Origin of the sequence: Pseudomonas khavaziana (assembly GCF_036704165.1) — a bacterium.
GTDB lineage: Bacteria > Pseudomonadota > Gammaproteobacteria > Pseudomonadales > Pseudomonadaceae > Aquipseudomonas > Aquipseudomonas khavaziana.
Genome location: NZ_CP129946.1, coordinates 5,252,818 through 5,483,503, shown reverse-complemented (window position 1 = coordinate 5,483,503; position 230,686 = coordinate 5,252,818). Strand labels below are relative to the sequence as shown.

The 230,686-nt window shown below is 59.7% G+C and carries 197 protein-coding genes, 5 tRNA genes, 3 rRNA genes and 2 pseudogenes; 133 read left to right on the top strand and 74 right to left on the bottom strand.

The genetic code is table 11. The features are described from left to right. Nucleotides 1-45: 45 nt before the first annotated feature. The 3 genes from QYQ93_RS24595 to QYQ93_RS24585 form a co-directional block, all read right to left on the bottom strand. Nucleotides 46-318 carry a TfoX/Sxy family protein gene (locus tag QYQ93_RS24595; RefSeq protein ID WP_043050599.1) on the bottom strand — a complete coding sequence of 91 codons (273 nt, stop codon included), beginning with the start codon at nucleotides 316-318 and terminating at the stop codon, nucleotides 46-48. Between the two features lie 201 nt (nucleotides 319-519). Beyond that, nucleotides 520-864 carry a pentapeptide repeat-containing protein gene (locus QYQ93_RS24590; protein WP_043050598.1) on the bottom strand — a complete coding sequence of 115 codons (345 nt, stop codon included), beginning with the start codon at nucleotides 862-864 and terminating at the stop codon, nucleotides 520-522. 91 nt (nucleotides 865-955) lie between these two features. Then, a complete protein-coding gene (locus tag QYQ93_RS24585; protein ID WP_043050597.1) occupies nucleotides 956-2,512 on the bottom strand; it encodes an AAA family ATPase in 1,557 nt (518 codons plus the stop codon). A gap of 118 nt (nucleotides 2,513-2,630) precedes the next feature. On the opposite strand from QYQ93_RS24585, the gene mrcB reads away from it, so the two are divergent. The 23 genes from mrcB (at nucleotide 2,631) to QYQ93_RS24470 (ending at nucleotide 33,083) form a co-directional block, all read left to right on the top strand. Then, the gene (gene mrcB, locus QYQ93_RS24580) at nucleotides 2,631-4,955 is read left to right on the top strand and encodes a penicillin-binding protein 1B (protein WP_043050596.1); all 2,325 of its coding nucleotides are present in this window, start codon (nucleotides 2,631-2,633) and stop codon (nucleotides 4,953-4,955) included. Between the two features lie 16 nt (nucleotides 4,956-4,971). Then, nucleotides 4,972-5,706: a tetratricopeptide repeat protein gene (locus tag QYQ93_RS24575; RefSeq protein ID WP_043050595.1), complete on the top strand. Its 735-nt coding sequence runs from the start codon at nucleotides 4,972-4,974 to the stop codon at nucleotides 5,704-5,706. Further along, a complete protein-coding gene (locus tag QYQ93_RS24570; RefSeq protein WP_338475660.1) occupies nucleotides 5,706-6,035 on the top strand; it encodes a YqcC family protein in 330 nt (109 codons plus the stop codon). The genes QYQ93_RS24575 and QYQ93_RS24570 overlap by 1 nt, the downstream gene beginning before the upstream one ends. 431 nt (nucleotides 6,036-6,466) lie before the next feature. Beyond that, nucleotides 6,467-8,191, top strand: coding sequence for an acetolactate synthase 3 large subunit (locus QYQ93_RS24565; RefSeq protein WP_124379450.1), 1,725 nt, complete (start codon nucleotides 6,467-6,469; stop codon nucleotides 8,189-8,191). Nucleotides 8,192-8,193: 2 nt separating this feature from the next. After that, the gene (gene ilvN / locus QYQ93_RS24560) at nucleotides 8,194-8,685 is read left to right on the top strand and encodes an acetolactate synthase small subunit (RefSeq protein ID WP_003176102.1); all 492 of its coding nucleotides are present in this window, start codon (nucleotides 8,194-8,196) and stop codon (nucleotides 8,683-8,685) included. 47 nt (nucleotides 8,686-8,732) lie between these two features. Continuing rightward, entirely contained in the window at nucleotides 8,733-9,749 is a 1,017-nt protein-coding gene (ilvC, locus tag QYQ93_RS24555) for a ketol-acid reductoisomerase (protein WP_003176099.1), read from the top strand. Between the two features lie 144 nt (nucleotides 9,750-9,893). Continuing rightward, nucleotides 9,894-10,751 carry a CDP-diacylglycerol--serine O-phosphatidyltransferase gene (gene pssA, locus QYQ93_RS24550; RefSeq protein ID WP_043050593.1) on the top strand — a complete coding sequence of 286 codons (858 nt, stop codon included), beginning with the start codon at nucleotides 9,894-9,896 and terminating at the stop codon, nucleotides 10,749-10,751. Between the two features lie 63 nt (nucleotides 10,752-10,814). Next, nucleotides 10,815-11,828 carry a protein-methionine-sulfoxide reductase catalytic subunit MsrP gene (gene msrP / locus QYQ93_RS24545; protein ID WP_338475659.1) on the top strand — a complete coding sequence of 338 codons (1,014 nt, stop codon included), beginning with the start codon at nucleotides 10,815-10,817 and terminating at the stop codon, nucleotides 11,826-11,828. Then, nucleotides 11,828-12,448 (top strand): protein-methionine-sulfoxide reductase heme-binding subunit MsrQ, encoded by a 621-nt coding sequence (gene msrQ / locus QYQ93_RS24540; protein ID WP_306956438.1) that lies wholly within the window; start codon nucleotides 11,828-11,830, stop codon nucleotides 12,446-12,448. The genes msrP and msrQ overlap by 1 nt, the downstream gene beginning before the upstream one ends. A 488-nt stretch (nucleotides 12,449-12,936) precedes the next feature. Continuing rightward, nucleotides 12,937-14,473 (top strand): 16S ribosomal RNA (locus tag QYQ93_RS24535). A gap of 122 nt (nucleotides 14,474-14,595) precedes the next feature. Beyond that, nucleotides 14,596-14,672: transfer RNA gene (locus QYQ93_RS24530), tRNA-Ile, on the top strand. 10 nt (nucleotides 14,673-14,682) lie between these two features. Next, nucleotides 14,683-14,758: transfer RNA gene (locus QYQ93_RS24525), tRNA-Ala, on the top strand. Between the two features lie 237 nt (nucleotides 14,759-14,995). Continuing rightward, nucleotides 14,996-17,887: ribosomal RNA gene (locus tag QYQ93_RS24520) — 23S ribosomal RNA — on the top strand. Between the two features lie 157 nt (nucleotides 17,888-18,044). Next, nucleotides 18,045-18,160: ribosomal RNA gene (rrf, locus tag QYQ93_RS24515) — 5S ribosomal RNA — on the top strand. The 16S, 23S and 5S rRNA genes sit together here with 2 tRNA genes alongside, the layout of an rRNA operon. A 160-nt stretch (nucleotides 18,161-18,320) precedes the next feature. Continuing rightward, nucleotides 18,321-21,773: an exodeoxyribonuclease V subunit gamma gene (gene recC / locus QYQ93_RS24510; RefSeq protein WP_338475657.1), complete on the top strand. Its 3,453-nt coding sequence runs from the start codon at nucleotides 18,321-18,323 to the stop codon at nucleotides 21,771-21,773. Continuing rightward, nucleotides 21,770-25,441, top strand: a complete 3,672-nt coding sequence (gene recB / locus QYQ93_RS24505; protein ID WP_338475656.1) for an exodeoxyribonuclease V subunit beta — start codon at nucleotides 21,770-21,772, stop codon at nucleotides 25,439-25,441. Before recC ends, recB begins: the two co-directional genes overlap by 4 nt. Beyond that, entirely contained in the window at nucleotides 25,438-27,507 is a 2,070-nt protein-coding gene (gene recD, locus QYQ93_RS24500) for an exodeoxyribonuclease V subunit alpha (protein WP_338475655.1), read from the top strand. The genes recB and recD overlap by 4 nt, the downstream gene beginning before the upstream one ends. 142 nt (nucleotides 27,508-27,649) lie before the next feature. Beyond that, nucleotides 27,650-28,216 (top strand): YfiR family protein, encoded by a 567-nt coding sequence (locus QYQ93_RS24495; RefSeq protein ID WP_043046734.1) that lies wholly within the window; start codon nucleotides 27,650-27,652, stop codon nucleotides 28,214-28,216. Next, entirely contained in the window at nucleotides 28,213-29,475 is a 1,263-nt protein-coding gene (locus tag QYQ93_RS24490; protein WP_043046735.1) for a diguanylate cyclase domain-containing protein, read from the top strand. Before QYQ93_RS24495 ends, QYQ93_RS24490 begins: the two co-directional genes overlap by 4 nt. A gap of 5 nt (nucleotides 29,476-29,480) precedes the next feature. Next, nucleotides 29,481-29,972, top strand: a complete 492-nt coding sequence (locus QYQ93_RS24485; RefSeq protein ID WP_043046736.1) for an OmpA family protein — start codon at nucleotides 29,481-29,483, stop codon at nucleotides 29,970-29,972. 316 nt (nucleotides 29,973-30,288) lie between these two features. Further along, entirely contained in the window at nucleotides 30,289-31,149 is an 861-nt protein-coding gene (locus tag QYQ93_RS24480; protein WP_235387795.1) for a TauD/TfdA family dioxygenase, read from the top strand. A gap of 138 nt (nucleotides 31,150-31,287) precedes the next feature. Further along, complete coding sequence (locus QYQ93_RS24475; protein ID WP_338475652.1) at nucleotides 31,288-32,136, top strand: EamA family transporter; 849 nt, start codon at nucleotides 31,288-31,290, stop codon at nucleotides 32,134-32,136. Then, on the top strand, nucleotides 32,136-33,083 hold the full coding sequence (locus tag QYQ93_RS24470) for a LysR substrate-binding domain-containing protein (RefSeq protein WP_338475651.1): 948 nt from the start codon (nucleotides 32,136-32,138) through the stop codon (nucleotides 33,081-33,083). The genes QYQ93_RS24475 and QYQ93_RS24470 overlap by 1 nt, the downstream gene beginning before the upstream one ends. 45 nt (nucleotides 33,084-33,128) lie before the next feature. On the opposite strand, the gene QYQ93_RS24465 is transcribed toward QYQ93_RS24470, so the two are convergent. Continuing rightward, on the bottom strand, nucleotides 33,129-33,419 hold the full coding sequence (locus QYQ93_RS24465; protein WP_043046739.1) for a DUF3077 domain-containing protein: 291 nt from the start codon (nucleotides 33,417-33,419) through the stop codon (nucleotides 33,129-33,131). Between the two features lie 332 nt (nucleotides 33,420-33,751). Next, nucleotides 33,752-34,699, bottom strand: coding sequence for a LysR family transcriptional regulator (locus QYQ93_RS24460; RefSeq protein ID WP_338475650.1), 948 nt, complete (start codon nucleotides 34,697-34,699; stop codon nucleotides 33,752-33,754). 133 nt (nucleotides 34,700-34,832) lie between these two features. Here QYQ93_RS24460 and QYQ93_RS24455 point away from each other — a divergent pair, with 133 nt between their 5' ends. Continuing rightward, complete coding sequence (locus tag QYQ93_RS24455) at nucleotides 34,833-36,350, top strand: CoA-acylating methylmalonate-semialdehyde dehydrogenase (protein ID WP_338475649.1); 1,518 nt, start codon at nucleotides 34,833-34,835, stop codon at nucleotides 36,348-36,350. 15 nt (nucleotides 36,351-36,365) lie between these two features. Further along, entirely contained in the window at nucleotides 36,366-37,253 is an 888-nt protein-coding gene (gene mmsB, locus QYQ93_RS24450; RefSeq protein WP_043046742.1) for a 3-hydroxyisobutyrate dehydrogenase, read from the top strand. Nucleotides 37,254-37,299: 46 nt separating this feature from the next. On the opposite strand, the gene QYQ93_RS24445 is transcribed toward mmsB, so the two are convergent. Then, entirely contained in the window at nucleotides 37,300-37,644 is a 345-nt protein-coding gene (locus QYQ93_RS24445) for a cupin domain-containing protein (protein ID WP_043046743.1), read from the bottom strand. Nucleotides 37,645-37,973: 329 nt separating this feature from the next. On the opposite strand from QYQ93_RS24445, the gene kynB reads away from it, so the two are divergent. Both kynB and kynA read left to right on the top strand, forming a co-directional pair. After that, nucleotides 37,974-38,624, top strand: a complete 651-nt coding sequence (gene kynB / locus QYQ93_RS24440; protein WP_338475648.1) for an arylformamidase — start codon at nucleotides 37,974-37,976, stop codon at nucleotides 38,622-38,624. Continuing rightward, nucleotides 38,621-39,478 (top strand): tryptophan 2,3-dioxygenase, encoded by an 858-nt coding sequence (gene kynA / locus QYQ93_RS24435; RefSeq protein ID WP_043046745.1) that lies wholly within the window; start codon nucleotides 38,621-38,623, stop codon nucleotides 39,476-39,478. Before kynB ends, kynA begins: the two co-directional genes overlap by 4 nt. 145 nt (nucleotides 39,479-39,623) lie before the next feature. Here the strand turns inward: kynA and QYQ93_RS24430 are convergent, their stop codons facing one another. The 4 genes from QYQ93_RS24430 to antA form a co-directional block, all read right to left on the bottom strand. Beyond that, the gene (locus QYQ93_RS24430) at nucleotides 39,624-41,024 is read right to left on the bottom strand and encodes an amino acid permease (protein WP_043046746.1); all 1,401 of its coding nucleotides are present in this window, start codon (nucleotides 41,022-41,024) and stop codon (nucleotides 39,624-39,626) included. A gap of 71 nt (nucleotides 41,025-41,095) precedes the next feature. Beyond that, nucleotides 41,096-42,103, bottom strand: a complete 1,008-nt coding sequence (gene antC / locus QYQ93_RS24425) for an anthranilate 1,2-dioxygenase electron transfer component AntC (protein WP_338475647.1) — start codon at nucleotides 42,101-42,103, stop codon at nucleotides 41,096-41,098. A gap of 148 nt (nucleotides 42,104-42,251) precedes the next feature. Then, complete coding sequence (antB, locus tag QYQ93_RS24420) at nucleotides 42,252-42,743, bottom strand: anthranilate 1,2-dioxygenase small subunit (protein WP_056845953.1); 492 nt, start codon at nucleotides 42,741-42,743, stop codon at nucleotides 42,252-42,254. Then, nucleotides 42,743-44,134: an anthranilate 1,2-dioxygenase large subunit gene (gene antA / locus QYQ93_RS24415; protein ID WP_043046749.1), complete on the bottom strand. Its 1,392-nt coding sequence runs from the start codon at nucleotides 44,132-44,134 to the stop codon at nucleotides 42,743-42,745. The genes antB and antA overlap by 1 nt, the downstream gene beginning before the upstream one ends. A 310-nt stretch (nucleotides 44,135-44,444) precedes the next feature. Between antA and QYQ93_RS24410 the strand changes: the two genes are divergently transcribed. Beyond that, a complete protein-coding gene (locus tag QYQ93_RS24410; protein WP_043046750.1) occupies nucleotides 44,445-45,437 on the top strand; it encodes an AraC family transcriptional regulator in 993 nt (330 codons plus the stop codon). A 133-nt stretch (nucleotides 45,438-45,570) separates the two neighbouring features. Here QYQ93_RS24410 and QYQ93_RS24405 read toward each other — a convergent pair whose 3' ends face one another. Beyond that, entirely contained in the window at nucleotides 45,571-46,446 is an 876-nt protein-coding gene (locus QYQ93_RS24405) for a LysR family transcriptional regulator (RefSeq protein WP_338475646.1), read from the bottom strand. 114 nt (nucleotides 46,447-46,560) lie between these two features. Between QYQ93_RS24405 and QYQ93_RS24400 the strand changes: the two genes are divergently transcribed. The 3 genes from QYQ93_RS24400 to catA are packed head-to-tail and all read left to right on the top strand — an operon-like array spanning nucleotide 46,561 to nucleotide 48,964. Beyond that, entirely contained in the window at nucleotides 46,561-47,688 is a 1,128-nt protein-coding gene (locus tag QYQ93_RS24400; RefSeq protein WP_338477293.1) for a muconate cycloisomerase family protein, read from the top strand. A gap of 12 nt (nucleotides 47,689-47,700) precedes the next feature. After that, entirely contained in the window at nucleotides 47,701-47,991 is a 291-nt protein-coding gene (gene catC, locus QYQ93_RS24395; protein ID WP_043046752.1) for a muconolactone Delta-isomerase, read from the top strand. Between the two features lie 43 nt (nucleotides 47,992-48,034). Next, nucleotides 48,035-48,964, top strand: coding sequence for a catechol 1,2-dioxygenase (catA, locus tag QYQ93_RS24390; protein ID WP_338475645.1), 930 nt, complete (start codon nucleotides 48,035-48,037; stop codon nucleotides 48,962-48,964). A gap of 142 nt (nucleotides 48,965-49,106) precedes the next feature. Here catA and QYQ93_RS24385 read toward each other — a convergent pair whose 3' ends face one another. Beyond that, entirely contained in the window at nucleotides 49,107-49,580 is a 474-nt protein-coding gene (locus QYQ93_RS24385; RefSeq protein ID WP_003194103.1) for an Lrp/AsnC family transcriptional regulator, read from the bottom strand. Between the two features lie 144 nt (nucleotides 49,581-49,724). Here QYQ93_RS24385 and kynU point away from each other — a divergent pair, with 144 nt between their 5' ends. Together kynU and QYQ93_RS24375 are read left to right on the top strand one after the other, a co-directional pair. Continuing rightward, entirely contained in the window at nucleotides 49,725-50,975 is a 1,251-nt protein-coding gene (gene kynU / locus QYQ93_RS24380) for a kynureninase (protein WP_338475644.1), read from the top strand. A gap of 164 nt (nucleotides 50,976-51,139) precedes the next feature. After that, entirely contained in the window at nucleotides 51,140-52,546 is a 1,407-nt protein-coding gene (locus QYQ93_RS24375) for an amino acid permease (RefSeq protein WP_338475643.1), read from the top strand. Here QYQ93_RS24375 and QYQ93_RS24370 read toward each other — a convergent pair. Then, nucleotides 52,492-53,382 (bottom strand): LysR substrate-binding domain-containing protein, encoded by an 891-nt coding sequence (locus tag QYQ93_RS24370; protein ID WP_338477291.1) that lies wholly within the window; start codon nucleotides 53,380-53,382, stop codon nucleotides 52,492-52,494. The genes QYQ93_RS24375 and QYQ93_RS24370 overlap by 55 nt on opposite strands. A gap of 83 nt (nucleotides 53,383-53,465) precedes the next feature. Here QYQ93_RS24370 and QYQ93_RS24365 point away from each other — a divergent pair, with 83 nt between their 5' ends. The 4 genes from QYQ93_RS24365 (at nucleotide 53,466) to QYQ93_RS24350 (ending at nucleotide 57,814) form a co-directional block, all read left to right on the top strand. Then, nucleotides 53,466-54,230: a sulfite exporter TauE/SafE family protein gene (locus tag QYQ93_RS24365; protein WP_338475642.1), complete on the top strand. Its 765-nt coding sequence runs from the start codon at nucleotides 53,466-53,468 to the stop codon at nucleotides 54,228-54,230. A gap of 51 nt (nucleotides 54,231-54,281) precedes the next feature. Beyond that, nucleotides 54,282-55,178 carry a LysR family transcriptional regulator gene (locus QYQ93_RS24360; RefSeq protein WP_338475640.1) on the top strand — a complete coding sequence of 299 codons (897 nt, stop codon included), beginning with the start codon at nucleotides 54,282-54,284 and terminating at the stop codon, nucleotides 55,176-55,178. Between the two features lie 103 nt (nucleotides 55,179-55,281). After that, the gene (locus tag QYQ93_RS24355; RefSeq protein WP_338475639.1) at nucleotides 55,282-56,175 is read left to right on the top strand and encodes an NAD-dependent epimerase/dehydratase family protein; all 894 of its coding nucleotides are present in this window, start codon (nucleotides 55,282-55,284) and stop codon (nucleotides 56,173-56,175) included. 193 nt (nucleotides 56,176-56,368) lie between these two features. Next, nucleotides 56,369-57,814, top strand: coding sequence for a SulP family inorganic anion transporter (locus QYQ93_RS24350; protein WP_043046759.1), 1,446 nt, complete (start codon nucleotides 56,369-56,371; stop codon nucleotides 57,812-57,814). A gap of 141 nt (nucleotides 57,815-57,955) precedes the next feature. Here QYQ93_RS24350 and QYQ93_RS24345 read toward each other — a convergent pair whose 3' ends face one another. Continuing rightward, nucleotides 57,956-58,336, bottom strand: a complete 381-nt coding sequence (locus QYQ93_RS24345; protein ID WP_043046760.1) for a lysozyme inhibitor LprI family protein — start codon at nucleotides 58,334-58,336, stop codon at nucleotides 57,956-57,958. A 246-nt stretch (nucleotides 58,337-58,582) separates the two neighbouring features. Between QYQ93_RS24345 and QYQ93_RS24340 the strand changes: the two genes are divergently transcribed. The 4 genes from QYQ93_RS24340 to QYQ93_RS24325 are packed head-to-tail and all read left to right on the top strand — an operon-like array spanning nucleotide 58,583 to nucleotide 62,682. Beyond that, nucleotides 58,583-59,932, top strand: a complete 1,350-nt coding sequence (locus QYQ93_RS24340) for a gluconate:H+ symporter (protein WP_068967798.1) — start codon at nucleotides 58,583-58,585, stop codon at nucleotides 59,930-59,932. A 26-nt stretch (nucleotides 59,933-59,958) separates the two neighbouring features. Beyond that, nucleotides 59,959-60,819 (top strand): MurR/RpiR family transcriptional regulator, encoded by an 861-nt coding sequence (locus QYQ93_RS24335; RefSeq protein WP_043046762.1) that lies wholly within the window; start codon nucleotides 59,959-59,961, stop codon nucleotides 60,817-60,819. Between the two features lies 1 nt (nucleotide 60,820). Continuing rightward, on the top strand, nucleotides 60,821-62,284 hold the full coding sequence (locus QYQ93_RS24330; RefSeq protein ID WP_338475636.1) for a D-aminoacylase: 1,464 nt from the start codon (nucleotides 60,821-60,823) through the stop codon (nucleotides 62,282-62,284). 29 nt (nucleotides 62,285-62,313) lie between these two features. Beyond that, the gene (locus QYQ93_RS24325; protein ID WP_043046764.1) at nucleotides 62,314-62,682 is read left to right on the top strand and encodes a glyoxalase superfamily protein; all 369 of its coding nucleotides are present in this window, start codon (nucleotides 62,314-62,316) and stop codon (nucleotides 62,680-62,682) included. Nucleotides 62,683-62,976: 294 nt separating this feature from the next. Here QYQ93_RS24325 and QYQ93_RS28645 read toward each other — a convergent pair. Both QYQ93_RS28645 and QYQ93_RS28640 read right to left on the bottom strand, forming a co-directional pair. Then, a pseudogene (locus QYQ93_RS28645) lies at nucleotides 62,977-63,573 on the bottom strand (methyl-accepting chemotaxis protein); the annotation flags it as partial. A 306-nt stretch (nucleotides 63,574-63,879) separates the two neighbouring features. After that, nucleotides 63,880-64,896 (bottom strand): annotated as a pseudogene (locus QYQ93_RS28640) (methyl-accepting chemotaxis protein); the annotation flags it as partial. Nucleotides 64,897-65,175: 279 nt separating this feature from the next. Between QYQ93_RS28640 and QYQ93_RS24315 the strand changes: the two are divergent. Beyond that, nucleotides 65,176-65,793 (top strand): FKBP-type peptidyl-prolyl cis-trans isomerase, encoded by a 618-nt coding sequence (locus QYQ93_RS24315; protein WP_003194089.1) that lies wholly within the window; start codon nucleotides 65,176-65,178, stop codon nucleotides 65,791-65,793. A gap of 63 nt (nucleotides 65,794-65,856) precedes the next feature. On the opposite strand, the gene QYQ93_RS24310 is transcribed toward QYQ93_RS24315, so the two are convergent. The 3 genes from QYQ93_RS24310 to QYQ93_RS24300 all read right to left on the bottom strand — a co-directional run bounded on the left by QYQ93_RS24310 (nucleotide 65,857) and on the right by QYQ93_RS24300 (nucleotide 67,790). Beyond that, nucleotides 65,857-66,114 carry a hypothetical protein gene (locus tag QYQ93_RS24310; protein ID WP_043046766.1) on the bottom strand — a complete coding sequence of 86 codons (258 nt, stop codon included), beginning with the start codon at nucleotides 66,112-66,114 and terminating at the stop codon, nucleotides 65,857-65,859. A 158-nt stretch (nucleotides 66,115-66,272) separates the two neighbouring features. After that, nucleotides 66,273-66,614 carry a zinc ribbon domain-containing protein YjdM gene (locus QYQ93_RS24305; protein ID WP_043046767.1) on the bottom strand — a complete coding sequence of 114 codons (342 nt, stop codon included), beginning with the start codon at nucleotides 66,612-66,614 and terminating at the stop codon, nucleotides 66,273-66,275. A 207-nt stretch (nucleotides 66,615-66,821) separates the two neighbouring features. Beyond that, nucleotides 66,822-67,790, bottom strand: a complete 969-nt coding sequence (locus QYQ93_RS24300) for a polyprenyl synthetase family protein (protein ID WP_043046768.1) — start codon at nucleotides 67,788-67,790, stop codon at nucleotides 66,822-66,824. A gap of 377 nt (nucleotides 67,791-68,167) precedes the next feature. Here QYQ93_RS24300 and rplU point away from each other — a divergent pair, with 377 nt between their 5' ends. From rplU to QYQ93_RS24265, 7 genes are all read left to right on the top strand, one after another. Next, nucleotides 68,168-68,482 (top strand): 50S ribosomal protein L21, encoded by a 315-nt coding sequence (rplU, locus tag QYQ93_RS24295; RefSeq protein WP_003176051.1) that lies wholly within the window; start codon nucleotides 68,168-68,170, stop codon nucleotides 68,480-68,482. Nucleotides 68,483-68,516: 34 nt separating this feature from the next. Then, complete coding sequence (rpmA, locus tag QYQ93_RS24290; RefSeq protein WP_003176049.1) at nucleotides 68,517-68,774, top strand: 50S ribosomal protein L27; 258 nt, start codon at nucleotides 68,517-68,519, stop codon at nucleotides 68,772-68,774. Between the two features lie 194 nt (nucleotides 68,775-68,968). After that, complete coding sequence (cgtA, locus tag QYQ93_RS24285) at nucleotides 68,969-70,192, top strand: Obg family GTPase CgtA (protein ID WP_005791308.1); 1,224 nt, start codon at nucleotides 68,969-68,971, stop codon at nucleotides 70,190-70,192. A 109-nt stretch (nucleotides 70,193-70,301) separates the two neighbouring features. Beyond that, nucleotides 70,302-71,420 (top strand): glutamate 5-kinase, encoded by a 1,119-nt coding sequence (proB, locus tag QYQ93_RS24280; protein ID WP_043046769.1) that lies wholly within the window; start codon nucleotides 70,302-70,304, stop codon nucleotides 71,418-71,420. A gap of 15 nt (nucleotides 71,421-71,435) precedes the next feature. Further along, the gene (locus QYQ93_RS24275) at nucleotides 71,436-71,900 is read left to right on the top strand and encodes a CreA family protein (protein WP_043046770.1); all 465 of its coding nucleotides are present in this window, start codon (nucleotides 71,436-71,438) and stop codon (nucleotides 71,898-71,900) included. 101 nt (nucleotides 71,901-72,001) lie between these two features. Continuing rightward, a complete protein-coding gene (locus QYQ93_RS24270; protein WP_338475632.1) occupies nucleotides 72,002-72,484 on the top strand; it encodes a glutathione peroxidase in 483 nt (160 codons plus the stop codon). A 220-nt stretch (nucleotides 72,485-72,704) separates the two neighbouring features. Continuing rightward, nucleotides 72,705-73,808: an NADH:flavin oxidoreductase gene (locus QYQ93_RS24265; RefSeq protein WP_043046772.1), complete on the top strand. Its 1,104-nt coding sequence runs from the start codon at nucleotides 72,705-72,707 to the stop codon at nucleotides 73,806-73,808. Nucleotides 73,809-74,187: 379 nt separating this feature from the next. On the opposite strand, the gene QYQ93_RS24260 is transcribed toward QYQ93_RS24265, so the two are convergent. Further along, a complete protein-coding gene (locus QYQ93_RS24260) occupies nucleotides 74,188-75,366 on the bottom strand; it encodes a glycosyltransferase family 4 protein (RefSeq protein WP_043046773.1) in 1,179 nt (392 codons plus the stop codon). Between the two features lie 65 nt (nucleotides 75,367-75,431). Further along, complete coding sequence (cysZ, locus tag QYQ93_RS24255) at nucleotides 75,432-76,184, bottom strand: sulfate transporter CysZ (protein ID WP_043046774.1); 753 nt, start codon at nucleotides 76,182-76,184, stop codon at nucleotides 75,432-75,434. A 294-nt stretch (nucleotides 76,185-76,478) separates the two neighbouring features. On the opposite strand from cysZ, the gene trxB reads away from it, so the two are divergent. Beyond that, the gene (trxB, locus tag QYQ93_RS24250) at nucleotides 76,479-77,441 is read left to right on the top strand and encodes a thioredoxin-disulfide reductase (protein WP_003194076.1); all 963 of its coding nucleotides are present in this window, start codon (nucleotides 76,479-76,481) and stop codon (nucleotides 77,439-77,441) included. Nucleotides 77,442-77,565: 124 nt separating this feature from the next. Here trxB and QYQ93_RS24245 read toward each other — a convergent pair whose 3' ends face one another. From QYQ93_RS24245 to QYQ93_RS24220, 6 genes are read right to left on the bottom strand one after another with little or no spacing between them, the layout of a single operon-like run. After that, nucleotides 77,566-77,907: a HopJ type III effector protein gene (locus QYQ93_RS24245; RefSeq protein WP_043046775.1), complete on the bottom strand. Its 342-nt coding sequence runs from the start codon at nucleotides 77,905-77,907 to the stop codon at nucleotides 77,566-77,568. Next, nucleotides 77,900-78,196, bottom strand: a complete 297-nt coding sequence (locus QYQ93_RS24240) for a DUF1244 domain-containing protein (RefSeq protein WP_043046776.1) — start codon at nucleotides 78,194-78,196, stop codon at nucleotides 77,900-77,902. Before QYQ93_RS24240 ends, QYQ93_RS24245 begins: the two co-directional genes overlap by 8 nt. Before the next feature lie 24 nt (nucleotides 78,197-78,220). Beyond that, nucleotides 78,221-78,592 (bottom strand): dihydroneopterin triphosphate 2'-epimerase, encoded by a 372-nt coding sequence (gene folX, locus QYQ93_RS24235; protein WP_005791287.1) that lies wholly within the window; start codon nucleotides 78,590-78,592, stop codon nucleotides 78,221-78,223. A 2-nt stretch (nucleotides 78,593-78,594) separates the two neighbouring features. Further along, nucleotides 78,595-79,155 (bottom strand): GTP cyclohydrolase I FolE, encoded by a 561-nt coding sequence (gene folE / locus QYQ93_RS24230; protein WP_043046777.1) that lies wholly within the window; start codon nucleotides 79,153-79,155, stop codon nucleotides 78,595-78,597. Between the two features lie 20 nt (nucleotides 79,156-79,175). Next, entirely contained in the window at nucleotides 79,176-79,886 is a 711-nt protein-coding gene (gene folM, locus QYQ93_RS24225) for a dihydromonapterin reductase (protein ID WP_043046778.1), read from the bottom strand. Nucleotides 79,887-79,942: 56 nt separating this feature from the next. After that, nucleotides 79,943-80,500 carry an antibiotic biosynthesis monooxygenase gene (locus tag QYQ93_RS24220; RefSeq protein ID WP_043046779.1) on the bottom strand — a complete coding sequence of 186 codons (558 nt, stop codon included), beginning with the start codon at nucleotides 80,498-80,500 and terminating at the stop codon, nucleotides 79,943-79,945. 213 nt (nucleotides 80,501-80,713) lie between these two features. Between QYQ93_RS24220 and QYQ93_RS24215 the strand changes: the two genes are divergently transcribed. Further along, the gene (locus tag QYQ93_RS24215) at nucleotides 80,714-81,670 is read left to right on the top strand and encodes a MerR family transcriptional regulator (RefSeq protein WP_338475630.1); all 957 of its coding nucleotides are present in this window, start codon (nucleotides 80,714-80,716) and stop codon (nucleotides 81,668-81,670) included. Nucleotides 81,671-81,672: 2 nt separating this feature from the next. Here the strand turns inward: QYQ93_RS24215 and QYQ93_RS24210 are convergent, their stop codons facing one another. Both QYQ93_RS24210 and QYQ93_RS24205 read right to left on the bottom strand, forming a co-directional pair. Further along, entirely contained in the window at nucleotides 81,673-82,278 is a 606-nt protein-coding gene (locus QYQ93_RS24210; RefSeq protein ID WP_043046781.1) for a hypothetical protein, read from the bottom strand. A gap of 58 nt (nucleotides 82,279-82,336) precedes the next feature. After that, nucleotides 82,337-82,804 carry a PAS domain S-box protein gene (locus tag QYQ93_RS24205; protein WP_043046782.1) on the bottom strand — a complete coding sequence of 156 codons (468 nt, stop codon included), beginning with the start codon at nucleotides 82,802-82,804 and terminating at the stop codon, nucleotides 82,337-82,339. A 128-nt stretch (nucleotides 82,805-82,932) separates the two neighbouring features. Between QYQ93_RS24205 and QYQ93_RS24200 the strand changes: the two genes are divergently transcribed. The 7 genes from QYQ93_RS24200 (at nucleotide 82,933) to QYQ93_RS24170 (ending at nucleotide 92,613) form a co-directional block, all read left to right on the top strand. Beyond that, nucleotides 82,933-83,388, top strand: a complete 456-nt coding sequence (locus tag QYQ93_RS24200; protein WP_043046783.1) for a flavodoxin — start codon at nucleotides 82,933-82,935, stop codon at nucleotides 83,386-83,388. A gap of 191 nt (nucleotides 83,389-83,579) precedes the next feature. Beyond that, the gene (locus tag QYQ93_RS24195) at nucleotides 83,580-84,362 is read left to right on the top strand and encodes a class II aldolase/adducin family protein (protein ID WP_043046784.1); all 783 of its coding nucleotides are present in this window, start codon (nucleotides 83,580-83,582) and stop codon (nucleotides 84,360-84,362) included. After that, nucleotides 84,362-85,264, top strand: a complete 903-nt coding sequence (locus tag QYQ93_RS24190) for an alpha/beta fold hydrolase (RefSeq protein WP_043046785.1) — start codon at nucleotides 84,362-84,364, stop codon at nucleotides 85,262-85,264. Before QYQ93_RS24195 ends, QYQ93_RS24190 begins: the two co-directional genes overlap by 1 nt. Before the next feature lie 116 nt (nucleotides 85,265-85,380). Further along, complete coding sequence (locus QYQ93_RS24185) at nucleotides 85,381-86,292, top strand: SDR family oxidoreductase (RefSeq protein WP_043046786.1); 912 nt, start codon at nucleotides 85,381-85,383, stop codon at nucleotides 86,290-86,292. A gap of 482 nt (nucleotides 86,293-86,774) precedes the next feature. Beyond that, nucleotides 86,775-88,556 carry a DUF1302 domain-containing protein gene (locus tag QYQ93_RS24180; RefSeq protein WP_043046787.1) on the top strand — a complete coding sequence of 594 codons (1,782 nt, stop codon included), beginning with the start codon at nucleotides 86,775-86,777 and terminating at the stop codon, nucleotides 88,554-88,556. A 26-nt stretch (nucleotides 88,557-88,582) separates the two neighbouring features. Then, nucleotides 88,583-89,941, top strand: a complete 1,359-nt coding sequence (locus QYQ93_RS24175; RefSeq protein ID WP_043046788.1) for a DUF1329 domain-containing protein — start codon at nucleotides 88,583-88,585, stop codon at nucleotides 89,939-89,941. Nucleotides 89,942-90,117: 176 nt separating this feature from the next. Continuing rightward, on the top strand, nucleotides 90,118-92,613 hold the full coding sequence (locus QYQ93_RS24170) for a LuxR C-terminal-related transcriptional regulator (protein ID WP_338475627.1): 2,496 nt from the start codon (nucleotides 90,118-90,120) through the stop codon (nucleotides 92,611-92,613). Here QYQ93_RS24170 and QYQ93_RS24165 read toward each other — a convergent pair. Further along, nucleotides 92,610-93,485: an AraC family transcriptional regulator gene (locus QYQ93_RS24165; RefSeq protein ID WP_338477290.1), complete on the bottom strand. Its 876-nt coding sequence runs from the start codon at nucleotides 93,483-93,485 to the stop codon at nucleotides 92,610-92,612. The genes QYQ93_RS24170 and QYQ93_RS24165 overlap by 4 nt on opposite strands. A 136-nt stretch (nucleotides 93,486-93,621) precedes the next feature. On the opposite strand from QYQ93_RS24165, the gene QYQ93_RS24160 reads away from it, so the two are divergent. Then, complete coding sequence (locus QYQ93_RS24160) at nucleotides 93,622-94,524, top strand: DMT family transporter (RefSeq protein WP_057013140.1); 903 nt, start codon at nucleotides 93,622-93,624, stop codon at nucleotides 94,522-94,524. Between the two features lie 46 nt (nucleotides 94,525-94,570). Here QYQ93_RS24160 and norR read toward each other — a convergent pair whose 3' ends face one another. Next, entirely contained in the window at nucleotides 94,571-96,115 is a 1,545-nt protein-coding gene (gene norR, locus QYQ93_RS24155) for a nitric oxide reductase transcriptional regulator NorR (RefSeq protein ID WP_338475626.1), read from the bottom strand. A 147-nt stretch (nucleotides 96,116-96,262) separates the two neighbouring features. Between norR and hmpA the strand changes: the two genes are divergently transcribed. The 8 genes from hmpA (at nucleotide 96,263) to queC (ending at nucleotide 104,674) form a co-directional block, all read left to right on the top strand. Continuing rightward, a complete protein-coding gene (hmpA, locus tag QYQ93_RS24150) occupies nucleotides 96,263-97,444 on the top strand; it encodes an NO-inducible flavohemoprotein (RefSeq protein WP_338475624.1) in 1,182 nt (393 codons plus the stop codon). A 245-nt stretch (nucleotides 97,445-97,689) separates the two neighbouring features. Further along, a complete protein-coding gene (locus tag QYQ93_RS24145) occupies nucleotides 97,690-98,196 on the top strand; it encodes a disulfide bond formation protein B (protein ID WP_043046793.1) in 507 nt (168 codons plus the stop codon). 792 nt (nucleotides 98,197-98,988) lie between these two features. Beyond that, complete coding sequence (gene cyoA, locus QYQ93_RS24135) at nucleotides 98,989-99,930, top strand: ubiquinol oxidase subunit II (protein ID WP_043046795.1); 942 nt, start codon at nucleotides 98,989-98,991, stop codon at nucleotides 99,928-99,930. Nucleotides 99,931-99,933: 3 nt separating this feature from the next. Next, nucleotides 99,934-101,952, top strand: coding sequence for a cytochrome o ubiquinol oxidase subunit I (cyoB, locus tag QYQ93_RS24130; protein ID WP_046069471.1), 2,019 nt, complete (start codon nucleotides 99,934-99,936; stop codon nucleotides 101,950-101,952). 3 nt (nucleotides 101,953-101,955) lie between these two features. Then, a complete protein-coding gene (locus tag QYQ93_RS24125) occupies nucleotides 101,956-102,582 on the top strand; it encodes a cytochrome o ubiquinol oxidase subunit III (protein WP_010206435.1) in 627 nt (208 codons plus the stop codon). After that, nucleotides 102,582-102,923 (top strand): cytochrome o ubiquinol oxidase subunit IV, encoded by a 342-nt coding sequence (gene cyoD / locus QYQ93_RS24120; RefSeq protein ID WP_010206434.1) that lies wholly within the window; start codon nucleotides 102,582-102,584, stop codon nucleotides 102,921-102,923. Before QYQ93_RS24125 ends, cyoD begins: the two co-directional genes overlap by 1 nt. An 11-nt stretch (nucleotides 102,924-102,934) precedes the next feature. Beyond that, entirely contained in the window at nucleotides 102,935-103,822 is an 888-nt protein-coding gene (gene cyoE, locus QYQ93_RS24115; RefSeq protein WP_003176002.1) for a heme o synthase, read from the top strand. Between the two features lie 153 nt (nucleotides 103,823-103,975). After that, nucleotides 103,976-104,674: a 7-cyano-7-deazaguanine synthase QueC gene (gene queC, locus QYQ93_RS24110; RefSeq protein WP_043046797.1), complete on the top strand. Its 699-nt coding sequence runs from the start codon at nucleotides 103,976-103,978 to the stop codon at nucleotides 104,672-104,674. 115 nt (nucleotides 104,675-104,789) lie between these two features. Here the strand turns inward: queC and QYQ93_RS24105 are convergent, their stop codons facing one another. Next, nucleotides 104,790-105,659, bottom strand: coding sequence for a queuosine precursor transporter (locus QYQ93_RS24105; protein ID WP_338475623.1), 870 nt, complete (start codon nucleotides 105,657-105,659; stop codon nucleotides 104,790-104,792). After that, the gene (locus QYQ93_RS24100) at nucleotides 105,646-106,251 is read right to left on the bottom strand and encodes a helix-turn-helix transcriptional regulator (RefSeq protein ID WP_338475622.1); all 606 of its coding nucleotides are present in this window, start codon (nucleotides 106,249-106,251) and stop codon (nucleotides 105,646-105,648) included. The genes QYQ93_RS24105 and QYQ93_RS24100 overlap by 14 nt, the downstream gene beginning before the upstream one ends. Before the next feature lie 213 nt (nucleotides 106,252-106,464). Between QYQ93_RS24100 and QYQ93_RS24095 the strand changes: the two genes are divergently transcribed. Beyond that, the gene (locus QYQ93_RS24095) at nucleotides 106,465-107,556 is read left to right on the top strand and encodes a pyridoxal phosphate-dependent aminotransferase (protein WP_338475621.1); all 1,092 of its coding nucleotides are present in this window, start codon (nucleotides 106,465-106,467) and stop codon (nucleotides 107,554-107,556) included. A gap of 179 nt (nucleotides 107,557-107,735) precedes the next feature. On the opposite strand, the gene QYQ93_RS24090 is transcribed toward QYQ93_RS24095, so the two are convergent. From QYQ93_RS24090 to QYQ93_RS24060, 7 genes are all read right to left on the bottom strand, one after another. Continuing rightward, a complete protein-coding gene (locus tag QYQ93_RS24090) occupies nucleotides 107,736-108,452 on the bottom strand; it encodes a hypothetical protein (RefSeq protein WP_043046800.1) in 717 nt (238 codons plus the stop codon). A 166-nt stretch (nucleotides 108,453-108,618) separates the two neighbouring features. Then, nucleotides 108,619-109,872, bottom strand: a complete 1,254-nt coding sequence (locus QYQ93_RS24085; RefSeq protein ID WP_338475620.1) for a 2-aminoadipate transaminase — start codon at nucleotides 109,870-109,872, stop codon at nucleotides 108,619-108,621. A gap of 114 nt (nucleotides 109,873-109,986) precedes the next feature. Beyond that, nucleotides 109,987-111,000 (bottom strand): diguanylate cyclase domain-containing protein, encoded by a 1,014-nt coding sequence (locus QYQ93_RS24080; protein WP_338475619.1) that lies wholly within the window; start codon nucleotides 110,998-111,000, stop codon nucleotides 109,987-109,989. A 134-nt stretch (nucleotides 111,001-111,134) separates the two neighbouring features. Next, nucleotides 111,135-113,033, bottom strand: a complete 1,899-nt coding sequence (locus QYQ93_RS24075; protein ID WP_338475618.1) for an alkaline phosphatase D family protein — start codon at nucleotides 113,031-113,033, stop codon at nucleotides 111,135-111,137. Between the two features lie 696 nt (nucleotides 113,034-113,729). Continuing rightward, entirely contained in the window at nucleotides 113,730-115,973 is a 2,244-nt protein-coding gene (locus QYQ93_RS24070; RefSeq protein ID WP_338475617.1) for an ATP-binding protein, read from the bottom strand. Next, nucleotides 115,970-116,584 carry a biliverdin-producing heme oxygenase gene (locus tag QYQ93_RS24065; RefSeq protein ID WP_043046804.1) on the bottom strand — a complete coding sequence of 205 codons (615 nt, stop codon included), beginning with the start codon at nucleotides 116,582-116,584 and terminating at the stop codon, nucleotides 115,970-115,972. Before QYQ93_RS24065 ends, QYQ93_RS24070 begins: the two co-directional genes overlap by 4 nt. A 195-nt stretch (nucleotides 116,585-116,779) precedes the next feature. Next, nucleotides 116,780-117,160, bottom strand: a complete 381-nt coding sequence (locus QYQ93_RS24060) for a response regulator (protein ID WP_046069458.1) — start codon at nucleotides 117,158-117,160, stop codon at nucleotides 116,780-116,782. Between the two features lie 203 nt (nucleotides 117,161-117,363). Between QYQ93_RS24060 and QYQ93_RS24055 the strand changes: the two genes are divergently transcribed. Next, a complete protein-coding gene (locus tag QYQ93_RS24055; RefSeq protein WP_338475614.1) occupies nucleotides 117,364-117,738 on the top strand; it encodes a cytochrome c family protein in 375 nt (124 codons plus the stop codon). Between the two features lie 133 nt (nucleotides 117,739-117,871). Here the strand turns inward: QYQ93_RS24055 and QYQ93_RS24050 are convergent, their stop codons facing one another. Further along, nucleotides 117,872-118,243 carry a PH domain-containing protein gene (locus tag QYQ93_RS24050; protein WP_043046807.1) on the bottom strand — a complete coding sequence of 124 codons (372 nt, stop codon included), beginning with the start codon at nucleotides 118,241-118,243 and terminating at the stop codon, nucleotides 117,872-117,874. Between the two features lie 157 nt (nucleotides 118,244-118,400). Here QYQ93_RS24050 and QYQ93_RS24045 point away from each other — a divergent pair, with 157 nt between their 5' ends. Further along, nucleotides 118,401-119,036 carry a LysE family translocator gene (locus tag QYQ93_RS24045; RefSeq protein WP_338475612.1) on the top strand — a complete coding sequence of 212 codons (636 nt, stop codon included), beginning with the start codon at nucleotides 118,401-118,403 and terminating at the stop codon, nucleotides 119,034-119,036. A gap of 7 nt (nucleotides 119,037-119,043) precedes the next feature. Here the strand turns inward: QYQ93_RS24045 and QYQ93_RS24040 are convergent, their stop codons facing one another. Both QYQ93_RS24040 and QYQ93_RS24035 read right to left on the bottom strand, forming a co-directional pair. Then, nucleotides 119,044-119,373 carry a hypothetical protein gene (locus tag QYQ93_RS24040; protein WP_338475611.1) on the bottom strand — a complete coding sequence of 110 codons (330 nt, stop codon included), beginning with the start codon at nucleotides 119,371-119,373 and terminating at the stop codon, nucleotides 119,044-119,046. Between the two features lie 83 nt (nucleotides 119,374-119,456). Further along, nucleotides 119,457-119,541: transfer RNA gene (locus QYQ93_RS24035), tRNA-Leu, on the bottom strand. 108 nt (nucleotides 119,542-119,649) lie between these two features. Between QYQ93_RS24035 and queA the strand changes: the two genes are divergently transcribed. The 6 genes from queA to QYQ93_RS24005 all read left to right on the top strand — a co-directional run bounded on the left by queA (nucleotide 119,650) and on the right by QYQ93_RS24005 (nucleotide 125,722). Continuing rightward, nucleotides 119,650-120,699, top strand: a complete 1,050-nt coding sequence (gene queA / locus QYQ93_RS24030) for a tRNA preQ1(34) S-adenosylmethionine ribosyltransferase-isomerase QueA (RefSeq protein WP_043046810.1) — start codon at nucleotides 119,650-119,652, stop codon at nucleotides 120,697-120,699. Nucleotides 120,700-120,704: 5 nt separating this feature from the next. After that, the gene (gene tgt / locus QYQ93_RS24025; RefSeq protein WP_032803964.1) at nucleotides 120,705-121,820 is read left to right on the top strand and encodes a tRNA guanosine(34) transglycosylase Tgt; all 1,116 of its coding nucleotides are present in this window, start codon (nucleotides 120,705-120,707) and stop codon (nucleotides 121,818-121,820) included. 43 nt (nucleotides 121,821-121,863) lie between these two features. After that, nucleotides 121,864-122,202 carry a preprotein translocase subunit YajC gene (gene yajC, locus QYQ93_RS24020; RefSeq protein WP_003175975.1) on the top strand — a complete coding sequence of 113 codons (339 nt, stop codon included), beginning with the start codon at nucleotides 121,864-121,866 and terminating at the stop codon, nucleotides 122,200-122,202. A 62-nt stretch (nucleotides 122,203-122,264) separates the two neighbouring features. Beyond that, nucleotides 122,265-124,133, top strand: coding sequence for a protein translocase subunit SecD (gene secD, locus QYQ93_RS24015; RefSeq protein ID WP_043046811.1), 1,869 nt, complete (start codon nucleotides 122,265-122,267; stop codon nucleotides 124,131-124,133). Between the two features lie 9 nt (nucleotides 124,134-124,142). Next, the gene (secF, locus tag QYQ93_RS24010; protein ID WP_217881839.1) at nucleotides 124,143-125,057 is read left to right on the top strand and encodes a protein translocase subunit SecF; all 915 of its coding nucleotides are present in this window, start codon (nucleotides 124,143-124,145) and stop codon (nucleotides 125,055-125,057) included. 122 nt (nucleotides 125,058-125,179) lie between these two features. Continuing rightward, nucleotides 125,180-125,722: a glycine zipper 2TM domain-containing protein gene (locus tag QYQ93_RS24005; protein ID WP_003194023.1), complete on the top strand. Its 543-nt coding sequence runs from the start codon at nucleotides 125,180-125,182 to the stop codon at nucleotides 125,720-125,722. 225 nt (nucleotides 125,723-125,947) lie between these two features. Here QYQ93_RS24005 and suhB read toward each other — a convergent pair whose 3' ends face one another. Further along, nucleotides 125,948-126,763 carry an inositol-phosphate phosphatase gene (gene suhB, locus QYQ93_RS24000; protein WP_005791195.1) on the bottom strand — a complete coding sequence of 272 codons (816 nt, stop codon included), beginning with the start codon at nucleotides 126,761-126,763 and terminating at the stop codon, nucleotides 125,948-125,950. A gap of 145 nt (nucleotides 126,764-126,908) precedes the next feature. Here suhB and trmJ point away from each other — a divergent pair, with 145 nt between their 5' ends. The 21 genes from trmJ to QYQ93_RS23895 all read left to right on the top strand — a co-directional run bounded on the left by trmJ (nucleotide 126,909) and on the right by QYQ93_RS23895 (nucleotide 145,873). Further along, nucleotides 126,909-127,679: a tRNA (cytosine(32)/uridine(32)-2'-O)-methyltransferase TrmJ gene (gene trmJ / locus QYQ93_RS23995; RefSeq protein ID WP_338475609.1), complete on the top strand. Its 771-nt coding sequence runs from the start codon at nucleotides 126,909-126,911 to the stop codon at nucleotides 127,677-127,679. A 2-nt stretch (nucleotides 127,680-127,681) separates the two neighbouring features. Next, entirely contained in the window at nucleotides 127,682-128,464 is a 783-nt protein-coding gene (cysE, locus tag QYQ93_RS23990; RefSeq protein ID WP_338475608.1) for a serine O-acetyltransferase, read from the top strand. Nucleotides 128,465-128,766: 302 nt separating this feature from the next. Further along, on the top strand, nucleotides 128,767-129,258 hold the full coding sequence (gene iscR / locus QYQ93_RS23985; protein ID WP_003194020.1) for a Fe-S cluster assembly transcriptional regulator IscR: 492 nt from the start codon (nucleotides 128,767-128,769) through the stop codon (nucleotides 129,256-129,258). A 50-nt stretch (nucleotides 129,259-129,308) separates the two neighbouring features. Next, on the top strand, nucleotides 129,309-130,523 hold the full coding sequence (locus QYQ93_RS23980; RefSeq protein WP_003194019.1) for an IscS subfamily cysteine desulfurase: 1,215 nt from the start codon (nucleotides 129,309-129,311) through the stop codon (nucleotides 130,521-130,523). 99 nt (nucleotides 130,524-130,622) lie between these two features. Continuing rightward, nucleotides 130,623-131,009 carry a Fe-S cluster assembly scaffold IscU gene (iscU, locus tag QYQ93_RS23975; protein ID WP_043046816.1) on the top strand — a complete coding sequence of 129 codons (387 nt, stop codon included), beginning with the start codon at nucleotides 130,623-130,625 and terminating at the stop codon, nucleotides 131,007-131,009. A gap of 28 nt (nucleotides 131,010-131,037) precedes the next feature. After that, a complete protein-coding gene (gene iscA, locus QYQ93_RS23970; protein WP_003209680.1) occupies nucleotides 131,038-131,361 on the top strand; it encodes an iron-sulfur cluster assembly protein IscA in 324 nt (107 codons plus the stop codon). 8 nt (nucleotides 131,362-131,369) lie between these two features. Next, nucleotides 131,370-131,891: a co-chaperone HscB gene (hscB, locus tag QYQ93_RS23965; RefSeq protein WP_043046817.1), complete on the top strand. Its 522-nt coding sequence runs from the start codon at nucleotides 131,370-131,372 to the stop codon at nucleotides 131,889-131,891. Nucleotides 131,892-131,942: 51 nt separating this feature from the next. After that, entirely contained in the window at nucleotides 131,943-133,805 is a 1,863-nt protein-coding gene (gene hscA / locus QYQ93_RS23960; RefSeq protein WP_124401839.1) for a Fe-S protein assembly chaperone HscA, read from the top strand. 3 nt (nucleotides 133,806-133,808) lie between these two features. Then, nucleotides 133,809-134,150, top strand: a complete 342-nt coding sequence (gene fdx, locus QYQ93_RS23955; RefSeq protein ID WP_043046819.1) for an ISC system 2Fe-2S type ferredoxin — start codon at nucleotides 133,809-133,811, stop codon at nucleotides 134,148-134,150. A 14-nt stretch (nucleotides 134,151-134,164) separates the two neighbouring features. Continuing rightward, nucleotides 134,165-134,365, top strand: coding sequence for a Fe-S cluster assembly protein IscX (iscX, locus tag QYQ93_RS23950; protein ID WP_338475605.1), 201 nt, complete (start codon nucleotides 134,165-134,167; stop codon nucleotides 134,363-134,365). A 92-nt stretch (nucleotides 134,366-134,457) separates the two neighbouring features. Then, nucleotides 134,458-134,883: a nucleoside-diphosphate kinase gene (ndk, locus tag QYQ93_RS23945; protein WP_003175956.1), complete on the top strand. Its 426-nt coding sequence runs from the start codon at nucleotides 134,458-134,460 to the stop codon at nucleotides 134,881-134,883. A 29-nt stretch (nucleotides 134,884-134,912) separates the two neighbouring features. After that, nucleotides 134,913-136,061, top strand: coding sequence for a 23S rRNA (adenine(2503)-C(2))-methyltransferase RlmN (rlmN, locus tag QYQ93_RS23940; protein WP_005791178.1), 1,149 nt, complete (start codon nucleotides 134,913-134,915; stop codon nucleotides 136,059-136,061). 12 nt (nucleotides 136,062-136,073) lie between these two features. Further along, on the top strand, nucleotides 136,074-136,832 hold the full coding sequence (pilW, locus tag QYQ93_RS23935) for a type IV pilus biogenesis/stability protein PilW (protein WP_043046820.1): 759 nt from the start codon (nucleotides 136,074-136,076) through the stop codon (nucleotides 136,830-136,832). After that, complete coding sequence (locus tag QYQ93_RS23930; RefSeq protein WP_043046821.1) at nucleotides 136,832-137,824, top strand: RodZ domain-containing protein; 993 nt, start codon at nucleotides 136,832-136,834, stop codon at nucleotides 137,822-137,824. Before pilW ends, QYQ93_RS23930 begins: the two co-directional genes overlap by 1 nt. Nucleotides 137,825-137,826: 2 nt before the next feature. Further along, nucleotides 137,827-138,936: a flavodoxin-dependent (E)-4-hydroxy-3-methylbut-2-enyl-diphosphate synthase gene (ispG, locus tag QYQ93_RS23925; protein WP_338475604.1), complete on the top strand. Its 1,110-nt coding sequence runs from the start codon at nucleotides 137,827-137,829 to the stop codon at nucleotides 138,934-138,936. A gap of 23 nt (nucleotides 138,937-138,959) precedes the next feature. Further along, entirely contained in the window at nucleotides 138,960-140,249 is a 1,290-nt protein-coding gene (hisS, locus tag QYQ93_RS23920; RefSeq protein ID WP_338475603.1) for a histidine--tRNA ligase, read from the top strand. Between the two features lie 41 nt (nucleotides 140,250-140,290). Further along, the gene (locus QYQ93_RS23915) at nucleotides 140,291-140,932 is read left to right on the top strand and encodes a tetratricopeptide repeat protein (RefSeq protein ID WP_338475602.1); all 642 of its coding nucleotides are present in this window, start codon (nucleotides 140,291-140,293) and stop codon (nucleotides 140,930-140,932) included. After that, nucleotides 140,925-142,076, top strand: coding sequence for an outer membrane protein assembly factor BamB (bamB, locus tag QYQ93_RS23910; protein ID WP_057013174.1), 1,152 nt, complete (start codon nucleotides 140,925-140,927; stop codon nucleotides 142,074-142,076). Before QYQ93_RS23915 ends, bamB begins: the two co-directional genes overlap by 8 nt. Nucleotides 142,077-142,340: 264 nt before the next feature. Further along, nucleotides 142,341-143,810 carry a ribosome biogenesis GTPase Der gene (der, locus tag QYQ93_RS23905; protein ID WP_005791167.1) on the top strand — a complete coding sequence of 490 codons (1,470 nt, stop codon included), beginning with the start codon at nucleotides 142,341-142,343 and terminating at the stop codon, nucleotides 143,808-143,810. A 135-nt stretch (nucleotides 143,811-143,945) separates the two neighbouring features. Then, nucleotides 143,946-145,094, top strand: coding sequence for a pyridoxal phosphate-dependent aminotransferase (locus tag QYQ93_RS23900; RefSeq protein ID WP_338475600.1), 1,149 nt, complete (start codon nucleotides 143,946-143,948; stop codon nucleotides 145,092-145,094). After that, complete coding sequence (locus tag QYQ93_RS23895; protein ID WP_338475598.1) at nucleotides 145,082-145,873, top strand: amidohydrolase; 792 nt, start codon at nucleotides 145,082-145,084, stop codon at nucleotides 145,871-145,873. The genes QYQ93_RS23900 and QYQ93_RS23895 overlap by 13 nt, the downstream gene beginning before the upstream one ends. 162 nt (nucleotides 145,874-146,035) lie before the next feature. Here QYQ93_RS23895 and leuA read toward each other — a convergent pair whose 3' ends face one another. Then, nucleotides 146,036-147,715 carry a 2-isopropylmalate synthase gene (gene leuA / locus QYQ93_RS23890; protein WP_043046828.1) on the bottom strand — a complete coding sequence of 560 codons (1,680 nt, stop codon included), beginning with the start codon at nucleotides 147,713-147,715 and terminating at the stop codon, nucleotides 146,036-146,038. 42 nt (nucleotides 147,716-147,757) lie between these two features. Here leuA and QYQ93_RS23885 point away from each other — a divergent pair, with 42 nt between their 5' ends. After that, a complete protein-coding gene (locus tag QYQ93_RS23885) occupies nucleotides 147,758-147,934 on the top strand; it encodes a hypothetical protein (RefSeq protein ID WP_235387797.1) in 177 nt (58 codons plus the stop codon). 186 nt (nucleotides 147,935-148,120) lie between these two features. On the opposite strand, the gene QYQ93_RS23880 is transcribed toward QYQ93_RS23885, so the two are convergent. The 4 genes from QYQ93_RS23880 to QYQ93_RS23865 form a co-directional block, all read right to left on the bottom strand. After that, nucleotides 148,121-152,206, bottom strand: coding sequence for a membrane-targeted effector domain-containing toxin (locus QYQ93_RS23880; protein WP_338475597.1), 4,086 nt, complete (start codon nucleotides 152,204-152,206; stop codon nucleotides 148,121-148,123). Nucleotides 152,207-152,529: 323 nt separating this feature from the next. Then, complete coding sequence (locus QYQ93_RS23875; RefSeq protein ID WP_043046829.1) at nucleotides 152,530-153,351, bottom strand: M23 family metallopeptidase; 822 nt, start codon at nucleotides 153,349-153,351, stop codon at nucleotides 152,530-152,532. A gap of 3 nt (nucleotides 153,352-153,354) precedes the next feature. After that, a complete protein-coding gene (gene xseA / locus QYQ93_RS23870; RefSeq protein ID WP_043046830.1) occupies nucleotides 153,355-154,734 on the bottom strand; it encodes an exodeoxyribonuclease VII large subunit in 1,380 nt (459 codons plus the stop codon). A gap of 10 nt (nucleotides 154,735-154,744) precedes the next feature. Then, nucleotides 154,745-155,635, bottom strand: a complete 891-nt coding sequence (locus tag QYQ93_RS23865) for a LysR family transcriptional regulator (RefSeq protein WP_043046831.1) — start codon at nucleotides 155,633-155,635, stop codon at nucleotides 154,745-154,747. Nucleotides 155,636-155,734: 99 nt separating this feature from the next. Here QYQ93_RS23865 and QYQ93_RS23860 point away from each other — a divergent pair, with 99 nt between their 5' ends. The 4 genes from QYQ93_RS23860 to guaA all read left to right on the top strand — a co-directional run bounded on the left by QYQ93_RS23860 (nucleotide 155,735) and on the right by guaA (nucleotide 160,537). Continuing rightward, nucleotides 155,735-156,502: a sulfite exporter TauE/SafE family protein gene (locus QYQ93_RS23860; RefSeq protein WP_043046832.1), complete on the top strand. Its 768-nt coding sequence runs from the start codon at nucleotides 155,735-155,737 to the stop codon at nucleotides 156,500-156,502. Between the two features lie 140 nt (nucleotides 156,503-156,642). After that, entirely contained in the window at nucleotides 156,643-157,191 is a 549-nt protein-coding gene (locus QYQ93_RS23855; RefSeq protein ID WP_043046833.1) for a hypothetical protein, read from the top strand. 217 nt (nucleotides 157,192-157,408) lie between these two features. Next, nucleotides 157,409-158,878: an IMP dehydrogenase gene (gene guaB / locus QYQ93_RS23850; protein WP_016977684.1), complete on the top strand. Its 1,470-nt coding sequence runs from the start codon at nucleotides 157,409-157,411 to the stop codon at nucleotides 158,876-158,878. A gap of 81 nt (nucleotides 158,879-158,959) precedes the next feature. Further along, on the top strand, nucleotides 158,960-160,537 hold the full coding sequence (gene guaA, locus QYQ93_RS23845; RefSeq protein ID WP_043046834.1) for a glutamine-hydrolyzing GMP synthase: 1,578 nt from the start codon (nucleotides 158,960-158,962) through the stop codon (nucleotides 160,535-160,537). 244 nt (nucleotides 160,538-160,781) lie between these two features. On the opposite strand, the gene QYQ93_RS23840 is transcribed toward guaA, so the two are convergent. From QYQ93_RS23840 to treR, 3 genes are all read right to left on the bottom strand, one after another. Continuing rightward, nucleotides 160,782-161,552, bottom strand: a complete 771-nt coding sequence (locus QYQ93_RS23840; RefSeq protein ID WP_338475593.1) for an APH(3')-II family aminoglycoside O-phosphotransferase — start codon at nucleotides 161,550-161,552, stop codon at nucleotides 160,782-160,784. A 31-nt stretch (nucleotides 161,553-161,583) separates the two neighbouring features. After that, nucleotides 161,584-166,293: a membrane-targeted effector domain-containing toxin gene (locus QYQ93_RS23835; protein ID WP_338475592.1), complete on the bottom strand. Its 4,710-nt coding sequence runs from the start codon at nucleotides 166,291-166,293 to the stop codon at nucleotides 161,584-161,586. 88 nt (nucleotides 166,294-166,381) lie between these two features. Then, on the bottom strand, nucleotides 166,382-167,086 hold the full coding sequence (gene treR / locus QYQ93_RS23830; protein WP_217881858.1) for a trehalose operon repressor: 705 nt from the start codon (nucleotides 167,084-167,086) through the stop codon (nucleotides 166,382-166,384). A 237-nt stretch (nucleotides 167,087-167,323) separates the two neighbouring features. Between treR and treP the strand changes: the two genes are divergently transcribed. The 6 genes from treP to QYQ93_RS23800 all read left to right on the top strand — a co-directional run bounded on the left by treP (nucleotide 167,324) and on the right by QYQ93_RS23800 (nucleotide 174,847). After that, nucleotides 167,324-168,766 (top strand): PTS system trehalose-specific EIIBC component, encoded by a 1,443-nt coding sequence (gene treP / locus QYQ93_RS23825; protein WP_124401812.1) that lies wholly within the window; start codon nucleotides 167,324-167,326, stop codon nucleotides 168,764-168,766. Nucleotides 168,767-168,883: 117 nt separating this feature from the next. Continuing rightward, on the top strand, nucleotides 168,884-170,530 hold the full coding sequence (gene treC, locus QYQ93_RS23820) for an alpha,alpha-phosphotrehalase (protein ID WP_338475591.1): 1,647 nt from the start codon (nucleotides 168,884-168,886) through the stop codon (nucleotides 170,528-170,530). A 21-nt stretch (nucleotides 170,531-170,551) separates the two neighbouring features. After that, entirely contained in the window at nucleotides 170,552-170,677 is a 126-nt protein-coding gene (locus tag QYQ93_RS23815) for a hypothetical protein (RefSeq protein WP_268794445.1), read from the top strand. Between the two features lie 17 nt (nucleotides 170,678-170,694). Further along, nucleotides 170,695-171,915 (top strand): carbohydrate porin, encoded by a 1,221-nt coding sequence (locus QYQ93_RS23810; RefSeq protein WP_338475590.1) that lies wholly within the window; start codon nucleotides 170,695-170,697, stop codon nucleotides 171,913-171,915. Nucleotides 171,916-172,037: 122 nt separating this feature from the next. Beyond that, nucleotides 172,038-174,566: a phosphoenolpyruvate--protein phosphotransferase gene (gene ptsP / locus QYQ93_RS23805; protein ID WP_338475589.1), complete on the top strand. Its 2,529-nt coding sequence runs from the start codon at nucleotides 172,038-172,040 to the stop codon at nucleotides 174,564-174,566. Nucleotides 174,567-174,568: 2 nt separating this feature from the next. Continuing rightward, a complete protein-coding gene (locus QYQ93_RS23800) occupies nucleotides 174,569-174,847 on the top strand; it encodes a PTS glucose transporter subunit IIB (RefSeq protein WP_338475588.1) in 279 nt (92 codons plus the stop codon). A 135-nt stretch (nucleotides 174,848-174,982) separates the two neighbouring features. Here QYQ93_RS23800 and mltF read toward each other — a convergent pair whose 3' ends face one another. Further along, nucleotides 174,983-176,443, bottom strand: a complete 1,461-nt coding sequence (gene mltF, locus QYQ93_RS23795; protein WP_338475587.1) for a membrane-bound lytic murein transglycosylase MltF — start codon at nucleotides 176,441-176,443, stop codon at nucleotides 174,983-174,985. 286 nt (nucleotides 176,444-176,729) lie between these two features. On the opposite strand from mltF, the gene purL reads away from it, so the two are divergent. The 4 genes from purL to QYQ93_RS23775 all read left to right on the top strand — a co-directional run bounded on the left by purL (nucleotide 176,730) and on the right by QYQ93_RS23775 (nucleotide 182,630). Continuing rightward, nucleotides 176,730-180,626: a phosphoribosylformylglycinamidine synthase gene (purL, locus tag QYQ93_RS23790; RefSeq protein WP_217881864.1), complete on the top strand. Its 3,897-nt coding sequence runs from the start codon at nucleotides 176,730-176,732 to the stop codon at nucleotides 180,624-180,626. A 4-nt stretch (nucleotides 180,627-180,630) separates the two neighbouring features. Beyond that, nucleotides 180,631-180,942 (top strand): NGG1p interacting factor 3 protein, NIF3, encoded by a 312-nt coding sequence (locus tag QYQ93_RS23785; protein WP_043046845.1) that lies wholly within the window; start codon nucleotides 180,631-180,633, stop codon nucleotides 180,940-180,942. 179 nt (nucleotides 180,943-181,121) lie between these two features. Continuing rightward, entirely contained in the window at nucleotides 181,122-182,006 is an 885-nt protein-coding gene (locus QYQ93_RS23780; protein ID WP_043046846.1) for a hypothetical protein, read from the top strand. Nucleotides 182,007-182,336: 330 nt separating this feature from the next. Further along, the gene (locus QYQ93_RS23775; protein WP_235387798.1) at nucleotides 182,337-182,630 is read left to right on the top strand and encodes a DUF6124 family protein; all 294 of its coding nucleotides are present in this window, start codon (nucleotides 182,337-182,339) and stop codon (nucleotides 182,628-182,630) included. Nucleotides 182,631-182,694: 64 nt separating this feature from the next. Here the strand turns inward: QYQ93_RS23775 and nagE are convergent, their stop codons facing one another. From nagE to QYQ93_RS23740, 7 genes are all read right to left on the bottom strand, one after another. Then, nucleotides 182,695-184,401 (bottom strand): N-acetylglucosamine-specific PTS transporter subunit IIBC, encoded by a 1,707-nt coding sequence (gene nagE / locus QYQ93_RS23770; protein ID WP_043046847.1) that lies wholly within the window; start codon nucleotides 184,399-184,401, stop codon nucleotides 182,695-182,697. Between the two features lie 26 nt (nucleotides 184,402-184,427). Next, on the bottom strand, nucleotides 184,428-186,938 hold the full coding sequence (ptsP, locus tag QYQ93_RS23765; protein ID WP_338477289.1) for a phosphoenolpyruvate--protein phosphotransferase: 2,511 nt from the start codon (nucleotides 186,936-186,938) through the stop codon (nucleotides 184,428-184,430). 29 nt (nucleotides 186,939-186,967) lie between these two features. After that, nucleotides 186,968-187,978 carry an SIS domain-containing protein gene (locus tag QYQ93_RS23760; protein ID WP_043046849.1) on the bottom strand — a complete coding sequence of 337 codons (1,011 nt, stop codon included), beginning with the start codon at nucleotides 187,976-187,978 and terminating at the stop codon, nucleotides 186,968-186,970. Next, on the bottom strand, nucleotides 187,971-189,077 hold the full coding sequence (nagA, locus tag QYQ93_RS23755) for an N-acetylglucosamine-6-phosphate deacetylase (protein ID WP_338475586.1): 1,107 nt from the start codon (nucleotides 189,075-189,077) through the stop codon (nucleotides 187,971-187,973). Before nagA ends, QYQ93_RS23760 begins: the two co-directional genes overlap by 8 nt. Before the next feature lie 10 nt (nucleotides 189,078-189,087). Next, a complete protein-coding gene (locus QYQ93_RS23750; protein ID WP_043046851.1) occupies nucleotides 189,088-189,846 on the bottom strand; it encodes a GntR family transcriptional regulator in 759 nt (252 codons plus the stop codon). Nucleotides 189,847-190,109: 263 nt separating this feature from the next. Then, nucleotides 190,110-190,613, bottom strand: coding sequence for a L,D-transpeptidase family protein (locus QYQ93_RS23745; RefSeq protein WP_043046852.1), 504 nt, complete (start codon nucleotides 190,611-190,613; stop codon nucleotides 190,110-190,112). 37 nt (nucleotides 190,614-190,650) lie between these two features. Further along, entirely contained in the window at nucleotides 190,651-191,199 is a 549-nt protein-coding gene (locus QYQ93_RS23740; RefSeq protein WP_338475584.1) for an NUDIX hydrolase, read from the bottom strand. 147 nt (nucleotides 191,200-191,346) lie between these two features. On the opposite strand from QYQ93_RS23740, the gene QYQ93_RS23735 reads away from it, so the two are divergent. From QYQ93_RS23735 to purT, 5 genes are all read left to right on the top strand, one after another. Next, nucleotides 191,347-191,949 carry a CoA pyrophosphatase gene (locus tag QYQ93_RS23735; protein ID WP_017736785.1) on the top strand — a complete coding sequence of 201 codons (603 nt, stop codon included), beginning with the start codon at nucleotides 191,347-191,349 and terminating at the stop codon, nucleotides 191,947-191,949. A 35-nt stretch (nucleotides 191,950-191,984) separates the two neighbouring features. Then, entirely contained in the window at nucleotides 191,985-192,509 is a 525-nt protein-coding gene (locus QYQ93_RS23730; RefSeq protein WP_338475583.1) for a gamma carbonic anhydrase family protein, read from the top strand. Next, on the top strand, nucleotides 192,506-192,721 hold the full coding sequence (locus QYQ93_RS23725) for a DUF1289 domain-containing protein (protein ID WP_043046854.1): 216 nt from the start codon (nucleotides 192,506-192,508) through the stop codon (nucleotides 192,719-192,721). The genes QYQ93_RS23730 and QYQ93_RS23725 overlap by 4 nt, the downstream gene beginning before the upstream one ends. 163 nt (nucleotides 192,722-192,884) lie before the next feature. Beyond that, nucleotides 192,885-193,352, top strand: coding sequence for a VUT family protein (locus QYQ93_RS23720; protein ID WP_034115857.1), 468 nt, complete (start codon nucleotides 192,885-192,887; stop codon nucleotides 193,350-193,352). Between the two features lie 69 nt (nucleotides 193,353-193,421). After that, on the top strand, nucleotides 193,422-194,603 hold the full coding sequence (purT, locus tag QYQ93_RS23715) for a formate-dependent phosphoribosylglycinamide formyltransferase (RefSeq protein ID WP_338475581.1): 1,182 nt from the start codon (nucleotides 193,422-193,424) through the stop codon (nucleotides 194,601-194,603). Between the two features lie 92 nt (nucleotides 194,604-194,695). Here the strand turns inward: purT and QYQ93_RS23710 are convergent, their stop codons facing one another. From QYQ93_RS23710 to QYQ93_RS23700, 3 genes are all read right to left on the bottom strand, one after another. Then, nucleotides 194,696-196,009, bottom strand: coding sequence for an MFS transporter (locus QYQ93_RS23710; protein WP_043046856.1), 1,314 nt, complete (start codon nucleotides 196,007-196,009; stop codon nucleotides 194,696-194,698). A gap of 368 nt (nucleotides 196,010-196,377) precedes the next feature. Beyond that, nucleotides 196,378-197,616: a transporter associated domain-containing protein gene (locus QYQ93_RS23705; RefSeq protein WP_338475580.1), complete on the bottom strand. Its 1,239-nt coding sequence runs from the start codon at nucleotides 197,614-197,616 to the stop codon at nucleotides 196,378-196,380. Nucleotides 197,617-197,628: 12 nt separating this feature from the next. After that, complete coding sequence (locus QYQ93_RS23700) at nucleotides 197,629-198,441, bottom strand: cytochrome C assembly family protein (RefSeq protein WP_043046858.1); 813 nt, start codon at nucleotides 198,439-198,441, stop codon at nucleotides 197,629-197,631. 232 nt (nucleotides 198,442-198,673) lie between these two features. On the opposite strand from QYQ93_RS23700, the gene ffh reads away from it, so the two are divergent. The 6 genes from ffh to QYQ93_RS23670 all read left to right on the top strand — a co-directional run bounded on the left by ffh (nucleotide 198,674) and on the right by QYQ93_RS23670 (nucleotide 202,742). Further along, nucleotides 198,674-200,050 carry a signal recognition particle protein gene (gene ffh / locus QYQ93_RS23695; protein WP_010207982.1) on the top strand — a complete coding sequence of 459 codons (1,377 nt, stop codon included), beginning with the start codon at nucleotides 198,674-198,676 and terminating at the stop codon, nucleotides 200,048-200,050. A gap of 251 nt (nucleotides 200,051-200,301) precedes the next feature. Beyond that, nucleotides 200,302-200,553: a 30S ribosomal protein S16 gene (gene rpsP, locus QYQ93_RS23690; RefSeq protein ID WP_003175899.1), complete on the top strand. Its 252-nt coding sequence runs from the start codon at nucleotides 200,302-200,304 to the stop codon at nucleotides 200,551-200,553. 5 nt (nucleotides 200,554-200,558) lie between these two features. Continuing rightward, entirely contained in the window at nucleotides 200,559-201,095 is a 537-nt protein-coding gene (rimM, locus tag QYQ93_RS23685; RefSeq protein WP_003175898.1) for a ribosome maturation factor RimM, read from the top strand. Then, nucleotides 201,077-201,850 (top strand): tRNA (guanosine(37)-N1)-methyltransferase TrmD, encoded by a 774-nt coding sequence (gene trmD / locus QYQ93_RS23680; protein ID WP_173664496.1) that lies wholly within the window; start codon nucleotides 201,077-201,079, stop codon nucleotides 201,848-201,850. The genes rimM and trmD overlap by 19 nt, the downstream gene beginning before the upstream one ends. 45 nt (nucleotides 201,851-201,895) lie before the next feature. Beyond that, on the top strand, nucleotides 201,896-202,246 hold the full coding sequence (gene rplS, locus QYQ93_RS23675) for a 50S ribosomal protein L19 (protein ID WP_003175895.1): 351 nt from the start codon (nucleotides 201,896-201,898) through the stop codon (nucleotides 202,244-202,246). A gap of 82 nt (nucleotides 202,247-202,328) precedes the next feature. Further along, complete coding sequence (locus QYQ93_RS23670; RefSeq protein ID WP_034115851.1) at nucleotides 202,329-202,742, top strand: acyl-CoA thioesterase; 414 nt, start codon at nucleotides 202,329-202,331, stop codon at nucleotides 202,740-202,742. On the opposite strand, the gene QYQ93_RS23665 is transcribed toward QYQ93_RS23670, so the two are convergent. After that, on the bottom strand, nucleotides 202,743-204,551 hold the full coding sequence (locus QYQ93_RS23665) for a sodium:proton antiporter (protein ID WP_338475578.1): 1,809 nt from the start codon (nucleotides 204,549-204,551) through the stop codon (nucleotides 202,743-202,745). A gap of 106 nt (nucleotides 204,552-204,657) precedes the next feature. On the opposite strand from QYQ93_RS23665, the gene xerD reads away from it, so the two are divergent. The 6 genes from xerD (at nucleotide 204,658) to QYQ93_RS23635 (ending at nucleotide 214,635) form a co-directional block, all read left to right on the top strand. Continuing rightward, nucleotides 204,658-205,554 carry a site-specific tyrosine recombinase XerD gene (gene xerD, locus QYQ93_RS23660; protein WP_043046860.1) on the top strand — a complete coding sequence of 299 codons (897 nt, stop codon included), beginning with the start codon at nucleotides 204,658-204,660 and terminating at the stop codon, nucleotides 205,552-205,554. A 148-nt stretch (nucleotides 205,555-205,702) separates the two neighbouring features. Next, nucleotides 205,703-206,434, top strand: coding sequence for a thioredoxin fold domain-containing protein (locus QYQ93_RS23655; RefSeq protein ID WP_043046861.1), 732 nt, complete (start codon nucleotides 205,703-205,705; stop codon nucleotides 206,432-206,434). A 128-nt stretch (nucleotides 206,435-206,562) separates the two neighbouring features. Then, nucleotides 206,563-207,867 carry a homoserine dehydrogenase gene (locus QYQ93_RS23650; RefSeq protein ID WP_043046862.1) on the top strand — a complete coding sequence of 435 codons (1,305 nt, stop codon included), beginning with the start codon at nucleotides 206,563-206,565 and terminating at the stop codon, nucleotides 207,865-207,867. 66 nt (nucleotides 207,868-207,933) lie between these two features. Then, the gene (gene thrC / locus QYQ93_RS23645; RefSeq protein ID WP_338475577.1) at nucleotides 207,934-209,343 is read left to right on the top strand and encodes a threonine synthase; all 1,410 of its coding nucleotides are present in this window, start codon (nucleotides 207,934-207,936) and stop codon (nucleotides 209,341-209,343) included. A 173-nt stretch (nucleotides 209,344-209,516) separates the two neighbouring features. Next, nucleotides 209,517-213,086 carry an ATP-binding protein gene (locus QYQ93_RS23640; protein ID WP_043046864.1) on the top strand — a complete coding sequence of 1,190 codons (3,570 nt, stop codon included), beginning with the start codon at nucleotides 209,517-209,519 and terminating at the stop codon, nucleotides 213,084-213,086. Between the two features lie 304 nt (nucleotides 213,087-213,390). Then, on the top strand, nucleotides 213,391-214,635 hold the full coding sequence (locus QYQ93_RS23635; RefSeq protein WP_338475576.1) for an EAL domain-containing response regulator: 1,245 nt from the start codon (nucleotides 213,391-213,393) through the stop codon (nucleotides 214,633-214,635). Here the strand turns inward: QYQ93_RS23635 and QYQ93_RS23630 are convergent. Beyond that, nucleotides 214,604-215,266 carry a response regulator transcription factor gene (locus tag QYQ93_RS23630; RefSeq protein ID WP_043046866.1) on the bottom strand — a complete coding sequence of 221 codons (663 nt, stop codon included), beginning with the start codon at nucleotides 215,264-215,266 and terminating at the stop codon, nucleotides 214,604-214,606. The genes QYQ93_RS23635 and QYQ93_RS23630 overlap by 32 nt on opposite strands. 206 nt (nucleotides 215,267-215,472) lie before the next feature. Between QYQ93_RS23630 and QYQ93_RS23625 the strand changes: the two genes are divergently transcribed. Beyond that, complete coding sequence (locus QYQ93_RS23625; RefSeq protein ID WP_043046878.1) at nucleotides 215,473-215,757, top strand: DUF3509 domain-containing protein; 285 nt, start codon at nucleotides 215,473-215,475, stop codon at nucleotides 215,755-215,757. A gap of 172 nt (nucleotides 215,758-215,929) precedes the next feature. Here the strand turns inward: QYQ93_RS23625 and QYQ93_RS23620 are convergent, their stop codons facing one another. Continuing rightward, nucleotides 215,930-217,129 (bottom strand): CaiB/BaiF CoA transferase family protein, encoded by a 1,200-nt coding sequence (locus QYQ93_RS23620; protein WP_043046867.1) that lies wholly within the window; start codon nucleotides 217,127-217,129, stop codon nucleotides 215,930-215,932. A 131-nt stretch (nucleotides 217,130-217,260) separates the two neighbouring features. Between QYQ93_RS23620 and QYQ93_RS23615 the strand changes: the two genes are divergently transcribed. Then, nucleotides 217,261-217,803: a YaeQ family protein gene (locus tag QYQ93_RS23615; protein WP_003193952.1), complete on the top strand. Its 543-nt coding sequence runs from the start codon at nucleotides 217,261-217,263 to the stop codon at nucleotides 217,801-217,803. 150 nt (nucleotides 217,804-217,953) lie between these two features. Further along, complete coding sequence (gene recJ, locus QYQ93_RS23610; RefSeq protein ID WP_043046868.1) at nucleotides 217,954-219,663, top strand: single-stranded-DNA-specific exonuclease RecJ; 1,710 nt, start codon at nucleotides 217,954-217,956, stop codon at nucleotides 219,661-219,663. A gap of 137 nt (nucleotides 219,664-219,800) precedes the next feature. Here recJ and QYQ93_RS23605 read toward each other — a convergent pair whose 3' ends face one another. The 4 genes from QYQ93_RS23605 to QYQ93_RS23590 all read right to left on the bottom strand — a co-directional run bounded on the left by QYQ93_RS23605 (nucleotide 219,801) and on the right by QYQ93_RS23590 (nucleotide 224,330). Beyond that, on the bottom strand, nucleotides 219,801-221,081 hold the full coding sequence (locus QYQ93_RS23605) for a virulence factor family protein (protein ID WP_338475575.1): 1,281 nt from the start codon (nucleotides 221,079-221,081) through the stop codon (nucleotides 219,801-219,803). Then, on the bottom strand, nucleotides 221,081-223,723 hold the full coding sequence (mprF, locus tag QYQ93_RS23600) for a bifunctional lysylphosphatidylglycerol flippase/synthetase MprF (protein ID WP_043046870.1): 2,643 nt from the start codon (nucleotides 223,721-223,723) through the stop codon (nucleotides 221,081-221,083). The genes QYQ93_RS23605 and mprF overlap by 1 nt, the downstream gene beginning before the upstream one ends. A gap of 279 nt (nucleotides 223,724-224,002) precedes the next feature. Continuing rightward, nucleotides 224,003-224,079, bottom strand: a tRNA-Met gene (locus QYQ93_RS23595). A gap of 174 nt (nucleotides 224,080-224,253) precedes the next feature. Further along, nucleotides 224,254-224,330, bottom strand: a tRNA-Met gene (locus QYQ93_RS23590). Nucleotides 224,331-224,608: 278 nt separating this feature from the next. Between QYQ93_RS23590 and dinB the strand changes: the two genes are divergently transcribed. Continuing rightward, on the top strand, nucleotides 224,609-225,667 hold the full coding sequence (dinB, locus tag QYQ93_RS23585; RefSeq protein WP_043051606.1) for a DNA polymerase IV: 1,059 nt from the start codon (nucleotides 224,609-224,611) through the stop codon (nucleotides 225,665-225,667). Between the two features lie 126 nt (nucleotides 225,668-225,793). Here dinB and QYQ93_RS23580 read toward each other — a convergent pair whose 3' ends face one another. The 4 genes from QYQ93_RS23580 to QYQ93_RS23565 all read right to left on the bottom strand — a co-directional run bounded on the left by QYQ93_RS23580 (nucleotide 225,794) and on the right by QYQ93_RS23565 (nucleotide 230,559). Beyond that, nucleotides 225,794-226,747 (bottom strand): hypothetical protein, encoded by a 954-nt coding sequence (locus tag QYQ93_RS23580; RefSeq protein WP_338475574.1) that lies wholly within the window; start codon nucleotides 226,745-226,747, stop codon nucleotides 225,794-225,796. 20 nt (nucleotides 226,748-226,767) lie between these two features. Beyond that, the gene (locus QYQ93_RS23575) at nucleotides 226,768-228,483 is read right to left on the bottom strand and encodes a proline--tRNA ligase (RefSeq protein ID WP_043051604.1); all 1,716 of its coding nucleotides are present in this window, start codon (nucleotides 228,481-228,483) and stop codon (nucleotides 226,768-226,770) included. A gap of 176 nt (nucleotides 228,484-228,659) precedes the next feature. Continuing rightward, nucleotides 228,660-230,201, bottom strand: coding sequence for an AmpG family muropeptide MFS transporter (locus tag QYQ93_RS23570; RefSeq protein ID WP_043051603.1), 1,542 nt, complete (start codon nucleotides 230,199-230,201; stop codon nucleotides 228,660-228,662). Nucleotides 230,202-230,244: 43 nt separating this feature from the next. Then, entirely contained in the window at nucleotides 230,245-230,559 is a 315-nt protein-coding gene (locus tag QYQ93_RS23565; protein ID WP_043051602.1) for an MGMT family protein, read from the bottom strand. Nucleotides 230,560-230,686 lie beyond the last annotated feature (127 nt).

Sequence of the window (230,686 nt, the reverse complement as noted above, 5' to 3'; positions counted from 1 at the left end):
AACGCCCGTTTGTAATGCCCGTAAACATTGGGTTTGAACGCTGATCTAGTTTTTCTGGCGGGTTGACATAGCCTCCAGCTGACGGTTCAGCGCCTCCTTGCGCTCCGTGGGAATGTCGTTCCAGTGCACATCCATCAGTGCGCCTTCAATTGCATACAGCAGGACTTTCGATGCTCGAAAGCCGCGAGTTCGCACGGCTCGGTAAGCATCGACCGCTCCCAGGCGACGCAAGTCGGACGCGCTGTGGATGCCCACCGCATGCAGCCACTGCGCTGACGTCTTGCCCAGGTTTTTCAGGTGTTGCAGCTCATCGTTCATCAAGCCTCCTTGCAACGGCCGAATGGTGCGGTGGGTGTCGTGACCAGGCAGCCTGAAAATGAGTGTAGCGCTCAGTAGGAAAAGCGTGGTTCTTTGGTCAGAAGCAGGCGAAAAGCTTATAAGAATGGTGTGATGGCTGTAGCGACAGGCAGGCGGCAATCGCCCGGCACGCCTGGGACTTGCCGGGGTTCTGGGTGACGGTTACTTGGTGCGGTAGCGCAGGCGAGTACCGAAATTGACTGACATCAGAATCTCGTCAGCTGTGAGCTCGGGTGGGAAATAAGTCCCCGAAATCTGCGCGTGGGCCAGACTGGCGCCCTCCAGTGAGCAATCGCGTAAATCCAGGCCGCGCAGGTCGGCCGAACGAAAATAGGCGTCGGTGAAGTCAACATTCTTGGCGTTCAGGTCGCGCAGGTCCAAGCCCCGGAAGTCGCCACCACGCATGTCGATGGGGCCATCCTCAGGGCGTTCCTGATTGAAACCGCGAATGTCGTCCTTGTGCAGGAGCGCGTAGAGCGGGGTGTCGAGAAGCTTGGGCTGACTCATAATGGCGACTCCTGTTGGAATTATGACGCCATTATAGTGCCACTATTTCGGGTCGTGCGCCGAAGTAGGCGACACGACCGCGAAATATTTCTTATAGGCCCGGCAAACGTTGACGGATATGGGCGACCAAAGCGTCGAGGGTCCCGCTTTCATTGGTCTCGACACGCTTGCTCAGCAACAGCTCCTGTGCTGTCAGCGGCTCACGACTGGCTTGCTGCTCTTCGATAACGCTCAGTGTTGCGTCGGACGGGTCGTTTTTATCCGCCTGACGTTGTGCCAGCCAACTGGCAATAACGGCTTGAGGCGCGTTGCAATCGAGGATCAGGAACGGCGCCCCGGTCGCTTCGGCGACTTGGGCAGCCGCGTCACGTTGAGCGCGTTTCAAGAAGGTCGCATCCAGCACCACCGGGTAACCGGCGCGCAGCACGGTGTCGGCAATTTCGTTCAGGCGCGCATACGTGGCAGCGCTGGCATCATGATTGTAGATACCGGCCTGTGGCGTGTTTTCGATCTGTTGCTCGCCAAACAGGCGCTTGCGTTCCACATCCGAGCGCAGGCGCACGGCGCCCAGGGCTTCGACCAGGCGCATGGCGACGTGGCTCTTGCCCACGGCTGAAACGCCATGGGTGATTGCCAGGAAGCGAGACGGAATGGTGCTGTAGCTTTCCGCCAGGTTGGCGTAATTGCGGTACTGGCGCAGGGTGTTGGCGCGTTGCACCGGGCTTGCTTCGCTTGGCATGCTGAACAGCGCAACTTTGGCGCGAACCAGCGCACGGTAGGCTTTATAGAAGTTCAGTAGCTCCAGGCCCTGGTAGTCACCGGTCAGTTCCAGGTACTGGCTGATAAAACGCCGTGCCAGGCTTTTCAGGCCGCGATCTTCCAGGTCCATGGCCAAAAAGGCGGTGTCTGCGTACACATCGGTAAAGCGGAAGGGCTCGTTGAACTCGATGCAGTCAAAGATCACCACGTGACCATCAATGAGGGTCGCGTTGCCCAGGTGGATATCACCGTGGCATTCGCGGGTATAGCCATTGAGCTTGCGCTGTTCCAGCAAGGGCTTGAGGCGCTCGAAGCTGCTTTCAGCCCAGGCTTGCAGGGCTTCCAGTTGAGTCAGGTCGGCCTTGTCGCTAAGAAACGGGCGGATCTGGTCGAAGTTCTGGCGCACCGGAGCCATCACTTCCTCCGGCGTGCCGGCCGGATGCTCTTGTGGAACCTTGGGGGCGGTGAGGTGGAAGTGCGCAATCTGCTGGGCCATCTCGTCGATGTGCGCACAGGTCAGTTCGCCGTTGGCTTGCAGGGTGCTGAGCATCTGGCTTTGCGGGAACTGACGCATCTTCAGCGCGTACTCGATCACCGGGCCATCGCCGCCCAGTTGCGGTGCCTCGGAGGTGCCGGTGATTGGCAACACTTCAAGATACAAATCTGCGGTCAGGCGCTGGTTGAGGCGCAGTTCTTCGCGACAGAAGTGGCCGCGATCCTCCAGTTGGGTGAAGTCCAGAAAGCCGAAGTTCATCGGCTTCTTCAGCTTATATGCGTAGGCGCCTGTCAGTATCACCCAGGAAATATGGGTCTCGATGACTTGAAACGCTTCAACTGGATGCGGGTACAAAGCCGGGTTTTGCAGGGCAGCGATCAGGGACTGGCTCACGGGCGATCCTTCAAAGTCGGGGAGAAATCATGGTGGGCATTATGGCTGCTGATGCCAGTCGTGCAAACCGCTGTCCGGCTCATGTTGATCATCAATAAAGTGCGTATAATCCGCCGCCATGACTCGAACCCGATCTCCCCGTTCCCGTAAAAAACCTCCTTCCCGCAGCCTGCGCCCCTGGCTGGGCTGGGCGCTCAAGCTTGGCCTGGTAGGCCTTGTGGTGATCGCCGGCTTTGCGGTGTACCTCGATGCCGTGGTGCAGGAAAAGTTCTCCGGCAAGCGCTGGACCATTCCGGCCAAGGTGTACGCACGCCCGCTTGAGTTGTTCTCTGGCCAGAAGCTGAGCAAGGAAGACTTCCTGACCGAGCTCGACGCACTGGGCTACCGTCGCGAACCCGTGAGCAATGGCCCGGGTGCGGCGGCCGTCAGCGGTAATACCGTCGACCTGAACACCCGTGGCTTCCAGTTCTACGAAGGCCTGGAAAAAGCTCAGCCTGTGCGCGTGCGTTTTTCCGGCGACTATGTGGCTGAGCTGTCGTCGCTCAATGGCTCCAAGCTGCCGGTGGTGCGCCTGGAACCCTTGATGATCGGCGGTATTTACCCGAAAAACCTTGAAGATCGCATCCTGATCAAACTCGATCAGGTGCCGCCATACCTGCTGGAAACCCTGGTGGCAGTGGAAGACCGCGACTTCTACAGCCACTGGGGCGTCTCGCCGAAGTCGATTGCCCGCGCCATTTGGGTCAACACCTCCGGCGGCAAGATGACCCAGGGCGGTAGTACGCTCACGCAGCAATTGGTCAAGAACTTCTACCTGACCAACGAACGTAGCCTGACCCGTAAACTCACCGAAGCCATGATGGCAATGTTGCTGGAGCTGCATTACAGCAAGCAGGAAATCCTCGAGGCCTACCTCAACGAAGTATTCGTCGGTCAGGATGGCCAGCGCGCGGTGCACGGTTTCGGCTTGGCCAGCCAATTCTTCTTTGGGCAGCCATTGTCCGAGTTGAAGCTGCATCAAGTCGCGTTGCTGGTGGGGATGGTCAAGGGGCCGTCCTATTACAATCCGCGCCGCAATCCGGAGCGTGCGCTTGAGCGCCGTAACCTGGTACTCGATGTGCTGGAGCAGCAAGGTGTTGCCACGGCCGAGCAGGTGGCCGCCGCGAAGAAAATGCCACTGGGTGTGACCACCCGCGGCAAGCTGGCGGACAGCTCATTCCCCGGCTTTATCGACCTAGTCAAGCGTCAGTTGCGTGAAGACTACCGTGACGAAGACTTGACCGAAGAGGGCCTGCGGATCTTCACCAGCTTCGACCCGATCCTGCAAATGAAGGCCGAGGCGTCGGTCAACGACACCTTCAAGCGCCTGACCGGCCGTAAAGGCTCGGATGAGGTCGAGGCCGCCATGGTGGTGACCAATCCGGAAACCGGTGAAGTCCAGGCCATGATCGGCAGCCGCCAGGCCAGCTTCGCCGGCTTCAACCGGGCGCTGGATGCTGTGCGTCCGATAGGCTCGCTGGTCAAGCCCGCTGTCTATTTGAGCGCATTGGAAAAACCCAGCAAGTACACGCTGACCAGTTGGCTGTCGGATGATCCGCTGTCGGTCAAAGGCGCGGACGGCCAGGTCTGGACGCCAAAAAACTTCGACCGCCGCTCCCACGGCACGGTGTTCCTGTATCAGGGGTTGGCGCATTCCTACAACATCTCCACCTCACGCCTTGGGCTTGAGGTCGGTGTGCCGAATGTGCTGAAGACGTTGGCGCGACTGGGGGTCGAGCGTGAGTTTCCGGCGTTTCCGTCCATGCTACTGGGCGCTGCGGCCATGACGCCCATGGAAGTGGCCACCATGTACCAAACCCTGGCCAACGGCGGCTTCAATACGCCGATGCGCGGTATTCGCAGTGTGCTGACCGCCGATGGCGAGCCGCTCAAGCGTTATCCGTTCCAGATCCAGCAGCGTTTCGACGCGGGCTCTATCTACCTGATCCAGAACGCCATGCAGCGCGTGATGCGTGAGGGTACCGGGCGTTCGGTCTATAACGTGCTGCCGTCGAACCTGACCCTGGCCGGCAAGACCGGTACCAGTAACGATTCGCGTGACAGCTGGTTCGCGGGCTTTGGCCAGGACGTATTGGCCGTGGTGTGGCTGGGGCGTGACGATAACGGCAAGACTCCGTTTACCGGTGCCACTGGTGCGTTGCAGGTGTGGACCAGTTTCATGCGCAAGGCCGACCCGTTGCCGCTCAACATGCCGCAGCCGGACAATATCGTGCAGGCCTGGATCGACCCGCATACCGGCCAAGGCTCTGATGCCAACTGTCCGGGCGCGGTACAGATGCCGTATATTCGCGGCAGCGAACCACCACCCGGCGCCGCATGCGGTGGCAGTGCCCCTGCTGACGCGGAATCGGTGATGGATTGGGTCAAGGGCTGGATGAATTAAGCAAAGAGGGTTTCAAGTGAACAAGTTGTGGATTCCAGCGATTGCGGCTCTGGCTTTGCTCGGCGGTTGCTCCAGCGTGCAGCGCGGCTCTATCCCCGTGGTGGACTCAAGCACGTCCGTCTCCAATAACGACCGCATCTCGGCCAACGGCGGCTTCCGCCAGACCGTGGTCAAGCGTCCTGCCCAAGCTGCAACCCAAGCGATACCGCAGGATTCAGGCGTGGTTGTTATGGTGCCCGGCAGTGGTGCTGCGACCTCGGCGCCCATCAGTGCCGAACCATGGACCCCAGGCCCCAGCACTTCCGGGCCGGTAGATTCCGCGCCGCTTCAAACCGCGCCGGTCAACCAGGGCACCTACAACATGCCATCGACACCAAGCGGGATTCCGCCGGCGTCCAGCGCAGGTGGGTTGTCGGCTGACGAACAACTGGATGGCCCGGTGCTGGCGTTGCTCACCACCGCTCAACAGCAGCAGTCGGGGGGCGACTTGAATGGCGCATCCTCGAGCCTTGAACGTGCCCAGCGCGTGGCGCCTCGCGAGCCGCAAGTGCTGTATCGTCTGGCCCAGGTGCGCATGGCCCAGGGCGATGCACCCCAAGCCGAGCAATTCGCTCGCCGTGGCCTGTCCCTGGCCAATGGTCGCCCGGCCCTGCAAGCCAGCCTGTGGGCCTTGATCGGTGATGCGCGTGCCGCCCAGGGAGATGCCGCGGGTGCCGCCCAGGCACGGCAGAAAGCCAAGGTCAGCCTCTGATGGATGCGCGTTTTCCTGCGATTGCCGAACAGTTATTGCTGATTGAGCGAGAACTGCGCGTGCAGGGCTGGTGGGACGAAATGGCTCCCAGTGCTGAAGCGCTCAGCAGTGTCGAGCCCTTTTCGGTCGATACCTTGGACTTTCACCAGTGGCTGCAATGGATCTTCCTCGTGCGCATGAAGCAGATCCTGGAGCAGGACCTGCCATTGCCGAACGCGTCTGGGATCCTGGAAATGGCCGAGATGGTCTACGCCGATCGACCATTGGAGAGCCTTGGCTTACGTAACGCGCTGAAAAAGTTCGACCAATTGATCGTCGACGCTCGTTAATTGCCTGACTGCCGGTTTTTTCGGCAGTCTTGCGCACATTTCTACCGCTTGACGACATTCAGGCGAGTTTTATCCCTCCTCAAAGCCCTTTCTTCTACGTTCGCATGCGCTTAGTTGGAAAAAAGCGCAATTATTGCTTGACTTGAACGGCCTGAAACAGAAGAATCCAAAGTCCGCTGTATCGGGACTGCCAGAAGCAGGCCCGCTCAGCAGATCATGAGGCGCACATCCGCGCCGACCTGTAACACCCGCAACGCGTTACCTCGCGCTGGGTGGGAAAAGCCCGCAACACTTGGGACGATCCCAATACTTGCTCAGTCAGTGCTGACGTAGTCGGCGACCACCGTCGCTCATGCTCTGTTGAGAAGTAAACCTATTAAGACCCGTCGGTTTTTAACGGACGGTATTCTGGCGTTTTAGAGGTGAACAACGTGGAGCTTTTATCTGGCGGTGAGATGCTCGTCCGCTTTTTGCGTGACGAAGGCGTCGACTATATCTACGGGTACCCAGGTGGTGCTCTGCTGCATGTCTACGACGCTCTGTTCAAGGAACCGGCTGTTACCCACATCCTGGTTCGCCACGAACAGGCCGCGACCCATATGGCTGACGGTTACGCCCGTGCCACCGGTAAAGCCGGCGTGGTACTGGTAACGTCCGGCCCAGGCGCAACCAACGCTATTACCGGCATCGCGACTGCCTATATGGACTCCATCCCGATGGTGATCATTTCCGGCCAAGTCGCCAGTACCATGGTCGGTACCGATGCATTCCAGGAAACCGACATGATCGGTATTTCCCGCCCGATCGTGAAACACAGCTTCATGATCAAGCATGCATCGGAAATCCCGGAAATCATGAAAAAGGCGTTCTACCTCGCACAGTCCGGTCGTCCGGGCCCTGTGGTGGTTGATATCCCGAAAGACATGACCAACCCGGCCGAGAAATTCGAGTACGTCTTTCCGAAAAAAGCCAAGCTGCGCTCCTATAGCCCGGCCGTGCGTGGGCACTCGGGGCAAATTCGCAAGGCGGCAGAAATGCTCCTGGCGGCCAAGCGTCCAGTGCTCTACTCCGGCGGCGGCGTGATTCTGGGCGGTGGTTCTGCTCCACTGACCGAGCTGGCCAAGCTGCTCAACCTGCCGGTGACGAACACCCTGATGGGCCTCGGTGCATTCCCGGGTTCTGATCGTCAGTTCGTCGGTATGCTTGGCATGCACGGCAGCTACACCGCCAACCTGACCATGCACCACGCCGACGTGATCCTGGCCGTGGGCGCGCGGTTCGATGACCGTGTGATCAACGGCGCGAGCAAGTTCTGCCCGAATGCCAAGATCATTCACATCGACATCGACCCGGCGTCTATCTCCAAGACCATCAAGGCCGATGTGCCGATCGTGGGCCCGGTGGAAAGCGTGTTGACCGAAATGGTCGCCGCACTGAAGGATATTGGCGAGGCACCGAACAAGGAATCCGTTGCCAGTTGGTGGAAGCAGATCGACGAATGGCGTGGTGACCGTGGCCTGTTCCCTTACGACAAGGGCGACGGCAGCATCATCAAGCCACAAACCGTGATCGAAACCCTGTGCGAAGTGACCAAGGGCGACGCCTTTGTGACCTCCGACGTGGGCCAGCACCAGATGTTCGCAGCCCAGTACTACAGGTTCGACAAGCCTAACCGCTGGATCAACTCCGGTGGCCTGGGCACTATGGGCTTTGGTTTCCCTGCAGCCATGGGCGTGAAGCTGAGCTTCCCGGATGCCGACGTGGCTTGTGTCACCGGTGAAGGCAGCATCCAGATGAACATCCAGGAACTGTCGACCTGCCTGCAATATGGTCTTCCGGTGAAGATCGTCTGCCTGAACAACGGTGTACTGGGCATGGTTCGCCAGTGGCAGGATATGAGCTACGGTAGCCGTCACTCCCATTCCTACATGGAATCGTTGCCGGATTTCGTCAAGTTGGTTGAAGCCTATGGCCACGTCGGTATTCGCATCACCGATCTGAAAGATCTGAAGCCGAAGATGGAAGAGGCGTTCGCCATGAAGGACCGCCTGGTGTTCATCGATATTCAGGTGGATACCAGCGAGCATGTCTATCCGATGCAGATCAAAGACGGCTCTATGCGCGACATGTGGCTGAACAAGACGGAGCGTACTTAATCATGCGGCATATTATCTCCCTGCTTCTGGAGAACGAACCCGGCGCTCTGTCCCGTGTTGTCGGCCTGTTTTCGCAACGCAACTACAACATTGAAAGCCTGACCGTGGCCCCGACCGAAGACCCGACCCTGTCGCGCCTGACGTTGACCACCGTGGGGCACGATGAGGTGATCGAGCAGATCACCAAGAACCTCAACAAGCTGATCGAAGTGGTCAAGCTGGTCGACCTGTCGGAAAGTGCCCACATCGAGCGCGAACTGATGCTGGTCAAGGTCAAGGCCACGGGTGCCCAACGTGCCGAGATCAAACGGACTACCGATATTTATCGTGGGCAGATCGTCGATGTGAGCGCCAGCGTTTATACCGTTCAACTGACCGGTACGAGCGACAAGCTGGACAGCTTCATCCAGTCGATCGGGACGGCCTCGATTCTGGAAACCGTACGCAGTGGTGTCACCGGGATTGCCCGTGGCGACAAAGTACTCAGCATCTAACCCAAATTAGCGAATGGCCTTACGGCCTGGATATATAGAGGAACCTCATGAAAGTTTATTACGATAAAGATTGTGACCTGTCGATCATCCAGGGCAAGAAAGTCGCCATCATCGGCTACGGTTCCCAGGGCCACGCCCAAGCGTGCAACCTGAAAGATTCCGGCGTAGACGTCACTGTTGGTCTGCGCAAAGGCTCGGCTACCGTTGCCAAGGCCGAGGCCCATGGCCTGAAAGTGACAGACGTCGCTTCCGCCGTTGCAGCTGCCGACCTGGTCATGATCCTGACCCCGGACGAGTTCCAGTCCGCGCTGTACAAGAACGAAATCGAGCCGAACATCAAGAAAGGCGCCACCCTGGCCTTCTCCCACGGTTTCGCGATTCACTACAACCAGGTTGTGCCACGCGCTGACCTGGACGTGATCATGATCGCACCGAAAGCGCCGGGCCATACCGTGCGTTCCGAGTTCGTCAAAGGCGGCGGTATCCCTGACCTGATCGCGATCTACCAGGACGCTTCGGGCAACGCCAAGAACGTTGCCCTGTCCTACGCAGCCGGTGTTGGTGGCGGTCGCACCGGCATCATCGAAACCACCTTCAAGGACGAGACTGAAACCGACCTGTTCGGCGAACAAGCCGTTCTGTGCGGCGGTACCGTTGAACTGGTCAAGGCCGGTTTCGAAACCCTGGTTGAAGCTGGCTACGCTCCGGAAATGGCCTACTTCGAATGCCTGCATGAACTGAAGCTGATCGTTGACCTCATGTACGAAGGCGGTATCGCCAACATGAACTACTCGATCTCCAACAACGCCGAGTACGGTGAGTACGTGACTGGCCCGGAAGTGATCAACGCCGAGTCCCGTCAGGCCATGCGCAACGCCCTGAAACGTATTCAGGACGGCGAATACGCCAAAATGTTCATCAGCGAAGGCGCTACCGGCTACCCTTCGATGACCGCCAAGCGTCGTAACAACGCCGCTCACGGCATCGAAGTCATCGGCGAGCAACTGCGTTCCATGATGCCGTGGATCGGTGCCAACAAGATCGTCGACAAAGCCAAAAACTAAGTCGTACGCATCAAGGGAAAACGCGGCTTAGGCCGCGTTTTTTCGTTTGAGGGGCCGGTTCTGGTATAAAGCTGCATCGTTTGCGGGCGAACACTCGCCGCAAGTATCTGTCGAATTTTTTCACACCGTTGCAAGGTAAAGTCCATGAGCGAACGTCCCGAAGAGCCAAACCAGGCTTCCGACGCCGAAAGCATGCTGCCGATCGATGAACATGTCGAAGAAGGGCATGACGCCGAAGGCCGTAAGGTCCGGCATCGTGGCATCTATCTTCTGCCCAATCTGTTTACGACGGCGAACCTGTTTGCCGGCTTTTATTCCATCATCAACTCCATGAGTGCCCAAAGTGCGCTGGCTGCAGGTGATGCGGCGAGTGCCAGCAAGTATTTTGGTTTTGCTGCCATCGCCATCTTCGTGGCCATGGTGCTCGACGGCCTGGATGGGCGCGTAGCGCGGATGACCAATACCCAGAGTGCCTTCGGCGCCGAATACGACTCGCTGTCGGACATGGTCGCCTTTGGTGTTGCACCTGCGCTGCTGGCGTTTGCCTGGGCATTGGGTGACATGGGCAAGGTTGGCTGGATGGTTGCCTTCATCTATGTTGCCGGTGCCGCTTTGCGCCTGGCGCGCTTCAATACCCAGGTGGGAACTGCCGACAAGCGCTACTTCATCGGTCTGGCCAGCCCGGCAGCGGCGGGGGTTGTGGCCGGTATTGTGTGGGCATTCAGTGACTACGGTATTCAGGGCTCGAAGATGTCGTTCCTGGTTGCCTTGATGGTTGCGGCGGCCGGCATGCTGATGGTCAGCAATATCAAGTACAACAGCTTCAAGGAGCTGGATCTCAAGGGGCGCGTGCCTTTTGTGGCGATCCTCGTGGTGGTGCTGGTGTTTGCAGTAGTGTTCAGCGATCCGCCGCGTATTCTGCTGCTGGCGTTCCTCGTTTACGCGGCTTCGGGGCCGATTCAGTATTTGCTGCATCTGCGACGGGACAAAACATTGTCTTAATGTAATTTCCCCCATACTCCGCAGTCTATTGGTGCATCAGTTCTCCAATGCTGCGGAGTTGCCATGTTAATCAAATTGCCTAAAGCGTCCGATTGCCACGAATCGGATGTCACGCCTGAATCCCTCTATTTCTCTCGTCGCAGTTTGCTCGGCGGTGCGCTGGCCGGTATTGCCGCCAGCAGCTTGCCGCGTTGGGCCAGTGCGGACGATGCAGCGCGCTATGCCGATGTCGAGGCGGGCAGGGCGCCCAGTTGGTTTGCCGAGAAGCTTCCTAAAACGAAGTGGCAGGCGGTGACGGTCAAGGATGAGGCGATCACGCCGTTCAAGGACGCAACTCACTACAACAACTTTTATGAGTTCGGTACCGACAAGGGCGACCCGGCGGCGAATGCAGGTTCGCTCCAGACCGAGCCTTGGAGTGTTGTGATCGATGGTGAAGTGGCGAAACCTGGGCGCTATGCCTTGGAAGACTTCATGAAGCCCTATGAACTGGAAGAGCGCATCTATCGCCTGCGCTGCGTTGAGGCCTGGTCGATGGTGATTCCGTGGATCGGTTTTCCGATATCGGCCTTGCTCAAGCAGGTTGAACCTACCTCCAAGGCGAAGTACATCCGTTTTGAAACCCTTCAGGATCCGAAGAGCATGCCTGGGCAGCGCTCCAGTTTTGGCTTGATCGACTGGCCTTATGTAGAAGGGCTGCGCTTGGATGAGGCGATGAACCCGCTGGCGATCCTCGCCGTTGGCATGTATGGGCGGGAGCTGCCTAACCAGAATGGTGCGCCGTTGCGCCTGGTGGTGCCGTGGAAGTACGGCTTCAAGAGTGTCAAATCCATCGTGCGGATCAGCCTTGTCAGCGAACAGCCGAAAACCACTTGGCAAAGCATTGCGGCTGATGAATATGGGTTTTATGCGAATGTGAACCCTACGGTCGACCATCCGCGGTGGACCCAGGCGCGGGAGCGACGTCTCCCCAGTGGCCTGTTCAGCCCGAATGTGCGCGACACGCAGATGTTCAATGGCTACTCCGATGAGGTCGCTTCTTTATATACAGGTCTCGACCTGCGGAAGAACTACTGATGCGCTTTCCAATCTGGCGCATTGGGGTCTTCATAGCTGCGGCGGTTTGGCCATTGCTCTGGCTATATGAGGCCTGGAGTTTTGCCCTTGGGCCTGATCCGGGCAAAGTGCTGGTCGATCGCCTGGGCCTGGGTACGTTGATTCTGCTGCTGATCACGCTCGGGATGACGCCGCTGCAGAAGTTGAGCGGTTGGGCGGGGTGGATCGCGGTACGCCGGCAATTGGGCTTGTGGTGCTTTGCCTATGTTGTGCTGCATTTGGCGGCTTATTGCGTATTCGTCCTTGGACTCGATTGGTCCCAGCTCGGCGTGGAGCTGCGCAAGCGGCCGTACATAATTGTGGGGGCGTTGGGGTTTCTTGCTTTGTTAGTGCTGGCTGTCACCTCTAATCGCTACAGCCAGCGACGGTTGGGTAGTCGTTGGAAGAAGTTGCATCGCTTGGTCTATGTGATTCTCGGGCTTGGTCTGCTGCACATGCTCTGGATAGTTCGGGCTGATTTGAAGGAGTGGGCTGTCTACGCTTCCATCGGTGCGCTGCTTCTTCTGCTGCGGGTTCCACCAGTTATGCGACGAATCCCCCGCCTTATTGCCAAAAAAGCACCTTCTGCCACAAAAGTGTAATTAACCCTTGACGGCAAATTCTGAAAGCCTATAATTCGCCCCACTTCCGGCGCAGTTGAAACGGAAAACTCCTTGGTAAACAACGAGTTATGAAGTTTTCGACAGCAAGTTGCTTCAGGTCATCGAAGCCAGAAGGAAGTTGAAAAAGAGGTGTTGACAGCAGCGTGTAACGCTGTAGAATTCGCCTCCCGCTTCGGAGAGATCTTAAGCGCAAGTGGTTGAAGTTGTTGAAGAAATCTTCGAAAGCTTCTGAAAATAATCACTTGACAGCAAATGAGGCTGCTGTAGAATGCGCGCCTCGGTTGAGACGAAAGATCTTAACCAACCGCTCTTTAACAACTGAATCAAGCAATTCGTGTGGGTGCTTGTGGAGTCAGACTGATAGTCAACAAGATTATCAGCATCACAAGTTACTCCGCGAGAAATCAAAGATGTAACCAACGATTGCTGAGCCAAGTTTAGGGTTTCTTAAAAACCCAAAGATGTTTGAACTGAAGAGTTTGATCATGGCTCAGATTGAACGCTGGCGGCAGGCCTAACACATGCAAGTCGAGCGGTAGAGAGAAGCTTGCTTCTCTTGAGAGCGGCGGACGGGTGAGTAATGCCTAGGAATCTGCCTGGTAGTGGGGGATAACGTTCGGAAACGGACGCTAATACCGCATACGTCCTACGGGAGAAAGCAGGGGACCTTCGGGCCTTGCGCTATCAGATGAGCCTAGGTCGGATTAGCTAGTTGGTGGGGTAATGGCTCACCAAGGCGACGATCCGTAACTGGTCTGAGAGGATGATCAGTCACACTGGAACTGAGACACGGTCCAGACTCCTACGGGAGGCAGCAGTGGGGAATATTGGACAATGGGCGAAAGCCTGATCCAGCCATGCCGCGTGTGTGAAGAAGGTCTTCGGATTGTAAAGCACTTTAAGTTGGGAGGAAGGGTTGTAGATTAATACTCTGCAATTTTGACGTTACCGACAGAATAAGCACCGGCTAACTCTGTGCCAGCAGCCGCGGTAATACAGAGGGTGCAAGCGTTAATCGGAATTACTGGGCGTAAAGCGCGCGTAGGTGGTTTGTTAAGTTGGATGTGAAATCCCCGGGCTCAACCTGGGAACTGCATTCAAAACTGACTGACTAGAGTATGGTAGAGGGTGGTGGAATTTCCTGTGTAGCGGTGAAATGCGTAGATATAGGAAGGAACACCAGTGGCGAAGGCGACCACCTGGACTGATACTGACACTGAGGTGCGAAAGCGTGGGGAGCAAACAGGATTAGATACCCTGGTAGTCCACGCCGTAAACGATGTCAACTAGCCGTTGGGAGCCTTGAGCTCTTAGTGGCGCAGCTAACGCATTAAGTTGACCGCCTGGGGAGTACGGCCGCAAGGTTAAAACTCAAATGAATTGACGGGGGCCCGCACAAGCGGTGGAGCATGTGGTTTAATTCGAAGCAACGCGAAGAACCTTACCAGGCCTTGACATCCAATGAACTTTCTAGAGATAGATTGGTGCCTTCGGGAACATTGAGACAGGTGCTGCATGGCTGTCGTCAGCTCGTGTCGTGAGATGTTGGGTTAAGTCCCGTAACGAGCGCAACCCTTGTCCTTAGTTACCAGCACGTTATGGTGGGCACTCTAAGGAGACTGCCGGTGACAAACCGGAGGAAGGTGGGGATGACGTCAAGTCATCATGGCCCTTACGGCCTGGGCTACACACGTGCTACAATGGTCGGTACAGAGGGTTGCCAAGCCGCGAGGTGGAGCTAATCCCAGAAAACCGATCGTAGTCCGGATCGCAGTCTGCAACTCGACTGCGTGAAGTCGGAATCGCTAGTAATCGCGAATCAGAATGTCGCGGTGAATACGTTCCCGGGCCTTGTACACACCGCCCGTCACACCATGGGAGTGGGTTGCACCAGAAGTAGCTAGTCTAACCTTCGGGAGGACGGTTACCACGGTGTGATTCATGACTGGGGTGAAGTCGTAACAAGGTAGCCGTAGGGGAACCTGCGGCTGGATCACCTCCTTAATCGACGACATCAGCTGCTCCATAAGTTCCCACACGAATTGCTTGATTCATTGAAGAAGACGATAGAAGCAGCTTTAAGCTCCAAGCTGATAGCTCTTAGCTAATCAGTTGCGCTCGAAATTGGGTCTGTAGCTCAGTTGGTTAGAGCGCACCCCTGATAAGGGTGAGGTCGGCAGTTCGAATCTGCCCAGACCCACCAATTTTGTTATGGGGCCATAGCTCAGCTGGGAGAGCGCCTGCCTTGCACGCAGGAGGTCAACGGTTCGATCCCGTTTGGCTCCACCATTAACTGCTTCTGCTGTTAGAGTTTAGAAATGAATATTCTGAAGTGAATATTGATTTCTAGTCTTTGATTAGATCGTTCTTTAAAAATTTGGGTATGTGATAGAAAGATAGACTGAACGTTACTTTCACTGGTAACGGATCAGGCTAAGGTAAAATTTGTGAGTTCTCTTAATTGAGAAATTCGAATTTTCGGCGAATGTTGTCTTCACAGTATAACCAGATTGCTTGGGGTTATATGGTCAAGTGAAGAAGCGCATACGGTGGATGCCTTGGCAGTCAGAGGCGATGAAAGACGTGGTAGCCTGCGAAAAGCTTCGGGGAGTCGGCAAACAGACTTTGATCCGGAGATGTCTGAATGGGGGAACCCAGCCATCATAAGATGGTTATCTTGTACTGAATACATAGGTGCAAGAGGCGAACCAGGGGAACTGAAACATCTAAGTACCCTGAGGAAAAGAAATCAACCGAGATTCCCTTAGTAGTGGCGAGCGAACGGGGACTAGCCCTTAAGTGGCTTTGAGATTAGCGGAACGCTCTGGAAAGTGCGGCCATAGTGGGTGATAGCCCTGTACGCGAAAATCTCTTAGTCATGAAATCGAGTAGGACGGAGCACGAGAAACTTTGTCTGAATATGGGGGGACCATCCTCCAAGGCTAAATACTACTGACTGACCGATAGTGAACTAGTACCGTGAGGGAAAGGCGAAAAGAACCCCGGAGAGGGGAGTGAAATAGATCCTGAAACCGTATGCGTACAAGCAGTGGGAGCCCACTTTGTTGGGTGACTGCGTACCTTTTGTATAATGGGTCAGCGACTTATTTTCAGTGGCGAGCTTAACCGAATAGGGGAGGCGTAGCGAAAGCGAGTCTTAATAGGGCGTCTAGTCGCTGGGAATAGACCCGAAACCGGGCGATCTATCCATGGGCAGGTTGAAGGTTGGGTAACACTAACTGGAGGACCGAACCGACTACCGTTGAAAAGTTAGCGGATGACCTGTGGATCGGAGTGAAAGGCTAATCAAGCTCGGAGATAGCTGGTTCTCCTCGAAAGCTATTTAGGTAGCGCCTCATGTATCACTGTAGGGGGTAGAGCACTGTTTCGGCTAGGGGGTCATCCCGACTTACCAAACCGATGCAAACTCCGAATACCTACAAGTGCCGAGCATGGGAGACACACGGCGGGTGCTAACGTCCGTCGTGAAAAGGGAAACAACCCAGACCGTCAGCTAAGGTCCCAAAGTTATGGTTAAGTGGGAAACGATGTGGGAAGGCTTAGACAGCTAGGAGGTTGGCTTAGAAGCAGCCACCCTTTAAAGAAAGCGTAATAGCTCACTAGTCGAGTCGGCCTGCGCGGAAGATGTAACGGGGCTCAAACCATACACCGAAGCTACGGGTATCACGTAAGTGATGCGGTAGAGGAGCGTTCTGTAAGCCTGTGAAGGTGAGTTGAGAAGCTTGCTGGAGGTATCAGAAGTGCGAATGCTGACATGAGTAACGACAATGGGTGTGAAAAACACCCACGCCGAAAGACCAAGGTTTCCTGCGCAACGTTAATCGACGCAGGGTTAGTCGGTCCCTAAGGCGAGGCTGAAAAGCGTAGTCGATGGAAAACAGGTTAATATTCCTGTACTTCTGGTTATTGCGATGGAGGGACGGAGAAGGCTAGGCCAGCTTGGCGTTGGTTGTCCAAGTTTAAGGTGGTAGGCTGGAATCTTAGGTAAATCCGGGATTCTAAGGCCGAGAGCTGATGACGAGTCATCTTTTAGATGACGAAGTGGTTGATGCCATGCTTCCAAGAAAAGCTTCTAAGCTTCAGGTAACCAGGAACCGTACCCCAAACCGACACAGGTGGTTGGGTAGAGAATACCAAGGCGCTTGAGAGAACTCGGGTGAAGGAACTAGGCAAAATGGCACCGTAACTTCGGGAGAAGGTGCGCCGGTGAGGGTGAAGGACTTGCTCCGTAAGCTCATGCCGGTCGAAGATACCAGGCCGCTGCGACTGTTTATTAAAAACACAGCACTCTGCAAACACGAAAGTGGACGTATAGGGTGTGACGCCTGCCCGGTGCCGGAAGGTTAATTGATGGGGTTAGCTAACGCGAAGCTCTTGATCGAAGCCCCGGTAAACGGCGGCCGTAACTATAACGGTCCTAAGGTAGCGAAATTCCTTGTCGGGTAAGTTCCGACCTGCACGAATGGCGTAACGATGGCGGCGCTGTCTCCACCCGAGACTCAGTGAAATTGAAATCGCTGTGAAGATGCAGTGTATCCGCGGCTAGACGGAAAGACCCCGTGAACCTTTACTATAGCTTTGCACTGGACTTTGAATTTGCTTGTGTAGGATAGGTGGGAGGCTTTGAAGCGTGGACGCCAGTCTGCGTGGAGCCAACCTTGAAATACCACCCTGGCAACTTTGAGGTTCTAACTCAGGTCCGTTATCCGGATCGAGGACAGTGTATGGTGGGTAGTTTGACTGGGGCGGTCTCCTCCTAAAGAGTAACGGAGGAGTACGAAGGTGCGCTCAGACCGGTCGGAAATCGGTCGTAGAGTATAAAGGCAAAAGCGCGCTTGACTGCGAGACAGACACGTCGAGCAGGTACGAAAGTAGGTCTTAGTGATCCGGTGGTTCTGTATGGAAGGGCCATCGCTCAACGGATAAAAGGTACTCCGGGGATAACAGGCTGATACCGCCCAAGAGTTCATATCGACGGCGGTGTTTGGCACCTCGATGTCGGCTCATCACATCCTGGGGCTGAAGCCGGTCCCAAGGGTATGGCTGTTCGCCATTTAAAGTGGTACGCGAGCTGGGTTTAGAACGTCGTGAGACAGTTCGGTCCCTATCTGCCGTGGACGTTTGAGATTTGAGAGGGGCTGCTCCTAGTACGAGAGGACCGGAGTGGACGAACCTCTGGTGTTCCGGTTGTCACGCCAGTGGCATTGCCGGGTAGCTATGTTCGGAATAGATAACCGCTGAAAGCATCTAAGCGGGAAACTAGCCTCAAGATGAGATCTCACTGGGACCTTGAGTCCCCTGAAGGGCCGTCGAAGACTACGACGTTGATAGGTTGGGTGTGTAAGCGCTGTGAGGCGTTGAGCTAACCAATACTAATTGCCCGTGAGGCTTGACCATATAACACCCAAGCAATTTGACTACTCTAACGAGCATCAGATTGCGGTGTGTGAAGACGCAATGAACCGAAAGTTCGATGCTCACAAAACACCGACAGCTGTCACATACCCAATTTGCTGAAGCGAGGCCAACTGGTCACGACTCAGTACCCGAATTTCTTGACGACCATAGAGCATTGGAACCACCTGATCCCATCCCGAACTCAGTAGTGAAACGATGCATCGCCGATGGTAGTGTGGGGTTTCCCCATGTGAGAGTAGGTCATCGTCAAGATTAAATTCCGAAACCCCAATTGCGAAAGCAGTTGGGGTTTTGTTTTGGGCGCTCGGAAAGTGTCCACGATGTCCCCGCGCACCTGTCAGCCATGTGTCCGGTCCGTGCACCACAGTGCTAAAGTCCACCCCTCGATTTTGCTTTTCCCAAGGAAGCCGTTATGCCGGACGCAACGTCCCTCAGCGCTGGATTCATGGTGGTCCACGGCAATCGCCTGGACGAACTGCGTAGCCTGGTGGTCAGTTGGATGCGCCGCTACCCACTGGCGCCTTTGGAAAACGAAATCGCCCTGGTACAAAGCAACGGTATCGCCCAGTGGCTCAAGCTGGCCCTGGCCGAAGATCCGGAGGAAGACGATATGGGCGGTTGCGGCATTGCTGCTGCAATCGATGTGCAGCTGCCTGGCAGCTTCATGTGGCAGCTCTACCGCATGGTCTTGGGCCGTGACGAAATCCCGCCGAAGTCCCTGCTCGATAAAGCCCCGCTGACTTGGCGCCTCATGCGCCTGTTACCCGAGCTGATTGACCAGCCGCACTTCGAGCCTTTGCAACGCTTCCTGACTCAAGACACCGACCTGCGCAAACGCTATCAACTCGCCGAGCGCCTGGCTGACTTGTTCGACCAATACCAGGTCTACCGCGCTGATTGGCTGGAAGATTGGGCCGCAGGCCGCCACCAACTACGCAATGGTCGAGGCGAATCCAAACCGCTCGACCCTGCCAATTGCTGGCAAGCCGAGTTATGGCGTGCGTTGTTGCTGGATGTGGGAGCAGAAGGCATGGCCCAAAGTCGAGCCGGCGTTCACCAACGCTTTATCGAACGTATCAACAGCCTTGAACAAGCGCCGTCCGGCTTGCCTTCCCGGGTGATTGTCTTTGGCATTTCATCGCTCCCGGCCCAGGCATTGGAAGCGCTGGCGGGTCTGGCCCGTTTCAGCCAGGTCCTGCTTTGCGTACATAACCCTTGCCGCCACCACTGGTCCGACATTGTTGCCGACAAGGACTTGCTGCGAAACGAATACAAACGCCAGGCGCGCAAAGCCGGTATGCCGGTCATCATCGACCCCCAAACCCTGCACCAGCACGCCCATCCGTTGCTCGCCGCGTGGGGCAAGCAAGGCCGTGATTACATCAGCCTGCTGGACAGCTACGATGACCCCAACAGCTACCGCGCCGCATTCCGTGACGGTCGCATCGACCTGTTCAGCGACAGTGAACCCACCACGCTGCTCAACCAGCTCCAGGACGATATCCTCGAACTGCGCCCGCTGAATGAAACCCGTGAGCTGTGGCCTGCTGTCGACCTGGAGCACGATGCTTCGATTCGCTTCCACATCGCCCACAGCGCCCAGCGCGAAGTGGAGATCCTCCACGACCAATTGCTCCAACGCTTCAGCGCCGACCCAACTTTGCGCCCCCGGGACATCATCGTCATGGTCCCCGACGTCGACAGCTATGCGCCGCACATTCGCGCCGTCTTCGGCCAGCTCGAACGAAATGACCCACGCTTCATTCCTTTCACCCTTACCGACCAAGGCCAGCGCGGCCGCGACCCTCTGCTGATTGCCGTCGAGCACCTGCTGAAACTTCCCGACAGCCGTTTCCCCGTCAGCGAGATCCTCGACCTGCTCGACGTGCCCGCCCTGCGCGAACGTTTCGCCATCAAAGAGCGCGACTTGCCCACCTTGCATCGTTGGATCGAAGGCGCCGGCATCCGCTGGGGCCTGAATGCCGAGCAACGCGCCGGTTTAGGCCTACCTACAGAACTGGAACAAAACAGCTGGCGATTCGGCTTGCGCCGTATGCTGCTGGGCTACGCTGTCGGCACTGGCACGGCCTGTAATGGGATTGAGCCCTACGACGAAATCGGCGGCCTCGATGCTGCACTGATCGGCCCGCTGGTCGCCTTGCTCGACGCCTTGAGCGATGCCCACCAGGCGTTATCCCAGCCCGCCTCCCCCCAAGCCTGGGGCGAGCGACTGCAACGCTTGATGCAGCTGTTTTTCCTCCCTAGCAGCGAGCACGATGACTACCTGTTAGGCCAGCTCGAACAATTAAGAGAGACGTGGCTGGAAACTTGCGAGTCCGTTGGCTTGCAGGACGAGTTACCGCTTACCGTGGTGCGTGAGGCGTGGTTGGCCGGACTGGATCAAGGGCGCCTGTCCCAGCGCTTCCTCGCGGGAGCTGTCAATTTTTGTACCCTCATGCCCATGCGTGCAATCCCGTTCAAGCTGGTCTGCCTGCTCGGCATGAATGATGGCGATTACCCGCGGGCCCAGCCGCCCCTGGACTTCGACCTGATGGGCAGCGACTACCGCCCCGGTGACCGTTCGCGCCGCGAAGACGACCGCTACTTACTGCTTGAAGCGCTGCTGTCGGCCCGCGACCAGCTATATATCAGCTGGGTAGGGCGCAGCATCCGCGATAACAGCGATCGCCCAGCCTCGGTGTTGATTGGCCAACTGCGCGATCACCTCGCCAGCGGCTGGCAGCACGCCAAAACCGATCCACCGCTGATAGACGCAATGACCCAGGAGCATCCTCTGCAGCCCTTTAGTGCCCGCTACTTCCATGAAGGCGGTCCGCTGTTCAGCTACGCCCGCGAATGGCAGTTACTGCATGAAGCCCCGGTCGCCGTGAGCCCAGTAAATACGCTGGTGCAACACCAGCAGGAAGAACCCCTGAGCCTCGGCCAGTTACAGGACTTCCTACGTAATCCGGTTAAACACTTCTTCAGCCAGCGACTGAAAGTGTTCTTCGAAGCCGCCGAAGTGCCCCTGGCCGACGAAGAACCCTTTGTGTTGGACGCACTGCAACGCTACAGCCTCAGCGACAGTCTGTTGAGCGCCGCACTGACCCAGCCTGATCACCTCGACCAGGCCCTCAATGCCCAGGCGCTGCGCCTGCAAGGCAGCGGACTGCTGCCGATGGTCGGTTTCGGTGAGTGCCTGCGTAAGGAGCTGATCGAGCCGTTGCCTGATCTGGTGCAACGCTATCAACACCTTCTGGCCCTATGGCCAACCCCGCATACCGGCGCTGAACCGATCAGTTTCGAGTATCAGGGCATCCAGCTCGAAGGCTGGATCAGCGGCCTGCATCGACGCGGTGATGGTGGCTTATTGAGCGTCACCACCATCCCCAACAGCATTGGCTCGATCAAGACCCGCAAGTGGCATCGCCTGATCCGACCCTGGGTCAATCATGTGGTGGCCTGCGCCTGCGGCCTGCCATTGAGCACCGGCCTGGTGGCAAGTGACGACACTTTGCTGCTGGCTCCGCTGGATAAGCCCACTGCGCAGGAAATCCTTGGCAACCTGCTGCTGGCCTGGCATACCGGCATGAGCACGCCGCTGCCCGTCGCGGTGAAAACCGCCTTTGCCTGGCTCGGCCAGACCGATCCTGCCAAGGCTCAAGCCGCAGCCAGCAAGGCCTATGAAGGCGACGGCATCACCACTGACGGTGAACGCCGCGAGACGCCCGCGCTCACGCGGCAATTTCCCGACTACGCCGCCTTGGTTGCCAGTGAAGAGTTCGAAGGCTGGTGCGAAACCCTGTATCGCCCACTGCTCAACGCCCCGTGGCGGTCACTCTCCAGCATGGAGGCCAGCGCATGATCGGCAAACCCTTGGCCCTGGCATTCCCGCTCAAAGGCAGCCAGTTGATCGAGGCCAGTGCCGGCACTGGCAAGACCTTCACCATCTCTGCCTTGTACCTGCGCCTGGTGCTCGGCCACGGTGGTGACGAGTCCGGCTTCGGTCGCGAACTGCTGCCGCCGCAAATCCTTGTGGTGACGTTCACCGACGCCGCCACCAAGGAACTGCGCGAACGTATCCGCATCCGCCTGGCCGAGGCCGCGCGTTTTTTTCGCGACGAAATCGAGCAACCCGATGCGTTGGTCGCCGACCTGCGCGATCAGTACCCCCCGGAGCAGTGGCCTGCCTGCGCCAACCGCCTGGACATCGCCGCGCAATGGATGGATGAAGCCGCCGTCTCGACTATCCACAGCTGGTGCCAGCGCATGCTGCGCGAACATGCGTTCGACAGCGGCAGCCTGTTCACCCAGACCCTGGAAACCGACCATAGCGACCTGCTGGGCGAAGTGCTGCGCGACTACTGGCGGCTGTTCTGCTACCCGATGCACGACGACGCGCTCAACTGGGTGCGCAGCCATTGGGGCGGCCCCGCTGCACTGATGCCGCGAGTGCGTGCGCTGTTCGGCAGCGAACGGCCCACCGATGAAAGCCGTGAGCCGGCGGAGCTGATCAACGCCTGCCTGCAAGAACGTCGCGCAGCGCTGGTAAGCCTCAAGGCGCCTTGGCAGCAATGGGCCGTCGAGCTGCGGGATATCTGCCTGCAAGCTGTTGCGGCCAAAGCGGTCGATGGGCGCAAGATGCAAGCGCGCTACTTCGAACCCTGGTTCGAGAAGATCAGCGCCTGGGCCGCTGATGAAGCCCTGGAACAACTGGACATCGGCACCGGCTTCACGCGCCTGACGCCCGACGGCATGGCCGAAGCCTGGAAAGGTGAGCCGCCGCAGCACCCAGGGATCGAGGCCATGGCCAGCCTCAAAGCCAGCCTCGACGCCTTGCCAACACCAGACGCAGCGGTGTTGCAACATGCTGCCGGCTGGGTCGGCAAACGCTTCGAAGAAGAAAAGCGTCGCCGCGCAGAGATGGGCTTCGACGACATGCTGATCCGCCTCAATGCGGCCCTTCAAGCCGACGGGGGCGAGCGCCTGGCCAGTGTGATCCGTGAGCAATTTCCGGTGGCGCTCATTGATGAATTCCAAGACACCGACCCTGTGCAATACCGCATCTTCGACAGCATCTACCGCATCGAGGAAAACCACCTCGACAGTGGACTGTTCCTGATCGGCGACCCCAAGCAGGCGATCTACGCCTTTCGCGGCGCCGACATCTACACCTACCTGCGCGCCCGGCAGTCCACCACCGGCCGTCATCACACCCTGGGCACCAATTTCCGTTCCAGCCATGCGATGGTCGAGGCGGTGAACCATGTGTTCCAGCGGGCTGAAACTGGCCGTGGCGCGTTCCTGTTTCGTGAGCCCAATGGCGAGAACCCGGTGCCGTTCCACCCGGTACTTTCCCAAGGCCGCAGAGAGCAACTGCAGGTCGACGGCCAGACGCTGCCGGCCATGAACCTTTGGCACCTGCCCACCGACCAGCCGATTTCCAACGCGCTTTATCGTCAACAACTGGCTGCTGCCTGTGCCACGCAGATCGTTGCGCTGCTCAACGGCGGGCAGCAAGGCACGGCGGGGTTTGTCACGAAAGACGGTTTCAGCGGTGTGCTGCCCTCAAACATCGCCATCCTCGTGCGCGACGGCAAGGAAGCCCAGGCCGTACGTGTTGAACTGGCCAGCCGTGGCGTGCGCAGTGTGTACCTGTCGGATAAAGACTCGGTATTCGCCGCCCAGGAAGCCCGCGACCTGCTGACCTGGCTCAAGGCGTGCGCCGAGCCGGATGTCGAGCGCCCGCTACGCGCTGCCCTGGCGTGCGTCACCTTGAACCTGTCGTTGGCGGAACTGGAGCGCCTGAACCAGGACGAATTGGCGTGGGAATTCCGCGTCATGCAGTTCCGGGGTTACCGCTCGATCTGGCGTACCCAAGGCGTGTTGCCGATGCTGCGTCGCCTGCTCCACGACTTCAAGTTGCCGCAAACCCTCATCGCCCGCAGTGATGGCGAGCGTGTGCTGACCAACCTGTTGCACCTCAGTGAGTTGCTGCAACAAGCCGCATCGGAACTCGATGGCGAACAGGCGTTGATCCGTCATCTGGCCGAACACTTGGCGCTGTCGGGCCAGGCTGGCGAAGAGCAGATCCTGCGGCTGGAAAGCGATGAACAACTGGTCAAGGTGGTGACCATCCACAAATCCAAAGGCCTGGAATACGACTTGGTGTTCCTGCCGTTCATCTGCTCGGCCAAACCGGTGGATGGCAGTCGCTTGCCGCTGCATTACCACGATGAACAGGGTAAGTCCCAAGTGAGCCTGCGGCCGACGGCCGAGCTGATTGCCCAGGCCGATGATGAGCGCCTGGCCGAAGACCTGCGTTTGTTCTACGTGGCGTTGACCCGCGCCAAACACGCATGCTGGCTGGGCATCGCCGACCTCAAGCGCGGCAATAACAGCAGTTCGGTTTTGCACCTTTCGGCCTTGGGCTATCTGCTGGGAGCCGGTGCGTCGCTAGGCGAATCCGCCGATCTGGCGCGCTGGCTGTTGGACTTGCAGCAAGGCTGCTCGGCCATCAGTTATGCACCGGTGCCAGATGCGCAAGACATCCTGTTCCACCCGCCACGCAATGAAGCGACCCTGCTGGCGCCGTTGCTGCCCAAACGCAAGGCTGCGGAAAACTGGTGGATCGCGTCCTACAGCGCCTTGCGCATTGGCGACAGCATGAGCGCCGCCAGCCTCGAAGCACCGGAAAGCCCACAGGCCCAGAAGCTGTTCGACGACGAACGCCTCGACCCGGATGCACCACGGGAAGTGGTGGCGTCCGGCGGTGACATTCACCGTTTCCCACGCGGCCCTAATCCAGGCACCTTTCTTCACGGGTTATTGGAGTGGGCCGGTGAAGAGGGTTTCAACGTGACGCCTGAGGCGATCGAAAAAGCCGTGGGCGCACGCTGTAATCGCCGCAACTGGGAGGGCTGGATCGTCACCCTCAGCGGCTGGCTGGGTCATCTGCTGCAAACACCGCTGCCCCTGTGCAACGACCACGTCACCCTCAGTGGCCTGAAGCACTACCAGATCGAAATGGAGTTCTGGTTCGCCAGCCACAAGGTCGATGTACTCGCCCTCGACAAGCTGGTGTGCCAGCACACACACGGCGGTGTGTCCCGCGTGGCCGCTGAACCGGTGTTGCTCAACGGTATGTTCAAGGGTTTTATCGACCTGACGTTCGAGCACGATGGCCGCTACTATGTGGCGGACTACAAATCCAACTGGCTCGGTCCCGACGATTCAGCCTACACCGTTGATGCCATGGAGCATTCGATCCTCGAGCATCGGTACGACCTGCAATACGTACTTTACCTGCTGGCCCTGCATCGTCAGCTCAAGGCACGCCTGCCGGATTACGATTACGACCAGCACGTCGGCGGCGCTCTGTACCTGTTCCTTCGCGGTACCCAGTCGGTGAGCCAGGGCGCGTATTTCACCCGGCCCCCCCGTGAGCTGATCGAGGGGCTGGACCTGCTGTTCCAGGGCAAGCCCATCCCGCCCAAGGTTGAGCCCGCCTGGGAACAAGGAGTGCTGCTATGAACCTGTCGCCGTTACTGCTGGAAGAGTTGGCGCCCCTGAGTCGCGCCGCCGACCTGCTGCAACTGCTGGAGCGTTGGGTCGACCGTGGCTGGCTGCGCGCCTTGGACAAAGCCTTCGTCGGCTTCCTGCATGAGCTTGATCCACAGGCCGATCCTCTGGTGCTGTTGGCGGCGGCCTTGACCAGCCATCAGTTGGGTCATGGTCACGTCTGCCTGGACCTGTTCGAAACCCTCAAGGCCCCGGACTTCGCCCTGTCACTGCCGCCCGAGGGCGACCAGCACACCGGCGTCATGCTGCTGCCGTCGCAGCTGCTGCATGGCCTGGACGGTGCCCATTGGTGTCATGCCCTGGCGTCCAGCCAACTGGTCGCGCTGGCGGTCGATGGCAACGCAGCCGCCCAGAGCCGACCATTGGTGTTGTCCGGCAAACGCCTGTACCTGCGCCGCTACTGGGCCTACGAACGGCGTATCGACAGTGCCTTGCGCCAGCGTCTTGCGAGCGTGGAGAGCGTTGCCGACGATTTGCCGCAACGCCTCAATCGCCTGTTCGATCAACCGGCGCCGGATGGCGTGATCGACTGGCAAAAACTCGCCTGTGCCCTGGCGACCCGCGGCGCATTCAGTATCGTCACCGGCGGCCCCGGCACCGGCAAGACCACCACGGTGGTGCGCCTGCTCGCGCTGTTGCAAGCGCCTGCCGTGGAGTCCGGCAGCCCGTTGCGTATCCGCCTGGCAGCGCCGACCGGTAAAGCCGCCGCGCGCCTGACCGAATCCATCAGCCAGCAAGTGTTGTCGCTGACAGTGGCCGACGACGTGCGGGAAAAAATCCCCACTCAGGTCACCACTGTCCACCGTCTGCTGGGCAGCCGCCCGGGAACCCGTCATTTCCGTCATCACTTGGGTAACCCGTTACCTCTGGATGTGCTGGTGGTGGATGAGGCCTCGATGATCGACCTGGAAATGATGGCCAACCTGCTCGACGCCTTGCCGGCCCATGCACGCTTGATACTGTTGGGCGACAAGGACCAACTGGCATCGGTGGAAGCAGGTGCCGTACTCGGCGACTTGTGCCGCGATGCCGAAGCCGGCTGGTACAGCCCGCACACGCGCCAATGGTTGCAAGCGGTCAGCGGCGAAGACCTCAGTACCAGTGGCCTGCAAGAAGACCTCGACGGCAGCCATCCCCTGGCCCAGCAAGTCGTGATGCTGCGCTATTCGCGCCGCTTCGGTGAGGGCAGCGGTATCGGCCAACTGGCGCGTTGGGTCAACCAGCAAAATGCCGAAGAGGCTCGCCAGCTGTTGGCTGCACGCCGCTATGACGACCTGTTTTGCCTCAGCCTCAAGGGCGAGCATGACCATGCACTTGAGCGCCTGGTGCTGGACGGTCAGGGCGACGGCGCCCAAGGTTATCGCTACTACCTGAACCTGCTGCAATCGGCACGTCCATCGCTGGATACGCGGCGGGACGACCCTGCCTGGACCCATTGGGCGCAACAGTTGCTGCAAGCCTTCGACGCGTTCCAGCTGCTTTGCGCCGTACGCAAGGGCCCTTGGGGCGTCGAAGGGCTGAACCTGCGCATCACCGCGGCGCTGCGCAAAGTGCGCCTGATCGAAGGCGATGAGCAGTGGTACGAAGGCCGCCCGGTGCTGATGACCCGTAACGATTACGGCCTTGGCCTGATGAACGGCGACATTGGCATCGCGCTGAAATTGCCCGAAAGCGACGGTGGTCCCCAGGTGCTGCGCGTGGCCTTCCCGCGTAATGATGGCCAGGGCGGCGTGCGCTTTGTGTTGCCCAGCCGGCTCAATGACGTGGAAACCGTGTACGCAATGACCGTGCACAAATCCCAAGGCTCTGAGTTCACCCATACCGCACTGATCTTGCCGGATGCGCTCAATCCGGTGCTGACCAAAGAGTTGATCTATACCGGTATTACCCGCGCCAAGCGCTGGTTCAGCCTGATCGAGCCGCGCAGCGGCGTGTTTGAGGAGGCCGTGCGCCGCAAGGTCAAACGCTTGAGCGGGCTGATGCTGGAATTGGACGCCGTGCCTGAAGAAACTGACTGATAGGTCATGCAATATTTCTGATTCAGCTGTCTGATTTTTCTGAAAAAATAGTGCGCCCCGCGCAAAGCGTGTTTCGTGGGGTTTTCCGCCGCTGTGCTATCGTTGCGGCATCACCTTGGAAAACACCTGAGAGAATTGCTGCATGAACGTGGCTGGCTCGCCCACAGAGCGTAGTTTGAGCTGGAGACGCATGTTACTGGTGGCGGTTCTGTGCCTGCTCGTGACGCCTCTGTCGGCACAGACCCAAAGCCTTGCCGAACAGCGTGCCCAAGCGGTCACCCAAGTGGTGCTCGGTATCCTCAGCTACGCCCGATGGCCGGTAGAGCCTGCGCAGTTGCGACTGTGCGTTGTCGGGCCGACCCAATACACAGACGACCTGGTCAAAGGCACCACCCAGGCTACCGGCCGTCCGGTGCTGGTGCGGCGCCTGCTGGTCGATCATCCCGACATCGTCAACGCCTGCGACGCCGTCTACATCGGCAAGCTCACCGCGGACGAACGCAGCCGCTTGTTCACCTCGCTGATTGGCCACCCCGTACTCAGCATCAGCGAAGGTGGCGACCAATGCACGGTGGGCAGTCTGTTCTGCCTGCGAGTGAGCGATGAGCAAGTGTCGTTCGAGGTCAACCTGGATTCCGTCGCCCGCAGCGGTGTGCGCATCCACCCCAGCGTATTGCAGTTATCTCGCCGTCGAGCGCCTGGCTCATGAGCGGCACTAAAGTGCGGCCGACCCTGCGCTCGGTGATTGCCCGTGGGCATATGATCCTGGCCCTGGTGGCAGTCACCCTGGCCAGTGTGTCCTTGACCCTGCTCGGCGTACTTGCCCTGCGGGTTTACGCCGAGCACAACCTGCACCTGATCGCCCGTTCCATCAACTACACCGTGGAAGCGGCGGTGGTGTTCAACGACAGCGCGGCGGCCACCGAAGCCCTGAGCCTGATTGCCTCCACCGAGGAAGTGGCCCAAGCGGAAGTTTTTGATATCAACGGCAAGTTGCTGGCGCGCTGGGTACGCCCGGAAACCGGCATGTTGTCACGGGTCGAGTTGCAGATAGCGCACGCTCTGCTTGAACAGCCCATCAGCCAACCGATCCTGCGCCAAGGGCAAACCGTGGGCAGCATCCACCTGGTCGGCCACGGTGGCAGCCTGTTGCGCTTCTTGCTCAGCGGCCTGGTCGGGATTTTAATCTGCACCGCCCTCAGCGCCTGGGTGGCCTTGCACTTGTCGCGACGCCTGTTGAATGGCATTACCGTGCCACTGCAACGCCTGGCCGCCGTGGCCCACGCGGCCCGCAGCGAGCGTGACTTCGACCGCCGCGTTCCCTCCGCGCAGATCGCCGAACTCGACAGCCTGGGCAGCGACTTCAATGCCCTGCTCGGCGAGATGGAAGCCTGGCAGAGCCACCTGCAAAGCGAGAACGAAACCCTGGCTCACCAGGCCAGCCACGACAGCCTCACCGGCCTGCCCAACCGCGCGTTCTTCGAAGGCCGGTTGATCCGTGCCTTGCGCAGCGCAGCCAAGGTCAACGAGCAAGTGGCGGTGCTGTTTCTCGACAGCGACCGCTTCAAAGACATCAACGACAGCTTCGGCCACGCCGCCGGCGATGCCGTACTGGTAGCCGTTGCCGAGCGCGTGCGTGCGCAACTGCGCGAGGATGACCTGGTGGCGCGCCTGGGCGGCGATGAATTTGCGGTATTGCTGGCGCCCCTGCACAAGGCCGAAGACGCCCAGCGCATCGCCGACAAGATCATTGCCAGCATGGACGTGCCGATCCCACTGCCAGGGAACACCCAGGTATTGACCTCCCTCAGTATCGGCATTGCCATTTATCCCGATCATGGCGCCACTCCCGGCACCTTGCTCAACGCCGCCGATACGGCGATGTACCAAGCCAAACGACTGTCCTCGGGCGGCCAGCAAACGGCGGAGTCGGAGCGCCCCGTCGTCAACGTTCAACACAGGAGTTGATTCCCTTGTTCGCTAACACGCGCGTTTTGTTTATTTCTTTACTCGTTGCCTTCCTGGCCCTCAGCGGCTGTCAGACGCCACCGCCCAAGGGCCTGACCCCGGCGCAAGTCGCGGTGCTCAAACAACAAGGCTTCGAGCTGACCGACGAGGGCTGGGCCTTCGGCCTGTCTGGCAAAGTGCTGTTTGGCAGCGACGTCGAAACCCTCAACAAACCCAGCACCGACATCGTTGAGCGCATCGGTAGCGCCCTGGTTGGCGCGGGCATCGAGCGCGTGCGCGTTGACGGCCACACCGATGCTTCCGGCAAAGAACCCTACAACGTGGCGCTCTCCCTGCGCCGCGCCAAAAGCGTCGGCAAGGTGCTGACCCGCGTGGGTATGAAAGAAGAAAACATCCAACTACGCGGCCTGGGCAGCAGCGAGCCAGTGGCATCGAATACGACAACGGCAGGCCGAACCGAGAATCGCCGGGTCTCGATTGTAGTGATCGCGGACTAAGGCAACTCGCCGGCCTCAACCTGAAATGCAATCCAATGTGGGAGGGGGCTTGTTCCCGATAGCAGTGTGTCAGCCAATACAATTGGTGACTGACACGCCTATATCGGGAGCAAGCCCCCTCCCACATTTGTTTTGCGGTGTGCTCGCGGGAGTGTATTGCTCGATGCGAAAACCTACCAACGACCATTAGGAGTTTTCTCTGTAGGAAAAGCCTGTCATGACGAATTTTAATGGCTGAGCTGATGAAGTTTCGCTTTTTCGCAAGTGGTGGGCTTAGTTAAATGGACGCTATAAATAACTACCGTAAAGGATTGCGATGAATATAAATGTCAGTAATTTTCGCCAGGAAGTATCTAAAGTCAGGCTTTCGAAAGATGCATTTGCAGAGCTATTGACGGTAAGAGAAATATTCGAGGTTGGAAGTCAAGGTGTTAGATTCGATACCAAGGTCGCTTACATCAATCCTCTACAGTCAAGCGTGCTGAGCGAGGAGCTGAATAGAATACGAAATATGATCGATCATGAAAGTCATGTCTTGATGCTCGATGGCTTTAAGGTGGATAAACTTTCAAATTTCAAATCTCTGGTATGGACATTCGCTTCCTTGCTCGGTGTGCCAATGGTGCAGAATCATCTTGGTCATAAAGTTATTGAGGTTTATGACCGAGGCGGCAAAAGCATTGAGGAAGGTTCGAGATACCATCAAACCCGTCAGGGCGCCTACGTACATAACGATGGTGTAAGCGACCCGCTGCCTATCGATTACTTAATCTTGGCTTGTGGACAGAAAGCACTTTTAGGAGGTGAAAGTATTCTCATCGATGCAAGCGCGGTATACGCGGAGCTAATGGCGTTCCCAGAAGTATTGGAAGAGCTCAAATGCGACTTCTTTTTTGAGAATCGTGGCATGTCAGAGGATGAGCAACTGTTTAAAGCCCCCATCCTCAGCTTTTCCAGTGAAGGTATTCCACTGATAAGATACTTTCGAGTCTACATTGAGTCAGCTCACCTTAACGCAGGAGTGCCTTTAACAGCAGCTCAAACCCAGGCGCTGGACTTTCTGGATACTGTTCTCGATCAGTCATCGGTTCAGCATCGAGTACTGCTGGAGCCAGGGCAAGTGCTTATTTCAGCCGATAACAAGTTTCTGCATACGCGCACCACTTCATTGATATGAATGCTCCACGTTCCGAGATCAATGATGCGGAGCGTTTGAGTGATCTGAATCGTTATATGCTACGGATTTGGTTACGCAAACAATGATGCATCCGTGTTCATAACGTAAGTCCTCTAATATTCGCCATAAGCCGAGCCCATGGAAAATTCCGATATAGCGATCACGTTGGTCTTGATCTCTGCCTTTATGCACGCCACTTGGAATGCCGTAGTTCGCGCCGGTAGCAGTCGCTTCATGACCTTGGCCATGGTCGATGGCACCGCGCTAGTGATATGCCTGCTGGCGTTGCCGTTTGTCAGCGTGCCTGGCTTAGAGGTATGGGGCTATATACTCGTCTCCGTGGTGCTCAATACGGTCTACCGGCTATTTTTGATTAAAGCGTACGAAACGGGTGACTTTGGTCAGGTTTACCCGGTGATGCGTGGGGTGCCACCCGTGTTGGTCGCGCTGTTTTCTTACTTTCTGCTGCATGAACAGTTGTCATGCCAGGCGTTGACGGGAGTGTTGCTGATTTGTGTGGGGATTATCAGCCTGACCTTTGTGCGCAGGATGACGGCGCAGATGTTCAAGCCGATCCTGATGGCGGTGTGCGCCGGTGCGTTTATTGCGTCTTACACGGTGGTGGATGCCAAAGGTGTAAGAGCCAGTGAGACGGTGCTGCAGTACATCATCTACCTGACAGTGTTCCAAAGTATTCCGATCCCGATGCTGGCGTTTTCCAAAGAGCGTTCAGCCTTGGCTCGTGCGATACGTGGGCATTGGCGAGTCGGGCTATTAGGCGGTGTTTTTTACCTGGCGTCTTACGGATTGGTGTTGTTTGGGTTGTCGCTGGACGCGGTGGCCAAGGTCTCAGCTCTGCGGGAAACCAGTGTTATTATCGGCGCCATTATTGCCGCGCTGTTCTTTCATGAACGGTTCGGTTGGCGACGGATGCTTTCGGCGTTCGTCATTGTTTGCGGGATCATCTTGATCAAAGTGAGCACCTGATGGCCCAGCGCCCGCCACCCACACCTATGCTTCAAGCGTTCGTCAGCGCTGCGCAAACCGGTAGCTTTGCGCGTGCAGCGTCTGAGCTTAACCTCACCGCCAGTGCCATTAGCCATCAAATTGCGGGCTTGGAGGAGTGGTGGGGCGTGTCGTTGTTTGAGCGGCACTCGCGTGGCGTCAAACTGACGGTGGCAGGGCACGCTTTGTTGCCGGTTACCGATGGTTTCTTCAAATCGCTGGATGGGGTGCTGCATTCACTCAACCCCGGTAAATCCCAACCGTTGTACCTCTCCTGCACGTCTTCTCTATGTTCGACATGGCTGATCCCCAGGATGCACGGTTCTCACACTGAGGCTTCATTCAACTTAGATCTGGTGTTGACCAGCGCCGACATGAACCGCGCTAGCCTGGAGGCTCATCAATACGATGTCGCAGTGGTGATGGGGTATGGTGATTACCCGGATCATCACGTCGAATTACTGATGCGCGATGCGGTGTTCCCGGTTTGTTCACCGGAGTTTCTGCGGTTGAAGGGTGATATTGCACTGGCGGATGTCGCCCGGTATCCGCTGATTCATCGGGTGGACGATCAGGTGTGTCCGGGGTGGGAAAGCTGGTTTGCGTTTCAGGGGCTGGCGGCGCCGCCTTATCACCACGGGCCGAGATTTCCGGATTCGAGCCTCGCGATCAGTCTGGCGGTGAAGGGGGGAGGGATAGCGCTGGGCAGGACTGCATTAGTGTATGACCAATTGGACGATGGTGCGTTAGTTGCGTTGAATAGTCCCGTGATGATGTCTCCAGCGGCCTACTACATCATTTGTCAAAACGGGCGTCAGTCGGAGCCGGATATTGCTCGGCTGATTGAATGGCTCAAGAGCAGTGCGGGTGAGTTTCTGAGCGAAGTTCGGGCTCGGTATCCGCAGATAGCCGGGGCTGGTGGGGTTTAAATATGGGAGGGAGCAAGGCTCCTCCCACATTCGGGCGGTGTTCGTTTAACTTCCCGGCGTCATCGCCTGCGTCAAGTCATCTACCACGGCCTTGCCCATCTCACACAGATAATGCGCGGCCCACGCGTACTGCTCGCCGCGCACATCCATGGCGGCTTCCATCGCGAGTTTCTTGGAGTAAAAAAGCAGGGTGGATGCGTGTTCCAAGGCTTCCTCAATCGGCATGCCAGCGTTGACGCGGAAGAGTGGTTTTTGATTTTCGCCGTAGTCGCCGAAAGTGACGACGCCGAGGGTAATGATCGAGGAAAGGGGTGGATCTGGAACGATCTTGGACATGGTTTTTCCTTAGGTTAATAAGTAGAAACCGCCACGGCATGTCGCTAAACATGGAGAGGTGGCAGCTGTACGCGGGTTAGCGAACCGGTAACCTAGGAACCCGGTAGACCCGAAGGTCTCCCGCGCACAGCCGCCATAACACGATAAGGCAAGCAAAATTGGCCTGCCAAAGTCAGTTGAGAGCGATGTACCTACGTTTCTCGGGTCGCTAAACCCAGCCGCTGTTTTGCAGCGACCCGAGGAGGCTAGACATTCAAATCCTATGGCGCAATAGGCCAAGGATTCTCTAGGAAACGTCCTGCAATTTAAAGCGAATCGTCGTTGCTGGCCCTTTAATCCGCGAAGGTGATTTCCCGCGTCTGCCCCATCAACAACCCCTGATTCTGCTCCGTCACCTCCCTGATGTAATCCCACAACAACGTAATCCGCTTCAACTTCCTCAAATCCTCCCGGCAATACATCCAGAACTGCCGCGTAATCGCAATCTGCTCTCCCAGCACCGGCAACAAGCGCGGATCCTGCGCCGCCAGAAAGCACGGCAATATCGCCATCGACCTTCCTTGCTGCGCCGCCACGTACTGCGCGATCACGCTGGTACTGCGCAGGCTGGCGCTGGCGCCGGGCACCACATTCGCCAGGTACAGCAACTCCGAGCTGAACGCCAGGTCATCCACATAGCTGATAAACGGATGCTCGGCCAAATCCGCGGGTTTGCGGATCGGCGGGTGTTGGTCGAGGTAGTCCTGGGTCGCATACAACTGCAATTTGTAGTCACACAGTTTGCAGCACACATAGGGCCCGTGCTCCGGGCGTTCCAGGGCGATGACGATGTCGGCTTCGCGCTTGGACAGGCTGATGAAGTGCGGCAGCGGCAGGATATCCACCGAGATCGCAGGATAGGTGTCGACGAAATGGCTCAATTGCGGGGTGACGAAGAAGCTGCCGAACCCTTCGGTGCAGCCCATGCGCACGTGGCCGGACAGCGCCACGCCGGAGCCGGAGACTTGTTCGCAGGCCATGTGCAAGGTGCTTTCGATGGTCTCCGCGTAGCCCAGCAGCCGTTGGCCCTCGGTGGTGAGGACAAAGCCGTTGGTCCGGGATTTTTCGAACAGCAGGGTACCGAGCGACACTTCCAATGAGCTGATGCGCCGCGACACGGTGGTGTAGTCCACTGCCAGGCGCTTGGCAGCCACGCTGGCCTTGCGGGTGCGGGCCACTTCGAGGAAAAACTTCAGGTCATCCCAGTTCAGGGTGCCCAGGGAGGTGATGTTTTTTTGCATATTGGACCGGCTTTTATGTGCGTTCTTATTAGAAGTTTGCACATCTATACTCCAAAAACAGTCCGAACGCCTCATTCTTCAAGGCGATTCAACGCCTTGGTTCTCTGCATAAATACAAGATTCTGGAGACCACATGAACGCATCTGCCGATATTTCCGTGCAACAGGTCAAGTTGCTGATCAACGGCGAGTGGGTCGAGTCCAAGACCACGCAGTGGCAAGACATCGTCAACCCGGCCACCCAGCAGGTGCTGGCCAAAGTTCCGTTCGCCACTGCCGATGAAGTCAACGCTGCCATCGATGCCGCCCATCGTGCCTTCCAGACCTGGAAGCTGACGCCTATCGGCGCGCGCATGCGCATCATGCTCAAGCTGCAAGCCTTGATCCGTGAACATTCCAAGCGTATCGCCGTGGTCCTCAGCAATGAGCAGGGCAAGACCATTGCCGATGCCGAGGGCGATATTTTTCGTGGCCTGGAAGTGGTCGAACACGCCTGTTCCATTGGCACTCTCCAAATGGGCGAGTTCGCCGAGAACGTAGCCGGTGGCGTCGACACCTACACCCTGCGCCAGCCTATCGGCGTGTGCGCCGGCATCACCCCATTCAACTTCCCGGCGATGATTCCGCTGTGGATGTTCCCGATGGCCATCGCCTGCGGGAACACCTTCGTACTCAAGCCATCCGAGCAGGACCCGCTGTCGACCATGCTGCTGGTAGAGCTGGCCCTGGAAGCCGGTGTACCGGCCGGCGTACTCAACGTGGTGCATGGCGGCAAGGACGTGGTGGATGCACTGTGCACCCACAAAGACATCAAGGCCGTATCCTTCGTCGGTTCGACCGCCGTGGGCACCCATGTCTACGACCTGGCCGGCAAGCACGGCAAGCGCGTGCAGTCGATGATGGGCGCCAAGAACCACGCCGTGGTGCTGCCGGATGCCAACCGCGAACACACCCTCAATGCCCTCGTCGGCGCCGGTTTCGGCGCGGCGGGCCAGCGTTGCATGGCCACTTCGGTGGTGGTGCTGGTGGGTGCGGCCAAGCAGTGGCTGCCGGACCTCAAGGCCCTGGCGCAGAAGCTCAAGGTCAACGCCGGCAGCGAAGCCGGCACCGACGTCGGCCCGGTGATCTCCAAGCGCGCCAAGGCACGCATCCTGGAGCTGATCGAAAGCGGCGTGAAGGAAGGCGCCAAGCTGGAACTGGATGGCCGCGATATCAAGGTGCCGGGCTTCGAACAAGGTAACTTTGTCGGCCCGACCCTGTTCTCGAGCGTCACCACCGACATGCGCATCTACACCGAGGAAATCTTCGGGCCGGTGCTGGTGGTGCTGGAAGTCGACACCCTCGATCAAGCCATAGCCCTGGTCAACGCCAACCCGTTCGGCAACGGCACTGGCCTGTTCACCCAGAGCGGTGCGGCGGCGCGCAAGTTCCAGAGCGAAATCGATGTGGGCCAGGTCGGTATCAACATCCCGATCCCGGTGCCAGTACCGTTCTTCAGCTTCACCGGCTCCCGTGGCTCCAAGCTCGGCGACCTCGGCCCGTATGGCAAGCAAGTGGTGCAGTTCTATACCCAAACCAAAACCGTCACCAGCCGCTGGTTCGATGACGACACCGTCAACGATGGCGTCAACACCACCATCAACCTGCGCTGAACCTGGGAGACGACCATGAAGATCGCATTTATCGGCCTGGGCAACATGGGTGCACCCATGGCCCGTAACCTGATCAAGGCCGGGCACGCGCTGAACCTGTTCGACCTGAACCAGACCGTGCTCAAGGAACTCGCCGAATTGGGCGGCACCATCAGCAGCTCGCCCCGTGATGCGGCCCAAGGCGCGGAACTGGTGATTACCATGCTGCCGGCCGCCGCCCACGTGCGCAGCGTATGGCTCAATGAAGACGGCGTGCTCGCAGGCATCGGCAAAGGCGTGCCAGCGGTGGATTGCAGCACCATCGACCCGCAGACCATCCGTGATGTAGCGGCAGCGGCAGCGAAACAGGGCGTGGCCGTGGCCGATGCACCGGTTTCCGGCGGCACTGGCGGCGCGCAAGCCGGTACGCTGACCTTCATGGTCGGCGCCAACCCGGAACTGTTCGCCACCCTGCAGCCGGTATTGGCGCAGATGGGCCGCAATATCGTGCACTGCGGTGATGTCGGCACCGGGCAAATCGCCAAGATCTGCAACAACCTGCTGCTGGGTATCAGCATGGTCGGCGTCAGCGAAGCGATGGCCCTGGGGGATGCGCTCGGCATTGATACGCAAGTGCTGGCCGGCATCATCAACAGTTCCACCGGGCGCTGCTGGAGTTCGGACACCTACAACCCTTGGCCCGGGGTGATCGAAACCGCGCCGTCATCGCGTGGTTACACCGGTGGTTTTGGTGCCGATCTGATGCTCAAGGATTTGGGCCTGGCCACTGAAGCGGCACGTCAGGCACACCAGCCGGTGATCCTCGGTGCGGTGGCCCAGCAGCTCTATCAATCGATGAGCCAGCGTGGGGAAGGGGGTAAGGACTTCTCGGCGATTATCAACAGCTATCGCAAGCCTAAATAGGGCGGTTTCCGGGGCCAGCAAACAGCTGGCTCCCGGGTTTTGCGGGTCAGGCAAACACAAAATACTTACGCACCGTCTCGACCACTTCCCAAGTGCCCTTCATCCCCGGTTCCACCACAAAGATATCCCCAGCGCGCAAATGAATCGGCTCCATGCCTTCCGGCGTGATCACGCAGTAGCCTTCCTGGAAATGGCAGTATTCCCACTTCACGTATTCGACATACCACTTGCCCGGCGTGCAGATCCAGGTGCCCATGATCTTGCTGCCGTCTTCGCTGGTGTAGGCGTTGAGGTTGACGGTGTGCGGGTCGCCTTCGAGCTTTTCCCATTTGCAGGCATCCAGGACCGGCATTGGGTGGGTGTCGCGCAGTACGGTGATGGGCTTGGACATGATGCCTCCGAGGCAAGGGTAGAAGAGTCGAACCCTATAGCGTCGCGGCTGGGGCTGGTGGTCTGGACTCGACATCGGTATGCCCAGAAGCGCAGTTAATGTGGGAGGGGGCTTGCTCCCGATAGCAGTGTGTCAGTCACTGCTATGGCTACTGACACACCACTATCGGGAGCAAGCCCCCTCCCACATTGGATCTGTGTGAATTGTTCGGTAATTTGTCTTTTTATCGCAGTAACTGCGAAAGAATTCGCCCATGACGCCAGAATTCGCAAGAAAATTCACAGCTGGCCCTCGTATCATTCACCCCAGTACCCCGTGAGAGCCTTGCAATGAACCCAATAAAAACGTGGTGGGATATCAGCCCGCCCTTGAGCACGGCGACCCCGACCTGGCCGGGGGATACGCCGTTCCAGGAAGAGCGCGTGTGGCAGTTCGGCCCGGAGTGCCCGGTGAATGTGGGGCGTGTGACCTTGTCGCCGCACACCGGTGCCCATGTGGATGCTCCGCTGCATTACAGTGCCGACGGTGCGCCGATTGGCGAGGTGTCGTTGGACGTGTACATGGGCCCGTGCCGGGTGCTGCATTGCCTGGGCAGCGGCGCGTTGGTGCAGCCACACCAGTTGCAAGGCCGTGTGGATAACCTGCCGGAGCGCGTGCTGCTGCGCACTTATCCACAAGCGCCGCTCACCGAATGGGATGCGAATTTCACCGCCATCGCCCCACAAACCATTGAACTGCTCGCCCGCCTGGGTGTGCGCCTGATCGGTATCGACACGCCGTCCCTGGACCCGCAACAGTCCAAGACCATGGATTCCCACAACGCCGTAGCCCGTCACGGCATGGCGATCCTCGAAGGCATCGTGCTCGATGAGGTACCGGAGGGCGACTATGAACTGATCGCACTGCCGCTGCGCTTTGCCAACCTCGATGCCAGCCCGGTCCGCGCAATCCTGCGCCCGCTCAAGGAGCCCACGCGATGAGCCAATGTCCCTTCTCTGCCGATTACCAGCCACCGGAAGAATGGCATAACGCCGAACTGAATTTTTCCGAGTCCATGAGCTATGGCGACTACCTGGACCTGGGCAAAGTCCTCAGTGCCCAGCACCCGCTGTCGCCGGACCATAACGAAATGCTCTTCATCATCCAGCACCAGACTTCGGAGCTGTGGATGAAACTGATGCTCCACGAACTCAAGGCCGCCCGCGAACACGTGCGCCTGGGTGAGTTGCCGCCGGCGTTCAAGATGCTGGCGCGAGTCTCGCGGATCTTCGACCAACTGGTGCACGCCTGGGCGGTGCTGGCGACCATGACGCCGTCGGAGTACAAGGCAATTCGCCCGTTCCTGGGGCAGTCGTCGGGGTTCCAGTCGTTCCAGTACCGCGAGATTGAATTCATCCTCGGCAACAAGAGCCCGGCCTTGCTGCGGCCCCATGCCCATCGGCCAGAGTTGTTGCAGGAACTTCAGGTGGCGATTGCCACGCCGTCGCTATATGACGAGGCGATCAACCTGATGATCAAGGCGGGGCTGGCGATTGACCCCCAGCGCGCCGAGCGCGACCCGACCGCGGCCACAGTGCACGATGAGTCGGTGGAGGCGGCGTGGCGTGAGGTGTATCGCGACCCGAGCCGGTATTGGGATTTGTATCAGTTGGCCGAGAAGTTCATCGACCTGGAGGATTCGTTCCGGCAATGGCGCTTCCGGCATGTGACCACGGTGGAGCGGATCATTGGTTTTCAGCCGGGCACCGGTGGCACCGAAGGCGTGGGTTACCTGCGCAAGATGCTCGACACAGTATTGTTCCCCGAACTTTGGCGAGTACGCTCGACCCTCTAAACAAAAAGCCCCGGATTACCGGGGCTTTTCATTTGGAGTGCAGTTAAAAATGTGGGAGGGGGCTTGCTCCCGATGGCGGAGTGTCAGTCACTGGATGTGCTGGCTGACACACCTGTCATCGGGAGCAAGCCCCCTCCCACATGGGTTATTGCGTTACTGCAACCGTCGTGTTTCTCATCCGCAACCGATAGGCCACATAGATAATCCCCACCCACACTGGCATCGCATACACCGACTCGCGAATTCCAGGGATTGCCAGCATCACGCTGATGATCATCAGCATGAACGCCAGGCACAGGTAATTGCTGAACGGGAACCAGAAGGTCTTGAACGACGGCGTCACGCCTTGCTGGCCCATGGCCTTGCGGAACTTGATATGGGTGATGCTGATCAGCGCCCAGTTGATCATCAGCGAAGCAACCACCAGCGCAAACAACAACTCCAGGGCGCTTTGCGGCGCGACATAGTTGACCACCACGCACAGCATCGTCACCAACGCCGAAATCGCCAACGCCCGCAGCGGCACGCCTTGCTTGTTGAGCTTCATCAGCGCCTTGGGCGCGTCACCTTGCTCGGCCAGGCCGAACAGCATGCGGCTGTTGCAATACACGCCGCTGTTGTACACCGACAACGCCGCGGTCAGCACCACGAAGTTGAGGATGTGGGCGGCGGTGTCGTTGCCGATCAGCGAGAAGATCTGCACAAACGGGCTGCCGCTGTAGGCATCGCCGGACGCGCCGAGGGTCTGCAGCAGTTGATCCCACGGGTACAGCGACAACAGCACGGTCAGCGCGCCGACGTAGAAAATCAGGATGCGGTACACCACCTGGTTGATCGCCTTGGGGATCACTTTGCGCGGCTCGCTGGCCTCGGCGGCGGTGATGCCGACCAGTTCCAGGCCGCCGAACGAGAACATGATGAAGGCCATGGACATCAACAGCCCCATGCCGCCATTGGGGAAGAACCCGCCATGGCTCCACAGGTTGCTGACCGAGGCTTGCGGGCCACCAGTGCCGCTGAACAGCAGGTAGCAGCCGAGCACGATCATGCCGACAATCGCTACCACCTTGATGATCGCAAACCAGAACTCGGCTTCACCGAAGAACTTCACGTTCAAGGTGTTGATCAAGTTCACCGCGACAAAGAACACCAGTGCGCTGACCCAGGTCGGGATCTCCGGCCACCAGAATTGGATGTACTTGCCCACGGCCGTCAGTTCGGCCATGCCCACCAGCACGTAGAGCACCCAATAGTTCCAGCCCGCTAAAAAGCCCGCGTAGCCGCCCCAGTACTTGTGCGCGAAGTGGCTGAAGGAACCGGCCACCGGCTCTTCGACGATCATCTCGCCGAGCTGGCGCATGATCAGGAACGCGATAAACCCGGCCACTGCGTAGCCCAGGATCATCGACGGCCCCGCCGACTTGAGTACCCCGGCCGAGCCGAGGAACAAGCCTGTACCAATCGCACCTCCCAAGGCGATCAGCTGAATGTGCCGGTTCTTCAGGCCTCGCTTGAGGCCCACCGGGTTAACCATGTCATCCGCCATTAACATTCCCTTCTACTTGTTTTTCTCAAGGGTGATTGCACGCCGCATCGGCCCCTCAGAACTGCTGAGGGTCAGATATTACTCTGCGTAAACTTTTCGTAATACAGCTGAACGCCATCAAGTGCCTGATCCGCCAGCCATTGTTGGATGGATTCGACCATTGGCGGGGGACCGCACAGGTACATATCCGCCGATCTGTCCCGCAATTCGGCCAGGTCAAAATGCTCGGTAAGGTAACCGCGCTTGCCGGCCCAGTCATTGGAGGGTTCGCTGAGCACTTCGGTGTAGCGAAAGCCCGGGATTTTCCCCGTGTAGTCCTGGATACGCGCCGCTTCACATAAATCCTCGGCACCGCGCACGCCGTAGTACAGGTGCACCGGTTGCGCACAGCCGTTGGCCGCCAGCTCATCGAGCATGCCCAGCAACGCCGACAAGCCGGTGCCGCCCGCCACCAGCACCAGCGGCTGGGTGACATGGCGCAGGTAGAACGCACCCAATGGCGCCTCCAGCAGCATCTCGTCGCCCACCTGGCAGCGCTCGCGCAAATAGTTGCTCATCACCCCATCCGGCAGCAGGCGCACCAGGAATTGCAGTTGGTTGCCCGGCCGATTGGCGAAGGAGTAGGAGCGCCAACTGTCGGTGCCGGGCACCGCGAGGCGCGCGTATTGGCCGGGCAGGAAATCCAGTGGCTGCTGCAGTTGCACCTGCAAGATCGCCGTGCTGGTCGATATTTGCTTCACCGCGCTCACTGTTCCGCGTACTCGCGCTGGCCCGGACGCATTGCACAGGCTTGAATCGAAGTCGAAGTAGAAGGTGGCGTCGGACTGCACCCGGGTCTGGCAACTGAGCATCTTGCGTTGTTGCAGGTCGAGGCTGGAGAGCGCTTCGTCGTCTACATAGTCCTGGGTGTAATCCCCCGATTCGCAACGGCCCTGGCAGGTGCCGCACACGCCTTCGCGGCAATCCAGCGGGATCTTGATGCCGTTGCGCAGGGCCGCGTCCAACAGGATTTCATGGGCGCCCACCGGGAAGAACAGGGTCTTGCCATCGGCAAAGCTGAAGGCCACTTTGTGATTCATTCACATGACTCCGTGGATAGGTATGAACACCTGTAGGAGCGAGCTTGCTCGCGAAGAACTTCAACGATGACGCCGGGTAGCCTGGATGCACGCGGTGTGCTTGAGTTTTTCGCGAGCAAGCTCGCTCCTACAGGGGAATGCCCAACTGTTACAGGTGATAGAAATCCAGCACCGAATTGATGGTGTCGTTGAGCAGCAAGGCGTGCTTGCGCGTAATCAACCAGCTGTCGCCCTCGGGCTTGAGGCGATAGGTTGCGTGCCCATAGAACTGCTCGGACGTAGCCAGCCGATAAAACAGCGTGTGCCAGTTCAAGCGCACCTCCAAGGTGCCGTCGCTTTGTTCGGCAATGCGTACGTTATTGATCAGGTGCAAGGTGCGCGGCATCGGTGTGGCTGAGGCGGCCTTGCCGGTGCGCAGACGGAACACGCGGTCTTCCAGGCCCGAACGGTTGGCGTAGTAGATCAACGACATCTCACGCTTGGGGTCGCGGGTGTAGACGTGTTCCGAGTCCCACTGCGGCAGGTGGAATTCACTCTGCGGGTCGAACAACTGCACATAGGCATCCCAGTCCTGGGCGTCGCACAGTTCGGATTTGCGGTAGAAAAACTGCTCGATCTGGTACTGCAATTGCGCATTCATCACTTCACCTCCCGCAGTGTCAGCGCTTGCCGGTCCAGGCCCTTGAGCAGGAACTGCTGCCAGTTGCGATGCTGGTTGACGTACAAGCCTTCGTGGGTGAACTCGGTGCCGGTCATGGCTGGTTGGATGCCAATGGCTTCGCTGTTGGGAGTAGGTCCGGTTTCCCAGCGGTGGCTGCCCCGTGAGATATCGCTCCAGCGCTCCAGGCGGCCCTGGAAACCGCGCTGGGCTTCGCGAAATTCCACCAGGTCGTCCGGCGTACCCATGCCCGAGACGTTGAAGAAATCCTCGAATTGGCGAATGCGGTTTTCGCGATCTGCATCGGACTCATCCTTCACACCCAGGCACTGGCTGATGATCTCGGTCTTGTTCCAGGCCACAGGGCGGATGATGCGCAGCTGTGAGCTGATCTGGTCGAGAAAGAACAGGCTCGGGTAAATGTTCAGGTTGCGCAGGCGGTGCATCATCCACTCGGCCTTTTGTTGGCCGTGTTCCTCTACCAGGCGCGGCATGATCGTGGCGTAGCCCGAGCGCACGCTGGGGTTGGGCATGTCGCTGAACAACACGCTGTGGCCGTTGTTGAAGGCGAACCAGCCGTCGTCGGTATTGGCGTCACCGGCGCCGAGCTTGCTGTAGTCCAAAGTCGTGCTCGAACCTGTGCCGTTCTCGGTATTGACCTGCTGGCGATGCTGCACCGTGGCCACGTAGTTGTAGTGCACGGTACTGACGTGATAACCGTCCAGGCCGTTTTCGTTTTGCAGTTTCCAGTTGCCGTCATAGGTGTAGGCGGACTTGCCCGGCAGCACCTCCAACTCCCCAGTGGCCGATTGCGCCACCATCATGTCGAAGAACACTTTGGCATCGCCGAGGAAGTCTTCCAGGCTGTCCGTGCCCTGCACGTCGAGGCTGATAAACACAAAGCCCTTGTAGCTGTCGATGCGGGCTTTTTTCAGGCCTCGGGTGGCTTTGTCAAACCCTTCCGGATATTCCCCGGGTGCCTTGACTTTCACCAACCGGCCGTCGCTCTTGTAGCACCAGGCGTGGAACGGGCAGGTAAAGGTGGACTGGTTGCCCTTGCCCACCCGGGTGAGGGTGGTGCCGCGATGTTGGCAGGCATTGATCAACGCGTTGAGCCGGCCTTCGCCATCGCGGGTGATGATCATTGGCTGGCGCCCGGCGCGCATCGTCACGAAGTCGTGGTTGTTCGCCAGTTCGCTTTCGTGGCAGGCGTAGATCCAGTTCTTTTCGAAGATCAGTTCCATCTCCAGGTCGAACAACTCGGGCTCGGTGAACATGTCGCGGGCGATGCGAAACACCGCATCGGCCGGGCGAAAATCCAGGCAGCTTTCGATAAAGCTCTTCCACTGCTCGACGCTTCTTGCACCACTCATGGAGGCACCTTTTGATCATGGCTAAACGGTGAGCCATTAAGAGCCTGTGAGTTGGTGGCGGGCTATCCGCTTAATGGGGGAAGCTGGGCCGCAAAGTTGGGCAGCAAATACCCACGGCGGTGCGCGCAAGTGACAGCATGCGCTACTGTGATTGCAGGCGAAGGTCGCAAAAGGCTGGGCTTTATCCACATAGTCGACCTTTGCTATCCGCCCAGTGGTGACCGCGCTGGCGTGGCTTGGAACTTGCTGTCGATGTTCAACGACGCGCCGCCAGAGCGCGCAAACGCCTAACCGCCGTGGGTGCAGCCCGATGAGTAGCCAGACACGCGATATTCATATCCAACGCTTCGACCTGGAGGGCGCCCGCAGCTGGATGTCCGGCATCTGCGGGCCTCATCGCCTGGCTACGGCGACGCCCGAGCGCTTGCGTTTTCACCACAGTGCCAATGTGTTCAAGTCTCGCGCCACCACCCTGGGCGTTATCGAATACGGCACCGATGTGACTATCGATATCGAAGATGCCGAGCACTTTCGCAGCTACAGCCTGAGCCTGCCATTGGTGGGCGAACAAGAACTGAGCAAGAACGGTGAACGCCTCAGTTCCAACCGCGACCAGGGCGTGATCATTTCCCCCAATGAACATCAGGTGTTGGCGATTTCCGGTGACTGCCGCAAGTTGCAGGTGGTGATTACCCGCGCGGCCATGAGTGAATCGCTGGAAGGTTTGTTGCAACGGCCCATCGACGCACCCCTGCGCTTTGAATCGGTGATGGATGCGGTGGAGGGCGCCCCGGCTGCGTGGTGGCGCATGGCGCGTTACTTCATCGCCGAGCTGGAATGCCGCAGCGAGTTGTACGAGCAGGCGGCGTTCACCCGCGACCTGGAAAGCTCACTGATCAAGGGCCTGATCCTGGCCCAGCCGAATAACTACTCCGAAGAGCTGCGTGACGTGCTGGGGGTAAAACTGCCGCATTACCTGACCCGGGCGCGCCAGTACATCCACGACAACGCCCGCGAAGCCGTGCACCTGGAGGACCTGGAAGCGGCGGCCGGGGTGTCGCGGTTCAAGCTGTTCGATGCGTTTCGCAAGTACTTTGCGCTCTCGCCCATGGCTTATCTGAAGAAGCATCGGCTGGGGGCTGTGCGTCAGGAGATTCTCGAGCAGGGCTCGGTGCGTACCATCTCGGAAATTGCCTTGGGTTGGGGGTTTACCCACTTGGGCAGGTTTTCGGCGGAGTACCGCAAGCTGTTTGATGAGTCGCCCAGTCAGACATTGCAACGCAAGCGCCTGCGCAGCCTTTGAAAACGATGAGGATCAAACTGTGGGAGGGGGCTTGCTCCCGATAGCGGCGTGTCAGCCAGTACATCCATTGACTGACACACCGCTATCGGGAGCAAGCCCCCTCCCACACTGGATTTGTGGTGCATATGGAATCTCAGATCAACTCTTCCACCAGTTGCAGGCAATGACTAAGCCCTGGCGACTGGTCATTCACCCGTCGGCTGAGGATGATTGGAGAAGTCGCCGTGGTCTCCACCACCGGCGTATAGCCGATATCCGCCCGATGCAGCACCTGCACCGACGCCGGTACCAGCGTCACACCCATACCGGCGCCTACCAGGCCAATAGCGGTCTGCAACTCGTTGGTCCACTGCGCCACCTTCAGGCTCAAGCCATGGGCGTCGAACAATGCGATCACATGGTCGGCATAACTGGGGCGCGGGTTGCCGGGGTAGAGCACAAAGGGTTCGGTGGCCAACTGGGCGAGGGTGGCGGGGGCGTCCAGCAAGGGGTGACCACTGGGAAGCACGGCTACCAGGCGATCCTCCACCAATACGCGCTGGACAATGGCCGGGTCGTCGATGCGAATCCGTCCGAAACCCACATCGATGCGCCCGGCCTTGAGCGCTTCGACCTGCTGCAGCGTAGTCATCTCCGACAAGCCCAACTCCAGCTCCAGCGCCTCATGGTTGCGCAGGCGCCGAATCAATTCCGGCAGCACGCCGTACAAGGTCGAAGGTGCAAAGCCGATGCCCAGCCACGTCTTTTCGCCCAGGCCGATGCGCCGGGTGTTGTCGCAGACCTTGCCCAATTGTTCGAGCAACACATTGGCATGCTCATAGAAAAATCGCCCGGCCTCGGTCAGGCGCAAGGGGCGGCTACGCTCCAGCAGAATGACCCCCAGCTCATCCTCCAACTGTTGGATCTGCCGGCTCAAGGGCGGCTGGGCGATGTGCAGGCGTTCGGCGGCGCGGGTGAAGTTGAGGGTCTCGCCCAGCACCTGGAAATAGCGCAGGTGTCGCAGTTCCATATCGGCTCCTTTCATACCTTAAAGGTATTGCTTGAGACCCATTCTATATTGGAGCCCCGCGAAAATACGGCACAGAATCGGCCAAAACTTATAAAGAACCCAATGGGTATTGCCATGCTGACCTGCGCCATCCAGTCGATCGAAACCATCATCGTCGACCTCCCCACCATTCGCCCGCACAAGCTGGCGATGCACACCATGCAAAACCAAACCTTGGTGATCATCCGCCTGCGTTGCGCCGACGGCATCGAAGGTATCGGCGAAGCTACCACCATCGGTGGCCTGAGCTATGGCAACGAGAGCCCCGACAGCATCAAGGTCAACATCGACCGCCATTTCGCGCCGCTGTTGATTGGCCAGGACGCCAACAATATCAACGCCGCCATGTTGCGCTTGGAACGCAGTATTCGCGGCAATACCTTTGCCAAGTCCGGCATCGAAAGCGCCTTGCTCGACGCCCTCGGCAAACGCCGGGGCCTGCCGGTCAGCGAACTGCTCGGCGGGCGTGTACGCGATGCGCTGCCGGTGGCCTGGACCCTGGCCAGCGGGAACACCGAACAAGACATCGGCGAGGCCGAGAAGATGCTCGACCTGCGCCGTCACCGCATTTTCAAGTTGAAGATCGGCGCCGGTGAAATCAGCCGTGACCTGGCCCATGTGATCGCGATCAAGAAGGCCCTAGGCGAGCGTGCCAGTGTGCGTGTCGACGTCAACCAGGCCTGGGATGAAGCCGTGGCCCTGCGGGCGTGCCAAGTGCTTGGCGACAATGGCATAGACTTGATCGAGCAACCGATCTCGCGCAATAACCGCGGCGGTATGGCCCGGCTCAACCTATCGAGCCCAGTGCCGATCATGGCCGATGAGTCCATCGAGTGTGTCGAGGACGCCTTCAACCTGGCCCGCGAAGGTGCGGCCACAGTGTTCGCCCTCAAGATCGCCAAGAACGGCGGCCCCCGTGCCGTGTTGCGCACGGCGGCGATTGCCGAAGCGGCCGGCATTGGCCTGTACGGCGGCACCATGCTCGAAGGTGGCATCGGCACCCTGGCCTCGGCCCATGCATTCCTCACCCTGAACAAACTGGCGTGGGACACCGAGCTGTTCGGCCCGCTGTTGCTGACCGAAGACATTCTCACCGAGCAGCCGGTATACCGCGATTTCCAGCTGCATGTTTCCACTGCGCCGGGCCTGGGCCTGGCGCTCGATGAAGAGCGCCTGGCGTTCTTCCGCCGTGACAAACACTAAGAGGCGCCTGCCATGTTGTTTCACGTAAAGATGACCGTAAACCTGCCCCTCGACATGCACCCCGAGCGCGCCGACAGCCTCAAGGCCGAAGAGAAAGCCCTGGCCCAGCGCCTGCAGCAAGAGGGCAAATGGCGCCACCTGTGGCGCATCGCCGGGCACTACGCCAACTACAGCGTGTTCGATGTCGACAGCGTGCAGGACCTGCACGACCTGCTGATGCAACTGCCGCTGTTTCCCTATATGGCCATCGAAGTGAATGCGCTGTGCCGGCATCCGTCGTCGATCCATGCAGACGACCGCTAAGCGCCTTTTAAAAAGCTAATAATGACAAGATGAGGAATGCACCATGACCATCCGCCTATCCCAGACTGCTCGCGCCCAACGGTTTCTCGAAGAAGCCAGCGGTAACCTCAATGACGCCGGCAACCCGCGCGCCAAGGCGCTGATGTACCGGCTCCTGCGCGACACCGTGAACATCATCGAAGACCTGGAAGTGACCCCGGAAGAATTCTGGAAGGCGGTCAACTACCTCAATGAACTGGGCAAAAACCAGGAAGCCGGCCTGCTCGCCGCAGGCTTGGGCCTGGAGCATTACCTCGACCTGCTGATGGACGCCGCCGATGAACAGGCCGGCAAGTCCGGTGGCACACCGCGCACCATCGAAGGCCCGTTGTACGTAGCCGGCGCGCCGTTGTCGAAGTACGAAGCGCGGTTGGATGATGGCCAGGATGACGCGGTGCCGTTGTTTATGCGCGGGCAAGTGCGCGATACCCATGGAAAGCCACTGGCGGGGGCGATTGTCGATGTATGGCAGGCCAATACGGGCGGTACTTATTCATGGTTCGATCCGACTCAGTCGGCATTCAACCTGCGCCGACGCATCGAGACCGACGCCCAGGGCAATTACCGTTTTCGCAGCATCGTGCCCTCCGGCTATGGCTGCCCGCCCACCGGGCCGACGCAGCAATTGCTCGACCAACTGGGGCGCCATGGACAACGCCCTGCGCATATCCACTTCTTCATCTCGGCGCCCGGGCACCGGCATCTGACCACGCAGATCAACCTGTCCGATGACCCGTACCTGCATGATGACTTTGCCTATGCCACGCGCGATGAACTGATTGCCGAGATTCGCTTCAGTGACGATCCGCAGCTGGCACGGGAGTTTGGTGTGCAAGGGCGGTTTGCGCAGATTGATTTTGATTTTGAGTTGCAGCCTGCGGCGGCACCGGTAGAGCAGCAGCGCATGCAGCGAGTCCGTGCCCTGGAAGACTGATCAACGCGGTCAAAATGTGGGAGGGGCGGTGCGACGATTCGACTTGCTCCCGATAGCAGTGGGTCAGTGAGTAAATAGGTGACTGACACTCTGGCATCGGGAGCAAGCCCCCTCCCACATTTTTTTATTTGTGGTGTTGGTGCTATTTGCGCAGGACCAGATCCAACACCTCATCCCGGTCCTTGATCTTCTGCAGCACAATCTCCGACCTGATATCCATCACCCCCGCCGTGCGGTTCAGGTGGTTCACGATAAAGTCCGAAAAATGCTTGAGGTTGCGCGCCTGCACCCGCAGCACATAGTTGCTGGCGCCGGTGATCACATAGGCGCTTGCCACCTCCGGCCAGCCTTGGACCTTCTTGATAAAGGTCTCATGCCAGTCTTCTACATCCTGGCGCAACGACAGGTGCACGATCGCCTCCAGCTCGATCCCCAACTGCTCGGCATTCAACACTGCGCGGTAGCCGCTGATGATTCCCTCGCTCTCCAACAGGCGCAAACGGCGCAGACAGGCAGAGGGCGAAAGCGCGACTTTTTCCGCCAGTTCCTGGTTGCTGATACGGCCATCCTGTTGCAGGAAATGCAGGAGGCGCAGGTCGGTAGCGTCGAGAATCATGCTTAGAATAAATCCGCGTGTTTAGAGGTTAAATTCGAATTTCCTACAGCTTAATTAGCCTGTTACCCACCACTTTGCACGAAAATTCTCTAAAACTTCGTTCATTATTTGCTGCATCTTCACTGATAAAAACCAGGACGACCCATGACCACTCGAAGCCATTGCCACGCCCTCGACGCCCAGGACCCGTTGGCGCCACTGCGCGCCCAGTTCGCCTTGCCCGAGGGGGTGATCTACCTCGACGGCAACTCCCTCGGCGCCCGCCCGGTGGCGTCGCTGGAGCGGGCCCGGCAGGTGATTGCCGAGGAGTGGGGCACTGGCTTGATCCGCAGCTGGAACAGCGCCGGCTGGGCGGATTTGTCCCTGCGCCTGGGTAATCGCCTGGCGCCATTGATCGGTGCGCGGGACGGTGAAGTGGTGATCACCGATACCACCTCGATCAACCTGTTCAAGGTGCTCAGTGCGGCGTTGAGTGTGCAGCGCCAACGTGCGCCTGCGCGCAAGGTGATCGTCAGTGAGGCGAGCAACTTTCCCACCGATCTGTATATCGCGCAGGGCTTGGCGCAATTGCTGCAACAGGGTTATTCCCTGCGGTTGGTCAACAGCCCCGACGAGCTGCCGCAGGCAATCGATCAGGACGTGGCGGTGGTGATGCTTACCCACGTCAACTACAAGACCGGCTACATGTACGACATGCAGGCGCTTACCGCCTTGAGCCACGAGTGCGGCGCGCTGAGCATCTGGGACCTGGCGCATTCGGCGGGCGCGGTGCCGGTCGACCTGCATCGGGCCGGCGCTGATTATGCGATCGGCTGCACCTACAAATACCTCAACGGCGGCCCGGGCTCCCAGGCGTTCGTGTGGGTCCACCCGGCGTTGGTGGACTTGGTGCGCCAGCCGTTGTCGGGCTGGTTCGGGCACACCCGGCAGTTCGCCATGGAATCCACCTACGCACCCAGCACCGGCATTGCGCGCTACCTGTGCGGCACCCAGCCGATCACCTCGTTGGCCATGGTGGAGTGCGGCCTGGAGATTTTTGCCCAGACCGATATGGCCAGCCTGCGAACTAAATCCCTGGCACTGACCGACCTGTTTATTACGCTGGTCGAAAGCCGTTGCGCCGCCCATGGCCTGACCCTGGTCACCCCGCGCGAACACGCCCGGCGTGGCAGCCACGTCAGTTTCGAACACCCCGAAGGTTACGCGGTGATCCAGGCCCTGATCGCCCGGGGCGTGATCGGTGATTACCGTGAACCGCGGATCATGCGCTTTGGTTTCACGCCGTTGTACACAAGCTTTACCGAGGTGTGGGACGCCGTGGAAATTCTCGGTGAAATTCTCGACAACGCCACCTGGGATCAGCCGCAATTCAAAGTCCGAAACAGCGTTACCTGACAACAGCGTAACCCATTGTAGGAGCGAGCTTGCTCGCGAAGATCGTCAACGATAACGCGCGAATTCTGAATGCACGCGGCGTTCTCAGGTTTTTCGCGAGCAAGCTCGCTCCTACAGAAAACCAGCGCTTGCTGTGTAATCACAATAATAAAAGGGGCACTCCAGTGACCACGCCAGACAACGGCTTTGCAGAGATCACCCAACGTGAACTGGGCCTGAGGCGCCAGCTCACTTCCGGCCAGATGAGCATGATCGCCATCGGTGGTGCCATCGGTACCGGGCTGTTCATGGGCAGCGCCTATGCCATCGGCTATGCCGGGCCGAGCGTACTGGTGAGCTACGCCATCGGCGCATTGATCACCTTGCTGCTGATGGGCTGCCTGGCGGAGATGACGGTGGCCCATTCCACCTCCGGCTCCTTTGGCGCCTATGCCGAGTTCTACATCAGCCCACTGGCCGGCTTCCTGGTGCGCTATGCCTACTGGGCGGCGATTGTGCTGGCCGTAGGCGCCGAGGTCACGGCGGTGGCGATGTACATGAAGTACTGGTTTGCCAACGTGCCGGAGTGGGTGTGGATCGTGTCGTTTTCCAGCGTGCTGATCCTGCTCAATGCCATCAGCGTGAAGACCTTCGGTAACTTCGAATACTGGTTCTCGACGATCAAGATCAGCGCCATCGTCGGTTTCATCATCCTCGCCGTGTATGTGGTGTTCGGCTCCGGCAATCCCGACTACGGGGTGCAGAACTACACGGCCCATGACGGGTTTTTTCCCCATGGCTTGAGCGGCATGTGGATCGCGGTGATTGTGTCGATCTTCAGCTACCTCAGCGTCGAGATGATCGCCGTGGCCGCCGGTGAAGCCGCCGATCCGGAACAGGCGGTGAAGAAAGCCTTTCGCGCCACCATCGTGCGCCTGGTGGTGTTCTATCTGCTGACCCTGGCGCTGATGCTCGCCATCGTGCCGTGGAACCAGGCGGGCCAGACCCAGAGCCCATTCGTCACGGTGATGCAGACCATCGGCATTCCCGGCGCCACCGGGGTGATGAACTTCGTGATCCTGATCGCGGCGCTGTCGGCGATGAACAGCCAGCTGTACATCACCACGCGCATGATGTTCAGCCTGTCTCGCGCAGGCTTTGCGCCCAAGGTCATGGGCGCTTTGAGCAAGAGCGGAATCCCGCTCAATGCCCTGTTGCTGTCCAGCTCGGGCATCGCCCTGGCGACCTTGCTTAACGTGGTGTACCCGGAAAGCTCGTTCACCCTGATGATGGCGATCTCGATGTTTGGCGCGATCTTCACCTGGTTCATGATCTTCCTCACGCACCTGTTCTTCCGCCGCTATCGCAAGCGCCATGGCGGGGCGAAGTTGTCATTCCAACTGCGCTTGTTTCCCTACAGTACCTTGCTGGGGCTGGTGCTGATGGGGGCGGTGATGATCACCACCTATTTCACCGAGGCGTTCAAGATGACCCTGGTGTTTGGCGTGCCGTTCCTGCTGATACTGTCGGCGGTGTATTACGGGGTTTTCCGCAAGGGCAGGGCCAAGGCCACGAACAAAGCTCTGGCGTAACCCGGCAGTTGTTCGAAGTCGCGTGCGCATAACAGCAGCTTGCGACAGGCCCACTCTTCGTGCAGGGGGTGGGCCTTGAAGCGGCGCTCCGACGGCCAGCGTTGCAGGGCAGCCTGAGGCACGATGCCCAGGCCGGCGCCGCCGGCAACCATGCGAATCAAGCCATCAAATCCGTCTGCGCGGATGCGGGTTTGCAGACGAAAGCCTGCGTGCAATGCCTGCTCCTCCAGATACACCGCCAGCGCACTGTTGGCCGCCAAGCCTACGTAGTCGTACTGCAAGCTGTCGATGAAACTGGCTGTGGTCAGCGGATGATCAAGGGGCACGATCAGCACCAACGGATCATCGCGAAACGGCAAGGTTTGCAAGCCGTGGGTGTCCACCGCATCGGAAATAATTCCCAGGTCGGCTGTGCCCTGGCGCAAGGCTTGGGTAATGCGCAGGCTGGGCAGTTCCTGCAAGTCGATATCGAGGTTGGGGTATTCACGCAGAAAGCCGGCGAGCAGTTCAGGCAGGTATTCACTGAGAGCGGTGGTGTTGCACAACAGGCGGACCTGGCCTTTGACGCCATTGGCGTATTCGGCCAGGTCCTGTCGCAGGTGTTCGGCCTGCTGCAGCAGCAGGCGAGCGTGCCGGGCCAAGGCTTTGCCCGCAGGGGTTGGGGTGACGCCACGGCGGCCACGGTCGAGAAACGCGATGCCCAGTGAAGACTCCATCGCCCGGATGCGTGCGCTGGCGGCAGCCAGGGACAAATGACTGCGAGCCGCGCCAGCGGTGATATTGCCGGTATCGAGGATGTGCAGGTAGAGGCGCAGGTCGATCAGATCAAAGTGCATGGCGTCAGCCTCAGGCAAATCAAGAGTCAGGCTCAGTATATGGCGAATTTTCGAATTCATCGAAAGCTCCCACAATGACGCGCATGAATACCTTTCTCGCGTTCTATCAAAACCTTGGTCCTGCCTTGACGTTGCTGGTGATCGGCACCTTCCTGCTGGCCGGCACGGTCAAGGGCATCATTGGCCTGGGCCTGCCCACCGTGGCCATGGGCATGCTCGGCCTGGCTATGTTGCCGGCGCAGGCTGCAGCCTTGCTGATCATTCCTTCGACAGTGACCAACCTCTGGCAACTGGCGTTTGGCGGCCATTTGAACGCCTTGGTCAAACGCTTGTGGCCGATGCTGTTGTTGATTTTCCTCGGCACCGGGCTTGGCAGCGTGTGGCTGGGCATGGGGGGCGGGCCTTGGGTGGTGCGTGGGTTGGGTGCGGCGTTGCTGATGTATGCGTTGAGCGGGCTGTTCCTGCCGACATTGCGGGTAGACCCGGCCACCGAGCATTGGCTGGGGCCGTTGTGCGGCGCCGTCACTGGCCTTATCACCTCGGCGACCGGCGTGTTCGTGATTCCCGCTGTGCCCTATCTGCAAGCCTTGGGTTTGAATCGCGATCAGTTGGTGCAGGCACTGGGCCTGTCGTTCAGCGTATCGACCCTGGCGCTCGCCGCAGGCCTGGCGTGGCGGGGCGCCTTGGGCGGCGGTGAGATCAGCGCTTCAATGTTGGCACTGCTGCCGGCGCTGCTGGGCATGTGGCTGGGCCAGGCGCTGCGCCAGCGCATCAGCGCAGTGTTGTTCAAGCGCGTTTTCTTTATCGGCATGGCGCTGTTGGGGACCCACCTGTTGATCAGTGGCTGAGTCGCCAACCGCTCGGTGTAAGCTGCGCTGAACCGATTACGAGGAGCGCCTGTGAAAGCCCGGTCCGATGAGCTACAGATTTTCGTCAGCGTGATTGAGTGCGGTTCGATTTCCGCCGCGGCGGAGCAGGTCGGACAGACCCCTTCGGCAGTCAGTCGCACCTTGTCGCGCCTGGAGGCCAAGCTCGACACCACCCTGATCAACCGCACCACCCGGCGCATGGACCTGACCGAAGAGGGCAAGTACTTCTTCGAGCAGGCCAAGGTGATCCTGGCACAGATGGATGAGCTGGAAGAGCGCCTGTCGTCGCGCCAGAAAAAACCGGCCGGCCGCCTGCGTATCAACGCGGCCGTGCCGTTCATGCTGCACGGGATCGTGCCGTACATCGCCGAATTCCGCAGCCTCTACCCGGATATCCAGCTGGAGCTCAACAGCGATGACCTGATCATCGACCTGCTCGAGCAAAGTACCGACATCGCCATTCGCATCGGCGCCCTGGCCGATTCGACCCTGCATGCGCGTTTCCTGGGTTCGACCCCGCTGCATATCCTTGCCAGCCCCGACTATCTCAAGCGGTACGGCACGCCGACGACGGTCGCCGAGTTGGCCAGTCACACACTGCTTGGCTTCACCCACACCGAAACCCTCAACCACTGGCCGCTGCGCCATGTGGACGGTGATCGCTGGCTGATCCAGCCCAGCGTCAGCGCCTCCAGTGGCGAAACGGTGCGGCAATTAGCGCTGGAGGGGCAGGGCATTTGCTGCCTGTCGAACTTCATGACTATCGACGACATCGACACCGGGCGCCTGGTGCCGATGCTGGAGGCGTTCAACAGCGGCTATCGCCAGCCCATCCACGCGGTGTTCTACCGCAACTCGCAATTGGCGTTGCGCATCCAGTGTTTCCTGGATTTTATTCAGGCCAAACTGGCGCGGTATGCCCGCTGATTCGTGATCTGCACGCAAGAGTGAATTGGGCGATACGGGCTTATTCGGCTGGGAAGGGTGCTTGATACTGGCCCCATCACTTACCCAGTCAGGAGCAATCTCCATGAATGTATTCGTTACCGGCGCCGCAGGGTTTATCGGCGGTTCCATCGCCACCGGTCTGGTCAAGGCCGGCCACCACGTCATCGGCCTGGTGCGCAGCGTCGAGCAAGCTGCCGAGATGACTGCCCTGGGCATCACCCCGGTGATCGGCACCCTTGACGACGCCGCCGTGTTGACCGAGCAGGCGCACAAGGCCGATGCAGTGATCAACGCTGCCAGCAGCGACCATCGCGCCGCCGTGGAAATCCTGCTGGCCGCGTTGAAAGGCTCGAACAAGCCGTTCCTGCACACCAGCGGTTCGAGCATTGTCGGCGATGCGTCGGGCGGCAAGGCCAGCGATGTCATCTACTTCGAAGACAACCTGCCGGAGCCGACCGTCGACAAGGCTGCGCGCGTGGCGATCGACAACCTGATCCTCGCGGCCGCCAACGACGGCGTCAATTCGGCGGTGATCTGCAACACCCTGATCTACGGCCACAGCCTGGGCGTGAAGCGTGACAGCGTGCAATTGCCGCGCTTGCTCAAGCAGGCGCGCAAAAGTGGTGTGGTGCGCCATGTGGGCTCGGGGCAGAACATCTGGTCCAACGTGCATATCGAAGACGTGGTGGCCCTGTACCAGCTGGCGCTGACCAAAAACGTGCCCGGCACGTTCTATTTTGTGGAGAGCGGCGAAGCAGCGTTTATCGACATGACCAAGGCCATTGCCCAAGCACTGAACCTGAGTGAGCCGCAGGATTGGCCATTGGCCGAGGCTGAGGCCGAATGGGGTTATGAAATGGCCAACTACGGGCTGGGTTCCAACAGCCGGGTGCGTGGCAAGCATGCCCGTGAGTTGCTGGGCTGGTTGCCCAAGCGTACGTCGGTGGTGGAGTGGATTCGCGACGAGATGGTCTGATTCGCTTGAGGCCTGGGTGTAGCTATCGGGAGCAAGCCCCCTCCCACATTTGACCGATTTCCAACTTTGGAATGCATTCAAGTGTGGGAGGGGGCTTGCTCCCGATTGGGGCCACTCAGTTCTGGAGGCTAGCCCCACCCGCCGCAATTCCGTACCATTCCCCGCCTTATCTCCCGCAACTCCTTGGTACTCCATGAAATTCACCCGTCTGCGCGCCGATGCCCTGGCCGGCCTCACCACGTCTTTCGCGCTGCTGCCAGAATGCATCGCCTTTGCCCTGGTGGCGCACCTCAACCCGCTGATGGGGCTCTACGGCGCCTTTATCATCTGCACCCTGACTGCGTTGTTCGGCGGTCGCCCGGGCATGGTCTCGGGCGCGGCCGGTTCGATGGCGGTGGTGATCGTCGCGCTGGTGGTGCAACACGGGGTGGAGTATCTGCTGGCGACGGTGCTGCTGGGCGGGCTGATCATGGTCGCGTTCGGCCTGCTGCGCCTGGGCAAGCTGGTACGCATGGTGCCGCACTCGGTGATGCTCGGTTTCGTCAACGGCCTGGCGATCATCATTGCGCTGGCTCAACTCGAGCATTTCAAGAGCGGCGAACACTGGCTCAGTGGCACGCCGTTGTATGTGATGACCGGCCTGGTGGTGGTGACCATGGCGATTGTCTACCTGCTGCCGCGCTTGACCCGTGCCGTGCCCCCCGCGCTGGTGGCGATCCTGGGGGTTGGCCTGGCGGTCTACCTGCTTGGCCTGCCGACCCGCACCTTGGGCGATATGGCGCATATCGCCGGTGGCTTGCCAACCTTCGCCCTGCCGCAGATCCCCTGGACCCTGGAAACCCTCGGCATCATCGCGCCCTACGCGTTCCTGATGGCGATGGTCGGTCTGTTGGAAACCCTGCTGACCCTCAACCTCACCGATGAAATCACCGAGACCCGTGGCTACCCCGACCGCGAAAGCGTGGCCCTGGGCGCAGCGAACATGGTTTCGGGCCTGTTCGGTGGCATGGGTGGTTGCGCGATGATCGGGCAAACCGTGATCAACCTCAGCTCCGGCGGGCGCGGGCGTTTCTCCGGGGTATTTGCCGGGGTAATGATCCTGTTGTTCATTCTGTTTCTGTCACCGCTGATCGAGCGAATTCCGCTGGCGGCGCTGGTGGGCGTGATGTTCGTGGTGTCGCAGCAGACCTTCGCCTGGGCGTCGCTGCGGGTGATCAACAAGGTGCCGCTCAATGACGTGCTGGTGATCATGGCGGTGACGATCATCACGGTGTTTACCGACCTGGCCACCGCGGTGTTGTGCGGTATCGTCATCGCGGCGCTGAACTTCGCCTGGCAGCAGGCACGGGAGCTGTACGCGGATGAACACCTGGAGGCTGACGGCAGCAAGCTTTACCGCCTGCATGGCACCTTGTTCTTTGCCTCGACCACGCCGTTCCTGAATCAATTCGACCCGGCCAACGACCCGGCCCAGGTCACGCTGGATTGCCGTCACCTGAGCTTTGTCGACTATTCGGCGATTGCCGCGCTGATGACCCTGCGTGAACGCTACTCCAAGGCCGGCAAGCACCTGCGGGTGCTGCATTTATCCGAGCGCTGCAAGAAGCTGCTCAAGCGTGCGAAGGTTCACCACGACTGAACACCTGCCTCTGTAGGAGCGAGCTTGCTCGCGAAAATCGCCGACGATGACGCGGCCCTGCTGACTCTACGCGGCGTTCTCGAGTTTTTCGCGAGCAAGAACTAGGCGTCCCCCTCGCTCCTACAGGTGACAGGGTAGTTATTAGGGCCCGACCAGGTCTTCGAGCTCCTGGGCGCGGGTCTGGGTCATGTCCAGCACGCAGCCGGAACCGTTCACCTGATCAATAGTGCCGCCGGTGGCACTGCCGGCAAAGGCGCAATTGGCATCGCGGTACTTGATCCACAGGCGCTGCACATCTTGCAGTTGCTGCTTGCGCGCGCCGTCCTGGGCGGCGATAGCGGTCTTGTAGGCACGGTTCAGGCGTTCGTCCTGCACCTTGGTTTGCTTGGCGTTGCAGTTGACCATGTCCACCGTGGTGTTGGCGCTGTCCATGCATTTCTTCAATGCGGCATTGTCAGCGGCAAATGCGCTGCCGCATAGGGACAGAAGCAGGGCGCTGGCGGCGATTGTGGTGCGAATCATGAGCGGTTTCCTGAACAGAGTGAGGGCGCATTCTATGACTCGAGGGCGGCGCTTGAGTTTCCGACATCCTCTGATCTTCATGTAAGAACACACCCCGAATTTTCATGGGCTGGCGCTGGACATATCCCCAAGCGACAGCGCTTATCCGTGGGCGAAAATTACTTTCATAAAAATTGAAAATGCTCTTCGGTAATGATTTATGAGTTTCACAACCAATTCGACGTGACCCTTTCCGAGGAGTACCGCATGGCCGCATCACCGGGCTTCGGGCTATTGGCATACGCTGCCATTGCCATCATTGCATTGATCGTGCTGATTGCACGTTACCGACTCAATCCGTTTATTGTCATCACCCTGGTGTCTATCGGCCTGGCGCTGATGGCCGGCATGCCGGCCGATACCATCATGGGGTCCTATGAGGCGGGCGTGGGTAAAACCCTGGGGCACATCGCTCTGGTGGTGGCGCTGGGCACCATGCTCGGCAAGATGATGGCCGAATCCGGTGGCGCCGAGCAGGTGGCGCGCACGCTGATCAACCGCTTCGGTGAGCGCAATGCCCACTGGGCGATGGTGTGCATTGCGTTCCTGGTGGGGCTGCCGCTGTTTTTCGAGGTCGGGTTTGTGCTGCTGGTGCCGATCGCCTTTACCGTGGCGCGGCGCGTGGGCGTATCGATCCTGATGGTCGGCCTGCCGATGGTCGCCGGCCTGTCGGTGGTGCATGCGCTGGTGCCGCCGCACCCGGCGGCGATGATGGCGGTGCTGGCCTACAACGCTTCGGTCGGCCAGACAGTGCTGTATGCGATTTTGATCGGTATCCCCACGGCGATCATCGCCGGCCCCGTCTATGCCAAGTTCATTGTGCCGCATATCCACCTGCCGGCGGAAAACCCGTTGGAGCGCCAGTTCATCGAGCGCGAACCGCGTACCCGCCTGCCCAGCTTCGCGTTGACCATGGGCACCATCCTGTTGCCGGTGGTGCTGATGATGATCGGTGGTTGGGCTAACGTGATTTCCACTCCAGGCACCGGCTTCAACCAGTTCCTGCTGTTTATCGGCAACTCGGTGATCGCCCTGCTGGTGGCGACCCTGGTGAGCTTCTGGACCCTGGGCCTGGCCCAGGGCTTCAACCGTGAGTCGATTCTCAAGTTCACCAACGAATGCCTGGCACCGACGGCCAGTATCACCTTGCTGGTGGGGGCGGGCGGTGGTTTGAATCGCATTCTGGTGGACGCCGGGGTGACCAATGAAATCCTCGGCCTGGCCCATGCGTTCCACTTGTCGCCGCTGGTGATGGGCTGGCTGTTCGCCGCCCTGATGCGTATCGCCACCGGCTCGGCCACGGTCGCCATGACCACTGCGTCCGGCGTAGTCGCTCCCGTCGCCCTGGGCCTGGGTTATCCACACCCCGAATTGCTGGTACTGGCGACCGGCGCGGGTTCGGTGATCTTTTCCCACGTTAATGACGGCGGCTTCTGGCTGATCAAGGAATACTTCAATATGACAGTGATCCAGACTTTCAAGACCTGGACCGTGCTGGAGACCCTGATATCGCTGGTCGCCTTCGGTCTCACCTACGGCCTGTCACTGGTTTTATGAGCCTCATCCTGTAACCCGGAGCCCCCATGGACATCCTTTACCAGATCCGCGCCCGCCAGGACTCTTTCAGCGCCGGCGAAGGGCGTATCGCCAAGCTGATGCTTGAGGATGTGGGCTTTGCCGCCTCGGCCAGCCTGGAAGCATTGTCCCAGCGGGCCGAGGTCAGTACCGCCACCTTGTCACGCTTTGCCCGTAGCGTCGGCTGCCGCGACTTGCGCGATTTGCGCCTGCAATTGGCCCAGGCCAGTGGTGTGGGCAGCCGCTTTCTGGACCCTGCGGGGTTGCCGGAACAATCGGCGTTTCATCGGCAGATCCTCGGCGATATCGAGGCGACGCTGCGTCAGCACCTGTCGGGGTTCAATCAACACAGTTTCGTCGATGCGGTCAAGCTGTTGGGCAAGGCGCGGATGATCCATGCATTCGGCATGGGCGGCCCGTCAAGCCTGTGCAGTGATGAATTGCAGGTACGGCTGGTGCGGCTGGGCTATTCGATTGCCGCCAGCCATGACCCGGTGATGATGCGGGTCACGGCGGCCACCCTGGGACCGGAGCACGCGTTGATCGTCTGTTCCCTCACTGGGCTGACCCCCGAGTTATTGGAGGTGGTGCAGCTGGCGCGCAGCTACGACGCCCGCATCGTCGCCATCACGCTTGCCGATTCGCCCCTGGCGCAGTTGGCGGATGTGTTGCTGCCGCTGCAACCGGCGGAAACCAGTTTTATCTACAAGCCCACCGCAGCCCGCTACGGCATGCTGCTGGCCATCGACCTGCTCGCCACCGAGCTGGCGCTGGCCCTGCCGGACGACAACCAGGAGCGCCTGCGCCGGATCAAACTGGCCCTGGACGATTACCGCGGCGGCCCTGACAGCCTGCCGCTTGGAGACTGATATGAAGTACGACACGCTGATTCGCCAGGCGCTGATCATCGATGGCAGCAACACCCCGGGTTATCTCGCCGATGTGGGATTGCACGGTGGCCGAATCCAGACGATTGGCGACTTATCCACAGCCAAGGCCGAGCATGTTATCGAGGCCCATGGCCGCGTATTGGCACCGGGTTTTATCGACGTGCACACCCACGATGACACCGTGGTGATCCGCCACCCACAGATGCTGCCCAAGCTCAGCCAGGGCGTGACCACGGTGATTGTCGGCAACTGTGGAATCAGTGCCTCGCCGGTGAGTTTGCGTGGTGCCCCGCCAGACCCGATGAACTTGCTGGGCGGCCGTGAGGCGTTCTGCTATCCGCGGTTCAGCGACTATCGCAATGCAGTGCAGGACGCCCATCCGGCGGTAAACGTCGCCGCGTTAATCGGCCACACGGCGTTACGCAGCAATCATATGGATGACCTGTACCGTACTGCCTCGCCCGGTGAAATCACGGCGATGCGTGTACAGCTGCAAGAGAGCCTGGAAGCCGGTGCCCTGGGCTTATCCACAGGCTTGGCCTACGCCAGCGCGTTCAATGCCGAAACCGATGAAGTGTTGCAGCTCACCGAAGAGTTGACGGCCTACGGTGCGATGTACACCACCCACTTACGCAGCGAATTCGAGCCGGTACTGGAGGCGATGGAGGAGGCGTTTCTGATCGGCCGTCATGCCAAGGTGCCGGTGATTATTTCCCATCTTAAATGCGCCGGTGCTGGTAATTGGGGGCGTAGTCCGCAGTTGTTGGCGTCACTGGAAGCCGCGGCGAAAAACCATCCGGTGGGCTGTGATTGCTATCCCTATGCCGCCAGCTCCTCGACCCTGGACCTCAAGCAAGTCACTGACGCGTTCCGGATCACCATCACCTGGTCGACGCCGCACCCCGAAATGGGTGGGCGTGATTTGCAGGCTATCGCTGCCGAGTGGGGCGTTTCGCTAATGGACGCTGCCCGTCGCCTGCAACCGGCGGGGGCGGTGTACTACGGGATGGACGAAGACGATGTGCGGCGCATCCTCGCCCATCCGTTGTCGATGGTGGGCTCCGATGGTTTGCCCGAAGACCCGTTCCCCCACCCGCGTTTGTGGGGCGCATTTCCACGGGTGCTGGGGCACTTCAGCCGCGATGTCGGCTTGTTCCCGTTGCACACGGCGGTGCACAAGATGACTGGCCTTTCGGCAGCGCGCTTTGGCTTATCCGAGCGTGGCGAAATCCGCGAAGGGTACTGGGCTGACCTGGTGTTGTTCGATCCGTTGCGGGTGCGTGATGTGGCGGACTTCAAGGCACCGCAGCGCGCAGCAGAGGGGATTGATGGCGTGTGGGTCAACGGCGTACTGAGCTACAGCGATGGGCAGGCCAACGGCCAGCGGCCAGGACGATTCCTGGCGCGCAGTGGGGATTTGCGTGACGGGTTTTCGTCTCTATAGTGGGCGTTCTCATACACGGAGCGGTTGCAATGCACTTAGGAAAAGTCACCCCCATACTGCGGATTTTCGACGAGACCAAGGCGTTGGAGTTCTACGTCGACTTCCTGGGGTTCAAGGTCGATTGGCAGCATCGGTTCGAGGCGAATTTTCCGTTGTACCTGCAAGTGTCGCTGGGCGAATGCGTGCTGCATTTGTCCGAGCACCATGGCGATGCTTCGCCGGGGGCGACGGTGCGGATTCAGGCGACAGAAGTGGACGCGTATCAGCAGCAGTTGCTGGCCAAAGATTACCGTTATGCCAAGCCCGGGGTTGAGGAAACGCCTTGGGGCTCGCGGGAGATGAGCATCAGTGATCCGTTTGGGAATCGGCTGGTGTTTGCCGAGGACAGCGAGGGCTGATGGGTAAATGGCAGGCAATAAAAAACCGCCTTAGTAGGGCGGTTTTTTATTGCAAACCCAGTGAGTGGCTGAGGTTTGCTATCTCAAAGGACGCATTGACCCGCGTCCAAAGGCTCACGTGTTCCGGTAAGTGCGCTGGAGGTAAGGCCCAACTCAAGGAGGGCCGAGTATGTCTAAGTTTGCACCTGTGGCGAGGGAGCTTGCTCCCGTTGGACTGCGTAGCAGGCCGGTTTTTTGGGGGCGCTTCGCGCCCCAAGCGGGAGCAAGCTCCCTCGCCACGGTGGTTGGGGGTGTCTACACCCGGAAATGACTGACCATCTGCTGCAACTGGCTACCCAGCCGAGCCAGTTCCACACTCGACTTGGCTGTCTCATCACTGGCCGTCGCCGTCTGCTCAGACACATCCCGCACATTCACGATACTGCGGCTGATCTCTTCCGCTACGGCGCTCTGCTGCTCGGCGGCCGCTGCAATCTGCTGGTTCATCGACTGGATATTCGACACCGTACGGGTGATGTTTTCCAGTGACACGCCGGCCTTGCGCGTCAGTTCGACACTGCTGTCGGTGAGGCTGCGGCTGTTGTTCATCACGTTGGCTACTTGCTGGGTGCCGTTCTGCAAGCCGGCCACCAGGCCTTCGATTTCTTCGGTGGATTTCTGCGTACGCTGGGCCAGGCCACGCACTTCGTCGGCGACCACGGCAAAGCCACGGCCGGCTTCACCGGCACGTGCAGCTTCAATAGCTGCGTTGAGGGCCAGCAGGTTGGTTTGTTCGGCCACTGCCTTGATCACGTCCATCACGCTGCCGATCTTGTTGCTCTCTTGCTGCAGGTGCGTCATGGCGTCGGTGGAGCGCGCCACTTCGGCGGCCAGGCGTTCGATCTGGGCGATGGCTTCGGCCACCACCTTGTCGCCTTCACGGGCCTGGCCGTCGGCGTCGGAAGCCGCCTGGGAAGCCTGCTCGGCATTGCGCGCGACCTCCTGCACGGTGGCGGTCATTTCATGCATGGCGGTGGCGACCTGATCGGTCTCGATCTTCTGGCTGTTCACACCGGCACTGGTCTGTTCGGTCACGGCCGACAATTCTTCGGCGGCGCTGGCGATCTGAGTCACGCCATCGCGAATGCCGCTGATCAATTCACGCAGGGTCGTGCCCATGCGCTGGATGCCTTGTTGCAACACGCCCAGTTCATCACGACGGGTCACCTGGATGTTGTGGCTCAGGTCGCCGGAAGCGATGCGCTCGACCACGGCCAGGGTGTCCTGGATCGGGCGCGTGATCTGGCGGGTGATGACCCAAGCCGCGATGACGCCGACCAGCAGGGCCAGCAAGGTGCTGATCAATTGCAGGCTACGGGCCTGGGTGCTTTCAGCGTCGCGACGTTCCAACTGGATGTCGTACAGCTTGTCGCTGATCGTCACGATATCGGCGCCTTGGGTGGTCATTTCGGCGCGGGCAGTGACGATGTTGGCGTTGGCGGCCTTGTAGCTCTGCACGGCACTGCGATAGTCACCCAGCGCGGTTTCCAGTGCGGTCAATGCGGTTTGCTGGCCAGTACCGAATACGGCGCTGAGGGTTTTCAAACCAGCGACGGCTTTTTCGATTTGTGCAGCGGCGCGGGCTTCGTTTTCTGCGCTGGGGCTATTGGTATAGCCACGCACTTCGTAGCGAGCTTGCTGGAACTCGTTCTTGGCTTGGGTCACGGCCGAAAATTGAGTGAAGCGCTCCGGACTATCGGGCGCTTGCTGCACGCTGGTTTCCAGCGCATTGATCTGCGCATTGGCGATGTCGGCCTTGGTGCCCATGACGTCGCGCGCGGCGTTGCCATTACGGTAGGCCTCGCGCATTTTGTTCAGGGACTGGCGGTAAGCGGTAATGACGGCTTTCTGCTCATTGAGCAGCTTGAGGTTTTCCGGGCTCTTGAAGCTGTCCAGCAGCTTCTGTTGCTGGGCGGCGAAGGCCTCGAGGCTGGTCTGCACGTTCTGCGCCACGGCTTCGTCGCCGTTGGCCAGCATGTATTGCAGGCGCACGATCCGTAGCTTGGTCAACGAGGCGTTGAGCTGGGTGATGTCGCTCATCCAATTGCTACGGTCGATCAGGCCGCCCAGGCTGGTCCAGCCGGTGAGTGCCAGGATGGAGGTGAGGACCAGCACCAGGCCAAAGCCCAGGCCGAGTTTGAGATTGACGCTGATGTTACCGAACCAGCTGTTCATCGAAAGCTCCTTGAAGAGTGATGTCTGTCTGCTGGACGGTGTGTTGTTGTTTGAGCCAGCCAAGATGTGTAGGGCTGTATCGGCGGCAATGGATAATTCTGAAATATTTTTCTTGCCGGGCGACGAAGAGGTGTTATTCGGCTTTGCCTGACCTACCACCTGGCGCTCTGATAGCCGGGGGAGGGGGCTGATCATGGGCCGCCCTTGTGTGCTAGTCTGCGGGCCCTTTTAGTTCTGGGCGGCGCGGGAAACCGTGTTGTCCTATAGCGGAGCCTCTTCATGTCCGAAGTCAATCTGTCCACCGACGAAACCCGCGTCAGCTACGGTATCGGCCGTCAGTTGGGCGACCAGCTGCGCGACAACCCGCCACCGGGCGTGAGCCTGGACGCGATCCTGGCCGGCCTGACCGATGCGTTCGCGGGCAAGCCAAGCCGTGTCGACCAGGAGCAAATGGCTGCCAGTTTCAAAGTGATCCGCGAAATCATGCAAGCCGAAGCGGCTGCCAAGGCTGAAGCAGCCGCTGGCGCCGGCCTGGCATTCCTGGCTGAAAACGCCAAGCGCGATGGCATCACCACCCTGGCTTCCGGCCTGCAATTTGAAGTGCTGACAGCCGGTACCGGCGCCAAGCCGACCCGTGAAGATCAAGTGCGTACCCACTACCACGGCACCCTCATCGACGGCACTGTATTCGACAGCTCCTACGAGCGTGGCCAGCCTGCAGAATTCCCGGTTGGCGGCGTGATCGCCGGCTGGACCGAAGCCCTGCAACTGATGAATGCCGGCAGCAAATGGCGTCTGTACGTGCCGAGCGAACTGGCTTACGGCGCTCAAGGCGTTGGCAGCATCCCGCCGCACAGCGTTCTGGTATTCGACGTCGAACTGCTCGACGTTCTGTAAGACCTGTTGCTGATTACCTGTTGGGGCGAACGCGTTCGCCCCAACAGGGATTTGCCAGTTTGTTCATGGATGGAACTTGCCATTCAGATCCGTCGCCGGGCGCAACGCTCGGGCATAGCAGAATAGAAACAGATTCCTTACCACTTCCTTCAGTACTCCAGGCTCACTGGAACTCAGGCCATTGACGTCGAGGTCTCCCTGGTCCTGCAATTCGTTCAGCGCGTCTTCCTCGAGCACCGCACAGACTTCGCCGGTTTCCCGATGCAGGATCCGCAGGTAAGGGTGTGGGCGATCCAGCCAGGCGTCTATCAAATAAGTCATGGTCGTTCTCCTTGATGGGTTCAATGAGAATAATTCTTATTCGTAGAATAGCAAGTATCTATTGGCGGTTTCCGGGTTTTTTTGTGTGGATATTGTTATCGATCAATCGGGAGGGCGAAACGCCATCCCGCGGCTGGCGCGGGATGGATGCAGCAGGATCAGACCTTGCGCACGAACTCGGACTTGAGTTTCATCGGGCCGATACCGTCGATCTTGCAGTCGATATCGTGATCACCTTCGCACAGGCGGATGTTCTTGACCTTGGTACCGACCTTGACCACCAGGGAGGTGCCCTTGACCTTGAGGTCCTTGATCACGGTGATGGTGTCGCCGTCCTGCAGGACGTTACCCACAGAGTCTTTCTTCACGGTTTCATCGCCGGCCACTTCGGCCTCGCCAGTGGCGGACCACTCATGGGCGCATTCCGGGCAGACCAGTTGGGTGCCATCTTCGTAGGTGTATTCGGAATTGCATTTCGGGCAGGGTGGCAACGTGCTCACTAAAGCTCCTTGAGGTTCAGGGATGACTAAAAGTCGCACATTATATAGGGTTTTGTAGCACGGGCGGGATCTTGAATTGGCAATGGATTCCAAATGTGGGAGGGGGCTTGCTCCCGATGGCGGTGTATCAGCCACCTTATATATTGGCTGACATATTGCCATCGGGAGCAAACCCCCTCCCACATTGTCCTGCGTCTGCTGGTGATTTTAGTGAGTGCGGGCGACCGCAAACTCGCTCAGCTCAACCAATGCATCCCGGTATTCACTGGCCGGCAAGGCTTCCAGGCACTGGATCGCACGGGCCACATAGTCACGCGCCAGTTGCGCGGTGTACTCCAGGGAACCGGACGCTTCCACGGCAGCGCGGATGGCCTCCAAGTCTTCGATCCCGCCTTTCTGGATCGCCTTGCGCACCAGGGCGGCCTGTTCCGGCGTGCCTTCGCGCATGGTGTAGATCAGCGGCAAGGTCGGCTTGCCCTCGGCCAGGTCGTCACCGACGTTCTTGCCCAGGGTCTCGGCGTCGCCCTTGTAGTCGAGCAGGTCGTCTACCAGTTGGAACGCCACGCCCAGGTGATCACCGAAAGTGCGCAGGGCTTCGGCCTGTTCGGCGGTGGCGCCACACAGCGCGGCGGCACTGTGGGTGGACGCTTCGAAGAGCATCGCGGTTTTGCCGCGAATCACTTCCATATAGGTTTCTTCGGTGGTGCTGGCGTCGCGGACTTTGGACAGTTGCAACACTTCGCCTTCGGCGATGATGCGCGTGGCCTGTGAAAGGATCTTCATCACCGGCATCGAGCCCAGCTCGACCATCATTTCGAACGAGCGCGAATACAGGAAGTCGCCCACCAGCACGCTCGGCGCGTTGCCCCACATGGCATTGGCGGTCTCGCGACCACGGCGCATGCCGGACATGTCGACCACGTCATCATGCAGCAGGGTGGCGGTGTGCAGGAACTCAATAGTGGCGGCCAACAGGCGCAGGTCATCGCCTTCGCGGCCCAGGGCCTTGCCACACAGCAACACTAATAAAGGACGCAGGCGTTTGCCGCCCGCCGACGTAATGTAGTCGCCAATTTTGGAGACCAGCGGCACGTTAGACGTCAGCTGCTGCTTGATGATGCCGTCGACGGCGCTAAAATCGTCCGCGACCGCGCGGTAGAAAGCTTGGGGTTGCATCAGCGACAGTCGCTCCAGAAGGGTTGCGCGGCATGCTAGGACCCTGACCCCGCAGTGTCAAGGCGCGCCCAGTCACCATGAAAGCTACTGCGCTCGGTAATCCTGCGTCAAAAACAGGCTCGGAATGCTCATTTACAACCAGTAAACTCCGCTTCCTCGCCTGTTTTTTCCTTGTCTTCCCTTCGCTCGTTACGCTTTCAAGGCGACTGGCGGCCCCTTGCAAGCCTCCCATAGCTTGCGTACAATCGCGCACCCTGAACTTCCTGGGCAGCACCTGCCTTACGCAATTGCATTCGGGACGTCCATCCCATGCAGCCATGCCAGCCAATACCTCTTCTTATAAAGCGCTGGGTGAGCAGGATTATCGGAGAAATACCATGTCGTACGCAGTAATTGTTACTGGTGGCAAGCAATACAAGGTCGCCCCAGGTGAATACCTGAAGATCGAAAAACTGGAAATCGCTACCGGCGAATCCGTTACTTTTGATCGCGTTCTGTTGGTCGCCAATGGCGATGACGTGAACATCGGCGCTCCAGTCGTTGCTGGCGCTACCGTTGTGGCTGAAGTGATCTCCCAAGGTCGTCACGATAAAGTCCGCATCATCAAGTTCCGTCGTCGTAAGCACCACATGAAGCGTATGGGCCACCGCCAGTGGTACACCGAGATCAAAATCACCGGTATTCAGGCTTAATTTCAGCCTAATTCCTCACTAGGAGAATTGACTCATGGCACACAAAAAAGCTGGTGGTAGTACCCGTAACGGTCGCGATTCAGAAGCCAAACGCCTTGGCGTCAAGATGTATGGCGGCCAGAAAATCATTCCGGGCAACATCATCGTGCGTCAGCGCGGCACCCAATTCCACGCCGGTTACGGTGTAGGCATGGGTAAAGATCACACCCTCTTCGCGAAAATCGAAGGCGTGATCAAGTTCGAAGTAAAGGGCGCGTTCAACCGCCGTTACGTGAGCGTTGTCGCAGCTTAATTGCGAGATCGCTGGAAAAGCCCTGTCTTGCGACGGGGCTTTTTCGTTTGTGGAGTGAGTCTCTTGCAAAGCTGTTTGTAATGGGCGAGGGCAGCAGGATTTGCGGTCGTTGCTTGAGGTCGCTGCGCTCATTTTTGCAAGAGTCTTATGTCTTGGTTTCTTAAGCTCGCCCATGCGGCGAGAGGCGTTTTGTTATGAAGTTCGTTGATGAAGTTTCCATCCGAGTAAAAGCAGGTGACGGCGGTAACGGTTGCATGAGTTTCCGTCGCGAAAAATTCATCGAAAACGGTGGCCCTAACGGCGGTGATGGCGGTGACGGCGGTTCCATCTACATGATGGCCGACGAAAACCTCAACACCCTGGTCGACTACCGTTACACCCGGCACTTCGATGCCGAGCGTGGCTCCAACGGCGGCAGCACCGACTGCACCGGTAAAAAAGGTGAAGACCTGGTACTGCGCGTACCGGTCGGTACAACTATCATCGACTCTGCGACCCAGGAAGTGATTGGCGACCTGACCAAGGCCGGCCAGAAGCTGATGGTTGTGCAGGGCGGCTGGCACGGTCTGGGCAACACCCGATTCAAGTCCAGTACCAACCGTGCGCCGCGCCAGACCACGCCGGGCAAGCCGGGCGAGCAGCGTGACCTGAAGCTGGAAATGAAAGTACTCGCCGACGTGGGCCTGCTGGGCCTGCCGAACGCCGGCAAAAGTACCTTTATCCGCTCGGTATCGGCCGCCAAGCCGAAGGTCGCCGACTACCCGTTCACTACCCTGGTGCCAAACCTGGGTGTGGTCAGCGTCGACCGTTGGAAAAGCTTTGTAGTCGCCGATATTCCCGGCCTGATCGAAGGTGCCTCCGATGGCGCAGGCCTGGGGATTCGCTTCCTCAAGCACTTGTCCCGCACCCGTTTGCTGCTGCATCTGGTCGACATGGCGCCGTTGGATGACACCAGTGCTGCAGACGCCGCCGAAGTGATCGTCAGCGAACTGACCAAGTTCAGCCCGGCCCTGGCCGAGCGTGATCGCTGGCTGGTACTGAACAAGTGCGACCAGATCCTCGAGGAAGAGCACGAAGAACGTGTCAAGGAAATCGTTGATCGCCTGGAGTGGGAAGGTCCGGTCTATGTGATCTCGGCGATTGCCAAAGAAGGCACCGAGCGCCTGACCCGCGACATCATGCGTTACTTGGAAGACCGCGCCGACCGCCTGGCGGCCGACCCGGTATTCAAGGCCGAGCTTGCCGAGCTCGACCAGCAGATCGAAGACGAAGCCCGTGCCCAGTTGCAGGCCCTGGACGACCAGCGTGCCCTGCGCCGCAGCGGCGTGAAGTCGGTCCATGACATCGGCGACGATGACTGGGACGAAGAAGACGTGGATGATGAAGATGGCCCGGAAATCATTTACGTGCGCGACTGATCCGTTGCGATAAACTTGAACGCCGCTCCCAGGAGCGGCGTTTTGGTATCCGGGTATAACGTTATGGGCGGCGCTGGGTCGCGCGGCCCTCACTCTAAGGTTGAAGATGATGCGGAGCAAAGTGACAGGTGCGCAGCGCTGGGTCGTGAAGATCGGAAGTGCGCTGCTGACGGCGGATGGCAAAGGTCTGGATCGCGCAGCTATGGGCGTCTGGGTCGAGCAGATGGTGGCCTTGCATGAAGCAGGCGTCGAGTTGGTGCTGGTCTCGTCCGGGGCCGTCGCCGCCGGGATGAGCCGCCTCGGCTGGACCGCGCGACCCAGCGCGATGCACGAACTGCAAGCTGCCGCCGCCATCGGCCAGATGGGCCTGGTGCAAGCCTGGGAGTCCAGCTTTGCCGAGCACGGCCGCCATACCGCGCAAATCCTGTTGACCCACGACGACCTGTCCGACCGCAAGCGCTACCTCAACGCCCGCAGCACCTTGCGCGCCTTGGTGGAGCTCAAGGTCATCCCCGTGATTAACGAAAACGATACGGTGGTCACCGACGAAATCCGCTTCGGCGACAATGACACCCTGGCCGCCCTGGTGGCCAATTTGGTGGAAGCCGACCTGCTGGTGATCCTCACCGATCGCGATGGCATGTTCGACGCCGACCCGCGCAATAACCCCGATGCCCAGTTGATCTACGAAGCCCGCGCCGATGACCCGGCACTGGATGCAGTCGCCGGCAGTGTCGGTGGTGCCCTGGGCCGCGGCGGCATGCAGACCAAGCTGCGCGCCGCTCGGCTGGCCGCGCGTTCCGGTGCTCACACCATCATCGTCGGTGGGCGCCTGGAACGCGTGCTGGACCGTCTCAAGGCCGGTGAGCGCATCGGTACGCTGCTGTCGCCGGAGCGCGGCATGCTGGCTGCGCGCAAGCAGTGGCTGGCCGGGCACCTGCAAACCCGTGGCACCCTGGTGCTGGACGCGGGTGCGGTGTCGGCGTTGTCCCAGGGCAACAAGAGCCTGCTGCCGGTGGGCGTCAAACTGGTGCAGGGCAGCTTTCGCCGTGGCGAGATGGTGGTGTGCGTGGCACCGGACGGGCGCGAGATCGCCCGTGGCCTGGCCAACTACAGCGCCCTTGAAGCGCAGAAGATTATTGGACAATCGTCTGACGCCATTGTCGGACTCTTGGGCTATATGGCGGAACCGGAACTGGTGCACCGCGATAACCTCATTCTGGTTTAAACGAAGGAATACCTGATGCGCGTAATGAAGGGATTGCTTGGCCTGTTGCTCGCGATGCCACTGCTGGCCTCGGCCGAAGAGATTGCCCAGGTCTCGACAGTGTTCAAGTTTGTCGGCCCCAACGACCGGATCGTGGTCGAAGCGTTTGACGACCCCAAGGTCGACGGCGTGACCTGCTACCTCTCCCGCGCCAAGACCGGCGGCGTCAAAGGCGGCCTGGGCCTGGCCGAAGACCGCGCCGAAGCCTCGATTGCTTGCCGCCAGGTCGGCCCGATCCGCTTCAAGGGCGAGCTCAAGGACGGTGACGAAGTGTTCAAGGAGCGCACCTCCCTGGTATTCAAGACCATGCAGGTGGTGCGTTTTCTCGACAAGAAGCGCAATACCCTGGTGTACCTGGTCTACAGCGACCGTCTGATTGAAGGCAGCCCACAGAATGCGGTGACGGCGATTCCGATCTTGCCGTGGCCGACCGCTCAGTAACCGGCAAGCGTGTTTCGTCACCGACGTCTATGATTGCAGCCTTGCCGGTTGTAAGCTCCAAGGGCTGCAATGCAAAGAACATGGGATATCTGGAGTTCGTCATGAGTGCTTTCCACGATCTGAAACTCAAAGCCCTGGACGGACAAGAGCTGCCGCTGGCGCCCTTTAAGGGCCAGGTTGTGCTGGTGGTCAATGTGGCGTCCAAATGTGGTTTGACCCCGCAATACGCGGCGTTGGAAAACCTCTACCAGCAATACAAAGACCAGGGGTTTTCGGTGCTTGGTTTGCCGTGCAACCAGTTTGCAGGTCAGGAGCCGGGCTCCGCGGAAGAGATCCGCGAGTTCTGCAGCCTGAACTACGGCGTGACCTTTCCCCTGGGCAGCAAGCTCGAGGTGAACGGCCCGGAGCGTCACCAGTTGTACCGTCTATTGGCGGGCGAGGGTGCAGAGTTTCCGGGAGATATCACCTGGAACTTCGAGAAGTTCCTGTTGGGTAAAGACGGCAGGGTATTGGCGCGCTTCTCGCCGCGTACCGCTCCGGACGACCCGACAATCGTGCAGGCCATCGAAAAAGCCCTGAGCTGAAACACACCCACTGTAGGAGCGAGCTTGCTCGCGAAGATCGCCAACGGTAACGCGTTTATCCTGACGTAACGCGTATGCTTGGGTTCTTCGCGAGCAAGCTCGCTCCTACAAGTATTCGGCTACTTTTATCCCTTTAATCACCCAGATCAATAGTGCTATTCGGCACGCTGCACTGCCCATATTATCCGCATCATAAATTTCTTTGCGGTGGAGTGCTGCCATGCCGGTCCAAGCCTTGTTCAAACCTTTCCAGCTCGGTGCATTGCAACTGTCTACCCGCGTGGTCATGGCCCCTATGACCCGTTCGTTCTCCCCGGGGGGCGTACCCAATTCCAAAGTCATCGAGTACTACCGCCGTCGCGCCGCTGCCGGTGTGGGCCTGATCATCACTGAAGGCACCGTGGTCGGCCACCCGGCGTCCAACGGCTACCCCAACGTCCCGCATTTCTACGGTGAAGCCGCGTTGGCCGGTTGGAAGAAAGTGGTCGACGCGGTACACGCCGAAGGCGGCAAGATCGTCCCACAGCTGTGGCATGTGGGCAGTGTGCGCCGCATCGGCACCGAGCCTGACGCCAGCGTGCCGGCCTACGGCCCGATGGAAAAACTCAAGGACGGCAAGGTGATGGTTCACGGCATGACGGCCCAGGACATCAAGGACGTGGTCAATGCCTTCGCCCAAGCCGCCAAGGACGCCCAGGCCATCGGCATGGACGGTGTAGAAATCCACGGCGCCCACGGTTATCTGGTAGACCAGTTTTTCTGGGAGGGTAGCAACCAGCGCACCGACGAATACGGCGGTAGCCTGGCCAACCGTTCGCGCTTTGCCATCGAGTTGATCGAGGCGACCCGCGCCGCAGTGGGCCCGGATTTTCCGATCATCCTGCGTTTCTCCCAATGGAAGCAGCAAGACTACACGGCGCGCCTGGTACAAACCCCGCACGCACTGGGTGAGTTTCTCAAACCGTTGGCTGACGCCGGCGTGGATATTTTCCACTGCTCCACCCGCCGTTTCTGGGAGCCGGAATTCGAAGGTTCCGATCTCAACCTGGCCGGTTGGACGCGCCAGCTCACCGGTAAGCCGACGATCACCGTAGGCAGCGTCGGCCTGGATGGCGAGTTCTTGCAGTTTATGGTCAACACCGACAAGGTCGCGCAGCCGGCCAGCCTGGAAAACCTGCTGCAGCGCCTGAACAATGATGAGTTCGACTTGGTGGCGGTGGGCCGTGCACTGCTGGTCGACCCGGATTGGGCCGTGAAGGTGCGCGAAGGGCGCGAGGGCGACATCTTGCCCTTCAGTCGTGAGGCGTTGACGACGTTGGTATAAGGGATGGACTCCCTGTGTCGTCCACAGGGAGTTTGCGGCTCTAGTGATTAATACTCTGGACGCTTATTCAGCTCTTTGTGGTGATCAGCCTTAAGCGCATCTTTATGCCCGGGCTGACCATAGGTTGGCGGCTCTGCACGAGATTGATCCAGCCATTGTTGCTGGCGTGTCCATTCAAGGGTTGACATGTCGACTCGATTTTGTGCGCTAATTCCATAATTTTGCATTGTCCAATATCTCCATTATTCAAAGGGCCTGCTTGACCGGCAGGTACCAGTGATTGGTGTTACACAGCCAGAGGTTCCCCTTTTAAATATCAGGCAAAGCTTGAGTGGCCTGCAGCAGGCTCATCACGGTTTGCACGTAAATGGCAGATTGCTCAGCGTACGTAGGGTTGCGTTGGAAGGGCGAAACGCTCCCCGCACACACCACGCAAGTGATGCTCGAATTGCTCGATAATCGCTGCCCAGCCTTGGCGGCTGGCATGTTGGCGAGCATTCAGGCGCATGCGCCTTAAACTCTCTGTATCCTCCAGCAGCCAGTTGGCGGCCTCGCAAAACGCATCTTCATCCCCAGGCATCGCCAGCACGCCGTTGTAGCCGTGACGAATGTGCTGGGTAGCGGCTGCCTGGTCGTAGGCCACCACACCCAGTCCCGAGGCCATGGCTTCCAGTACCACATTGCCGAAGGTTTCGGTCAGGCTGGGGAACAAGAACATATCGCCGGACGCGTAGTGCCGCGCCAGTTCTTCACCGCGCAAGGCCCCGCAGAAAATCGCTTCGGGCAGTTCCTTTTCCAGCATCGCCCGTTGCGGCCCATCACCAACGATGATCAGTTTCATCTGGCGCATTGGGTAACGGTCCTGCAGCGTCTCGAAGCAGCGTTTCAGCAGGCCCAGGTTCTTTTCCTGTGCAAGCCTTCCCACATGCAACACGGCGATTTGCTCATTGTTCAACGCCCATTTTTCGCGCAGCGCATTGTCGCGTTTGGCCGGATGGAACAATTGGCTGTCGACGCCCCGTGACAACATCTCCAGGCGCTCGAAATGTCGACGTTCCAGTTCCAGCCGTTGGCTGGCGCTCGGTACCAGGGTCAGGCTCGAGCGGTTATGAAACCAGCGCAGGTAATGGGTGACCAAGCGACTGAGCAAGCTCAAGCCATACTGGTTCGAATACTGCTGGAAGTTGGTGTGAAAGCCGCTGACGACGCTGATGCCCAACCGACGGGCCGCCCGCAGGGCCGATAAGCCCAGCGGCCCCTCCGTGGCGATGTACAGCACGTCCGGACGTTGGCGGCTCCAGCGCCTGAGCAATTTGTGCATCGACGATTGGCCCCACTGCAGCCCTGGGTAACCCGGCAATGGCCAGCCGCGACACAGCAGCAATTGGTCGTCACTCGAACGGCTTTGGTCGGCACCCTGGCGAGGGCGTATCAGTTCGACCTGATGGCCACGCAAGCGCAAACCCTCGCACAGACGGCCAAGGGTATTGGCCACCCCGTTGATTTCCGGCGGGAAGGTTTCGGTGATCAGGGTGATGTGAAGCGAGGCTGTCGTCATGACCCACAGTGTCGCCGTGGGCCATGTCGTCATTGTGTCAGCGCGATGATGGATTTATGACTTGGTCACTGCTTGTGCGTCATCGCCTCGGCGCCTTGCTCGCGCACCCAGAACAACGTCGCCCCGGCGACCGCCGCCGGCATCATCAGCAGGTTGACCACCGGTACCAGCAGCACCAGGTAGACGATGCCGCCGAAGCTCATGCTCTGCCAGCGCTTCTGGCGCAGCCAGGCGAGCATTTCGTTCCAGCCCAGCTTGTGGTTGTCGGCCGGGTAGTCGATGTATTGGATCGCCATCATCCACACGCCAAACAGCAACCATAGCGGCGCCGCGATCAGGTTGACCACCGGAATGAACGACAGGATAAACAGGCCGATGGCCCGTGGCAGGAAGTACCCCAGCTTGCGCATTTCCCGGGCCAGGGTACGTGGGACCATGGCGATCAACTCACCCCAGCTGAAAGGCGGGAAGTCATCGGTGCCACGTACCACCACCTCGACTTTTTCGGCGAGGAAGCCGTTGAATGGCGCCGCGATGATATTGGCAAGCATGGTGAAGGTAAAAAACACCATCAGCACCACCAGCACCACAAACAACGGCCACAACAGGTAATTCAAAAAACCTAGCCAACTGGGCAGCGTCGGTATCAAGCTATCGACCCACAGGCTGAACTGATGGCCGGCAAAATAGATCAACCCGACGAATAGCACCAGGTTTATCCCCAACGGCAATAATACAAACAGGCGCAGGCCGGGGCTCAACACCAGCTTGAGGCCTTCACGCAGGTATTGCGGGCCGGAAAGAACAGGGGCAGGCATGGACAACTCCGAGCAGGATGACGAACGCGCCGACCTTACCGGCTTTGCACAGGATGTGAAAGCGCAGGCGGGTAGGCGACATCCACGGTAACAAAGGTGTCGATTAACTTGATCTGGCACATAGAGCATCGCTATGAGCTGGATTGTTAATGCGTATTTCCTTAATCTTGCCCCCCTCGATACCCTGCACCCATTATTTTTCAGGACCTGGCGAGTCAAAGCCTTCCCCAAGTGCTTCGCGGTCCTTTTTTATTCCAGCCGCTCTGTGGTTCGAGCGGTCGATAGGAGTGAGTCATGTCTGATACCCGTCATTCCCGAGTGATTATTCTCGGATCCGGCCCTGCCGGTTACAGCGCTGCCGTTTACGCTGCCCGGGCCAATCTCAAGCCGCTGTTGATCACCGGCATGCAGGCGGGCGGCCAGTTGACCACCACCACGGAAGTCGACAACTGGCCGGGCGACGTCCACGGCCTGACGGGGCCGGTGCTCATGGAGCGTATGAAAGAGCACGCCGAGCGTTTTGAGACCGAGATCGTCTTCGACCACATCAACAAGGTCGATTTCTCGAAAAAGCCTTACAGCCTGACCGGCGACAGTGGCGTGTACACCTGTGACGCACTGATCATCGCCACCGGTGCCAGCGCGCGTTACCTGGGCCTGCCCTCGGAAGAAGCCTTCATGGGCAAGGGTGTTTCCGCCTGCGCCACCTGCGACGGTTTCTTCTACCGTAACAAGCCGGTTGCCGTGGTTGGCGGTGGTAATACCGCCGTGGAAGAGGCGCTGTACCTGGCTAACATCGCCAGCACCGTGACCCTGGTCCACCGCCGCGAGACCTTCCGCGCCGAAAAGATCCTGATCGACAAGCTGCACGCCCGGGTCGCTGAAGGCAAGATCATCCTCAAGCTCAACGCCACCTTGGACGAAGTCCTGGGCGACAACATGGGCGTGACCGGTGCTCGCCTGAAAAACAACGACGGCAGCTTCGACGAACTGAAAGTCGACGGCGTGTTCATCGCCATCGGCCACACCCCGAACACCTCGCTGTTCGAAGGCGTGCTGGAAGCCAAAGACGGCTATCTGGTGGTGCAGGGCGGTCGTGAAGGCAACGCTACCGCGACCAACATCGAAGGGATCTTCGCTGCCGGCGACGTGGCTGACCACGTCTATCGCCAGGCCATTACCTCGGCCGGCGCCGGTTGCATGGCGGCCCTGGATGCCGAGCGTTACCTCGACGGTTTGAAGGACGCTTCGTTCTAAACAACGCTGCAAAAAAATGTGGGAGGGGGCTTGCTCCCGATAGCGGGTTTTCAGCCAAGTATTAGTTAGCTGATACACCGCTATCGGGAGCAAGCCCCCTCCCACATTTGGATCTGTATTTGACTCAGGATTTGCGAGCCAGCGGCTGCGCGGCAAACTTAACCCTGGCCAAGCCATGGGCAATCAAAGCCCGAATATTGCCATGGTCACTGCCTTCAGGTGTCGCCACCACCGCGCGGTAATGCTCGCCAAACGCCAACAACGCTTCCTGATCGCTCAAGCCTTCCAGCAAGGCCAGGCCCAGAGTCTTGCACGAGCCTTCGTTTTGTCCGGCAGCATTTTCCACATCGCCATTGGTGAAAGCCTGCGGCTGGTAGTCGTAATTGGCCGCGACAAAGGCCAGGGTATCGGCAAATACGTGCTCGCCGCTGTCGAGGCTGGCACGCAGGGTATTCAAATCAGTCATGGGGTTTTCCTTTGGCAAACGCTGCTTGTTGGTCGGCGTTGGCTTCTTGCTGGTATTGGGCTTTCCACTCGGCATACGGCATGCCGTACACCACTTCACGGGCCTCATCGAGGCTGACGTCGATCTGGCGTTCGTCGGCCTCGGCCTTGTACCACTTGGACAGGCAGTTGCGACAGAAGCCGGCGAGGTTCATCAGGTCTATGTTCTGCACATCCTTGCGGCTGTCCAGGTGGGCTACCAGCCGGCGGAAGGCGGCGGCTTCGAGTTCGAGGCGTTGTTGGTCGTTCATAGGGCTCACTGCAGATTCAGGGGGTTAGCGGCTGGCCGCCAGGGTAATCGAAACCGATTCGGCAAAACGCAGCGCATGGGGCTTGTCCACTTCGACCTCGGCGTACAGCACCGACTCGTTGCTCATCACCAGGTCCAGCAGCTCCTGGGTCAGGCGCTCCAGCAGAGCGAAACGGTTGCCTTCGACATGGGCGATGATCGCCTTGGTGATGGTGCGGTAGTTCAGGGCGTGGTCTATATCGTTGTCGCGCACGGCTTCCTGGGCGGCGTACAGAATGGTCAGGTTGATCAGCACGTCCTGCTTATTGAGGATTTCGTCCTCGTTGATGCCGATAAAGGTGCGCAGCCGCAGGTCCTTGACCCGGATACGCGCCATGCCTGGTTGAAGTTGTGGCATTGCTACTTGCTCCGTCCAATCAGTTGCAGGAACTCCATGCGCGTGGTGTTCGATTCGCGGAAGGCGCCGAGCATCACCGAGGTGTTCATGGTTGAATTCTGTTTTTCCACGCCGCGCATCATCATGCACATGTGTTTGGCTTCGATCACCACAGCCACGCCGGCGGCCTGGGTCACGTCCTGGATCGCGTCGGCGATCTGGCGCGTGAGGTTTTCCTGGATCTGCAGGCGCCGGGCGAACATGTCCACGATGCGCGCCAGTTTCGACAGGCCCAGTACCTTGCCGGTCGGAATATAGGCCACATGGGCCTTGCCGATAAAGGGCAGCAGGTGATGCTCGCACAGCGAGTACAGCTCGATGTCCTTGAGGATCACCATTTCGTCATTATCGGAGGCGAACAGCGCGCCGTTGACGATTTCTTCCAGGTTCTGTTCGTAGCCATGACACAGGTACTGCATGGCCTGGGCGGCACGTTTTGGCGTATCGAGCAGGCCCTCGCGCTGCGGGTCTTCGCCCAAGCCCTTGAGGATTTCGCGATAGTGGTGGGGCAGGGATAAAGTCATGCAACATCCTCACAAACGGCTTACTTGATATGCCGCCCGCCGTTGACGGTCAGGGTGGTACCGGTGACATAGGGGTTGTCCAGCAGGTAGCGCACGCTCTGGTAGATCACCTCGGGCCCGGGCTCGATGCCCATGGCCGACTTGTCCAGGACCTTGGCGCGATAGGCCGCGTCATCGCCCTCATTGAACATCACCATCGCCGGAGCGATGCCATTGACCTTGATCAACGGCGCGAATTGCGCGGCAAACGACAACGTTAGGCTATCGAGCCCGGCCTTGGTGGCGCAGTAGGCAATGTGCTGGCGACTGCCCTTGCGCACCACATCATCGCTGATATGCACGATGTCGGCAGGTGTCGAGCGTTGCAGCAAGGGTGAACAATGCAGGTTGATCAGGTACGGCGCAAGCATGTGCACGCTGAACATGTCGATAAAGGCGCGGCTTTCGTCGCCCGGGGTTTCTGCGACCCATGCCGACGCGTTGTGAATGATCGCGCGCAGGCTTTGGGTGTGGGTGTGCAGTTCGGCAATAAAGGCAAGAATCCCGGCTTCGCTGGAGAAGTCGGCGAACACACCTATGGCACCCCGATCGCGCAGGGCCTGCACGCCGGGGCGTTCGCTGCGGTAGGTGAAAATCACCGATTGGCCCTCGCCCAGCAGGCGCTCGGCGCAATGCAGGCCGACCCGTTGGCCGGCACCGGTGATGAGGATCGGGGCGTTGGTTGCAATCATGGGAGGCTCAAGTCGCTGGCAGGCTGAAACTATACCAGCGCTCCCGCCCCCTGTACTCAAGCGGCGGCTTCGGCGACCTTGCGAGGAGTCGAGGGCTGTAGCCAGTTCGCCAGCAGATGGGTCGACAGCGGGATGAAGAGGTAAACCATCAACGGTGTCAGCGCAGCCGTGCTGACCAGTACCCGGCTGAACAAGTCCAACTCGTTGAGCAGCGGCCCCAGGCCGAAGTTGAACAGCAATGACACCGGGAAAAACGCCAGCCAGATCGCCACGGCCTGTTTCCAGCGTGGAGGGCGAGCACCCACGGCGCCAAACCAGCCATCGATACCGCTTACACGGTGCTCGGATGGGTCGGCAAACAGTTCGCTGCCGCGGCTCAGCCACGCGCTGCGTGAGGCGGAAAACTCCCAGGCGTGCAGGGTTTTTTCATCGGCGAAGCGGAAGATGATCTGGAATTCATCGTCATGGGCTGGCGGGGCCAGCACGCCGGAACCCAGGTAACCAGGGAAGTCAGTGGCCAATTGCTCGCCTTCGCGCAGCCAGGCCATCAATTCTTCGTACCGACCTTTGGCGACGCGGCGCGCAACCATCAAGGTGACGGGGGAGGTAGACATTGTGTATCTCCAAGTGATCAGGTGCGCTGGGCCGGGTAAGCGGCGCACGAACGAAGCTGCGGGGGTGATGCAGCGACGTAAAAAACAGGCAAGGATTATTCCTGTTTTGCCGAAATACGCCAGAAACTTCGGATGGATCGCCGTAGATCTTGAATCATGGGCTGCAATGGGCGTTAAATAAGATCCAACCCCACACGGATTTTTTGACCGCTGATGTCCGAAATCATTGCTCCTGTTCGAGAAGAGACACCCGACAGTCACGCTGACGCCGAGGGGCTGTTTCCGATTCGTGAAGTGGCAAGGCTCACCGGTGTAAACCCGGTGACACTGCGCGCCTGGGAGCGTCGCTATGGCTTGATTCAGCCGGTGCGCACTGAAAGTGGGCACCGGCTGTATTCAAGCACCGATATTGATACGGTTCATCGCATTCTCGACTGGATCGGGCGTGGCGTAGCGGTGAGCAAAGTGGGCAAGATCCTGGCGCGCGACCAACAGCCTGGCGAGCCCGCCACGGCGTCACGCAGTGATACCGAACTGGAGTGGCGCCAGTGGCAGACGCAGTTGAGGTTGGCAGTCAGCGCCTTTGATGATCGTGAGCTGGACCAGCTGTACGGCCAGATCTTCAGCGTCTACTCAACGACAGTGGTGTTTCAAGACATCATGATGCCGCTATGGCAGCAACTGTTACGTCACCAGGATCGCTTTGGCCAGGCCAGCGAGTGGCTGTTCTTCGACAACTTCCTGCGCACGCGCGCCCTGCGTTGCCTGCAAATGGCCTATGCGTCGCCAGTGCCCAGTGTGTTGTTGGCCGCGATTGCCGGAGAGTGCCGTGAACTGGAATTGCTGGTCGCAGGTTTATTGATGTCGAGCGACAAACTTGCAGTCAAGGTGCTGGGGGTGGGCCAGCCACTTGATGAATTGACGCTGATCTGCGAGAGAACCCGGCCGCAAGCCTTGGTGCTGTTTTCCAACCACGCACCCGGCTCAGAACTGCCTTCGCGGCTCAATCGCCTGGCATTGACACTCGATTGCCCGCTGCTGCTGGCTGGAGATGCCTCAGACCTGGCCGAACAAAGCCTGGCGGGCTCGTCGATTGGTTGCCTGGGCAATGACGGCCGGGTAATGCCGCGTCGCTTGCAGCAGTTTCTCAGCGGTCTCCTGGACAGCTGATCTCAGGCGTGCACCTGTGGATGGACCAGCCGGTGCTGGTGCAGAATGAACTGGCGCAGGCGCTCGATTTCACCGGCATCACTCTGGTTCAGGCGATAGGCGAACAGGCCTCGGGCGGTTTCACGCTCCAACGTACCACGCAGCGCGATACGTTCGTAGCCGGAGGGGCTGAACCAGAGGGAAAAGGTCTTGGGTGGGTTGGTCCGGCCACGCACTTCTACCAGCACACCCTTGAATGACACTTCGTGCACCCACAATGCGCTGGCGTAGCCCTTGACGTTCTCCAGTGCAACGGATGTTTCCAGGGCCAGCCGCCAGGGGCGGATCATCGGCCCGTCCTCGAAAATGCTCGGCACACCCAGGCGCAAATGCACGGCATGAAACTCGTCTTCCACCAGGTGCAGGGGGAAGGTCAGTTGCTGGTTGTCGAACTGCGCCTGGATGGTGACCTGGTCGTGAGCGGCCAGTCGGGTGAGCAAATCGCGAATCTGCGCGCCGCCATTGACTGTCAGGCTCGACCACGCATCCCGCAGGTTGAGCTGCGGGTTGTGCTGCATGTCCTGGATAAAATCCAGCTCGTCCTGCGTCAATAGGGTGTGGCGCTGCATTGATCTGACTCAAGGCTAAGGCATTAAAAAGCCATTATCGCTCTAAAGGCTGCATCTTTTACAGTTTGTTAATTCCGCTCGTCGCCTTGAGAGCCGCGAGCTCGGCTTTGAGTTCGGCCAATTGGGTTTCCAACTGGGCAGCGCGTTGCTGTGCCTTGACTTGAAGGGTGACGTCTTTTTGCACGCCGACGAAGTACGTCTGCTTATCGGCCTCGTTGTACACCGTCGAAAGCGATAGCTCATTCCAGAAGTGGCTGCCGTCCTTACGGTAATTGCGCAGGACCTCCCGGCATGTGCCACCGCTGTCGAGGGCTTCACGGATGGCCATCAGCGCCGGCTGGTCGCGGTCGCCCGACTGCAGGAAGCGGCAGTCCTGATACAGGATCTCGTCCAGGGTGTAGCCGGTCATCCGTTCGAAGGCCGGGTTGACGTAGATCAGCGGTTTGTCCTTGCCTTCGCGTTCGGCAACGACGATGCCGTCGTTGGAAGCATTGACGACCATTTGCAGCAGCTTGGCGTTAATCATTGAGCGGTCCATGGCTTGTTTTGACCCTGCAAGTTTATGGCAAGTCTTGAATGTTGCACGGTGCGCACTGAAATATTGGCACAGGCTGCTAATATCCCAGGCTTTGACTCAACTACAGGATCAGATTGATGAAAGTCGCCATCCTTTCCGGCTCGGTCTATGGCACGGCTGAAGAAGTCGCTCGCCATGCCGAAGAAATCCTCAAAGACGCCGGTTTTGAAGCCTGGCATAACCCTCGCGCGACCTTGGCCGACGTGCAGGCGTTTGGCCCTGAGGCCTTCCTGGCGGTGACCTCGACCACCGGCATGGGCGAGTTGCCCGACAATCTGCAACCCCTGTATTCGACCATTCGCGATCAACTGCCCGCTGCCTGGCGCGGCCTGCCCGGTGCGGTCATTGGCTTGGGCGATGCCAGTTATGGCGATACTTTCTGTGGTGGCGGGGAGCAGATGCGCGAATTGTTCGCTGAGTTGGGGGTACGTGAGGTGCTGCCGATGCTGCGCCTGGACGCCAGCGAAAGCGTCACCCCGGAAACCGATGCCGAGCCGTGGCTGGCCGAGCTGGTCACTGCACTGCGCGGTTGATCGCAGTCAGCGTCGTCAGTGAAGACCTGCCTTCATTGACGGCGTTTGCCTGACACGAATTTGTACTATTCTGTTGGCTGACTCGCTCAGTCATCAAGCTGGCTGCGAAGGCAACTCCTTCGGCCTCGGCGTCTGACTAGACTGGCTCTCACTTTCGACACAATAAAAAGTGCGCCAAGGAGGTCATTGCCGTGAGCCTAGCCCCCGCTTTATCGCCACAAAATGTCAAAGCCCAGGTCAGCGCTGCCGAATGGCAGACCCGCGTCGACCTGGCGGCCTGTTATCGCCTGGTGGCGATGCATGGCTGGGACGACCTGATCTTCACGCACATTTCTGCCAAGGTGCCAGGTACCGAGGACTTCCTGATCAACCCCTATGGGCTGATGTTCCACGAGATTACCGCCTCGAGCCTGGTCAAGGTCGACCAGGCCGGCAACAAGCAGATGGAAAGCCCCTACGAGATAAACCCAGCGGGCTACACCATCCACAGCGCCATCCACGAAGTGCGCCATGACGTGACGTGCGTGCTGCATACCCACACCGCTGCGGGCGTGGCGGTCTCTGCACAAAAGCAGGGGGTGTTGCCTATCAGCCAGCAATCGCTGTTCGTGCTGTCGAGCCTTGGCTATCACGCCTATGAAGGCGTGGCGCTCAATCACGAAGAAAAGGCGCGCCTGCAGGCGGACCTGGGCCACAACAATTTCCTGATGCTGCACAACCACGGCCTGCTGACCTGCGCCGGCACCATCGCCGACACCTTCCTGATGATGTTCACTTTCCAGCGCGCCTGCGAGATCCAGGTACTGGCGCAAAACGGCGCAACCGATCTGATTGCCATCGGGCCGCAGATTCTCGCCGGTGCCAAGGCGATGGTGGCAGCTGTCACAAAAAGCGCCCAAGGTATGGGCGGTGCGCTGGCTTGGCCGGCGCTGCTGCGCAAACTGGACCACCAGGACCCCGGATATAAAAGCTGATGCCACTTGCCGAGATACCACTCAGAGCCTGGCGCAAACGCGGCCAGGACTTCGTCTTTCGTGGCCATACCCTGCGTTACTGGGTGGCCGGGCAGGGCGAGCCATTGCTGCTGATTCATGGCTTCCCCACTGCCAGTTGGGATTGGCACTATCTGTGGCAGCCGTTGGCCCAGCGCCATTTAGTGATTGCCTGCGACATGCTCGGTTTTGGCGACTCGGCCAAGCCCCTGAATCACGACTATTGCCTGCTGGAACAAGCCGACTTGCAACAGGCGCTGCTTGATCACCTGCGAGTGGAGCAACCGGTGCATGTCCTGGCCCATGACTACGGTGACAGCATCGCCCAGGAATTACTCGCCCGGCATTACGAGGGGCGTTTCCAGATGGCCAGCTGTGTGTTCCTCAACGGCGGGCTGTTTCCGGAAACCCATCGGCCGACGTTGGTGCAAAAGTTATTGCTCAGCCCCCTGGGCTGGATGATTGGCCGGGCCTTTGGGCGTAATGCACTGGCCAGCAGTTTCAACCAGATCTTCGGCCCGCGCACACGCCCCAGTGAAAGCGCCCTGGACGATTTCTGGAGCCTGATCAGCGGCAACGATGGCCCACGCATCCTGCACAAGCTGATTGCCTACATTCCACAGCGCCATCGCCTGCGCGAGCGCTGGGTAGCTGCCATGCAGCAGGGCGGTGTAGCGTTGCGGGTGATCAATGGCGAGGTTGATCCTATTTCCGGCGCCCATATGGTCGAACGCTATCACCAACTGGTGCCCCACGCCGACACGGTACTGCTGGCCAATATTGGCCACTACCCGCAGATCGAGGCGCCGGTGCAGGTGCTCAAACACTACCAGGCGTTCCGTGATCGTCTCGGCCAGCCGGCGCCGCGTGCGGTCTTTTCCTGAAAAGGCATCATCCTGCTGCCTTATCGAGCACCATTCAGCCTCGGCCGTCTTTATTGTGACCAAAGGCGCTGTGCGTGACACTCTGGCTATTCCCATAGTCGCCAGCGGAGTTCGGTATGAGTGAATCAGTGCAGTTTCAGGATAAGGTCGTGATCGTCACCGGTGCCGGCGGTGGCCTGGGCCGTGCCCATGCGCTGCTGTTTGCCAAACACGGGGCCAAAGTGCTGGTTAATGACCTGGGTGGCTCAACCCAGGGTGAGGGCGCGAACGCCTCGGCGGCCGACCGCGTGGTCGCGGAGATTCGGGCGGCGGGGGGCATTGCCGAAGCCAACCATGATTCCGTCACCGACGGCGACAAGATCGTACAGAACGCCCTGGATGCATTCGGCCGTGTTGACGTAGTGGTCAACAATGCCGGGATTCTGCGCGACAAGACTTTCCACAAGATGGACGACAGCGACTGGGACCTGGTTTACCGGGTGCATGTCGAAGGTGCCTACAAAGTCACCCGCGCCGCCTGGCCCCATCTGCGCGAGCAGGGTTATGGCCGGGTAATCTTCACCGCCTCCACCTCTGGCATCTACGGCAATTTCGGTCAGTCCAACTACGGCATGGCCAAATTGGGCCTGTATGGCTTGACCCGTACGCTGGCGCTGGAAGGGCGCAAAAACAATATCCTGGTCAACGCCATTGCACCCACGGGAGGCACGCGCATGACCGAAGGGCTGATCCCGCCGCAGGTGTTCGAGCGGCTCAAGCCGGAGTTGGTCAGCCCGCTGGTGGTGTACCTGGGCAGTGAAGCCTGCGGGGAAACCGCGGGTTTGTTTGAAGTCGGTGGTGGTTGGATCGGCAAGACCCGCTGGGAGCGCAGCCTGGGGGTGGGCTTTGATCCTGAGGCGGGCTTCTCGCCGGATGATGTGGCAGCTCACTGGCAGCAGATCTGCGATTTTGAAGGGGCGGCACATCCCAGGGACAATATCGAGGCACTGAAGGAGATGATGGCTAACTTGCAGAAGTTCAGCCTCTGATCGTTGCTGGAAAACCACTGAATCCTACGGGGCGTCGATGACGCCCCGGTTTATTCCAGGCATAAAAAAGGCCGCTGCATAAGCAGCGGCCGAAGTAAGACGTTGGATCAAGGAGCGACAAATCAACGTCAGTGAACACCGGCAACAGACTGAATAAAGGATCAATCTGTTGTAAATAGGCTTTTTCTCCCAACCGTGGAAGCGGGCTGTTTGCCCTGAAAGCCAGGCAAGAATAATCGGTTGTAACAAAATGAGTAATAGCAGTTCAGGACAAGGACTGTTACATAAATGACAATAATTGTCCCCCGCCATCGATTCTCCTGATAGCCCCTTATCCGTCCAATCCATGCCTCCTGTGCAAACCCCGTCCTGCCGGGCTGTTCATCCTTTCGAGTGACAACACGAATACCTCCTTGGTGCGCTTATCCCTCCTCAAGGGCGGCAGTAGGGTGGGGCCTTCTGTCACTCACCGGGGAAGACGCATGACAAAAACAATAATGCGCGCCATCTTCACGCCACAGGCGCTGGCCACTGCAGTTGCGTTGGGTTGCTGTGCCCAGGCACAGGCTGTTTCGTTCAATATTGGCGAGATCGAAGGGCAATTCGACTCTTCGCTCTCGGTGGGCGCGAGCTGGGGCATGCGCGATGCCGACAAAAGCCTGGTCAGTACCGTCAACGGCGGCACCGGCCAGGCGTCTACCGGGGATGACGGGCGCCTCAACTTCAAGAAGGGCGAGACCTTTTCCAAGATCTTCAAGGGCCTGCACGACCTCGAGCTTAAATACGGCGATACCGGCGTATTCGTGCGTGGCAAGTACTGGTACGACTTCGAGCTCAAGGACGAAGACCGCGAGTTCAAGCAGATCAGCGACCACAACCGCAAGGAAGGCGCCAAATCCAGCGGCGCGCAGATCCTCGACGCCTTCGTCTACCACAACTACTCCCTGGGCGACCTGCCCGGTACCGTGCGCGCCGGCAAGCAGGTGGTCAGTTGGGGCGAAAGCACCTTCATCGGTAACTCCATCAACAGCATCAACCCCGTTGACGTCTCGGCGTTTCGCCGCCCAGGGGCCGAGATCAAGGAAGGGTTGATCCCGGTGAACATGCTGTTCGCATCACAAAGCCTGACCAACCAACTGACCGTGGAGGGTTTCTACCAGCTGGAATGGGACCAGACCGTGCTGGACAACTGCGGCACATTCTTCGGCGGGGATGTGGCGGCGGACGGTTGCACCGGTAACTACACGGTGGGTAACCCGGCGATTGCCCCTCTGCAGCCCATAGCAGCGGCACGTGGCCAAGGCTTTGTGGTGACCCGCGAAGGGGTGGTGGTGCAGCGTGCCGCCGACCGTGACGCACGAGACTCCGGCCAGTTTGGCGCGGCCTTGCGCTGGCTGGGTGATGACACTGAATACGGCCTGTACTTCATGAATTACCACAGCCGTACCCCGACCGTGGGCACGATCACCGCCAATACCAACCTTGCGACTATCGGCGCCATTGGTGCCGCTGCTCCGCCCGGCTTCGGGTCGGCCCTGGCCCAGAGCACCATGCTCGGCCGTGGCCAGTACTACCTGGATTACCCGGAAGATATCCGCCTGTTCGGTGCCAGTTTTTCTACCACCCTGCCTACCGGCACGGCCTGGACCGGCGAGATCAGCTATCGGCCGAATGCGCCGGTACAACTCAACACCACCGACCTGACGCTGGCACTGGTCAATCCGATTGCCGGCAATACCGCGTCGCCGATCCGCAGCGCGTTCGGCGCGGACAACAAAGGCTACCGCCGCAAGGAAATCACCCAGATCCAAAGCACCATGACCCAGTTCTTCGACCAGGTGCTGGGTGCCGAACGCCTGACGCTGGTTGGCGAGGCGGCGGTGGTGCATGTCGCGGGCCTGGAGGATAAAAGCAAGCTGCGTTACGGCCGCGACTCGGTGTACGGCGCCTACGGTTTCGAGGGCGACACTGACGGCTTCGTCACCTCCACCTCCTGGGGCTACCGCGCGCGGGCGATCCTCGACTACAACAACGCGATTGCTGGGGTGAACCTCAAGCCCAACCTGTCCTGGTCCCACGATGTGGCTGGCTACGGCCCCAACGGCCTGTTCAACAAAGGCGCCAAGGCCATCAGCGTCGGCGTGGATGCGGACTATCGCAGCACCTACACCGCCAGCCTCAGCTACACGGATTTTTTTGGTGGCGACTACAACACCCTGACCGACCGCGACTTCCTCGCCCTCAGCTTCGGCGTGAACTTCTGATCTGGATTAAAGAAGGACAAGACCCTATGCGTAAGATGATTGCAGTGATGGCCCTGAGTGTATTGGCCGCTAACGTAATGGCGGCGGTGTCGCCCGAAGAAGCCGCCAAGCTCGGCACCACCCTGACCCCGGTCGGCGCCGAGAAGGCCGGCAACGCCGATGGCTCGATCCCGGCCTGGACCGGCGGCATCCCGAAAAACGCCGGCGCGGTAGACAGCAAGGGCTTTCTCGCCGACCCCTTTGCCAATGAAAAACCACTGTTCGTGATCACGCCCGCCACCGTGGACAAGTACAAAGACAAACTCTCCGACGGTCAGGTGGCGATGTTCAAACGCTACCCCGAGACCTACAAGATTCCGGTCTACCCCAGTCATCGCACGGTCAATCTGCCGGCGGACATCTATGAGTCGATCAAGCGCAGCGCACTCAATGTGCATGCGATCAACGACGGCAACGGCCTGGAAAATTTCACCGGCAACCGTTACTACGCGTTCCCGATCCCGAAGAACGGTGTGGAGGTGCTGTGGAACCACATCACCCGTTATCACGGTGGCAACCTGCGCCGCATCATCACCCAGGCCACGCCGCAGACCAACGGCAGCTACACGCCGATCCGCTTCGAAGAAGAAGTCGCGGTGCCCCAGGCCATCGCGGATATCGACCAGGCCAAGGCGGCCAACGTGTTGAGTTACTTCAAGCAATCGGTCACCGCCCCGGCGCGGCTGGCAGGCAATGTGCTGCTGGTGCACGAAACCCTCGACCAGGTGAAGGAACCGCGCCTGGCCTGGATCTACAACGCCGGCCAGCGTCGTGTGCGGCGGGCGCCGCAGGTGTCCTATGACGGTCCGGGCACGGCCTCCGACGGCCTGCGCACCACCGACAACTTCGACATGTTCTCCGGCGCCCCCGACCGTTATGACTGGAAGCTGGTGGGCAAGAAGGAAATGTACATCCCCTATAACAGCTACAAACTCGACTCGCCAAGCCTCAAGTACGACGACATCATCAAGGCCGGGCATATCAACCAGGACCTGACCCGCTATGAGCTGCACCGCGTGTGGGAAGTGGTCGGCACCGTCAAGCCCAGCGAGCGGCACATCTACGCCAAGCGCCATATGTACATCGATGAAGACAGCTGGCAGGTCGCCCTGGTGGATCACTACGACGGTCGCGGCCAACTGTGGCGCGTCGCCGAGGGTCACGCGCAGTTCTACTACGACCACCAGGTGCCGGCCTACACCGTGGAAACCTTGTACGACCTCATCGCGGGACGCTATATCGCATTGGGCATGAAGAACGAAGAGAAGAGCAGCTTCGTATTCGGCTTCGCGGCCAAGGCGGCGGACTACACCCCGGCTGCACTGAGGTCGGCAGGCGTTCGATAGTACCTTTGTGAAATGCGATCAACGTGTGGGAGCGGGCTTGCCCCCCGATGGCGGCCTGACAGCCAACTGGGATGTCGGGTTTGTGCATGGTCACTAATCACCCCGCTGAATACTTCTTCAACAACCACCAACCACGGGTCTACGGTTGCATAACAATAAAAAAGCAGGATGCAGCAATGACCGCCATGACCCGCTGCCTGGACCGTCCTGGACTCATGCCAAGGCTGTCCGCTCACCACCTGTTGCGCCCACGCCTGGCTGGGCCGTTGCTTGCGGCGCAGGCGCGGGTGAGGTTGTTGTGCGCGCCTGGGGGCAGTGGCAAGAGTGCGCTGCTCGCCGAGTGTGCATTGCAGGCGCCCAAGGAGTGCCAGGTCTACTGGATGCCACTCAATGGCGCGGCGCTCACTCCCTTGGATTTCTGTACACGGCTGGCGCAATACCTGGGTCTGCGGTTTATCGACGAAGCCACATTGCTGCTTGACCTCAGCCGTTGGCCGAACCCCACGTGGCTGTTTCTCGATGATTTCTGTCGTCTGCCGGCACCCGAGCTGGACGCCTTGCTTGACCGTTTGCTCACCGCCAGCAGCCCGCACCTGACCTGGTGGCTGGGGGCCCGACGACGGCCGTTGTGCAACTGGCCACGCCTGTTGCTCGACGATGAATTGCTGGAGTGCAGTGAGTTGTCATTCAGCGCTGCGGAGATCCAGACGCTGCTCGCACCAGGGCAGAGCGTCGACAGCATTATGCAGTTCAGCGCCGGTTGGTGTGCCGGGGTACGTATTGCCTTGCTGGGCGACGGCCATCCCGACAAAACCTTGCTCGATTACCTGCAGCATGAGCTCTTCAACACCTTGCCGGCGCCGTTGGTGGACGCCTGGCGCGTGCTGGCCCATCTGCCACGTTTCAATCAAAGCTTGTGTGAGCATCTATTCGGCATTGACGACGGCGCTCAGTACTTGAACGAGTTGCAGACGCTCGGTGCGTTTACCCAGCCCTGGGAAGGCACCAGTGACTGGCTGCAAGTCTTCCCCCCGCTGGCACGGTTGATGCGCAACGCCCCCTGGCCGACCAAGCATTCATGGCACCGACGTGCGTGCCAGTGGTTTACTGCCCAAACCGACTGGCAAGCGGCCTTCGAGCAGGCGCTGCTGGCAGAGGAATACGAACTGGCGGTAAGCCTGTTGCAGCATTTCAGTTTCGAAGATTTGTTTCGCCAGCAAAACGCGGTGCTCCTGTTGCGCCTGCATGAGCAGCACGGCGATGAGTTGATGCTGGGGTCTGCGCAATTGGTGGGGTTGGTCACGGCGGCCTTGCTGTTTGCCGGGCGCTTCGAGCAGGCGGCGTTGTGTATCGACCAACTGGCCCGGTTTGCCCCCCAGCCGACGACCGCTGGGCAACGCTATCTGCTGGCGCGCTGGCAGGCCCAATGGGGCTGGCTGCTGCATTTGAGCGGCGATGCCGGACGCTCCCGCGAGCATTTCCTCGAAGCGTTGCAAGCCTTGCCTGAGAGTGCCTGGACGTCGCGCCTGATGTGCCTGTCGGGCCTGACCCAGCAAGCCTTGTTGCGCGGTGAGCTGGATGTCGCCCAAGCCTTGAACCGCGAAGCCCTGTGCCTGGCCCGTGCCCATGATTCGCTGGTGCTGGAGGCCCTGCTGGAGCTGGATCATGCTCAATTGCTGGAGCAGCGCGGCGCACCCTACCGGGCACAAAGCCTGTTGGAGACGGTGCAGGCGATGCTGGCTCGGCAGCGGCTCAAGGCCGGGCCATTGGTGGGGCGCATTGTGCTGCGTCGCGGCCACTTGGCCTTGCGGCAGGGCCAAGACAACTTGGCGGCCGAGTGTTTTGAAGCGGGCTTGACAATGTGCCTGCAGAGCCAGGACAAGCGCGTACTTTATGGTTTTCTTGGTCTGGCGCTGTTGGCTGCCAATCGTGGCGATTACGCCCGGGCCTTTATCCAGCTGCGTGACGCCGAGCGCCTGATGCAGCAGCGCCATGTGCCGGACACGGTGTATCGTGCGGTGCTGCTATTGGTCAGCGGGCACTTCTGGTTGCAGCAGGGACGTGCTGAATTGACGGTGCAAGCGGTGCGCCGGGTGTTGCGTCATTTTCGTGGGCCTTGCGCCAAGCAGGCGCCACCGGCCACCTTGGAGCTGATCCCGCGACTGGAATATTTACTGGTGTTGGCCGAGGTCAAGCTGGGCTGTGCCGAACAACCCATTACGCGGCTCAATGCCTTGCTCGACACCTCCCGGCAGCGCGGCATGCTCTGCCTGGAAACCGAACTGCACCTGGTGCTGGGAGAAGTGACCTGGCAGCTCGGTGACCCCGCCTTGGCTCGTCGGGCGTTGCAGGCCGGGTTGGCGCTGGCGGGGCGTTGCCAGGTGCAGCAGGCCATTCGCGAGTTGCGTTTGCGCGCCCCGGGGCTATTGAGTGAACTGGGCATGGAGCCACAGGCAGCGCCTGTCGGTGCCGTGGAAAACCCGCTGAGCCAGCGCGAGCTGCAAGTGCTGGAGTTGATCGCCCTCGGCAATTCCAACCTGGAAATCGCCGAGCGCCTGTATATTTCCCTGCATACCGTCAAGACCCACGCACGGCGTATCCACAGCAAACTCGGAGTGGAGCGACGCACCCAGGCGGTGGCTAAGGCCAAGACGCTGGGCTTGATGGTTTAGGCGCAGAAGGCCTGGCGGTATTCACTCGGGGTGGCGCCCATGGCTTGGCGAAAGCGCTGGTTGAAGTGGCTGGCGCTGGAGAAACCGCACAGCAGGGCAACCTCGCCCACGGGCAATGCGCTGCTGCGCAGCAAGGTCTGCGCCCGCACCAGGCGCCGTGCCAACAGGTATTGATGGGGCGGCAGGCCGAAGCTTTGTCGGAACATCCGGGCGAAATGGTATTCCGACAGGGCGCACTTCGCGGCCAGTTGGCCGAGGCTGATGGGGTCTTCGACGTGGTGGTCGATGTACTCCACCAACAGCCGCCGCTGGTGCGCCGCAAGTCCGCCCTTCAGGCGCAAGCCTTCGCGGGCGCCGACCTGGCTGAGCAGGGTATGGCTGAGCATTTCATGGGCCAGGCTGCTGGTCAGCAGGCGTTCACCGGGCTCGTGCCAGTTGAGGCCGACCAATTGGTGAAAGCGCCGGGCCTGGCGGGCATCTTCAAGGAAGGTGCCTTCCCGCAATTGCAGTGCACGCGGCTCGCGGTCGAGCAGGGTGATGCAGCCGAGGGCAAATTGTTCCGGGCTGAAATACACATGGGCCAGGCGAATCTCGCCATTGATCACCCAGGCCGATTGATGCTCGGCCGGCAGGATGCACAGCTTGTCGGGGCCGCCCTTGGTGCCCGGCCGCTCACGGCGAAACGTGCCGGTGCCGCCGCCGATATAGCACGACAAGGTGTGATGGCTGGGCGCCTGGTAATCCTGGGCGTCATGATGGTTGCTCCACACGGCCGCAGCCAAGCCATCACCCAGTTCCGCGCAGGCTTCCAGGTGCGCGTGGGGCGAACGGTTGAGGGACTGAAAGACTTGCAGGGATTGCAGCTCTGGCATGGTGTGTTCTCCGACACCTTGCATCCTACGCTCCACGGCTGGCGCTGTGAGCCCACCGCCCGACAAAAGCGCAAGAATGTGCAAGAGCCTTTCAAGGGGTGGAGGCGACACTGTGGCTCAATCGATGGAGCCCGCTATGAACCTTTTCCTGTATTTACTGACCGTGCTGATCTGGGGCACCACCTGGATCGCGCTCAAATGGCAGCTGGGCGTAGTTGCCATTCCTGTGTCGATCGTTTATCGCTTCGGCTTGGCTGCGCTGGTGCTGTTCGGGCTGTTGCTGCTCAGCGGCAAATTACAGGTGATGAACAGGCGCGGGCACCTGATCTGCCTGGCCCAAGGGCTGTGCCTGTTTTGCGTCAACTTCATGTGTTTTCTGACTGCCAGCCAGTGGATACCCAGCGGCCTGGTGGCGGTGGTGTTTTCCACGGCGACCTTGTGGAACGCTCTTAATGCCCGGGTGTTTTTCGGCCAGCGGGTTGCACGTAACGTGTTGATGGGCGGCGCGCTTGGGTTGCTGGGCCTGGGCTTTCTGTTCTGGCCCGAATTGGCCGGGCATACCGCCAGCCCGCAGACCTTGCTGGGTCTGGGCTTGGCGCTGCTGGGGACACTGTGTTTCTCGGCGGGCAATATGCTCTCGAGCCTGCAACAGAAGGCCGGGCTCAAGCCGTTGACCACCAACGCCTGGGGCATGGCCTATGGCGCGGCGATGTTGGCCACCTATTGCACGGTACGCGGTATTCCGTTCCAAATGGACTGGAGTGCACGGTATATCGGCGCCCTGTGGTACCTGGTGATCCCGGGGTCGGTCATCGGCTTTACGGCTTACCTCACCCTGGTTGGCCGCATGGGCCCGGAGAAAGCCGCGTATTGCACGGTATTGTTCCCGGTGGTGGCGTTGAATGTGTCGGCGTTTGCCGAGGGCTACCAGTGGACAGCGCCGGCTTTGGCAGGGCTTGTGTTGGTGATGCTGGGGAATGTGTTGGTGTTTCGTAAACCTAAGCCGGTAGCTCCGACGTTTCATGCGAAACAAATCTAATGTGGGAGGGGGCAAGCCCCTCCCACACTTTACTGAGTCGCCTGGTCTATTTGAGGCCCAGGCGCTTGGCCATGCGCCCAAGGTTGGCGCGGTCCAGACCCAGTTCCCGGGCGGCGCCGGCCCAATTGTGCTGATGACGTTCCAGGCAGGCGCTGATGACCTGGCGCTGGTAGTGCTCGGTGGCCTGGCGCAGGTCGCCAGTGGCCATGGGCACGGCTTCGACCGGTGCTTCGATCACCGTAGCGCTGACGTCGGGCAAGTCCAGGTCTTGGGCACTCAGGCTGAGAATTTTTGGGCGTTCGCGACAGCTACCCAGGGCTTTCAATGCGCTGCGACCGATCAGATGTTCCAGTTCGCGCACGTTGCCCGGCCAGTCATAGGCCAGCAGCGCCGCTTGGGCGTCGGCGGTCAGGCGCAAGCTGCCCAGGCCCATACGCGAGCGGTTCTGTTCGAGGAAAAAACCTGCCAATAGCAGCACATCACGCCCGCGCTCACGCAGTGCCGGCACTTGCAGCGGGTACACGCTTAAACGGTGATAGAAGTCGGCACGGTAACGCCCGTTGCGCACCTCTTCGGCGAGGTCGCGGTTGGTCGCGGCGATCAGGCGCACATCCACCTGGTGCTCCTTGTCTGACCCCAGGCGCTGCAACTGGCCGCTTTGCAGTACACGCAGCAGCTTTGCCTGCACGGTCAACGACAACTCGCCCACCTCATCGAGGAACAAAGTGCCGCCATTGGCCAGTTCGAATTTGCCCCGGCGCTCGTTCAGCGCCCCGGTAAAGGCGCCGCGCACATGGCCGAACAGCTCGCTTTCCACCAGGGTCTCGGGCAGGGCGGCGCAATTGAGACTGATCAACGGTTTGTCGGCGCGGGATGACGCCGCGTGAATCGCCTGGGCCACCAGCTCCTTGCCGACCCCGGTTTCGCCGGTGATCAGCACGGTCAGGTCGCTGCCACCCACCAGTTTGATTTCCTCAACCAGTCGTTTATGCGTCTTGCTCTGGCCGATCATTTCCTTGTGCTGCTGGCCGCTGGCCTGGCGATAGATCTCGGCGCGTTGGTGTTCGTCTTCCGCTCGCAGCGCCAGGCGCTCGATGCGCTGCGCGACATTGACCGTGGCCGCGGCGAGGCTGGCGAAGGCTTGCAAAGCGTCCAGTTCGACCCGTTCAAAGCGCTCGGTGTCGAGGGCGTCCAGGGTCAGCAGGCCCCAGGGCCGATCGTCGATAAACAGCGGGCAGCCCATGCAGTCGTGGACTTCCAGATGCCCGTGCAAACCGGCGACCAGGCCGTCATAGGGGTCGGGCAATTGGCTGTCACTGTCGAAGCGGGTAGGGCTGGGGCTGCTCAGTAGTATCTCGAAACGCGGGTGTTCGCTGATCTTGAAGCGTCGGCCCAGGGTGTCGGGGCTCAAGCCATCCACGGCCAGCGGCACCAGCCACTCACCGTCCAGGCGCAGCAACGCGGCGGCGTCACAGGGCAGCAGGGCGCGCATGGCCTGCAGCAGGCGTCGGTAACGCTCGCCTTCGGGCAATTCCCGCGACAGGTCGGCAACCAGCGGCAGCAGGGTGGTGAGTAAAGGTTGTGCAGTCATAATGACTCCTTGTAGTCCTTATGACTATAAAGCGTAGGAAGTCATTTTGACTAGATTGTATTTTATCCATTGAAAATAAAGGTTTTTTTAGTTGGCACGAATACTGAGTACTAAAGGGTAATGAGTAAAAAGACCTAGGAGTCTCCCATGCTTAGTGCCCAAGACCGTGCAATCGTCAAATCCACCGTGCCTCTGCTGGAAAGTGGTGGCGAAGCGCTGATCACCCATTTCTACCGCATGATGCTCTCCGAGTACCCCGAAGTGCGCCCGCTGTTCAACCAGGCTCACCAGGCCAGTGGCGACCAACCCCGCGCCCTGGCCAATGGGGTGCTGATGTATGCGCGCCATATTGACCAGTTGGACCAATTGGGCGATCTGGTGGCCAAGATCATCAACAAGCACGTGGCCTTGCAGATCCTGCCCGAGCATTACCCCATCGTCGGTGCCTGCCTGCTGCGAGCTATTTCCGAAGTGTTGGGCAGCGAAATTGCCACTCCTGAGGTAATGAGCGCCTGGGGCGCGGCCTACGGTCAGCTGGCGGACATCCTGATCGGCGCCGAGGCGGCCATCTACGATGAAAAAGCCCAGGCGCCCGGCGGCTGGCGCGGTGCGCGGCCGTTCCTTTTGGTCAAGCGCGTGGAAGAGAGCGACGAGATCACCTCGTTCTACTTCGCCCCGGTGGATAACGGCCCGATCCTGGCCGCCACACCTGGCCAGTACATCGGCCTGAAACTGCTGCTCGATGGCGAAGAGGTGCGTCGCAACTATTCCCTGTCGGCCCTCACCGATAACGGCATGTACCGCATCAGCGTCAAGCGCGAAGCCGGTGGGCGGGTGTCCAACTACCTGCATGACCAGATGCACGTCGGCGCCACCATTGACCTGTTTCCACCGTCGGGCGAGTTCACCCTGGCCGCCAGTGATAAACCGCTGGTGCTGATCAGCGGCGGGGTGGGTATCACCCCAACCCTGCCGATGCTCGAAGCGGCCCTGGCGACCCAGCGCCCGGTGCATTTTATCCACTGCGCCCGTAATGGCGGGGTGCATGCGTTCCGTGACTGGGTAGACAGCCTGGCGGCCCAGCATCCGCAGCTCAAGCGTTTCTACTGCTATGCCGAGGATGACGGTATCAGCCCTGCGGCGGACAAGGTTGGAATGCTGAACCAGGAGCAGTTGGCGGCCTGGTTGCCTGAGCAGCGGGATGTCGATGCGTACTTCCTGGGGCCCAAGGGGTTCATGGCGGCGATCAAGCGGCACCTGAAGGCGCTGGGCGTACCGGATAAGCAGGCGCGCTATGAGTTCTTCGGCCCGGCTGCGGCGCTGGAATAATCTTTTTGTAGCGGCACTATCCCAATGTGGGAGGGGCGGTGCGACGATTCGACTTGCTCCCGATGGCGGTGGGCCACTACCTCTATGCTGACTGATACACCTATATCGGGAGCAAGCCCCCTCCCACATTAAGTGCGCTATTTTTCCTGATTAATCTGCTGTTAACCCCTCTCTGTTTAAACCACTGCCTGTGTGTAAACTTGTTGCTATCAGGCACAACCATAATCAGGCAAAGGGAAAACGGGATGATTGACGATATGCGTTTGGGCAGGGAGCGGCGCTTTCTGGTGTTGCTGGGCATCATCTGCCTGGCGCTGATTGGCGGGGCGCTGTACATGCAAGTGGTGCTGGGCGAAGCACCATGCCCGCTGTGCATCCTGCAACGCTACGCCTTGCTGCTGATCGCACTCTTCGCGTTCATCGGGGCGGCCATGCGCACCAAAGGGGCGGTCACGGTTTTCGAAGGGCTGGTCGTGCTCAGTGCCCTGGGTGGAGTGGCTGCTGCCGGCCACCATGTGTACACCCAGTTCTTTCCCCAAGTCAGTTGCGGCGTTGATGTGTTGCAACCGATCGTCGATGACTTGCCCCTGGCCAAGGTTTTCCCTCTGGGCTTCCAGGTCGACGGCTTCTGCAGCACGCCTTACCCGCCGATACTCGGCCTTTCCCTGGCCCAATGGGCGCTGGTGGCGTTCGTGCTGACGGTGATCCTGGTGCCGCTGTGCATCTATCGCAATCGTCATCCCAAAGCCTGAGCCTTCGTTCCATTAAGACGCTCCGCCCTTCTCATGAAGGCCGGAGCGTTTTTGTTTGTAGGGATTTGTGAAAGCGCCGTGACGAGGAGCAACTTAAGGTGCGCGCAGTGTGCGACATGTTGTCACACGGACGCTGTCGCAGGACGTTTCTGACCCGTGAAATCGGCGCTTAAATTTGCACCCGGCGCACAAATTGTGCTGTCAGTTCGTGGTGCGAACGGCGCCGCGCCGCGCCTGTGGTCCTGGCGCTCAATGGATCTATGAATGCCTTGTTTTATGGGGACTTGGATAGCTTCGGCATGCCCTTACAGGCTGTAAGGGAAGTGGCAATCTGCCCAATAACACGGCAATTTTTGTGGTTTTTGTTGAGAATCGAACGCGATAAGATCGCGAATCTTTGCAAGTTTGGTGAAGCATTGTTGCTGGAATCGATAAAAATTATTTCTTTATAAGACATGGTTTATACATCGCTAGCTAACTACAATCGCCCGCACTGAATGTCCGGTGCTGTTCAATCTTTGAGCATTGGAGCGGTCGAGGGGCAGATGGAAGGCTCTGTGCGACCCCAGGTTCCGGCAGCCTTTCAACTATCCGCACCAAATGGAATTGGTCTGTAACAAGGCCTTTAGCCACGAAATCGAATAAGAACTCACTGCTGGTCCGTGCAACGTAGAGTCATGACGTGTCGGGCAGGCTCTTATTCAATCGAAGAGAAATGCCAACCCTTGGCAGGGTGAAGTGTTGGCGATCAAAACCCAACTGCATTGCGCAAGCTGCTTTAGAGGTCGTGAGATGAGTAAAAACAGGTACCCCCGATTACTAGGCTTTTTGCCGCTGCTTGGCATGATGTTAATGCTGGGAGGCTGCAAGTGGACCTTGATGGACCCAAAAGGACAGATCGGTCTGGATCAACGAAACCTGATCATCACCGCCACCCTGCTGATGCTGTTGGTCGTGGTGCCTGTGATCATCATGACGTTCGCCTTCGCCTGGAAATATCGCGCGTCGAACACCAAGGCGACCTACGCGCCTAAGTGGTCGCACTCCACCAAGATCGAAATTGCGGTGTGGCTGGTACCGATCCTCATCATCATCGCCCTGGGTTACATCACCTATAAGTCGACCCACGAGCTGGACCCGTACCGTCCGCTGGAATCCGATGTCAAGCCGATCAATATCGAAGTGGTCGCGCTGGACTGGAAGTGGCTGTTCATCTACCCGGACCTGGGTATCGCCACGGTCAACGAGATCCGTTTCCCGGAGAACACCCCGCTTAACTTCCGGATCACCTCCGACGCCGTGATGAACTCGTTCTTCATCCCAGCCCTGGGCGGCCAGATCTACGCGATGGCAGGCATGCAGACCCGCCTGCACCTGATCGCCAACGAAAAAGCTGAAATGGAAGGCATCTCCGCGAACTACAGCGGCGCTGGCTTCACCGGCATGAAATTCAAAGCGATCTCGACGAGCCAGGACGATTTCAACGCCTGGGTAGCCGAAGTCAAGGCCGCACCTAAACAGCTTGATCAAGCTGAATACGACGCCCTGACCAAACCAAGCCAGAACAACCCAGTCGCCCTGTACTCCACGTATGAGCCGAACCTGTTTCAGAAAATCGTCGACAAGTACGAAGGTATGAAGCCAGGCAAGCCGGTCAAGCACGAGAAGAAAGAAGTGGCCGCGGTTGAAGGTTCTGATACAGGCGCGCATTCAACTGCTGGGGCAGAGGAGTAAACGATGTTTGGTAAATTAAGTTGGGACGCGGTCCCATTCCACGAGCCGATCGTAATGGTGACTATCGCCATGATCGCGCTGGGTGGTTTGGCGCTGGTTGCAGGTATCACCTATTTCAAGAAATGGTCCTACCTGTGGACCGAGTGGCTGACCTCGGTCGACCACAAAAAAATCGGCGTCATGTACGTCATCGTTGCCATGGTCATGCTGCTGCGTGGTTTTGCCGACGCCATCATGATGCGTACCCAGTTGGCCATGGCCACCGAGGGTTCGCCTGGCTACCTGCCACCTGAACACTATGACCAGATCTTCACCGCCCACGGTGTGATCATGATCATCTTCATGGCGATGCCTTTCTTCACCGGCTTGATGAACCTGGCCTTGCCGCTGCAGATCGGTGCGCGCGACGTTGCCTACCCGTTCCTGAACTCCCTGAGCTTCTGGCTGCTGGTGTCCGGCGTGGTGCTGATCAACGTGTCCCTGGGCGTCGGCGAATTCGCCAAGACCGGTTGGGTTGCTTATCCGCCATTGTCGGGCTTGCAATACAGTCCGGGCGTGGGTGTGGACTACTACATCTGGGCGCTACAGTTATCAGGACTAGGGACGACATTGACGGGGGTCAACTTCCTGGCCACCGTCCTGAAAATGCGCGCCCCTGGCATGAAACTGATGGACATGCCGATCTTCACCTGGACCTGCACCTGGGCAAACGTACTGATCGTGGCTTCGTTCCCGATCCTGGCCGCTACCATGGCGCTGCTGTCGCTTGACCGTTACCTGGATTTCCACATTTTCACCAATGAACTTGGTGGCAATCCAATGATGTACGTGAACCTGTTCTGGGCATGGGGTCACCCTGAGGTGTACATCCTGATCCTGCCAGCGTTCGGTATCTTCTCCGAAGTGATCTCGACCTTTACCGGCAAGCGCCTGTTCGGTCACCACTCGATGGTCTACGCATCGGGCGCGATCTCTGTACTGGGCTTCATGGTTTGGCTGCACCACTTCTTCACCATGGGTTCGGGGGCCAGCGTCAACGCCTTCTTCGGCCTGGCGACGATGCTGATTTCCATTCCGACGGGGGTGAAGCTATTCAACTGGCTGTTCACCATCTACCACGGTCGTCTGCGCATGACCAGCCAGGTCCTGTGGACCCTGGGCTTCATGGTGACCTTCGCCATCGGCGGCATGACCGGCGTACTGCTGGCCATCCCGGGTGCTGACTTCGTCCTGCACAACAGCCTGTTCGTGATCGCGCACTTCCACAACGTGATCATCGGTGGTGCGGTATTCGGTTACATCGCAGGTTTCAGCTTCTACTTCCCGAAAGCGTTCGGCTTCAAGCTGCACGAAGGCTGGGGCAAGGCTGCATTCTGGTTCTGGATCTCGGGCTTCTTCGTCGCGTTCATGCCGCTCTATGCACTGGGCTTCATGGGCATGACCCGTCGTCTGAACGCTACTACCAACCCTGAGTGGGTACCGTACCTGTACGTTGCCATGTTCGGTGCGGTGATGATCGCCGTGGGTATCGCCTGCCAGTTGATCCAGCTGTACGTGAGCGTCCGTGACCGTAAGCAGAACGCTTGCGAATCCGGCGACCCATGGAACGGCCACACCCTGGAATGGTCGACCTCGTCGCCACCACCGTTCTACAACTTCGCCGTGATCCCGACTGCGAACACCATCGATGCGTTCACCGAAGCCAAGGAAGACGGTACTGCGTACCAGAAGCCCAAGCACTACGAACCGATCCACATGCCAAGCAACACCGCCACTGGTGTGGTGATGGGCGCGCTGTTGACCGTGTTCGGTTTCGCGATGATCTGGCACATCTGGTGGCTGGCAATCGCGAGCCTGGTGGGCACTATCGGTTACTTCATCATTCACGCTGCCCGTGATGATCAAGGCTACATGGTGCCGGTCGAAACGATCGAACGCATCGAAGCCGAGCAGCACGCTCGCCTGGTAGCCGAGAAGAAGATCCCGGCCAACCGTGTAGAAACCTCGTTGGAACAGGCTTAAACCATGTCGAACTTAGTGACCAATGCTGGACACGCCCATGTCGATGACCATGGGCACGATGACCATCACCACGACTCGGGGCCAATGACCGTCTTCGGTTTCTGGCTCTACCTGATGACCGACTGCATCTTGTTTGCGTCGATCTTCGCGGTGTACGCGGTACTGGTAAACAACGTAGCGGGTGGCCCGTCGGGCCACGACATCTTCGAACTGCCTTACGTGCTCGGCGAAACTGCCTTGCTGTTGTTCAGTTCGATCACCTACGGCTTCGCCATGTTGGCCTTCTACAAGGGCAACAAGAAGGGCGTACTGAGCTGGTTGGCACTGACCTTCCTGTTCGGCCTGGGCTTCATCGGCATGGAGATCAACGAGTTCCACCTGCTGATCTCCGAAGGCTACGGCCCGCACCGTTCCGGTTTCCTGTCGGCGTTCTTCACGCTGGTCGGCACCCACGGTCTGCACGTGACTGCCGGCCTGCTGTGGATGGCGGTGATGATGTATCAGGTCAATAAGCACGGCCTGACCAACACCAACAAGACTCGCCTGAGCTGCCTGAGCCTGTTCTGGCACTTCCTGGACGTGGTCTGGATCTGCGTCTTCACCGTTGTTTACCTGATGGGGACTCTGTAATGGCTAATGCACACTCCCATGACCATGACAGCCATGATGCGAGCCACGGCAGCGTTAAGTCCTACGCTATCGGCTTCATCCTGTCGGTAATCCTGACGCTCATCCCGTTCGGTCTGGTGATGTACCCGACCCTGCCGAAGTCGATCACCTTGATGATCGTGCTGGCGTTCGCGGTGATTCAGGTGCTGGTTCACCTGGTGTACTTCCTGCACCTGGATCGTTCCAAGGAGCAGCGCGATAACGTGATTGCGTTCGTGTTCGCAGGCTTAGTAATCCTGCTGCTGGTTGGCCTGTCGATATGGATCATGTTCAGCATCCATACGTTCATGATGGCGAAGTGAGGTAAGACCCGATGTCGCTTAAGCACTTTATCCAAATCACCAAACCGGGGATCATTTTCGGTAACGTGCTTTCTGTGGCGGGCGGTTTCTTCCTGGCCTCCAAGGGACATGTCGATCTGGCCATCTTCCTGGCTGCAATGATCGGTACGTCCCTGGTGGTTGCTTCCGGTTGCGTCTTCAACAACTGCATCGACCGTGACATCGATATCAAGATGGAGCGCACCAAGAATCGCGTGCTGGTGCAGGGGCTTATCTCCCTGAAACTGGCACTGATCTTTGCGACCGTCCTGGGTGTTGCCGGTGTGGTGCTGTTGTACAAGGTGGCCAACCCGTTGGCGGCGCTGTTTGCCGTGATCGGTTTTGTCATCTACGTCGGCCTCTACAGCCTGTACCTCAAGCGCAAGTCGGTACACGGCACGCTGGTGGGCAGCCTGTCGGGTGCGATGCCGCCGGTGATTGGTTATGTGGCTGTAACCAATAGCTTCGACATGGCCGCGCTGGTGCTGCTGGTGATGTTCAGCCTGTGGCAGATGCCGCATTCCTACGCCATCGCGATTTTCCGCTTCAATGACTACCTGGCTGCGTCGATTCCGGTATTGCCGGTCAAGCGTGGCATCCAGGTGGCCAAGAAACACATCCTGCTCTACATCCTGGCCTTCCTCGTGGCGACCTTGATGTTGACCTTCAGTGGCTACGCCGGCATGAGCTACCTGGCCGTGGCCGCTGCCATGGGCATGTACTGGTTGTACATGGCCTGGACCGGCTACAAGGCGGTGGATGACACCGTCTGGGCGCGCAAGCTGTTCGTGTTCTCGATCTTCACCATCACCGCGCTCAGCGTGATGATGTCCCTGGATTTCCAAGTGCCGAAAGAACTGTTGCTGACCTACGCCCACTGAGTGGTGTAAGCAATAAAAAGCCCCGCCTTCGAAAGACGTGCGGGGTTTTTTATTGAGCGCCGCGTTAAACCAGATACGCTGCGTTATCGTTGACCTTTTTCGCGAGCAAGCTCGCTCCTACTCCCCAATTCTACGAGTGCAGGAAGCAAAGCAATGAGTAAAAAAGCCGTTATGGTATTCAGCGGCGGGCAGGATTCCACGACCTGCCTGATCCAGGCACTGCCGCTGTATGACGAAGTGCACTGCATTACCTTTGATTATGGCCAGCGCCATGTGGCGGAAATCGAAGTGGCCCGCAAGCTTGCCAAGCAACTGGGCGCCACGGTCCACAAAGTGATGGATGTGTCCTTGCTCAATGAGCTGGCCATCAGCAGTCTGACCCGTGACAACATTCCCGTACCGACCGTGAGCAGCTCTGGCGAAAGCCTGCCAAGCACTTTTGTGCCGGGGCGCAATATCCTGTTCCTGACCCTGGCGTCGATCTACGCCTACCAGGTGAAGGCCGAGGCTGTCATCACCGGGGTGTGCGAAACCGACTTCTCGGGCTACCCCGACTGCCGGGATGAGTTCGTCAAAGCGTTGAACCAGGCGCTGAAGTTGGGGATGGAATACGACGTGCGCCTCGATACCCCGTTGATGTGGCTGAACAAGGCCGAAACCTGGGCACTGGCCGATTACCACGACCAGCTGGAGCTGGTGCGCGAGCAGACGCTGACCTGCTACAACGGCGTCATTGGCACAGGCTGCGGTAATTGCGACGCGTGCAACCTGCGTGCACGGGGCTTGAATGAGTATCTGCAGAACAAGGCGGATGTCATGCAGAGCCTGAAGCACAAATTGCAGTTGAAATAACTCTTGTAGGAGCGAGCTTGCTCGCGAAAATCCCGAGAGCGCCGCGTTCAACCAGGAGCGCTGCGTTATCGTTGACGTTTTTCGCGAGCAAGCTCGCTCCTACACGGCAATGGGTTCAAGTCGCCAGGTAGCGCTTGAACAACGAGCGTGCCCCATACGCAGGCAGGATATTGAAGAACGCAAAGCCGACTTTGATCGCGATCTGCACATAAATCATGCCCAGGATGTCGTGGGTCTCCATGGCGCCGTAGAAGGCAATAAAGCAAAACAGGAAGCTGTCGATAATGACCGCAAAAAATGTACTGAGGAAAATCCGCAGGTACAGGTACTTGGAGTTGGTCAGTTCCTTGATCTTGCATAGCAGGTAGGAGTTTATATTCTCCGACACCAGGAACGACACCGAAGAGGCCACCAGCACCGACGACACCTGCAGGATTACGTCGGTATACGGCCCGTCCAGTTTCCAGCCCGGCAACCCCGGCAGGAAGGTCGAGCCATACAACAGGACGATGATCATCGCGTTGCTGGCAAACGCAAACAGAATTGCCCGTCGTGCCAGGCGCAGGCCGAAATTCTCGTTAAGCAGGTCCACGATCAAAAAGGTCAGCGGGTACAGGAACGTGCCCGGCGTCACGATGATGCCCATGGACTCCAGATAGATCGGCTTGGTCGCGGCAATGCTGGTAAAGATATAAAACGTGAACAGCAGCAAGTTCAAGATGATGTAGATCATCCAGGAGTTTTCATTGCGATCGTTTATATCGTAGGCAGTGAGTGTGCCTCCCTGGGCATAGAACTTCTTGTAGACGTTCTTGACTTCCATTCTATTGAAGTCATCCATGATCTCGCTGTTGAGCACTTCACTCAGTTTGATCTTGATGATCTTGCCCGTGGCAAGCACCATGATCACCGCCAGGCGCTTGTCATTTTCAAAGCCCAGCAATTTGTACCTGCTGTTTTCAATGAACCCTTCATGCGTGGTCATGGAAGCGCTCCTCAAGAATGTCGCCGATGACACATAAACGGTCTGAATGGGCACAGGGCTCCAGGGTGATAAACAGCTTTTTGGTCGCACGGTCGTACACCAGTTTCTCTTTATCGTCGCTCGATGAACCTTTCTGTACGATCAACAAGTCGCCCACTTCATTGATGCCGGGAATCGCGTGTTCCAGGCGCACGCCGATCAAGTTGCAGGACGTGCCGAAGTAGTAGGTCAGCGGGTAAAGCGTGACCAATTCGCCCACACGCTTGCCCAGGTTCTGCATAAGCAGGCTTTCCTTGAGCACAGGTACTGCCGCCGGGTTCATATTGCCCAGCGGCGAGACATTGTTCTCGATGATTTCCTTGGCTTCAAAATTAATAGTCTCGATTTCCTCATACGAAACGCCGAAGAAGTCAGAGATCTTGCGAATGGTCGACTGCTGTACGTTGAGGACCTTGCCTCCCAGGATGTTGTAGATAGTCGTCCTGGTCAGCCCGGCGGCATTGCTTAACGAAAGCTGGGTTTCGCCACGGCTCTTGATCAAGTACTTGATGTTGCTCTTCAAGTGCTCGGTTTTTTCCCGTCTGTGTATCAAGTGCTCACCACTTCCATTTAGTCGTCAGTCCATGTCCGGCAGAACCTGTTCTTTCAGGTTCACGGCAATGGAAGTGTTGCATGGGCCTGGCATAACAATAAAGTGCTGAGTGCACGGATACGGTGTGACGTTAAATCAGGCAACGGTTATTTCGTCATACTCTTGAATATGACCCGGTGCGAATTTCTCGCGCCTCTACAAGGAGTAGTAGCCATGGTCAGTATCAACCGTCGATCGCTTCTCGCCCTGGGAGCCGCCTTGCCCGTGCTGGGGCATCTGGATTGGGCACTCGCCAGCCCGCTGCCGACGTCATCTGACAAGGTGCTGCTCAACTACAACGAAAGCCCTTACGGCCCTTCAGACGCCGCCCGTGCGGCGATGCAGCGGGCGATCGCAATGTCCGGACGCTATCCTTACCCGCACATGTACGCACTGGCCGAGTTGTTTGCCCGGCAACAGGGGATTGCTGAAGAAAACGTCGCGGTATTTGCCGGCTCGATGGCGGCCCTGCGTTATGCGGTGCTGGCGTTCACCAGTCAAAACCAAGGCTTGGTGATGGCGACACCGTCCTACGAAGTCCCGCGCCAGGCGGCCGAGTCAAACAAAGCGCCTGTGCATGAAGTGGACCTCGACACGCAGCATGCCCATGATGTGCAGGCCATGCTCAAGGCCGACCCTCGCGCCGGCATGCTGTACCTGTGCAACCCCAACAACCCGACCGGCACCCTCACCCCGACTGAAGCTATCCGCCAAGCCTTTGTGAGCAAACCCAAGGGCAGTGTGCTGGTGGTAGACGAGGCCTACATAGATTTCTGCGACGCACCCAGTTGCGTGAGTTGGACCAACGACCACGATGACCTGCTGGTGCTGCGCACCTTCTCGAAAATCTATGGTATGGCCGGTGCACGCCTGGGCCTGGCAATCGGTCATCCGGCACTGTTGGAACGGCTGGCCGTGTTCGGCGGCGATAACGTCCCGGCTGGCGCCAGCTTGTTGGGCGCGACTGCCAGCCTGGAAGAAGCCCAACTGGTGGGCCAACGCAAAGCGCTCAATGCCAGGTTGCGCGATGAGACGATCGCTTGGCTCAAGGACCGGGGTTTTGCCTGCACGGCCTCCCAGAGCAATTGCTTCATGATTGACGTGAAGCAACCGGCAGAACAGGTGGTCGAGCGGCTGGCGGCCCAGAATGTACTGGTCGGGCGGGTGTGGCAGAACTGGCCGCAGTGGCTACGGGTAACGGTGGGCAACCAGCAGGAGATGGAACGCTTTCGCCAGGTCTTCGCGGCGCAGGTGGCGCGGGCCTAGGCACCAGTGTGTTACCCGCAGCCCGGGCAGGTCTGCCGGACACGCTTCATTCTCGTGCGGGTTGAATGACCGAGGAGGGTCAGCGTGGAGGTGATGAAACGCTCTGCGCAGTTGCAGAACATGGAGGTGTAGGCGGCAACAGACGTAACGCATGGCGCTACGCCTTGCCGCACATCCGCTTATTGGGCGGCGATGGCGTAACCTTCAAAGGCGCTTTGCTGTTGCAGCGCGGTGACGATGCTCTTGCGCGTGACCGGCTGCTCCACGCCGCTGTTGTCGACGAAGGTTTCGCGTTCCAGCTCCGCCTCGCTGCCTTCGCCGACAAAGGTAAAGCCCAGGAATTCCAGTGCTTCGCGATCCACATTGAGTTTGGAGCGCGGGGTGCGCAGCGGCAGGGTGACGCTGATGCCATCCTTGCTGATCACAAATACTTCGGTGTCTTTCTTGGCGCGCGCGGCCTTGCCCTTGCCGGCGCTCGGGTTGCTGATGGCCTGGTGCGACTGGTTCAGCACCTTGAGGGCCAGGCCGTACACCAGTTCCTGGAACTCTGGGTCGTCCTTGAAGCAGGACAGGATACGGCTGATGGAGAACTGGCTGCTCAGGTTTTCCAGGGCAGCGTTATCAGCGGCTTCGGCGTCTTTCAATTGCTTGAGCTGGCCCATCAGGTCATAGGCTTTGTCATCGTCGAAGGCGTCGTGGGCCTGGCGGATGGCAACGCGCAACTCGCGGATCTGGTCGCTTTCCTTGGAGGTGTGAAACGCGTCCAGCACCATCTCGCTGATGATCTTGGCCGCTGGCACATGTTGTGAAAGATTGATGGCGTTTTCGTATTCGGCTTTGGATTGCAAGGCGGCTACGGATTCTTCGGCGGATTCTGCGGTGTAGGAATCGGACATTAAAATTTCACTGCGTAGTAAGCGGGGGAGACAAAAAACGTCGGGCATTTTCGGCGGGGAGAGGGATCAGGTCAAGGCAGGTTCGGGCGGGTGAATACTTTCAGTGCTGATAGCGGCGCATCAATGCCTGTACTACCACCATCCGGGCCCTGCCTTGGCATGCGTGCTATTCATCCAGTCGTGCGAGACACGCCTGGAGAATATCCAGGCCCTCCTCCAGCACTACCGGCTCAATGGTCAACGGTGCCAGCAAGCGCACGATGTGCCGCGACTTGCCGCTGGGCATCAACAGCAAGCCGGCCTCTCGCGCCAGACCCAGCAATTGGGCCAATTGCTTGGGCGCGGGCGTGCCGTCGGCATGGGCCAGCTCAATGCCGCGCATGGCGCCGACGCCGGTAAGGCGACCCAGGTAGGGCGACAGTTGTTGCGAACGCCAGGTGTTATAACGGCTGACGATCGCGGTTTCCTGTTGTGATCCCCACGCCTGCAGATGTTCATCGGTCATCGCCTCAACAGTGGCCAATGCCGCCGCACAGGCGATGGGGTTGCCGGAGTACGTGCCACCCAGGCCACCTTTGGGCAGGTTATCCATCAGCGCCTTGCGCCCGACCACCGCGCCCAGCGGCACGCCGCCGGCGATGCTCTTGCCGAGCAGCAACAGATCCGGTTCGATGCCCAGGCGCGGGAAGGCAAAACGCTGGCCGGTGCGGCCAAATCCGGACTGGATTTCGTCGATGATCAGCAGGATGCCGTGCTCATCGCAGAAGCGACGCAGGGCCTGGGCGAACTGAATATCCAGGGCGAGGAAGCCGCCTTCGCCCTGCACCGGCTCGATAATGAAACAGGCCACATCGTTGACGTCGATTTCCACACTGAACAGGCGGTCCATGGCCTTCAACGCTTCGGCACCGGACACGCCGTTGTCGGCACTGGGGTAGGGCAGGTGATACACAGTGCCGGGCAGTGCCCCGACCTTCTGCTTGTAGGGTGCCACCTTGCCATTGAGGTTGAGGGTCGCCAGGGTGCGGCCGTGGAAGGCGCCGTCAAAGGCGATCACCGCCGTACGCCCGGTGGCGCCACGCACGATCTTCAAGGCATTTTCCGCGGCTTCCGCGCCGCTGTTGGTGAGCATGCCGTTGACCGGGTAACTCACTGGGATAAAGGCCGTCAGGCGTTCCATCAGCTCGATGTAGGGCGTGTGCGGCGCGGCGTTGAACGCGTAGTGGGTCAGCTTGGTCGCCTGCTCGCAAATCGCCGCCACTATGGCCGGGTGGCAATGGCCCAGGTTGAGTACACCGATACCGCCGACAAAATCGATATAGCGCTTGCCCGTCGTATCCCAGACCTCGGCGTTTTTACCGTGGCTGAGGCTGATGGGGTGAACGATGGAAATGGATTGGCTGATGGTGGCGTGGCTCATGAATGCGGGACTCGGCAAGGGCGGGCGTGTTTTATCTAAGCCGCGCGCCTGGTCTTGCCGCAAACGAAATAAAGTCGCCGGGTCATTCCAAATCGGAAGGAGCGGTTGCCTGCATTATTCCGAAACCCCGTCCTTGCCCGCCGCCTTTGACCGATATAGCGCTTGATCGGCCCGCGCCATCAGGGCAGCCGGCGACTCGCCCATGCGCCGCTCTACCACACCCAGGCTCAGGGTGACGTTGAAGCCGCCTACGGTGGGTGCGTGTTTGATCGTATGGCGAATCCTTTCGGCCAGTTCCTTGGCCATCTCCAGGGTGCTTTTGGGCAGTACGACCATAAATTCATCGCCACCCCATCGGGCCAGCAAGTCGCTGGTACGTATGCAGGTTTCCAGGCTTTCGACTACCCGTATCAGCGTCTGGTCGCCGACACCGTGGCCGTGGTGGTCATTGATCGGCTTGAAATCATCGATATCCATCGCCACCAGCGCCAGGGGCAGGCGGAAGCGTTCAGCACGATCACACTCTTCCAGCAGCACTTTTTCCAGGCGATAACGGTTGGCAATGCGCGTCAGCGCGTCCCGCTCGGCCAGGGAGCGGTTTTCATCCAGTTGCAATTGCAGTTGTTGATTGACCCGCGACAGCTCCAGGGTGCGTTCCGCCACCAGTGCCTCAAGGGATTTGTTGCGCCTTTGCAACTGTTCGATGGAGCATTTGCGCGTATGGATATTGCGGTGTGCGCCCACCATGCGGGCCACGGAGTGGTCGGGGTTACGGGCAATGATGTAGCCGCAGTCCTCGATCCAGAGATAGGTGCCATCTTCTTTTCGGCAGCGGTATTCAGCCCGGTAATGGGGCGAGCGTTGGCTGATGTAGTCGTCAAACATCGCCATCACGTGGGGGTAATCCTCGGGGTGGATCACGTTCTCCCAGGTGAACACGGTGTTTTCCAGGGAGTGGCGGGAGTAGCCAAGCATTTCGTACCAGCCGGGGTTGCGGTAGACGAAGCCGGTATTGGCGTTCCAGTCCCAGATCCCGTCACTGACCAGTTCCATGATGGCGTGCAACAAGTCAGCGTTAAGGCCGGATATGTCATTGCGTAGTGGTTCGTTGTCGGATGTATCGTCCATCATCGCGCTTCCTGCGAGGGCTGGCTTAAGGCCAGTCATTGTTGTCGCCGATACTCCGTGGCTGCGCTACTGTACATCGCAGCCTGCGCGCTTTGAATAGGGCGGGTGTGCTGCTTTTGGCTAGTGGCAATAGGCTATGGTTCGGGGGCTGTCATTTTTGTCCGAGCTTTCCCATTGGCGTTGTGCTGGTAAATCGCCTCTGGCTGGCCCTGCTCGTTGAAAAACACCTGGCCAATGCCCGCCGAATTCCACAAACGCTCCCCCGCCTCGGCATGCTCCGGAATGTGCGGCACCACCTGCATGGTACGACGACGGGTAAACCAGTTGAGTGGCGAGCGCGGGGAGTAGAGCCAGCGGTTGAGACGGTCGAACCATTCCAGCAGGCGTGGCGGGAACTCGTTCTTGATGCCGCTGCTGGTGATTTGCCAGATACTCGGGCCGCCGTTGCGATGGCGGATCAGCACCTGGTACACGAACGAGTAATGCACGTCGCCGGAGAGGATCACGTAGTTACCTGGGGTGCGCGAGTGGCGGAAGATATTCAAGATCACCTGGGCGGCGCCACGGTGGGCCATCCAGTTTTCAGCGTCTACCAGCAGAGGAAAGCCGCACCAGCTGAAGATTTTTTGTACGGTCTCGATCAGCTTTACGCCAAAAATCGGCGCGGGCGAAACGATAATGGCCGACGGGTGGTCAAGCAGTTCTTGTTGCAGTTCGCTCAAGGCTTCCCAGTCCAGCAGGCCGGAGGGTTGCTTGAGGGTGAACTCGCTGCGCCAGCGCCGTGTGCGGGTGTCGAGGACCACAAGGGCGGGGGTGCTGGGCAATACGTAGTGCCAGTGTTGGAATTTCAGCAGCGTGGCAAGCAACTCATCCTGCTTTGTCGCGTCCAGGTGGTTGTTTTGCGCCTGGCTGGCCAGGGTCTGGGTTTGGCTCACCAGTTCGCCAAATACCTGCGGTTGGTTGCCCCAGCCTTGGCATAACAGGTACGCCAGCAACGCATTGCCGATGATGCGTTTGGAGAAGGGATGGCCGTAGGCGGTTTCTTCCCATTGGGCGCTGAGGTTCCAGTCGTCGGTAATGTCGTGATCGTCGAAGATCATCAGCGTCGACAGGTGAGCGAACACTCGGGCGACTCCAGGTAGACCGCTGCAGAACAGGTCGATCTGCACCTGCTCGCGGGCATAACGCTGTTGTTCTTGGGGGCTCAGTTGCGGCGGTTGCGGCCTGATCAACGTCCACGGCGTCGGTGACCAGGCCAGCAGATACATGGCGATCACTTCGGCAAAGGTCACCAGGTGGTTGTCGGCAGTGCTGCTGGTGAAGATCGGTTTTTTCACGCCGCCGAAAAAGCGTTCGCGCAAGGTCTCGTTACTATCCAGCGCAGGGAGCAGGTCCGCGCGATGGTAGTAACTGGCGCAATGGCCGTAGAGAGTGGTGCTGTCGGTCACCACGGCACCTTCCAGGTATTCGTCGAACAGGCCCAGGTGCGCGATCAGCCCATGAATCGCCCGTAGCATGGGACCCGCGACATCGTCGGCGTAGACCTGGTCACCACTCATCATAAGCAGGGCCGGGCGTTCGAGCGGTGTACGGGCATCCGCCAGCAGGCGGTCGACGCACAACAAGCCTTCGTCGGCACGGTGATGGGGCTTGCGGCAGGAGCCATGCACCAACTGGTGGATGCGGCTGTGCAGTACGAAGCTCGGCATCGTCGCATCGGCATACAGCAAGTGGGGTGCCCATTCTGCGATGCTGATGCCGTCGACCAGCAGGTCGTAGTCGATGACTGTGTCTTGGGGCAGGGCCTGACTCAGTGCGACGTCGATCAGGTAGATAAAAGCGTGGCGTCCGACGGGAACGACCTGACAATGTGTGTCGAGGTGAATGTACTGCTTCGCCGCCTGGGCTGGCTCGATCCTCAGTACCAGCGTCAGTTCCCGGCTCGCAACCAGCCATAGCACCAGACGCTTGGGTTCAAGGCGGCGCAATAAGGGGCCGGCGAGTACGGGGGGAAGCGTCTGCATCTCAGGCATGAAACGAAAGGCTCAAATTAAGGGACAAGTGCTCAGGATAACGCAGAGAATGTCGGCGTTTCGTCAATAAAAGTAGAATGGACATACTTTTTTGTTGTGGTTAATAAAGAAGCAGTCGCGCACCCAAGTGCTGCTGCTTCTTTATTGGTTGCATGGTTTAAGATTGGTTGCATGGTTTAAGTGTTATTTAAAGAATGTTGCCCCTGCCAAGGCTGTCCAAACCACCCCCTCTTTTTTTGCGAGCTCTGTCTTCACCTTGTGCATTATCAATGATTGAAGTTTGCGGCGCGAGGTGATCGAGACTGCGTTTGGAGCGAGCGTCAACCTGCTCGCTGGGTTGAGTGACTTGAATGTCTGGAGTGTAGGAGGGTGGGAGGCTGTAAACGTTAAAGGCGTTAAAAAGGATGGAGTTGAACATATTAGACCTCACTATGAATAACTGGGGTTAAATAGCATGTTCTTCCCTGTAACAATGCGGAATTCAAGCTAGCGGGGTTTAACTTGTTTTGCGAGAAATGCTGTGTTTCTATTTGTGGTCTGCGAAGTGATATTTGCTTTCTATTTTTATTTAATGGGCTGATTAATCAATGCCCGGTTAATGTGAGGCTCGTTGTTATTTGCGGACCTTTACTTAACTGTTGTCTGTTCTTGTAAGTAAGCCAGCAGGGGGGATGGAGACCCCTGCCAGCGTATGAGTCAACTGTTTGCGTCAGCGGTCACCTTCGGTACGGTAAACCGGAACTCACTGCCCCGGCCTAATTCGCTCTCAGCTTCGATCCTGCCGCCGTGGGCGTGGACGATACCTTGGGTGATATACAGCCCCAACCCGCTGCCGGTAGGGTTGTTTTCCGTCTGGGTCCAATAGCGTTCAAACACATGGGGCAGTTGCTCAGGGGCAATGCCTTCACCGGAGTCACGCACCGAGAATACGATCTCTTCGCCGTTGCTCATGGCGCTGATACCGATGTTGCCCTGGCGAGGCGTGAACTTGATTGCGTTGCCGATCAGGTTCGACAGTACCTGGAACAAGCGTTCCGGGTCGGCATTGATCTGCAGGCCAGGCTCGGCATTGAACGACAGGTCGATAGCTTTTTCCGTGGCCAGTGGTGCAAGCAGTGAATACGCCTCTTCAAAAATCTGGCTGACATCCAGTGCCACCGGCTTGACCACATAGCGCCCGGCCTCGATTTTCGAAGTGTCGAGCAAATCCTCCAGCAACACATTCATGCGTCCAGCGGCCTGTTGCATGGTGTCGATGGCCGAGGAAATCCGCCGTGAGGTGTGTGGGCCCTCGGAACTGAAAGCTTTTTGCATCATGCCGCAGAGCATAGAGATGACGGTCATCGGGTTGCGCAGGTCGTGGGAAACCACCGCGACCAATTCATCACGGGCGCGCACCGCTTGCTGTTCGCGCAGCACCTGGCGCGACAGGTCGTTTTCCAGGGCCGAGCGGCGCAGGTCGTTGGCGGCAAACAGATCGCCATGGCTCCACTTGGTGGAGATGCCGGCCATTTCCACCTTCCAGATTTCAAACGACGTGCGTGGGCGAAGGCGCAGGCCAGCGTCGGAAGTTTCCAGGTTCAACGGCTTTTTCGGATCGCCACTCCAGTTGATGTTCTCTTTCACCTCGGGGCGGAACCACAGCACACCGTTATCCACAGGCTTGGGCAGGCTCATGGCGAGCACGCCGCTGGCGACGGCCTGGTACTCGGCGGCAGGCGGGTACACCGAGGCCAGGTGATGGCTGGAAAACACCGGCTCGCCGCTCGCCTGCAACCATTTGTGCAATGCGCGGATCTGCGCCGGTTCCGGGCAGTTGCCGTAGCGGTGCAATTGTTTGTCTTCGATGATCGCCACGCCGCCGGAGAGGGTCAGGTCCATCAGTTTTTTGCCGTGGTGGGCCAGGCTGTCGAACACATTGCCGTCGTTGGCCTTCATGGCCTGATCGAGCAGCGCCAGGGTTGCGATTTTCTCTTCGCGCTGGCGACTCAGCTCCAAGGCTTCCATGGCACTGATCTGCAACGACAGTATTTGACCTATGGTTTGGCAGGTCATACGCAGGTCGTTAGGCACCAGCAGCGGTTCGCGGTTGCCGCAGCTGATCAGCCCCCAGAGTTTGTCGCCCTTCATCAGCGAGATGCTCATGGACGACAGCACACCCATGTTCTGCATGTACTGGCAGTGGATCGGCGAGACACTGCGCAGGGTGGCAAAGCTCAGGTCCAAGGGCTGCCCGGTATCCGGGCGCAACTTGGGCAGCAGCGGCACCGGTTCGTAGGACGCATTCGGGATAATGCGTAGCCAGTTGGTGCGATACAGCTCGCGGGCTTGTTCTGGGATGTCGGACGCGGGGAAGAACAGCCCGTTGAACAACTCCATGGACGGTGCCGACGCTTCGGCAATCACCTGGCCATGGCCTTCTTCTTCGAAGCGATAGATCAGCACCCGGTCGTAGCCGGTCATGGCCTGGATTTCATTCACGCTGATGGCATACAGCGCCTGCAGGGTCTTGGCCGATTGCAGGCGTTGCAGCATCTTGCCCAAGTCACTGGTGCGGCCATTGCGTGCCTGTGGCTTGAAGTTCTCAAGCCGTGGTTCGAACTCCAGTACCAACACATCCTGATGGCGATGCAGCAGACCCTCGAATGGAGCACCTTTGAAGGTGACGTGCAGGGGTGGGGCATCGAAAAACGTATTGTTGGCAGCCATGGTTTGCACAGCCTGGGCATGCTCGTCGCCAATCAGCGTGTGCAACGGCTGATTCAACAGGGTCTCAGGCGCGTGGCCGAACAAGGTGCCGACGTTGGCACTCACCTGAATGATCTCCAGGCCGGGCTCCGATAAGGTCAGCAGCACACCGTGGGGCTGGATCGCCCCCGGAAAGCGGATGGGCTCGTCAGCACAGTTGGCAAGCAGCTCTTCAAAATCTTCGGGTTTCATAGCAGTACCTTCTGGCTGTCGAGCCATTGCTCAAAGCCGCTGAATGTCGAACGGGCCGCGTTCACCGCGTGCTGTTTGGCGAGTGCATCCAGCGGCAAACGGCCCAGGTAATCGAGAAAGTCCTTCCAGCGCCGACCAGTCTGGGCGCCGTATACATTGAGAAACGCGCCGCCGTTGTCGGCGCCCACGTCCAGGCGCAGGGACATTTCCCGGCGCAGCACCTGGCCGCCGAGGGTCGCGCCTTCCAGCACATAGAGTGCGCCCAGGCAGGCCGCCGGGGTGTCCAAGTCTGGGAGATGGATGCAGCGGGGCAGGGCGTTGATCCCATGGTCATCCAGGCCCAGGGCGTGGAGGTCACTGACCAGTGTCGGGGTTTTCGCACGCAACACGCAGTCGAAGCCATCAGGGATCAAGTCACTGTCGTACAGCGCTGATTCTATTGGTCTGTAAAACCCGTAATACGCTTGAAGTAAACGTCGGTACCAATCGACATCCAGGCTCGCAGAGAAAAACGGCAGGCGCTTTTCCAGTGCTACGTGCAGCAAGCCCGTGCCTGTGCGCAAGGCTTCCAGCAATGGGGGCGCACCAATGTCATGGGCCTGTGAATGCATTCAATGAGCTCGAACTGTGGGCTTGTCAGCCATCCATGACGGGTAAAAGTCGGCAACGATTCTACACAACTCATGGCCGTCAGCTGAGCGCACAGAGCGAAAAGGCTGACCGTCAGATCCGAAAAGTCGCTCCATGCATGGCTAATGACCCCTTCGCCTGACCGGAAGTTCGGTTTGAGCGATGTCGCAACGCTATCAATGCATGGACGCACCCTGCTGGGTCAACGCCGACTCCACACACTCCAGCAGACGCTCAGTGCTCCAGGGCTTGGGTAAAAACCTGACTCTGCCACCCAACTCAGACGCCAGCGACGTATTACCGGACGTCAACAGCACCTGGATAGAGGGCCAACGATGCGCCACCACCCTGCTCAAGTCATAGCCGTTCAACAGCCCGGGCATCTGGATATCGCTGACAATCAGGTCCACCTGCTCATCATCGCGCTCCAGGAAAATCATACCGTCATCCGCCGAAGGGAACGACGTCACATGCGCCCCGAATTCCTCCAGCACATCCACCATCAACGAACGAATGATCTCGTCGTCTTCCAATACCAAAATCGATGGCTGAGCCATGATCCTTACTCCACCATCAGGGGTTCAGTAGGGTGGAGTGGGGGGCGTGCATATAGGTTCGATTGGATGTTTTTTAAACGATGGGTGGTCATTTGACGCGGTTGCTACTGGCGTGGGGTTATCGGACGCGCCTGATTGAACGGTTGGGAGGATGCCCGCTTAAACAGGCATAATCGGCGGTAATAGCCGAAGTGGAGCCCTCAATGAAGTACGCCCTGTTCACCCTCGTCCTGACCCTTGCCGCCAGCTCTGCCTTCGCCGCCGGCGACGCGGAGGCGGGCGGCAAACTCTTCACCAAGACCTGCGGTGGCTGCCATAGCGTCGGCGAAGGCGCCCGCGGTGGTTTCGGGCCCCAGCTTAACGGCATCATTGGCCGGCCTGCGGGGACAACCACCGACTATCAATATTCGGATGCGATGAAAAATTCCGGGGTGGTATGGACGCGGGACAAGCTTGCCGCCTATATCGAAGCGCCGAAGAAGGTGGTGAGTGGGACGCGGATGATTTTCTGGGGGATCAGCGATCAGGAGAAGATTGAAAACATCTTGGCGTACCTGGAGACATTCCAGCCCAAGTGAGCGGCCTCGCATGCGTATTCAGCTGATACAGCGCGATCAAAATGTGGTAGGGGGCTTGCCCCCGATGGCAGAGTATCAGTATCCGATCCAGTCACTGATTCACCGCTGTCGCGGGCAAGCCTCCTTGTGTTGATCAGCCCAGCAGATGCTTGGAAATCAACCGCGATATTTCCACAATCGAGGTCTTGCCGGTGAACTCAAACCTCACCTTCCCCAGTGAGGAAAAGTAAATCTCCAATTCCGAATCCAGATCAAACGTCCCGGACGTTTCCACCGAATACGCCACGATATTTTTATACGGCAACGACGTGAAGTCCTTCTTGCTGCCGGTAATCCCCTGCACGTTCACCGCAATGATGCGCTTGGTGGTAAATACCACGCCGTCACGCATGGCTTTGTAGGCGTCGACCACTTCTTCGCCGTCGAGCAGCAAGGCCGATACGCGCTCGGCGTATTCGTTGTTTTGTTTGAGCTTGAAGAAGCCTTTGTTGTTGAAGTCGATCATGTGCCTGTCCTGGGTTCAGTGGGGCCGCCTGTGTATGACGTTTTGTTCGCGGATCTGTATCTAACGCCCGGCCCTTCAAGGCCCTAGCATTGCGCGTAACACTACAGCGTTGGCGAAGGATTTCACGCTGGCAGAATAAAAATCCAGGAGCGAAACGATGCCCGATATGTCCAACTTGCTTGCCTATGGCCTGATTTCACTCGGCATGGTGCTGACGCCCGGGCCGAACATGATCTACCTGATCTCCCGCTCGATCTGCCAGGGCCGCCCCGCCGGGTTGATTTCCCTGGGCGGGGTGGCGCTGGGGTTTGTGGTGTATATGGTTTGCGCGGCACTGGGTATCACCGCATTGGTGATGGCAGTGCCCTTTGCCTACGACGCGCTGCGGCTCGGCGGCGCGCTGTACCTGATGTACCTGGCCTGGCAGGCGGTCAAGCCGGGTGGGCGTTCGCCGTTCCAGGTGCGGGATTTGCCCAAGGACAGCCCGCGCAAACTGTTCACCATGGGCCTGGTCACCAACCTGCTCAATCCCAAAGTAGCGGTGATGTATTTGTCGCTGTTGCCGCAGTTCATCGATCCGAATGGTCATGCCAGTGTGCTGATGCAATCCCTGGTGTTGGGCTCCCTGCAGATTTTTATCAGCGTGAGCGTCAATGCGGTGATTGCCTGCATGGCGGGTTCCATCGCGGTGTTCTTCGTCACCCGGCCAGGCTGGCAGGTGCTGCAGCGCTGGGTGATGGGGTCGGTGTTGATGGGGTTGGCGGTGCGGATGGCGGTGGAGGGGCGGCGCTAGGTGCGCGTTACAGGATGGCTTTTAGGTAATCCTTGAGTGCCTGGAGCGGAGCATTGAGTGCTTGGAGGGTCGCAGCTTGAAGCACGTCCCGCGTAAGCCGCTGCAGCTCGCGTCCCATCACGGTGTGGGCACCGCCCAGAGAGTCGAGCGCTAACGTCAGGCACTGATCAAGCTTTAACTGAATCCCCGCCAGATCACCCTGGCGCACCAGCAACCCAAACACCTCGCGTTCATACCCATCCATCGCCGGGTCATCGCGCAGCAGCGGGCTGCCGTCCTCGGTTTCATGCACCAGTTTCAGGGCAAACAGTGCAACTGCTTCAAGCGTCAATTCCATGGTCCCGCTACCTCCACTGCCATGCCGGTCACTTTTCTACAGGCGAAAAAAAAGACCTTGAATTTCAAGGTCTTTCTTTAAGATGGTGCCCCGAGGGAGAATCGAACTCCCACTTCTTTCGAAAACGGATTTTGAATCCGCCGCGTCTACCAATTCCGCCATCAGGGCTCAATGGCGGCGAAGTATAGAGATGAGATTACCGTTGGTCAATCACGTTTCATGGTCAATTTTGACTATTTCCGCTAGACTTCCCGGCCCTGCTAGACGAACCCCATCATGCGCGTTGCTGACTTTACTTTTGAGCTCCCTGATTCGCTGATCGCTCGCCACCCTTTGGCCGAGCGTCGCGCCAGTCGACTGCTGACCCTGGACGGGCCGAGCGGTGCCCTCGCACACCGTCAATTCACTGATTTGCTTGAGCATTTGCGCCCAGGCGATTTGATGGTTTTCAACAATACCCGGGTGATTCCGGCGCGGCTGTTTGGCCAGAAAGCCTCCGGCGGCAAGCTGGAAATCCTGGTGGAACGGGTGCTGGACAGTCATCGCGTGCTGGCCCATGTGCGCTCCAGCAAGTCGCCGAAACCGGGCTCGAGCCTGTTGATCGATGGCGGTGGCGAAGCCGAAATGGTGGCGCGCCACGATGCCTTGTTCGAGCTCAAGTTCGCCGAGGAAGTGTTGCCGCTGTTGGAACGTGTCGGTCATATGCCGTTGCCTCCTTATATAGATCGCCCCGACGAAGACTCGGACCGCGAGCGCTATCAGACGGTGTACTCCCAGCGTCTCGGTGCGGTTGCAGCACCGACGGCCGGCCTGCATTTCGACCAGCCGCTGCTGGATGCGATTGCCGCCAAGGGCGTCGAGACCGCTTATGTGACCCTGCACGTGGGGGCCGGTACGTTTCAGCCGGTGCGTGTGGAGAACATCGAAGACCACCATATGCACAGCGAATGGCTGGAAGTTAGCCAGGACGTCGTGGACGCGGTTAACGCGTGCAAGGCGCGCGGTGGGCGAGTGGTGGCGGTGGGCACTACCAGCGTACGGTCGCTTGAGAGTGCGGCGCGTGATGGGGTGCTCAAGCCGTTCAGCGGCGACACTGACATCTTTATTTTCCCGGGTCGGCCATTCCATGTGGTCGATTGCCTGGTCACCAATTTCCATTTGCCGGAATCCACGCTGTTGATGCTGGTGTCGGCATTTGCCGGTTACCCGGAAACCATGGCGGCTTATCAAGCGGCCATCGCCAACGAGTACCGTTTTTTCAGCTACGGTGATGCGATGTTTATCACCCGTAACCCGGCGCCGCGCGGCCCTGAGGACAACTTATGAGTCGTATGTCGTTTGAACTGCTGGCTACCGACGGCAAGGCCCGTCGCGGTCGTCTGACCTTCCCGCGCGGCACTGTAGAGACCCCGGCTTTCATGCCGGTCGGTACCTACGGCACCGTCAAGGGCATGCTGCCCCGTGACATCGTCGCCACGGGCGCCGAGATCATCCTCGGCAATACCTTCCACCTGTGGCTGCGCCCGGGTACGGAAGTGATTAAGAAGCATGGCGACCTGCATGACTTCATGAAGTGGCAAGGCCCGATCCTCACCGACTCAGGCGGTTTCCAGGTGTTCAGCCTGGGCGCCATGCGCAAGATCAAGGAGGAGGGTGTGACCTTCGCCTCGCCGGTGGACGGCGCCAAGGTGTTCATGGGCCCGGAAGAGTCGATGCAGGTGCAACGTGACCTGGGCTCCGACATTGTGATGATTTTCGACGAGTGCACGCCGTACCCGGCCGATGAAGACGTGGCACGCATCTCCATGGAGCTGTCGCTGCGTTGGGCCCAGCGTTCGAAGAACGCCCATGGCGACAATACCGCGGCGCTGTTCGGTATCGTCCAGGGCGGCATGCATGAAAGCCTGCGCAAGCGCTCGCTGGAAGGCCTCGACAAGATCGGCTTCGACGGCCTGGCCATTGGTGGTCTGTCGGTGGGCGAGCCCAAGCATGAAATGATCAAGGTGCTCGATTACCTGCCGGGCCTGATGCCCGCTGACAAACCTCGTTACCTTATGGGCGTTGGCAAACCGGAAGATCTCGTAGAGGGTGTGCGCCGCGGTGTGGACATGTTCGATTGCGTGATGCCAACCCGTAATGCCCGCAATGGGCATCTGTTCATCGATACAGGCGTGCTGAAGATCCGTAACGCGTTCCATCGCCATGATGATTCGCCGCTCGATCCCACCTGTGACTGCTACACCTGCCAGAACTTCTCCCGTGCTTATCTGCATCACTTGGACAAATGCGGGGAAATGCTGGGTAGCATGTTGAATACCATCCACAATTTGCGTCACTACCAAGTCCTGATGGCTGGTTTGCGCGAGGCTATTCAACAGGGTACATTGGCCGCCTTCGTCGATGCCTTCTATGCCAAGCGCGGGCTCCCTGTGCCGCCCTTGGACTGAGTTTCCCGACCCTAAGATTCACTATTTGCAACTGGAGTGCTAAATGAGCTTTTTTATCTCTAACGCCATGGCTGACGCCGCTGCGCCTGCTGCTGCCGGCCCTATGGGCGGTGGTTTCGAGTGGATTTTCCTGGTCGGCTTCCTGGTCATCTTCTACCTGATGATCTGGCGCCCACAGGCCAAGCGCGCCAAAGAGCAGAAAAACCTGCTGGGCAGCCTGCAGAAAGGCGACGAAGTCGTGACCACTGGCGGTATCGCCGGCAAGATCACCAAGGTTTCCGACGCTTTCGTGGTACTGGAAGTCTCCGATACCGTGGAAATGAAGTTCCAGAAGGGCGCCATCGCCGCCACGCTGCCTAAAGGCACGCTCAAAGCGATCTGAGTAACAACCTTTACCAATCGACGGGGCGCGCAAGGCGCCCCGCGTTATAAGCGGGCGGCGTGATGCTGAACAAATACCCTCTGTGGAAATACGTACTGATCCTGGCGGTGCTGGCGATCGGTTTTATTTATTCCGCTCCCAATCTCTATCCTGATGACCCTGCGATCCAGATCTCTGGCGCCAGCACTTCGCTGCAGGTCAATCAGGCTGACCTGGAACGTGCGAGCAAAGCGCTCAACGACGCGGGTATCCAGGTTAAAGCGGCAACCTTGGCGGCTGGTTCCAAAGGCGGCTTGTTGCGCCTGACCAAGCAAGAAGACCAGTTGCCGGCTAAAGATGTCGTGCGCAAGGTCATGGGTGACGACTACGTCGTTGCGTTGAACCTGGCACAGACCACGCCACAATGGCTGCGCAGCATTGGCGCGCACCCGATGAAGCTGGGTCTGGACTTGTCCGGTGGTGTGCACTTCCTGCTGGAAGTGGACATGGACAAGGCCCTCGATGCGCGCCTGAAAGTCTACGAAGGCGACGTGAAGAGCCTGCTGCGCAAAGAGAAATTGCGTTATCGCAGCCTGCCGCAGCTCAACGGTGCCATCCAGTTGGGCTTTGCTGACGAAGCCTCTCGCGAACAGGCCCGTGCGCTGATCCGCAAGAATTTCAATGATTTCGACATCGTACCAGCCGACCTGAATGGCCAGGCGGTACTGCGCCTGGCGATGAGCCCGGCCAAGATTGCCGAAATCCGCGAATACTCCATCAAGCAGAACTTGACCACGGTACGTAACCGCGTCAACGAGCTGGGTGTGGCCGAGCCGATCGTGCAGCGTCAAGGCGCCAACCGCATCGTGGTTGAGCTGCCGGGCGTGCAGGACACCGCTGAAGCCAAGCGTATTCTGGGTAAGACCGCCAACCTGGAATTCCGCCTTGCGGCTGAGCCGGGTGCCACCCGTGCGACCTCCGAAGAGTTCGAGTTCCGCGAAGGCAACCGTCCTCCAGCACTTATCGAGCGTGGCCTGATCATCACGGGTGACCAGGTGACCGATGCCAAGGCCGGTTTCGGCGAGCACGGCACCCCTGAAGTGAACATCCGCCTGGATGGCCACGGTGGCGAACTGATGAGCCGCGCCACGCGCAGCAACGTCGGTCGCAGCATGGCGGTGATCTTCATCGAGCAGCGCCCGGTCACCACCTACACCAAGCAGATGGTCAACGGCGTCGAAAAAGACGTGCCGGTACAGACCTTTAAGGAAGAGAAGAAGATCATCAGCCTGGCGACCATCCAGTCGCCGCTGGGTGCTCAATTCCGCATCACTGGCCTGAACGGCCAGGGCGAGTCTTCCGAGCTGGCGCTGCTGCTGCGTGCCGGTGGCCTGGCGGCGCCGATGTATTTCGCTGAAGAACGGACCATCGGCCCGAGCCTGGGTGCCGACAACATCACCAAGGGTGTCGATGCGGCGCTGTGGGGCATGCTGTTCGTGTCGCTGTTCATCATCGCCATCTACCGCTTCTTCGGCGTCATCGCCACCGTCGCCCTGGCGGGTAACATGGTGATGCTGCTGGCCCTGATGTCGCTGCTGGGCGCTACCCTGACCCTGCCGGGTATCGCCGGTATCGTCCTCACCATGGGTATGGCGGTCGACGCCAACGTGCTGATCTTCTCGCGTATCCGTGAAGAGATCGCGGCGGGCATGACCGTACAACGTGCAATCAACGAAGGCTTCGGCCGGGCATTTACCGCGATTCTCGACTCCAACCTGACTACCCTGTTGGTCGGCGGGATTCTCTTTGCCATGGGCACAGGCCCCGTCAAAGGTTTTGCGGTGACCATGTCCCTCGGTATCTTTACCTCGATGTTCACGGCCATCATGGTGACCCGCGCAATGGTCAACCTGATCTTTGGCGGGCGTGACTTCAAGAAGTTGTGGATTTAAGGGGCTGCCATGTTACGTACAATCAACTTCATGGGCGTTCGCAACATTGCGTTCGGCGTCACTGCGCTCCTTACCGTTCTGGCGTTGTTCAGCTGGTTCCATAAGGGCCTGAACTACGGCCTGGACTTCACCGGCGGTACGCTCATCGAGCTGACCTACGAGAAGCCGGCCGACGTTACCCTGGTGCGCGACGAGCTGGTCAAGGCTGGCTATCACGAAGCCGTCGTGCAGAGCTTCGGTGCGACCACCGACCTGCTGGTGCGTATGCCTGGCGAAGACCCGCAACTGGGTCATCAGGTAGCCGAGGCCTTGCAGAAGGTCGGCGGCGACAACCCGGCATCGGTCAAGCGCGTTGAGTTCGTGGGCCCGCAGGTCGGTGAAGAACTGCGCGACCAGGGCGGCCTCGGCATGCTGATGGCGCTGGTCGGCATCATGATCTACCTGGCCTTCCGTTTTCAGTGGAAGTTCGGTGTCGGCGCCATTGTGTCGCTGATCCACGACGTGATCGTGACCGTGGGTATCCTGGCCTATTTCCAGATCACCTTCGACCTGACCGTATTGGCGGCCGTTCTGGCGATCATTGGTTACTCGCTCAACGACACCATCGTGGTATTCGACCGGGTTCGCGAGAACTTCCGGGTACTGCGCAAGGCGACGTTGATCGAGAACATCAACATATCCACCACCCAGACCCTGCTGCGGACCATGGCGACCTCGATCTCCACTTTGCTGGCGATTGCTGCGCTGATGATCTTCGGTGGCGACAACCTGTGGGGCTTTTCCCTGGCGCTGTTCATCGGTGTTCTGGCGGGTACCTACTCGTCGATCTACATCGCCAACGTGGTGCTGATCTGGCTGAACCTCAATAGCGAAGACCTGATCCCTCCTGCTGCTACCGACAAGGAGGTCGACGACCGTCCTTGACGGATGTTCGTTGATACGCTGTTACAAAGAAGGCACGAGATTGAACTCGTGCCTTTTTTTTGGCTCCAAGGCTGGGTATAGCGCGGACGTTTCGGTCCGCTTGTGATGGTCAGGAGGTTCATGTGAACAAGTCGTTGCTGGTTGGTGCAGTATTGGGTGCTGTCGGTGTGACTGCCGGGGGCGCTGTTGCCACCTACAGCCTGGTAAAAAGCGGCCCTGAGTATGCGCAAGTGCTGGCGGTGCAGCCGGTGAAAACCCAGATTAAAACCCCTCGTGAGGTCTGCAAGGACGTCACCGTGACCCGGCAGCGTCCGGTGCAGGATCAACATCAAATCGCCGGTACCGTAGTGGGTGCCCTTGCAGGTGGCCTGCTGGGTAACCAGATCGGTGGCGGTAACGGTAAGAAACTGGCCACCGTGGCCGGTGCAGTCGGTGGTGGCTACGCCGGTAACAAGGTTCAGGAAGGCATGCAGAACCGCGATACCTACACCACTACGCAAACCCGCTGTAACACCGTCAATGACATCAGCGACAAGGTTGTTGGCTATGACGTGCGTTACAACCTGGATGGCAAGGAAGGCACTGTGCGTATGGAGCGTGATCCAGGCAGCCAGATCCCGGTGGATAAGGAAGGGCGTCTGATCCTGGGTCAGAACCAGCAGTAATACCGGGCCTGGCACTGATTCAAAGGCCAGGTGCAGTTCAAAATGTGGGAGGGGGCTTGCCCGCGATGGTTGCAGTGGGTCAGCACCTGATTAGCTGGCTGACCCACCGCCATCGGGGGCAAGCCCCCTCCCACATTTGATATGTATTGCTGCTGATTCACGGGTCTGTCACAAATCCCAGGCATAAAAAAAGCACCCCTAGGGGTGCTTTTTTTGCTCACTCGCTTAGCGCTTCAGCGAAGCCGGCAGGTGCGGCTGGATCGCCGTCAGTACTGCCTTGAAGCATTTGGTGTTGCCGGCAACCACGTGGCCTTTCTCAAGGAAGTCGTGACCGCCGGTGAAATCGCTCACCAGGCCGCCAGCTTCCTGGATCAGCAGGGCGCCTGCAGCCATGTCCCACTCGGACAGGCCCGATTCCCAGAATGCATCGAAACGACCGGCAGCGACATAAGCCAGGTCCAGGCTGGCTGCGCCGGCGCGGCGGATGCCGGCGGTCTGGCCAACCAGGGCGCGGAACATGCCCAGGTAGTTTTCCAGGTTGTCCATCTGGTCGTCACGGAACGGGAAGCCGGTGCCCAGCAGGGCGCCTTCCAGGCTGGTACGACCGCTGACACGCAGGCGACGGCCGTTCAACTGGGCGCCACGGCCACGGCTGGCGGTGAATTCTTCCTGGCGAACCGGGTCCAGCACAACGGCGTGTTCCAGGCGGCCACGGTATTTGCAGGCGATGCTCACGGCAAAGTGCGGGATGCCGCGCAGGAAGTTGGTGGTGCCATCCAGTGGGTCGATGATCCACAGGTAGTCTTCGCCTTCGCCGCTACCTTTGTGCAGGCCGGTTTCTTCACCGAGGATGCCGTGGGTAGGGTAGGCCTTGCGCAGGGCGTCGATGATCTTCTGTTCGGCGGCGCGATCCACCTCGGATACATAATCCTTGGCGTCTTTTTCGTCGACCTTGATGGTATCCAGGCGCTCGATGGAGCGGAAGATCAATTCACTGGCGCTGCGGGCGGCGCGCAGCGCGATATTCAGCATGGGCTGCATGGATGTGTCACCTAAGGTTGTTAAAGAAAGCCGGGCATTCTAGCAGAAACTTTCTTCAGGTGAAGGACGACGTTAGCTTTCATGGCATAACCTTAGGCTGTTCTGTAAGATTTGCTCCCCTTTCCCGTGTCCGAGAGCGCCTCCCTTGCTGCAAAATATTCGTGTCGTCTTGGTCAATACCAGTCATCCCGGCAATATCGGCGGGGTGGCGCGAGCCATGAAAAACATGGGGCTGACGCGCCTGGTGCTGGTCGAGCCGCGGGTATTCCCGCACCACGAGGCCGATGCCCGTGCGTCCGGCGCCAATGACATCCTGCAAAGCGCTCAGGTTGTCGCGACGTTGGAAGATGCCTTGGTTGGCTGCAACCTGGTGCTTGGCACCAGCGCCCGTGACCGACGCATCCCCTGGCCGCTGCTGGATCCGCGCGAATGCGGCACCAAGGTGGTGGAAGAAGCTGCCGGTGGCGCTGAGATCGCCCTGGTGTTCGGCCGTGAAGACTCCGGCCTGACCAATGAAGAGCTGCAGCGATGTCATTACCACGTGCACATTCCATCAGACCCTGAGTTCAGTTCGTTGAATCTCGGGGCGGCGGTGCAGGTATTGAGTTACGAAGTGCGCATGGCCTGGCTGGCTGCTCAAGGCCAGCCGAGCAAGGTTGAGAAGGATGAAGTCGCGTCGACCAAAAGTGGCGAGCTGGCCACCATGGACGAACTGGAGCGCTTCTATGAGCACCTGGAGCAAACCCTGGTAGCCATCGAATTCCTCGATCCTGAAAAGCCAAGGCATTTAATGGCGCGCCTGCGTCGCTTGTACGGTCGCAGCTCGATAAGCAGGGCTGAGATGAATATATTGCGTGGCATCCTCACGGAAACCCAGAAAGCGGCCCGTGGCGAGCTTCTTAAACGGAAGGATTAACAATGTTCGAGCGTTTGCGAGAAGACATCCAGAGCGTTTTCCACCGAGACCCGGCGGCGCGCAATGCCTTTGAAGTGCTGACCTGCTACCCGGGCATGCACGCGATCTGGATCCATCGCCTGTCTGCTGTGTTGTGGGGCATGGGCTGGAAATGGCTGGCGCGATTGGTGTCGAACTTCGGTCGCTGGCTGACCGGCATCGAGATTCACCCTGGCGCCAAGGTCGGTCGCCGCTTCTTCATCGACCATGGCATGGGCATCGTGATTGGCGAGACCGCCGAGATTGGTGATGACGTGACGCTTTACCAGGGTGTGACCCTGGGTGGTACCACCTGGAATAAAGGCAAGCGCCACCCGACCCTGGAAAATGGCGTGGTGGTAGGGGCGGGCGCCAAGGTATTGGGGCCCTTTACCGTGGGCGCCGGCGCCAAGGTAGGCTCCAATGCCGTAGTGACCAAGGCTGTACCTGCTGGCGCCACCGTGGTGGGCATTCCGGGCCGCATCATCGTCAAGCCGGAAGTCGGCGACGAGCAGGAAGCCAAGCGCAAGGCCATGGCCGAAAAGATCGGCTTCGATGCCTACGGCGTCAGCGAAGACATGCCCGACCCGGTGGCGCGCGCCATTGGTCAATTGCTCGACCACCTGCAGGCGGTGGATGGCAAGTTGGACGGCATGTGTGGCGCACTGAAGGACCTGGGCAGCCCCTACTGTGCCAAGGAGTTGCCTGAGTTGCGCGAAGAAGACTTTGCCGAGATCAAGGACGAGGCCGCCACCAAGGCAAGCTGAAGTCCCAAGGCCGCCAGAGATCCCTGTGGGAGGGGGCTTGCTCCCGATAACGGTGGGTCAGCCAGCTGATAAGTGACTGACATTCAGTCATCGGGAGCAAGCCCCCTCCCACATTTTGATCTCCATTGGTCTCGAGATCTCTGCCAGGCCCTGTTCCCGCTGGTCCATCCCACCCCATGCTGCTATGATTCGCGCGCCCTTTTTACGGGTATTCCCGACTAAAGCACTAGGTCTTATAGTTGACTTAAATACTCGGGAATCGCATACTTGCTCCCATTCTGAAACACCTTGGTACCTTGTCCATGAGACTGACTACAAAAGGCCGATACGCGGTGACCGCCATGCTTGACCTGGCTTTGCACGCGCAAACTGGGCCGGTGTCCCTGGCCGATATCTCCGAGCGCCAAGGCATTTCCCTGTCTTACCTCGAACAGCTGTTCGCCAAATTGCGCCGCAGCAACCTGGTTTCCAGCGTTCGCGGTCCAGGTGGTGGCTATCAATTGTCCCGCGACATGCAGGGCATCCAGGTAGCCCAGGTAATCGACGCGGTCAACGAATCCGTCGACGCTACCAAGTGCCAGGGCCTGGGTGATTGCCACGCCGGTGACACCTGCCTGACGCACCACTTGTGGTGTGACTTGAGCCTGCAGATCCATGAGTTTTTGAGTGGTATCAGCTTGGCTGATCTTGTGACTCGCCGTGAGGTGCAAGAAGTAGCCCAGCGTCAGGACCAGCGCCGTTGCAACACCAAGGCGCCGCGCCTGGACAAGATCGAAGCGTCCGCCGTCGAGTGACAGCCGCAGAGCTAACGGCACGCCAGCCAGCCTGATTTAGGAGAAAGTCCATGAAATTGCCGATTTACCTTGATTACTCAGCGACCACCCCGGTTGATCCGCGTGTCGCGCAAAAAATGAGCGAATGCCTGCTGGTCGACGGAAACTTCGGCAACCCGGCCTCCCGTTCCCACGTATTCGGCTGGAAGGCTGAGGAAGCGGTGGAGAATGCTCGTCGCCAGGTCGCAGACCTGGTCAATGCCGACCCGCGTGAAATCGTCTGGACCTCCGGTGCCACCGAGTCCGACAACCTGGCTATCAAGGGCGCGGCGCATTTCTACGCGACCAAGGGCAAGCACCTGATCACCACCAAGATTGAGCACAAGGCTGTCCTCGACACCATGCGCCAACTTGAGCGTGAAGGTTTCGAGGTTACCTACCTCGAGCCCACCACCGACGGTATCGTCACCCCGGCCATGATCGAAGCCGCGATGCGTGAAGACACCATCCTGGTTTCCGTGATCCACGTGAACAATGAAATCGGCACTATCAACGACATCGCGGCCATCGGCGAGCTGACCCGCTCCAAAGGTGTGTTGCTGCACGTCGACGCTGCCCAGTCCACCGGCAAGGTCGACATCGACCTGTCCAAGCTGAAAGTCGACCTGATGTCGTTCTCGGCCCACAAGACTTATGGCCCTAAAGGCATCGGCGCGCTGTACGTGAGCCGCAAACCGCGCGTGCGCATTGAAGCCACCATGCACGGCGGTGGTCACGAGCGCGGCATGCGTTCCGGTACCCTGGCGACCCACCAGATCGTCGGCATGGGCGAAGCGTTCCGCGTAGCCAAGGAAGACATGGCTGCCGAAAACGTACGCATCAAGGCGTTGAGCGACCGCTTCTACAAGCAGGTCGAGAACCTTGAAGAGCTGTACATCAACGGCAGCATGACCGCCCGCGTGCCGCACAACCTGAATTTGAGCTTCAACTACGTCGAAGGCGAGTCGCTGATCATGGCGCTCAAGGACCTGGCCGTATCGTCCGGTTCGGCCTGCACCTCGGCGTCCCTTGAGCCTTCGTACGTACTGCGCGCCCTGGGCCGCAACGACGAACTGGCTCACAGCTCGATCCGCTTTACGTTCGGCCGCTTCACCACTGAAGAGCAAGTCGACTACGCCGCGCAGAAAGTCTGCGAAGCCGTCAACAAGCTGCGCGTTCTGTCGCCGCTGTGGGACATGTACAAAGACGGTGTCGACATTTCCAAGATCGAGTGGGCGGCACACTAACTATAGAAGCCGCCACCCAAGCTCTGTAGGAACGTGGCGGTAAACGCAGGCGTTTCTACAGGGTTCCAGAGCGGCCCTGATGAGTGAGGATTCAGTACCATGGCTTACAGCGAAAAGGTCATCGACCACTACGAAAACCCGCGCAACGTCGGCAAGATGGACGCGCAAGACCCTGATGTCGGCACCGGCATGGTCGGCGCTCCGGCGTGCGGCGATGTGATGCGCCTGCAGATCAAGGTCAACGAACAGGGCATTATCGAAGATGCCAAGTTCAAGACCTATGGCTGCGGTTCGGCCATCGCCTCCAGTTCCCTGGCGACCGAGTGGATGAAAGGCAAGTCCCTGGATGAGGCTGTCACCATCAGCAACACCCAGCTGGCCGAAGAACTGGCCCTGCCGCCAGTGAAAATCCACTGCTCGGTGCTTGCGGAAGACGCCATCAAGGCGGCTGTTCGCGACTACAAGCAGAAGAAAGGCTTGATCTAAGCATTTGGCGACGAGTAAGGAGTCAACGATGGCTATCAGCATGACAGAAGCGGCTGCGCAGCACATTCGCCGCTCCCTGAATGGGCGCGGTAAAGGTGAGGGGATTCGTCTGGGTGTTCGCACCACAGGCTGTTCCGGCCTTGCCTACGTGCTGGAGTTTGTCGACGAGGTGGTTGAAGAGGACCAGGTGTTCGAAAGTCACGGCGAGAAAGTGATCATCGACCCTAAGAGCCTGACCTACCTGGACGGCACCGAACTCGATTTCGTCAAGGAAGGGTTGAACGAAGGCTTCAAGTTCAACAACCCCAACGTGCGCGGTGAATGTGGCTGCGGCGAAAGCTTCAACATCTGAGGCTACTCGTGGGTACTCCTTGTCATTTCGCTTTATTCGAGCTGCAGCCGAGCTTTCGCCTGGACCTCGATCAGCTTGCCACGCGCTACCGAGAACTGGCGCGTGGCGTGCATCCGGACCGTTTTGCTGACGCTTCCGAGCGTGAACAACGCCAGGCCCTGGAGCAATCGGCCAGCCTCAACGAAGCCTATCAGACGCTCAAAAGTCCTGCGAAACGCGCGCGTTACCTGCTCGCGATGAACGGTGGTGAGTTGCCGTTGGAAGTCACGGTGCACGATCCGGACTTCCTGATGCAGCAGATGCAGTGGCGCGAAGAGCTCGAAGACTTGCAGGACGAAGCCGATGTGGCGGGCGTCGCGGTTTTCAAGCGCCGTCTGAAAACCGCCCAGGATGAGCTCAACGAAAGCTTCGCAGCCTGTTGGGATGATGCTGCGCAACGCGAACAGGCCGAACGCCTGATGCGGCGCATGCAGTTCCTCGACAAGCTCACCTACGAAGTGCGCCAGCTAGAAGAGCGCCTCGACGATTAACCCAGTGCTGCCCGTGATGCACGCCTGATAGACAGATAAGACCTGATTACCATGGCCCTACTGCAAATCGCCGAACCCGGCCAAAGCCCTCAACCGCACCAGCGTCGCCTGGCGGTCGGGATTGACTTGGGCACTACCAATTCCCTGGTCGCCGCCTTGCGCAGCGGCCTGTCTGAGCCGCTGCCCGACGCCGATGGCCAGGTGATCCTGCCGTCCGCCGTGCGTTACCACGCGGATCGTACCGAAGTCGGTGAATCGGCCAAGCTGGCCGCGTCCTCCGACCCTCTGAATACTGTTCTGTCGGTCAAGCGCTTGATGGGTCGTGGTCTGTCCGACGTCAAGCAATTGGGCGACCAGCTGCCCTATCGCTTTGTCGGCGGTGAATCCCATATGCCGTTCATCGACACCGTCCAAGGGCCTAAGAGCCCGGTGGAAGTGTCGGCCGATATCCTCAAGGTGCTGCGCCAGCGTGCGGAAACCACCTTGGGCGGCGAACTGGTCGGTGCGGTGATCACCGTTCCCGCGTATTTCGACGATGCGCAGCGCCAAGCTACCAAGGACGCGGCGAAGCTCGCCGGCCTGAACGTGCTGCGCCTGCTCAACGAGCCGACTGCCGCCGCTGTAGCCTATGGCTTGGATCAGCACGCTGAGGGCCTGGTTGCTATCTATGACCTGGGCGGCGGCACCTTTGATATTTCAATCCTGCGCCTGACCGGCGGCGTCTTTGAAGTGCTGGCCACCGGTGGCGACAGTGCCCTGGGCGGCGATGACTTTGACCATGCCATTGCAGGCTGGATCATCACCAGTGCCGGTTTGTCTGCCGACCTGGATCCAGGCGCGCAGCGTAATCTGCTGCAGACAGCCTGTGCCGCCAAGGAAGCACTGACTGACGCCGCTTCTGTTGAAGTCTCCTACGGTAGCTGGTCGGCGCAGCTGACCCGCGAAGCTTTTGATGCGCTGATCGAGCCGATGGTCGCTCGCAGCCTCAGGGCGTGTCGCCGTGCCGTGCGCGATTCCGGTGTCGAGCTGGAAGACGTGGCTGCGGTGGTCATGGTCGGCGGTTCCACCCGCGTACCGCGCGTGCGCGAGGCCGTGGCCGAAGCCTTTGGTCGCCAGCCGCTGACTGAAATCGACCCGGATCAAGTGGTCGCCATTGGCGCTGCGATCCAGGCCGATACCCTGGCCGGCAACAAGCGTGACGGTGGCGAACTGCTGCTGCTCGACGTGATCCCGTTGTCCCTGGGGCTGGAAACCATGGGCGGCCTGATGGAGAAGGTGATTCCACGCAATACCACCATTCCCGTCGCTCGCGCCCAGGATTTCACCACCTACAAAGACGGCCAGACGGCCATGATGATCCATGTGCTGCAGGGCGAGCGCGAGCTGATCAGCGATTGCCGCTCCCTGGCGCGCTTCGAGTTACGCGGTATTCCGGCGATGGTGGCCGGTGCTGCGAAAATTCGCGTGACCTACCAGGTCGACGCCGATGGCCTGCTCAGCGTGGCGGCCCGTGAGCTGGGTTCGGGCGTTGAGGCCAGCATCCAGGTCAAGCCGTCCTACGGCCTGACCGACGGCGAAATCGCCAAGATGCTCAAGGACTCGTTCCAGTACGCCGGTGACGACAAAGTCGCCCGCGTATTACGCGAACAGCAAGTCGATGCCCAGCGCCTGCTCGAAGCGGTGCAGGGGGCCTTGGATGCTGACGGTGAGCGCCTGCTGGACGCCGAGGAACGCATGGTCATCGACCTGCAGATGCAGGAGTTGGCCGAACTGATGAAAGGCAACGATGGTTATGCCATCGAGCAACAGACCAAGCGCTTGTCGCAGGTCACAGATGCCTTTGCCGCCCGCCGCATGGATCAGACGGTGAAAGCCGCACTGGCGGGGCGCAACCTGAATGAAATCGAGGAATAACTGATGCCGCAGGTTACTTTTCTACCGCACGCCGAGCATTGCCCGGACGGCATGGTTGTGGAGGCTGAGACCGGCAAGTCCCTGCTTGAGGTCGCCCATGACAATCACATCGAGATCGAAAGTGCCTGTGGCGGCGTGAATGCCTGCACCACTTGTCACTGCATCATTCGTAAAGGTTTCAATAGCCTCAACGAGGCCGATGACCTTGAAGAAGATTATCTTGATCGGGCGTGGGGCCTGGAGCCAACGTCGCGCCTGAGCTGTCAGGCGAAGGTCGGCACCGAAGATCTCACTGTCGAGATTCCGAAATATTCGCTCAACCATGCGGCCGAAGCGCCGCATTGATTCAAGGAACTGTCATGAGCCTGAAATGGGTTGATGTACAAGAAATTGCTATACAACTTGCCGAAGCTCACCCTGAGGTCAATCCTCTTACCGTGAACTTCGTCAAGCTGCGCAACCTCGTAATGGAACTGCCGGATTTTGACGACGTCCCGGATCGGAGTGGCGAAAAGGTCCTGGAGGCGATTCAAGGCCTGTGGATCGAAGAAGCAGACTGAGCCGCCTTTTTACGCAGTTAGGCAATACCCAATAACCCGCGTATAATTCGCGGGTTTAATTTTTCGTAAATTACCGTTTCTGGAGTTACACCATGGCTGTTCAACGTACTTTCTCCATCATCAAGCCTGACGCTGTTGCAAAAAACGTCATCGGCGAGATCACCACTCGTTTCGAAAAAGCCGGCCTGAAGGTTGTAGCTTCGAAACTCAAGCAACTGTCCAAGGCTGAAGCTGAAGGCTTCTACGCTGAGCACAGCGCTCGTGGCTTCTTCGGCGACCTGGTTGCCTTCATGATCTCCGGTCCTGTTGTTGTCCAGGTACTGGAAGGCGAAAACGCTATCGCTCTGAACCGTGAGCTGATGGGCGCTACCAACCCTAAAGAAGCCGCTGCCGGCACCATCCGTGCTGACTTCGCTGAATCCATCGACGCCAACGCTGTTCACGGTTCGGACTCCGAAGCCGCTGCTGCTCGCGAAATCTCGTACTTTTTCGCTGCTACTGAAGTAACCGCTCGCTAAGCATCGGCTTAAAGAGTGAGGGTGAATCCATGACTACATCGACTGTTAAAACCAACCTGCTGGGTCTGACTCAGCCGGAAATGGAGAAATTCTTCGACTCAATCGGGGAGAAGCGTTTCCGTGCCGGTCAGGTAATGAAGTGGATTCACCACTTTGGCGTCGACGATTTCGACGCCATGACGAACGTCAGCAAGGCCCTGCGCGACAAGCTCAAGGCCATTGCCGAGGTGCGTGGTCCCGAGGTTGTCAGCGAGGACATCTCCAGCGACGGCACCCGTAAGTGGGTGGTGCGCGTGGCGTCCGGCAGTTGCGTCGAGACCGTGTACATTCCCCAGGGCAAACGCGGCACCTTGTGCGTTTCGTCCCAGGCAGGCTGTGCCCTGGACTGCAGTTTCTGCTCCACCGGCAAGCAAGGCTTCAATAGCAACCTCACCGCCGCCGAAGTCATCGGCCAGGTATGGATTGCCAACAAATCCTTTGGCAGCGTCCCGGCAACCGTCGACCGTGCCATCACCAACGTGGTGATGATGGGCATGGGTGAGCCGCTGCTGAATTTCGACAACGTGATTGCGGCCATGCACCTGATGATGGACGACCTGGGCTACGGCATCTCCAAGCGCCGCGTAACCCTGTCGACCTCCGGCGTGGTCCCGATGATCGATGAGCTGGCCAAGCACATCGACGTCTCCCTGGCGTTGTCGCTGCATGCACCCAATGACGCATTGCGTAACCAATTGGTGCCGATCAACAAGAAGTATCCGCTTAAGATGTTGCTCGAATCTTGCCAGCGCTATATGGCGACCCTGGGCGAGAAGCGCGTGTTGACCATCGAGTACACCATGCTCAAGGACATCAATGACAAGGTCGAGCATGCGGTCGAGATGATCGAACTGCTCAAGAACACCCCGTGCAAGATCAACCTGATTCCGTTCAACCCTTTTCCACATTCTGGCTACGAGCGGCCGAGCAACAACGCTATCCGTCGTTTCCAGGATCAACTGCACCAGGCCGGCTACAACGTCACCGTGCGCACCACCCGTGGTGAAGACATCGACGCCGCCTGTGGTCAATTGGTAGGGCAGGTGATGGATCGCACCCGCCGCAGCGAACGTTATATCGCCGTGCGCGAACTTAACGCCGCTGAAGATTTGCCGCAAATTGCTGTGAATCGAATCTGAGAGAGGACCTCTATGCCCTTGCGCCTTGCGCTGCTTTTACTGGTTACCGGCCTTGTGGCCGGTTGCGTTTCATCGGGCCATGTCAGCCCTTTGCAAACGGATAAAGGCCGTGATGAGGCGCGAGTTGCCTATGTGCAGCTGGGCTTGGGGTACCTGCGCCAAGGCATGAGCGAGCAGGCCAAGGTGCCGTTGAAAAAGGCCCTTGAGCTGGATAACGATGATGCCGACGCCAATGCCGCACTGGCCCAGGTATTCCAGGCCCAGGCCGAGCCTGAACTGGCCGACCGCTATTTCCACAAGGCCCTGGCTTCACGCCCTGCCGACCCACGCCTGCTGAACAACTACGGCAGTTTCCTGTTCGAGCAGAAGCGTTATGACCTGGCGTCGCGCTATTTCCAGCAGGCCGCCGCCGATACCCTTTACCCGGAGCGTTCGCGGGTGTTCGAGAACCTCGGGGTGACCTCGATGCATCTCGGCCAGCGTGAAAATGCACGCCAGCACCTTGAAAAAGCCTTGCACCTGAACAGCCGCCAGCCACGGGCATTGCTCGAAATGGCTGAGTTGTCCTACGAAGACAGGCATTATGTGCCGGCACGAGACTATTACGAGCGTTTTAGCCTGCTCAGCGGGCAAAATGCACGTAGTCTATTGCTCGGTGTGCGCCTGGCGACGGTTCATGAAGAACACGACACGGCCGCACGTTTTGGCCAGCAACTCGAACGACTCTATCCCGGTACGCCGGAATATCAGCAATACCTGTCGGAGCAATGATGAAAGCCGCGCACCCGGAAGATGTAGCAGCTAATCGCGTAAACCCAGGCGAAACCTTGCGTCAGGCCCGCGAAAGCAATGGTTGGTCGCTGGCGGAAGTGGCCCTCAAGCTCAATTTGACCAGTACATCCCTGGCCAACCTGGAAGCCGGCGCGTTCGACAAGCTGCCTGGGCACACGTTTGCCCGCGGCTATATCCGCGCCTATGCCAAATTGCTGGGGATCGACCAGACCGTGCTGGTGCAGGAATTCGACCAGTTCACCGGTACCGACTCCCAGGGCAGTAACGTCCACGGCCTGGGGCGCATCGAAGAACCAACACGGGTTTCCCATACGATTTTGCGGATTGTCAGCCTGTTACTGCTGATTGCCGTGATTGGCGGCGGTTTCGTCTGGTGGCAAGACCAGGCTTCCCAGCGCAGCAAAGACCTGACCAGCAGCGCCATGGAACACGTCGAAGTCGAAAGCGCCGACGGCACTACCCAGATTCATCCGCTGGATGAGCCGGAAGACCAGGCCGTTGCAGAAGGGCAAACCACGCCGCAAGTGCCGGCTACGGCTGAACAGCCTGTGCCAGAAACCGCCACGGTACCGGCTGCGACGCCTGCTGTACCGGCTCCAGCGACTCCGACAGCGCCTGTGGCCCAGGCCCCGGCCGCAGCGACGCCTGCCCCAACGACCCCGACCCCCGCGCCAGCCGCACCGACAGCGCCGGCGATGTCGCCTCCCACCACCCCTGCGTTGATCGCCGGTGATGGGCGCGTACAGATTACCTTCATCGCTGACTGCTGGACGCAGGTCACCGATGGCAACGGCAAAGTGCTGTTCAGCGGTTTGAAGCGTAAGGGAGATACGCTGGACCAGGGCGGCAAGCCTCCTTTGACGCTGCGTCTGGGCTTTGCCCGTGGCGCGCAAGTGGCCTACAACGGCCAGCCTGTAGACGTGGCGCCGTTCACCAGTGGCGAGACTGCTCGCCTCAAGTTGGGACAATAGTCATGCACGGCGAATCTCCAATCAAACGTCGCGTATCGCGCAAGATCTGGGTCGGCTCTGTGCCGGTGGGCGGCGATGCCCCCATTGCAGTGCAAAGCATGACCAACAGCGACACCAACGATGTGGCAGCTACCGTGGCCCAGATTAACCGTCTGGAAGCTGCCGGCGTCGATATCGTGCGGGTTTCCGTACCGGACATGGATGCCGCCGAGGCTTTCGGCCGCATCAAGCAGCTGGTCAAGGTGCCGCTGGTTGCCGACATTCACTTTGACTACAAGATCGCGTTGCGCGTCGCCGAGTTGGGCGTCGATTGCCTGCGTATCAACCCGGGTAACATCGGTCGCGAAGACCGTGTGCGTGCCGTGGTGGATGCTGCCCGTGATCGCGATATCCCGATCCGCATCGGCGTCAACGCCGGTTCCCTGGAAAAAGACCTGCAGAAAAAATACGGCGAGCCGACGCCGGCGGCGCTCGTAGAGTCGGCACTGCGCCATGTTGAGCACCTTGAGCGCCTGAATTTCCAGGACTTCAAGGTCAGCGTAAAGGCCTCCGACGTGTTCATGGCCGTAGAAGCCTACCGCCTGCTGGCCAAGGAAATCGTACAGCCGTTGCACCTGGGTATCACCGAAGCGGGCGGTTTGCGCTCAGGCACAGTGAAATCTGCCGTGGGTCTCGGTATGCTGCTCGCCGAAGGGATTGGCGATACTATCCGCATCTCCCTGGCGGCAGACCCCGTAGAGGAAGTGAAGGTCGGCTACGACATTCTCAAATCCCTGCGTTTGCGTTCCCGTGGTATCAACTTCATTGCCTGCCCGAGCTGCTCGCGGCAGAACTTCGACGTGGTGAAGACCATGAACGATTTGGAGTTGCGCCTCGAAGACCTGCTGGTGCCGCTGGATGTGGCAGTGATCGGTTGTGTGGTCAATGGGCCGGGCGAAGCCAAGGAAGCCCATGTGGGCCTGACCGGCGGTACGCCGAACCTGATTTACATTGACGGCAAGCCGTCGCAGAAACTGACGAATGACAATCTGGTGGATCAGTTGGAAAAGCTGATCCGCGAGAAAGCGGCCGAGAAGGTCGCCGCTGACGCAGCGCTGATCGCTCGCGGCTGATTGAACGAATTTAAGGATTTGATGTGAGCAAGTCTCTGCAAGCCATTCGTGGCATGAACGACATCCTGCCGGAGCAGACGCCACTGTGGCGCTACTTCGAGAGCACGGTCGCGCGCCTGTTGGATAACTACGGTTACAAGCAGATCCGCATGCCGATCGTCGAGTTCACCGAGCTGTTCAAGCGCTCCATCGGTGAAGTGACCGACATCGTCGAAAAAGAGATGTACACCTTCGAAGACCGCAACGGCGACTCCCTGACCCTGCGTCCGGAAGGCACTGCCGCGTGCGTGCGCGCCGTACTTGAACATGGCATCACCGGCGGTGGCCAGACGCAGAAGCTCTGGTACATCGGCCCGATGTTTCGCCACGAGCGCCCGCAGAAAGGTCGCTATCGACAGTTCCACCAGATCGGTTGCGAAGTTTTCAACCTGGACGGCCCGGACATCGATGCCGAGCTGATCGTGCTGACCTGGCGCCTGTGGGGCCAGTTGGGCATCCGCGATGCGGTCAAGCTCGAACTCAACAGCCTGGGCACCAGCGAGTCCCGGGGCCGCTATCGCGAAGCCCTGGTCGAGTACCTGTCAGCGCACCTGGACAAATTGGACGAAGACAGCCAGCGCCGTCTGAAGACCAACCCGTTGCGTGTGCTGGACACCAAGAACGCCGATACCCAGGCCGTGCTGGTCGATGCGCCAAAGATGGCCGACTACCTAGACGACGAATCCCGCGTGCACTTCGAGGGTCTTAAGGCTCGCCTGGATGCCGCGGGTATTCCCTACGTGATCAACCCGAAGCTGGTGCGCGGCCTCGATTACTACAGCAAGACCGTGTTCGAGTGGGTCACCGACAAACTTGGCGCCCAGGGTACCGTATGTGCCGGTGGTCGCTATGACGGCCTGGTCGAGCAAATGGGCGGCAAACCGACCACCGGCGTAGGCTTTGCCATGGGCATCGAGCGGCTGATCCTGCTGCTCGAGACCCTCGAGCAGGTTCCCGAAGAGATTTCCCGTCAGGTGGATGTGTACCTTTGCGCCTTTGGCGAGGCCGCCGAACTGGCTGCCCTGGCCTTGAGCGAAAAAGTGCGCGACCAACTGCCGAACCTGCGCCTGCAGATCAATGCCGGCGCCGGTAGCTTCAAGAGCCAGTTCAAGAAGGCCGACAAGAGCGGTGCGCTGTATGCACTGATCCTCGGCGATGACGAGTTGGCCCAGCAGGTGATAGGTTTCAAACCCCTGCGTGGCCAGGGCGAACAACAGAACATTGCCTTTGATGCGCTCGCTGCGCACTTGGCCACCTGCATCGTGCAGGGTTGAAGCTGTCGAACAGCCGAATTTAGCGATTAAGGAGTATTGGGGTGTCGAGTACTGATGATGAGCAACTGGCCGAGTTCAAGGACTGGTGGCAGCGTAACGGCAAGCCCCTGGTCACTGGCGGCCTGCTGGCGTTAGTGGTGGTGTTCGGCTGGCAAGCCTGGACCAAGTATCAGGCCAACCAGTCCCAGGGCGCCTCGATCGTTTATCAGCAATTGCTGGAAACTACCCTGACGCCGGACGGCAAGCCTGACCCCGCGCAGGTTGCAGACCTGGCCGGCAAGCTGAAGAACGAATTCGGCGGCAGCACCTACGCCCAGTACGGTAGCCTGTTCGTCGCGAAAGTCGCGGTCGACACCGGCAAGCTGGATGACGCCGCCACCGAACTGAAGGCCGTTGCCGACAAGCCGACCAACCCGACCCTGGGTGAAATCGCACGTCAGCGCCTGGCACAGGTATTGGCGGCACAGAACAAGGCTGACGAAGCACTCAAACTGCTCGACGGCGATGCTGACAAGGCATTCGTGGCCACTCGCGAAGAGCTCAAGGGCGACCTGTTGGTCCAATTGGGTCGTACCGACGAAGCCCATGCTGCGTACCAAAAAGCCAAGGCGGCGCTGTCTGATGAAGCGGCGGTCGGTGGCTTACAAATCAAGCTCGACGACTTGGCCAAAGGGGATGCGTGACGTGATCCGTTGGAAACATGCAGCATTGCTGGCTCTGGCCGTTTTGGCCGCGGGTTGCAGCAGCAACAGTAAAAAAGAACTGCCGCCTGCCGAGCTGACCAGCTTCAAGGAAGAAGTGGTCCTGCAAAAGCAATGGAGCCGCTCCGTCGGTGATGGTCAGGGCGACCTCTACAACCTGTTGCAGCCGGCCATCGACGGCGACAACATCGTCGCCACCGACTCCACCGGCGTCGTCATTGCCATGGATCGCATGAATGGCGATGTGAAGTGGAAAAAAGACCTCGAGCTGCCGGTTTCCGGTGGTGTGGGCGTCGGCTACGGCATGGTGCTGATTGGCACGCTCAAAGGTGATGTGGTCGCACTCGACTCCAGCACCGGCGAAGAGAAATGGCGCGCGCGCGTGACCAGTGAAGTGCTCTCGGCACCTGCGACCAACGGCGATATCGTCGTGGTACAAACCCAGGATGACCGCGTGATCGGCCTGGAGGCCTCCACCGGCGACCAGCGCTGGTTGTACGACAGTACCCCGGCGGTGTTGACCCTGCGCGGTACCAGTGGTCCGATTGTGACCAACAACCTCGCCGTTGCCGGCCTGTCGACCGGTAAAGTAGTCGCCCTGAATACCCAGAACGGCGTGCCGGCCTGGGAAACCCGTGTGGCTATCCCGCAAGGTCGTTCCGAGCTGGATCGCGTCGTGGACATCGACGGCGGCTTGTTGCTGTCGGGCGAAACCCTTTACGTCGCCACCTACCAAGGCCGTGTTGCCGCGTTGGACCTGCAAAGCGGCCGCGTCAACTGGCAGCGTGATGCTTCCAGCTACGCAGGTGTCGCACAAGGGTTTGGCAGCGTCTATGTGAGCCTGGCCTCAGGTACGGTTGAAAGCGTCGATGAGCGTTCCACCACTGCACTGTGGAGCAACGACTCACTGGCTCGCCGCCAACTGTCGGCACCGGAAGTCTTCTCCAGCTATGTGGCGGTAGGTGACTTCGAAGGTTACCTGCACCTGCTGAGTCAGGTTGACGGTCGCTTTGTAGGTCGCCAGCGTATCGACAGCGACGGCCTGCGTGCACGCCCGCTGGTGGTAGGTAACATGCTTTATGTGTATGGCAACGGCGGCACGCTGGAAGCCCTGACCATCAAGTAAAGGTTTGACTATGCTTGGGGTAACCCCCCAGGCGGCCCTGTTTCAATGCCTGTTGCTGTAGGAGCAAGCTTGCTTGCGAAGGACGTCAACGATAACGCGGGTTTTTTGGATAGACGCGTCGTCCTTGGGTTTTTCGCGAGCAAGCTCGCTCCTACAGTGGTGGTGCCAGAGCAGGGCATGTGGCATTTCAAATGCCGCCCCGAGCACCAGCCGCTGCCCTGCAGCGGCTTTTGTATTTTCTGAAATAACGAAGTGGAGAGCCGCATGGTTCCCGTAATCGCCCTGGTGGGCCGACCTAACGTCGGCAAGTCCACCTTGTTCAACCGCCTGACCAGGACTCGCGACGCCATCGTCGGCGACTTGTCCGGTCTGACCCGTGATCGCCAATACGGTGAGGCAAAGTGGCAAGGGCGCTCCTACATTATTGTCGACACCGGTGGTATCTCCGGTGACGAGCATGGCATGGACGAAAAGATGGCCGAGCAGTCGCTGCTGGCCATTGAAGAAGCCGATGTCGTGTTGTTCCTGGTTGACGCCCGCGCCGGCTACACCGCTGCCGACCAGATGATTGGCGAGCACCTGCGCAAGCGCAACAAGCGTTCCTATCTGGTCGCCAACAAGATCGACAACATCGATCCTGAGGCGGCCCGTGCCGAATTCAGCCCGATGGGCCTGGGCGACGCGATCCCGGTCGCCGGTGCCCACGGTCGCGGCATCACCCAGATGCTGGAAATCGCCCTGCGCGACTTCCCCAAGGATGATGTCGAGGAAGAAGAGGGCGAGGAGGAGATCGTCGCCGAAGGCGAGGAAGCCAAGCGCATTCCTGGCCCGAGCGAAAAAGACGGTATCAAGATCGCCATCATTGGTCGCCCGAACGTCGGCAAGTCGACGCTGGTCAACCGCATGCTCGGTGAAGACCGCGTTATCGTCTACGACCAGCCCGGTACTACACGCGACAGTATCTACATCCCGTTCGAGCGTAACGACGAGAAGTACACGCTGATCGACACCGCCGGTGTGCGCAAGCGCGGCAAGATCCACGAAGAAGTTGAAAAGTTCTCCGTGGTCAAGACGCTGCAGGCGATCAAAGACGCCAACGTGGTGATCTTCGTGATGGATGCCCGCGAAGGCGTGGTAGACCACGATCTCAACCTGCTGGGCTTTGCCCTGGAAGCCGGTCGGGCCCTGGTGATCGCGATCAACAAATGGGACGGCATGACGCCGAGCGAGCGCGATTTCGTCAAGATCGAGCTGCAGCGTCGGTTGTTCTTCGTTGAATTTGCCGATATCCACTTTATCTCGGCACTGCACGGTACCGGCGTGGGCAACCTCTACGCCTCCGTACAGAACTCGTTCAAGTCTGCGGTCACCCGCTGGCCGACCAACCGCCTGACCCAGATCCTCGAAGACGCCGTGGGCGAGCATGCCCCGCCGATGGTCAACAACCGTCGGATCAAGCTGCGTTACGCCCACTTGGGTGGTGCCAACCCGCCGATTATCGTGATCCACGGTAACCAGATCGAGAAGGTGCCCAAGTCCTACGTGCGTTACCTGGAAAACACCTACCGCCGTGTCTTGAAGCTGGTCGGTACGCCGATCCGTATCGAGTTCAAGGGTGGCGAGAACCCATACGAAGGCAACAAGAACACGCTGACCGACCGTCAGGTGAACAAGAAGCGTCGTTTGATGACTCACCACAAGAAGGCCGACAAGAAGCGCCGCGACAAGAAATAACGGCAGCTTTGAGTGGTAAGCGACAAGCTGCAAGAGAGGGCTCCTTTGGAGCCCTTTTTTTATGCGCGACGGTTTCTGCCTTGACCCGATGCAATTGGCAGCTTAAAACTTGGGGCTCACCTGCAGGGGCCTCCGATGATCACCAGCAAGCTGCCGAACGTCGGCACGACCATTTTCACCACCATGTCGCAACTCGCTGCTGAAACCGGCGCGCTCAACCTGTCCCAGGGTTTCCCGGATTTCAATGGCCCGCAAGGTTTGCTCGATGGAGTGGGCAGGCATATCGCCCTGGGTCATAACCAATACGCGCCGATGACGGGCCTGCCGGTGCTGCGTCAGCAAGTGGCGGCCAAGGTCGCTCGCAGCTATGGCGCCACGGTCAATGCCGACAGCGAGGTGACCATCACCCCTGGCGCCACCGAGGCGATCTTCTGCGCGATCCAGGCGGTGATTCGCAATGGCGATGAAGTCATCGTGTTCGACCCCTGCTACGACAGCTATGAGCCCTCGGTGGAGCTGGCCGGTGGTCGTTGCGTGCACGTGCAACTGAGCCTGGACGGCTTTGCCCTCGATTTCGAGAAGCTCAAGGCGGCGCTGTCACCGCGCACCCGCATGATCATCATCAACTCGCCCCATAACCCGACTGGCGCACTGATCAGCCGTGCCGAGCTGGACCAGTTGGCCGAACTGATCCGCGACCGCGATATCTACCTGGTCAGCGATGAGGTCTACGAACACCTGGTGTTCGACGGTGTGCCCCATGTCAGCGTATTGTCCCACCAAGAGTTGTATCAGCGTGCGTTCGTGGTCAGCTCCTTCGGCAAGACCTATCACGTAACCGGCTGGAAAACCGGCTACGTGGTCGCTCCCCCGGCCCTCAGCGCCGAACTGCGCAAGGTGCATCAATATGTCAACTTCTGCGGCGTGACCCCTTTGCAGTACGCTTTGGCAGACTTCATGGCCGAGCACCCGGAGCACGTTGAAGAACTGCCGGCGTTTTACCAAGCCAAGCGCGACCTGTTCTGCGACCTGCTGGCACCGTCGCGCTTCAGCTTTACCCGGGTGGCCGGCACTTACTTCCAACTGGTGGATTACTCGCAGATACGGCCAGACCTGGATGACGTTGCCATGTCGCTGTGGATGACCCGCGAACACGGCGTGGCAACCATTCCGGTCTCGGTGTTCTACCAGCACCCACCCCAAGGCCAGCGCCTGGTGCGCTTGTGCTTTGCCAAACGCGAGGAGACGCTGCAACAGGCGGCGGAAAAACTATGCGTGATCTGAGTGCACTACCGAACCTCAACATCGCCCTGATCCAGACCAGCCTGGTATGGCATGACCGCCAGGCCAACCTCGAGCATTTTCAACTGCTGCTGGAGCAAGCCAATGGCGCCGACTTGATCGTGCTGCCGGAAATGTTCACCACCGGTTTCTCCATGGAGTCGGCCGCCCTGGCCGAGCCTGAAAACGGCCCGACGCATCATTGGCTCCAGGCGCAGGCGGCCAGGTACAACGCGGTGATCACCGGTAGCGTGATTATCCAGGCCGCCGATGGTAGCCATCGCAACCGCTTGCTGTGGGCCAGGCCGGATGGCGAGGTGTTGCATTACGACAAGCGCCACCTGTTCCGCATGGCCGGCGAACACGATCACTACACCCCCGGCGAGCGCCAGGTGCAGTTTGAGTTGAAGGGCTGGCGTATTCGTCCGCTGATCTGCTACGACCTGCGCTTCCCGGTATGGAGCCGGGATGCCCAGGACACTGACCTGCTGCTGTACACCGCCAATTGGCCCGGTGCGCGGCGTCAACACTGGAACCGGTTGTTACCGGCGCGGGCGATTGAAAACCTGTGCTATGTGGCGGCGGTGAATCGGGTGGGCACGGACGGCAAAGGCTTTGCCTATACAGGTGACAGCCAAGTGCTGGATTTCCAGGGTGAAACCTTGCTCAGTGCAGGGGAGGCGGATGGAGTGTTCCAGGTAATCCTGGATGCGGCCGAGTTGTCTGCTTATCGCACCCGGTTCCCGGCGAATCTGGATGCCGATAGCTTTCAGTTTGTCTGATAGACCGCTATCGGGAGCAGGCCCCCTCCCACTTTGATTTGCGAATACATTCAAATGTGGGAGGGGGCTTGCTCCCGATGGGGCCATCAGCACCACCATAACCCCAAAGTAAAAAAGGCCCCTGGATTCACACCCAGGGGCCTTTCACATTTCAGCAGCTGATTACGCCGCTTTGGCTTCCAACTGGCTCAACGAACGGTTCAGCGCACTGAACAGCGCCTTGAAGCTGGCGGTGGTGATGTTCTCATCGATACCCACACCATGCACCGGACGCTCGCCGTTCACACGCAGTTCAATGTAGGCTGCCGCCTTGGCGTTGGTGCCTGCACCGATCGCATGCTCGTTGTAGTCCATGATTTCTACGCCAATCGGCAGGCCAGCCACCAAGGCTTCCAGCGCACCGTTGCCTTTGCCTTTCCAGTGCAGGTTGGTTTCGCCCTGGCCTTTGCCAGAGACTTCTACTTCGACAAAGCTGTTGCCGTTCTCTTCCTGCAGGCGATGGCTGACCAATGCATACGGCGTGTTGGCTTGCAGGTACTCACGCTGCAGCAAGGCGTAGATCTGCGGTGCGGTCATTTCCAGGCCAACGCGGTCAGTCTCGGCCTGGACTACCTGGCTGAATTCGATCTGCATGCGACGCGGCAAGCTGATGTCGTATTCCTGCTCCAGCAGGTAGGCGATGCCGCCTTTGCCCGACTGGCTGTTCACCCGGATCACCGCTTCGTAGCTGCGGCCAATGTCGGCCGGGTCGATTGGCAGGTAGGGCACTTCCCACAAGGCATCGTCTTTCTGCTGGGCGAAGCCCTTGCGAATCGCGTCCTGGTGGGAGCCGGAGAACGCGGTGTGGACCAGGTCGCCCACATACGGGTGACGCGGGTGCACCTGAATCTGGTTGCACTCTTCGACGACCTTGCGCACGCCGTCGATGTCGGAGAAGTCCAGCTCGGGGTTAACCCCTTGTGTGTAAAGGTTCAGCGCCACGGTCACCAGGTCGACGTTGCCGGTACGCTCGCCGTTGCCGAACAGGCAGCCTTCGACGCGGTCGGCCCCGGCCATCAGGCCCAGCTCGGTGGCGGCTACGCCAGTGCCGCGGTCGTTGTGGGTGTGCAGGCTGATGATCACGCTGTCACGACGGTTGATATGGCGACCGAACCATTCGATCTGGTCGGCATAGATGTTCGGCGTGGCGCATTCAACCGTGGCCGGCAGGTTGAGGATCATCTTGTGCTCGGGCGTCGGGTTCCACACTTCGATCACTGCGTCGCAGACTTCCTTGGCGAACTCGAGTTCGGTCGCGCTGAAGGTCTCCGGGGAGTATTCGAAGGTCCACTGGGTTTCCGGCTGCTGGGCAGCATATTTGACAAACAGCTTGGCCGCGTTGACCGCGATGGCCTTGATGCCGTCCTTGTCCTGGTTGAACACAATGCGGCGAAACGACGGTGACGTGGCGTTGTACAAGTGCACGATGGCCTTCTTGGCGCCGCGCAGGGATTCAAAGGTGCGGGCGATCAGGTCTTCACGCCCCTGGGTCAGCACCTGGATGGTGGTGTCCTCGGGGATGTGGTTGTCTTCGATCAGGGTGCGCACGAAGTCGAAATCGGTTTGCGAGGCGGCCGGGAAAGAGGCTTCGATTTCCTTTACGCCAACCGCGACCAGGGTCTTCCAAAAGCGCAATTTTTTCGCGGCGTCCATTGGCTCGATCAACGACTGGTTGCCATCGCGCAGGTCGGAACTGCACCAGATCGGCGCGGTGGTGATGGTCTTCGAGGGCCAGGTGCGGTCCGGGATATCGATAGTCGGGAACGCGCGGTATTTGGAAGACGGGTCTTTGAGCATGCTCATCGGGGAATCCTTTGCGTAGGGGCCGAGAAGAGGCGGCCTGCCATGGAACTGTTATTGGGGATAAAGCTTGGGGCGAGGCAGATCGATTCAGCCTGGCAGTCGTGCGCTGACGAGGCACAGGCTGCGGTGCTGGCGAAGCTGAATGAGGGTGTGAGAGGTTTTCATAAGCCCAACCCTAACCGTGGGCAGAAGAGATGGCAAGTGATCAGAAAAAATTGATAGATTTTCTGACTGAACCGAATTTCAAGATGATTTATTGCGCATATCTTTGTATATGTTTAACTCTGTTGCGGAGCTTTTGAGCGGGGCGCAATTATTATAGTGGAGGTTTTGTCGCACAGCTCAGGTCGAGCAACGCAATGGTGATCGGCTCACCACTGCGTCAATCGAGCGCGACTAAGGCATTCAGGTCACTTGCTGGAAAACCTGATAATCCCCTACGGTATGGCTGCCCGTTACTCCGGCCCCAGGGTCCCTGCGGATGGATGGGCCGCTGATGGCCGTGCTCTTGGAGAATGAAGTATTCGGGTACACACCTATGCCTATGCCGCCATTCATTTCTGCCAGGCCCGGCACGTTGCGAGCCGTATTCATATGGGCCCTGCCTACTAAAGCAAGCACCTTTTCACCGGGCTTGCGCCTTTGTATGACACGGGTCGCGAAGTAGTTGAACTCCTGCAGGCGTGTAATGCCGTTGTCATTGTCTCCGACGTACTTGTAGAAATCGGGCATATCCGATCGGCGAGTCAAGTAGTGATGTTCAAGGGGCTTGACGGTGATGCCATTGTCATTGGCGAGTTTGATCAGTTCGTTGAGCGTGGGAGACGCGCCTGCCGGCCGGTGAGCACCCATGCCGACGTCATTAAGCTGCTTTAAGGCGTTGAGTTCCATGTTCTCAAGATACAGGGTGGTGACGCCTGCCTCTTTCAGGGTCGGCATAGCTTCTTTGATCATCTGGAAACTGGCGATGTCTCTGTGAGACTCGCCCAATACCACCACGTCGGTGACTTCATAGGCCTTGCGCAAAAGATCCGCTGGCGACGTGCCGGGTGAAAGCTCCAGTCGAGGCGGGCGAGGAGGCATTTGGCCAGGAGTGAGTATGTTTCGGTAGAACCTCGCCATGTCGCGCCTGAACCAGGTCCTGAACACCGGCAGTTTTGTGGGGGTAAAGTGCTGTTCGACCAAGCTGCCGTTAGTGAGGCTGAAATATTCGGATTCGGTTAACTTCTTGGCGGACGCTTGCGACGACGATGTTGTCGCTTCTACTGATTCTGTTCCCGATGTGCTTGAAACCGGTGTCGGTGCCCCTCCAGGCAATCGATTCAGGCGCCATTCACCGTTGCCTGCGTGTTGCACCGAAGCCACGATCCTGCTGCTCTTGCTCGCCGTCACCGGAGCATTGGGGTCGATGATATTGGCGTATCCACTGCTGGCGTGAAAGGCCGAATCGATCTGGTAAACCTTGCTCACGCCAGTATTGTCTGTGAAGCGGATGTACCAATCGTTGTCGACATTGTAGGTACCGTTGGTCCCTAACGTGCGGCCCCGGATTATATCGTTGGGCATGGCGTAGGCGCTCAGGTCGCGGCTTGGGGCGGCTACCAGCGGCGATGTCTGCACAAGCCCGCGCTCCACGGCTGCGCTGGTAGAGGCGATAGCGGGCGCGGAGCCGGAGCCGGCTGGCGCAGGCAGTGCCCTGGCCCCAGGGCGTATCGGGTTGGTGCCGGCAGTTGTTGACGCACTGAATACCGGTCGCATTGGCGCAGCGCGAAGGTTGGGGATACGCGCTGCAGCCAAGGTAAAGTCAGCGTAGATCCCACGGCCCAGGCCGGGACTTCTGATCAGGTGTGGCAGGAGTCGGCTATTGGCGCGCAGTGCAGTCATCGCCGCTTTGCCCAGGCGCACGCCAGCGGACAGGCCTTTGCCGAGTATCGGCACCAGGTCCAGCAACAGCATGCCCACTTCAATGCCGAACTCGACTTTGTTGATTTTCGACTGGGCCGCTACCTCGGCACTGCTGACGGATTGGTAATCGGCCTTGTCTATCACCAACTGTACATGTTGCTTGTACAGGTGATCCTCGACATTGCCCGTTACCGGTTCGAGGGTCGTATCACCGCCTTTGAGCTTGAGCGCCTGGACGAACAGGCTGATCATTTCAAGGGGATTCTTGATCGTCAGAGGGTTGACCAGGCTCTTATTGGCGGTCTCGATGAACGAGATAAAGTCATCTTTATTCACCGGTGATTTTCTACGGGCGGTATAAGCAATCCACTCATCTTTGTTCAGCAGTGTGTTCAGTGCGGCCTGGTCTGCGACTTCACGAAATACAACGCCGTCGGGCGCATCTGGTGCGTATAGCACCAGTGATGAATCCACCTGATTGCCGATCACGAGCACACCCTGCACAGGTAAACCGTATTGCATGAGGCTGTTGGCGACGATGTCTTTGCCGTCCACCTGGGGGCGGCTGGCCGGGTCGGGATAGTCCATGACTGCTGCGACCCACTGCGCAGCGCGTTTGGTAGATTTGTCCTGGCTGGCCTCGACCTGATACGCATCAGGATTGAGTTGGGCGAGAAACGCTTCCTTGGCCATCAGGTCGTTCAGGTTGGCTTTCCAGGCGGTGCGCACTTGGGCAGAGGCCCCCGACGTGGTGTCAGTCGCCAGCTCCTGCTCAAGCAGCTTGGTGTATTCGCCGCCTACATCCGTGGTGTTGACCAGTTCTTTAAGCGCTTCGGTATCGAGGATGACCTGCTCGCCTTTGGCATTGAGGATAGGCTGGCCTTGGGTGTCGACCAACGCCAGCCTCAGGGTTGTATGGGTGGATAGGCCTCGTTCGACGGCTGGAAAACCGCTGGGGTTTTGCAAGGCCAGGTCGGTCAGGGACACGGAGCGCTGTGCGGGGAACGTTGTCCTTGGGCCACTGCCGCGGCCGCTGTGAAGGGTTGTGCGGGTATCGACCCGCACCATCAGTTGGTCCGCGTTCAGCTGTGCGGTCGGATACTGCTGGCTGAGCGCTTGATTCAACCGATCCCGGGAAAAATCCGCCAGGGATGGGATCTTTTTCAGCAGTGAGGCCAGTTGGCTCGAACTTTCCTGCTCGGCATGTTCCAGCTTTTCGTAGAGCGCTTCTTGATCCGGGTCGAGGCTTTTCAGCCATTGAGGTTGCAGTTTTTCGGCCAGCTTGGCGTCGCGTGCCAGCATGGCATTGCTGCCATCGAATACAAAGAGTGCGTCTGCCGCGTCATCGAGGCTTTGCATTGCCGCAGGGGCCAGCAAGGCGTTGCTGCGGGTGCCATTGGCTGGCGGTGCCAATGCCTGGGCCAGGCGTGCGTTGATTTGCGCCTCCTGGCGTTTGAGCATCAAGGCGATTGCCTCTGCCAGCACATCCCCGCTTAAGGGTTCAACACTGCGCATCAGGTCATCGCCTGAAGGCACATCGGGTCGGTCTTGTATCGACAGCGACGCAGTTTGCAGCAGCAGTTCAGCATCTATCCCGCCCTGGTCAAGGCGCGCAGCCAACGCCTGGCGTGCCTGCGCCGGGGTAGCAAACTCCTCGAAACCTTCGCCGGGGGTATACAGCACGACGGGGCCGTTGAGGTCGTTGAGTGCGAGGCGCCGGCCTTCTTTTGACCAGGTTGGCGGGGCGGCGGCGGAGCCGTCGGTGCTGGTGATGAGGAAACTGCCCGCCAACATGGTGCCGTTTTCGCTGCCGTCATCCAGCGTGATGGGGTAAACGCCAGGGCGTTCGCCATTGGGAAATTGACGTTCCCGCTCGGCCAACGTCGGGTATTGCAGGGCGCTATCAATCAAGCGTTTGCTGGCCGGGCTCAGGGTGCCATCGCTGACACGCAGTGCGGCCAGGGTCGACAGCTGTTGTTTGTGCAGGCTCAGCAGTTGGTCTTGCGGCACTTGCGGCGTTTGCGGGGTATTCAGGATGTCCTGGATCTGTGCGTCCATTGGCGTCAGCCGCGGCGTACTCCAGAACGCCTGGAGGTAAGCCGGATATTGCGTGGCAATGGCGCGGGCAATCGATTGCAATGTGCTGGAGGTACTCAGCGTCTGGGGCTCATCGGCAGGCGTGGGGCGCGTCGTGAATTCGGTGCGTACCTTGCGCTCTGCGTGCAGGAGCTTATTCGGGTTGGCCAGGATGTTGCGCACCTGTTCACCGAGGGCCTTCATCAGAGGTTCTGATGACAGCGGTGTTTCCTCGTCGCCATCGCTGCTGTAGCGGTTGAAACTGATGGTGTCGGCATCAAGGGGGCGCAGGTCTGGAAAGGCCTGTTCAAGTTGCGCTTGCACAAAGGCCTTGAAAGTCGGTTGTTCGTTTTGCAGGCGCTGCATATCTTGCGTAAGGCTGTCGTGCTGGGTAAGGAACGCACGCTGGTGACTGACGTTGAACTGCTTCACTAGCTTGGGGTAATGCACACCAACGGGGGCAATGCCCGAAGACGTGGGCAGCGTCAGATCGTCTGGCGCATAACTCAAGGCCGCTGGCGGCGAGGACGTAGGTAGATGTGTATCGGCTGGAGGATGGACGCCGGATTTGTCGAGAGCGGGATGAGAAAAGGCGTTAAAGGGGCTGCGCGGAGCAGCCTCGAGAAAAATAGGCATAAGCGGGCACTCGCAGGATGAATGGGCTGTTTATATCGTCGTTACGCTCCCGGTAACGCGTAGGTTGGGTGCGTATCGACCATCCGTTGGTTCCTGCTGCAAATGTAAGCAGGAGCGAGCGTATTGCAGCGAAATCGGTGCAGGTCAGGCTAGGCGAGAGAGAAGGGCGCGCAGGGGAAGGCGCCCAGGCATGGCTGTTAAGGCTGAAATGCGCCGATAAAAATTGCCGGGTCGACCCTGGCATCGTTAAGGCTGACATTCCAATGCATATGCGGCCCGGTCGCTCGGCCGGTGGCGCCGACCTTGCCCACCACTGCACCGCGGACCAGTTGCTGGCCCACTTTCACATCGATCTTCGACATATGGCAGAACATGCTGATAAAGCCCTGGCCATGGTCGACGAACACGGTATTACCGTTGAAAAAGTAGTTGCCGACCAGGATCACCTTACCGTTCGCCGGCGTCTTGATGGGCGTACCGGCCGGCACGGCGAAATCCAGGCCTGAATGCGGATTGCGTTCTTCACCGTTGAAGAAACGACGCACGCCGAACTTGCTCGACAGCGGGCCATTGACCGGTTTGTCCAGCACCAGATTGCTTGGCAGGTTAGGGCTGAAGCTGCGGTACGCCTTGAGCTGCACGGCCAGTTCCGCTTCGATACGCTTGAGTTGCGCGGGGGCGGGATTGACCTGGCTTTTGTTTTTCAAGGTGATGCGCTGTTCTGGATACTTTTTATAGCCGACCACAAACGGCAAGTTGCGCCCGCCGCTGCTGATGCGCTCATTACCAGGCTTGACCGTCAATGGGATGCCGACAATCGCCAGCCAGTTGTCCTGCTCCTTGACCACCAGCACCGGCTTACCTTGGTAGGTGGCCTTCGGCGCCGTGGCGGCCGGGCCCAGTTCGACCACCGCCACGCCACCCGGTACCGGTTTGTTCAGGGTGCGGGTGATATAGCTGTCAGCCTGGGCGTTAACGGCAAGGCACAGCAGCAGCAACAAGCTCAATAGACGTGGCATCGATCAATCCAGTAGCGAAAGGGTAACGGGTGTCAGATGGTTGTCTTCCACCCGCACTTGCAATTGGCCGTCACCGAGACGCGCGGTCAGGCGCTGGCCGGTGTGGGTTTGTGCGGCATTGCGAATGGCCTGGCCGCGCTCGTCGAGCAGGATGCTGTAGCCACGCCCCAGGGTCGCCAGCGGGCTGACCACCTGCAACGTCTGCACCTGGCTTTGCAGCTGCAGGCGCCGCGCCTTGAGACCTTCGCGCATGGCACGGGGCAGGCGTTCGGCGAGGCTGTCCAGGCGCTGGCGCAACAGCGCCAATTGGCGGCCCGGATGCTGGCCGGCGAGGCGGGTTTCCAGGCGGATCAGGCGCTCGCGACGGGTATTGAGGCTGCGCTCAAAAGCACGGCGCAGGCGCATGTCCAGGTCGTCCAGGCGCTGGGCCTGTTGGCGCAAACGCTCGCCCGGGTGACGCAGGCGCCGGGCCATGCCTTCCAGGCGCAGGCGGTCGTGGGCCAACCGATTGCGCATCAGCATCACCAGGCGACGGTGCAGGTTATCCACTTGGCGCACCCAGTGGCTGGCGTCCGGTGCGAGCAGCTCGGCGGCGGCGGATGGCGTCGGCGCACGCACGTCCGCCACGAAGTCGCTGATCGATACATCGGTTTCATGCCCGACGGCACTGACGATGGGCGTGACGCAGGCGTCCACGGCTCGGGCCACCGCCTCCTCGTTGAAGCACCAGAGGTCTTCCAGCGAGCCGCCACCACGGGCCAGGATCAACGCGTCGAAGCCACGCGCGTCGGCCAGTTTCAATGCGCGCACAATCTGCGGGATCGCTTCGCGGCCCTGCACGGCGGTGGGGATCAAGGTCAGCTCAATGTTCGGTGCCCGACGGCGGAACACGCTGATGATGTCGCGGATCACCGCACCGGTCGGCGAGCTGATAATGCCGATCTTTTGTGGATGCGCCGGCAGTGGGACTTTGCGCTCGGCGCTGAATAACCCTTCGGCGCTGAGCTTCTCTTTCAGCGCATCGAAGGCCAGGCGCAGCGCGCCATCACCGGCAGGTTCCACCGTATCGAGAATCAGCTGGTAGTCACCACGGCCCTCGAACAGCGAGACCTTGCCGCGCACCTTGACCGCCAGGCCGTCCTTCAACGCCTGGCGTACCCGTGCCGCGTTGTTGCGAAACAGCGCGCAGCGCACCTGGGCACCGCTGTCCTTGAGGGTGAAATACACATGGCCGGAGGCCGGGCGGGCGAGGTTGGAGATCTCGCCTTCAACCCAGATATTGGTGAACACGTCTTCCAGCAACACCCGCGCACGGCCGTTGAGCTGGCTGACAGTCAGGACTTCGCGGTCCAGGCCCAGGCGGGCAAAGGGATCTTTAATCATGGGCGGCAGTTTATAGGCATTCGTGCAGGGTTTGACAGAATTGCTCCACCAGCGTGCTCTGCCGTGGCGCGCAGGCCAAGGCGACGGTGCTGTGACAGTCCGGGTCGGCCAGGGGCAGCAAGTGCAGATTGGCAGGGGCGATGTCCTGCATGGACTTGGGTAGCAAGGCAATGCCGAAGCCGGCCTGGATCAATTGCAACTGCGTAGTCTTGCGAGACATCACCCGCGCCGCCCTGGGGAAAAAACCGGCGCGCATGCATAGCTCTGCCGACAGATAACTCAGCCCGCCACGTTGGGGATGGGGGATCGAGATAAATGCTTCGTCCTTGAGCCGGGCCAATTCCACCGGTGTGGCGCTGTGTGCCAAGGGGTGATTCGGCGGCACCGCCAACACCAACGGCTCGGTGTACAAAGGCACCACGCGCACCCCTTCGCGCTGGCGCAACACCGGCAAGCGCAACAGGCCGACGTCCAGGCGACCGTCGGCGATTTCTTCCAACTGGGCCTCGGAGGAAAGTTTGACGATATCCATCGACACACCGGGGCAGCGTTCCAGCCAAGTGCTGATGCCCTGCAGTAACGCTCCGCTCATTGGCACGGTGCTCGAATGGCCCAGGCGCAAGGTGCCGAGTTGGCCATTGCCCACCTGCGTCGCCATCTCGCTGGCCTTGAGCAACTCACCCAGCAGGTTGCGTGCCCGTGGATAAAACGCTTCGCCGGCGGCCGTCAGGCGAGGCTGGCGAGCGGTACGCTCGAACAAGGGGGTCTGCAGTTGGTTTTCCAGCTCCTTGATCTGCCGGCTCAAGGCTGATTGCGCCACGAACAGACGCTCGGCGGCGGCGCTGAAGCTGCCGCTGTCGGCGATTTCGACGAAGTAACGCAGTTGCCGGGTAGAAATCACTAGGCATGCCTTTTCGAGATGGGTGGATGGCTTTGAAGATATTAGTCGCAACATTCACCGATGGCTAAAGTGAAACTCACGTCTTTCAAGGAATAGCCCATGAGTGCGGTTGAGTGGATGAGTCAGTGGTCGTTCGGCGTAATGGATTGGCTGGTGATCGGCCTGGGCATCGTGGTGGCCTATATCGTGTTTGGCATCGCCGGTTTCGGTACGGCGTTGGTGGCGGGACCGGTTCTGCTGATGTTTATGCCGCTATCGAAGATCATCCCGCTGCTGGTGCTGCTGGATTTTGTCGCGGCGTTTGGCGGCCTGCTGCAAACGCGACGAGAGGTGAACACGCCGGAGCTGCTGCGATTACTGCCATGCATGGCGATAGGCTGTACCCTGGGCGTGGTGTTTTTGCTCAATCTGCATTCGGATCTGCTGCTGTTGTTGATGGGGCTGTTTATCAGCGCCTACGCCCTTTATAGCCTGGCGGTGAAAGCCCGGCCGACGCGGCTGGCGGCGGGTTGGTCGGTGCCTATGGCTACGGTGGGCGGCTTGTTTGGTGCGTTGTTTGGCAGTGGCGGCTTTTTATACGCCATTTATCTCAATAGCCGATTATCCAAGGACGCGGCGCGGGCCACACAAAGTGCGCTGATCAGTTGCAGCACGCTGGTGCGCCTGAGTTTGTTTCTGATTGCCGGGGTATATGCGGATCTGCCCTTATTGATGTTGGCGGTTTGCCTGTTGCCCGCGATGGCCTTCGGGCTTTGGTGTGGGCGCCGGCTGACGATGCGCATGTCGCGTGAGGCGTTTGTGCGGTTGGTGACCTGGCTGGTGCTGGCCAGTGGTATTGCGTTGATCGGGCGGTATTTGAGCACTTGACCTGTGTGGAGCAGGGATTAAGCTGCCAGCCTTTAGGGCGCCATCGGGGGCAAGCCCCTCCCACCTTTGAACGTATTCACAATTCAAAAGTGGGAGGGGCTTGCCCCCGATGGCGCCAGACGCCACACCGCAGGACTCCCATGAACTCCCAAAGCATCCTCGTCCCGAAAATCTCCACCTTGCCTGTCCACGAACCCCGCGCCCGGGCAATCGTGCGCTGGCTGGTGCGCAAGAATATCGTCAAGGAAGAACTTAGCACCTGCGGCCGCACCGGCAACCGTATGGCCTACGCCCTGGCCGATGGCGCCCGCGCCGTGGTGCTGCACCCCGAGGCACTGCCGTTCAATGAACCGGTCAATGGCCTGGAGATCATCTACAAACGCTGCATCTATACGCCGGCCAAGGGCTTTCTCGAAGAGGCAGGCTGCCCGGAATGCCTCAAGGAAGTCGGCGAGGCGCTGTTCGAAAGCCTGGAAGACTGGATGCCCGGCCATACCGACAATTTCACTTGCCCGCTGTGTGGGCATGAAGACGACATCAACGGCTTCCTGTTCCTGCAGGAATGCGGGTTTTCCAACCTGGGGTTTATCTTCAACAACTGGGCGGAGGCGGGCTTCAAGCAGAGCTTTATCGACGAATTTGCCGATTGGCTCGATCAAAAAATGAGCTGGGTCAAAGTCGAACTGTAGGAGCGAGCTTGCTCGCGAAAATCGTCAACGATAACGCGGGCTGCCTGATTTTTCGCGGTGCCCGGGCGTTCTTCGCGAGCAAGCTCGCTCCTACAAAAAGGCAGCGGGTTTTCTCCATCTATCAGTAATACCAAGTTTGTCAGAGTTTTACATTGAGCCTGGCAGGGTGCATGTATATAATGGCGCGCTTCCATTTTCCCGCTCGGGAGCCCCCGCGATGCTGCGTATCAGCCAAGAAGCTCTGACATTCGACGACATTCTCCTAGTGCCCGGTTATTCCGAGGTGCTTCCTAACGAAGTCAGTCTCAAGACCCGCCTAACCCGTGGCATCGAGCTGAATATTCCCCTGGTTTCCGCTGCCATGGACACCGTCACCGAAGCCCGTCTGGCCATCGCCATGGCTCAGGAAGGCGGCATCGGCATCATCCATAAGAACATGACCATCGAGCAGCAAGCTGCCGAAGTGCGCAAGGTCAAGCGTTACGAAGCCGGTGTGGTGAAAGATCCGATCACCATCGAGGCCGACGCCACCGTGCGCGACCTGTTCGACCTGACCCGTCTGCACAACATCTCCGGCGTCCCGGTGCTGCACGATGGCGACCTGGTCGGCATCGTCACTTCCCGTGACGTGCGTTTCGAGAACCGCCTTGAAGTCACCGTCCGCGAAGTGATGACGCCTAAAGAGCGCCTCGTCACCGTCAAGGAAGGCGCCGACAAGAACGATGTGCGCGAACTGCTGCACAAGCACCGTATCGAGCGCGTGCTGATCGTCGACGACAAGTTCGCCCTCAAGGGCATGATGACCGTCAACGACATCGAAAAAGCCAAGGCTTACCCGCTGGCCAGCAAGGATGACCAAGGTCGTCTGCGTGTTGGCGCGGCAGTCGGCACCGGTAAAGACACCGGCGATCGCGTTTCGGCGCTGGTTGCTGCCGGTGTTGACGTGGTGGTGGTCGACACTGCCCACGGTCACTCCAAGGGCGTGATCGACCGCGTGCGCTGGGTCAAGCAGAACTTCCCTGACGTTCAAGTGATCGGCGGCAACATCGCCACTGGCGCTGCGGCCAAGGCCCTGGCCGAAGCCGGCGCCGATGCGGTCAAGGTCGGTATCGGCCCTGGCTCGATCTGCACCACGCGTATCGTCGCCGGTGTGGGCGTACCGCAGATCAGCGCCATCGCCAACGTCGCCGCCGCCCTTGAAGGCACCGGCGTGCCGTTGATCGCCGACGGCGGTATCCGTTTCTCCGGTGACCTGTCCAAGGCCATTGTGGCCGGTGCTTCCTGCGTCATGATGGGCTCGATGTTCGCCGGTACCGAAGAAGCGCCGGGCGAGATCGAATTGTTCCAGGGCCGTTCCTACAAGGCTTACCGCGGCATGGGTTCGCTGGGCGCCATGTCCCAGGCGCAAGGTTCTTCCGACCGTTACTTCCAGGACTCCTCGGCAGGCGCCGAGAAGCTCGTCCCGGAGGGCATCGAAGGCCGTGTGCCGTACAAAGGCACCCTGAGCGCGATCATCCATCAACTGATGGGCGGCCTGCGTTCCTCGATGGGCTACACCGGCAGCGCCGACATCGAAGAAATGCGCACCAAGCCAGAGTTCGTACGGATCACCGGCGCCGGCATGGCTGAATCCCATGTCCACGACGTGCAGATCACCAAGGAAGCGCCAAACTACCGCGTAGGTTGAGGCTTCCAGCAAAACGTTAAGTAACCGGGGCTGTTCTTTCAGCCCCGAGTTGTTTCTGATTCATTAGACGAGACTGACTTCATGGCCCTCGACATTCACGCCCACCGCATCCTGATCCTCGACTTCGGTTCCCAGTACACCCAACTGATCGCCCGCCGCGTGCGTGAAATCGGCGTGTATTGCGAGCTGCACCCGTTCGACATGGATGACGCAGCGATCCGCGAATTCGCCCCTAAAGGCGTCATCCTCGCCGGTGGCCCCGAGTCCGTGCACGAAGCCGACAGCCCGCGCTGCCCGCAGGCGGTATTTGACCTGGGCGTGCCGGTCTTCGGTATCTGCTACGGCATGCAGACCATGGCCGAGCAACTGGGCGGCAAGGTTGAAGGTTCCGAGCTGCGTGAATTCGGTTATGCCCGCGTCGACGTGGTCGGCAAGAGCCGTCTGCTGGACGGCATCGAAGACCACATCGACGCCGATGGCCTGTTTGGCCTCGACGTGTGGATGAGCCACGGTGACAAGGTCACCAAGATGCCCGAGGACTTCCACATCCTGGCCAGCACCCCGAGCTGCCCGATCGCCGGCATGTTCAGCGACGAACGTCGCTACTACGGCGTGCAGTTCCACCCGGAAGTGACCCACACCAAGCAAGGCGGGCGCATCCTGTCGCGCTTCATCCTCGACATCTGCGAGTGCGAGGCCCTGTGGACCCCGTCGAAGATCGCCGAAGACGCCATCGCCCAGGTACGCGCCCAGGTCGGCACTGACAACGTGCTGCTCGGCCTGTCCGGCGGCGTTGACTCCTCGGTGGTAGCAGCCCTGCTGCACAAAGCCATCGGCGACCAACTGACCTGCGTATTCGTCGACAACGGCCTGCTGCGCCTGCACGAAGGCGAGCAGGTTATGGCCATGTTCGCCGAGAACATGGGCGTCAAGGTGATCCGTGCCAACGCCGAGGAGCAGTTCCTCAACAACCTGGCCGGCGAGTCCGACCCGGAGAAAAAGCGCAAGATCATCGGTCGCACCTTCATCGACGTCTTCGATGCCCAGTCCAACAAACTGGACAACATCAAGTACCTCGCCCAGGGCACCATCTACCCTGACGTGATCGAGTCGGCTGGCGCCAAAAGTGGCAAGGCTCACGTGATCAAGTCCCACCACAACGTCGGTGGCCTGCCTGAGGAAATGAACCTCAAGCTGGTAGAACCGCTGCGCGAACTGTTCAAGGACGAAGTCCGCCGCCTGGGCCTGGAACTCGGCCTGCCGTACGACATGGTCTACCGCCACCCATTCCCAGGCCCGGGCCTGGGCGTGCGCATCCTGGGTGAAGTGAAGAAGGAATACGCCGACCTGCTGCGTCGCGCCGACCACATCTTCATCGAAGAACTGCGCAAGGCCGACTGGTATCACAAGGTCAGCCAGGCCTTCGTGGTGTTCCAGCCGGTGAAATCGGTGGGTGTGGTCGGCGATGGCCGTCGTTATGCGTGGGTTGTGGCGCTGCGTGCCGTAGAGACTATCGACTTCATGACCGCGCGTTGGGCGCACCTGCCTTACGAACTGCTGGAAACCGTCAGCGGCCGGATCATCAATGAGATCGAAGGTATTTCCCGCGTTACTTATGACGTGTCGAGCAAGCCGCCGGCGACTATTGAGTGGGAGTGACCCTGCACTGGCAGGTCAATGCTCAATAACAAAACCCCGGCCTGGTGCCGTAATGCTGTTCAGTTAAGGCATTTTGTAGGAGCGAGCTTGCTCGCGAAAAACTCATAGGCGCCGCGTTCATTCAGGAAGCACGCGTTATCGTTGACGTTTTTCGCGAGCAAGCTCGCTCCTACAGAGGGCGGTATACGCTTAACTGAACGGCATTGCGGCCTGGTGCCGGGGTTTTGCTTTATGTGGGAGCCCTTCAATAGAACTCGTCAAGCAAGCAGTAATACCCAATGCGCTGCTCATCGGGCTCTACGCCATAGCACTCGAAGAACGGTGCCACCCATGCCTGTCCAAAGTTTTGGGTAATGCTGCGCGCTGCCAGGGCCAGGTCCTGGTAGCGGTCACTGACGCCTAAGCGACCACAATCGATAAAACCGCTGAAACGGCCGTCTGCGGTCATGAAGTTCGGCAGGCAGGCGTCGCCATGGGTCACCACCAAGTCCTGGGTGGTTGGCCGTGTCGATACCAGTTCGTCCAACACTTGCTCGGCGCTTTGCCCTAGTCGTTCATCGTCGAAGTCGGTCTCGTCGACCAAGCCCGCGTTGACGTGGCCCCGTGCGGTCGCGATGCGTACTTCAAGGCTGTGATCGAAGGGGCAAAGAACGGTGGGAACCTGATGCAGCGTGCGTAGGGCGTTCGCCAGGATCTCTATGATGTGCGCCACAGGAAGGTCGTCGATCGTCGCCAGGTCCTGCCCTGGCATGGCGCTCATCAGTAGCCAGTGGCGATCCTGGTCTATCACCTCATCCAGCACAATCGGTGCCGGTAGCCCTTGTTGCCGCAACCAGCGCAGGCGCTCGATTTCGTTTGCCAGTTCAGTGAACTCTCCAAGGGGCTCGGACTTCAGGAACAGGTCTTCGCCTTGTTCGCTGCGCAGTCGATAGACGTCTGCGCGCGACTCGCCGATGGACTGTTGTTCAATCAGTGCATGGGGGAACTGTTCGCGCCATTTGCTCGGGATATTCACGGTGTTCTCATTTCCTGGTTTCAGCTGCTGCTCATAGCGGTGCCGGTTTGCCAACCATCACCATACCCATGTCTTCAAGCGCGGCAAACAATCCTTTGAGGCTGTCAAAGCGCTTGCCGCTAACGCTCGGCCAATTGGGGCGCTCGATAAAGAAGTAGCCGTTCTGGTTATGGATATCCGTAGAGACCAGCTCTCCCAGTTTGCTGCGATGTTTCAGGATGGGCGACACCGACGACGAGTCGACGGTAAACATTCCGCGGCGTTGCAGCAAGGCGTCGAACTCTGCGGAGGTTGCAGGTTTTCGGGGAATCTGCGACTGAAACAGCAGGTCGCTTTTCACCGCGCCTTCCTCGCCGGTTGCCGGGATGCCAGGGTCTGGAATGATGCCTTGGGATTGCCCGGGCGCAACATCCTCTATCCTCAGGCCATGCACTTCTTCCAGTTCGCTCAGCCCTGGAACCCCCTCGTAGCTGCTGACGTGGGTATTGCCCACCAGCGCTACCCATTTGTGCGCACCTTGGGCCGCCTGGTCGGCACGGATCACGGTGCTTGCGTAGTAGTTCATCAAGGCATGGCGTTGCGCATCTCGGGCGATCTGGCTATCGGTCACGGTCGGGATAAATCCGTCGGTACGGTAACTGGCCAGGCAATCGATGGCCTGGATGCGGATCTTATGCGTGCGGGCAGCTTTGATCAGTTCCATGAAGTTGTATTGCCCCAGCGGATCGGTGCCCATGCCGTTATCGAGGCTCTGCAGGTAGCGCCTGAGCGTCTCGGGCATTTCGCCGCTTTCGAAAAAGCTGTCCAGGGCTGCCTGGTGAAAGTCGCGCAGCAGATGCTCGCAATACAACGTCTTGACGTTTTTCTGTGCCAGCAACTCCATGTGCTCAATCAATAGCTGTTTGCTGCCCACGCCGCTGTGGGCTTCGCCGACCACGATGCCACGTCCGTCCTTCAGTAGTGCCTCCAGCCAGGTCGCCGTTGGGGCCTTGGCCGGCACCGAGGGAATAGGCGGGCGATTGGTCGCACGGAACCGACGCAGGAAGGCCACCGCATCCTTGAACAGTTGCTGTCTTCTGCTTTTGAACGGCGCGTAGGGATCGGGGCCGTTATCGAAGAGGTTCACGCCCTCGTCGCTCAAGGCATATTTCGCAGTGCCTGGCCCGGCGGCGGCATTTTCCAGGGGGGCACGCAAGTCCGGCGGTATTTCATAGGCGGCGGCGGGGCTTTGCACCGTTGGCATAGGCCTGCGGCCCGGCACCCGGTTCAGGCGTTGCCCGGCGCCGCCTTTCAGGCCGGGCCTGGACAACACTTCCCATTCACCCTGGGCGTTGAAGCGCACCGGGATGGCGTCCGAGAGGGCAAGTGGAGTTTCAGGATTGACGATTGCCCAGTGTCCGCCGCCATTGACGTCACTCACATACTGCACGTAATACGGCGTGTCGTTGAGCAGGATGGCCGCCGCCGGGTTGGACTCCAAGCGATAGATGCCTTGATCCCTGCCAGGCTCGCTGACCGGGTTGCGGCCTTCGAGGATTTCATTGGCTTCCCACGCTGGGGGGATTTCTGGCCGTAGGCTGGCCTCCACCGCACCGCTGGGAATGGCCGAAGGCGCCAGCGCCGCGCCCGTCTCGGCGGTGGTTTCAACAACGGCCTCCATGGCAGGGCGCTCCAGCTCTATTGCCGGAACCAGTGTCTTGGCCGGCGGCAGGCCTTTGAGCGTGAGGCCATTTGCGCGCAAGGCGCCGCGCAACTCAGGCAGGGTCTTGTAGACAGCGCCGTTGAGCCTTGGAAGGGCCTCGCGATCAATGAAATAACCGGCGTCCGAGTGCTGGATGGGGTTGCGCACCAGGTTGTTCAGGCGGTTGCGGTGAATAAGCGTCAGCTCATTACGGGTCTGTTGCATGACGCAGTCACCAGGTGAACCGAGGATTGCTTCAAGGTCTCGCTGTGCAAAAATATGGGGGTGTATTTGTTCGCTCTCGCGCATCGGTACTTGCAGGAAAAGGTCACTGTCCAGCGCATTGAGTGGCGGGTTCAGCGGGTCGATTACCGGCAGGTTGTTGACCTTGGGGCCATAGCCGATCTTGATCTGGCTGCTCTGGCCGCCGAGTTCCTCGGTAACGCGCAGACTGATGCCGCCGTTTATCTCGCTGATGCCGGTCACGCCTCTAAAGGTGTTGGTGTTTTCCGCCCCCGTCAGCACCACCCATTTGCCGACGCCGTTCTTGGCCTGGTCGAGGCGCAGGATTTCACTGGTGATGAAATTCTTCGACATTTGCACGTCCACCGCCGACCCCTTGGGCAGGTAGTTGGCCAGGCATTCGCTGGCCTGGATGCGTATATGGTTGTCGCGGGCGGCGTGCAGCAGTTCCAGGGTGTTGAAGCGGCCCATATTGGTCGGGTCCAGCTCGCGCAGGTACTTGCCCAGGCGGTCGGGCATGACGCCACTGCTGGCGAAGACATCCAGGTCCAGTTGATGCAAGTCGTTGTAGAACCCGTGCAGGTAAAGGGTCTTGACGCCTTGCTTGGCCAGGTTGGGCATTTGCTTGATCAACAGATAGGTACTGGCGACACGGTTCGGGCTCTCGGCGATGACCAGGCCCTCTGCGTTTACCAGGCTTTTTTCAATCAGTTGTTCGGGGCTCATGCCTGGCGTGATGGCAGGCAGTGCCGGCCGCTCGGGCAGTGTGCTGGTGAAGAACGGCCGGGAGAAGAAATTGCGCGCGCTGCTGAGGATTTTTGCCCGCATGGGGTTGATGAAATAGTCCGAGGTGCTGAAACCGCCAGCTTCGCCCGTGGGAGTGATGATTGGCTTGATGTAGTCCGGCGCGCCAGACATGGCGAGGCCGATGTCGAAACTGCTCTGGTTTTTCAGATCAAAAGGGGTCGGTAGGCTGGAGGACGGGTTTCTAAAACCCGGCTCCCCATAGGCGCTTGGCCGGCGATAGTCGGATGCAAGCCTCGGCCGTGCACTCGTGGTCGGGGTGTCCATGGGGCTGCCACCGCGCACCGCCTCGGAGGGGCGCAGCACCCGCTCCCATTCGCCCTCGGCATTCAGGCGTACGGGCAGTGAGCCGCTGCTGGCGTGGGGGTTCAACGGGTCGATGATGGCCCAGGTGCCGCCGCCGTTCACGTCCGCTTCATAACGCACGTAAAACACCGCGTCCTTGAGCTTGATCAGGGTCGAAGGGTTGGCATTGATGCGGTAGAGCTGTTCAAAACGACCGCCTTCGGTCATCGCCGTAGCACCCTCCAGTCCTTGCAGGCGCTGCCAGCTCGAGGGTATTCCCAGCCCGTCGCCGGGCAGTTGGGGCAGCGTGGGGGGCCCAGGCACGGCAGGGCTTGCAGGTTCGGCTGCCTCGGGATTCAGCGCCTCATCGTATTTGGCCATTTCGGCCGCTTCCGCTGCTTCGACTTCGGCGCCCACTTCAACGATGGGCCCAGGACCATGCAGTGCTGCCAGGTTGAAGAGGGTGTCGATCGCGCTGAACACCGAACCGGTCACCCCAGCCTTGCGCTCGGCGCTGGTTCGGCCATTGACCGCCTGGTCGATGTTCAGGGCCAGGTTGGCGATGCTGGCGCCCAGCACCGGCAAGGCTACCGGCCAACCGATGACGGCCAGCGGCCCGAATATCTTGAGGCCGGCACTCAGGTAACCGATCCAGAGTTTTTTGCTCAGTTGCGCATTGGTGGTCAGCAACTGCTCGGCTTCGTCATACATCGCTGCGCGGGTGCGGTCTCGCAGCCAACTGAAGGCGTCCGTGGTGACCGCCTGGTTCTTCTGGTTGATCATGTGATGATCCGACTTGCCCCAGGTCTGCACCAGGCGATTCATCAGGTCAGTGATGCCGTCGGTCATGGCCTCGCGGTCAGTCAGGGAGAAGTGGCAGAGGAACAGGTCACGGGTCTTTTTGTCATCCATGATCCCGAGCAACCACCAGTGCAATTGCGCAGCGGTCTCGAACACTTTGAAGGTTTGCTGCTCACCTGGCACATAGAGTATTTGTCGCCCGGCTGCGTCAATGATGCGCAACAGGTTGGTAGCCACGTAACCGTCCAGGTCGAGGGCGGCGACCTGTGCACCGGCGCCTGGCGCCGCGTCGGTCTGCAGCCTGGCCAGGCTGACCGGCCAGCTCAGGTGCGGGGCCACGGCGCTGATGCAGGTGTGGAAGTCTTCGGCACTCAGGTGCTTGAACTCGAGGGCCTGCACCGCCTTGCTGAGGAAGTTGCATTTGGCCTGGGTGCGAAAGGCCTCGGCGTGGTCCTGCCAGAAACTGTCGAGCTTGTCGCGATAGAGGTCGCTGAACTTCAGGGCCCAGAAGTCCTTGAGCACTTCGTTGGCATGCAGGCGTACTTCATTGGTTTGATTGAAGTCACCGTATTCCGGGCCTTTGGTATAGAAGCCGCCGTACAGGTCCAGTAGGTCGGCGTTGTCGTAGTCGGTGGCGCGGAAGCGATGAATCACCAGCTCGGTCAGGGTCGTCGATTCGTAGGGTTTTTCCAGCACATGTTCCCAGCCGGTAAAGGTCAGCGAACTGCTTTGGGCTGCCTTGAAACGGTGGTAATACACCTCGTCCGGGTCGAGGCCCTTGACGCCGTGTTTATTCAATATGCCGCGGGCGGTTTCGTGAGCCGTATCGTGCAGGCTGGGGCAGGCCAGGATCACGCGTCCGGCGAGGGCCTTGAGGGCTGCCTTGTCGGCGGCGTTGGGCAGGGTGCGGGTTTGGCTCCAAATCATGGGAGTGCTCATCCTTCAAAAATGAAGGGCGAGATTCCCCCAGGCCGGCGCGGGAAGGGCGCTACATAGTTAGGCTACAAGAGCATGCTCAGCGCCGTGCGATATCCGAAAAGTAGAACTTGTCCAGGGTATGCCGTGACTCGGTGTACTCGAACTGCCGCCCGTCCTGCAAGAACGTCTGGTTACTCACCACGATCACATGGCTTTGCCCGTCAAGGTCCAGGTGCGCCTGATCGTCCTTGCTGCGTGGCAAGGCCTCGATGGTGCGCTGTGCATAGCTGATCTGCAGCTGCAATGTCTGCTCGATAAACGCGTAGATCGACTGTTCGGCGATATGGCGATCCAGGCCGGGAATCAGCTCGGCGATGAAGTGGTTGATGTCCAGGATCACCCGTTTGCCGCCGATGCGTCGTACCCGCTTGATGCGGGTGATCAGCGTGCCCGGCTCGGCCTCGAAGTGTTGCAGCAGTGGCCCTTCCAATGGGAGCTGGGTGAATTCAACCACCTCGGTGCATACGTCATCGCCCAGGTCGGCGTGGGTCTCATGGAAGCTGACGATACCGCCCAGCTGGAACTCGATCGGGTTGGGCGACAACACAAAGGTGCCCTTGCCATGGATCTTTTGGGCAAAGCCACGTTCTTGCAACTGCTCAATGGCGCGTCGCACGGTACCGCGGCTGGCTTGGTAGGCGTCCATCAGCTCGGTCTCGGAGGGCAGGCGCGTACCGCGTTGCAGGCGTTCGGTGGTGATGCTGGCAAGCAGATCCGTATAGATCTGGTTGTATTTGCTCATGAGATGGCTCTATGCCCGGCTTGCATTCAAGGCAGGAACCTTAGTGGTAGAGGTGGGGTTTGTCCATTGGGCAGCCCTATAGCCAGGGGAAAAATCTGACGGGAAGTTCGCATTTATAAACAAAAGTGTAACTCGTACAGACGAGTTGTTGATTTAACTCGTACAGACGAGTAGTTTTGCCCTCGGCGTGCTGCCAACGACTGCCACCCATAAAAACAATCACAGTGGAAAACGAGCATGAGCCACGACTATCCGACTATCGCCCGCGAGATTCTCGAGAACCTCGGTGGGCGCGACAACCTTGAGCAAGCTGCCCATTGCGTGACCCGCCTGCGCCTGGCGCTCAAGGATCCGAGCCTGGTTAACAGCAGTGCGTTGAACCAGGTCGACCTGGTAAAGGGATCGTTCTTTACCGGCGGCCTGTTTCAGGTGGTGATCGGCCCCGGCGAAGTGGAAAGGGTCTATGCCGCCTTGCGCGAACAGACCGGTCTCGCCGCGTCCACCATCGCCGATGTCAAGAAGGCCGGTGGCGAAAAGGTCAATGCCTTGCAACAGTTGGTACGGGTATTTTCCGATGTGTTCATGCCGATCCTGCCCGCGCTGATCATTGCCGGCCTGTTGATGGGGGTGAACAACCTGATGGGCGCCAAGGGCATGTTCATTCAGGACATGACCTTGCTGGAGGCCTATCCGAACCTCGATGGCCTGTGGAACCTGATCAACCTGATGGCCAATACCTCGTTCGTATTCCTGCCCGCGCTGGTGGGCTGGTCGGCGGCCAAGCGGTTCGGCGGCAGTGAAATCCTCGGCATCGTGCTCGGCCTGATGCTGGTGCACCCCGACCTGCTCAACGCCTGGAACTACGGCAAGGCGGTCGCCGGGCTCGATGGGCAGAGCCTGCCGTACTTCGACATCCTGGGCTGGTTCCAGATCGAGAAAGTCGGCTATCAGGGCCAGATCCTGCCGATCCTGATGGCCGCCTATGTCATGAGCGTGATCGAGAAATACCTGCGGGCACGAGTGCCGAATGCCATCCAATTGCTGGTGGTGCCAATCACCACCATCGTTGTCACCGGTGTCCTGGCGCTGGCGATCATTGGCCCGGTGACCCGCCACCTCGGCATCCTGATTACCGAAGGCGTGGTCACGCTGTTTGAGCTGGCGCCGATACTGGGCGGCTTGATCTTCGGCATGCTCTACGCACCGCTGGTGATCACCGGCATGCACCATATGTTCCTGGCCGTGGACCTGCAGCTCATTTCCACCCAGGGCGGCACCTTTATCTGGCCGATGATCGTCATGTCCAACCTGGCCCAGGGCAGTGCGGCATTGGGGGTGTTCTACATGAGCCGCAATGCGCGGGAAAAAAGCATGGCCTCGACGTCGGCGATTTCCGCGTATTTCGCCATCACTGAGCCAGCGATGTTCGGTGTCAACCTGCGATACAAATTCCCGTTCTACGCGGCACTGGTGGGGTCTGCCCTTGGCTGCATCTTCCTCTCGCTGAACAAGGTCCAGGCCTCGGCCATCGGCGTCGGCGGCCTGCCCGGGTTTATCTCGATCATCCCGCAGTACATCCCGGTGTTTGTGATCGGCATGGCCGTCGCGATCGTCGTGCCCTTTGTACTGACCTGTGTGTTGAGCATGAAGATTATCCGGCCTGGGTATCGGGTCGCCTGATCCACCGCCATCGGGGCAAGCCCCCTCCCACAGGCGAATGCATTTCAAATGTGGAAGGGGACTTGCCCCCGATGAGGCCCTCAAAGCCCGCACACAATTAATTGAAGGAAACCCACCATGCAAAACTGGCAACACTCGGTGATCTACCAGATCTACCCCAAAAGCTTCCATAGCCACGCGGGTAACGCCACCGGTGACCTGCTGGGCATCGTGGACAAGCTCGACTACCTGAAATGGCTGGGAGTGGATTGCCTGTGGATCACCCCGTTCCTGCGCTCGCCGCAACGCGACAACGGCTACGACATCAGCGACTACTACGCCATCGACCCCAGCTACGGGACCATGGCCGATTGCGACCTGTTGATCAGCGAAGCGGCCAAGCGCGGCATCAAGCTGATGCTCGATATCGTCGTCAACCACACCTCCATTGAGCACGAGTGGTTCCAGCAGGCGCGCAGCAGCCTCGACAACCCCTACCGCGACTTCTACATCTGGCGCGACCAGCCGAACAACTGGGAATCCAAGTTCGGCGGTTCGGCCTGGGAATACGAAGCACAGACCGGCCAGTACTACCTGCACCTGTTCGACCACACCCAGGCCGACCTCAACTGGGACAACCCCAAGGTGCGCGCCGAAGTGTTCAAGCTGATGCGCTTCTGGCGTGACAAAGGCGTGGGCGGTTTCCGCCTGGATGTGATCAACCTGATCTCCAAGCCCGCCGACTTCCCCGAAGATAACAGCGACGGTCGCCGTTTCTACACCGACGGCCCGAATGTGCACGCATACCTGCAGCAAATGCACCGTGAAGTCTTCGAAGGCCATGACCTGATCAACGTCGGCGAAATGTCGTCCACGAGCCTGGAGCACTGCATCCGCTACTCGAATCCGGCTTCGAAAGAACTGTCGATGACCTTCAACTTCCACCACCTGAAAGTCGATTACCCCAACCTGCAGAAGTGGGTGAGGGCCGACTTCGATTTCCTGCAACTCAAGCAGATTTTCTCCGATTGGCAACTGGGCATGCAGGCCGGTGGCGGTTGGAACGCGCTGTTCTGGTGTAACCACGACCAGCCGCGGGTGGTCTCGCGCTTTGGTGATGACGGCCAATACCGCGTGGTCTCGGCCAAGATGCTCGCCACCGCGCTGCACTTCCTCCAGGGCACGCCGTATGTGTACCAGGGCGAAGAGCTGGGCATGACCAATCCTGGTTTCGACAAGATCGAACAGTACCGCGATGTGGAAACCCTGAACATTTTCCGCCTCAAGCGTGATGCCGGGGAGTCCGAGGCGTCGAGCATGGCGGCGATCATGCAGAAATCCCGCGACAACGGTCGCACGCCGATGCAGTGGAGCGGCCAGGCCAATGCCGGTTTCAGCCGTGGCGAGCCCTGGATTGGTATTCCGGCCAACACCGCGCAGATCAACGTGGAAAGCCAGCTGGATGATCCGGATTCGGTGCTGCATCACTACCGCGCCCTGATCGCCCTGCGGCGTTGCGAGCCACTGATCCAGGAAGGCATTTACCGCCCACTGCTGCAAGACCATCGCCAGGTCTGGGCGTACCTGCGCGAGGGCCATGGCGAGCGCCTGCTGGTGCTCAACAACTTCTACGGCACGCCGTGCGAAATCCAGCTGCCCGACCAGGTGATCAATTCGTCGAGCGCGCAGCGGCTGCTCATCAGCAATTACCCCGATTGCCCGGCGCGCACGAGCACGGTGGTGTTGCGCCCCTACGAATCTTTTGTGCTGCACCTGACGGACTGAAATACCGCTGTAGGAGCGAGCGTGCTCGCGAAGATCATCAACGATAACGCGCCGCTCCAGGTTCAGCGCGGCGCCTCGAAGTTCTTCACGAGCAAGCTCGCTCCTACCAGTGATCGCGTCACGCAAAACAGTAAGAAAAAACAATAAAAATAAAGGAGCGCTTCATGAAAACAACAATAAAACTGGGCCTTATTGCGTCGTGCCTCGCTGTGCCGTTTGGCGCCCAGGCCCTGGAGTTCGCCGGTTACTTGCGCAGCGGCGCGGGCACCTCAACGGGCAGTGGCAAGCAGCAGTGCTTCCAACTGCCGGGGGCGCAAACCAAATACCGCTTGGGTAACGAATGCGAACAATATGCCGAACTGGAACTGCGCCAGGACCTGCTGACGTTCGACGACGGCTCGGTGCTCAGCGTGGATGCCATGGCCTCTCTCTACAACAAGTACGACCGCGCCCTGAAATTCCAGGGTGAAAACAACGGCTCGGCGCGCATGCCGCAGATGTATGCGCAATGGTCCAACCTGCCCAGTCTCAACGGTGGTTCGCTGTGGGCCGGGCGGCGTTACTACAAACGTAACGATATCCATATCTCCGACTTCTACTACTGGAACCAGAGCGCCACTGGTGGCGGGATCGAGGACGTGCTGATCGGCGGTTTGAAATACAGCTACGCCCTGTCGCGCAAGGACAACCTGTACCAGAAGGAGTACGCCACCCGTCACGACTTCAACGTGGCAGGTTTCAACACCAACCCGGGTGGCGAGCTGGAGCTTGGCTTGAGCTACATCGCCAAGGCCGGCGGGCGTGACACCAACAGCGGTTGGGCGCTGACCGCACAGCATGTGCAAACCGCGTTCCTGGGCGGCAAGAACAAGTTTGCCTTGCAGTACGGCGAAGGCCCTGGCACCGGGCTGGGCTATACCGGCAATACCCGGCTGGACAAGAGCAGCAAAAGCTACCGTGCCGTGGAGTTCTTTGACTGGCAGGTGACCCCGCGTTTCGGTGGGCAAGTCCAGGCGGTGTACCAGAAGGATGTGCGCCCAGGGCGCCAGGACCAGAACTGGATGTCCCTTGGCGTACGCCCGACGTATGCCATCAGCGAACAATTCAAGCTGGTCGCTGAACTGGGCCACGATCAGGTTGAGGCTACTGGCGGAACACGCAAGCTGAGCAAATTCACGTTTGCGCCGACCTGGTCGCCCAAAGGTCCGGAGTTCTGGGCGCGGCCGGAAGTGCGGTTGTACTACACCTACGCCAGCTGGAACCAGGCGGCCAAGCGCGCAGCGAATGAACTCGCGGCGGGCTCGGCGTTATCCGATACCGGCGCCTATGGCACGGCACGGCATGGTTCGAACATGGGCGTGCAAGTCGAATACTGGTGGAAATAATCCGGAAGGAGTGCGCGGGCTAATGTGGGAGCGGGCAAGCCTGCTCCCACCTTTGATCTTCGTCATCCTCAACCTTGCATCGACTCGATGATTTTTAAAGAACAATACAAACAGGTGAAGTCATGACCCCATCTAAATCCCTGGAACTGCTGGCACCCCTGTCCGGGGTGCTGCTGGCGCTGGATCAGGTACCCGACCCAGTGTTCTCCAGCCGCGTGATCGGCGACGGCCTGTGCATCGATCCCACCTCGCAGACGCTCTGCGCGCCGCTGGCCGGGGTGATCAGCAATATCCAGGACAGCGGCCATGCGCTGAGTGTCACCGACGACAACGGCGTGCAGGTGCTGTTGCATATCGGCCTGGACACCGTGAACCTGGCGGGCCAGGGCTTCACCCGCCTGGTCGAAGAAGGCCAGCGGGTGGTGGCCGGGCAACCGCTGGTTGAATTCGACGCCGACTACGTGGCGCTCAATGCCCGCAGTCTGCTGACCCTGATGCTGGTCGTCAGTGGCGAGCCATTTGTATTGCTGGTGCCCGATCAGGGCGTTGTCGAGGAAGGCCAGCCACTGTTGCGAGTGTCCCCCGGGCAAGCGTCGTCAGAAGCCGATGAAGAGGAGGGCGATGCGCTGTTCTCCAAGCCCCTGACCTTGCCCAACGCCAACGGCTTGCACGCTCGCCCTGCGGCAGTGCTTGCCCAGGCGGCGAAGGGGTTCAGTTCAAGCATCTACCTGCATAAGCAAACCCAGAGCGCGAATGCCAAGTCGCTGGTGGCGATCATGGCGCTGCAGACGTCCCGGGGCGACAGCCTGCAAGTGAGCGCGGCGGGCACCGATGCCGAAGCGGCGATCCAGGCGCTGGTGGCGTTGTTGCTGGACGGCTGTGGCGAGACGGTGGCGGCGGTCGAAGTAGCCAAGCCTGCCGCGCCGGTGTCATCAGCAACCTTGATGCGGGGCGTGTGTGCGTCGCCGGGCTCGGCGTTTGGCCAGGTCGTCCAAGTGGCCGAACCGGCGCTGAATATTCCTGAAACCGGTGCCGGCGAAACGTTCGAGCGTGCCGCATTGGCGCGTGGCCTGCGGGCGGCAGCCGAAGCGCTGCAAGCATTGCAAGCCAAGGCCGCCGGCAGTGCCCAGGCCGAAATTTTCCGCGCCCATCAGGAATTGCTCGAAGACCCGACCCTGCTGGAGCAAGCCCACGGCCTGCTCGCCCAAGGCAAGAGCGCCGCCTTCGCCTGGAACAGCGCCACGCTGGCGACCGCGAAACTCTTCGAAGGCTTGGGCAAGGCGCTGCTCGCCGAGCGTGCGGCGGATCTGGCCGATGTCGGCCAGCGCGTGCTCAAGCTGATCCTGGGTGTTCCCGAACGGTCATTGGACCTGCCTGAGTGCGCCATCCTGGTTGCCGAACAACTCACGCCCTCGCAAACCGCCGGCCTGGATACCAGCAAGGTGCTGGGTTTTGTCACTGTCGCCGGTGGGGCTACCAGCCACGTGGCCATCCTTGCCCGGGCGCTCGGCCTGCCGTCCATTTGCGGTGTACCGGCCCATGTATTGGCCCTGGCCAACGGCAAACGAGTACTGCTCGACGCCGACAAAGGCGAGCTTCACCTGGAACCGGACCTGGCTGAAATCGAACAACTGCAAGCGGTTCGCCAACAGCAAAAGCTGCGGCTGCAGCGTGAAATCGCACAGGCATCCCTGGCGGCAATCACTCGCGATGGCCATCACGTCGAAGTCACGGCCAACGTTGCCTCGCTGCAGGAGGTCGAGCAGTCCCTGACCCTGGGTGGTGAAGGTGTGGGCCTGCTGCGTTCGGAGTTCCTCTACCTGGACCGCAATCGCGCCCCGAGCCCGGAGGAACAGGCCGGCACCTACAGCGCCATCGCCCGTGCCCTTGGCACCGAGCGCAATCTGGTGGTGCGCACCCTGGACGTGGGAGGCGACAAACCCTTGGCCTATGTGCCGATGGAAAGCGAGACCAACCCGTTCCTGGGCCTGCGTGGTATTCGGTTGTGCCTGGAACGCCCCGAACTGCTGCGCGAACAGTTTCGCGCGATCCTCGCCAGTGCGGGCTTGGCGCGGCTGCATATCATGCTGCCGATGGTCAGCCAGCTCTGCGAACTGCACCTGTCGCGCCGGATGCTCGAAGAAGAAGCGCTGGCGCTCGGGCTCACCGAATTGCCCAAGCTGGGCATCATGATTGAAGTGCCTTCGGCGGCGTTGATGGCGGATGTGTTTGCACCCCATGTGGATTTCTTTTCCATCGGCACCAATGACCTGACCCAATACACCCTGGCCATGGATCGCGATCACCCGCGCCTGGCCAGCCAGGCCGACAGCTTCCATCCCGCCGTGTTGCGCCTGATCGCCAGCACCGTCAAGGCGGCCCACGCCCATGGCAAGTGGGTGGGCGTGTGTGGTGCGCTGGCCTCTGAACCATTGGCGGTGCCGGTGTTGATCGGACTTGGGGTGGATGAACTGTCGGTCAGCGTGCCGCTGATTCCGAGCATCAAGGCGACCGTACGCGAACTGGAACTGGTCGACTGCCAACTCATCGCCCGCCAGGTGTTGGGCCTGGAGGAAGCCGGCCAAGTGCGTGAGGCCCTGCGCCTGTACCACGCGGCCACCGTTGAAACCTCACCTGTCGTGGAGCACTGAGCATGTTCGAGAAATTGCAGCGGGCATTCTGGAAAGCCCTGACCCCGGACCTGATTGCCGAGACACTGGCAGTGCCGACACCGAGCCTGTTGGCCGCCGATGTGCTGAGTGCCTTGGGCGGCGCCGAGAATCTCAAGTCACAACAGCGCGTGGCGCTGACGCGGGTGAGGGTGCAGTTGCAGGATGCGGGGCGGTTGGATGAGGCGGCGTTGAAGGCGGCGGGTGTACCGACTGTGATGGTGTTGACAGGCGGGGTGGTCCATCTAATCACCGGCCTCTAAGCCAAGTGGAGATCCAAATGTGGGAGGGGGCTTGCTCCCGATAGCAGTGGATCAGTCACTGTAGTAGTGACTGACACAAGGCTATCGGGAGCAAGCCCCCTCCCACATTGTTTTGTGGTGTTTGGAAAGTCGGCTTTACAACTGCGGGCTGTCCTGCGGCGGCTTGGTCTTGTCCACACCCGGCACATGCAGGTTGCCTTCCACCACCTGGTCGCCTTCCAGCTGCGGCTGGGTCACCCAGGTAAGGATGTCGTAGTAACGCCGGATGTTCGCCACAAAGTGCACCGGCTCGCCGCCCCGGGCGTAGCCGTAGCGGGTCTTGCTGTACCACTGCTTCTGCGACAGGCGCGGCAGCATCTTCTTCACGTCCAGCCACTTGTTCGGGTTCAGGCCTTCCTTCTTCGCCAGGATGCGAGCGTCTTCCAAGTGGCCGGTGCCCACATTATAGGCGGCGAGGGCGAACCAGGTGCGATCAGGCTCGGCGATCTTGTCGTCCAGCTCATCCTTGATCTTGGCCAGGTACTTGGCGCCGCCCATGATGCTTTGCCTGGCATCCAGGCGGTTGGACACACCCATGGCCTGCGCCGTGTTCTGGGTCAGCATCATCAGGCCGCGCACGCCGGTCTTGGAGGTGACGGTCGGTTGCCACAGCGATTCCTGATAGCCAATGGCTGCCAACAGGCGCCAATCGACCTTTTCGGCCTTGGCATAGGCGCGAAAGTGTTTCTCGTACTTGGGCAGTCGCTGTTGCAGGTGCTGGGCGAACGTATAGGCGCCCACATAGCCGAGTACATCGACGTGCCCGTAGTAGCGATCCTTCAGGCGCTGCAAGGTGCCGTTCTTCTCGACCTTGTCCAGGTAGCCGTTGATCTCATTGAGCAGGCTGTTGTCGTCGCCGGCGGCCACGGCCCAGCTCTGGTGGCTGGCGTTGCCGAGGTCGAATGCCACGCGCACGTTGGGGAAGTACACCTGGTTCATCGCCACTTCGTTGGAGTCCACCAGGGTCAGGTCGATCTGACCCTCGTCCACCATGCGCAGCAGATCGACTACTTCAACGGCGTCGGACTCTTCGTATTCAATTGCAGGATTCTGCTTTTTCAACGCCGCCAGTTGCTCGGCGTGGGTGCTGCCCTTGAGCACCATGATCTTCTTGCCCACAAGGTCAGCGGCGTTGGTCGGGCGCGATTGGCCGTTGCGGTAGATGATCTGCGGGGTCACTTCCAGATACGGGTGGGAAAATCGCACCTGCTGCTGGCGCTGTTCGCTGCTGACCAGGCCGGCGGCGGCAAGTACCGGGCCATTGGGCTTGCCCAACTGGTTGAACAGGTCGTCGAGGTTATCGGCGGTCTCGATTTCCAGCTTTACTCCCAGTTCGTCGGCAAAGCGCTTGACCAGTTCGTATTCGAAACCGGTTTCACCGTTGCGGTCCTGGAAATAGGTGGCCGGGCTGTTCCGGGTGACCACCCGCAATACGCCATCCTCCTTGATTCGCTCGAGGGTGCTGGGTTTGTCAACACAGGCACTGAGCATCAGGAAGAGCAAGGTGGCGATGAGCCATTTGACCCATCGCGGGCGCAAAACGGTTGGGGAGAACATCTGCGCAGTATACGCAAACGGCCCACGGCGCCATATCTCGACAGCGGCGCACTTGTCTGCTAGCGCCGCCCAAACTGTGCTGCAGCCCGCAGAAACGCGGCTTGGCGAGCGATTGTGATGGTTAAAATAACTGCGCCCAACGCCGTGGATAACACCGCGATTGCGTGCAAAGCGTGCCAACTGACGTTCGGCTGCGGCCACCGGTAGCGTTTCGGGTGCCGTTGGCGAAGGTTTACGCTAGAATGCACGGCCTCAAAGCACACCCCCTTCCGAGGCTGTCCCGAAGATGTTGATCCTGCGCGGCGCTCCTGCCCTTTCTGCCTTTCGCCACAGCAAACTCCTTGAGCAACTGAGCCAGAAGGTTCCAGCTGTTACAGGCCTGTACGCTGAATTTGCTCACTTCGCCGACGTGACCGGCGTCTTGACCGCCGACGAACAGCAAGTGCTGGCACGCCTTCTGAAGTACGGCCCAAGCGTTCCCGTGCAAGAGCCGACCGGCCGCTTGTTCCTGGTTCTGCCGCGGTTCGGCACCATCTCGCCCTGGTCGAGCAAGGCCAGCGATATCGCCCGCAACTGTGGCCTGGATAAAATCCAGCGCCTGGAGCGTGGTATCGCTTTCTATGTCGCCGGCCAGTTCAGTGATGCCGACGCCGAGCTGATCGCCAGCAGCCTGCACGACCGCATGACCCAGATCATCGTCGGCCAGCTGGAACAGGCTGCCGGCCTGTTCAGCCACGCTGAGCCCAAGCCGCTGACCGCGATTGACGTGCTCGGTGGCGGCCGCGCCGCCCTCGAGAAGGCCAACACCGAGCTGGGCCTGGCCCTGGCCGAAGACGAGATCGACTACCTGGTCAACGCCTTCACCGGCTTGAAGCGCAACCCCCACGACATCGAACTGATGATGTTTGCCCAGGCCAACTCCGAGCATTGCCGTCACAAGATCTTCAACGCCAGTTGGGACATCGACGGTCAGAGCCAGGAAAAAAGCCTGTTCGGCATGATCAAGAACACCTACGTGATGCACAGCGAAGGCGTTCTGTCGGCTTATAAAGACAACGCCTCGGTCATCGTCGGCTCTGTCGCCGGCCGCTTCTTCCCGGACCCGGAAACCCGCCAGTACGGCGCGGTGCAGGAGCCTGTGCACATCCTGATGAAGGTCGAGACCCACAACCACCCGACCGCGATTGCCCCATTCCCGGGCGCGGCCACCGGTTCGGGCGGTGAAATCCGCGACGAAGGCGCCACCGGCCGTGGCGCCAAGCCAAAAGCCGGCCTCACCGGTTTCACCGTGTCCAACCTGCAGATCCCGGGCTTCGAGCAGCCGTGGGAAGTGCCGTACGGCAAGCCTGAGCGCATCGTCACCGCGCTGGACATCATGATCGAAGGCCCGCTGGGCGGCGCCGCGTTCAACAACGAATTCGGGCGCCCGGCGCTGACCGGTTACTTCCGGACCTTCGAGCAGTCCATCACCACCCCCCGTGGCGATGAAGTGCGCGGTTATCACAAGCCGATCATGCTGGCCGGCGGCATGGGCAACATCCGTGAAGAGCACGTCAAGAAAGGCGAGATTCTGGTCGGCTCCAAGCTGATCGTGCTCGGCGGCCCGGCGATGCTGATCGGCCTGGGCGGCGGCGCGGCCTCTTCCATGGCCACCGGCACCAGCTCGGCAGATCTGGACTTCGCTTCCGTACAGCGTGAAAACCCTGAGATGGAACGCCGTTGCCAGGAAGTCATCGACCGTTGCTGGCAGTTGGGTGACAAGAACCCGATCAGCTTCATCCACGACGTCGGCGCCGGTGGTTTGTCCAACGCCTTCCCGGAACTGGTCAACGACGGCGACCGTGGTGGCCGTTTCGAACTGCGCAACATTCCAAACGACGAGCCGGGCATGGCCCCGCACGAAATCTGGAGTAACGAATCCCAGGAACGCTACGTACTGGCCGTCGGTCCTGAAGACTTCGCACGCTTCCAGGCCATCTGCGAACGCGAGCGTTGCCCGTTTGCGGTGGTCGGCGAAGCCACTGCCGAGCCGCAGCTGACGGTTACCGATAGCCACTTCGGTAATAGCCCGGTAGACATGCCGCTGGAAGTGCTGCTGGGCAAAGCCCCACGCATGCACCGTTCGGCCGTACGCGAAAGCGAGCTGGGCGATGATTTCGACCCAAGCACGCTGGAGCTGGCCGACAGCATCGAACGCGTGCTGCACCACCCGGCCGTAGCAAGCAAAAGCTTTTTGATCACCATCGGCGACCGCACCATCACCGGCCTGGTAGCCCGTGACCAGATGGTCGGCCCATGGCAGGTGCCGGTGGCCGACGTTGCCGTCACCGCCACCAGCTTCGACGTCTACACCGGTGAAGCCATGGCCATGGGCGAGCGCACGCCGCTGGCCCTGCTGGACGCACCGGCGTCGGGCCGCATGGCCATTGGTGAAACCCTCACCAACATCGCCGCCTCGCGTATCGGCAAGCTGTCCGACATCAAGCTGTCGGCCAACTGGATGTCCGCTGCCGGTCATCCGGGTGAAGATGCACGCCTGTACGACACGGTTAAAGCCGTCGGCATGGAGCTGTGCCCGGAACTGGGTATCACCATTCCGGTGGGCAAGGACTCCATGTCCATGGCCACCCGCTGGAACGAAGACGGCACCGACAAGAGCGTGACTTCGCCGCTGTCGCTGATCGTTACCGGTTTCGCGCCGGTCACCGACATCCGCCAGACCCTGACCCCGCAACTGCGCATGGACAAGGGCACCACCGACCTGATCCTGATCGACCTGGGCCGTGGCCAGAACCGCATGGGCGCTTCGATCCTGGCGCAAACCCACGGCAAGTTGGGCAAGCAGGCGCCGGATGTCGACGACGCTGAAGACCTCAAGGCGTTCTTCGCCGTGATCCAGGGCCTGAACGCCGACGGCCATCTGCTGGCTTACCATGACCGTTCCGACGGCGGCTTGCTGACCAGCGTCGTGGAGATGGCCTTCGCCGGTCACTGCGGCCTGAACATCGTGCTCGACAGCGTTGCCGAGGATGCCGCCGAGATCAATGGCATCCTGTTCAACGAAGAGTTGGGCGCCGTGATCCAGGTGCGCCAGGACGCTACGCCAGACGTACTCGCACAGTTCAGCGCCGCCGGCCTGGACGACTGCGTGGCCGTCATCGGCCAGCCGATCAACAACGGTGAAGTCAACATCTCCTTCAATGGCGACACCGTGTTTGCCGGCCAGCGCCGCCTGCTGCAACGCCAGTGGGCCGAGACCAGCTACCAGATCCAACGCCTGCGCGACAACGTCGAGTGCGCCGAGCAGGAATTCGACGCGATCCTGGAAGAAGACAATCCGGGCCTGAGCACTATGCTCAGCTTCGACGTCAACCAGGACATCGCCGCGCCGTACATCAAGAAGGGCATCCGCCCACAGGTCGCCGTGCTGCGTGAGCAGGGCGTCAACGGCCAGGTGGAAATGGCCGCGGCGTTCGACCGCGCCGGCTTCAATGCGATTGACGTGCACATGAGCGATATTCTCGCCGGTCGCGTTGACCTCAATGAGTTCAAAGGCCTGGTGGCCTGCGGTGGTTTCTCCTACGGCGACGTGCTGGGTGCCGGTGAAGGCTGGGCCAAGTCGGCCCTGTTCAACAGCCGTGCCCGCGATGCGTTCCAGGGCTTCTTCGAACGCAACGACAGCTTCACCCTGGGTGTGTGCAACGGTTGCCAGATGATGTCCAACCTCAGCGAACTGATTCCGGGCAGCGAGTTCTGGCCGCACTTTGTGCGCAACCGTTCCGAGCAGTTCGAAGCCCGTGTCGCCATGGTGCAGGTGCAGGAGTCCAACTCGATCTTCCTACAAGGCATGGCCGGTTCGCGCATGCCAATCGCCATCGCCCACGGTGAAGGCCATGCCGAATTCGCCAGCGAAGAAGCGCTGCTTGAAGCCGACCTGTCCGGCACCGTGGCCCTGCGTTTTGTCGACAACCACGGCAAGGTCACCGAAACCTACCCGGCCAACCCGAACGGCTCGCCACGCGGCATTACCGGCCTCACCAGTCGCGACGGTCGCGTGACCATCATGATGCCGCACCCCGAGCGTGTATTCCGCGCCGTGCAGAACTCGTGGCGCCCGGAAGAGTGGAACGAAGACGGCGCCTGGATGCGCATGTTCCGCAACGCTCGCGTGTGGGTGAACTAAAGCCGTGTACAAGCTCGCCTTCTTTGTGCCCGACAGTCATGTGGAGACGGTGAAAACCGCCGTCTTCGCAGCCGGCGGCGGGCGCATCGGCGACTACGACAGCTGCGCCTGGCAAGTGCTGGGCCGGGGCCAATTCCGCGCGTTGGACGGCAGTCAGCCGTTTATCGGGCAGGTGGGCCAGGTTGAAGTGGTTGAGGAGTGGAAGGTTGAGCTGGTGGTGGCGGATGATTTGATTGTGGCTGTTGTAGCTGCGTTGAAGCTGAGCCATCCGTATGAGACACCGGCGTATGAGGTGTGGCAGTTGGCGGATTTTTGATTCGCAATTAGATGTAAACAAAGCCCGTTGAAACGTTATGTTCAACGGGCTTTTATTTTACCGTCGGTCTGAAAGTAGCCTGCACCTGTTAAGTTTGACAGTAGATATTGTTTGTTGTCTGGGATTTGATCGCTATTACCCCAACTCGGGGTCGCCTGAAGCCCAAGAGAGCAATAAATATGAACGACAATCAAAATTCGTACGCCGACATTCCCGTTAAAAACGGCTCGCGTTATGTGGTTATCACACCTAATGGCAAAGAGGCTTACGTGAGTAATTGGTCACATAGTAGTGTAACGTTGATTGATGTTGCTACTGATACTGTCACTCAGGTGATTGACGTCGGGCAGCTCGCGGGCTTTATGGCTGTTAGTCCGGATGGGAAATATGTAATAGTTGTTACTGGTGGGAGTAGTGAGGTTTCAATTATTGATGCTTTGACTAAGAAAGTTACTTTTGTATCGGTCGATATGATTGGTTTTCAAGTGGCAATCAGTCCTGATAGTAAGAAAGCTTATGTCACTGGTGAGAAATTGGTGGTTATTGATATCGCGGCTGCAAAGGTTATAGATCGTTTCCAGTTTGAGGGTGGCGTGACAGGCATCGCAATTACACAAGACGGTACACATGCGTGGTTAACCATGTCGTTGGGGAGTAACGTTTTGTATGTAGAATTGGCTAATTATAAAATCATTGAATCTGTCCCTGTAAGCGCCTACCCATATGGCTTGGCTATGAGTGAGGATGGAAGGAGGATTGTTGTAGGGACGTTTATACATAATACGCTTTCCGTCATTGATACGACTACACGAAAAGTAGAAAAGGAGATCAAGGTTAACTCCCAGCCTTACGGGATTGCGTTCAGCAAAGATGGTAGTCGTGTTTACGCCTGTGTTTTTCCTAATAGTGGAGTTGAGGTTGTGGATATGAAAAGTCTGGAGCGGATTGGCTCAATTTCCGCAGGGCGTAACCCTATGGGAATTGCTGTGGTAGATGAATCCCGTGCCTATGTCACGAACAGCCATGAGTCCGAATTGAAGTTGTCGGTTATTTCTTTGTCCTGAATGAAGGTGCCTAGATGACGCGTCGGCTGTGGAAACAAGAAACCCGCTGGGCCAGTTTGGCCGGCGGGTTTTTTGTTGGCCGTAAGGGCCTCATCGCGGGCAAGCCCGGCTCCCACAGTTTGAACGTCTTGTCCTGTCATGCATCACCCCACTGCGGGAGCTGGCTTGCCTGCGATGGCGCCGGTGCAGGCGCCTCAGACCTTTCCCACAAGCCTTTCAGGTTGTCCATCGGAACTCACACAACTAACCTTCGCCAGTCGCTACCAATTCAGTGACCGGGACTGCAAGCCTGAAAAATCACTAGGAGCCTATTCCATATGGAGTTTAATGATGATCAGCGACAACTTGCTAACTGGTTCAATCTCATCTCAAGCCGAGTCCCGCCAAGCTGGTGATTCACCGTCCGACCAGATCTTCACCGTACTACCCAGTCTGAACAGCGAAACCCTACTCGCCAACGCCTCCCAAGACCTGGCATCCGTACAGGCACTGGCGGGTAATCTGGCTTTTGATGTCGACGGTCCCCAGCGTGATGCAGTGCTGGGTATTCATCGGATGGTGGAAGGGATTCAGTTGATGGTGGATCGGGTGCTGGATTTAGTTGAGGTGCCTGAGCAGAAGTGATCAGGCGCCTGTGAGGGCCAATCGGGAGCAAGCCCCCGATGAGGCCAGAAAAGCCACTACAGCTCTAAACCCTGGCGCCGACCTCACGACCACTGACCAACCGTTCCAACGCCTCACCCAACCCGGACGCCTTGTCCCCAATCAACAGGTGCCAAACACCGCTCTCAAGCTGACTCACACCCTGGCAACCGAGCACAGTGAGCTGAGCTTCTGACAATCCCGAATCATCCCCCAACTCCACCCGCAACCGGGTCATCGCCACCGCTTCCAGTTGGCGCACATTCACTCGGCCACCCAGTGCATTCAGCCATTGCTCGGCTTCCTGCACATTCACCGCCACCGGCTTATCCACAGGCGCAACCGCTACAGGTGCTGCGGCCACAAAACCCGGCATGGCCAAGCGAATCTCATCGGCAATACTATCGGCCATCGGCCCGACGACCACCTGCAAACTCCCGCCGTTACCCGGGCGCACTACAGCCATGGCGCCCAGTGCTTTCAGTTCAGCATCCACCGCCTTATTGCGATCTACCATGTCCAGGCGCAGGCGCGTAGTGCATGCACCTACACTCAGCAAATTCTCTGCACCACCCAACGCCTGGATATAAGCCGTGGCGCGCTGGTTATCGCTCATCGCTTCGGCCTGTACCACTTGGATATCTTCACGACCCGGCGTCTTGAGGTTGAAGCGGCGAATGCAGTAGCTGAACACCGTGTAGTAGATCACCGAGTAGGCCAGGCCCACCGGCACCACCAGCCAGCCATTGGTGGACTTGCCCCAACCCAGCACCATGTCGATAAACCCACCAGAGAAGGTAAAGCCAAGGTGGATATTCAACATATTGGTGATGGCCATCGACAGGCCCGTCAGCACGGCGTGGATCAGGTACAGGAACGGTGCCAGGAACATGAAGGCAAATTCAATCGGTTCAGTCACGCCGGTCAAAAACGAAGTCAGGGCCATGGACAGGAAAATCCCGCCCATGACTTTGCGTCGCTCTGGTAGAGCATTGCGGTACATTGCCAGGCACGCAGCCGGCAGGCCAAACAGCATCACCGGGAACATGCCGGTCATGAACTGGCCGCCTTTCGGGTCGCCGGCGAAGTAGCGGGTCAGGTCGCCGGTCACCACCGCGCCGGTTGCCGGGTCGGTAAAAGTGCCGAACACGAACCACGCCATATTGTTGAGGATATGGTGCAACCCGGTGACGATCAGCAGGCGGTTGAACACGCCAAACACGAAGGCGCCGAGGCTGCCACTTTCCATCAGCAACACGCCAAAGCTATTGATGCCGTGCTGGATCGGCGGCCAGATCAGGCCAAAGATCACGCCCAGGCCCACCGCCGAAAAGCCGGTGACAATCGGCACAAAACGTCGCCCACCAAAGAACGCCAGGTACTCCGGCAGCTTGATGTCCTTGAAGCGGTTATACAGCCCGCCCGCCATCAGGCCGCTGGCGATACCGGCGAGCATGCCCATGTTGATGGTGGTATCCATCACCTTGAGGGTCGAGATCATCACCAGGTAGCCAATTGCCCCGGCCAGGCCGGCCGTGCCGTTGTTGTCGCGGGCAAAGCCCACGGCGATGCCGATGGCGAAGATCAGCGCCAGGTTGGCGAAGATCGCCTGCCCGGCATCGTGCATCACCGCGATATTGAGCAAGTCGGTGTCGCCCAGGCGCAGCAGCAAGCCGGCGATTGGCAGGATCGCAATCGGCAGCATCAGGGCGCGGCCCAGGCGTTGCAGGCCTTCGATAAAGTGTTGGTACATGGCGTGTCTCCCTATTCTTGTTGTTTTCAGCTCAGCGGCCAGTGGTGTTGACAGGCTTGGCGAACGGACTTGGCGCTGCTCAGGTCAAGCAGCTCAAGGCTCAGTTGCCGGCATTGCGCCGCGTCCAGATGGCGGACGCGGTCCTTGATTTCGCCGATCTGCGGCGGGCTTACCGACAGCTCGCTGACCCCCAGGCCGACCAGTACCGGTGTGGCCAGTGGGTCGGACGCCAGGGCGCCACACACGCCGACCCAACGCCCGTGTTTCGCCGCACCGGCGCAGGTCTGGGCGATCAGCCGCAGCAGCGCCGGGTGCAGGGCGTCGACCCGGGCGGCCAGGCCTGCGTGATCGCGGTCCATGGCAAGGGTGTACTGGGACAGGTCATTGGTGCCGATGGACAAAAAGTCAGCATGTTTGGCCAACTGCTCGGCCATCAGCGCGGCGGCGGGCACTTCGATCATCACGCCCAATTCGGGGCGCTGCGTCAGCTCAAGCTCCACGCACAGTTCATCCAGGCGCTGGCGAATCTGCAGCAATTCATCCACTTCGCTGACCATCGGCAGCAGGATGCGGCAACGCGCCAATGGCGAGACCTGCAACAGGGCACGCAGTTGCTGGTCGAGCAGTTCCGGGCGCACCTGGGCCATGCGAATACCGCGCAGGCCCAGTACCGGGTTGGCCTCGACAGGCAGCGGCAGGTAGTCGAGCTGCTTGTCGCCGCCCACATCGATGGTGCGGATGATCACCGACTTGTCGCCCATGGCATCCAGCACGGCCTGATAAGCCTGGCGCTGCTCTTGCTCATCCGGCGCAGTGCGGCGGTCGACGAAGAGGAATTCGGTGCGCAGTAGGCCGACGCCATCGGCGCCGTTGTCAAACGCCATTTGGGCTTCGGCGCTGGAGGCGACATTCGCGGCGACTTCAACCGTCACGCCATCGGTGGTGCACGCCGGTTGTTGGGCTTGGGCCTGTTGTTGCTGGCGTCGCAATTTCTGTGTTTCGCGAATCTGGTGAACTTCGGCGTGGCGCGCTTCGCTGGGGGCCAGTTCCAGGCGGCCGTTGGCGGCATCGAGCACTACCCGTTGGCCTTGGGGTACGTCGAGCACTTCATTGCCCAGGGCGACGAGACACGGCAGGCCTTTGCCCCGGGCCAAAATCGCCACATGGGAGGTCGCACCGCCTTCGGCCATGCAGATGCCAGCGGCCTGTTGCGCGCTCAGTTGCAGCAAGTCCGAAGGTGTCAGCTCATGGGCACTGACAATCGCCCCCGCCGGCAATTCGAAATGCCAGGCTTCACCCAGCAACGCCCGCAGCACCCGTTGTTGCAGGTCGCGCAGGTCATTGGCACGCTCGGCAAACAGCGGCTTGCCCAACGCCAGCAGCACGGCGCATTGGGCCTGGATCGCATCACGCCAGGCGTGGGTGGCGGCGCTGCCTTGTTCGATGGCGGCGGTGGCTGCGTCGAGTAATGCCGGGTCTTCCAGCAGGGCGAGGTGGGCGGCGAAGATCTCTTCTTCTTCGACATTCTTGCGTTGGCGCGCCTGGTCCAGCGTATTGCGGATTTCGCCGCGCACTTGCTCAAGGGCGGTATCCAGGCGTTGCAGTTGTTCGTCGACGCTATGATTGCCGCTGTCTTGCGGCAGCTCGATGCCCGTCAGGCGAAACAGCGGCCCACATACCAGGCCCGGTGCCGCGCATACGCCTTGCAGCACATTGGCTTCGGTATTCGCCCTGCGTGGCGTGGCAACGACCGGCGCGTGATGCTCCTCGTGGATCGCCACGGACAGCGCGGCGACCAATGCCTGTAACGCCGCCTCGCCATCCTTGCCGCGGCAGGTTACCCGTACCTCGTCACCTTCACCAATACCCAGCCCCATCAGGCCGATCAGGCTGTCGCAAGCCGCCGTCTTATCACCGAAGTGCAGCTGCGATTGGCTGCTGAAGCCCTGGGCAGTCTTGCGGATCAGCGCGGCAGGGCGCGCATGCAAGCCACCTCGGTGGGTGATGCGCACCGTAGCGCTTACTTCTGCGACCGAGTTATCCACAGCGGTTTGAACCGGTGCGGATGTGCGCAGGGCAAGCCGCATCAGTGTTTCACCGACCTTCACTGTCTTGCTCGCGATGGGTTGCAGCTCGAAGCGGTCACTGTTGGTCAGGATGATCAGGCTCACCAGGCTTTTGCACTGGCGCGCAATACGGTCAAGATCAAACTGCACCAACGGCTGGCCCTCGCTCACCCGTGCGCCATCCTTCACCAGCAAGGCAAAGCCTTCGCCATTGAGCTCCACGGTGTCGATGCCCACATGCATCAGCACTTCGGCACCGTTGTCGGCGCGGATAGTCAGTGCATGCCCGGTGCGGGCGACATGGATGACCACGCCGTCACAGGGCGCGTGCAGGCAATCATTGAGCGGGTCGATGGCCACGCCATCGCCCATGGCGCCGCTGGCGAACACTTCGTCGGGAACATTGCCCAGGGCCAGCACCGGCCCGCTTAAGGGGGCGCTGAGGGTCAGTACATTATTGTTGTTGGACATGGGCACGGTACTCATCAGGAAAACGCCACTCAGTGAGTGCGGGTGACTTTGCTCAGGTGACGCGGCTGGTCCGGGTCCATGCCCCGTGCCTCAGCCAGGCCGGCGGCCATCACGTAGAAACTCTGGATCGCCAGGATCGGATCCAGGCTTGGGTGTTCGGCGCGGCTAAGCGTCAGGTCACGCTCGGCAATATCGTCCGGCGCGGCCAGCAGTACGCGGGCGCCGCGTTGGCGCATATCGGCGGCCAGGCTCAGCAGGCCGGGTTGCTCGGCGCCGCGAGGGGCGAACACCAGCAGTGGGTAATTTTCGTCGATCAAGGCCATCGGCCCGTGGCGCACCTCGGCGCTGCTGAAGGCTTCGGCCTGGATCGCCGAGGTTTCCTTGAGTTTGAGCGCGGCTTCCTGGGCGATGGCAAACCCGGCGCCGCGGCCGATTACCATCAATTGCTGGCAGTCGCGCAGCGCCTCGATGGCTTGGGTCCAATCCTGCTTGGCAGCTTCACGCAAGCCCTCGGGCAGCGCCTGGCAGGCCTGGAGCAACTCGGTTTCCTGGTTCCAGTGGCCGATCAATTGCGCGCTGGCGCTGAGGGTGGCGATAAAGCTCTTGGTCGCGGCCACGCTTTGTTCCGGGCCGGCGCACAACGGCACATGGAATTCACAGGCGGCTTCCAGTGGTGAGTCTTCGGCGTTTACCAGCGAGATGCTCAGGGCGCCGCGCTTGCGCAGCAGGCGCAGGCTGTTGACCAGGTCCGGGCTCTGCCCCGACTGGGAGAACCCAAACGCCACCTGGCCGCTGACTTTCATCGGCGCTTGCAACAGGGTCACCACCGACATTGGCAGCGACGCCACCGGAATGCCTACGTGCTGCATGGCCAGGTAGGCGAAGTAACTGGCGGCGTGGTCGGAGCTGCCACGGGCAATGGTCATCGCCACTTGCGGCGGCTGACGGCGCAGGCGGCCGGCCACTTCTTCCAGCAGCGGGTTCAGGCGTTGCAGTTGCGCGGCGACGGCGTCGCAGGAGGCCAGGGCCTCTTCAAGCATTTTTGAAGTCAATGGTTTCTCCTTCGACCATTACGTCGGTGAGTGTCAGGGAGCGGTCCAGGCGCACGCAGTCGGCATAGCTGCCCGGTTGCAGGCGGCCGCGTTCTTCCAGGCCCAGGTAGTCCGCAGGAAATTGCGACAGGCGTTGTGAGGCTTCGCTGATAGGCAGGCCGATTTTCACCAGGTTGCGCAGTGCCTGGTCCATGGTCAGGGTGCTGCCGGCCAGGGTGCCGTCGGCCAGGCGCACGCCGCCCAGGCACTTGGTCACGGTGTGGCTACCCAGCTTGTATTCGCCATCGGGCATACCGGCGGCGGCGGTGGAATCGGTCACGCAGTACAGGCATGGGATCGAGCGCAAGGCCACGCGCATAGCGCCTGGGTGTACGTGGAGCAGGTCCGGGATCAGCTCGGCGTATTGGGCATGGGCCAGCGCGGCGCCGACGATGCCCGGCTCGCGGTGATGCAGCGGGCTCATGGCGTTGTACAAATGGGTGAAGCTGGTGGCGCCGGCGGCGAGGGCGGCCACGCCTTCTTCATAACTGCCCAGGGTGTGGCCGATTTGCATGCGCACACCGCGTTCGCTGAGGGCGCGGATCAGGCCGTCATGGCCGGCAATTTCCGGGGCGATGGTGATCACCCGGATCGGCGCCAGGCGCAAATAAGCTTCGACTTCGGCCATCAACGCGGTGTGGGCGAAGTTGGGTTGGGCGCCGAGTTTGCCCGGGTTGATATAAGGGCCTTCCAAGTGCACACCGAGCACCCGCGCACTGCCGGCAGGGCGTTGCTCGCAGAAGTTGCCGAGTTCACTGAGGACCTGGGAGATTTCATCCACCGGGGCAGTCATGGTGGTGGCCAGCAGCGAGGTGGTACCAAAGCGCACGTGGGTGCGGGTAATGGTCTCAAAGGCTTGCGCACCTTCCATGATGTCGGCACCGCCACCGCCGTGCACATGCAGGTCAATAAAGCCTGGCAGCAGGTGGGGCAGGTCGTTGTCAGCCGGGTCGCAAGGCGTGCCTTCGATGGCAACCACCTTGCCGTGCTCGTGCACCAGGCGGCCGCGAATCCAGCCACTGGGCGTGAGGATATTGTCTTCTGGCATGGGCAGTTCTCTAGAGTCGCAATTCAGCGGAATAGTCGTGGCGACGCAGCTCTGCGACAAAGTCGTAGTAGTCGTTGCGGCAGTAGGTATCGGTAATTTCAATCGGCGTGTTGTCGGCGGTGTAGCCCACGCGGGTCATCAGCAGCATGGCGGTGCCGGGGGCGATGCCCACCAGCTTGGCGAATTCGTCCGAGGCATTGATTGCCTGGATATGTTGCAGGGCGCGCACGATGGGCTTGCCGATGCCTTCCAGGTATTCGTACAGCGAATTGCCGATGGCTTGCGGGTGCGGCAACACCGAGGCGGGCATGGCGGTCATTTCAATCGCCATCACCGTGTCATCGGCTTTGCGCAAACGCTTGAGGCGCGCCACTTTGTCGGTGGGCGACAGGCAAAGGCGGATCAGCTCTTCGTGGGTCGGCGGGGTGATGTCGCGCTCCAGCCACTGTGACGTGGGAACAAAGCCCTTGAGCCGCAGCATTTCGCTGAACCCCGACAAGCGCGACAAAGGTTGTTCCAGGCGCGGTGTGATGAAGGTGCCAGAGCCTTGGCTGCGTCGGATCAGGCCCTGGGCAAACAGCACTTCCAAGGCTTTGCGGGCGGTGACCCGCGAGATGCTCAACTGCTCGCTGAGGGCGCGTTCCGACGGCAGGGCCTGCTCGGATTTCCACTGGCCGGCGTGGATCGCCGCTTCAAGGTTGCGGGCCAGTTGCAGGTACAGTGGCGTGGATTGCTTGTCGTCGGGGCGCAGCGTCAGGATGGGGTTCATCTGTGAAGTTTCCGATGCGGTTATTGGAGTGTTGTCGCTCGGTAATGGCCGGAAATTAATACCACTTAAATACCATGTCAATGCCACCAAAACGGTGCGAGCCCCGGTTTCAGGGCTCTTTAATGGGGCTTGGTATCAAGTGGTATTAGAGAGGTCTTTGTGTCGCGCACAAGTGCACTGTCCCGCGCGGTGAACTGGTATTCACCGGCAGGCGCTGCTGGAGGCAGGAATTATTTTCGAATTATTTTACGAGCGGCACGAAATTACGGCCGGATCTCGATCAGTGTGCCGTCCTTGACCAGGTTCCAGACTTCACGCATATCCACATTACGCATGCCGATGCAGCCGTCGGTCCAGTCCAGGGTGTGGAACCACTGCTCCGGGTAGTCCTCGGTATCGGGCGTGCCATGAATCATGATCATGCTGCCCGGTTTCACGCCCTCGCGGCGGGCGCGTGCGGCGTCGCTGATGTTCGGGTAGGAGATGTGCATGGCCAGGTTGAAGCGCTCGCTGGTCTTGCGCCAGTCGATCCAGTAGAGACCTTCGGGCGTGCGGCGGTCGCCTTCGATCAGCTTGTGGCCCTTGGGGTTCTTGCCCAGGGAAATGCGATAGGTCTTGAACGGCTTGCCGTCGTTGATCAGTTGCAACTGGTGGGCGGACTTGAGTACCAGGACTTTCTCGACGGTTTTACCGCCGAGGGTCTCCACCGTGGAAGCGGGGGACAGCGTGGCGAACGACAGGCAGAAAAGAGCAAGCAACCAACGCATTGAAACGGTATCCCTGATAAAAGTGCTGCCTGGAAGGTCATTTGGCTGGGCGTGTCATCGGTGGCACCGACTCGCTGCGCACCGGGAACAGCTGCTGCCGGCGGTCAGCAAAAAAGCATTCTAAGGTACGCCCGACGGTGCGGAAAGCCAGCTCGGACCAAGGGATATCGGCTTCATTGAACAGCTTAACCTCAAGGCTTTCGGGGCCTGCGGCAAAGTCCAGGTCGATCAGCTCGGCGCGGTAGAAAATGTGCACCTGGCTGATGTGTGGCACATCGATCAGGGTGTAGATGCTCAGGTTACGTACGCGGGCGCAGGCTTCTTCCAGGGTTTCACGCATGGCGGCCTGTTCGACGGTCTCGCCATTTTCCATAAAGCCGGCGGGCAGGGTCCAGTAACCCAGGCGTGGCTCGATGGCGCGGCGGCACAGCAGCACCTGGTCGCCCCACACCGGCACGGTACCCGCGACGATGTTGGGATTCTGGTAATGAATGGTCGAGCAGTGATCACACACATAACGCAGGCGTACGTCGCCTTCGGGAACGCGTTGGGTAACCGGTTTACCGCACTGGCTGCAGAAATTCATGCTGGGGTTCCTGGACAATGGGCACATCTTGGCTTGGTGCCGGGCGTTCCTGCAAGTTGTCGTTTCGCGACATGCACCGGGTTTTGGGCTTGGGCGCCCGCCCGCTTTGGTGCATGATGCAAGGTAGCCAACAGACCGAGATGACTCATGCTGGACGAGCTACTTCGCCGGGTAAGCAATCACACCCCTCACACCTTGGAAACTGACGGGCGTTTCCCCGAGGCCGCGGTACTGGTGCCGATTACCCGCAGTGACGAACCTGAGCTGATCCTGACCCTGCGCGCCAGCGGCCTGTCGACCCATGGTGGCGAAGTGGCGTTTCCTGGCGGGCGTCGCGACCCCGAAGACCCTGACCTGATCTTCACCGCCTTGCGCGAAGCCGAGGAAGAAATCGGCCTGCCGCCGGGGCTGGTCGAAGTGATCGGGCCGTTGAGCCCATTGATTTCCCTGCATGGCATTCGCGTAACGCCCTACGTGGGCGTCATTCCCGATTACGTCGAATACCTGGCCAACGACGCCGAAATCGCCGCCGTCTTCAGTGTACCCCTGGAGTTTTTCCGACAGGACCCACGCGAACATACCCACCGGATTGATTACCAGGGTCGCAGTTGGTACGTGCCCAGCTACCGGTTCGGCGAATACAAGATCTGGGGCCTGACGGCAATCATGATTGTCGAGCTGATCAATTTGCTCTATGACGATGCCAAGATCAGCCTGCATCAGCCACCCAAGAGCTTCATCAATATCTAAGCCATCGCTTGAATGGCGAGCCGTGAGGAAAAACCATGAAATACCGCCTGGGCGACGCCCGTGTCGAGACCCATCCCAACAGTTGGGTCGCACCGAATGCCACGCTGGTAGGCAAGGTCAAGCTGGAGCAGGGCGCTAACGTCTGGTTCAACGCGGTGTTGCGCGGTGATAACGAGCTGATCCTGATCGGCAAGAACAGCAACGTGCAGGACGGCAGCGTGATGCACACCGACATGGGCTACCCGCTGACCCTCGGCACCGGCGTGACCATCGGCCATAACGCCATGCTGCACGGCTGCAGCGTCGACGACTACAGCTTGATCGGCATCAACGCCGTGATCCTCAACGGTGCCAAGATCGGCAAGCACTGCATCATCGGCGCCAATTCGCTGATCGGCGAAGGCAAAGAAATTCCCGACGGTTCGCTGGTGATGGGCTCGCCGGGCAAAGTGGTGCGCGAGCTGACCGAGGCGCAGAAACGCATGCTCGAAGCCAGTGCCGCGCACTATGTGCATAACTCCCAGCGCTATGCCCGAGACTTGGTTGAGCAGGAAGAATGAGTGCGGTTGAACGGCCTGTTGCCTCGCCGTGCGTGAGTATCTGCGCGTTGGATGAGGACGATATCTGCACCGGTTGCCAGCGCAGCGTAGACGAGATTACGCGCTGGAGCCGCATGGATAACGCCGAGCGCCGGGTGGTGCTGGGGTTGTGTCACGAGCGGGCGGTGGCCAGTGGGATAGTGTGGATGACGCCCAAAGGCTCGGGTGTCTGATCGATTGCTATCGGGAGCAAGCCCCCTCCCACACTTGAATGTGTTCACAGATCAAAATGTGGGAGGGGCGGTGCGACGGTTCGACTTGCCCCCGATGAGGCCCTTTCAGACGACCTCCCTGTAATTGTGTACTCTGTGCGGCATTACCCACAGGTCCATCCCCATGCTTTTCCTGATCGCCTACATCAGCAGCGTCGTGCTGATCAACTTCGCCTTCTCCACTGCCCCGCACCTGGATGTGATCTGGTCCGCCTGGGGTGGCCTGGTCTTCATCCTGCGCGATATGGTGCAAACCCGCTTCGGTCATGGCGCAATCATCGCCATGCTGGCGGCGCTGGTGCTGTCGTATATCACCTCCGATCCATCCATCGCCCTGGCCAGTGCCACGGCGTTCGCGGTGTCCGAGTGCATCGACTGGCTGGTATTCAGCATCACCAAGCGCCCGCTGCATGACCGCCTGTGGATAAGTTCGGCGCTGAGCATTCCCCTCGATACCTTTATCTTTTTCGGCCTGATCGGTGCGCTGACGCCTGCGGTGGCCGGTACTGCGCTGGTGTCGAAGTTCGCCGGGGTCACGGTGGTGTGGTTGATCATGGCCTGGCGCCTGCGCAAGCGTGCCGTCGCCAACTGAGGCCAATTCTTGCAGTTCATGTAAAATGCCGGCCTTTCTCCCCATGATCCGCTCCCCTGAGGACCTGAGATGACCCGAATCGGAACTCCATTGTCGCCAACCGCGACCCGCGTTTTGCTGTGTGGCTGCGGTGAGCTGGGCAAGGAAGTGGTAATCGAACTGCAACGCCTGGGCGTTGAAGTGATTGCCGTGGATCGCTACGCCAACGCGCCGGCCATGCAGGTGGCGCACCGTAGCCACGTGATCAACATGCTCGACGGCGCCGCCCTGCGTGCGGTGATCGAGGCGGAGAAGCCGCATTTCATCGTGCCGGAAATCGAAGCCATTGCCACTGCGACCCTGGTGGAACTGGAAGCCGAAGGCTTCACGGTGATCCCGACCGCCCGCGCCACATCGCTGACCATGAACCGTGAAGGCATCCGTCGTCTGGCCGCCGAAGAGCTGGACCTGCCGACCTCGCCGTATCACTTTGCCGACACCTTTGAAGATTACAGCAAGGCCGTCCAGGACCTGGGCTTCCCCTGCGTGGTCAAGCCGGTGATGAGTTCGTCGGGCAAGGGCCAGAGCCTGTTGCGCAGCGCAGAAGATGTGCAAAAAGCCTGGGACTACGCTCAGGAAGGCGGGCGTGCCGGTAAAGGCCGGGTGATCATCGAAGGCTTTATCGATTTCGACTACGAAATCACTCTGCTGACCGTGCGTCATGTTGGCGGCACCACTTTCTGTGCACCGGTTGGTCATCGTCAGGAGAAGGGCGACTACCAGGAATCCTGGCAGCCACAGGCCATGAGCCCGATTGCCCTGGCCGAGTCCGAGCGCGTTGCCAAGGCAGTGACCGAAGCCCTGGGTGGCCGTGGCCTGTTTGGTGTGGAGTTGTTCATCAAGGGCGATCAGGTGTGGTTCAGCGAAGTGTCGCCGCGCCCACATGACACCGGTTTGGTCACACTGATTTCTCAGGACCTGTCGCAGTTCGCGCTGCACGCTCGCGCCATCCTGGGCTTGCCGATCCCGTTGATCCGTCAGTTCGGGCCTTCGGCATCGGCGGTGATCCTGGTGGAAGGGCAGTCGACCCAGACCGCGTTTGCTAATCTGGGCGCGGCGTTGAGTGAGCCGGATACGGCGTTGCGCCTGTTTGGCAAGCCGGAAGTGAATGGCCAGCGCCGTATGGGTGTGGCGTTGGCGCGGGATGAGTCGATTGAAGCGGCTCGTGCCAAGGCGACCCAGGCGTCCCAAGCGGTTGTTGTAGAGCTCTAAAAGCATCGGGAGCAAGCCCCCTCCCACATTTAACTGCGTATAACCTCTGGAATGCGGTCGAATGTGGGAGGGGGCTTGCTCCCGATAGCGGTTTATCCGGCGACCTTGTTCAAATCATTATCCCGCGTCTCTTTCAGGCACAGCACCGCAATCAAGCTCAGCAACGCTGCCGCCGACACATACCCACCGACATAACTCAGCCCACCCATCGCCACCAGCTTGGTCGCGAAGAACGGTGCTGCCGACGCCCCGACAATCCCCCCCAGGTTATACGCCGCTGAAGCTCCGGTATAACGCACGCGGGTCGGGAACAATTCCGGCAGCATGGCGCCCATCGGTGCGAAGGTCACGCCCATCAAAAACAGCTCCAAAGCCAGGAACAGCGCCACGGCCCAGGTCGAACCATGGGTCAGCAACGGCTCCATGGTAAAACCCGACAGAATCGCCAGGACTGCACCGGCGATCAGCACCGGCCTGCGCCCATAACGATCACTGGCCAGCGCCGCCAGCGGCGTTGCCAAGCCCATGAACAGTACCGCGAAGCACAGCAGGCCGAGGAAAGTTTCACGGCTGTAGCCCAAGGTCGACACGCCATAGCTCAGGGAAAACGCCGTAGTGATATAGAACAGCGCGTAGCACACCACCATCGACGCGGCGCCCAGCAGCACCGGCAGCCAATGCTGGCTGAACAGTTCTACCAGCGGCACCTTCACCGGCGCTTCTTTAGCGACGGCGTTGGCGAACACCGGGGTTTCGTGCAGCTTGAGCCGTGCATACAGGCCCACCATCACCAGTGCAGCGCTGAGGATGAACGGAATGCGCCAGCCCCAACTGCGGAACTGCTCGTCATCCAGGCTCATGGCCAAGATCAGGAACAAGCCGTTGGCCGCCAAAAAGCCAATCGATGGGCCCAATTGCGGAAACATGCCAAACCAGGCGCGCTTGCCCTTGGGTGCATTCTCGGTCGCCAGCAATGCCGCGCCGCCCCATTCCCCGCCAAGGCCCAGGCCCTGGCCGAAGCGCAATACACACAACAGGATCGGTGCCCAGGCGCCGATGCTGTCGTAGCCTGGCAGCAAGCCGATCAGCGTGGTGCACACGCCCATCAGCAGCAGCGAGGCCACCAGGGTGGATTTACGCCCGATACGGTCACCGAAGTGGCCGAACAACGCCGAGCCCAGCGGGCGGGCGATAAAGGCGATGCCGAAGGTCAGGAACGAGGCCAGCATCTGCGCGGTTCCGGAGCTCTGGGGAAAAAACACCGGGCCGATCACCAGTGCGGCAGCCGTGGCGTAGATATAGAAATCGTAGAACTCGATGGCGGTGCCGACGATGCTCGCCGTGGCGACACGGGCGGTCGAGTTGGTCGGCGCGGCGCTCGCAGCCTCTTGGTAGGTGGTGCTCATGGCAGTATCCCTGACGGTCATTGCGCGTTTGGACGCGGATTATTATTGGTCGAACACCCATGGATCAGGGTTGTGCGCGGGGCGGCTCGGGATGGGAGCAAACACCGGTCGGACATGATGAAGCGGTGCCTGGACACGCTGAGTGCGGGTAGCACGCGGTCGGGCGGGGCTTGGGTAAGCCGGATGGATTATAGGAAGGGGGTTGGAATAACAACAAGTGGTTGGAATGCCACAAATCAAAATGTGGGAGGGGGCTTGCTCCCGATAGCGGTTTATCAGTCACCTACTGCAATGACTGGCGCTCTGCTATCGGGAGCAAGTCGAACCGTCGCACCGCCCCTCCCACATTGGATTTGGTGTGTCAGGGATTATGCGGCGACGGGCACATGGCTGGTATGCCAGATCAGCACCTTGCTCACCCGGTTGTCTTCGGTCTCGAGGATTTCCAGGCGATAGCGGCCGATCTTCAGGCACACCGCGCAATCCGGGATGGTTTCCAGGGCTTCGGTCACCAGGCCGTTGAGGGTCTTGGGGCCATCGCTGGGCAGGTGCCAGCCCAGGCTCTTGTTCAGTTCGCGGATCGAGGCAGCGCCGTCGATGATGTAGCGGCCATCGGTCTGGGCTTCGATATGCGGGTTATCCACAGCGTGGTCGCTTTCGAATTCGCCGACGATCTCTTCAAGAATGTCTTCCAGGGTGACAATGCCCAGCACTTCGCCGTATTCGTCCACCACCATGCCCAGGCGCCGCTGCTGCTTGTGGAAGTTCAGCAGTTGCAGTTGCAATGGCGTGCTTTCCGGGACGAAGTAAGGTTCGTGGCAGGCAGCGAGCAGCGCCTCTTTGGTCAGGCTGGCGTCGGGCAGTAGGTGCAGGACCTGCCGGGTGTTGAGCACTGCTTCGACCTGGTTGATATCGCTGTGGAAAACCGGCAGGCGGGTGCGCTGGGAGCTGCGCAATTGCTCGATGATCTCGTCGATCGAGTCATCCAGGTTGATACCGTCCACTTCGCTGCGTGGTACCAGGATGTCGTTGACGGTGATGTTATCCAGGGCGTGGATGCCAGGCATGCCGGGGGTGCGGTCTTCGTCGGCTTCGGGCTGCGGTTCGTTGTCGTGGTGGGGTTGGGGCTCGTCGCTGTGTTTCACCACGCCGGCCTTGCGGGCAAACGGGCGCAGCAGCAACAGGCTGATGCCATTGAGCAGCCAGGCCAGGGGGTAGAGGATTTTCAGCGGTACACCCAGCAGGGCGTTACCAAAACCCAGCACCGCCTGTGGATGGCGGGTGGCCAGGGCGCGGGGCAGGTAGTCGGCGAGTATCAGCAGCAGGGTGCAGGAGATCAGCCAACCCAGCCATGGGCCGTTCTGCGCCCAGGCATAGATTGCCAGCAGCGTGCAGAGGATCACCACCGCGGCACGGCACAGGCTGTTGCACAGGATCAGGCTATGGCGCGGGAAGCTCAGGCGTGCGGCAGCCTTGTCGCCCTGGCGTGTACCGGGGCGCAGGGCCAGCAGGTGTTGCTGCGCGGCTTCAATGGCGGTAAACAGCGCCGCCCATAAAACCAGCAGGGCAATTACGGCGAGCATCGGCCCTAAGGGCAAGTTGTCCATGATCGCTGCCCGTCAGATATGCAGGATGTATTCGCGAACCAGCTTGCTGCCGAAATAGGCCAGCATCAGCAGGCAGAAACCGGCCAGGGTCCAGCGGATTGCCTTGTGCCCGCGCCAGCCGAGGCGGTTGCGGCCCCACAGCAACACGCTGAACACCACCCAGGCCAGGCACGCCAGCAAGGTCTTGTGCACCAGGTGCTGGGCGAAGAGGTTCTCGACGAACAGCCAGCCGGAGATCAGCGACAGCGACAGCAGGGTCCAGCCGGCCCACAGGAACCCGAACAGCAGGCTTTCCATGGTTTGCAGCGGCGGGAAGTTCTTGATCAGCCCGGACGGGTGCTTGTGCTTGAGTTGGTGGTCCTGCAACAGCAGGAGCAGGGCCTGGAACACCGCGATGGTGAACATGCCGTAGGCCAGGATCGACAACAGGATATGGGCAAGGATGCCCGGTTCCTCGTCAATCACCTGCACGGTGCCAGTGGGCGCGAATTGCGCCAGCAGCACTGTCAGCATGCCCAAGGGGAATAGCAGCACCAGCAGGTTCTCGACTGGAATCCGGTAGCAGGCCAGCAGCGTCAGCGCGATGACGGCAGCGGCGATCAGGCTGGCGGCGCTGAAAAAGTCCAGGCCCAGGCCCACCGGCGTCATCAGGTGAGTGAACAGGCTGGCGGCATGGGCCAGCAGGGCCAGCACGCCAAGGCCGACGAGCAGACGTTTGTCCGCTTTGGCGCCTTGGGCCAGACGAGTGCCCTGATAGAGAGTCGCAGCGGCATACAAAATGGCGGCGGCGAGGCTGGGTAGCAAACTGGGTGACAAGGGGAGCATAAATCCTGATAGACAAGCCCGAAAGGCGCTGAGTTTGGCACACACCCGCGCTCCACGAAAGACTCCCGGGCCAGACAGCGGGTGTGCATGGGCGCAGTCTTCGCTATAATCCGCGACCTGCCCACGCCGCAGGCTCGGCGAACGCTGTTTTTAATAGCGATTTCCCCCAGCCTGGGCCGCCATTACCTCGGTCTACCTGCATTTCGATGAATAGGGCCTGAAAGGATCGCGCATGTTTGAAAACCTGACTGACCGTCTCTCGCAGACGCTGCGCCACGTAACCGGCAAGGCCAAGCTGACCGAGGACAATATTAAAGACACCCTGCGTGAAGTGCGCATGGCGTTGCTGGAAGCCGATGTGGCCTTGCCGGTGGTGAAGGACTTCGTCAACTCGGTCAAGGAACGTGCGGTCGGCACCGAAGTGTCCCGCAGCCTGACCCCGGGCCAGGCCTTTGTGAAGATCGTCCAGGCCGAGCTCGAAAGCCTGATGGGCGCGGCCAACGAAGATTTGAACCTCAGTGCCGTGCCACCGGCCGTCGTGCTGATGGCCGGTTTGCAGGGCGCAGGTAAAACCACCACCGCCGGCAAACTGGCGCGCTTCCTTAAAGAGCGCAAGAAGAAATCCGTGATGGTGGTGTCGGCCGACGTGTACCGTCCGGCGGCCATCAAGCAGTTGGAAATGCTCGCAGGTGAAGTGGGCGTGACCTTCTTCCCGTCCGACCTGAGCCAGAAGCCGGTCGACATCGCCAACGCGGCGATTAAAGAAGCCAAGCTCAAGTTCATCGACGTGGTCATCGTCGATACCGCCGGTCGCCTGCACATCGACGAAGAGATGATGGGCGAGATCAAGGCGCTGCATGCCGCGATCAACCCGGTCGAGACGCTGTTCGTGGTCGATGCCATGACCGGCCAGGATGCGGCCAACACCGCCAAGGCCTTTGGTGACGCACTGCCGCTGACCGGCGTGATCCTCACCAAGGTCGACGGCGACGCCCGTGGCGGTGCTGCGCTGTCGGTACGCGCCATCACCGGCAAGCCGATCAAGTTCATCGGTATGGGCGAGAAGAGCGACGCGCTCGAGCCGTTCCACCCCGAGCGTATCGCTTCGCGCATCCTCGGCATGGGCGACGTGCTCAGCCTGATCGAGCAGGCCGAAGCCACGCTGGACAAGGACAAGGCCGACAAGCTGGCCAAGAAGCTGAAGAAGGGTAAGGGCTTCGATCTCGAAGACTTCCGTGACCAGCTGCAACAGATGAAGAACATGGGCGGCCTCGGCGGCCTGATGGACAAGCTGCCGAACATCGGTGGTGTGAACCTGGCGCAGATGGGCAATGCCCAGGGCGCGGCAGAGAAGCAGTTCAAGCAGATGGAAGCCATCATCAACTCCATGACTCCGGCCGAGCGCCGTGACCCTGAGCTGATCAGCGGTTCGCGCAAGCGTCGGATCGCCATGGGCTCCGGCACCCAGGTGCAGGACATCGGTCGCTTGATCAAGCAGCACAAGCAGATGCAGAAGATGATGAAGAAATTCTCCGCCAAAGGCGGTATGGCCAAGATGATGCGCGGCATGGGCGGTATGTTGCCCGGCGGCGGCATGCCGAAAATGTAAAAGATTCGAGCGGGAGTTCACTCCTGCTCCGACCCACAGGGATGTGGGATCTCCAGCAAACCCGCCGTTGGCGGGGGCTGACTCGCCGTTTTAACCGACGGCTCTATAGCAGATCTGAGTGGCACGCTGACTAGGCGCCAGAAAAAGACATTTGCAAAAGTCCGGATATTCCTTAGAATATGCGGCCTTTCGGGCACCTATGCCCGCTGTGCATTTAGATTTGCAGCACCGACTACAGGAACGATGTTCACATGCTAACAATCCGTCTTGCCCTTGGCGGCTCCAAAAAGCGCCCGTTTTACCACTTGACCGTAACCGACAGCCGCAACCCGCGCGACGGTTCGCACAAGGAACAGGTTGGTTTCTTCAACCCTGTTGCTCGTGGTCAAGAAGTTCGTCTGTCCGTGAACCAAGAGCGCGTAGCCTACTGGCTGAGCGTTGGCGCACAGCCATCCGAGCGCGTTGCAAAACTGTTGAAGGACTCGGCTAAGGCCGCAGCCTGAGCAATATGAACGCGACGCCAGCTGTTGCTGATGATTTGATCGTTATCGGCAAGATTTACTCTGTTCATGGCGTTCGCGGCGAAGTGAAGGTGTATTCCTTTACTGATCCGACTGAAAACCTGTTGCAGTACAAGACCTGGACGCTCAAGCGCGAGGGTAGTGTGAAACAGGTTGAGCTGGTCAGTGGACGCGGGAGCGATAAGTTCCTGGTCGCGAAGCTCAAGGGTCTTGATGATCGTGAAGAAGCTCGTCTTCTGGCCGGTTATGAGATCTGCGTGCCGCGCAACCTGTTCCCTGAATTGACCGACGGCGAGTACTACTGGTACCAGCTCGAAGGTCTGAAGGTTATCGATCAACTCGGGCAATTGCTGGGGAAAATCGACCATCTTCTGGAAACCGGCGCCAATGATGTAATGGTGGTCAAGCCTTGCGCTGGCAGCCTGGATGATCGCGAACGCCTGTTGCCCTATACCGAGCAATGCGTGTTGGCCGTCGACCTGGCAGCGGGCGAGATGAAGGTGGAATGGGACGCGGACTTCTAAGCGTGGCTAATTTGCGCATTGAAGTGATCAGTTTGTTTCCCGAGATGTTTTCCGCCATCAGCGAGTACGGCATCACCAGTCGGGCGGTGAAACAGGGGCTGTTGCAGCTTACCTGTTGGAACCCGCGAGACTACACGACGGATCGACATCACACTGTGGATGACCGCCCATTTGGCGGTGGCCCGGGCATGGTGATGAAGATCAAGCCCCTGGAAGATGCGTTGGTTCAGGCCAAGGCAGCCGCCGGGGAGAAGGCGAAGGTAATTTACCTGTCCCCTCAAGGCCGTCAGCTGAAACAGGCGGCGGTACGCGAACTGGCGAATGAGGAAAGTTTGATCCTGATTGCCGGTCGCTATGAAGGCATTGACGAGCGTTTTATTGAAGCTCATGTCGATGAAGAGTGGTCGATTGGGGACTATGTATTGTCTGGCGGCGAGCTGCCGGCAATGGTCCTGATAGATGCGGTTACACGACTGCTGCCTGGAGCTTTAGGGCATGTGGACTCTGCGGAGGAAGATTCCTTCACGGATGGTTTGCTGGATTGCCCGCACTACACCCGACCGGAGGTGTATGCGGATCAGCGTGTTCCCGACGTATTGCTAAGTGGCAATCACGCACACATCCGGCGTTGGCGTTTACAGCAGTCCCTTGGTCGGACCTATGAACGACGCGCCGATCTTCTGGAAAGCCGCTCGCTTTCTGGAGAAGAGAAGAAGCTGCTCGAGGAATACATCCTCGCGCGGGACGATAGTTAACAACGTATCGATGGTAGGTCCATTGACTTACCTTAGGAGCACAGCATGACTAACAAAATCATCCTTGCACTCGAAGCAGAGCAGATGACCAAAGAGATCCCTACCTTTGCCCCGGGCGACACTATTGTCGTTCAGGTGAAAGTGAAGGAAGGCGACCGTTCGCGTCTGCAAGCGTTCGAAGGCGTGGTAATCGCCAAGCGTAACCGTGGTGTGAACAGTGCTTTCACTGTTCGTAAAATCTCCAATGGTGTTGGCGTAGAGCGTACTTTCCAGACCTACAGCCCGCAGATCGACAGCATGGCCGTTAAGCGTCGCGGTGACGTACGTAAAGCCAAGCTGTACTACCTGCGTGACCTGTCCGGTAAAGCAGCTCGCATCAAGGAAAAACTGGCTTAAGTCCAGCTTCCCGATGCAGAAAAAAGCAGCCTACGGGCTGCTTTTTTGTGCCTGAAATTTGTCTATCTGCCGGTATTTGTCCATGACCACCCGCCTCGAAGAAATCCAGCGCCGCACCGACCTGTCCGTTACCCACGTGACCAAGGCCGTGTTCCCGCCCACCACCAACCACCACAACACCCTGTTCGGCGGCACCGCCCTGGCGTGGATGGACGAAGTGTCGTTCATCACTGCCACGCGTTTCTGCCGCTTGCCCTTGGTGACGGTGTCCACCGACCGTATCGACTTTAATCACGCAATTCCGGCCGGCTCCATCGTTGAGCTGATCGGTCGGGTGATCAAGGTCGGCAACACCAGCCTCAAGGTCGAAGTAGAAGTGTTTGTCGAGAGCATGAGTGTCGATGGCCGTGAAAAGGCGATCCAGGGCGTATTCAGCTTTGTCGCGATTGACGCGGACAAACGCCCTGTACCGGTATTGCCTGGGTTTGCCGACTGATTACGTGGCAGTACTGTTCTCTGGCTGAATCACGGCCAGCAAGGTCCAGCCGGCCACAGGTTTCAAGCTGCTCTGGGGCGTGACCACATGCACCCAGCCGCTGGTGTCGCGGGCAAACAACAGGGTGGCGCGCTCTCCATGCAGCGTCTGGTACTGCTCCCAGCCAAAGCCGTCGGTGAGATTGGTGCTATACAACTCGGCACCCTGACCCAACAGGCTGGCCAGCTTGGCGTAGCTCAAGGGTTGGCTGCCCAGCAGGTGGCCGCGGTGTTCGTGGCTGGCCTTGTGTTTATCGGTGCGACGGCTTTCCTGGCTGCTGGCCAGGACGAACAGACGATGGCCGAAGTCATGGCGAAAACGCATGGTGGCCAAGGCATTCAGTTCGCCGGAGGGCGAGAGCGCGAGCAAATGCCCCAGGCCGACCAGGTCCAGATGGGATTCGGCATGCTGGGAGGCCGGGTTACCGAAATAAGTGGGCAGCCCCTCCATGCGACTGGCGCGGATATTTTCCCAGCTGGAATCCGTCAGCAGCACGCGGCTGCCCAATTGCTGCAACGCCTTGCCGAGTGCCCGCGCCGGGCCGTTCGCGCCGACAATCAGGAAACCGCTGGGCGCAGGCTCGGCGACTTTCAGCAGGCGCGCCAAGGGGCGTGCCGTGGCGCTTTGCAGCACCACGGTGCCGATGATCACCGCGAAGGTCAGCGGCACCAGCAATAACGCGCCTTCATGACCTGCCTCGTCCAGGCGAATCGCAAAGATCGCCGACACCGCCGCCGCCACAATGCCCCGTGGCGCGATCCAGGCCAGCAGCGCGCGCTCGCGCCAGTTCAGCCCGGAGCCAAAGGTTGAAAGCGCCACGTTCAACGGGCGTGCAATAAATTGGATGATCACCAGCAGGATCAGCACGAACGGCCCGAGGGCAATCAAGGCATTCAAGTCCAGGCGCGCCGCCAGCAGGATGAACAGCCCGGAAATCAGCAACACACTGAGGTTTTCCTTGAAATGCAGGATGTGCCTGACATCCACGCCCTTCATATTGGCCATCCACATGCCCATCAGCGTGACCGCCAGCAGGCCGGATTCATGCATCACCTGGTTGGCGGCGATGAAAATACCCAGCACGCCGGCCAACGTCGCCAGGTTATGCAGGTATTCCGGCAACCACTGCCGGCGCATGATCTGCCCCAGTACCCAGCCGCCGGCAATGCCGAACAGGCTGCCGCACAGGATCACACCGCCGAAGGTCAGCAGGCTATGGCTCAAGCCGTCGCCCGCAGCCCGGGCAATGATGAAGCTGTAGACCACTACTGCCAGCAGCGCGCCAATCGGGTCGATGACGATGCCCTCCCAGCGCAGGATGTTGGCAATGGAGGCCTTGGGGCGTACGACGCGCAGCATGGGCACGATCACGGTCGGGCCGGTCACCAGCGTCAGGGTGCCGAACAGCAGGGCGAGCATCCAGTCAAACCCCAGCAGCCAGTGGGTCGCCAGGGTGATCACAGCCCAGGTCGACAGGGCGCCGACCGTGACCAGGCGATGTACCACACTGCCGATCTCTTTCCACTCCGAAAGGTGCAGGGTGAGGCTGCCTTCGAACAGGATCAGCGCCACGGCCAGGGATACCAATGGCATCAGCAGCGGGCCAAACATCTCCTGGGGGTCGAGCCAGCCGAGCACTGGCCCCGCCAGGATGCCGGTTAATAACAGGAAGAGAATCGCCGGCAACTTCAAGCGCCAGGCCAGCCATTGGCAGGCCAGTGCCGCCACGCCAATGCCACCGAAGGCCAGCAGAATCTGTTGTTCGTTCATCGAAGCTTCCTGTTCCTTGAAGTAGCGGGCTATGAAAGACTAGCGACCCTTGTCACAGTTCACTAAATAATTTGCGAAAGCCCCGTGCTGCGTCGCTTGAGAACCCATGCCCGCCATCGACCACCCTTTGATCGACCGCTTCCTCGACGCCCTCTGGCTGGAAAAAGGCCTGTCGGACAACACGCGCCAGGCCTATCGCAGCGACCTGGCCCTGTTCAACGGTTGGCTGCAGGAGAAAAACCTTGAGCTGATCAATGCCGGGCGCGAGCTGATCCTCGATCACTTGGCCTGGCGCCTGGAGCAGAACTACAAGCCGCGCTCCACCGCACGATTCCTCTCTGGCGTGCGTGGCTTTTATCGCCACCTGCTGCGGGAAAAGCTCATCGCCGTCGATCCGACCCTGCAAATCGACATGCCGCAACTCGGTAGGCCGTTACCCAAATCCCTGTCGGAAGCCGACGTGGATGCTTTGCTCGCCGCCCCGGACCTGAGCGAAGCCATTGGCCAACGCGACCGCGCCATGTTGGAAGTGTTGTACGCCTGCGGCCTGCGTGTGACCGAACTGATCAGCCTGACCCTGGAGCAGGTCAACCTGCGCCAGGGCGTGCTGCGGGTGATGGGCAAGGGCAGCAAGGAGCGGCTGGTGCCCATGGGCGAGGAGGCGATTGTATGGGTCGAGCGCTACATGCGCGATGCGCGCCACGAGCTGCTCGGCGGGCGTCCCAGCGATGTGCTGTTTCCCAGCCTGCGCGGCGAGCAGATGACGCGCCAGACCTTCTGGCACCGCATCAAGCATCAGGCCAAAGTGGCCGGGATCGGCAAGGCCCTGTCGCCCCACACCCTGCGCCATGCGTTCGCCACCCATTTGCTCAACCACGGCGCCGATTTGCGTGTGGTTCAAATGCTGCTCGGCCACAGTGACTTATCCACCACGCAGATCTACACCCATGTGGCACGCGCACGCTTGCAGGACATGCACGCCAAGCATCACCCAAGGGGATAAAGCTGTCAGAAACGGCCCAATTTACCTGCTGCAGTCTGCCCCCCGGCCCAACTGTGGTAGGCTTTGCCGGTTCGCAAAGGGGACGACCCGAGTTGGGTTCCAGATCGATATTCTGCCCCCGTCCCTGCATCTGCCTTCAGGAGTTCCCATGCGCTTGACCCAGATTATTGCCGCCGCAGCCATTGCGTTGGTTTCCACCTTTGCCGTCGCCGATGATGCGGCCGAGCAGACCATTCGCAAGAGCCTGGCCAACCTGGCGCTCGACACCCCCATCGAAAGCATCAGCGCCAGCCCCATGGCCGGCCTGTATGAAGTCAAGCTCAAGGGCAGCCGTGTGCTGTACGCCAGTGCCGACGGCCAGTACATCGTCCAGGGCTACCTGTTCCAGCTCAAGGATGGCAAGCCGGTCAACCTGACCGAGAAAGCCGAGCGCCTGGGCGTGTCCAAGCTGATCAACGGTATCCCGGTGGCTGAAACCGTGGTGTACCCGGCCATCGGCGAAACCAAGACTCACATCACGGTGTTCACCGACACCACCTGCCCGTACTGCCACAAGCTGCACGCCGAAGTGCCTGCGTTGAACAAGCTGGGGGTGGAAGTGCGCTACGTAGCGTTCCCGCGCCAGGGCCTGGGTTCGCCGGGTGACGAGCAGTTGCAGGCCGTATGGTGCTCGGCCGACAAGAAGGCGGCCATGGACAAGATGGTCGACGGCAAGGAAATCAAGGCGGCCAAATGCGCCAACCCGGTTTCCAAGCAGTTCGCCCTCGGCCAGTCCATTGGTGTGAATGGTACACCGGCCATCGTTTTGGCCGACGGCCAGGTGATTCCGGGCTACCAGCCGGCGCCGCAAGTTGCCAAACTGGCACTGGGTGCCAAGTAAGCATTAATCGTCGAGCCTTTGACGATCATGACCCGGCGAACCGTCGACGGGTCATTAATTGAGAGCCGCAGTTGTGCGGCTGTTTTCACGGCCGACCTTGAGTCGGCCGTTTCATGGGGAGTTCTTCAGTGAAACCGGTCAAAGTAGGCATCTGTGGGTTAGGGACCGTCGGTGGCGGTACCTTCAACGTACTTCAGCGTAACGCTGAAGAAATTTCCCGCCGTGCAGGGCGTGGGATTGAAGTGGCGCAAATTGCCACGCGTTCGCCAAAGCCTCAGTACGAAACGACCGGTATTGCTATTACCAACGATGTCTTCGCCGTAGCCACCAACCCTGAAATCGATATCGTCATCGAACTGGTGGGCGGCTATACCGTGGCCCGCGAGCTGGTGCTCAAGGCCATCGAGAACGGCAAGCACGTGGTCACCGCCAACAAGGCGCTGATCGCCGTGCATGGCAACGAGATCTTCGCCAAGGCCCGTGAAAAAGGCGTGATTGTCGCGTTCGAAGCCGCGGTGGCCGGTGGTATCCCGGTGATCAAGGCGATCCGTGAAGGCCTGTCTGCCAACCGTATCAACTGGGTGGCCGGCATCATCAACGGCACCGGCAACTTCATCCTCACCGAAATGCGCGAGAAGGGCCGTACCTTCGAAGACGTACTGGCCGAAGCCCAGGCCCTGGGTTACGCCGAAGCCGACCCGACGTTCGACGTGGAAGGCATAGATGCTGCGCACAAGCTGACCATCCTGGCCTCCATCGCCTTTGGTATCCCGCTGCAGTTCGACAAGGCCTACACCGAAGGCATCACCAAGCTGACCACTGCCGACGTGAACTACGCCGAAGCCCTGGGCTACCGCATCAAGCATCTGGGCGTGGCGCGCAGTACCCCGGCAGGCATCGAGTTGCGTGTGCACCCGACGCTGATCCCGGCCGACCGCCTGATCGCCAACGTCAATGGTGTGATGAATGCGGTGATGGTCAATGGCGACGCCGCCGGCTCCACCCTGTTCTACGGCGCCGGCGCCGGCATGGAGCCGACCGCCTCGTCGGTCATCGCCGACCTGGTGGACGTGGTCCGCGCCATGACCAGCGACCCGGAAAACCGCGTGCCGCACCTGGCCTTCCAGCCGGACTCGCTGTCGGCCCATCCGATCCTGCCGATCGAAGCCTGCGAAAGTGCCTACTACCTGCGCATCCAGGCCCAGGACCATCCCGGCGTGCTGGCCCAGGTGGCGAGCATCCTGTCGGAGCGCGGTATCAACATCGAGTCGATCATGCAGAAGGAAGTCGAGGAGCAAAACGGCCAGGTGCCGATGATCCTGCTGACCCACCGCGTGCTCGAGCAGCATATCAACGATGCCATCCACGCCCTGGAAGCCCTGCAAGGCGTGGTGGGCCCGGTGGTGCGTATTCGCGTCGAACACTTGAACTAACCGATTGTTCCAGGGGCCCCGACTGTTCGGCGGCCTCTGTTCGAGAATGTTTTAGAGGAGCCAGTCATGCGTTACATCAGCACCCGCGGCCAGGCACCGGCCCTGAATTTCGAAGACGTCCTGCTGGCGGGCCTTGCCACCGACGGCGGCCTGTACGTGCCGGAAAACCTGCCGCGCTTCACCCAGGAAGAAATCGCCTCCTGGGCCGGCCTGCCGTACCACGAGTTGGCGTTCCGGGTGATGCGCCCGTTCGTCACCGGCAGCATTCCGGATGCGGACTTCAAAAAAATCCTGGAAGAAACATACGGCGTGTTTTCCCACAACGCCATCGCACCCCTGCGCCAGCTGAACGGCAACGAATGGGTGCTGGAACTGTTCCACGGCCCGACCCTGGCGTTCAAGGACTTCGCCCTGCAATTGCTGGGGCGTTTGCTCGATTATGTGCTGGAGAAGCGCGGCGAACGCGTGGTGATCATCGGCGCCACTTCCGGTGATACCGGCTCGGCGGCCATCGAAGGGTGCAAGCACTGCGAAAACGTCGACATCTTCATCCTGCACCCGCACAAGCGCGTGTCGGAAGTGCAGCGCCGGCAGATGACCACCATCTTCGGCGAGAACATCCACAATATCGCCATCGAAGGCAACTTCGATGACTGCCAGGAAATGGTCAAGAACAGCTTCGCTGACCAGAGCTTCCTCAAGGGCACACGCCTGGTGGCGGTGAACTCGATCAACTGGGCGCGGATCATGGCCCAGATCGTCTACTACTTCCATGCCTCCCAGCAGTTGGGCGGCCCGGCGCGTTCGGTGTCGTTCTCGGTACCCACCGGCAACTTCGGCGACATCTTCGCCGGTTACCTGGCACGCAACATGGGCCTGCCGATCAACCAGCTGATCGTTGCCACCAACCGCAATGACATCCTGCACCGCTTTATGAGCGGCAACCAGTACGTCAAGGAAACCCTGCACGCCACGCTGTCGCCGTCGATGGACATCATGGTGTCGTCCAACTTCGAACGCCTGCTGTTCGACATGCACGGTCGCAACGGCGCGGCCCTGGCCGAACTGATGAGCAGCTTCAAGCAAGGTGGCGGTTTCAGTGTTGATGAGGAACGCTGGACCGAAACCCGCAAGCTGTTCGACTCCCTGGCCGTGGACGATGCGCAGACCTGCGAAACCATTGCCGAGGTCTATGCCCAGACCGGCGAAGTGCTCGACCCGCACACGGCCATCGGTGTGAAGGCCGCCCGCGAATGCCGCCGCAGCCTGGACATCCCGATGGTGATCCTTGGTACCGCCCACCCGGTGAAATTCCCCGAAGCGGTGGAGAAGGCCGGTGTGGGCAAGGCCTTGGAATTACCGGAGCATTTGGTCGACCTGTTCGAGCGTGAAGAGCGCTGCACCGTGCTGGCTAACGACCTGAAGGCAGTGCAGGCGTTTGTCAGCCTGCACGGTAATCGCGGCAAGCCGCTCTGATCGATAGTTCGGCCTGAATATTGAGAGGCATCTATCTGATGTTCCTCTCACATTTGATCCGAATTCATCCGGCAAGTATCGCTTTTGCAGTCGGCCAAGCCCGTCCTCGTGACGGGCTTTTTTATTTTGGCGAGCCATACTTGCCCATTCGCCCAATCAAGGAAACCCAATCGGTGCAGGTTTTGATCCAATGGACGTTGCGGCTGATGTGCATGCTATGGCTCACCCAGGTGCCCATGACCCTGGCGGCCGTCAGCCTGCCCTTCAAGCTGGTGCCGGCATTTATCCCCCTTGAGCCGTTGCCCCTGGCGCCCGCCGAGCAGCAATGGCTGGCGACGCACCGAACATTGAAGGTGGGCATTTCCATTGATGACTATCAGCCGATTGATATCACCCGCGACCGCAATCGCTACCAGGGCATCAGTGCCGATTACCTGGGCCTGGTCGGTGCTCGGCTGCAGGTGCCCATGCAGGTGCTGGGTTTTGCCGAGCGGGCCCAGGCGGTTGAGGCGTTGCGCACTGGGGCCATCGATATCCTGACCAGCGCCAATGGCTATGAGCGTGATGTCCCCGGGTTGCAGTTCACCCAGGACTACATGCCCGATCAATCCGTGGTGGTATTGCGTCGTGACGAGTTTCAAGACGACGACCTGGCGGGCAAGAAAGTGGTGTTGCTCGACGGCTACGCCAATGTGCATAACGTGCAGGCGGCCTATCCCGACAGCCAGATCATGCTTGCACCCAACCTTTACAGCGGCCTGGAAGCGCTCAAGCAAGGTGACGCCGATGCGTTTATCGGCAATGAAGTGATTGTGCGGGCCTACAAATCGCTGCGGCCCTACCTGGGCTTGCAAATCAAGGAACAAAGCCGGCTGGCGCCCATTGGCTTTGCCTTCGCCACCCGCCAGGCCGACCCATTGCTGGGGGCAATGATGAACCGCGCTCTAGCGAGCATTGACGAGTCGGTGCAGCGGGAGATCCTGGGCCGCTGGACGACAGGACTCGGCGTTGGCTTTAGTGGTGAGCGCGTTGAATTGTCGGCCTCGGAGCGTACCTGGCTGTTGCAGCACCCCCACGTCGTGGTGGTGGCGCAGCAGATGTCGCCTTACATATTCAAGGACAAGGACGGTCATTGGGTGGGCCTGAACGTCGACCTGCTGCAGCGTATTTCGCGCATGACCGGTTTGCAGTTTGTCATCGAAGAAGTGCATTCCACCGCGCAAACCCTGGAATGGCTGGAGACGGGCAGGGCGCAGATGAACACCACCCTGGCGGCGAATCAGGAACGCAGGGCGTTGCTCGACTTCAGTCATGGTTTTGGCGGCTCCGGCTGGGTGTTTGTCGAACGCGTCGATGCCGCGCCGCTGACCGGTTTGAAACAGTTGGAGGGCAAGGTCCTGGCGCTGCCGGCGCGCCATGTGCTGGAGAGTGATATCCGCCGGATGTACCCCCGGATCAAGCTGCGGCTGGTGGACAATTACGCCCAGGCCCGTGAGCTGGTGCAACGGGGTGAAGCCGCCGCCACTGTGCAGACCGAAGTGGAGGTGCAGAGTTATACCGAGGATGGTTTGCGGATCGGCCGCAGTGTCGACGGCAAGTGGTCGTCAAACTGCCTGTCGGTGCGCAAGGATCAACCTGAGCTGTTGAGCATCCTGAACAAGGCCCTGGAGGCATTACCGGTGGCCGAGTTGAGTGCGTTGCGCCTGCGCTGGATCGGCGCCGTGGCGATTCCGCTGCCGGCCTGGCAACGGGTGCCGTCATGGGCTTATTGGACGGTGGCCACGGCGCTGCTGTTTGTGCTGGTGTCGCTGGTGTGGAACAGCCGGCTCAAGCGCCAGATCCGCCAGCGGCTGGAAGCCGAGCAGCGCCTCAATGACCAATTGGCGTTCAAGCGCACCTTGCTCGATGGCATGCCCAACCCGCTGTTCGTCCGCGACCTGGCCGGGCGGCTGATGACCTGTAACAAAAGTTATGAACAGCAACTGGCGACCCGGCTGGAGTTGATTCAGGGCCTGACGCTGATGGAGAGCGGGGTTATGCCCGAGGCCACGGCGGCGCGCCTGCACGCAGGCCACATGGAGCAACTGGCCACGCAGCAGCCGTTATTTGTCGACCGGCAGCTGGAGTTCAACGGCGGCAGCATTCATGTCTACCAGTGGACCGTGCCCTTCTTCGACGCCCAGGGTCGTTTACAGGGGTTATTGGGCGGTTGGATCGATATCAGCGAACGCAAAGACCTGGAGCATCAACTGATGGATGCCCGCCAGGCCGCCGACGAAGCGAACTACGCCAAAAGTGCGTTTCTCTCCTCCTTGAGCCACGAGATTCGTACACCCATGACCGCCATCATTGGCTTGCTCGAGCTGGAACAAGAGCGCTGCCTGGCAAGCGGCCAGACGGTGTCTGAAGCGCTGCAGGTGGCTCATCGTTCGGCCCGCGAGTTGATTGCCTTGATGGGCGACAGCCTGGACCTGGCCAAGATCGAGGCCGGTCACCTGCAACTGGTTCCCCAGACCACCGAGTTGAAGGGCTTTTTTGAAGGCATTCAGCGCCTGTTCGAAGCCACGGCACAAAAAAAGGGCCTGCATTTGACCCTGGCATTTGATCCGGCCGCCCAGGGCCATTACTGGTTTGACCCGCTGCGCTTGCGCCAGGTTATGCACAACCTGCTGGGCAACGCGTTGAAGTTTACCGAGCGGGGCGCAGTTCGCCTCAGTGTCAGTTGCCAGTGCGATGAGAACGAAACCGAGTATCTGCACCTGTGCGTCGAGGACAGCGGCCCGGGGATCAGCGCCGAGCAGCAGCCGCGAGTGTTCAAGCCGTTTACCCAGGTGAGCACGTTGACCCCGGCCGAACATGGCGGCACCGGGTTGGGCCTGAGTATCTGCAAGCAGCTGGTGGAGTTGATGGGCGGGCGCATCCACCTCGACAGCGTGGTGGGGGAGGGTACGGTGGTGTGTATTGACCTGCGCCTGGATCGGGTCAGCACCGATGATGTACCAGCGACGCCTACCGCAACATTGCCACCCCTGGGGCGCAGCCTCTCGGTGTTGGTGGTCGATGACCTGGCGGCCAACCGCCTGGTGCTGGCCCAGCAGTTGCAGTTCCTCGGGCATGAGGTGATTGCCCTGGATTCAGCCGACGCCGCGTTGCAGCGTTGGCGTGAGCAACCTTTCGACGTGCTGGTGACCGATTGTCAGATGCCGGGCATGTCCGGGTATGCCTTGAGCGAGGCGATCCGGCGCATCGAAGCCGAGCAACAACGGCCCCGTTGCGCGGTGATAGGTTGTACCGCGAACGCCATGAACGATGAACAACAACGCTGCGAGGACGCCGGCATGGATGAACTGCTGGTCAAGCCGGTGACCCTGGAGCACTGGAGCCGCGTGTTGGCCCGCGTGGCGTCGCAGCGCTCGTTCGACATCCAGGCCTTGCGCAACATGACCCAGGCCGACGGGCCGGTGCTGCACAGCATGTTGCAGGAACTGGCGAAGAGCCTGGATCACGAACATGAGGTATTGGCGACTGCCCTGGCCGAGCATGACCTTGCGCGTTTGAATGCGGCGCTGCATCGGCTCAAGGGTATTTGTTCGCTGGTAGATGCCCTGCCGCTGGCCAAGACGTGCATGGCCCTGGAGAAATGTGCACGCGAACAGCGCGGCGCGGAGCTGGAGGAGCCTTGGTTGAAGTTGTCCGAGGCGTTGAAGGTGTTTCGCCGTGACCTGCAGCCCTATCTGGATTGACTGCCGACGCAGTGCAATGTGGGAGGGGCTAATGCCAGTCAGTTAAGCGTACATCGCCCTCTGTAGGAGCGAGCTTGCTCGCGAAAAACGTTAACGAAAACGCATGCTTCCTGATGAATTCGGCGCCTGTGAGTGTTTCGCGAGCAAGCTCGCTCCTACAAAAGGCCTTAACTGACTGGTATTAGGGCAGGCCCTCTCCCACATTTGATCATCTCTGAGATCGCATTTAGGACATGTCCTATGTGGCTGTGCGGGACATCTGAGTAGTGTGTCAGTCTCTGTCCCGATGCCGACTCAATGACCGATGCGCTCTCTCAATGTCCTGATCCTCGAAGACAACCCGTTTCAACTGATGGCACTGCACCAGATGCTCAATGCCAACGGCGTGTTCAACGTACTGACCGCCGAGAATGTCGAGACGGCCCGCCAATCCCTGGGCAGCAAAGGCCCGGTGGATATCGCCATTTGCGATTTGTACCTGGAGCAGGGCGATGGCCTGGAGCTGATCCGCGAATTGGCCGAGCGCCGTCTGGCCCAGGTGCTGGTCCTGCTCAGTAATGCCGAGCCTGATGTGTTGGAAGGCGTGGCGAATATGGCACGGCAGCTGGGACTCAAGGTGTTGGCGTGTCTGCCCAAACCCGCCTCGGCAACGTTGATCGGGCAAGTCCTGGCCGACTGCCAGGCGCACTTGCGCCCTGGGCCATTGGTGCTGTCCGGGGAGCGCGTGCGCCAGTTGCTGGGCTTGAGCGACAGCGAACAATTGCCGCCGTCGGCAGATGTCAGCCAGGTCACTATCGCGGCGTGTGGCAGGGTCTGGTATCAGCCCATCGTCAGCCAGGCCGGTGCGTTGCAAGGTGTAGAGGCCTTGGCGCGATGGCAGTTGCCGGAAGGCGAGCTGCTACTGCCCGATGAATTCCTGCCGGTACTCGAGTTTGCCGGCATGGAGGAGGCCTTTACCTGGCACGTGCTGGAACAGGCGCTGGGCCTCGCGAATCTGGTCATGGGCGAGACCGGCCAAGTGTTGCCGGTAGCGGTGAACATTCCCGGGCGCATGCTCGAGCGTGCGCACTTTCCCCAGGTGCTGCAAGGCTTGCTGCAACTTCACGGCGTGCCCGCCCACAGCGTGACCCTGGAACTGGTGGAAACCTCAACGTTGAAAACCGACAGCGCGCATGTGACCGGCCTGCTGCGCCTGCGTATGTTGGGTTGCCAGTTATCTATCGGTGATTTCGGCATGGGCGGCACCAGCCTGCAGCATTTGCTGGAGCTGCCTTTCACCGAACTGAAAATCCCCCCGGCGTTTGCCTGCGGGATGTCCAATGACGACCGTAAGGCTGCGGTGGTGGCAGGTGCCATGAGCATGGCCAAGCGACTGGACATCGCCGTGGTGGTGACCGGTGTAGAAACTGCCGCCGACTATCACGCAGTGAGTGAACTGGGAGCGGCGTGGCTGCAAGGCTGCTTCATTGCCCGGCCGATGGACGCCGAGGCGATCAAGCAATGGATCGCGTTCCAGGCTAGGCCAGCCCGTGTTCCTGCACATAGATAAACAGCGCGGCGTCGTTGCCCAGCCCCAGCTTGCGCATGGCGCTGACTTTTTGCGCACTGACGGTCTGCTTGCTGCGATGCAGGTGTGCAGCGATCGCGCCTACGGTCATGCCACTGGCCAGCAGGCGAATCACTTCCAGCTCCCGGGGTGACAGCTGGTCCTGGGAATGCAGGCGATCCGCGCCGACTTCCCCCGCCAGGCTCAGCGCCTGGCGAATGGTCTGGGCCACATAGGTGCGTTGCTGGCGCACTTGGCGGATTGCCTGCGGCAATTCATCGGCCAGGCTGGCCTTGCTCAGCAGGCCCATGACGCCCAACGCCAGGATGGAATGAAACAGCCCGGCGTTATTGAGCATGGTCACCACCACAATGGGCAGGTCAGGATAGTGCCTGCGCAGTTGCTCGATCAGGCGCAACCCGTCGGCCTCGGGTTCGGCGGGCATCATGAAGTCGGTCACCAGCACATCGCAGGCACAGTGTTGCAGCAACGCACTGAGAGCCTGGGGTGAGTTCGCCTCGCCGACAATGCTGAGGTGCGGGTCACGCTCGAGCACGGCGCGCAGGCCAATCAGGAAAATCGGATGATCGTCGGCAATGACGACGCGCAAAGGTGTTTCAGACGCGGCTCTCAAGGCAGGCTCCCAAGATAATCCAGGGATTCTAGCCTGTGAGCGGTTGTTTTTTCTCTGTCATGTTTTCCGTGCATGCTCGTTTCCCTCAAGCAGCGGATTACACAAAAGGTCGAACTTTCTGCTTTGAGCACGGGTCACTTGAATGTCAGCATCTTCGTGACATTTTTGTTTTTCGAACCTTTTCGAATGATTGAGTGGTGATCGAGATGGAAAGTATCAACCTATTGCTCAGTGCGGCACTGAGCCCTTATCAGGTTACGCTGACCACTTCTGGTGTGCGCGACGACTGCCTGGTAACCGTGAAGAATCCCGGTGGCGCCATTGTGGTCGAGCGTGAAGTCGACCGAGGGCAATTGACCGATAAACGTGCGTTGGTGGATGTGGTGGATTGCCTGCTTCGCGACCTGAAGATCGCTGAAGGGCGTCTTGAACCCTCAGTCATTGCGGCCTTGCGCAACGCTGCCCAAACCCGTGGCAACGCCGTTGCATGAAAGATAATTTTTCTTCGGAACCTTCCTACGGGGCGCTCAGTCAGAGTTCGTAACAGCAAGAGCAATCATTGTGCTCCGGTGTTTGTCGCTTGCTGTGCGGGCCTTTTTTGCAGGCCACGTTTAACCCCGAGTTGTCTCCCCACTGCTCGGGGTTTCTTTTTGCCCGCTATTTTCAGATCGCACCATTCTCACGCAGGCGGGTAATAGCCGCCGCGTCGTAGCCCAGGGCATTGAGCACTACGCTGTTGTGTTCACCCAATTGCGGCCCGACCCATTCGCAGCTGCCCGGTGTATCCGAGAGTTTGGGCACGATGCCCGGCATCTTGAAGTCCTTGCCGCCTGGAAGTTGCGCCTTGAGGAACATTTCCCGGGCCAGGAATTGCGGGTCGCCCAGCATGTCTTCGGCGCTGTAGATGCGGCTGGCGGGCACCTCGGCCTTGTTCAGTTGCTCAACCACCTGGTCCAGCGGCAGCGAATTGACCCAGCGGTCGATCACGCCGTAAAGCTCGTCGCGGCGCAGGTCTCGCCCGTCATTGCTGGCCAACTGTGGGTCATTCGCCAAGTCGTCACGGCCTATGGTCGCCATGAAGCGTTTAAAGATCGCATCGCCATTGGCGCCGATTTGCACATGCTTGCCGTCCGCGCTGGTGTGGATCGAGGACGGGGTGATACCAGGCATGATGTTGCCGGTGCGTTCGCGAATAAACCCGAATACGTCGAACTCGGGGATCATGCTTTCCATCATGGCGAAGATAGCTTCATACAGCGCTACATCCACCACTTGGCCCAGGCCGCCGTTGACTTCGCGATGACGCAGCGCCATCAACGCCCCGATCACCGCCCACAACGCGGCAATCGAGTCGCCGATGGAGATCCCGGTACGCACGGGCGGGCGGTCCTCGAAGCCGGTGATATAACGCAAGCCTCCCATGGACTCGCCCACCGCGCCAAAACCGGGCTGGTCTTTCATCGGCCCGGTCTGGCCGAAGCCCGAGAGGCGCACCATCACCAGCTTGGGGTTTAATGCGTGCAGGGTTTCCCAGCTCAGTCCGAGCTTTTCCAGCACGCCGGGGCGGAAGTTTTCGATCAGGATGTCGGCGTCGGCCAGCAGTTGCTTGAGGATGGCCAGGCCGTCGGGGTGCTTGAGGTTGAGCGTCAGCGACTGCTTGTTACGCGCCTGCACGAACCACCACAACGAAGTGCCCTCATACAGCTTGCGCCATTTGCGCAGTGGGTCGCCGCCGTCCGGCGATTCGACCTTGATCACCTCGGCGCCGAATTCAGCGCAGATCCGCGACGCGAACGGGCCGGCGATCAATGTGCCCAGTTCGATGACTTTCAGACCGGCAAGGGGTTTGGCATTAAGCGACATGGGGATCCTTACAAGCACGGGACGGAGGTGCCTTGCTTTTTAACATAGGTGAGCAGATGCAGCGCAGATTCGTTGAATGACCCCGCCATCGGTTAGACTGGCCACCTTTCCCTGTCTCTAGAAGCCCGTTCATGGCCCAGCCGTCCACGACCTACAAATTCGAACTCAACCTCACCGACCTCGACCGCTCGGTGTATGAGAGCGTCAAACAGACCATCGCCCGCCACCCTTCGGAAACCGAAGAGCGCATGACTGTGCGTCTGCTGGCCTACGCCCTTTGGTACAACGAGCAGTTGGCGTTCGGGCGTGGCCTGTCAGATGTAGACGAGCCGGCCCTGTGGGAAAAAAGCCTGGATGATCGGGTTTTGCACTGGATCGAAGTCGGCCAGCCGGATGCCGATCGCCTGACCTGGTGCTCGCGCCGCACCGAACGCACCAGCCTGCTGGCCTACGGCAGCCTGCGTGTTTGGGAAGGCAAGGTGGTGCCGGTGGCCAACAACCTGAAAAACGTACACATCGCCGCCGTGCCCCAGGAAGTGCTCGAGACCCTGGCCAAGGACATGCCGCGGGTGATCAAGTGGGACGTGATGATCAGTGAAGGCACGATCTTCGTGACCGACGACCGTGGCCAGCATGAAGTGCAACTGCAATGGCTGGTTGGCGAGCGTGGTTGAATCGTGGCTGAGCACGGCTCCCTGTAGGAGCGAGCTTGCTCGCGAAAAACCTCAGGGCACCGCGATCACCCAGACATCCCGCGTCATCGTTAACCACCTTCGCGAGCAAGCTCGCTCCTACAATTATTAAAGAGAAGTTATCACCACCGTATGCGTATCGATCCCCGCCCATTGCCCGCCGTCCTGCCTTTCCTCGGTGAATTACCGCCGCTGTTGACCCGTCTCTACGCCGCACGCGGGGTGCAATCGGAAGCCGAGCTGGACAAGAGCCTGGCGCGGTTGATTCCCTACCAGCAGCTCAAGGGCATCGACGCGGCGGTGGATTTGCTGGTAACGGCCCTCGAGCAGCGCCAGCGCATCCTGATCGTCGGTGACTTCGACGCCGATGGCGCCACGGCGAGCACCGTAGGTACCCTGGGCCTGCGCTTGCTTGGAGCGGCCCATGTCGATTACCTGGTGCCCAACCGTTTCGAGTACGGCTACGGCCTTACGCCGGAAATCGTTGCGGTGGCGCTGCAACGCGAGCCGCAGTTGCTGATCACCGTGGACAACGGTATCTCCAGCGTCGAAGGCGTGGCGGCGGCGAAAGCGGCGGGATTGAAGGTGCTGGTGACCGACCACCACTTGCCGGGCGATGAACTGCCGGCGGCAGACGCCATCGTCAATCCGAATCAGCCTGGCTGCGGGTTCCCCAGCAAGGCCCTGGCCGGGGTCGGCGTGATCTTCTACGTGCTGATGGCCCTGCGTGCGCGTTTGCGCAGCTTGGGCTGGTATGACAACAGCCCACAGCCGAACATTGGTGAACTGCTCGACCTGGTGGCCCTGGGCAGCGTTGCCGACGTAGTGCCGTTGGATGCCAATAACCGCATCCTCGTCCATCAGGGCCTGGAGCGTATTCGTGCGGGTCGGGCGCGGCCGGGGATCAAGGCGATCCTTGAAGTAGCCAAGCGCGACCATGCCCGCATCACCTCCACCGACCTGGGTTTCATTCTCGGCCCGCGTCTGAATGCGGCCGGGCGCCTGGATGATATGAGCCTGGGTATCGAGTGCCTGCTCACCACCGACGTTGCTGCCGCACGGGAAATGGCCGCGCAACTGGACGGCATGAACCAGGATCGCAAATCCATCGAGCAAGGCATGCAGCGCGAGGCCCTGGCCCAGCTCAAGGACTTGCCGGTGGAGTCGATGCCGTACGGCTTGTGCCTGTTCGACCCGGAGTGGCACCAAGGGGTGATCGGCATCCTCGCGTCGCGCATGAAGGAGCGCTATTTCCGCCCGACCATCGCTTTCGCCGATGCCGGCGATGGCCTGCTCAAGGGCTCTGGCCGCTCGGTGCAAGGCTTTCATATCCGCGATGCACTGGCGGTCGTTGCCAGCCAGCATCCCAACCTGATCACCAAATACGGTGGCCACGCCATGGCGGCGGGGCTGACCTTGCCCGAAGCGAACTTTCCACTGTTTGCCGAAGCCTTTGATGCCGAAGTACGTCGGCAGCTGCGTGAAGAGGACCTCACCGGCCGGCTGCTCTCCGACGGCACCTTGGCCGTGGAAGAGTTCCACCTGGAGCTGGCCCGTGCCCTGCGCCATGCCGGCCCGTGGGGGCAGCACTTTCCCGAACCGTTGTTTCACGGCGTGTTCCAGTTGGTGGAACAGCGGGTGGTCGGCGAGCGACACCTGAAAGTGGTGCTCAAGAGCGAGTGCGGGTCAGTGAGGCTCGATGGTATCGCCTTTGGCGTGGACCGCGAGGTGTGGCCAAACCCGACGGTGCGGTGGGTGGAGTTGGCCTACAAGCTGGACGTGAATGAGTTTCGCGGCAATGAAACCGTACAGCTGATGATTGCCCACATCGAACCGCGCTAGCTATTACTGACAATACAAAACAAATGTGGGAGGGGGCTTGCTCCCGATAGCGGTGCATCAGTCACTAAATCATTGACTGACATTCAGCTATCGGGAGCAAGCCCCCTCCCACATTGGGTCCTGTGTGCAGCCTGGAGCTACTCGGCTTTGGCCTGGTGCTTGACGATAATATCCACCAAGCGCTTGGCCAGCGCCGGGTAGTTTTCATCGAAGTGGTGCCCGCCCGGCAACTTCATGGCTTCACCCACCGCGGTCTTGTCGGTGCAGCCACTCTCGTCGACTTCTTCTGCACCGTAGATGCACACGACCTTCTCTGGCGGCAGCTTGGCCATTTCCGGGCCGGTCGCGGCTTCTTTGCCGGCGTTACCCAGCCAGCCTTCCACTTCGATTTCAAAGCTGCCGGTGCGGGCGAAGGCCAGCAGGATGATTGCATCGACCCGTTGCTGTTCGTTTTCCGGCATGCGGTTGTAAATGGCCGGCAGTACGTCGGCGCCGAACGAATAACCGGTGAGCACGAAACGCTTGGTGCCCCATTTCTGCCGGTAGTGCTGCATCAGTTCAGTGAGGTCCTTGGCGCTTTGTTCCGGGGTCTTGTGCTGCCAGTAGTAGCGCAGGGTGTCGATGCCGACCACCGGGTAGCCGATCTTGGCCATCTCGCCGGCTACGTCGCGGTCCAGGTCGCGCCAGCCGCCATCACCGGAGAGGAACAGGGTCACGGTGTCCTTGGCTTGGCCGGCCGGCACTTCCACCACCGGAATGGCCAGGCCGCCGTTGTCCGAACCTACCAGTTGCTTGCGCAGCTCGTTGTTCAGGATTTGCGGGTAATGAATGTCGTAGTCGCTGATGCTGGTAGTGGCACGCGGTGTGTCGCGTACGAAACTGGCACTCTCATCGTCAGGGTTGTCGTTCCACGCCACCAGCCAGCTGCCATGGGCGGCGGTTTTCGGTAGCGGGTCCTTGCAGCCTTCCTGGGTCAATGCGAAGCCCACCGAGATGGCGTTGGCCTTGTCATCGCTCTGAGAGGCCAGCCAGCGCCAGGCCAGTGCGGCGCCCGGGCCGATGCCGCTGACCAGGGTCGCCGGGCCTTTGAGCTGGGCCAGGGCGCCTTGCAGGGCTTGTTCCTGCACTGTGCAATCAGCCTTGGGCAGGACCACCTGGATGATCTGTGCCGTGCCGCCTTGGCTCAGGGCAATCAGCTGGCTGTCGGTCAGGGTTTCATCAGCCATCACCGCCACGGCTACACGAGCTTTCGCGGTGCTGGCCGGAGTTACGCGGGTCATCACCGAGCCGTCGGCCTGGGGCAATTGCTCCAGGGTCGGTTGCGGAGCAGGGCGGTTCCAATACCAATAGCCGCCACCCAGGATCAGGGCGAGCAGCACTACAAAGGCCAATACATACCGCCAGGAGCGTCGAATCATCAGCGTTTCACCAATCCAGTCAAGCCGCCCGCGATCAGGGCGGCGGTATCGGCCAATGCCACCAGCGGGTCAAGTCCTGCGGGCACGGCCATGTAACGGGGTTCCCAGTCAGGCTGGAACTTGTCTTTGAAGCGGCGCAGACCTTGAAAGTTATACAGTTGCTCGCCACGGCGGAACACCATCGAACCCAAGCGCTGGGTCAACGGTGCGCCACGCCGCGGTTGCAGGCCCGACAACGGCACCATGCCGAGGCTGAAGCGCGCGTAGCCGTGGCTCTTATAGTGTTGAATCAGGCCCACCATCATGAACTCCATGGTCAGCTTGGGCGCGTCCGGGTGGGCACGCATCAAGTCAAGGCTGGCCAGGTCATGGTTGTAGGTCTCGAGCAGGTTGGCAAAGGCCACCGGGCGCCCTTCGAAGCGAATGATCGCGATACGGAAGTGCCGGAGGTAGTCGTCGCTGAAACGGCCCAGGGAGAAGCCCTTTTCCCGCACATTCTTACCTGTCAGCCAGGCATCGGAGATAACTTTTAATTCATCCATCGGCGCCTGGCCGGGTTCGAAGATTTCCAGGGACAGGCCGTCCCGGGTGCCACGGTTCCAGGTGTAGCGCAAATCCTTCATCTCTTTGCCCTTGGCTTCCAGGTCAAAGCGTTTCAGGTCGACGCGGGCTTCTTCGCCCAGCTTGATCGCGGTGAGGCCGATGTCCATGTAGTACGGCAGGTTTTCGGCACGGACTTGGTAGAACACCGGACGGGCGTGATGGATGTCGCACAGGTCACGGAACTGCCAGATCATCTCGGCACGCGGTTGGGTCGGGCCGATCGGGTCGTACAGGGCCACCAGGCTGCGTCCGCGACGGGCGTACATCAGGAAGGCTTCGTCGTTGGGGTGGAACAGCAGCGCCTTGTCGCCAGTCAGCGCCAGGCCGCCGTCGGGCTGGGAGGAGGCCATCAGGATCTTGGTGGCGCGCTCCAGTTCTTCCGGGGTCGGCAGGTGAATGACCGGGCGTGCCGTACGCAGCAGCCAGGTCAGCGACACGATTACCAGCAACACGGCGGCGCCGAGCAGCGAACGCAAACCACGCGGGGCGTTGGCGTCGAGGGTGAACTGCCACCAGAGTTGATGGCTGTAGGGCACGTCCTGGTAGGCAAACAGCAGCAGCCAGATCGAAGCGCCGAGTACACAGACACTGGCCACCAGGTACAGCGGCGAAAAAGGCAATTCGGTCAGGCGACTGGCGCGGTAGAACGAGCGACGGAAGATCGCCAGCAGCACCGCAGTCATGGTCATCAGGCTGGCTTCTTCCCAGTCGAAACCTTTAAGCAGCGAGAGCAGGGCGCCCACCAGCAGCAACACCATGGTCAGCATCCAGGCCGCCGACAAACGTCGACGCAGGCCCTGGGCGAGCAGCAGGCACAACACGCCGATCAGGCTGGCACCAAAGTGCGAAGCGTCAATCAGGCGGTGGGGAATCAGGAAGCCGATGTTTTCCAGGCGTGAGTCGATCTCCGGCGTGGCGCCGGAAAACAGCAGGACCACGCCGGACAAAAAAACCAGTACGGCCAGTACTGGCGCCGCCAGCCCCGAGGCCACCCGCAGGCTTTGCTGGGTCTGGAATAGACGCTGGGCCTCGTTGACCAGCAGGAACACACAGGCAATCAGCAGCGGCAAGACCACGTAGATCATCCGGTACAGCAGCAAGGCTGCAGCGAGGGGCGCGGCACCGAGCTTATCGGCAAACGCTGCCAGCAGGATCGCTTCGAATACACCCACGCCGCCCGGCACATGGCTGAGTACACCGGCGGCCAGGGCCAACAGGTACACCAGCAGGAACGGGCCGAAGGGCGGTGCTTCCGGCAACAACATATAAAGGACGGCAGCAGCAGCGGCGACGTCCAGTGCGGTGATGATCAGTTGCAGGAAGGTCAGGCGACGGCCAGGCAGGCGCAGCGTACGGCGACCGGCCTTGACCAGCAGGTTGTCGGGGTAGGGCTGTTCCGGCAGGCGGCGGCGATAGATACCGATGCACAACGCGGCTGACAGCAGCAGCACGGCACCGGCAACGCCACCGAGCAGGCCTTGCGGCAAATGCAGGTAGGTCGAGGCGGCCGGCAGGTTGCTCAAGGTGGCCAATGCGGCCAGTGGCGGCAGGGCGCAGCCCAGGGCCAGGCTGGCGAACACGGTCATGTGCGCTACTTCCGACGCGCCGATGCCATGTCGTGCATATAGACGGTAGCGCACCGAGCCGCCCGAGAGCATCGACAAACCAATGGCGTTACCGATGGCAAAGGCGGTGAAGCCACCCAGGGCCAGGGTTTTGGCGGGCAACTTCACCCCGGCATAACGGGCACCGGAGAATTCATAGCCGAGCAGGATGACGAAGCCGGCGACCGCCGCTGCAAACGCGCCGAGCAGGGCTGGCTTGGGCACCTCCAGGATCGAGTCGTGCAGGGCATAGAGATCCAGTTCCAGCAGCAGGTGCCGGCAGGCAATCAGGGCGATTGCAAACAACAGCAGCGTAACCGCCAGGCCGATGGGCTGCCGGTACTTGCTCAACAGATCCAGCCAGCGCAAGCGGGTGGGCGTGATCGGTTGTTCTGCTGTGACGGTGTCTTGTGGTTCAGACGAGTTGGCGCGCATCAATCACCTCGTGGATTGTGCGCGACAGGATGGGGGTATCCAGCCAAGTTACCAATCCCTATGGACAAAATAATTACAAATATTAACGCGGATCGCCGGGTGCGGCGACTGCGGCCATTGGTCGTAGAGGGTAGCGCTTGAGCATTGAGCCTGGCGTGCAATGAGATGGACTCAACAAACCGAGTAGGGTTTCATGAAAGATGCCATGCCATTGTTTCAGAAGAACTTTTTCACCGGATACAAAAAAGGCCACTCTTTCGAGTAGCCTTTTTTGATGTTTGGTTGCGGGAGCCGGATTTGAACCGACGACCTTCGGGTTATGAGCCCGACGAGCTACCAGACTGCTCCATCCCGCGTCTGTGGCCGGCATTCTACAGCCCAGCGGCGGGGTGTCAACCGTTAATGCGCCGATGAGGCCAATTAGTGTGAATTATTCTGAAATCAAGGCGTTGGCGCGTTTTTGGTAACCAGGGATGAAAAACAGACGCGCACAAAAAAGGCCACTCTTTCGAGTAGCCTTTCTTGATGTTTGGTTGCGGGAGCCGGATTTGAACCGACGACCTTCGGGTTATGAGCCCGACGAGCTACCAGACTGCTCCATCCCGCGTCTGTGTGTCGGCATTCTACAGAGGAACGCGAGTGTGTCAACCCGTTAATCGAAGAAAAGCGCTTGTGCTTCAATCGGTTAGCTCTCAAAAGTGCGGCCTTGAACCGCTCGGGGCCAGTCAGGCCGAGGCTTTCAGCTCTATCGGAAGGCTGAATTCGATTGAGAAAATAAATTCATCTGGGAAACTTCCTACCATTTAGAAGGAAGAATCAAACTACTGGTGCTATATACAGGTGTGAATGCGATACTGCCCACCCGTTGGTTCACACCCCGTTTATATGACGCAGCGCAAAATCATCCACGTCGATTGTGATTGCTTCTACGCCGCCATTGAGATGCGCGATGACCCGAGCCTGGCGCAAAAGCCCTTGGCCGTGGGTGGCTCGGCGGACCGTCGGGGCGTGATAGCTACTTGCAACTACGAAGCACGGGCGTACGGGGTGCGTTCTGCCATGTCGTCGCGCCACGCCTTGAAGCTGTGCCCGGACCTGACCATCGTCAAGCCGCGCATGGATGCCTATAAAGAAGCCTCGAAGGAAATCCAGACGATCTTTCGCGACTACACCGACTTGATCGAGCCGTTGTCGCTGGATGAAGCCTACCTTGATGTCTCCGACAGTCCGCATTTTGGCGGCAGTGCCACGCGCATTGCCCAGGATATCCGCCGCCGTGTTTCCAACCAGTTGCATATCACCGTGTCTGCCGGTGTGGCGCCGAACAAGTTTTTGGCCAAGATCGCCAGTGACTGGAAGAAACCCAACGGCCTGTTCGTGATTACCCCGGGCCAGGTCGAAGACTTTGTCTCGCAGTTGCGCGTCAGCAAGCTGCACGGCGTCGGCAAGGTCACGGCGGATAAGCTCGCACGCCTGGGTATTGAAGACTGCCTGCAGTTGCGCGAGTGGAACAAACTGGCGCTGGTGCGCGAATTCGGCAGTTTTGGCGAACGCCTCTGGAGCCTGGCCCGTGGGATTGATGACCGCGTGGTGCAGAACGACAGCCGTCGACAATCCATCAGTGTGGAAAATACCTACGACGTGGACTTGCCGGATCTCTCAAGCTGCCTGGCGAAACTGCCCGAGCTGATGGAAACCCTGGCCGGGCGTATGGCGCGCATAGACAGCAGCTACCGGGCGGGCAAGCCGTTTGTCAAAGTGAAGTTTCATGACTTTACCCAGACGACGCTGGAGCAGGCCGGGGCAGGGCGGGATCTGGAGAGTTATCAACAGTTGCTGACCCAGGCGTTTAACCGTGGGGGGAAACCGGTGCGATTGCTGGGGATTGGGGTGCGGTTGCTGGATTTAAGTGGCGGCAACGAACAACTCGAGTTCTCCTGGTAGAAACCGGGTGCCCCTTGTAGGAGCGAGCTTGCTCGCGAAGAACGTCAACGATAACGCGTGTTTCCTGAATGAACGCGGCGCCTGTGAGTTTTTCGCGAGCAAGCTCGCTCCTACAAAAAGCCTTAACTAGCGTGCGCCAGGATCCGCCACCAACCGCCCCGCATCCTTGGTCAATGCCTGCAGGAATTCCTGCTGCAATTCCGGATCATTGCGGGTCAGTTCAATCAGGCTCTGTTCCAGTTCGCTGGCCTCTTCTTCCAGGCCCAGCTCCGACAGGCGCTTGACCCGGTGTACCCACTGGTTCACCTCGTCATCTTCCAGGTCGTCGTAGATCAGCCCATGGGCTTCCAGCAACTTGCCGCGCAGGCTGTTGCTGACCGCCAGGGTCGAGTCCGTATGCACGTCATCCTGGCCGTCTTCGACGCTGATCTTCAAGGTGGTGATGCGGTTCAGGTCCTGCTCGGCGAAGGGGTTGTCCAACAGGTTCAGGCGTAGTATGCCGTTGCGGTCGGTGGTCAGCTCATGGGTCTGCTTGCCGGCGGTGACCTGTACCGGGCGTTCGCTCCAGGGCAGGCTCGAATACTCCAGGCGCTTGTCGCGCTGGACTTCATCGATGGCTGCCAGGTTCTGTTGCGCTCGGCCGTGGGATTGCACGTTCATGAACGGGTTGATGCCGTCCACACCGTAGCTCAACCAGTCATGGGTCACGCTAGTGGGCAAGTTGCCGAGGGCGAAGATATTCGCCACGTTGGCGCCCACGCCAGCCACCAACGCCACGGCCCCCAGGGGCATCTCGTAGAGTTTGCGCCAGGGCTGGTAGGGCGTGTAGCGGTCGTAACGACGGGTGACTTCGAATTCGGTGACTTCGAAGGTCTTTTGCTCATGGATGCGAACCCGACGTTGTGGCAGCTCCAGCACTTTGGGTTCGCCGACATCGATCTGCAGGCTGTGGTCGAGCAACTTGCGCTCGATCCGCTCCTCGTGCTCACTGCGTTGCGACATTTGATTGGCGCAGCCGCTGACCAGCAGGGCGCCGCACAAGGCGGCGCCCCCCAGGGCTCTGGTGTGTGGCTTGAACATGACGTCTCTTGGTCTGGTTTTCAGCGACGAATACGCGCCTGGAGGAAAGACAGTACGTCAGCCACCGGCAACGGTTGGGCTTCAGCTTCGGTCCGGCTCTTGTATTCCAGGTTGCCATCGGCCAGGCCGCGGTCACTGACCACGATCCGGTGCGGGATGCCAATCAGTTCCATGTCGGCGAACTTGATACCCGGGCTGGTCTTCTTGTCCCGGTCATCGAGCAGCACTTCAAAACCGGCGGCCGTCAGTTCGGCATACAGTTTGTCGGTGGCTTCGCGTACTTGCTCGGTTTCGTAGCGCAGTGGCACCAGGGCCACCTGGAACGGTGCCAGGGCGTCACTCCAGATAATGCCTTTTTCGTCATTATTCTGTTCGATGGCAGCGGCTACCACACGAGAAACACCGATGCCGTAGCAACCCATTTCCAGGGTGATCGGCTTGCCGTTTTCGCCCAGCACTTCGCACTTCATCGCCTTGCTGTACTTGTTGCCCAGCTGGAAGATATGCCCGACTTCGATGCCGCGCTTGATTTCCAGGGTGCCCTTGCCATCCGGGCTTGGATCGCCGGCAACAACGTTACGCAAGTCAGCCACCGTCGGAACCGGCAAGTCGCGCTCCCAGTTCACGCCGAAATAGTGCTTGTCGTCGATGTTCGCGCCGATGCCGAAGTCGCTCATCAGCTCCACCGAACGGTCGATGATGATCGGCAGCGGCAGGTTCAGCGGGCCCAGGGAGCCGGCGCCGGCGCCGATGGCGTCACGCAGTTCGGCGTCGGAGGCCATGACCAGTGGGCTGGCCACGCCAGGTTGGTTGGCCGCCTTGATTTCGTTGAGCTCGTGGTCGCCACGGATGACCAGGGCGATCAGCTTGCCTTCTTCTTCGGCGTGCACGATCAGGGTCTTGATGGTTTTTTCAATCGGCAGATTGAATTTTTCCACCAGGGCCGCGATGGTCTTGGTGTCAGGAGTATCGACCAGGCGCAGTTCTTCGGCCGGTGCGGGGCGGGAAGTTTCCCGTGGCACCGCTTCGGCTTTCTCGATGTTGGCCGCGTAGTCGGAACCGTTACTGAACACGATATCGTCTTCGCCGGATTCGGCCAGCACGTGGAATTCGTGGGAGCCGGCACCGCCGATGGAGCCGTTGTCCGCCTCAACCGGTCGGAATTTCAGGCCCAGGCGCGTAAACACGTTGCAGTAGGCCTGGTGCATGCGGTCGTAGGTGACCTGCAGCGACGCGAGGTCGGCGTGGAAGGAGTAAGCGTCCTTCATGATGAACTCGCGGCCACGCATCAGGCCGAAGCGTGGGCGGATTTCATCACGGAACTTGGTCTGGATCTGATACAGGTTCAGCGGCAACTGCTTATAGCTGCTCAACTCGTTGCGCATCAGGTCGGTGATGACCTCTTCATGGGTCGGGCCGGCGCAGAAATCGCGGCCATGACGGTCCTTGAAGCGCAGCAACTCAGGGCCGTACTCTTCCCAGCGCCCGGATTCCTGCCACAACTCAGCCGGTTGGGTGCTCGGCATCAACACTTCCAGAGAGCCGGCGGCGTTCATTTCTTCACGAACGATGGCTTCGACCTTGCGCATCACCTTCAAGCCCATGGGCAACCAGGTGTACAGGCCGGAGGCCAGTTTGCGGATCATGCCGGCGCGCAGCATCAGCTGGTGGCTGATCACTACCGCGTCGGAAGGCGTTTCTTTCTGTGTGGCGAGCAAATATTGACTGGTACGCATGGTAGGCCGTTGTCGGTTGCTTGGACTTGAAATGACTTGGGATTGTACGGGCGCTTGCCGCTCGCGTACAGGCATGAGCTATGTAGGAGCGAGCTTGCTCGCGAAGATCGTCAACGATGACGTGGGAAACCGGGGAGAACGCGGTGTCTGTGAGTTCTTCGCGAGCAAGCTCGCTCCTACAAGGGATCCGTTTCTTCAGAGGGGTTCAACCGGGCGCGCCGGTTTTCCTGGAACCAGTGCAACGCAATCAGGAACAGCGTCGGCAGGCCCAGCAGGCAGGTGATCATGAAGAAGTTGTGGTAACCGAACTTCTCCACCATCACTCCCGAGTACCCGCCGATCAGGCGGGGCAGCAACAGCATGATCGAGCTGAGCAACGCGTACTGGGTGGCGGAGAACTTGAGGTTGGTCAGGCTCGACAGGTAGGCGACGAACGCCGATGTGGCCAGGCCCGAGCTGAAGTTATCCAGGGATATGGTGACGATCAGCATCTGCAGGTCGGGGCCCATGTCGGCGAGCATCACGAACAGCAAGTTGGTGCCGGCCGAAGCCACGCCACCGATAAACAGGATTGGCAGGATACCGAACCGCACAATCAACAGGCCGCCCATGCCGGCGCCGACCAGGGTCATGATCAGGCCGAAGATCTTGCTCACCCCGGCGATCTGGTCCTTGGTAAAGCCCTGGTCGATGTAGAACACGTTGGCCATCACGCCCATCACCGTGTCGGACATGCGATAGGTGGCAATCAGCCCTAGCAGCAACAGTGCCTGCCAGCGATAACGCAGGATGAAGTCGTTGACCGGCGTCAGCACCGGCGCCAGGCCCCGGCGGCCCATGGCCGAAAGGCACAGCGAAGTGAGCGTGATATAGAGAATGGCGCGCAGGAATGCGCGGTCTTCCATCAGCAGTTCCCATAGGCTCACACCCTGGAACAACACGCTGGCGAAGTCAGTGTTGTACAGTTGGGTGAACATCGCCGGCACCGACACCAGCAGCACGATCAGTACGAACACTGACACCAGCTGGTGCACGAAGCTGTAGCGCCCGGCCTGCAACTGCGTGCGCAGGGGCACATCGGGCTCACGCATCAACAGCGTGGTCAGCAGGGCTGGAACCATCAACACGCCGAACAGCACATAGGTGCCGGTCCAGGCCGAGTGTTTATAGTTGAAGCCGGTGGAGCCGAAGCCTTCGGCAAAGAACAGCGCGCCGGCCGTGGCCAGCAGGGCGGCGATGCGATAACCGGACATGTAGCTTGCGGCCAGGGCGGCCTGGCGGCTGTCGTCGGCAATTTCCAGGCGATAGGCATCCACGGCAATGTCTTGGGTGGCCGACGCGAACGCGACCACCACCGCAATGGCGATCAACCAGGACAAGTGCTTTTGCGGATCGCAGAAGCCCATGCCGATCAATCCGAGGATCACCAGCGACTGGGCCAGCACCAGCCAGGAACGACGACGCCCCAGTTTTCCGAGTAACGGCAGGCGCCATTGGTCGAGCAGCGGCGACCAGACCCATTTGAAGGCGTAGGCCAGACCGATCAGGCTCGCATAACCGATGGTTTCGCGGGCCACACCGGCTTCACGCAGCCACACGGAAAGCGTCGAGAACACCAACATGTAAGGCATGCCGGCGGCGAAACCGAGCAACAACAGCACTAACGTCGAGGGGCTGGCATAGGCGGCGAGCGCGGCGCGCCAGGTTTTACGGGGCATGGGCTGGAGTCTGCCTCAGATTTGCGGAAACAAAGCGCGCACTCTAACCGCTGTGCTCTACCGGGCGCCAGCCATGACGCTGAATATCAACGCGATTGTTCAAGATAGTGACGCCTTCGCTACGCAAACGCGCACGTTGTTCGTCACCCGAGGCACTGCCCACCGGCAGGCTTATCCGACCGCCGGCACCCAGCACCCGATGCCAGGGCAATCGCGTGTCCTCGGGCAACTGGCTCAGGGTGCGCCCGACCCAGCGGGCAGCGCGGCCCAGGCCGGCCAGTCGGGCCAGCTCGCCGTAGCTCACCACGCAGCCTTCCGGCACTTGCGCCAGCGTCAGGTACAAGGCGGTACGACGCATGTCGGCGGGGCTTTGCGGCGTATCGGCAGGTAGATTCACTGTGTGTGGGCATCCGTTGAGATCGTCGTTGTTTTGTCAGAAACGTCTGTAAACATGGCGGTGAGAATTGAACTCAATATAAATCCTT

Bases quoted from the DNA above. Each gene is read 5' to 3' on its own strand.
- QYQ93_RS24595 (WP_043050599.1), bottom strand. From the start codon at position 318: ATGAACGATGAGCTGCAACACCTGAAAAACCTGGGCAAGACGTCAGCG.
- QYQ93_RS24590 (WP_043050598.1), bottom strand. From the start codon at position 864: ATGAGTCAGCCCAAGCTTCTCGACACCCCGCTCTACGCGCTCCTGCAC.
- mrcB (WP_043050596.1), top strand. From the start codon at position 2,631: ATGACTCGAACCCGATCTCCCCGTTCCCGTAAAAAACCTCCTTCCCGC.
- QYQ93_RS24570 (WP_338475660.1), top strand. From the start codon at position 5,706: ATGGATGCGCGTTTTCCTGCGATTGCCGAACAGTTATTGCTGATTGAG.
- ilvN (WP_003176102.1), top strand. From the start codon at position 8,194: ATGCGGCATATTATCTCCCTGCTTCTGGAGAACGAACCCGGCGCTCTG.
- ilvC (WP_003176099.1), top strand. From the start codon at position 8,733: ATGAAAGTTTATTACGATAAAGATTGTGACCTGTCGATCATCCAGGGC.
- pssA (WP_043050593.1), top strand. From the start codon at position 9,894: ATGAGCGAACGTCCCGAAGAGCCAAACCAGGCTTCCGACGCCGAAAGC.
- msrP (WP_338475659.1), top strand. From the start codon at position 10,815: ATGTTAATCAAATTGCCTAAAGCGTCCGATTGCCACGAATCGGATGTC.
- msrQ (WP_306956438.1), top strand. From the start codon at position 11,828: ATGCGCTTTCCAATCTGGCGCATTGGGGTCTTCATAGCTGCGGCGGTT.
- recC (WP_338475657.1), top strand. From the start codon at position 18,321: ATGCCGGACGCAACGTCCCTCAGCGCTGGATTCATGGTGGTCCACGGC.
- recB (WP_338475656.1), top strand. From the start codon at position 21,770: ATGATCGGCAAACCCTTGGCCCTGGCATTCCCGCTCAAAGGCAGCCAG.
- recD (WP_338475655.1), top strand. From the start codon at position 25,438: ATGAACCTGTCGCCGTTACTGCTGGAAGAGTTGGCGCCCCTGAGTCGC.
- QYQ93_RS24495 (WP_043046734.1), top strand. From the start codon at position 27,650: ATGAACGTGGCTGGCTCGCCCACAGAGCGTAGTTTGAGCTGGAGACGC.
- QYQ93_RS24490 (WP_043046735.1), top strand. From the start codon at position 28,213: ATGAGCGGCACTAAAGTGCGGCCGACCCTGCGCTCGGTGATTGCCCGT.
- QYQ93_RS24480 (WP_235387795.1), top strand. From the start codon at position 30,289: ATGAATATAAATGTCAGTAATTTTCGCCAGGAAGTATCTAAAGTCAGG.
- QYQ93_RS24475 (WP_338475652.1), top strand. From the start codon at position 31,288: ATGGAAAATTCCGATATAGCGATCACGTTGGTCTTGATCTCTGCCTTT.
- QYQ93_RS24470 (WP_338475651.1), top strand. From the start codon at position 32,136: ATGGCCCAGCGCCCGCCACCCACACCTATGCTTCAAGCGTTCGTCAGC.
- QYQ93_RS24465 (WP_043046739.1), bottom strand. From the start codon at position 33,419: ATGTCCAAGATCGTTCCAGATCCACCCCTTTCCTCGATCATTACCCTC.
- QYQ93_RS24460 (WP_338475650.1), bottom strand. From the start codon at position 34,699: ATGCAAAAAAACATCACCTCCCTGGGCACCCTGAACTGGGATGACCTG.
- QYQ93_RS24455 (WP_338475649.1), top strand. From the start codon at position 34,833: ATGAACGCATCTGCCGATATTTCCGTGCAACAGGTCAAGTTGCTGATC.
- mmsB (WP_043046742.1), top strand. From the start codon at position 36,366: ATGAAGATCGCATTTATCGGCCTGGGCAACATGGGTGCACCCATGGCC.
- QYQ93_RS24445 (WP_043046743.1), bottom strand. From the start codon at position 37,644: ATGTCCAAGCCCATCACCGTACTGCGCGACACCCACCCAATGCCGGTC.
- kynB (WP_338475648.1), top strand. From the start codon at position 37,974: ATGAACCCAATAAAAACGTGGTGGGATATCAGCCCGCCCTTGAGCACG.
- kynA (WP_043046745.1), top strand. From the start codon at position 38,621: ATGAGCCAATGTCCCTTCTCTGCCGATTACCAGCCACCGGAAGAATGG.
- QYQ93_RS24430 (WP_043046746.1), bottom strand. From the start codon at position 41,024: ATGGCGGATGACATGGTTAACCCGGTGGGCCTCAAGCGAGGCCTGAAG.
- antC (WP_338475647.1), bottom strand. From the start codon at position 42,103: ATGAATCACAAAGTGGCCTTCAGCTTTGCCGATGGCAAGACCCTGTTC.
- antB (WP_056845953.1), bottom strand. From the start codon at position 42,743: ATGAATGCGCAATTGCAGTACCAGATCGAGCAGTTTTTCTACCGCAAA.
- antA (WP_043046749.1), bottom strand. From the start codon at position 44,134: ATGAGTGGTGCAAGAAGCGTCGAGCAGTGGAAGAGCTTTATCGAAAGC.
- QYQ93_RS24410 (WP_043046750.1), top strand. From the start codon at position 44,445: ATGAGTAGCCAGACACGCGATATTCATATCCAACGCTTCGACCTGGAG.
- QYQ93_RS24405 (WP_338475646.1), bottom strand. From the start codon at position 46,446: ATGGAACTGCGACACCTGCGCTATTTCCAGGTGCTGGGCGAGACCCTC.
- QYQ93_RS24400 (WP_338477293.1), top strand. From the start codon at position 46,561: ATGCTGACCTGCGCCATCCAGTCGATCGAAACCATCATCGTCGACCTC.
- catC (WP_043046752.1), top strand. From the start codon at position 47,701: ATGTTGTTTCACGTAAAGATGACCGTAAACCTGCCCCTCGACATGCAC.
- catA (WP_338475645.1), top strand. From the start codon at position 48,035: ATGACCATCCGCCTATCCCAGACTGCTCGCGCCCAACGGTTTCTCGAA.
- QYQ93_RS24385 (WP_003194103.1), bottom strand. From the start codon at position 49,580: ATGATTCTCGACGCTACCGACCTGCGCCTCCTGCATTTCCTGCAACAG.
- kynU (WP_338475644.1), top strand. From the start codon at position 49,725: ATGACCACTCGAAGCCATTGCCACGCCCTCGACGCCCAGGACCCGTTG.
- QYQ93_RS24370 (WP_338477291.1), bottom strand. From the start codon at position 53,382: ATGCACTTTGATCTGATCGACCTGCGCCTCTACCTGCACATCCTCGAT.
- QYQ93_RS24365 (WP_338475642.1), top strand. From the start codon at position 53,466: ATGAATACCTTTCTCGCGTTCTATCAAAACCTTGGTCCTGCCTTGACG.
- QYQ93_RS24355 (WP_338475639.1), top strand. From the start codon at position 55,282: ATGAATGTATTCGTTACCGGCGCCGCAGGGTTTATCGGCGGTTCCATC.
- QYQ93_RS24350 (WP_043046759.1), top strand. From the start codon at position 56,369: ATGAAATTCACCCGTCTGCGCGCCGATGCCCTGGCCGGCCTCACCACG.
- QYQ93_RS24345 (WP_043046760.1), bottom strand. From the start codon at position 58,336: ATGATTCGCACCACAATCGCCGCCAGCGCCCTGCTTCTGTCCCTATGC.
- QYQ93_RS24340 (WP_068967798.1), top strand. From the start codon at position 58,583: ATGGCCGCATCACCGGGCTTCGGGCTATTGGCATACGCTGCCATTGCC.
- QYQ93_RS24335 (WP_043046762.1), top strand. From the start codon at position 59,959: ATGGACATCCTTTACCAGATCCGCGCCCGCCAGGACTCTTTCAGCGCC.
- QYQ93_RS24330 (WP_338475636.1), top strand. From the start codon at position 60,821: ATGAAGTACGACACGCTGATTCGCCAGGCGCTGATCATCGATGGCAGC.
- QYQ93_RS24325 (WP_043046764.1), top strand. From the start codon at position 62,314: ATGCACTTAGGAAAAGTCACCCCCATACTGCGGATTTTCGACGAGACC.
- QYQ93_RS24315 (WP_003194089.1), top strand. From the start codon at position 65,176: ATGTCCGAAGTCAATCTGTCCACCGACGAAACCCGCGTCAGCTACGGT.
- QYQ93_RS24310 (WP_043046766.1), bottom strand. From the start codon at position 66,114: ATGACTTATTTGATAGACGCCTGGCTGGATCGCCCACACCCTTACCTG.
- QYQ93_RS24300 (WP_043046768.1), bottom strand. From the start codon at position 67,790: ATGCAACCCCAAGCTTTCTACCGCGCGGTCGCGGACGATTTTAGCGCC.
- rplU (WP_003176051.1), top strand. From the start codon at position 68,168: ATGTCGTACGCAGTAATTGTTACTGGTGGCAAGCAATACAAGGTCGCC.
- rpmA (WP_003176049.1), top strand. From the start codon at position 68,517: ATGGCACACAAAAAAGCTGGTGGTAGTACCCGTAACGGTCGCGATTCA.
- cgtA (WP_005791308.1), top strand. From the start codon at position 68,969: ATGAAGTTCGTTGATGAAGTTTCCATCCGAGTAAAAGCAGGTGACGGC.
- proB (WP_043046769.1), top strand. From the start codon at position 70,302: ATGCGGAGCAAAGTGACAGGTGCGCAGCGCTGGGTCGTGAAGATCGGA.
- QYQ93_RS24275 (WP_043046770.1), top strand. From the start codon at position 71,436: ATGCGCGTAATGAAGGGATTGCTTGGCCTGTTGCTCGCGATGCCACTG.
- QYQ93_RS24270 (WP_338475632.1), top strand. From the start codon at position 72,002: ATGAGTGCTTTCCACGATCTGAAACTCAAAGCCCTGGACGGACAAGAG.
- QYQ93_RS24265 (WP_043046772.1), top strand. From the start codon at position 72,705: ATGCCGGTCCAAGCCTTGTTCAAACCTTTCCAGCTCGGTGCATTGCAA.
- QYQ93_RS24260 (WP_043046773.1), bottom strand. From the start codon at position 75,366: ATGACGACAGCCTCGCTTCACATCACCCTGATCACCGAAACCTTCCCG.
- cysZ (WP_043046774.1), bottom strand. From the start codon at position 76,184: ATGCCTGCCCCTGTTCTTTCCGGCCCGCAATACCTGCGTGAAGGCCTC.
- trxB (WP_003194076.1), top strand. From the start codon at position 76,479: ATGTCTGATACCCGTCATTCCCGAGTGATTATTCTCGGATCCGGCCCT.
- QYQ93_RS24245 (WP_043046775.1), bottom strand. From the start codon at position 77,907: ATGACTGATTTGAATACCCTGCGTGCCAGCCTCGACAGCGGCGAGCAC.
- QYQ93_RS24240 (WP_043046776.1), bottom strand. From the start codon at position 78,196: ATGAACGACCAACAACGCCTCGAACTCGAAGCCGCCGCCTTCCGCCGG.
- folX (WP_005791287.1), bottom strand. From the start codon at position 78,592: ATGCCACAACTTCAACCAGGCATGGCGCGTATCCGGGTCAAGGACCTG.
- folE (WP_043046777.1), bottom strand. From the start codon at position 79,155: ATGACTTTATCCCTGCCCCACCACTATCGCGAAATCCTCAAGGGCTTG.
- folM (WP_043046778.1), bottom strand. From the start codon at position 79,886: ATGATTGCAACCAACGCCCCGATCCTCATCACCGGTGCCGGCCAACGG.
- QYQ93_RS24220 (WP_043046779.1), bottom strand. From the start codon at position 80,500: ATGTCTACCTCCCCCGTCACCTTGATGGTTGCGCGCCGCGTCGCCAAA.
- QYQ93_RS24215 (WP_338475630.1), top strand. From the start codon at position 80,714: ATGTCCGAAATCATTGCTCCTGTTCGAGAAGAGACACCCGACAGTCAC.
- QYQ93_RS24210 (WP_043046781.1), bottom strand. From the start codon at position 82,278: ATGCAGCGCCACACCCTATTGACGCAGGACGAGCTGGATTTTATCCAG.
- QYQ93_RS24205 (WP_043046782.1), bottom strand. From the start codon at position 82,804: ATGATTAACGCCAAGCTGCTGCAAATGGTCGTCAATGCTTCCAACGAC.
- QYQ93_RS24200 (WP_043046783.1), top strand. From the start codon at position 82,933: ATGAAAGTCGCCATCCTTTCCGGCTCGGTCTATGGCACGGCTGAAGAA.
- QYQ93_RS24190 (WP_043046785.1), top strand. From the start codon at position 84,362: ATGCCACTTGCCGAGATACCACTCAGAGCCTGGCGCAAACGCGGCCAG.
- QYQ93_RS24185 (WP_043046786.1), top strand. From the start codon at position 85,381: ATGAGTGAATCAGTGCAGTTTCAGGATAAGGTCGTGATCGTCACCGGT.
- QYQ93_RS24180 (WP_043046787.1), top strand. From the start codon at position 86,775: ATGACAAAAACAATAATGCGCGCCATCTTCACGCCACAGGCGCTGGCC.
- QYQ93_RS24175 (WP_043046788.1), top strand. From the start codon at position 88,583: ATGCGTAAGATGATTGCAGTGATGGCCCTGAGTGTATTGGCCGCTAAC.
- QYQ93_RS24170 (WP_338475627.1), top strand. From the start codon at position 90,118: ATGACCGCCATGACCCGCTGCCTGGACCGTCCTGGACTCATGCCAAGG.
- QYQ93_RS24165 (WP_338477290.1), bottom strand. From the start codon at position 93,485: ATGCCAGAGCTGCAATCCCTGCAAGTCTTTCAGTCCCTCAACCGTTCG.
- QYQ93_RS24160 (WP_057013140.1), top strand. From the start codon at position 93,622: ATGAACCTTTTCCTGTATTTACTGACCGTGCTGATCTGGGGCACCACC.
- norR (WP_338475626.1), bottom strand. From the start codon at position 96,115: ATGACTGCACAACCTTTACTCACCACCCTGCTGCCGCTGGTTGCCGAC.
- hmpA (WP_338475624.1), top strand. From the start codon at position 96,263: ATGCTTAGTGCCCAAGACCGTGCAATCGTCAAATCCACCGTGCCTCTG.
- QYQ93_RS24145 (WP_043046793.1), top strand. From the start codon at position 97,690: ATGATTGACGATATGCGTTTGGGCAGGGAGCGGCGCTTTCTGGTGTTG.
- cyoA (WP_043046795.1), top strand. From the start codon at position 98,989: ATGAGTAAAAACAGGTACCCCCGATTACTAGGCTTTTTGCCGCTGCTT.
- cyoB (WP_046069471.1), top strand. From the start codon at position 99,934: ATGTTTGGTAAATTAAGTTGGGACGCGGTCCCATTCCACGAGCCGATC.
- QYQ93_RS24125 (WP_010206435.1), top strand. From the start codon at position 101,956: ATGTCGAACTTAGTGACCAATGCTGGACACGCCCATGTCGATGACCAT.
- cyoD (WP_010206434.1), top strand. From the start codon at position 102,582: ATGGCTAATGCACACTCCCATGACCATGACAGCCATGATGCGAGCCAC.
- cyoE (WP_003176002.1), top strand. From the start codon at position 102,935: ATGTCGCTTAAGCACTTTATCCAAATCACCAAACCGGGGATCATTTTC.
- queC (WP_043046797.1), top strand. From the start codon at position 103,976: ATGAGTAAAAAAGCCGTTATGGTATTCAGCGGCGGGCAGGATTCCACG.
- QYQ93_RS24105 (WP_338475623.1), bottom strand. From the start codon at position 105,659: ATGACCACGCATGAAGGGTTCATTGAAAACAGCAGGTACAAATTGCTG.
- QYQ93_RS24095 (WP_338475621.1), top strand. From the start codon at position 106,465: ATGGTCAGTATCAACCGTCGATCGCTTCTCGCCCTGGGAGCCGCCTTG.
- QYQ93_RS24090 (WP_043046800.1), bottom strand. From the start codon at position 108,452: ATGTCCGATTCCTACACCGCAGAATCCGCCGAAGAATCCGTAGCCGCC.
- QYQ93_RS24085 (WP_338475620.1), bottom strand. From the start codon at position 109,872: ATGAGCCACGCCACCATCAGCCAATCCATTTCCATCGTTCACCCCATC.
- QYQ93_RS24080 (WP_338475619.1), bottom strand. From the start codon at position 111,000: ATGGACGATACATCCGACAACGAACCACTACGCAATGACATATCCGGC.
- QYQ93_RS24075 (WP_338475618.1), bottom strand. From the start codon at position 113,033: ATGCCTGAGATGCAGACGCTTCCCCCCGTACTCGCCGGCCCCTTATTG.
- QYQ93_RS24070 (WP_338475617.1), bottom strand. From the start codon at position 115,973: ATGAAACCCGAAGATTTTGAAGAGCTGCTTGCCAACTGTGCTGACGAG.
- QYQ93_RS24065 (WP_043046804.1), bottom strand. From the start codon at position 116,584: ATGCATTCACAGGCCCATGACATTGGTGCGCCCCCATTGCTGGAAGCC.
- QYQ93_RS24060 (WP_046069458.1), bottom strand. From the start codon at position 117,160: ATGGCTCAGCCATCGATTTTGGTATTGGAAGACGACGAGATCATTCGT.
- QYQ93_RS24055 (WP_338475614.1), top strand. From the start codon at position 117,364: ATGAAGTACGCCCTGTTCACCCTCGTCCTGACCCTTGCCGCCAGCTCT.
- QYQ93_RS24050 (WP_043046807.1), bottom strand. From the start codon at position 118,243: ATGATCGACTTCAACAACAAAGGCTTCTTCAAGCTCAAACAAAACAAC.
- QYQ93_RS24045 (WP_338475612.1), top strand. From the start codon at position 118,401: ATGCCCGATATGTCCAACTTGCTTGCCTATGGCCTGATTTCACTCGGC.
- QYQ93_RS24040 (WP_338475611.1), bottom strand. From the start codon at position 119,373: ATGGAATTGACGCTTGAAGCAGTTGCACTGTTTGCCCTGAAACTGGTG.
- queA (WP_043046810.1), top strand. From the start codon at position 119,650: ATGCGCGTTGCTGACTTTACTTTTGAGCTCCCTGATTCGCTGATCGCT.
- tgt (WP_032803964.1), top strand. From the start codon at position 120,705: ATGTCGTTTGAACTGCTGGCTACCGACGGCAAGGCCCGTCGCGGTCGT.
- yajC (WP_003175975.1), top strand. From the start codon at position 121,864: ATGAGCTTTTTTATCTCTAACGCCATGGCTGACGCCGCTGCGCCTGCT.
- secD (WP_043046811.1), top strand. From the start codon at position 122,265: ATGCTGAACAAATACCCTCTGTGGAAATACGTACTGATCCTGGCGGTG.
- secF (WP_217881839.1), top strand. From the start codon at position 124,143: ATGTTACGTACAATCAACTTCATGGGCGTTCGCAACATTGCGTTCGGC.
- suhB (WP_005791195.1), bottom strand. From the start codon at position 126,763: ATGCAGCCCATGCTGAATATCGCGCTGCGCGCCGCCCGCAGCGCCAGT.
- cysE (WP_338475608.1), top strand. From the start codon at position 127,682: ATGTTCGAGCGTTTGCGAGAAGACATCCAGAGCGTTTTCCACCGAGAC.
- iscR (WP_003194020.1), top strand. From the start codon at position 128,767: ATGAGACTGACTACAAAAGGCCGATACGCGGTGACCGCCATGCTTGAC.
- QYQ93_RS23980 (WP_003194019.1), top strand. From the start codon at position 129,309: ATGAAATTGCCGATTTACCTTGATTACTCAGCGACCACCCCGGTTGAT.
- iscU (WP_043046816.1), top strand. From the start codon at position 130,623: ATGGCTTACAGCGAAAAGGTCATCGACCACTACGAAAACCCGCGCAAC.
- iscA (WP_003209680.1), top strand. From the start codon at position 131,038: ATGGCTATCAGCATGACAGAAGCGGCTGCGCAGCACATTCGCCGCTCC.
- hscA (WP_124401839.1), top strand. From the start codon at position 131,943: ATGGCCCTACTGCAAATCGCCGAACCCGGCCAAAGCCCTCAACCGCAC.
- fdx (WP_043046819.1), top strand. From the start codon at position 133,809: ATGCCGCAGGTTACTTTTCTACCGCACGCCGAGCATTGCCCGGACGGC.
- iscX (WP_338475605.1), top strand. From the start codon at position 134,165: ATGAGCCTGAAATGGGTTGATGTACAAGAAATTGCTATACAACTTGCC.
- ndk (WP_003175956.1), top strand. From the start codon at position 134,458: ATGGCTGTTCAACGTACTTTCTCCATCATCAAGCCTGACGCTGTTGCA.
- rlmN (WP_005791178.1), top strand. From the start codon at position 134,913: ATGACTACATCGACTGTTAAAACCAACCTGCTGGGTCTGACTCAGCCG.
- pilW (WP_043046820.1), top strand. From the start codon at position 136,074: ATGCCCTTGCGCCTTGCGCTGCTTTTACTGGTTACCGGCCTTGTGGCC.
- QYQ93_RS23930 (WP_043046821.1), top strand. From the start codon at position 136,832: ATGAAAGCCGCGCACCCGGAAGATGTAGCAGCTAATCGCGTAAACCCA.
- ispG (WP_338475604.1), top strand. From the start codon at position 137,827: ATGCACGGCGAATCTCCAATCAAACGTCGCGTATCGCGCAAGATCTGG.
- bamB (WP_057013174.1), top strand. From the start codon at position 140,925: ATGCGTGACGTGATCCGTTGGAAACATGCAGCATTGCTGGCTCTGGCC.
- der (WP_005791167.1), top strand. From the start codon at position 142,341: ATGGTTCCCGTAATCGCCCTGGTGGGCCGACCTAACGTCGGCAAGTCC.
- QYQ93_RS23900 (WP_338475600.1), top strand. From the start codon at position 143,946: ATGATCACCAGCAAGCTGCCGAACGTCGGCACGACCATTTTCACCACC.
- QYQ93_RS23895 (WP_338475598.1), top strand. From the start codon at position 145,082: ATGCGTGATCTGAGTGCACTACCGAACCTCAACATCGCCCTGATCCAG.
- leuA (WP_043046828.1), bottom strand. From the start codon at position 147,715: ATGAGCATGCTCAAAGACCCGTCTTCCAAATACCGCGCGTTCCCGACT.
- QYQ93_RS23885 (WP_235387797.1), top strand. From the start codon at position 147,758: ATGGAACTGTTATTGGGGATAAAGCTTGGGGCGAGGCAGATCGATTCA.
- QYQ93_RS23875 (WP_043046829.1), bottom strand. From the start codon at position 153,351: ATGCCACGTCTATTGAGCTTGTTGCTGCTGCTGTGCCTTGCCGTTAAC.
- xseA (WP_043046830.1), bottom strand. From the start codon at position 154,734: ATGATTAAAGATCCCTTTGCCCGCCTGGGCCTGGACCGCGAAGTCCTG.
- QYQ93_RS23860 (WP_043046832.1), top strand. From the start codon at position 155,735: ATGAGTGCGGTTGAGTGGATGAGTCAGTGGTCGTTCGGCGTAATGGAT.
- QYQ93_RS23855 (WP_043046833.1), top strand. From the start codon at position 156,643: ATGAACTCCCAAAGCATCCTCGTCCCGAAAATCTCCACCTTGCCTGTC.
- guaB (WP_016977684.1), top strand. From the start codon at position 157,409: ATGCTGCGTATCAGCCAAGAAGCTCTGACATTCGACGACATTCTCCTA.
- guaA (WP_043046834.1), top strand. From the start codon at position 158,960: ATGGCCCTCGACATTCACGCCCACCGCATCCTGATCCTCGACTTCGGT.
- QYQ93_RS23835 (WP_338475592.1), bottom strand. From the start codon at position 166,293: ATGATTTGGAGCCAAACCCGCACCCTGCCCAACGCCGCCGACAAGGCA.
- treR (WP_217881858.1), bottom strand. From the start codon at position 167,086: ATGAGCAAATACAACCAGATCTATACGGATCTGCTTGCCAGCATCACC.
- treP (WP_124401812.1), top strand. From the start codon at position 167,324: ATGAGCCACGACTATCCGACTATCGCCCGCGAGATTCTCGAGAACCTC.
- treC (WP_338475591.1), top strand. From the start codon at position 168,884: ATGCAAAACTGGCAACACTCGGTGATCTACCAGATCTACCCCAAAAGC.
- QYQ93_RS23810 (WP_338475590.1), top strand. From the start codon at position 170,695: ATGAAAACAACAATAAAACTGGGCCTTATTGCGTCGTGCCTCGCTGTG.
- ptsP (WP_338475589.1), top strand. From the start codon at position 172,038: ATGACCCCATCTAAATCCCTGGAACTGCTGGCACCCCTGTCCGGGGTG.
- QYQ93_RS23800 (WP_338475588.1), top strand. From the start codon at position 174,569: ATGTTCGAGAAATTGCAGCGGGCATTCTGGAAAGCCCTGACCCCGGAC.
- mltF (WP_338475587.1), bottom strand. From the start codon at position 176,443: ATGTTCTCCCCAACCGTTTTGCGCCCGCGATGGGTCAAATGGCTCATC.
- purL (WP_217881864.1), top strand. From the start codon at position 176,730: ATGTTGATCCTGCGCGGCGCTCCTGCCCTTTCTGCCTTTCGCCACAGC.
- QYQ93_RS23780 (WP_043046846.1), top strand. From the start codon at position 181,122: ATGAACGACAATCAAAATTCGTACGCCGACATTCCCGTTAAAAACGGC.
- QYQ93_RS23775 (WP_235387798.1), top strand. From the start codon at position 182,337: ATGATCAGCGACAACTTGCTAACTGGTTCAATCTCATCTCAAGCCGAG.
- nagE (WP_043046847.1), bottom strand. From the start codon at position 184,401: ATGTACCAACACTTTATCGAAGGCCTGCAACGCCTGGGCCGCGCCCTG.
- ptsP (WP_338477289.1), bottom strand. From the start codon at position 186,938: ATGTCCAACAACAATAATGTACTGACCCTCAGCGCCCCCTTAAGCGGG.
- QYQ93_RS23760 (WP_043046849.1), bottom strand. From the start codon at position 187,978: ATGCTTGAAGAGGCCCTGGCCTCCTGCGACGCCGTCGCCGCGCAACTG.
- nagA (WP_338475586.1), bottom strand. From the start codon at position 189,077: ATGCCAGAAGACAATATCCTCACGCCCAGTGGCTGGATTCGCGGCCGC.
- QYQ93_RS23750 (WP_043046851.1), bottom strand. From the start codon at position 189,846: ATGAACCCCATCCTGACGCTGCGCCCCGACGACAAGCAATCCACGCCA.
- QYQ93_RS23745 (WP_043046852.1), bottom strand. From the start codon at position 190,613: ATGCGTTGGTTGCTTGCTCTTTTCTGCCTGTCGTTCGCCACGCTGTCC.
- QYQ93_RS23740 (WP_338475584.1), bottom strand. From the start codon at position 191,199: ATGAATTTCTGCAGCCAGTGCGGTAAACCGGTTACCCAACGCGTTCCC.
- QYQ93_RS23735 (WP_017736785.1), top strand. From the start codon at position 191,347: ATGCTGGACGAGCTACTTCGCCGGGTAAGCAATCACACCCCTCACACC.
- QYQ93_RS23730 (WP_338475583.1), top strand. From the start codon at position 191,985: ATGAAATACCGCCTGGGCGACGCCCGTGTCGAGACCCATCCCAACAGT.
- QYQ93_RS23725 (WP_043046854.1), top strand. From the start codon at position 192,506: ATGAGTGCGGTTGAACGGCCTGTTGCCTCGCCGTGCGTGAGTATCTGC.
- QYQ93_RS23720 (WP_034115857.1), top strand. From the start codon at position 192,885: ATGCTTTTCCTGATCGCCTACATCAGCAGCGTCGTGCTGATCAACTTC.
- purT (WP_338475581.1), top strand. From the start codon at position 193,422: ATGACCCGAATCGGAACTCCATTGTCGCCAACCGCGACCCGCGTTTTG.
- QYQ93_RS23710 (WP_043046856.1), bottom strand. From the start codon at position 196,009: ATGAGCACCACCTACCAAGAGGCTGCGAGCGCCGCGCCGACCAACTCG.
- QYQ93_RS23705 (WP_338475580.1), bottom strand. From the start codon at position 197,616: ATGGACAACTTGCCCTTAGGGCCGATGCTCGCCGTAATTGCCCTGCTG.
- QYQ93_RS23700 (WP_043046858.1), bottom strand. From the start codon at position 198,441: ATGCTCCCCTTGTCACCCAGTTTGCTACCCAGCCTCGCCGCCGCCATT.
- ffh (WP_010207982.1), top strand. From the start codon at position 198,674: ATGTTTGAAAACCTGACTGACCGTCTCTCGCAGACGCTGCGCCACGTA.
- rpsP (WP_003175899.1), top strand. From the start codon at position 200,302: ATGCTAACAATCCGTCTTGCCCTTGGCGGCTCCAAAAAGCGCCCGTTT.
- rimM (WP_003175898.1), top strand. From the start codon at position 200,559: ATGAACGCGACGCCAGCTGTTGCTGATGATTTGATCGTTATCGGCAAG.
- trmD (WP_173664496.1), top strand. From the start codon at position 201,077: ATGGGACGCGGACTTCTAAGCGTGGCTAATTTGCGCATTGAAGTGATC.
- rplS (WP_003175895.1), top strand. From the start codon at position 201,896: ATGACTAACAAAATCATCCTTGCACTCGAAGCAGAGCAGATGACCAAA.
- QYQ93_RS23670 (WP_034115851.1), top strand. From the start codon at position 202,329: ATGACCACCCGCCTCGAAGAAATCCAGCGCCGCACCGACCTGTCCGTT.
- QYQ93_RS23665 (WP_338475578.1), bottom strand. From the start codon at position 204,551: ATGAACGAACAACAGATTCTGCTGGCCTTCGGTGGCATTGGCGTGGCG.
- xerD (WP_043046860.1), top strand. From the start codon at position 204,658: ATGCCCGCCATCGACCACCCTTTGATCGACCGCTTCCTCGACGCCCTC.
- QYQ93_RS23655 (WP_043046861.1), top strand. From the start codon at position 205,703: ATGCGCTTGACCCAGATTATTGCCGCCGCAGCCATTGCGTTGGTTTCC.
- thrC (WP_338475577.1), top strand. From the start codon at position 207,934: ATGCGTTACATCAGCACCCGCGGCCAGGCACCGGCCCTGAATTTCGAA.
- QYQ93_RS23635 (WP_338475576.1), top strand. From the start codon at position 213,391: ATGCGCTCTCTCAATGTCCTGATCCTCGAAGACAACCCGTTTCAACTG.
- QYQ93_RS23625 (WP_043046878.1), top strand. From the start codon at position 215,473: ATGGAAAGTATCAACCTATTGCTCAGTGCGGCACTGAGCCCTTATCAG.
- QYQ93_RS23620 (WP_043046867.1), bottom strand. From the start codon at position 217,129: ATGTCGCTTAATGCCAAACCCCTTGCCGGTCTGAAAGTCATCGAACTG.
- QYQ93_RS23615 (WP_003193952.1), top strand. From the start codon at position 217,261: ATGGCCCAGCCGTCCACGACCTACAAATTCGAACTCAACCTCACCGAC.
- recJ (WP_043046868.1), top strand. From the start codon at position 217,954: ATGCGTATCGATCCCCGCCCATTGCCCGCCGTCCTGCCTTTCCTCGGT.
- QYQ93_RS23605 (WP_338475575.1), bottom strand. From the start codon at position 221,081: ATGATTCGACGCTCCTGGCGGTATGTATTGGCCTTTGTAGTGCTGCTC.
- mprF (WP_043046870.1), bottom strand. From the start codon at position 223,723: ATGCGCGCCAACTCGTCTGAACCACAAGACACCGTCACAGCAGAACAA.
- dinB (WP_043051606.1), top strand. From the start codon at position 224,609: ATGACGCAGCGCAAAATCATCCACGTCGATTGTGATTGCTTCTACGCC.
- QYQ93_RS23580 (WP_338475574.1), bottom strand. From the start codon at position 226,747: ATGTTCAAGCCACACACCAGAGCCCTGGGGGGCGCCGCCTTGTGCGGC.
- QYQ93_RS23575 (WP_043051604.1), bottom strand. From the start codon at position 228,483: ATGCGTACCAGTCAATATTTGCTCGCCACACAGAAAGAAACGCCTTCC.
- QYQ93_RS23570 (WP_043051603.1), bottom strand. From the start codon at position 230,201: ATGCCCCGTAAAACCTGGCGCGCCGCGCTCGCCGCCTATGCCAGCCCC.
- QYQ93_RS23565 (WP_043051602.1), bottom strand. From the start codon at position 230,559: ATGCGTCGTACCGCCTTGTACCTGACGCTGGCGCAAGTGCCGGAAGGC.